This is a genomic window from Synechococcus sp. BIOS-U3-1 (genome assembly GCF_014279975.1).
GTDB lineage: Bacteria > Cyanobacteriota > Cyanobacteriia > PCC-6307 > Cyanobiaceae > Synechococcus_C.
On the sequence record NZ_CP047936.1, the window covers coordinates 2,364,949 to 2,591,929 of the forward strand.

General features: G+C 57.6%; 213 protein-coding genes, 1 tRNA gene and 1 pseudogene (2 of these 215 running past the window's edge). 109 read left to right on the forward strand and 106 right to left on the reverse strand.

What is annotated here, in order from left to right; all coding sequences use genetic code 11:
- On the reverse strand, positions 1-230 hold the 5' end (the start) of the coding sequence (locus tag SynBIOSU31_RS12910) for a vitamin K epoxide reductase family protein (protein WP_186490644.1). It extends 712 nt beyond the left edge of the window; only the first 230 of its 942 coding nucleotides appear in the window; its start codon is at positions 228-230; its stop codon lies off the left edge, out of view.
- Positions 231-305: 75 nt separating this feature from the next.
- On the opposite strand from SynBIOSU31_RS12910, the gene rimO reads away from it, so the two are divergent.
- Both rimO and SynBIOSU31_RS12920 read left to right on the forward strand, forming a co-directional pair.
- Entirely contained in the window at positions 306-1,706 is a 1,401-nt protein-coding gene (rimO, locus tag SynBIOSU31_RS12915; protein ID WP_255477248.1) for a 30S ribosomal protein S12 methylthiotransferase RimO, read from the forward strand.
- 53 nt (positions 1,707-1,759) lie between these two features.
- Positions 1,760-2,929 (forward strand): MFS transporter, encoded by a 1,170-nt coding sequence (locus tag SynBIOSU31_RS12920; protein WP_370593633.1) that lies wholly within the window; start codon positions 1,760-1,762, stop codon positions 2,927-2,929.
- Here SynBIOSU31_RS12920 and petL read toward each other — a convergent pair.
- Positions 2,916-3,008 carry a cytochrome b6-f complex subunit PetL gene (gene petL, locus SynBIOSU31_RS12925; protein ID WP_186490648.1) on the reverse strand — a complete coding sequence of 31 codons (93 nt, stop codon included), beginning with the start codon at positions 3,006-3,008 and terminating at the stop codon, positions 2,916-2,918. The two genes, SynBIOSU31_RS12920 and petL, sit on opposite strands and share 14 nt — an antisense overlap.
- Before the next feature lie 159 nt (positions 3,009-3,167).
- Between petL and SynBIOSU31_RS12930 the strand changes: the two genes are divergently transcribed.
- Positions 3,168-4,742, forward strand: coding sequence for a B12-binding domain-containing radical SAM protein (locus SynBIOSU31_RS12930; RefSeq protein ID WP_186490650.1), 1,575 nt, complete (start codon positions 3,168-3,170; stop codon positions 4,740-4,742).
- Positions 4,743-4,747: 5 nt separating this feature from the next.
- On the opposite strand, the gene SynBIOSU31_RS12935 is transcribed toward SynBIOSU31_RS12930, so the two are convergent.
- Together SynBIOSU31_RS12935 and SynBIOSU31_RS12940 are read right to left on the reverse strand one after the other, a co-directional pair.
- On the reverse strand, positions 4,748-5,122 hold the full coding sequence (locus tag SynBIOSU31_RS12935) for a DUF4346 domain-containing protein (RefSeq protein ID WP_186493071.1): 375 nt from the start codon (positions 5,120-5,122) through the stop codon (positions 4,748-4,750).
- Positions 5,123-5,146: 24 nt separating this feature from the next.
- A complete protein-coding gene (locus tag SynBIOSU31_RS12940) occupies positions 5,147-6,328 on the reverse strand; it encodes a GNAT family N-acetyltransferase (protein ID WP_186493072.1) in 1,182 nt (393 codons plus the stop codon).
- 85 nt (positions 6,329-6,413) lie between these two features.
- Here SynBIOSU31_RS12940 and SynBIOSU31_RS12945 point away from each other — a divergent pair, with 85 nt between their 5' ends.
- Positions 6,414-6,878: a hypothetical protein gene (locus SynBIOSU31_RS12945; protein WP_255477249.1), complete on the forward strand. Its 465-nt coding sequence runs from the start codon at positions 6,414-6,416 to the stop codon at positions 6,876-6,878.
- On the opposite strand, the gene SynBIOSU31_RS12950 is transcribed toward SynBIOSU31_RS12945, so the two are convergent.
- Both SynBIOSU31_RS12950 and SynBIOSU31_RS12955 read right to left on the reverse strand, forming a co-directional pair.
- Entirely contained in the window at positions 6,848-7,552 is a 705-nt protein-coding gene (locus SynBIOSU31_RS12950; RefSeq protein WP_370593634.1) for a RibD family protein, read from the reverse strand. The genes SynBIOSU31_RS12945 and SynBIOSU31_RS12950 overlap by 31 nt on opposite strands.
- Positions 7,530-8,450, reverse strand: coding sequence for a 6-pyruvoyl trahydropterin synthase family protein (locus SynBIOSU31_RS12955; RefSeq protein WP_186490654.1), 921 nt, complete (start codon positions 8,448-8,450; stop codon positions 7,530-7,532). The genes SynBIOSU31_RS12950 and SynBIOSU31_RS12955 overlap by 23 nt, the downstream gene beginning before the upstream one ends.
- Positions 8,451-8,501: 51 nt before the next feature.
- Here SynBIOSU31_RS12955 and SynBIOSU31_RS12960 point away from each other — a divergent pair, with 51 nt between their 5' ends.
- Positions 8,502-9,077 (forward strand): shikimate kinase, encoded by a 576-nt coding sequence (locus SynBIOSU31_RS12960; RefSeq protein ID WP_186490656.1) that lies wholly within the window; start codon positions 8,502-8,504, stop codon positions 9,075-9,077.
- 3 nt (positions 9,078-9,080) lie between these two features.
- On the opposite strand, the gene SynBIOSU31_RS12965 is transcribed toward SynBIOSU31_RS12960, so the two are convergent.
- The gene (locus SynBIOSU31_RS12965; RefSeq protein ID WP_186490660.1) at positions 9,081-9,344 is read right to left on the reverse strand and encodes a chlororespiratory reduction protein 7; all 264 of its coding nucleotides are present in this window, start codon (positions 9,342-9,344) and stop codon (positions 9,081-9,083) included.
- Between SynBIOSU31_RS12965 and SynBIOSU31_RS12970 the strand changes: the two genes are divergently transcribed.
- Entirely contained in the window at positions 9,343-10,053 is a 711-nt protein-coding gene (locus SynBIOSU31_RS12970; protein ID WP_255477250.1) for a DUF6816 family protein, read from the forward strand. The two genes, SynBIOSU31_RS12965 and SynBIOSU31_RS12970, sit on opposite strands and share 2 nt — an antisense overlap.
- On the opposite strand, the gene SynBIOSU31_RS12975 is transcribed toward SynBIOSU31_RS12970, so the two are convergent.
- Positions 10,025-10,753 (reverse strand): glutathione S-transferase family protein, encoded by a 729-nt coding sequence (locus SynBIOSU31_RS12975; RefSeq protein WP_186490661.1) that lies wholly within the window; start codon positions 10,751-10,753, stop codon positions 10,025-10,027. The genes SynBIOSU31_RS12970 and SynBIOSU31_RS12975 overlap by 29 nt on opposite strands.
- A gap of 140 nt (positions 10,754-10,893) precedes the next feature.
- On the opposite strand from SynBIOSU31_RS12975, the gene SynBIOSU31_RS12980 reads away from it, so the two are divergent.
- From SynBIOSU31_RS12980 to SynBIOSU31_RS13005, 6 genes are all read left to right on the forward strand, one after another.
- On the forward strand, positions 10,894-11,877 hold the full coding sequence (locus SynBIOSU31_RS12980) for a hypothetical protein (protein WP_186490662.1): 984 nt from the start codon (positions 10,894-10,896) through the stop codon (positions 11,875-11,877).
- A 728-nt stretch (positions 11,878-12,605) separates the two neighbouring features.
- Positions 12,606-12,812, forward strand: coding sequence for a DUF751 family protein (locus SynBIOSU31_RS12985; protein WP_066911775.1), 207 nt, complete (start codon positions 12,606-12,608; stop codon positions 12,810-12,812).
- 1 nt (position 12,813) lies between these two features.
- On the forward strand, positions 12,814-13,230 hold the full coding sequence (gene rbfA, locus SynBIOSU31_RS12990; protein WP_186490664.1) for a 30S ribosome-binding factor RbfA: 417 nt from the start codon (positions 12,814-12,816) through the stop codon (positions 13,228-13,230).
- Entirely contained in the window at positions 13,223-14,839 is a 1,617-nt protein-coding gene (locus SynBIOSU31_RS12995; RefSeq protein WP_186490666.1) for a glycoside hydrolase family 3 N-terminal domain-containing protein, read from the forward strand. The genes rbfA and SynBIOSU31_RS12995 overlap by 8 nt, the downstream gene beginning before the upstream one ends.
- A gap of 71 nt (positions 14,840-14,910) precedes the next feature.
- The gene (locus SynBIOSU31_RS13000; protein WP_186493077.1) at positions 14,911-16,122 is read left to right on the forward strand and encodes a glycosyltransferase; all 1,212 of its coding nucleotides are present in this window, start codon (positions 14,911-14,913) and stop codon (positions 16,120-16,122) included.
- On the forward strand, positions 16,119-16,931 hold the full coding sequence (locus SynBIOSU31_RS13005; protein ID WP_186490668.1) for a uroporphyrinogen-III synthase: 813 nt from the start codon (positions 16,119-16,121) through the stop codon (positions 16,929-16,931). The genes SynBIOSU31_RS13000 and SynBIOSU31_RS13005 overlap by 4 nt, the downstream gene beginning before the upstream one ends.
- On the opposite strand, the gene SynBIOSU31_RS13010 is transcribed toward SynBIOSU31_RS13005, so the two are convergent.
- The 3 genes from SynBIOSU31_RS13010 to zds are packed head-to-tail and all read right to left on the reverse strand — an operon-like array spanning position 16,907 to position 19,364.
- A complete protein-coding gene (locus SynBIOSU31_RS13010) occupies positions 16,907-17,494 on the reverse strand; it encodes a hypothetical protein (RefSeq protein ID WP_186490670.1) in 588 nt (195 codons plus the stop codon). The genes SynBIOSU31_RS13005 and SynBIOSU31_RS13010 overlap by 25 nt on opposite strands.
- Complete coding sequence (locus SynBIOSU31_RS13015; protein WP_186490671.1) at positions 17,445-17,894, reverse strand: SRPBCC family protein; 450 nt, start codon at positions 17,892-17,894, stop codon at positions 17,445-17,447. The genes SynBIOSU31_RS13010 and SynBIOSU31_RS13015 overlap by 50 nt, the downstream gene beginning before the upstream one ends.
- A 3-nt stretch (positions 17,895-17,897) precedes the next feature.
- A complete protein-coding gene (gene zds / locus SynBIOSU31_RS13020) occupies positions 17,898-19,364 on the reverse strand; it encodes a 9,9'-di-cis-zeta-carotene desaturase (protein WP_186493079.1) in 1,467 nt (488 codons plus the stop codon).
- A gap of 111 nt (positions 19,365-19,475) precedes the next feature.
- Between zds and SynBIOSU31_RS13025 the strand changes: the two genes are divergently transcribed.
- From SynBIOSU31_RS13025 to SynBIOSU31_RS13040, 4 genes are all read left to right on the forward strand, one after another.
- Entirely contained in the window at positions 19,476-19,886 is a 411-nt protein-coding gene (locus SynBIOSU31_RS13025; RefSeq protein WP_186490673.1) for a HesB/IscA family protein, read from the forward strand.
- A 63-nt stretch (positions 19,887-19,949) separates the two neighbouring features.
- Positions 19,950-20,369: a hypothetical protein gene (locus tag SynBIOSU31_RS13030; RefSeq protein ID WP_186490675.1), complete on the forward strand. Its 420-nt coding sequence runs from the start codon at positions 19,950-19,952 to the stop codon at positions 20,367-20,369.
- Between the two features lies 1 nt (position 20,370).
- Positions 20,371-21,576 (forward strand): lipid-A-disaccharide synthase-related protein, encoded by a 1,206-nt coding sequence (locus SynBIOSU31_RS13035; protein ID WP_186490676.1) that lies wholly within the window; start codon positions 20,371-20,373, stop codon positions 21,574-21,576.
- Complete coding sequence (locus tag SynBIOSU31_RS13040) at positions 21,573-21,848, forward strand: hypothetical protein (RefSeq protein ID WP_186490678.1); 276 nt, start codon at positions 21,573-21,575, stop codon at positions 21,846-21,848. Before SynBIOSU31_RS13035 ends, SynBIOSU31_RS13040 begins: the two co-directional genes overlap by 4 nt.
- On the opposite strand, the gene SynBIOSU31_RS13045 is transcribed toward SynBIOSU31_RS13040, so the two are convergent.
- Both SynBIOSU31_RS13045 and SynBIOSU31_RS13050 read right to left on the reverse strand, forming a co-directional pair.
- Entirely contained in the window at positions 21,784-22,728 is a 945-nt protein-coding gene (locus SynBIOSU31_RS13045; protein ID WP_186490680.1) for a TIGR01777 family oxidoreductase, read from the reverse strand. The genes SynBIOSU31_RS13040 and SynBIOSU31_RS13045 overlap by 65 nt on opposite strands.
- A gap of 27 nt (positions 22,729-22,755) precedes the next feature.
- On the reverse strand, positions 22,756-24,033 hold the full coding sequence (locus SynBIOSU31_RS13050) for a cation:proton antiporter domain-containing protein (protein WP_255477251.1): 1,278 nt from the start codon (positions 24,031-24,033) through the stop codon (positions 22,756-22,758).
- 37 nt (positions 24,034-24,070) lie between these two features.
- On the opposite strand from SynBIOSU31_RS13050, the gene ndhO reads away from it, so the two are divergent.
- Positions 24,071-24,328: an NAD(P)H-quinone oxidoreductase subunit O gene (ndhO, locus tag SynBIOSU31_RS13055; RefSeq protein WP_186490682.1), complete on the forward strand. Its 258-nt coding sequence runs from the start codon at positions 24,071-24,073 to the stop codon at positions 24,326-24,328.
- Here ndhO and SynBIOSU31_RS13060 read toward each other — a convergent pair.
- The 4 genes from SynBIOSU31_RS13060 to SynBIOSU31_RS13075 all read right to left on the reverse strand — a co-directional run bounded on the left by SynBIOSU31_RS13060 (position 24,307) and on the right by SynBIOSU31_RS13075 (position 30,034).
- A complete protein-coding gene (locus SynBIOSU31_RS13060; RefSeq protein WP_186490684.1) occupies positions 24,307-26,400 on the reverse strand; it encodes a phospholipid carrier-dependent glycosyltransferase in 2,094 nt (697 codons plus the stop codon). The two genes, ndhO and SynBIOSU31_RS13060, sit on opposite strands and share 22 nt — an antisense overlap.
- Positions 26,400-27,128: a J domain-containing protein gene (locus SynBIOSU31_RS13065; protein ID WP_186490686.1), complete on the reverse strand. Its 729-nt coding sequence runs from the start codon at positions 27,126-27,128 to the stop codon at positions 26,400-26,402. The genes SynBIOSU31_RS13060 and SynBIOSU31_RS13065 overlap by 1 nt, the downstream gene beginning before the upstream one ends.
- Positions 27,125-28,093, reverse strand: a complete 969-nt coding sequence (gene cysK / locus SynBIOSU31_RS13070) for a cysteine synthase A (protein WP_186490688.1) — start codon at positions 28,091-28,093, stop codon at positions 27,125-27,127. The genes SynBIOSU31_RS13065 and cysK overlap by 4 nt, the downstream gene beginning before the upstream one ends.
- A gap of 210 nt (positions 28,094-28,303) precedes the next feature.
- Entirely contained in the window at positions 28,304-30,034 is a 1,731-nt protein-coding gene (locus SynBIOSU31_RS13075; RefSeq protein ID WP_186490690.1) for an iron uptake porin, read from the reverse strand.
- A 509-nt stretch (positions 30,035-30,543) separates the two neighbouring features.
- Between SynBIOSU31_RS13075 and SynBIOSU31_RS13080 the strand changes: the two genes are divergently transcribed.
- From SynBIOSU31_RS13080 to SynBIOSU31_RS13095, 4 genes are all read left to right on the forward strand, one after another.
- On the forward strand, positions 30,544-32,121 hold the full coding sequence (locus SynBIOSU31_RS13080) for an ArnT family glycosyltransferase (protein ID WP_186490692.1): 1,578 nt from the start codon (positions 30,544-30,546) through the stop codon (positions 32,119-32,121).
- A gap of 4 nt (positions 32,122-32,125) precedes the next feature.
- Positions 32,126-33,247 carry a glycosyltransferase gene (locus SynBIOSU31_RS13085; RefSeq protein ID WP_255477252.1) on the forward strand — a complete coding sequence of 374 codons (1,122 nt, stop codon included), beginning with the start codon at positions 32,126-32,128 and terminating at the stop codon, positions 33,245-33,247.
- Positions 33,248-33,409: 162 nt separating this feature from the next.
- The gene (locus SynBIOSU31_RS13090; protein ID WP_255477253.1) at positions 33,410-34,807 is read left to right on the forward strand and encodes an ArnT family glycosyltransferase; all 1,398 of its coding nucleotides are present in this window, start codon (positions 33,410-33,412) and stop codon (positions 34,805-34,807) included.
- Entirely contained in the window at positions 34,782-36,233 is a 1,452-nt protein-coding gene (locus SynBIOSU31_RS13095; RefSeq protein WP_186490694.1) for a DUF2079 domain-containing protein, read from the forward strand. Before SynBIOSU31_RS13090 ends, SynBIOSU31_RS13095 begins: the two co-directional genes overlap by 26 nt.
- Before the next feature lie 7 nt (positions 36,234-36,240).
- Here the strand turns inward: SynBIOSU31_RS13095 and SynBIOSU31_RS13100 are convergent.
- The 3 genes and pseudogenes from SynBIOSU31_RS13100 to psbD form a co-directional block, all read right to left on the reverse strand.
- Positions 36,241-37,731, reverse strand: a pseudogene (locus SynBIOSU31_RS13100) (DUF2079 domain-containing protein); the annotation flags it as partial.
- 427 nt (positions 37,732-38,158) lie between these two features.
- Positions 38,159-39,592, reverse strand: coding sequence for a DUF2079 domain-containing protein (locus SynBIOSU31_RS13105; protein ID WP_186490696.1), 1,434 nt, complete (start codon positions 39,590-39,592; stop codon positions 38,159-38,161).
- A 300-nt stretch (positions 39,593-39,892) separates the two neighbouring features.
- Positions 39,893-40,948, reverse strand: a complete 1,056-nt coding sequence (gene psbD, locus SynBIOSU31_RS13110; RefSeq protein ID WP_006041823.1) for a photosystem II D2 protein (photosystem q(a) protein) — start codon at positions 40,946-40,948, stop codon at positions 39,893-39,895.
- 156 nt (positions 40,949-41,104) lie between these two features.
- Here psbD and SynBIOSU31_RS13115 point away from each other — a divergent pair, with 156 nt between their 5' ends.
- The 4 genes from SynBIOSU31_RS13115 to SynBIOSU31_RS13130 all read left to right on the forward strand — a co-directional run bounded on the left by SynBIOSU31_RS13115 (position 41,105) and on the right by SynBIOSU31_RS13130 (position 43,331).
- Positions 41,105-41,368, forward strand: a complete 264-nt coding sequence (locus SynBIOSU31_RS13115) for a hypothetical protein (protein WP_186490698.1) — start codon at positions 41,105-41,107, stop codon at positions 41,366-41,368.
- Between the two features lie 6 nt (positions 41,369-41,374).
- Entirely contained in the window at positions 41,375-42,073 is a 699-nt protein-coding gene (locus tag SynBIOSU31_RS13120) for an ABC transporter ATP-binding protein (RefSeq protein WP_186490700.1), read from the forward strand.
- A 23-nt stretch (positions 42,074-42,096) separates the two neighbouring features.
- Positions 42,097-42,168: transfer RNA gene (locus SynBIOSU31_RS13125), tRNA-Asn, on the forward strand.
- Positions 42,169-42,533: 365 nt separating this feature from the next.
- Complete coding sequence (locus SynBIOSU31_RS13130; protein WP_186490701.1) at positions 42,534-43,331, forward strand: response regulator transcription factor; 798 nt, start codon at positions 42,534-42,536, stop codon at positions 43,329-43,331.
- An 11-nt stretch (positions 43,332-43,342) separates the two neighbouring features.
- On the opposite strand, the gene SynBIOSU31_RS13135 is transcribed toward SynBIOSU31_RS13130, so the two are convergent.
- Genes SynBIOSU31_RS13135 through SynBIOSU31_RS13145 form a run of 3 tightly spaced genes read right to left on the reverse strand, consistent with a single transcriptional unit; the run spans position 43,343 to position 47,303 of the window.
- The gene (locus SynBIOSU31_RS13135; RefSeq protein WP_186490702.1) at positions 43,343-44,308 is read right to left on the reverse strand and encodes a DNA polymerase III subunit delta'; all 966 of its coding nucleotides are present in this window, start codon (positions 44,306-44,308) and stop codon (positions 43,343-43,345) included.
- Positions 44,305-44,946, reverse strand: coding sequence for a dTMP kinase (gene tmk, locus SynBIOSU31_RS13140; protein ID WP_186490703.1), 642 nt, complete (start codon positions 44,944-44,946; stop codon positions 44,305-44,307). Before tmk ends, SynBIOSU31_RS13135 begins: the two co-directional genes overlap by 4 nt.
- A 2-nt stretch (positions 44,947-44,948) precedes the next feature.
- On the reverse strand, positions 44,949-47,303 hold the full coding sequence (locus SynBIOSU31_RS13145) for a heavy metal translocating P-type ATPase (RefSeq protein WP_255477254.1): 2,355 nt from the start codon (positions 47,301-47,303) through the stop codon (positions 44,949-44,951).
- Positions 47,304-47,376: 73 nt separating this feature from the next.
- On the opposite strand from SynBIOSU31_RS13145, the gene SynBIOSU31_RS13150 reads away from it, so the two are divergent.
- Positions 47,377-47,898, forward strand: coding sequence for a photosystem I assembly protein Ycf3 (locus SynBIOSU31_RS13150; protein WP_066908996.1), 522 nt, complete (start codon positions 47,377-47,379; stop codon positions 47,896-47,898).
- 14 nt (positions 47,899-47,912) lie between these two features.
- Here the strand turns inward: SynBIOSU31_RS13150 and radA are convergent, their stop codons facing one another.
- Positions 47,913-49,310 carry a DNA repair protein RadA gene (gene radA / locus SynBIOSU31_RS13155; RefSeq protein WP_186490704.1) on the reverse strand — a complete coding sequence of 466 codons (1,398 nt, stop codon included), beginning with the start codon at positions 49,308-49,310 and terminating at the stop codon, positions 47,913-47,915.
- 90 nt (positions 49,311-49,400) lie between these two features.
- On the opposite strand from radA, the gene rpaB reads away from it, so the two are divergent.
- The 5 genes from rpaB to SynBIOSU31_RS13180 all read left to right on the forward strand — a co-directional run bounded on the left by rpaB (position 49,401) and on the right by SynBIOSU31_RS13180 (position 54,157).
- Complete coding sequence (gene rpaB, locus SynBIOSU31_RS13160) at positions 49,401-50,153, forward strand: response regulator transcription factor RpaB (protein ID WP_186490705.1); 753 nt, start codon at positions 49,401-49,403, stop codon at positions 50,151-50,153.
- The gene (plsX, locus tag SynBIOSU31_RS13165; RefSeq protein WP_186490706.1) at positions 50,134-51,474 is read left to right on the forward strand and encodes a phosphate acyltransferase PlsX; all 1,341 of its coding nucleotides are present in this window, start codon (positions 50,134-50,136) and stop codon (positions 51,472-51,474) included. Before rpaB ends, plsX begins: the two co-directional genes overlap by 20 nt.
- 68 nt (positions 51,475-51,542) lie before the next feature.
- On the forward strand, positions 51,543-52,556 hold the full coding sequence (locus tag SynBIOSU31_RS13170) for a beta-ketoacyl-ACP synthase III (protein ID WP_186493086.1): 1,014 nt from the start codon (positions 51,543-51,545) through the stop codon (positions 52,554-52,556).
- 27 nt (positions 52,557-52,583) lie between these two features.
- Positions 52,584-53,480 (forward strand): ACP S-malonyltransferase, encoded by an 897-nt coding sequence (gene fabD / locus SynBIOSU31_RS13175; protein ID WP_186490713.1) that lies wholly within the window; start codon positions 52,584-52,586, stop codon positions 53,478-53,480.
- 2 nt (positions 53,481-53,482) lie between these two features.
- Positions 53,483-54,157, forward strand: a complete 675-nt coding sequence (locus SynBIOSU31_RS13180; protein ID WP_186490715.1) for a lysophospholipid acyltransferase family protein — start codon at positions 53,483-53,485, stop codon at positions 54,155-54,157.
- Here the strand turns inward: SynBIOSU31_RS13180 and SynBIOSU31_RS13185 are convergent.
- Genes SynBIOSU31_RS13185 through SynBIOSU31_RS13195 form a run of 3 tightly spaced genes read right to left on the reverse strand, consistent with a single transcriptional unit; the run spans position 54,154 to position 55,606 of the window.
- Complete coding sequence (locus SynBIOSU31_RS13185; RefSeq protein WP_186493088.1) at positions 54,154-54,741, reverse strand: YdcF family protein; 588 nt, start codon at positions 54,739-54,741, stop codon at positions 54,154-54,156. The two genes, SynBIOSU31_RS13180 and SynBIOSU31_RS13185, sit on opposite strands and share 4 nt — an antisense overlap.
- Complete coding sequence (tsaB, locus tag SynBIOSU31_RS13190; protein WP_186490723.1) at positions 54,741-55,358, reverse strand: tRNA (adenosine(37)-N6)-threonylcarbamoyltransferase complex dimerization subunit type 1 TsaB; 618 nt, start codon at positions 55,356-55,358, stop codon at positions 54,741-54,743. The genes SynBIOSU31_RS13185 and tsaB overlap by 1 nt, the downstream gene beginning before the upstream one ends.
- Positions 55,355-55,606: a Ycf34 family protein gene (locus tag SynBIOSU31_RS13195; RefSeq protein WP_186493089.1), complete on the reverse strand. Its 252-nt coding sequence runs from the start codon at positions 55,604-55,606 to the stop codon at positions 55,355-55,357. Before SynBIOSU31_RS13195 ends, tsaB begins: the two co-directional genes overlap by 4 nt.
- Here SynBIOSU31_RS13195 and SynBIOSU31_RS13200 point away from each other — a divergent pair.
- The gene (locus tag SynBIOSU31_RS13200; RefSeq protein WP_186490725.1) at positions 55,605-56,882 is read left to right on the forward strand and encodes a CCA tRNA nucleotidyltransferase; all 1,278 of its coding nucleotides are present in this window, start codon (positions 55,605-55,607) and stop codon (positions 56,880-56,882) included. The genes SynBIOSU31_RS13195 and SynBIOSU31_RS13200 overlap by 2 nt on opposite strands.
- A gap of 64 nt (positions 56,883-56,946) precedes the next feature.
- A complete protein-coding gene (locus tag SynBIOSU31_RS13205; protein WP_186490727.1) occupies positions 56,947-57,378 on the forward strand; it encodes an RNA recognition motif domain-containing protein in 432 nt (143 codons plus the stop codon).
- 64 nt (positions 57,379-57,442) lie between these two features.
- Here SynBIOSU31_RS13205 and SynBIOSU31_RS13210 read toward each other — a convergent pair whose 3' ends face one another.
- Positions 57,443-58,351, reverse strand: a complete 909-nt coding sequence (locus tag SynBIOSU31_RS13210; protein ID WP_186490729.1) for a phytoene synthase — start codon at positions 58,349-58,351, stop codon at positions 57,443-57,445.
- Between the two features lie 3 nt (positions 58,352-58,354).
- Positions 58,355-59,773: a 15-cis-phytoene desaturase gene (gene pds, locus SynBIOSU31_RS13215; protein ID WP_186490731.1), complete on the reverse strand. Its 1,419-nt coding sequence runs from the start codon at positions 59,771-59,773 to the stop codon at positions 58,355-58,357.
- Positions 59,774-59,881: 108 nt separating this feature from the next.
- Here pds and ndhM point away from each other — a divergent pair, with 108 nt between their 5' ends.
- Together ndhM and SynBIOSU31_RS13225 are read left to right on the forward strand one after the other, a co-directional pair.
- Positions 59,882-60,229, forward strand: coding sequence for an NAD(P)H-quinone oxidoreductase subunit M (gene ndhM, locus SynBIOSU31_RS13220; protein WP_186490733.1), 348 nt, complete (start codon positions 59,882-59,884; stop codon positions 60,227-60,229).
- A complete protein-coding gene (locus SynBIOSU31_RS13225; RefSeq protein ID WP_186490735.1) occupies positions 60,226-60,855 on the forward strand; it encodes a DUF3172 domain-containing protein in 630 nt (209 codons plus the stop codon). Before ndhM ends, SynBIOSU31_RS13225 begins: the two co-directional genes overlap by 4 nt.
- On the opposite strand, the gene SynBIOSU31_RS13230 is transcribed toward SynBIOSU31_RS13225, so the two are convergent.
- Entirely contained in the window at positions 60,846-61,850 is a 1,005-nt protein-coding gene (locus tag SynBIOSU31_RS13230) for a LysR family transcriptional regulator (protein ID WP_186490737.1), read from the reverse strand. The two genes, SynBIOSU31_RS13225 and SynBIOSU31_RS13230, sit on opposite strands and share 10 nt — an antisense overlap.
- A 133-nt stretch (positions 61,851-61,983) precedes the next feature.
- Between SynBIOSU31_RS13230 and SynBIOSU31_RS13235 the strand changes: the two genes are divergently transcribed.
- The 6 genes from SynBIOSU31_RS13235 to SynBIOSU31_RS13260 all read left to right on the forward strand — a co-directional run bounded on the left by SynBIOSU31_RS13235 (position 61,984) and on the right by SynBIOSU31_RS13260 (position 70,850).
- Positions 61,984-62,685, forward strand: a complete 702-nt coding sequence (locus SynBIOSU31_RS13235; protein WP_186493091.1) for an NnrU family protein — start codon at positions 61,984-61,986, stop codon at positions 62,683-62,685.
- 34 nt (positions 62,686-62,719) lie between these two features.
- On the forward strand, positions 62,720-64,732 hold the full coding sequence (locus SynBIOSU31_RS13240; protein ID WP_186490739.1) for an NAD(P)H-quinone oxidoreductase subunit 5: 2,013 nt from the start codon (positions 62,720-62,722) through the stop codon (positions 64,730-64,732).
- Positions 64,733-64,915: 183 nt separating this feature from the next.
- Positions 64,916-66,622 carry an iron uptake porin gene (locus SynBIOSU31_RS13245; protein WP_186490741.1) on the forward strand — a complete coding sequence of 569 codons (1,707 nt, stop codon included), beginning with the start codon at positions 64,916-64,918 and terminating at the stop codon, positions 66,620-66,622.
- A 361-nt stretch (positions 66,623-66,983) separates the two neighbouring features.
- Positions 66,984-68,654 (forward strand): NAD(P)H-quinone oxidoreductase subunit 4, encoded by a 1,671-nt coding sequence (locus tag SynBIOSU31_RS13250; protein ID WP_186490742.1) that lies wholly within the window; start codon positions 66,984-66,986, stop codon positions 68,652-68,654.
- 73 nt (positions 68,655-68,727) lie between these two features.
- On the forward strand, positions 68,728-69,627 hold the full coding sequence (locus tag SynBIOSU31_RS13255; protein ID WP_186490750.1) for a segregation/condensation protein A: 900 nt from the start codon (positions 68,728-68,730) through the stop codon (positions 69,625-69,627).
- A gap of 44 nt (positions 69,628-69,671) precedes the next feature.
- Positions 69,672-70,850 (forward strand): nucleotidyltransferase family protein, encoded by a 1,179-nt coding sequence (locus SynBIOSU31_RS13260; protein ID WP_186490752.1) that lies wholly within the window; start codon positions 69,672-69,674, stop codon positions 70,848-70,850.
- Here the strand turns inward: SynBIOSU31_RS13260 and SynBIOSU31_RS13265 are convergent.
- The gene (locus SynBIOSU31_RS13265) at positions 70,831-71,724 is read right to left on the reverse strand and encodes a methylenetetrahydrofolate reductase (protein WP_186490754.1); all 894 of its coding nucleotides are present in this window, start codon (positions 71,722-71,724) and stop codon (positions 70,831-70,833) included. The two genes, SynBIOSU31_RS13260 and SynBIOSU31_RS13265, sit on opposite strands and share 20 nt — an antisense overlap.
- A 91-nt stretch (positions 71,725-71,815) precedes the next feature.
- Between SynBIOSU31_RS13265 and SynBIOSU31_RS13270 the strand changes: the two genes are divergently transcribed.
- A complete protein-coding gene (locus tag SynBIOSU31_RS13270; RefSeq protein WP_186493093.1) occupies positions 71,816-72,094 on the forward strand; it encodes a helix-turn-helix domain-containing protein in 279 nt (92 codons plus the stop codon).
- A 215-nt stretch (positions 72,095-72,309) separates the two neighbouring features.
- On the opposite strand, the gene SynBIOSU31_RS13275 is transcribed toward SynBIOSU31_RS13270, so the two are convergent.
- The 9 genes from SynBIOSU31_RS13275 to SynBIOSU31_RS13315 are packed head-to-tail and all read right to left on the reverse strand — an operon-like array spanning position 72,310 to position 79,972.
- Positions 72,310-72,816: a CYTH domain-containing protein gene (locus SynBIOSU31_RS13275; protein WP_186490756.1), complete on the reverse strand. Its 507-nt coding sequence runs from the start codon at positions 72,814-72,816 to the stop codon at positions 72,310-72,312.
- Positions 72,817-72,826: 10 nt separating this feature from the next.
- Positions 72,827-73,768, reverse strand: a complete 942-nt coding sequence (locus SynBIOSU31_RS13280; protein ID WP_186490757.1) for an NAD(+) kinase — start codon at positions 73,766-73,768, stop codon at positions 72,827-72,829.
- A 16-nt stretch (positions 73,769-73,784) separates the two neighbouring features.
- Positions 73,785-74,117 (reverse strand): NADH-quinone oxidoreductase subunit NuoK, encoded by a 333-nt coding sequence (nuoK, locus tag SynBIOSU31_RS13285; protein ID WP_066909066.1) that lies wholly within the window; start codon positions 74,115-74,117, stop codon positions 73,785-73,787.
- Between the two features lie 18 nt (positions 74,118-74,135).
- Positions 74,136-74,735 (reverse strand): NADH-quinone oxidoreductase subunit J, encoded by a 600-nt coding sequence (locus tag SynBIOSU31_RS13290; protein WP_186490759.1) that lies wholly within the window; start codon positions 74,733-74,735, stop codon positions 74,136-74,138.
- A complete protein-coding gene (gene ndhI / locus SynBIOSU31_RS13295) occupies positions 74,732-75,403 on the reverse strand; it encodes an NAD(P)H-quinone oxidoreductase subunit I (protein ID WP_186490761.1) in 672 nt (223 codons plus the stop codon). The genes SynBIOSU31_RS13290 and ndhI overlap by 4 nt, the downstream gene beginning before the upstream one ends.
- Before the next feature lie 56 nt (positions 75,404-75,459).
- A complete protein-coding gene (nuoH, locus tag SynBIOSU31_RS13300; RefSeq protein WP_066909075.1) occupies positions 75,460-76,614 on the reverse strand; it encodes an NADH-quinone oxidoreductase subunit NuoH in 1,155 nt (384 codons plus the stop codon).
- 24 nt (positions 76,615-76,638) lie between these two features.
- A complete protein-coding gene (locus SynBIOSU31_RS13305; RefSeq protein WP_186490763.1) occupies positions 76,639-77,829 on the reverse strand; it encodes a citrate synthase in 1,191 nt (396 codons plus the stop codon).
- A 27-nt stretch (positions 77,830-77,856) separates the two neighbouring features.
- On the reverse strand, positions 77,857-78,357 hold the full coding sequence (locus SynBIOSU31_RS13310) for a SixA phosphatase family protein (protein WP_186490765.1): 501 nt from the start codon (positions 78,355-78,357) through the stop codon (positions 77,857-77,859).
- Positions 78,335-79,972: a DUF3352 domain-containing protein gene (locus SynBIOSU31_RS13315; RefSeq protein ID WP_186490767.1), complete on the reverse strand. Its 1,638-nt coding sequence runs from the start codon at positions 79,970-79,972 to the stop codon at positions 78,335-78,337. The genes SynBIOSU31_RS13310 and SynBIOSU31_RS13315 overlap by 23 nt, the downstream gene beginning before the upstream one ends.
- 77 nt (positions 79,973-80,049) lie before the next feature.
- On the opposite strand from SynBIOSU31_RS13315, the gene SynBIOSU31_RS13320 reads away from it, so the two are divergent.
- Both SynBIOSU31_RS13320 and SynBIOSU31_RS13325 read left to right on the forward strand, forming a co-directional pair.
- A complete protein-coding gene (locus SynBIOSU31_RS13320) occupies positions 80,050-80,400 on the forward strand; it encodes a rhodanese-like domain-containing protein (protein ID WP_186490768.1) in 351 nt (116 codons plus the stop codon).
- A 125-nt stretch (positions 80,401-80,525) separates the two neighbouring features.
- Positions 80,526-81,518: an HrcA family transcriptional regulator gene (locus SynBIOSU31_RS13325; RefSeq protein WP_186490770.1), complete on the forward strand. Its 993-nt coding sequence runs from the start codon at positions 80,526-80,528 to the stop codon at positions 81,516-81,518.
- A gap of 16 nt (positions 81,519-81,534) precedes the next feature.
- Here the strand turns inward: SynBIOSU31_RS13325 and trpB are convergent, their stop codons facing one another.
- Positions 81,535-82,785 (reverse strand): tryptophan synthase subunit beta, encoded by a 1,251-nt coding sequence (gene trpB, locus SynBIOSU31_RS13330; RefSeq protein WP_186490772.1) that lies wholly within the window; start codon positions 82,783-82,785, stop codon positions 81,535-81,537.
- Between the two features lie 39 nt (positions 82,786-82,824).
- A complete protein-coding gene (locus SynBIOSU31_RS13335; protein WP_186490774.1) occupies positions 82,825-83,784 on the reverse strand; it encodes a class I SAM-dependent methyltransferase in 960 nt (319 codons plus the stop codon).
- Positions 83,785-83,822: 38 nt separating this feature from the next.
- Here SynBIOSU31_RS13335 and SynBIOSU31_RS13340 point away from each other — a divergent pair, with 38 nt between their 5' ends.
- The gene (locus SynBIOSU31_RS13340) at positions 83,823-84,149 is read left to right on the forward strand and encodes a translation initiation factor (protein ID WP_186490775.1); all 327 of its coding nucleotides are present in this window, start codon (positions 83,823-83,825) and stop codon (positions 84,147-84,149) included.
- Between the two features lie 65 nt (positions 84,150-84,214).
- Complete coding sequence (gene cysC / locus SynBIOSU31_RS13345; protein ID WP_186490776.1) at positions 84,215-84,862, forward strand: adenylyl-sulfate kinase; 648 nt, start codon at positions 84,215-84,217, stop codon at positions 84,860-84,862.
- Here the strand turns inward: cysC and SynBIOSU31_RS13350 are convergent.
- The gene (locus SynBIOSU31_RS13350; RefSeq protein ID WP_186490777.1) at positions 84,843-85,940 is read right to left on the reverse strand and encodes an AI-2E family transporter; all 1,098 of its coding nucleotides are present in this window, start codon (positions 85,938-85,940) and stop codon (positions 84,843-84,845) included. The genes cysC and SynBIOSU31_RS13350 overlap by 20 nt on opposite strands.
- Before the next feature lie 110 nt (positions 85,941-86,050).
- A complete protein-coding gene (gene purE / locus SynBIOSU31_RS13355; RefSeq protein ID WP_255477257.1) occupies positions 86,051-86,638 on the reverse strand; it encodes a 5-(carboxyamino)imidazole ribonucleotide mutase in 588 nt (195 codons plus the stop codon).
- A gap of 32 nt (positions 86,639-86,670) precedes the next feature.
- On the opposite strand from purE, the gene SynBIOSU31_RS13360 reads away from it, so the two are divergent.
- Entirely contained in the window at positions 86,671-87,825 is a 1,155-nt protein-coding gene (locus tag SynBIOSU31_RS13360; protein WP_186490778.1) for an N-acetylglucosamine-6-phosphate deacetylase, read from the forward strand.
- Positions 87,826-87,849: 24 nt separating this feature from the next.
- Positions 87,850-88,563 carry a magnesium protoporphyrin IX methyltransferase gene (gene bchM / locus SynBIOSU31_RS13365; protein WP_186490779.1) on the forward strand — a complete coding sequence of 238 codons (714 nt, stop codon included), beginning with the start codon at positions 87,850-87,852 and terminating at the stop codon, positions 88,561-88,563.
- A 34-nt stretch (positions 88,564-88,597) separates the two neighbouring features.
- Here bchM and SynBIOSU31_RS13370 read toward each other — a convergent pair whose 3' ends face one another.
- From SynBIOSU31_RS13370 to SynBIOSU31_RS13385, 4 genes are all read right to left on the reverse strand, one after another.
- Positions 88,598-89,050, reverse strand: coding sequence for a hypothetical protein (locus tag SynBIOSU31_RS13370; RefSeq protein WP_186490780.1), 453 nt, complete (start codon positions 89,048-89,050; stop codon positions 88,598-88,600).
- Between the two features lie 170 nt (positions 89,051-89,220).
- Positions 89,221-90,201, reverse strand: a complete 981-nt coding sequence (locus SynBIOSU31_RS13375) for a pseudouridine synthase family protein (protein WP_255477258.1) — start codon at positions 90,199-90,201, stop codon at positions 89,221-89,223.
- The gene (locus SynBIOSU31_RS13380) at positions 90,198-90,947 is read right to left on the reverse strand and encodes a response regulator transcription factor (RefSeq protein ID WP_370593635.1); all 750 of its coding nucleotides are present in this window, start codon (positions 90,945-90,947) and stop codon (positions 90,198-90,200) included. Before SynBIOSU31_RS13380 ends, SynBIOSU31_RS13375 begins: the two co-directional genes overlap by 4 nt.
- 33 nt (positions 90,948-90,980) lie before the next feature.
- Positions 90,981-91,496 carry a hypothetical protein gene (locus SynBIOSU31_RS13385; protein WP_186490781.1) on the reverse strand — a complete coding sequence of 172 codons (516 nt, stop codon included), beginning with the start codon at positions 91,494-91,496 and terminating at the stop codon, positions 90,981-90,983.
- A gap of 61 nt (positions 91,497-91,557) precedes the next feature.
- Here SynBIOSU31_RS13385 and SynBIOSU31_RS13390 point away from each other — a divergent pair, with 61 nt between their 5' ends.
- Positions 91,558-92,697: a cysteine desulfurase family protein gene (locus SynBIOSU31_RS13390; protein WP_255477259.1), complete on the forward strand. Its 1,140-nt coding sequence runs from the start codon at positions 91,558-91,560 to the stop codon at positions 92,695-92,697.
- A 468-nt stretch (positions 92,698-93,165) separates the two neighbouring features.
- Here SynBIOSU31_RS13390 and SynBIOSU31_RS13395 read toward each other — a convergent pair whose 3' ends face one another.
- Positions 93,166-93,714 carry a DUF456 domain-containing protein gene (locus SynBIOSU31_RS13395; protein WP_186490783.1) on the reverse strand — a complete coding sequence of 183 codons (549 nt, stop codon included), beginning with the start codon at positions 93,712-93,714 and terminating at the stop codon, positions 93,166-93,168.
- Positions 93,711-94,658 (reverse strand): 16S rRNA (cytosine(1402)-N(4))-methyltransferase RsmH, encoded by a 948-nt coding sequence (gene rsmH, locus SynBIOSU31_RS13400; protein WP_186490785.1) that lies wholly within the window; start codon positions 94,656-94,658, stop codon positions 93,711-93,713. The genes SynBIOSU31_RS13395 and rsmH overlap by 4 nt, the downstream gene beginning before the upstream one ends.
- Positions 94,659-94,702: 44 nt before the next feature.
- Between rsmH and SynBIOSU31_RS13405 the strand changes: the two genes are divergently transcribed.
- Positions 94,703-95,887 (forward strand): NAD(P)H-quinone oxidoreductase subunit H, encoded by a 1,185-nt coding sequence (locus SynBIOSU31_RS13405; RefSeq protein ID WP_186490787.1) that lies wholly within the window; start codon positions 94,703-94,705, stop codon positions 95,885-95,887.
- Here SynBIOSU31_RS13405 and SynBIOSU31_RS13410 read toward each other — a convergent pair whose 3' ends face one another.
- Positions 95,888-96,475: a DUF6790 family protein gene (locus SynBIOSU31_RS13410; RefSeq protein WP_186490789.1), complete on the reverse strand. Its 588-nt coding sequence runs from the start codon at positions 96,473-96,475 to the stop codon at positions 95,888-95,890.
- Here SynBIOSU31_RS13410 and SynBIOSU31_RS13415 point away from each other — a divergent pair.
- From SynBIOSU31_RS13415 to SynBIOSU31_RS13425, 3 genes are all read left to right on the forward strand, one after another.
- Positions 96,460-96,915 (forward strand): acyl-CoA thioesterase, encoded by a 456-nt coding sequence (locus tag SynBIOSU31_RS13415; protein ID WP_186490791.1) that lies wholly within the window; start codon positions 96,460-96,462, stop codon positions 96,913-96,915. The two genes, SynBIOSU31_RS13410 and SynBIOSU31_RS13415, sit on opposite strands and share 16 nt — an antisense overlap.
- A 198-nt stretch (positions 96,916-97,113) precedes the next feature.
- Positions 97,114-97,248 carry a photosystem II protein Y gene (locus SynBIOSU31_RS13420; RefSeq protein ID WP_186490800.1) on the forward strand — a complete coding sequence of 45 codons (135 nt, stop codon included), beginning with the start codon at positions 97,114-97,116 and terminating at the stop codon, positions 97,246-97,248.
- A gap of 147 nt (positions 97,249-97,395) precedes the next feature.
- Positions 97,396-97,788, forward strand: coding sequence for a ferredoxin (locus SynBIOSU31_RS13425; RefSeq protein WP_186490802.1), 393 nt, complete (start codon positions 97,396-97,398; stop codon positions 97,786-97,788).
- Positions 97,789-97,792: 4 nt separating this feature from the next.
- Here the strand turns inward: SynBIOSU31_RS13425 and SynBIOSU31_RS13430 are convergent, their stop codons facing one another.
- The 4 genes from SynBIOSU31_RS13430 to menA form a co-directional block, all read right to left on the reverse strand.
- Positions 97,793-98,479: a phycobilisome rod-core linker polypeptide gene (locus SynBIOSU31_RS13430; protein WP_255477260.1), complete on the reverse strand. Its 687-nt coding sequence runs from the start codon at positions 98,477-98,479 to the stop codon at positions 97,793-97,795.
- Positions 98,480-98,973: 494 nt separating this feature from the next.
- Positions 98,974-100,221 (reverse strand): AMP-binding protein, encoded by a 1,248-nt coding sequence (locus tag SynBIOSU31_RS13435; RefSeq protein ID WP_186490806.1) that lies wholly within the window; start codon positions 100,219-100,221, stop codon positions 98,974-98,976.
- Positions 100,221-101,198: an o-succinylbenzoate synthase gene (locus tag SynBIOSU31_RS13440; protein WP_186490808.1), complete on the reverse strand. Its 978-nt coding sequence runs from the start codon at positions 101,196-101,198 to the stop codon at positions 100,221-100,223. The genes SynBIOSU31_RS13435 and SynBIOSU31_RS13440 overlap by 1 nt, the downstream gene beginning before the upstream one ends.
- 4 nt (positions 101,199-101,202) lie before the next feature.
- A complete protein-coding gene (gene menA, locus SynBIOSU31_RS13445; RefSeq protein WP_186490810.1) occupies positions 101,203-102,168 on the reverse strand; it encodes a 2-carboxy-1,4-naphthoquinone phytyltransferase in 966 nt (321 codons plus the stop codon).
- A gap of 69 nt (positions 102,169-102,237) precedes the next feature.
- Here menA and SynBIOSU31_RS13450 point away from each other — a divergent pair, with 69 nt between their 5' ends.
- Positions 102,238-103,644, forward strand: coding sequence for an isochorismate synthase (locus SynBIOSU31_RS13450; protein ID WP_186490812.1), 1,407 nt, complete (start codon positions 102,238-102,240; stop codon positions 103,642-103,644).
- Here SynBIOSU31_RS13450 and SynBIOSU31_RS13455 read toward each other — a convergent pair.
- The 3 genes from SynBIOSU31_RS13455 to grxC are packed head-to-tail and all read right to left on the reverse strand — an operon-like array spanning position 103,630 to position 106,877.
- Positions 103,630-105,654 (reverse strand): S9 family peptidase, encoded by a 2,025-nt coding sequence (locus SynBIOSU31_RS13455; protein ID WP_186490814.1) that lies wholly within the window; start codon positions 105,652-105,654, stop codon positions 103,630-103,632. The genes SynBIOSU31_RS13450 and SynBIOSU31_RS13455 overlap by 15 nt on opposite strands.
- A gap of 21 nt (positions 105,655-105,675) precedes the next feature.
- The gene (gene gshB, locus SynBIOSU31_RS13460) at positions 105,676-106,599 is read right to left on the reverse strand and encodes a glutathione synthase (RefSeq protein ID WP_186490816.1); all 924 of its coding nucleotides are present in this window, start codon (positions 106,597-106,599) and stop codon (positions 105,676-105,678) included.
- Positions 106,600-106,622: 23 nt separating this feature from the next.
- Positions 106,623-106,877 (reverse strand): glutaredoxin 3, encoded by a 255-nt coding sequence (gene grxC, locus SynBIOSU31_RS13465; protein ID WP_186490819.1) that lies wholly within the window; start codon positions 106,875-106,877, stop codon positions 106,623-106,625.
- An 85-nt stretch (positions 106,878-106,962) separates the two neighbouring features.
- Here grxC and prfB point away from each other — a divergent pair.
- The 6 genes from prfB to SynBIOSU31_RS13495 all read left to right on the forward strand — a co-directional run bounded on the left by prfB (position 106,963) and on the right by SynBIOSU31_RS13495 (position 110,722).
- A protein-coding gene (gene prfB, locus SynBIOSU31_RS13470; RefSeq protein ID WP_186490821.1) for a peptide chain release factor 2 occupies positions 106,963-108,091 on the forward strand; the annotation gives its coding sequence in 2 pieces (ribosomal slippage) (positions 106,963-107,037 and positions 107,039-108,091; 1,128 coding nt in all).
- A 2-nt stretch (positions 108,092-108,093) separates the two neighbouring features.
- Positions 108,094-108,294 (forward strand): DUF3285 domain-containing protein, encoded by a 201-nt coding sequence (locus tag SynBIOSU31_RS13475; protein WP_186490823.1) that lies wholly within the window; start codon positions 108,094-108,096, stop codon positions 108,292-108,294.
- Positions 108,291-108,887 (forward strand): rRNA maturation RNase YbeY, encoded by a 597-nt coding sequence (ybeY, locus tag SynBIOSU31_RS13480; protein ID WP_255477261.1) that lies wholly within the window; start codon positions 108,291-108,293, stop codon positions 108,885-108,887. Before SynBIOSU31_RS13475 ends, ybeY begins: the two co-directional genes overlap by 4 nt.
- Positions 108,865-109,338, forward strand: coding sequence for a diacylglycerol kinase family protein (locus tag SynBIOSU31_RS13485; protein ID WP_186490825.1), 474 nt, complete (start codon positions 108,865-108,867; stop codon positions 109,336-109,338). The genes ybeY and SynBIOSU31_RS13485 overlap by 23 nt, the downstream gene beginning before the upstream one ends.
- A 3-nt stretch (positions 109,339-109,341) precedes the next feature.
- A complete protein-coding gene (locus SynBIOSU31_RS13490) occupies positions 109,342-109,950 on the forward strand; it encodes an anthranilate synthase component II (protein ID WP_186490827.1) in 609 nt (202 codons plus the stop codon).
- A gap of 88 nt (positions 109,951-110,038) precedes the next feature.
- The gene (locus tag SynBIOSU31_RS13495; RefSeq protein ID WP_255477459.1) at positions 110,039-110,722 is read left to right on the forward strand and encodes an MBL fold metallo-hydrolase; all 684 of its coding nucleotides are present in this window, start codon (positions 110,039-110,041) and stop codon (positions 110,720-110,722) included.
- An 8-nt stretch (positions 110,723-110,730) separates the two neighbouring features.
- Here the strand turns inward: SynBIOSU31_RS13495 and SynBIOSU31_RS13500 are convergent, their stop codons facing one another.
- Positions 110,731-111,834, reverse strand: coding sequence for a pyridoxal phosphate-dependent aminotransferase (locus SynBIOSU31_RS13500; protein ID WP_255477262.1), 1,104 nt, complete (start codon positions 111,832-111,834; stop codon positions 110,731-110,733).
- A 109-nt stretch (positions 111,835-111,943) separates the two neighbouring features.
- On the opposite strand from SynBIOSU31_RS13500, the gene SynBIOSU31_RS13505 reads away from it, so the two are divergent.
- Positions 111,944-113,641, forward strand: coding sequence for a protein adenylyltransferase SelO family protein (locus SynBIOSU31_RS13505; protein ID WP_186490831.1), 1,698 nt, complete (start codon positions 111,944-111,946; stop codon positions 113,639-113,641).
- Between the two features lie 27 nt (positions 113,642-113,668).
- Here the strand turns inward: SynBIOSU31_RS13505 and SynBIOSU31_RS13510 are convergent, their stop codons facing one another.
- The 4 genes from SynBIOSU31_RS13510 to mnmE form a co-directional block, all read right to left on the reverse strand.
- Complete coding sequence (locus SynBIOSU31_RS13510; protein ID WP_255477263.1) at positions 113,669-114,655, reverse strand: asparaginase; 987 nt, start codon at positions 114,653-114,655, stop codon at positions 113,669-113,671.
- 26 nt (positions 114,656-114,681) lie between these two features.
- Positions 114,682-116,469, reverse strand: a complete 1,788-nt coding sequence (argS, locus tag SynBIOSU31_RS13515; protein ID WP_186490832.1) for an arginine--tRNA ligase — start codon at positions 116,467-116,469, stop codon at positions 114,682-114,684.
- Positions 116,470-116,499: 30 nt separating this feature from the next.
- A complete protein-coding gene (gene nadC, locus SynBIOSU31_RS13520; RefSeq protein WP_186490833.1) occupies positions 116,500-117,378 on the reverse strand; it encodes a carboxylating nicotinate-nucleotide diphosphorylase in 879 nt (292 codons plus the stop codon).
- A gap of 87 nt (positions 117,379-117,465) precedes the next feature.
- Complete coding sequence (gene mnmE / locus SynBIOSU31_RS13525) at positions 117,466-118,827, reverse strand: tRNA uridine-5-carboxymethylaminomethyl(34) synthesis GTPase MnmE (protein ID WP_186490834.1); 1,362 nt, start codon at positions 118,825-118,827, stop codon at positions 117,466-117,468.
- Positions 118,828-118,903: 76 nt separating this feature from the next.
- Here mnmE and SynBIOSU31_RS13530 point away from each other — a divergent pair, with 76 nt between their 5' ends.
- Entirely contained in the window at positions 118,904-119,359 is a 456-nt protein-coding gene (locus SynBIOSU31_RS13530) for a DUF2062 domain-containing protein (protein ID WP_186490835.1), read from the forward strand.
- Positions 119,360-119,376: 17 nt separating this feature from the next.
- On the opposite strand, the gene SynBIOSU31_RS13535 is transcribed toward SynBIOSU31_RS13530, so the two are convergent.
- A complete protein-coding gene (locus SynBIOSU31_RS13535) occupies positions 119,377-121,710 on the reverse strand; it encodes a RelA/SpoT family protein (protein ID WP_186490836.1) in 2,334 nt (777 codons plus the stop codon).
- 57 nt (positions 121,711-121,767) lie between these two features.
- Here SynBIOSU31_RS13535 and SynBIOSU31_RS13540 point away from each other — a divergent pair, with 57 nt between their 5' ends.
- Positions 121,768-123,372: an ABC transporter ATP-binding protein gene (locus tag SynBIOSU31_RS13540; protein ID WP_186493107.1), complete on the forward strand. Its 1,605-nt coding sequence runs from the start codon at positions 121,768-121,770 to the stop codon at positions 123,370-123,372.
- A 106-nt stretch (positions 123,373-123,478) separates the two neighbouring features.
- Here SynBIOSU31_RS13540 and SynBIOSU31_RS13545 read toward each other — a convergent pair whose 3' ends face one another.
- Positions 123,479-123,703: a hypothetical protein gene (locus tag SynBIOSU31_RS13545; protein ID WP_186490837.1), complete on the reverse strand. Its 225-nt coding sequence runs from the start codon at positions 123,701-123,703 to the stop codon at positions 123,479-123,481.
- 87 nt (positions 123,704-123,790) lie between these two features.
- Between SynBIOSU31_RS13545 and SynBIOSU31_RS13550 the strand changes: the two genes are divergently transcribed.
- Both SynBIOSU31_RS13550 and SynBIOSU31_RS13555 read left to right on the forward strand, forming a co-directional pair.
- Entirely contained in the window at positions 123,791-125,398 is a 1,608-nt protein-coding gene (locus tag SynBIOSU31_RS13550; protein WP_186490839.1) for a cellulose binding domain-containing protein, read from the forward strand.
- A gap of 143 nt (positions 125,399-125,541) precedes the next feature.
- Complete coding sequence (locus tag SynBIOSU31_RS13555; RefSeq protein ID WP_186490841.1) at positions 125,542-126,654, forward strand: transporter substrate-binding domain-containing protein; 1,113 nt, start codon at positions 125,542-125,544, stop codon at positions 126,652-126,654.
- Positions 126,655-126,829: 175 nt separating this feature from the next.
- On the opposite strand, the gene SynBIOSU31_RS13560 is transcribed toward SynBIOSU31_RS13555, so the two are convergent.
- Genes SynBIOSU31_RS13560 through SynBIOSU31_RS13570 form a run of 3 tightly spaced genes read right to left on the reverse strand, consistent with a single transcriptional unit; the run spans position 126,830 to position 129,065 of the window.
- On the reverse strand, positions 126,830-127,822 hold the full coding sequence (locus tag SynBIOSU31_RS13560; protein ID WP_186490842.1) for an RluA family pseudouridine synthase: 993 nt from the start codon (positions 127,820-127,822) through the stop codon (positions 126,830-126,832).
- On the reverse strand, positions 127,819-128,685 hold the full coding sequence (ylqF, locus tag SynBIOSU31_RS13565; protein ID WP_186490843.1) for a ribosome biogenesis GTPase YlqF: 867 nt from the start codon (positions 128,683-128,685) through the stop codon (positions 127,819-127,821). The genes SynBIOSU31_RS13560 and ylqF overlap by 4 nt, the downstream gene beginning before the upstream one ends.
- Positions 128,682-129,065, reverse strand: coding sequence for a universal stress protein (locus SynBIOSU31_RS13570; protein ID WP_186490844.1), 384 nt, complete (start codon positions 129,063-129,065; stop codon positions 128,682-128,684). The genes ylqF and SynBIOSU31_RS13570 overlap by 4 nt, the downstream gene beginning before the upstream one ends.
- A gap of 102 nt (positions 129,066-129,167) precedes the next feature.
- Between SynBIOSU31_RS13570 and SynBIOSU31_RS13575 the strand changes: the two genes are divergently transcribed.
- Positions 129,168-130,373, forward strand: a complete 1,206-nt coding sequence (locus tag SynBIOSU31_RS13575) for a phosphoglycerate kinase (RefSeq protein WP_186490845.1) — start codon at positions 129,168-129,170, stop codon at positions 130,371-130,373.
- 92 nt (positions 130,374-130,465) lie between these two features.
- Here the strand turns inward: SynBIOSU31_RS13575 and SynBIOSU31_RS13580 are convergent, their stop codons facing one another.
- The 7 genes from SynBIOSU31_RS13580 to SynBIOSU31_RS13605 all read right to left on the reverse strand — a co-directional run bounded on the left by SynBIOSU31_RS13580 (position 130,466) and on the right by SynBIOSU31_RS13605 (position 136,062).
- Positions 130,466-131,017 carry a HupE/UreJ family protein gene (locus SynBIOSU31_RS13580; RefSeq protein ID WP_186490846.1) on the reverse strand — a complete coding sequence of 184 codons (552 nt, stop codon included), beginning with the start codon at positions 131,015-131,017 and terminating at the stop codon, positions 130,466-130,468.
- A complete protein-coding gene (locus SynBIOSU31_RS13585) occupies positions 131,017-131,607 on the reverse strand; it encodes a HupE/UreJ family protein (RefSeq protein ID WP_186493109.1) in 591 nt (196 codons plus the stop codon). The genes SynBIOSU31_RS13580 and SynBIOSU31_RS13585 overlap by 1 nt, the downstream gene beginning before the upstream one ends.
- A gap of 1 nt (position 131,608) precedes the next feature.
- Positions 131,609-132,625, reverse strand: a complete 1,017-nt coding sequence (locus SynBIOSU31_RS13590; protein ID WP_186490847.1) for a HupE/UreJ family protein — start codon at positions 132,623-132,625, stop codon at positions 131,609-131,611.
- 2 nt (positions 132,626-132,627) lie between these two features.
- On the reverse strand, positions 132,628-133,482 hold the full coding sequence (locus SynBIOSU31_RS13595; protein WP_186490848.1) for a peptidyl-prolyl cis-trans isomerase: 855 nt from the start codon (positions 133,480-133,482) through the stop codon (positions 132,628-132,630).
- Positions 133,482-135,395 carry a DUF3604 domain-containing protein gene (locus SynBIOSU31_RS13600; RefSeq protein WP_186490849.1) on the reverse strand — a complete coding sequence of 638 codons (1,914 nt, stop codon included), beginning with the start codon at positions 135,393-135,395 and terminating at the stop codon, positions 133,482-133,484. The genes SynBIOSU31_RS13595 and SynBIOSU31_RS13600 overlap by 1 nt, the downstream gene beginning before the upstream one ends.
- Positions 135,396-135,435: 40 nt before the next feature.
- Positions 135,436-135,567 carry a hypothetical protein gene (locus SynBIOSU31_RS14850; protein WP_255477264.1) on the reverse strand — a complete coding sequence of 44 codons (132 nt, stop codon included), beginning with the start codon at positions 135,565-135,567 and terminating at the stop codon, positions 135,436-135,438.
- 75 nt (positions 135,568-135,642) lie between these two features.
- Positions 135,643-136,062, reverse strand: a complete 420-nt coding sequence (locus tag SynBIOSU31_RS13605) for a hypothetical protein (RefSeq protein WP_255477265.1) — start codon at positions 136,060-136,062, stop codon at positions 135,643-135,645.
- Between the two features lie 51 nt (positions 136,063-136,113).
- Here SynBIOSU31_RS13605 and SynBIOSU31_RS13610 point away from each other — a divergent pair, with 51 nt between their 5' ends.
- Positions 136,114-137,031: an NAD(P)-dependent oxidoreductase gene (locus SynBIOSU31_RS13610; protein WP_186490851.1), complete on the forward strand. Its 918-nt coding sequence runs from the start codon at positions 136,114-136,116 to the stop codon at positions 137,029-137,031.
- Here the strand turns inward: SynBIOSU31_RS13610 and SynBIOSU31_RS13615 are convergent.
- Complete coding sequence (locus SynBIOSU31_RS13615) at positions 137,021-137,770, reverse strand: hypothetical protein (protein ID WP_186490852.1); 750 nt, start codon at positions 137,768-137,770, stop codon at positions 137,021-137,023. The two genes, SynBIOSU31_RS13610 and SynBIOSU31_RS13615, sit on opposite strands and share 11 nt — an antisense overlap.
- Positions 137,771-137,824: 54 nt before the next feature.
- On the opposite strand from SynBIOSU31_RS13615, the gene SynBIOSU31_RS13620 reads away from it, so the two are divergent.
- Positions 137,825-138,901, forward strand: coding sequence for a UDP-N-acetylglucosamine--N-acetylmuramyl-(pentapeptide) pyrophosphoryl-undecaprenol N-acetylglucosamine transferase (locus SynBIOSU31_RS13620; protein ID WP_186490854.1), 1,077 nt, complete (start codon positions 137,825-137,827; stop codon positions 138,899-138,901).
- A gap of 8 nt (positions 138,902-138,909) precedes the next feature.
- Here SynBIOSU31_RS13620 and SynBIOSU31_RS13625 read toward each other — a convergent pair whose 3' ends face one another.
- On the reverse strand, positions 138,910-140,004 hold the full coding sequence (locus SynBIOSU31_RS13625; RefSeq protein WP_186490856.1) for a pyridoxal phosphate-dependent aminotransferase: 1,095 nt from the start codon (positions 140,002-140,004) through the stop codon (positions 138,910-138,912).
- 95 nt (positions 140,005-140,099) lie between these two features.
- Between SynBIOSU31_RS13625 and SynBIOSU31_RS13630 the strand changes: the two genes are divergently transcribed.
- Complete coding sequence (locus tag SynBIOSU31_RS13630; RefSeq protein ID WP_186490865.1) at positions 140,100-140,936, forward strand: pentapeptide repeat-containing protein; 837 nt, start codon at positions 140,100-140,102, stop codon at positions 140,934-140,936.
- 64 nt (positions 140,937-141,000) lie between these two features.
- On the opposite strand, the gene SynBIOSU31_RS13635 is transcribed toward SynBIOSU31_RS13630, so the two are convergent.
- Positions 141,001-142,695, reverse strand: coding sequence for a type II secretion system protein GspD (locus tag SynBIOSU31_RS13635; RefSeq protein ID WP_255477266.1), 1,695 nt, complete (start codon positions 142,693-142,695; stop codon positions 141,001-141,003).
- Positions 142,696-142,728: 33 nt separating this feature from the next.
- Here SynBIOSU31_RS13635 and SynBIOSU31_RS14855 point away from each other — a divergent pair, with 33 nt between their 5' ends.
- Entirely contained in the window at positions 142,729-143,097 is a 369-nt protein-coding gene (locus SynBIOSU31_RS14855; RefSeq protein WP_255477267.1) for a hypothetical protein, read from the forward strand.
- A 215-nt stretch (positions 143,098-143,312) separates the two neighbouring features.
- On the opposite strand, the gene SynBIOSU31_RS13640 is transcribed toward SynBIOSU31_RS14855, so the two are convergent.
- Genes SynBIOSU31_RS13640 through SynBIOSU31_RS13660 form a run of 5 tightly spaced genes read right to left on the reverse strand, consistent with a single transcriptional unit; the run spans position 143,313 to position 147,671 of the window.
- Positions 143,313-144,089, reverse strand: coding sequence for a hypothetical protein (locus tag SynBIOSU31_RS13640; protein ID WP_186490869.1), 777 nt, complete (start codon positions 144,087-144,089; stop codon positions 143,313-143,315).
- Positions 144,086-144,784, reverse strand: a complete 699-nt coding sequence (locus tag SynBIOSU31_RS13645; protein WP_186490870.1) for a PilN domain-containing protein — start codon at positions 144,782-144,784, stop codon at positions 144,086-144,088. The genes SynBIOSU31_RS13640 and SynBIOSU31_RS13645 overlap by 4 nt, the downstream gene beginning before the upstream one ends.
- Positions 144,777-145,664: a hypothetical protein gene (locus SynBIOSU31_RS13650; protein WP_255477268.1), complete on the reverse strand. Its 888-nt coding sequence runs from the start codon at positions 145,662-145,664 to the stop codon at positions 144,777-144,779. The genes SynBIOSU31_RS13645 and SynBIOSU31_RS13650 overlap by 8 nt, the downstream gene beginning before the upstream one ends.
- Before the next feature lie 46 nt (positions 145,665-145,710).
- Complete coding sequence (locus SynBIOSU31_RS13655) at positions 145,711-146,889, reverse strand: quinone-dependent dihydroorotate dehydrogenase (protein WP_186490877.1); 1,179 nt, start codon at positions 146,887-146,889, stop codon at positions 145,711-145,713.
- Entirely contained in the window at positions 146,886-147,671 is a 786-nt protein-coding gene (locus SynBIOSU31_RS13660) for a ribonuclease H family protein (protein ID WP_186490879.1), read from the reverse strand. Before SynBIOSU31_RS13660 ends, SynBIOSU31_RS13655 begins: the two co-directional genes overlap by 4 nt.
- 60 nt (positions 147,672-147,731) lie before the next feature.
- On the opposite strand from SynBIOSU31_RS13660, the gene SynBIOSU31_RS13665 reads away from it, so the two are divergent.
- The gene (locus SynBIOSU31_RS13665) at positions 147,732-148,436 is read left to right on the forward strand and encodes a DUF3747 domain-containing protein (RefSeq protein WP_186490881.1); all 705 of its coding nucleotides are present in this window, start codon (positions 147,732-147,734) and stop codon (positions 148,434-148,436) included.
- Positions 148,437-148,726: 290 nt separating this feature from the next.
- Here SynBIOSU31_RS13665 and rplL read toward each other — a convergent pair whose 3' ends face one another.
- The 8 genes from rplL to gloA form a co-directional block, all read right to left on the reverse strand.
- Positions 148,727-149,119 (reverse strand): 50S ribosomal protein L7/L12, encoded by a 393-nt coding sequence (gene rplL / locus SynBIOSU31_RS13670; RefSeq protein WP_186490883.1) that lies wholly within the window; start codon positions 149,117-149,119, stop codon positions 148,727-148,729.
- 47 nt (positions 149,120-149,166) lie between these two features.
- A complete protein-coding gene (gene rplJ / locus SynBIOSU31_RS13675) occupies positions 149,167-149,694 on the reverse strand; it encodes a 50S ribosomal protein L10 (protein WP_186493115.1) in 528 nt (175 codons plus the stop codon).
- Positions 149,695-149,974: 280 nt separating this feature from the next.
- On the reverse strand, positions 149,975-150,682 hold the full coding sequence (gene rplA / locus SynBIOSU31_RS13680) for a 50S ribosomal protein L1 (RefSeq protein ID WP_186490885.1): 708 nt from the start codon (positions 150,680-150,682) through the stop codon (positions 149,975-149,977).
- 77 nt (positions 150,683-150,759) lie between these two features.
- Positions 150,760-151,185 (reverse strand): 50S ribosomal protein L11, encoded by a 426-nt coding sequence (gene rplK, locus SynBIOSU31_RS13685; protein WP_186490887.1) that lies wholly within the window; start codon positions 151,183-151,185, stop codon positions 150,760-150,762.
- Between the two features lie 110 nt (positions 151,186-151,295).
- Positions 151,296-151,964, reverse strand: a complete 669-nt coding sequence (nusG, locus tag SynBIOSU31_RS13690) for a transcription termination/antitermination protein NusG (RefSeq protein WP_186490889.1) — start codon at positions 151,962-151,964, stop codon at positions 151,296-151,298.
- 60 nt (positions 151,965-152,024) lie between these two features.
- Positions 152,025-152,273, reverse strand: coding sequence for a preprotein translocase subunit SecE (gene secE, locus SynBIOSU31_RS13695; protein ID WP_186490890.1), 249 nt, complete (start codon positions 152,271-152,273; stop codon positions 152,025-152,027).
- A gap of 96 nt (positions 152,274-152,369) precedes the next feature.
- Entirely contained in the window at positions 152,370-155,135 is a 2,766-nt protein-coding gene (locus SynBIOSU31_RS13700; protein WP_186490899.1) for an ATP-dependent Clp protease ATP-binding subunit, read from the reverse strand.
- Positions 155,136-155,150: 15 nt separating this feature from the next.
- The gene (gene gloA / locus SynBIOSU31_RS13705; protein ID WP_186490900.1) at positions 155,151-155,552 is read right to left on the reverse strand and encodes a lactoylglutathione lyase; all 402 of its coding nucleotides are present in this window, start codon (positions 155,550-155,552) and stop codon (positions 155,151-155,153) included.
- A gap of 145 nt (positions 155,553-155,697) precedes the next feature.
- Here gloA and eno point away from each other — a divergent pair, with 145 nt between their 5' ends.
- Positions 155,698-156,990: a phosphopyruvate hydratase gene (gene eno / locus SynBIOSU31_RS13710; protein WP_186490901.1), complete on the forward strand. Its 1,293-nt coding sequence runs from the start codon at positions 155,698-155,700 to the stop codon at positions 156,988-156,990.
- A gap of 312 nt (positions 156,991-157,302) precedes the next feature.
- On the opposite strand, the gene SynBIOSU31_RS13715 is transcribed toward eno, so the two are convergent.
- The 4 genes from SynBIOSU31_RS13715 to argJ form a co-directional block, all read right to left on the reverse strand.
- Entirely contained in the window at positions 157,303-158,985 is a 1,683-nt protein-coding gene (locus SynBIOSU31_RS13715) for an ABC1 kinase family protein (RefSeq protein ID WP_255477269.1), read from the reverse strand.
- The gene (locus SynBIOSU31_RS13720) at positions 158,982-159,293 is read right to left on the reverse strand and encodes a hypothetical protein (protein WP_186490902.1); all 312 of its coding nucleotides are present in this window, start codon (positions 159,291-159,293) and stop codon (positions 158,982-158,984) included. Before SynBIOSU31_RS13720 ends, SynBIOSU31_RS13715 begins: the two co-directional genes overlap by 4 nt.
- A 57-nt stretch (positions 159,294-159,350) precedes the next feature.
- Positions 159,351-159,995 carry a hypothetical protein gene (locus SynBIOSU31_RS13725; protein ID WP_186490903.1) on the reverse strand — a complete coding sequence of 215 codons (645 nt, stop codon included), beginning with the start codon at positions 159,993-159,995 and terminating at the stop codon, positions 159,351-159,353.
- A gap of 88 nt (positions 159,996-160,083) precedes the next feature.
- Positions 160,084-161,352 carry a bifunctional glutamate N-acetyltransferase/amino-acid acetyltransferase ArgJ gene (gene argJ, locus SynBIOSU31_RS13730; protein WP_370593720.1) on the reverse strand — a complete coding sequence of 423 codons (1,269 nt, stop codon included), beginning with the start codon at positions 161,350-161,352 and terminating at the stop codon, positions 160,084-160,086.
- Between the two features lie 71 nt (positions 161,353-161,423).
- On the opposite strand from argJ, the gene coaE reads away from it, so the two are divergent.
- The 3 genes from coaE to SynBIOSU31_RS13745 all read left to right on the forward strand — a co-directional run bounded on the left by coaE (position 161,424) and on the right by SynBIOSU31_RS13745 (position 164,830).
- A complete protein-coding gene (gene coaE, locus SynBIOSU31_RS13735; RefSeq protein WP_186490905.1) occupies positions 161,424-162,089 on the forward strand; it encodes a dephospho-CoA kinase in 666 nt (221 codons plus the stop codon).
- 120 nt (positions 162,090-162,209) lie between these two features.
- Positions 162,210-162,920 carry a FecR domain-containing protein gene (locus SynBIOSU31_RS13740; protein WP_186490907.1) on the forward strand — a complete coding sequence of 237 codons (711 nt, stop codon included), beginning with the start codon at positions 162,210-162,212 and terminating at the stop codon, positions 162,918-162,920.
- Positions 162,921-162,955: 35 nt separating this feature from the next.
- A complete protein-coding gene (locus SynBIOSU31_RS13745; protein WP_186490909.1) occupies positions 162,956-164,830 on the forward strand; it encodes an adenylate/guanylate cyclase domain-containing protein in 1,875 nt (624 codons plus the stop codon).
- On the opposite strand, the gene gatB is transcribed toward SynBIOSU31_RS13745, so the two are convergent.
- Positions 164,820-166,304, reverse strand: a complete 1,485-nt coding sequence (gatB, locus tag SynBIOSU31_RS13750) for an Asp-tRNA(Asn)/Glu-tRNA(Gln) amidotransferase subunit GatB (RefSeq protein WP_186490910.1) — start codon at positions 166,302-166,304, stop codon at positions 164,820-164,822. The genes SynBIOSU31_RS13745 and gatB overlap by 11 nt on opposite strands.
- A gap of 54 nt (positions 166,305-166,358) precedes the next feature.
- Here gatB and SynBIOSU31_RS13755 point away from each other — a divergent pair, with 54 nt between their 5' ends.
- Positions 166,359-167,495 carry an NAD(P)/FAD-dependent oxidoreductase gene (locus SynBIOSU31_RS13755; RefSeq protein WP_186490912.1) on the forward strand — a complete coding sequence of 379 codons (1,137 nt, stop codon included), beginning with the start codon at positions 166,359-166,361 and terminating at the stop codon, positions 167,493-167,495.
- A 51-nt stretch (positions 167,496-167,546) separates the two neighbouring features.
- Here SynBIOSU31_RS13755 and ndk read toward each other — a convergent pair whose 3' ends face one another.
- Positions 167,547-168,005 carry a nucleoside-diphosphate kinase gene (gene ndk, locus SynBIOSU31_RS13760; RefSeq protein ID WP_186490913.1) on the reverse strand — a complete coding sequence of 153 codons (459 nt, stop codon included), beginning with the start codon at positions 168,003-168,005 and terminating at the stop codon, positions 167,547-167,549.
- Between the two features lie 137 nt (positions 168,006-168,142).
- On the opposite strand from ndk, the gene speA reads away from it, so the two are divergent.
- Both speA and SynBIOSU31_RS13770 read left to right on the forward strand, forming a co-directional pair.
- Entirely contained in the window at positions 168,143-170,122 is a 1,980-nt protein-coding gene (gene speA / locus SynBIOSU31_RS13765; RefSeq protein WP_255477270.1) for a biosynthetic arginine decarboxylase, read from the forward strand.
- 5 nt (positions 170,123-170,127) lie between these two features.
- Positions 170,128-171,597 carry a mechanosensitive ion channel family protein gene (locus tag SynBIOSU31_RS13770; RefSeq protein WP_186490914.1) on the forward strand — a complete coding sequence of 490 codons (1,470 nt, stop codon included), beginning with the start codon at positions 170,128-170,130 and terminating at the stop codon, positions 171,595-171,597.
- 30 nt (positions 171,598-171,627) lie between these two features.
- Here SynBIOSU31_RS13770 and SynBIOSU31_RS13775 read toward each other — a convergent pair whose 3' ends face one another.
- Complete coding sequence (locus SynBIOSU31_RS13775; RefSeq protein WP_186490917.1) at positions 171,628-172,314, reverse strand: Crp/Fnr family transcriptional regulator; 687 nt, start codon at positions 172,312-172,314, stop codon at positions 171,628-171,630.
- Positions 172,315-172,472: 158 nt separating this feature from the next.
- On the opposite strand from SynBIOSU31_RS13775, the gene SynBIOSU31_RS13780 reads away from it, so the two are divergent.
- The 7 genes from SynBIOSU31_RS13780 (at position 172,473) to SynBIOSU31_RS13810 (ending at position 180,024) form a co-directional block, all read left to right on the forward strand.
- Entirely contained in the window at positions 172,473-172,910 is a 438-nt protein-coding gene (locus tag SynBIOSU31_RS13780) for a hypothetical protein (RefSeq protein ID WP_186490919.1), read from the forward strand.
- A 23-nt stretch (positions 172,911-172,933) separates the two neighbouring features.
- Positions 172,934-174,808 carry a CHASE2 domain-containing protein gene (locus tag SynBIOSU31_RS13785; protein ID WP_255477271.1) on the forward strand — a complete coding sequence of 625 codons (1,875 nt, stop codon included), beginning with the start codon at positions 172,934-172,936 and terminating at the stop codon, positions 174,806-174,808.
- A 33-nt stretch (positions 174,809-174,841) separates the two neighbouring features.
- The gene (locus SynBIOSU31_RS13790) at positions 174,842-176,788 is read left to right on the forward strand and encodes a hypothetical protein (protein WP_186490923.1); all 1,947 of its coding nucleotides are present in this window, start codon (positions 174,842-174,844) and stop codon (positions 176,786-176,788) included.
- A gap of 24 nt (positions 176,789-176,812) precedes the next feature.
- The gene (locus SynBIOSU31_RS13795; protein WP_186490924.1) at positions 176,813-177,475 is read left to right on the forward strand and encodes a Coq4 family protein; all 663 of its coding nucleotides are present in this window, start codon (positions 176,813-176,815) and stop codon (positions 177,473-177,475) included.
- Between the two features lie 65 nt (positions 177,476-177,540).
- Positions 177,541-178,107: a cyclic nucleotide-binding domain-containing protein gene (locus SynBIOSU31_RS13800; RefSeq protein ID WP_186490926.1), complete on the forward strand. Its 567-nt coding sequence runs from the start codon at positions 177,541-177,543 to the stop codon at positions 178,105-178,107.
- 156 nt (positions 178,108-178,263) lie between these two features.
- The gene (locus tag SynBIOSU31_RS13805; protein WP_186490928.1) at positions 178,264-178,839 is read left to right on the forward strand and encodes a cyclic nucleotide-binding domain-containing protein; all 576 of its coding nucleotides are present in this window, start codon (positions 178,264-178,266) and stop codon (positions 178,837-178,839) included.
- 291 nt (positions 178,840-179,130) lie between these two features.
- Complete coding sequence (locus SynBIOSU31_RS13810; protein ID WP_222930052.1) at positions 179,131-180,024, forward strand: methylglyoxal synthase; 894 nt, start codon at positions 179,131-179,133, stop codon at positions 180,022-180,024.
- A 2-nt stretch (positions 180,025-180,026) separates the two neighbouring features.
- On the opposite strand, the gene SynBIOSU31_RS13815 is transcribed toward SynBIOSU31_RS13810, so the two are convergent.
- Both SynBIOSU31_RS13815 and SynBIOSU31_RS13820 read right to left on the reverse strand, forming a co-directional pair.
- A complete protein-coding gene (locus SynBIOSU31_RS13815) occupies positions 180,027-181,811 on the reverse strand; it encodes an adenylate/guanylate cyclase domain-containing protein (protein WP_186490930.1) in 1,785 nt (594 codons plus the stop codon).
- On the reverse strand, positions 181,808-182,494 hold the full coding sequence (locus SynBIOSU31_RS13820) for a FecR family protein (protein WP_186490932.1): 687 nt from the start codon (positions 182,492-182,494) through the stop codon (positions 181,808-181,810). The genes SynBIOSU31_RS13815 and SynBIOSU31_RS13820 overlap by 4 nt, the downstream gene beginning before the upstream one ends.
- 111 nt (positions 182,495-182,605) lie before the next feature.
- Here SynBIOSU31_RS13820 and SynBIOSU31_RS13825 point away from each other — a divergent pair, with 111 nt between their 5' ends.
- Positions 182,606-183,973 carry an ATP-dependent 6-phosphofructokinase gene (locus SynBIOSU31_RS13825; RefSeq protein ID WP_222930053.1) on the forward strand — a complete coding sequence of 456 codons (1,368 nt, stop codon included), beginning with the start codon at positions 182,606-182,608 and terminating at the stop codon, positions 183,971-183,973.
- Positions 183,974-184,056: 83 nt separating this feature from the next.
- Here SynBIOSU31_RS13825 and alaS read toward each other — a convergent pair whose 3' ends face one another.
- Positions 184,057-186,750 (reverse strand): alanine--tRNA ligase, encoded by a 2,694-nt coding sequence (alaS, locus tag SynBIOSU31_RS13830; protein ID WP_186490934.1) that lies wholly within the window; start codon positions 186,748-186,750, stop codon positions 184,057-184,059.
- Between the two features lie 35 nt (positions 186,751-186,785).
- On the opposite strand from alaS, the gene SynBIOSU31_RS13835 reads away from it, so the two are divergent.
- The 13 genes from SynBIOSU31_RS13835 to SynBIOSU31_RS13895 all read left to right on the forward strand — a co-directional run bounded on the left by SynBIOSU31_RS13835 (position 186,786) and on the right by SynBIOSU31_RS13895 (position 201,696).
- Entirely contained in the window at positions 186,786-187,199 is a 414-nt protein-coding gene (locus SynBIOSU31_RS13835; protein ID WP_186490935.1) for a hypothetical protein, read from the forward strand.
- On the forward strand, positions 187,196-190,396 hold the full coding sequence (locus SynBIOSU31_RS13840) for a DEAD/DEAH box helicase (protein WP_186490937.1): 3,201 nt from the start codon (positions 187,196-187,198) through the stop codon (positions 190,394-190,396). Before SynBIOSU31_RS13835 ends, SynBIOSU31_RS13840 begins: the two co-directional genes overlap by 4 nt.
- A gap of 4 nt (positions 190,397-190,400) precedes the next feature.
- Entirely contained in the window at positions 190,401-191,309 is a 909-nt protein-coding gene (locus SynBIOSU31_RS13845; RefSeq protein WP_186490939.1) for an SWIM zinc finger family protein, read from the forward strand.
- A 49-nt stretch (positions 191,310-191,358) separates the two neighbouring features.
- Positions 191,359-191,760, forward strand: coding sequence for an MEKHLA domain-containing protein (locus tag SynBIOSU31_RS13850; protein WP_186490940.1), 402 nt, complete (start codon positions 191,359-191,361; stop codon positions 191,758-191,760).
- A 175-nt stretch (positions 191,761-191,935) separates the two neighbouring features.
- Positions 191,936-192,349, forward strand: coding sequence for an Hsp20/alpha crystallin family protein (locus SynBIOSU31_RS13855; RefSeq protein WP_186490941.1), 414 nt, complete (start codon positions 191,936-191,938; stop codon positions 192,347-192,349).
- A 155-nt stretch (positions 192,350-192,504) separates the two neighbouring features.
- Positions 192,505-193,626 carry a TRAP transporter substrate-binding protein gene (locus tag SynBIOSU31_RS13860; RefSeq protein ID WP_186490942.1) on the forward strand — a complete coding sequence of 374 codons (1,122 nt, stop codon included), beginning with the start codon at positions 192,505-192,507 and terminating at the stop codon, positions 193,624-193,626.
- Positions 193,623-194,195 (forward strand): TRAP transporter small permease subunit, encoded by a 573-nt coding sequence (locus SynBIOSU31_RS13865; protein ID WP_186490948.1) that lies wholly within the window; start codon positions 193,623-193,625, stop codon positions 194,193-194,195. The genes SynBIOSU31_RS13860 and SynBIOSU31_RS13865 overlap by 4 nt, the downstream gene beginning before the upstream one ends.
- Positions 194,192-195,583, forward strand: coding sequence for a TRAP transporter large permease (locus SynBIOSU31_RS13870; protein WP_186490950.1), 1,392 nt, complete (start codon positions 194,192-194,194; stop codon positions 195,581-195,583). Before SynBIOSU31_RS13865 ends, SynBIOSU31_RS13870 begins: the two co-directional genes overlap by 4 nt.
- Positions 195,584-195,621: 38 nt before the next feature.
- On the forward strand, positions 195,622-197,394 hold the full coding sequence (locus tag SynBIOSU31_RS13875; protein WP_186493125.1) for a diflavin flavoprotein: 1,773 nt from the start codon (positions 195,622-195,624) through the stop codon (positions 197,392-197,394).
- Positions 197,395-197,548: 154 nt separating this feature from the next.
- Positions 197,549-198,361 (forward strand): phytanoyl-CoA dioxygenase family protein, encoded by an 813-nt coding sequence (locus tag SynBIOSU31_RS13880; protein ID WP_186490956.1) that lies wholly within the window; start codon positions 197,549-197,551, stop codon positions 198,359-198,361.
- Positions 198,362-198,840: 479 nt separating this feature from the next.
- Positions 198,841-200,670: a diflavin flavoprotein gene (locus SynBIOSU31_RS13885; protein WP_186490958.1), complete on the forward strand. Its 1,830-nt coding sequence runs from the start codon at positions 198,841-198,843 to the stop codon at positions 200,668-200,670.
- Positions 200,671-200,759: 89 nt separating this feature from the next.
- Positions 200,760-201,287 (forward strand): NADPH-dependent FMN reductase, encoded by a 528-nt coding sequence (locus SynBIOSU31_RS13890; RefSeq protein ID WP_186490960.1) that lies wholly within the window; start codon positions 200,760-200,762, stop codon positions 201,285-201,287.
- Positions 201,288-201,444: 157 nt separating this feature from the next.
- Complete coding sequence (locus SynBIOSU31_RS13895; RefSeq protein WP_186490962.1) at positions 201,445-201,696, forward strand: hypothetical protein; 252 nt, start codon at positions 201,445-201,447, stop codon at positions 201,694-201,696.
- Here the strand turns inward: SynBIOSU31_RS13895 and SynBIOSU31_RS13900 are convergent.
- The 4 genes from SynBIOSU31_RS13900 to SynBIOSU31_RS13915 form a co-directional block, all read right to left on the reverse strand.
- Entirely contained in the window at positions 201,671-201,931 is a 261-nt protein-coding gene (locus SynBIOSU31_RS13900) for a hypothetical protein (protein WP_186490964.1), read from the reverse strand. The genes SynBIOSU31_RS13895 and SynBIOSU31_RS13900 overlap by 26 nt on opposite strands.
- A 96-nt stretch (positions 201,932-202,027) precedes the next feature.
- Positions 202,028-204,994, reverse strand: a complete 2,967-nt coding sequence (gene gcvP, locus SynBIOSU31_RS13905) for an aminomethyl-transferring glycine dehydrogenase (RefSeq protein WP_186490966.1) — start codon at positions 204,992-204,994, stop codon at positions 202,028-202,030.
- Between the two features lie 57 nt (positions 204,995-205,051).
- Entirely contained in the window at positions 205,052-205,441 is a 390-nt protein-coding gene (gene gcvH / locus SynBIOSU31_RS13910; RefSeq protein WP_186490968.1) for a glycine cleavage system protein GcvH, read from the reverse strand.
- A 19-nt stretch (positions 205,442-205,460) separates the two neighbouring features.
- Positions 205,461-206,738 (reverse strand): methionine gamma-lyase family protein, encoded by a 1,278-nt coding sequence (locus tag SynBIOSU31_RS13915; protein ID WP_186493126.1) that lies wholly within the window; start codon positions 206,736-206,738, stop codon positions 205,461-205,463.
- Positions 206,739-206,948: 210 nt separating this feature from the next.
- Between SynBIOSU31_RS13915 and SynBIOSU31_RS13920 the strand changes: the two genes are divergently transcribed.
- Positions 206,949-207,812, forward strand: coding sequence for an acyl-CoA desaturase (locus SynBIOSU31_RS13920; RefSeq protein ID WP_370593721.1), 864 nt, complete (start codon positions 206,949-206,951; stop codon positions 207,810-207,812).
- On the opposite strand, the gene SynBIOSU31_RS13925 is transcribed toward SynBIOSU31_RS13920, so the two are convergent.
- Positions 207,800-208,525: a hypothetical protein gene (locus SynBIOSU31_RS13925; protein ID WP_186490972.1), complete on the reverse strand. Its 726-nt coding sequence runs from the start codon at positions 208,523-208,525 to the stop codon at positions 207,800-207,802. The two genes, SynBIOSU31_RS13920 and SynBIOSU31_RS13925, sit on opposite strands and share 13 nt — an antisense overlap.
- Before the next feature lie 166 nt (positions 208,526-208,691).
- Here SynBIOSU31_RS13925 and SynBIOSU31_RS13930 point away from each other — a divergent pair, with 166 nt between their 5' ends.
- From SynBIOSU31_RS13930 to SynBIOSU31_RS13970, 9 genes are all read left to right on the forward strand, one after another.
- Positions 208,692-209,513: an acyl-CoA desaturase gene (locus SynBIOSU31_RS13930; protein ID WP_370593636.1), complete on the forward strand. Its 822-nt coding sequence runs from the start codon at positions 208,692-208,694 to the stop codon at positions 209,511-209,513.
- A gap of 42 nt (positions 209,514-209,555) precedes the next feature.
- Positions 209,556-210,014 (forward strand): 50S ribosomal protein L9, encoded by a 459-nt coding sequence (rplI, locus tag SynBIOSU31_RS13935; RefSeq protein WP_186490976.1) that lies wholly within the window; start codon positions 209,556-209,558, stop codon positions 210,012-210,014.
- A gap of 75 nt (positions 210,015-210,089) precedes the next feature.
- Entirely contained in the window at positions 210,090-211,508 is a 1,419-nt protein-coding gene (gene dnaB, locus SynBIOSU31_RS13940; RefSeq protein WP_186490978.1) for a replicative DNA helicase, read from the forward strand.
- An 8-nt stretch (positions 211,509-211,516) separates the two neighbouring features.
- Positions 211,517-211,759 carry a hypothetical protein gene (locus SynBIOSU31_RS13945; protein WP_186490979.1) on the forward strand — a complete coding sequence of 81 codons (243 nt, stop codon included), beginning with the start codon at positions 211,517-211,519 and terminating at the stop codon, positions 211,757-211,759.
- A 13-nt stretch (positions 211,760-211,772) separates the two neighbouring features.
- Positions 211,773-212,765: an AraC family transcriptional regulator gene (locus SynBIOSU31_RS13950; RefSeq protein WP_255477272.1), complete on the forward strand. Its 993-nt coding sequence runs from the start codon at positions 211,773-211,775 to the stop codon at positions 212,763-212,765.
- A 171-nt stretch (positions 212,766-212,936) separates the two neighbouring features.
- Positions 212,937-220,706, forward strand: a complete 7,770-nt coding sequence (locus SynBIOSU31_RS13955; protein WP_186490981.1) for a VCBS domain-containing protein — start codon at positions 212,937-212,939, stop codon at positions 220,704-220,706.
- Between the two features lie 202 nt (positions 220,707-220,908).
- Entirely contained in the window at positions 220,909-224,304 is a 3,396-nt protein-coding gene (locus tag SynBIOSU31_RS13960; RefSeq protein WP_186490983.1) for a DUF4347 domain-containing protein, read from the forward strand.
- A gap of 42 nt (positions 224,305-224,346) precedes the next feature.
- A complete protein-coding gene (mnmG, locus tag SynBIOSU31_RS13965; protein WP_186490985.1) occupies positions 224,347-226,323 on the forward strand; it encodes a tRNA uridine-5-carboxymethylaminomethyl(34) synthesis enzyme MnmG in 1,977 nt (658 codons plus the stop codon).
- Between the two features lie 24 nt (positions 226,324-226,347).
- Positions 226,348-226,981, forward strand: the 5' portion of a protein-coding gene (locus tag SynBIOSU31_RS13970) for a hypothetical protein (RefSeq protein ID WP_186490987.1). It continues 125 nt past the right edge of the window; the window shows 634 of its 759 coding nt (coding positions 1-634); its start codon is at positions 226,348-226,350; its stop codon lies off the right edge, out of view.

Sequence of the window (226,981 nt, forward strand, 5' to 3'; positions counted from 1 at the left end):
GGGATGCTGAAGGTCTCCGTCTGGGCAAGGGTTCCCCAGGGACTATTTAGGACCATGTCGCAACCATCACCGCCCATCGGGCAGGTGAGGTCACCGAGCATCCCCCAACGCTTCAGGGTGATCGAACCCGTATCGATCACTCCGACGGTTCCCAGCACCGCCATGCTGATGCGCGCCCATTTGAAGCCCTGGTCTTGGCGACGACGGCTGGTGAGTCGGGTGGTGCCCATGCGCACTGAACGGATTACTCAAATTTTGGCAGCAATCAGCACGAGATTTATGGTGAAAGTCGATGCGCAGTGCCCATGTCACCGGACCAACCTCCCGGACGCGACATGGTCAGCACACGGCCGACCGTGGCTTTCGCCCATCTGGGATGCGAAAAGAACCGGGTCGACACTGAACATATGCTCGGACTGCTGACGCAAGCGGGCTATGGCGTCAGCAGTGACGAAAGTGACGCCAACGTGGTGGTTGTGAACACCTGCAGCTTCATCCAGGAAGCCCGAGAAGAATCGGTCCGGACCCTGGTAGGACTCGCTGAGCAAGGCAAGGAACTGATCATCGCCGGCTGCCTGGCACAGCATTTTCAGGAGGAGCTGCTCGACTCCCTACCGGAAGCCAAAGCCATCGTCGGCACTGGCGATTACCAACACATCGTGGAGGTTCTGGAGCGGGTCGAGGCCGGGGAACGCGTTAATCGGGTCAGCAAGAACCCGACGTTCGTCGGCGATGAAACACTGCCTAGGTATCGCACCACTGGAGAAGCGGTTGCTTATCTGAAAGTGGCCGAAGGTTGCGATTATCGCTGCGCGTTTTGTATCATTCCGCATCTACGCGGCAATCAGCGTTCCAGAACGATCGAATCGATCGTGACAGAAGCCCATCAACTGGCTGAGCAGGGCGTTCAGGAACTGATTCTGATCAGCCAGATCACCACCAATTACGGGCTTGATATCTATGGACGACCTCGCCTTGCGGATCTTCTCAGGGCTCTCGGTGAGGTGGAGATTCCCTGGATCCGGGTTCATTACGCCTACCCCACAGGTCTGACCCCTGAAGTGATCTCGGCTTACAGAGAAGTCCCCAACGTTCTTCCCTATCTCGATCTGCCTCTTCAGCACAGCCACCCCAAGGTGTTGAGGGCCATGAACCGTCCCTGGCAGGCGGATGTCAACGAACGGTTGATGAGTCAGTTACGAGAGCAGCTACCGGATGCCGTGATGCGCACCACCCTGATCGTGGGCTTTCCCGGTGAAACGGAGGAGCAATTCGAGCACCTGGCTGGGTTCCTCGAGAGCCAGCGCTTCGACCATGTTGGAGTGTTCACCTACTCAGCAGAGGAAGGAACCGCCGCGGCCAAGCTCCCGAATCCGGTGCCAGCCGAGATTGCCACCGCCAGGAAAGATCGGCTGATGACCCTGCAACAACCAATCTCAGCCGAAGCCAACACTCGCTGGGTGGGACGCACCGTGGATGTGCTGATCGAACAGCACAACCCGAGCACAGGAGCCATGATTGGGCGTTGCGCTCGCTTCGCACCTGAAGTAGATGGCGAAGTGCAAGTCCAGCCACGCGCGGATGGCATGCAAGCAGGACCAGGGACCATGGTTCCAGTTCGAATCAATGGAGCCGACATCTACGACCTAAACGGCGAAATCGTGGGAGCAACCGAAATGGTGGCCTCAGCTCGCACCAGCCATTGAGCCACCCTTCATCACATGCACGCCAACGCATCATCTTCCTGATCGCATCTGGCTTGAGCACTGCCGGTTCCTTCGCAGGGCTCACCGCTAAGGGATGGATCCTGATGGATGAAACCAAGGCACCCATGGTGCTAGCCCTGCATTTCGCCGCTCTCTCCCTGCCCACCATGCTGGTGAGCGGTCCCGCCGGCGTGCTCACCGACCGGGTTGGCTGTGAGCGGGTGTTGATTCAGGCGCAGTGGGCACTGCTCGGAGCTGGCTTGCTGGGAGCTCTTTCCATCCCAGTGTTCGATGGGCAAGCACAGATTTTGATGCTGCTAGCCAGCACCTTGCTAGTGGGCATTGCCGGTGCCTATGAACTCACAGCTCGCAATAAGTACTGCGCTCTGCTGGTAGACGAAAACTCCGAGCTGGCACCCTTCCTGACGAGCTTCTCGGTGGTCTTCAACGTCGGCAAGCTAGTGGGACCTCTTTTAGGGGGCTGGCTTATCACTCTGACGGGACCGGCCACAGCCCTCACCCTGGATGCAGGCACCTATCTGATACCGATCGCCAGTGTGATTTGGCTGCTGAATCCGAGAACAGAACTGGAGGAGCGCAGTGCTCCTGGAGAAAAGGCATCACTACGTGTGGCCTGGCGGGAATGCGGCAGCACCCTGAGGCATGTGTTGATGTTCACCGGCTTGATGTGCGTGGTGGGGTTTTTCCACCCTGGGCTTGGGCCCTTGATCGCCGCTCGCGAGCTGGGAAATACACCCATGGATCTTGCGATTTTCACCAGCGTTCTGGCCCTCGGGAGCATTGCTGGTGGACTACTGCTGCAACGCAACAGTCATCGCTTCTGCCGAAGACCCTCGCGAACTCTGGCCGGTTTTGCACTGATTACAGCCATAGCTCAGCTGGGCATGGCCTACGGCGGGGACGTGCCCTTCTTGCTTGCCATGACGCTGTTAATTGGAGCAGGTACTGCAGGACTGCTAAGCAGCAGCAATCTGATCACCCAAGTGGGTTCAACGCAGATCTTGCGCGGACGAATGGCCGGCCTTGGTCAGATTGCCTTTCTGGGAGGGGGTGGACTCAGTGGTCTGATCGCCGCGCAACTCACTGTGACGATCGGGCTTCAGGCAACCTTCGCCATCAGCGGGTCCGTCGGTGTTGTGCTTGCCCTGTTTGAAATCTGGCGGCGCGGTGGAACAGTGCTGAATGAGGTCAGATCAGTTTGATCCGGCGAAGCACGAAACTGAGTGCCACAGCGGTGGTGAGCCCAGCTCCGACCAGACCTACGTAGATGAGGACGCCCATGCCTGTCACAGATTGCAGCACCTATTAGATCAGAGATTAGGTCTGGAATCAGCCGATCCCCCTTAAGCTTCTGCACAACGAAATCAAATAAAAACGGAAGGTTCTGTCCGCAGGGTCGACCGCACGTCACAGACAGGCCCACCTTCCTCGCCACGGATCATGCGCACCTTATTTATTTATCCCCTCTTCCCGAAGACTTTCTGGAGTTACGAGAAGATCCTGGAGCTGGTGAATCGCAAGGTACTGCTCCCTCCCCTGGGACTGGTCACCGTGGCTGCACTGCTCCCCCAGGAATGGGACATGAAGCTCGTCGATCGCAACGTTCGGGAGATCAGTGAAGAGGAATGGAATTGGGCCGAGCTGGTGGTGATATCAGGAATGATCGTCCAAAAAGACGATATGCAGATTCAAATCGCTGAAGCCAAGCGCCGCGGGTTGCCAGTGGCCGTGGGAGGCCCCTACGCCAGTTCCACGCCGGATGCGCCGGAAATCGAACAGGCCGACTTCAAAGTTCTAGATGAAGGTGAAATCACCCTTCCGATGTTCATCGAGGCCATTCAAAAAGGTGATAGCGGCGGTCGATTCAGCTCAGAAGGAGAAAAACCTGATGTCACGGCAACTCCGATTCCCCGCTTCGACCTGCTGCAGCTCGATGCTTACGACTCGATGAGTGTGCAGTTCTCGAGGGGCTGTCCATTCAATTGCGAGTTCTGCGACATCATCGTTCTCTACGGACGCAAACCACGCACCAAGAATCCTGAGCAGCTCATCGCTGAGCTCCAGAGCTTGTACGACCTGGGCTGGAGACGATCCATCTTCCTTGTGGATGACAACTTCATCGGCAACAAGCGCAACGCCAAGCTGTTACTGCCTCAGATCAGAAGCTGGCAGGAAGAGCGGGGCTACCCCTTCAGCTTCGCGACTGAAGCGTCGGTCGATCTTGCCGATGACGAGGAGATGATGCGCATGATGCATGAAGCACGCTTTGAAAGTGTGTTCCTCGGCATCGAGACTCCGGATGAGGCGAGTCTTGCAACCTCTAGAAAACTTCAGAACACACGCAACCCATTAGATGCGGCCGTGGACCGAATCACGGCGAACGGTATCCGCGTGATGGCAGGTTTCATCATCGGTTTCGACGGTGAAAAAGACGGCGCAGGCCGTCGCATTGTGGACTTCGTGACCAGAACCGGAATTCCTGCAGCCATGATGGGAATGCTGCAGGCGCTTCCGAATACCGCGCTCTGGCATCGCCTCGAGAAAGAAGGGCGTCTGATTCAGGACAAGTCCGCCGCAAAGGGTGTGAATCAGACCAACCTGCTGAATTTCAAACCCACTCGCCCGATCCGGGACATCGCCAATGAATACGTCGATGCCTTTTGTGCGCTTTATGAACCCAATGCGTACATGGATCGCGTTTACTCCTACTACCTGAAAATGGGTGCTCCCCGCTGGAAAGGCACATCCAAGCTGCCAACCTGGACTGACATCAAGGCCCTGTCCATCGTGGTCTGGAGACAGGGGCTTAAGCGTGACACCCGAAGTCGCTTCTGGCGCTACATGCTCAGCATGGCTCGACGCAATCCAGCGATGCTCGAGCAATTCCTTGTAGTGCTTGCACACAACGAGCACTTCCTCGAATACCGCGCAATCGTGCAACGCGAAATCCGTGAACAATTGGAATCCTTGCCACCTGAGGAGCCCAGCACGTCGCGCGAACTGCTAACTGCCTGACCTGGTCAATCCTGACTGTATGGAAGCCCTGCTTTCAAGCAGGCTTCGGCTTTTTGCAGCTCCCTGCCTAGGTACAAGGCGTGATCAAGTCGGCTAACAGGAAGTGGTCCATCGGCTTCAGTCAAAGCAATCCCTAACTCCTTAGCGGTTCTGCCTCGGAAGCAAGTACTCGGCAACCGCGGGCCACCGCCACGGCAGGACAGAACTTCTCCGGTTTCCGGATCGATGGCACGGCCTCGTTCGTCCACATCATTGCTGTAGTGCTCTGCAATGAGCTCACCGGACTCGGCATCAAGCTTGATCAGGAAATACCCAGATGGATCAAGCTCGATGAACCGCTGCGAAAGCTGGTCGTCAAGTGAGGAAGTGCCTTCTGCCATCATCACACCTTACAAATGATCGCCTCAGACCATCAATTCAGGCGGCTTAGTGCGGAAGGGAAGCTCGGCGTTGATGGCCTCGATCTCCTCCTCCATCAGACCATTCGCCCTGGGCAGCCAGGAGCGGATCAGTCCATCCATCCGCGGTTCATACCAGCGATGAAGGCTGGTCCGAGCTTGCGCCACAAAACCTCGTCTGCGCTTATGACTGCCACCCGCCCCTGGATCAAAGCTGTGCAGGCCCTGACGCAGGGCCCACTCGATCGGCGCGTAGTAACAGACCTCAAAATGAAGACAATCGATGTCTTCCTCACTGCCCCAGTAGCGCCCCCAGAGATGGCAATCGTCCTGGACACACAAGGACATCGCCACAGGTGCAAAGGGATCTCCGCGATGGGCACTGAACAGCACCACATGCTGAGCCAGTGCAGGGTCAACCAGTCGCTTGAAAAATGAACCCTGAAGATATTTGCTTCCCCAAGGGCCCCAACGGGCGCAATGCTGCTCATAGAACGAATGCATGCGCACCAACAGCTCAGGCGTGAGTTCTGAGCCAGTCAGGGGCGTCACGACTAGCCCTGCCTGGCTCACCGCCTTGCGTTCGCGCTTAATATTGCGCCTCTGATTGGCATTGAAGCCAGCTAGATAGTCGGAGAAATCCTTTTGGTCTTCCGCAGACCAGAGGCTCTGGTGATTCACCCATCCCGCACAGCCCGCAGCCTCAGCCAAGGGCTGCCAGAGAGGATCTACGTAGAGAAAGTTACAGCTGAGAATGTTATTGCGAGCTGCGAACTCATCAATCAGCTGAAGCATCATGACTGTGATGTCCTGAGCATCTTCATCCGGATGGATGTGGAAGCGATAGCCCTCCACAGGGCTAACTGGACTCATCCCGATCAGCTTGGGGTAGTAGCGCAGCCCGAGATCACCTGCCAGGCGTGCGAACGACTGATCAAAGATGAATTCGCCGTAGCTGTGTCCTTTGAGATAGAGAGGAGCGACTGCAATCAGGTTGTCTTCACCCCTCCAAAGCGATAGGTGCAGTGGCTGCCAGCCCTGATCCGGCGCCACACTGCCTGAATTCTCAAGAGCCTCAAGCCAAGACCAGCGATAAAAGGGGTTCGCATGCTCTGCGAGCAACTCCTCCCATTGCAGCTGTGGGATCTCTTGGATGCTGCGATGCCAACGAGCCGTGAGCGATGCCATCCAGGGCCAAGTGAAACGACTCGGCAACGACACTAACCAGCGAAACCTCAAGAGGAGAAAATGAAGGCGCGTTTGGGCCGGGGTCATGCCCAGATGGTCTCAGCAGAACCTGAGATGGATCACAACGCTGTTGATCTCTCCCCTGCTTCTGGAGTTGAGCTCCGCTCATCAAACTGCCAAGGCGGGGCTGTTCCAGCCCTTGATTCAACTGTTGCAACCACAGATCGAACGCCAGCTTGTGAACGAATGCCGTCAGCTGGCTGAACAGGCTCTGGGTGGTGTTGCAGCCGAGATCGCTCCGACAGGCCGTTTGAGCAGTGCAGTCGAAGAGCCTTGCCGGAAATTAGCCCGCCCTGTCAGTGAGTGTCTGATCAGAGAAACAAGCCGAAGTGGCAGGGAGCTGGGAGTGCTAACGGAACTGCTAAGAGGCAGGGTTGGCGACGACGCGAGTGTGGTGATTCAACGTTGCCTGGCATCCCTGACTGGCCTTCCCCCATCCAGGCTGAATCAGATTCCCGTTCAGGAATTAATCGAGCGATTACGTCGGTAGTGCACTAGGAGTTCATTATCGCCAAGGGAACGAGCATCCACCAAGCTCCATGCCTGCGAAGACGCGAGCGACGCTGGTAATGGAGTCTCCGCCTGCAGCAGCCAATGGAAGGATCCGCCCAGGATCCTGGGACTCAGAGTCAGTTGCAACTCATCAACGGCATCCTGGGCCAGCAAAGAGTGAGTCAAGACAGCGCCACCCAGAAGGACCAACCGCGACCAGCCCTTGGTGGCCAGATCATTCAGCGTTTTGCTCCACCGGGACGACAATCGACAACAAGACTGGAAGCCAGGAACAGACCCGTCGCATGCAGACAGCAGATGGCGTTCGAAAGGTTGCTGGAAAAAAGGCCACTCCAAAGGAAATCCAGCCTCACGACTGACAACTAATGCTGCCGGTTGAGGCGAGCGTCCTTGGACATGACGTTGGTTCAACAGATCCCAATCACGGATCACACAACTGGAGTGATGGGCTCTGAGTGTGCCCGCTCCGATCAGAGCTGCATCACTCCAGGCAAGCGCCTCCTCTAGAACACGACGATCACCCGATCCACCTAGCTGAGCTGCCCCTCCAGTCGGCGGAGCAAGACGGCCATCGAGACTGACAGCGAGCACCAAGCGAACCTTGGGTTGCAGGAGCGATGAGGGGAATTCAGACAGGAACCGCCGCCTCAAGCGTCGAAGGAGTCATCTCCAGCTGGGGGACTTCGGCATAAACCTCAGCCGCATTGTTGGGGCTTTCCTGCAAGCGCACCTTGTGGAGACTGGCACCAATCGCCTTGATGGGAGACGACAGACGGTCTGCGATATGCAGCGCAATGTTCTCTGCTGTGGGAACACATTCAGCGAAAAAGGGCACATCCTTGTTCAGGAACGTGTGATCAAACGGCTCAACCACAAGGTCATCCACGAGGCGTTGCAGCGCGGAGAGATCGCAGACCATGCCGGAGCGCGGATCGATCGGGCCTCGCACCGTGACATCAACTAGATAGTTGTGGCCATGACCGTGGGGACGTGCGCACTTGCCATAAATGCGCTCGTTCTCTTCCTGGCTGAGTTCAGGTCTTGCCAAGCGATGGGCAGCAGCGAAATGGGTGCGGATCGTGAGAAAGGCGTCCATGGGATGTCCGAGATAGTCGGCCCAGAGGCCTGGTTGTTCGTAGAGGCGCAATGCCGTGATGGGCAGATGAGGGCTCAGACGAGCCCAAATCTGCCGGACGATGGCCTCAGTGGTGGGTAGACAACCCTCCGGCTTGGACACATCGAATTCGGGCCAGGCGTCGTTGAGAAAGCGAAAGTCGAGCTGGCCGGTGACCTCGCTGCGGATGGCGTGCTTCACCTCCGAGAGATTGAGCACCATGCCATGCGAATCAAGGCCACCGGCCATCGAAACAATCAGCTCATAGTTGTGACCATGGCCAGGAGCCAGTGCGCAGGGGCCGAAACGCGCGGCATTGTCATCAGCGGACAATTCAGGCAACCAATACCGGTGGCTCGCACTGAAACAAGCACGTCGGGTGATGACGCAACCACGTCCGCGGCCATGACGTGCAATTGACTTCATTTCAGTCATGTGACGGTCCGGCCAGAGGGCATCCTAATGAGCTAACGGCAATTCCGAGTCATGGCGGAGACCTCTCCAACCCTGCGGCAGCGTCTGGGAGGACGCAGTCTCTATCTGGTGGGCATGATGGGCAGCGGCAAAACCAGCACCGGCAGGCCCTTAGCGGAGAAGCTGGGGTATGGATTCGTCGACGCGGATGCGGTAATCGAGCAGGTGGCTGGCTGCACCATCTCCGAAATCTTTGAACGTGATGGTGAAGAGGAATTCCGCAGCCTCGAAACGCAGGTGATGAGGTCCATCAGCGAACGTCATTCACTCGTCGTGGCTACCGGTGGCGGGGTTGTCACCCGAATCGAAAACTGGGGAATGATGCAGCAGGGCATCGTGATCTGGCTCGACGTCGAACGCCGTCAGCTGCTGCAACGCCTGCAGAGCGACTCCACTCAACGGCCGCTATTGATGACAGAGGATCCTGCCGAAGCACTTGACGCGATTCTCAAGCAGCGACGGCCTCTGTACGACGAGGCCGATCTCACAGTGGTGATCGAGTCCGAATCAGCCGACGTCGTTGCAGACGGAATCATTCAGCTGCTGCCGGAATTGATCAAGGATCCACCCAAAGAACGACCGGAATGAGAATCAGGAGCCAGGTGGATCCAGACGCACCGCGTACCACTGCAGAGCGATGCCAGGCGAAATTTCCAGTTCACAGGCTGTATCCATCAGGCGAAGTGCCGCCTGTTCAGGGCTCTCACAACTGCTGAGATCCGAAGGCCAGGGATCCAGATCCTGCAGTCGGCCGGCAAGCCATGTCAGGGTGTCGTCCGCTGTCAGCAGCTGTTCAGGTTCGCCTGGCACCAACACCACGTAGTGATCGAGGGATCGAATCAGAGGGTCGGACATGGCAAAACCGTTGTTGACACTGCTGATCACCATGCTGCTGCAGATTGTGTCGGTTCAGTCCGCCGATGCGGCCAGTGATCGTGGAATCAGCTTCCTTGAGCAGCGATTCCAAAACTGGCCGCAATGGTCCTTGCCGGCACCTCTGCCTCGACCCCGCGCCAAACAAGACCTGATCTATCCCGACTGGTTTTTAGGGACATGGCAGGTGACCAGTGAGGCACTCGATGATTCAGGCCAACCCATTCCCAACGATCGCCCCCTTGTGCATGAGGTCCGTTTCCTGCGCAACCGTCGCAGCGAACTCATTGGTGACCGCCCCTTCAACGCTGCTGCGGTTGGGAAAGCACTGCTTGGCGATCAATTGCTGTCGGTCGAACAGGATCCCAACCAGGTGAACCGTCAACTGGCGAGGTTTCGAGACGATGTGTTGCTCGAAACCACCGTGATTGGCCGGCGAGAGACGAGCCCGCAAAAGGGCTCTGATTTCTTCAGTGATGAACTCGTCTTGCAGATCCTGCACGGACCGGGGGCGCCGCGGCTGAGCAGGATTGAAACCCTCACGCACTACATGCAGTGTGGAGAAGACATCTGCGCCGACCAGCGTCAGGTGAGCCATGCAGGGCCTGGCCTGGAAACCGACCAGACACTGGCGGGACGCAGCAGCCGTTTCAAGCTCAGGCTCAGACCACTGGAGCTGGATCAAGGTTGATCAGCCGACTCTCCAGTTGATCGCGCCAGCGAAACAGGTCCTGAAGACGGGGATGATCACTGATCCCTGGAACACCTCGACCGGCGAGTGATTCTCCCGAGGAAGCAGGAAAACGAAGCAGCGACAACTGAGCAGATACAGCAAGATCCGCAAGGCTGACGCCATCTCCAACCAGAAAGCCATTGAGATCCAGGCCCTCCGCGACGGCACACAGGCTGCTGAGCATTGACGCTCTCTGCTCCTGACCGAGCAATTCACCAAGACTGCTGAGCCAACCACCTGGCAGACCCGACATCACCTGACGCACCGGTGAGGGAACATCATCCGGGAGCAGCACGTCTCGCAGCTGAGCATCATCGGCAGCCGCCTGAACAAGCGCAGCCCTGACCGCAGCGGCAAGGGTGGTATCGGCCCAATCTTCAATCAGCTGCATCTGAGCGCGCTGGCGGGGATCAGAGGGAATCAACGCCGGCTCGGGCCGGAGTTCTTCCAGATAGCGGCAGATGGCACTGGAATCAGACACCACAACCTCCCCATCCACAAGAACGGGGACTTGCCGTTGGCCGGAAAGCCGGAAGAGTGAAATCTGACCAATGCCAGGGGTGACTTCAACCTCGCGATAACTGAGTCCCTTGGCTTGCAACGCCATCCGTACCTTGAGGCAGAAGGCCGAGTGACGAAACTGATGAAGCTCCAGCACGATCAAATTGACTCAAATTCCAATGTAGGCACCAACTGATTTTTTCGCCGAAGGTGTCTGTAGACAAAAGAAAAGAAAATCACAAATTACCTGACTCCAACGCCGGCAATTGCTAACAAAAAAGTAGCCTGAATTTTTCAATGACGGAAACAGTAAATCAATACAACTTGAACAAACATCTTCTCCTAGACTGGGACATACCCGATCCATCCGCAGACCTCATTCTTTGGCATGAGGGCTACAAGGCAGCAACTAATTCCACAAGCAAACTCTTTAACGATCAAGAGTGGGAAAAATACACGGATTCAATTATCAATTTCGCCAATCACAACGACTTCAAAGCGATTGGAATTTCCATCGTCTTCGCTGACGACAACTCAACACTTCCCGTCAACGGAGTGGACTGGATCAACAAATTCATCGCAAAAGCCGAACCAAACTTCAAAATTGGAATTGACATTGGCTACCAAAGCGGCAAAAAACCTATTAATGACACCAAAAAGTTTCAAGCAATGGCAGAAACTTTGTCTGAGATTAAATCCAAAGAACCTTTGATTATTGGCTTAGACGGAGAACAGAAGGTAGTTGCGGACAACGCCTTAGAGTTCACAAATAATTTTAAAACGGCTCTCACCGATGCAGGTGTCAAGATCGACGAATTTGTCATTCTCTCGCAGATGAAACCTAAAGCAAACTGGGAGGGCAACCTGCTTAATGGTTTTGAATTTTACTCTCAGAAGAAAAAAGGCACTCAGAAAAAGAGCTTGAATCATCTCTATAACCAGTACGCGAATAAGCCCATAAAAGCATTCCAAGAATTCAACGACCTTGTCGAGTCAGGCCAAACAATCGCCAAAGCCTCCGACCTTCCAGGCCCTGGCACAGCACCTGTGTTTGCAATCTCTCGGTCTGATGACAATTGCCTGGGCGGAAAGCTGGCATCTGAGTCGAAGTTAAACAAATGCGGCATTACTGATATTTTTGGCCAATGGAGATGGGATAAATTCGAAGATTTTCTTGGTCTTTACACTGCCCACTATCCAACTACGGACAAGATCTTCATTTTCCAGGGAGAACAATTACCCTGCGACTGGCTTACAGAGGCGCCCAAATGTGCCTGCTAAACAATTGCACGAGCCCACTCCGCGCAACTCAATTCTGAGCAAATTAAGCAAGGAAGCAATCAACCCATTGAATTACTTTAGCCTCTTGAATATCCCACAATCCAGAAACTCTAATACTCAAACTGCAACATGACCTAAAAACCAAGGCCGATGATTGATTTGCCTTACACCGGCACTTATTCAAAATCTATCGGAATTGTTCGACCACTTAAAAGCGAAACATTCCTTGGGGTGGATTGCGAGCTTCGAGGCGGTCCAGTTTCGATGCATTACTGAGCCGAGACATCAGCCAATTGAGCTAAAGAACCACCATCTGCACCTGATAGTGACCAGGCGCCCCATCACATGAGCGATCGAGCGGTCACAGGCCAGAAGACTATGGGTGGAACAGAGCTGCTGATCCGTGGGATGGTCCCCACTGAGCTCTTGTGACTGGCTGAGCTGAGCAGCTGATTGAACAGCGGCTCTGGCACGTGGCCTTAAAGATGGTTCTTGGTCAAAGAGCGATGATCACCCAGGTTCGAGCAATAACTGCAGTGGATCGTGCCAGCCACAACTTGGGCCAAGAAAGCCGTCAATCTGATGCTTTTGGCCTAGACAGCCTGGTTAGTCTCAATATCATTTTCGAAAGAGAACTTGCTGTTCGCCGTTGAGTGCGCTCTCTCCTGCAGCATGCTCAGCCATTACGGGGGCATCGGATTCCCCAAGACACCCTGCGATAACTGGCCATGAAAGAGTTTTTCATCAACGTGACGCGCTACCCGCGCTATTTAATCGCTTTCAGCCTGGGTGTGATCAATTCGGTTGCAGAGCCGCTCGCACGTCGTCGTAGCAACCCAGTGACCGCGGTCGCACTGATTGGGGCTCTGATCAGTGGCTTCCTCAGTCTGAGCTTTGTCCTGCGTGCCATGGTGTCCTCAGCACCGCAGAGCTGACATGGCCCCGGGACGTCGGGTTGAACGCGTTGCAGCCCTCATCAGGCGAGAGATCAGTGAACTGCTGATCAATGGGATTCGCGATGAACGCGTGCATCAGGGCATGGTGAGCATCACGCATGTGGAGGTCAGCGGCGACCTCCAGCACTGCAAGATTTTTGTCAGCGTCCTGGCGGACGACAAAGCTCGCACAGAAGTCATGGACGGTCTGCAAGCCGCCAGCGGCTACCTCAAGGGGGAACTGGGTCGTCGTCTGCAGATGAGACGATCCCCTGAAGTGATATTCCAGCTCGACCGCGGTCTCGAGAAGGGAACCACGGTGTTGCACCTTCTCGGAGAACTTGAGCGAGAGCGAGAGGTGAAGGGCAGCATCCCTCCTGGCAGCGACGACACTGAGTCTCCAGACTCCAATGACTGAAGCTGAACGTCGCCAGGCTGTTGCCAGGCTGCTCGTCATCCGTGCCAGCGGTCATGCCGAAGACCGGCAGCGTCAGTACCCCGTTTGGGAGCACTGCAATCGTGAGCTGCAGAGGCTGCTGAAGTCAGGAGTTGGCGGGGTGATTCTGCTGGGTGGCAGTGCCACGGAGCTGCAACAACGATGTCGAACGCTTCGAAGCTGGAGCAACAGCGAAGACCTACTGCTCTGCGCCGACGTGGAAGAAGGAATTGGCCAGAGATTCGCGGGAGCCACTTGGTTGGCTCCACCGATGGCACTGGGCAGGCTCCATCAAACCAACCCGGATCACGCCCTGGCGCTGGCCGAGCGTTACGGCCGCACAACCGGAGATCAAGCGCACCGATGCGGCCTCAACTGGGTTCTCGCTCCGGTCTGCGATGTGAATAGCAATCCTGAGAACCCGGTGATCAATGTGAGGGCGTGGGGCGATCAACCTGAATCCGTTGCGGATCTCGTGGCAGCGTTTCAACGTGGCCTGAATTCCGCTGGCGTTCTTGGCTGCGCCAAGCATTTCCCAGGTCACGGCGATACAGACCAGGATTCGCACTTAGAGCTTCCTCTGATTAACCACGAACGCAGCCGACTCGACCGGGTGGAACTGGTGCCATTCCGGCGATTGATCGACTCGAAAATCGCCAGTGTGATGACAGCACATCTGCTAATCCCGTCACTGGACGACTCGCAGCCGGCGACCTTGTCGCGAGCGGTGCTGACAGATCTGCTGCGAACAGAGCTTGGTTTCAGTGGCCTCGTCGTCACTGACGCACTGGTGATGGAGGCGATCTCCAGCAGGGCAGGTCCGGGAGAAGCCGCGGTTCAGGCCTTCGCTGCTGGAGCGGATCTGATCCTGATGCCCGCTGATGCCGATGCGGCGATCAATGCCATCTGCACAGCACTGGCAGACGGCAGGATCCCTGAATCCCGCCTTCACGAGTCACTAAAGCGACGCACAGAAGCCTTGCAGCGCTGCGACAAGCACTCCTTGAACGACACCGTGGTCGACCTCGAAACAGCAACGGATCGTGGACTGTGCATCGAGCTCATCGACAGCTCACTCGAGGTGCAGGGCCCCCTGCTTCCACAGCATCGTGAGCAACACGGTGTGACCTTGATCCGAGTGGATGGAGTACTCCCTTGCGCATTTCTGCACGCCAATACCGCAGCGATCACCACACCCGAACGCCATGGATACAAAGCTCTGATCTGCCACGACAGGGGGATTGAGCCCTGGAGCAACGAGCAATCCCCCGCCGGGCCACTTGATCTGGAGCGATTAGGGAAGGGGCCCGTTTTCCTGCAGTTGTTTCTGCGCGGCAATCCATTCCGTGCCGGCCAGCAGCGCAAAGAACCCTGGGCTGAAGCCATCCAACAATTGCTGGCAGTTAAGCGCCTATCGGGCATGGCGATCTACGGCTGTCCCTACCGATGGGACGCGCTGCGCAAGCTCATTCCTGACAACATTCCTGCGGGGTACAGCCCGGGACAGATGCCTGAAGCACAGCAGCAGCTGTTGGCACGAATGATGGGGGTCAGCAGCGAAGCGCACGAACGCCAAGACTTCACTGACTAAACAAACAAAGCTTGTCGAAAGCGCAGCCCTGGAACAGCCTTAGCCTCTGCGGCAGTGCTCATCACCAACACATGCTCAGCCTCTCGATGATCGTGCGCGATGAGGAAGCGCGGATCGAGGCCTGCCTCCGCTCTGTCAAGGGCTTCGCGGATGAGATGGTTCTTCTCGATACCGGCTCAGTGGACAACACCATCGCCGTGGCAGAGGCCTGTGGAGCGCGTGTTGAACGGATGGACTGGCCAGGAGACTTTGCGCCAGCACGCAATGCAGCCCTTGAAATCGTGCGGGGTGACTGGGTTCTGGTGCTCGATGCCGATGAAGAGCTCCGCTCAGAAGCAATCCCGCAGCTCAAAGCCTTGATGGCACAGCCGGATGTGCTGGTGATCAACTTGCTGCGACACGAACTAGGAGCAGCAATGGCTCCCTATTCCAATGTGAGCCGCTTGTTTCGCCGACATCCTCGAATCCGATGGAGCAAGCCTTACCACTCGATGATCGACGAGAGCGTAGATGCTCTGCTGAAGCAGGAGCCTGGCTGGCGCATTGCCAACTGCACTGAACCAGCACTGCTGCATGAGGGATACCGGCCGGATCTGCTGGCTGGATCCGACAAAGCGCAAAGGCTGCGGCAATCGATGGAGAGCTGGCTGAAAGACCAGCCCGATGATCCCTATGCCTGCGCCAAACTCGGTGCTCTGGAAGTCAGCGACGGCAACCGGGCCAGAGGGCTCAGTCTCCTTCGCCATGGCCTGGAGCAGTTGCCCGAAGGCGATGGGAGCAGCGCTGAGCGTTATGAATTGCTGCTCAATCTCGGAATCGCGCTAGCTAGCGACGACAGCGATGCAGCCGTGAAGTGCTATCGCGAGGCTCTGCAGCAACCACTGGAGACTCGCCTGAGCCTTGGCGCGCGTCTGAACCTGGCGGCCTTGCTGATGCAGCGCAATGAACTGGACGAAGCTATTCAGCTCACCACAACCGCCTGCCAACGAGCACCTGAGGTGGCACTCGCCTGGTACAACCTTGGACTAATGGAACGTCGTCGTGGCGACCTGCTAGCAGCGATCAAGGCTTACGAGCGATCCCTGAGCGTGAATCCCACCCACGCTGAAAGCCATCAGAACCTGGCCGTGGCCAGGCTGATGGGTGGGGACATCGATGGTGCGCGCGCAGGATTCCGCCAGGCCATCGCGCTGCTCCGCGAGCAGGAGCGTCAGGGAGAAGCCTCCGCCCTGCATGCCCAGGTGCATGGATTAGTGAAGCTGGACGATGAGGCCAGCGCATGAGCTCCGATCAGGCCCAGCCTTTGCAGGGATACACGGTGGTGATCACACGTGCCCGTGAACAGCAGAGCGAAGGTCGCAGGCTGCTGCAGTCTCTTGGTGCCAAGGTGCTCGATTTGCCTGCGCTGGAAATCGGACCCCCTGACAGCTGGGCTCCCCTCGACGATGCTCTTGGCGATCTGGAGAACTTTCACTGGTTGATCGTCTCCAGTGCCAATGGCGTGGAAGCCGTGGAGTCGCGGCTGCAGCTCAGGGGACAAGGACTGATGCAACGCCCCGAGAGCCTCAAAATTGCAGCCGTGGGGCGGAAGACCGCTCAACGACTGGAAGAACTGGGTGCACCTGCTGATTTCGTGCCCCCCACATTCGTGGCCGACAGCCTGATCGACCATTTCCCGACCTCTGGTTGGGGGTTGAGAATTCTGCTGCCGCGGGTGCAGAGCGGCGGACGCACACTGCTTGCAGAAGCTTTTGGAGAAGCGGGCTCACGGGTGGTGGAAGTAGCGGCTTACGAATCACGCTGCCCCACATCCATTCCCGCAGACACCCTTGAAGCGCTGGAGAAAGGGGAGGTCGATGTGATCAGTTTCAGCAGCGGTAAAACCGTGACCCACACCGTGCAGCTGCTCGAGAAAACGCTTGGAAACACATGCACTGACCAGCTATTCAATAAACCTGCTGTGGTTTCAATCGGTCCACAAACCAGTCAACGCTGCAGAGAATTGCTGGGGAGAGTGGACCAAGAAGCGGCTCCTCACGACCTTGAGGGACTGGTCCAAGCCTGCGTTCAGGCAATGCAGCGGGGGCGCTGAGACTCTCCGGAGATTGAAAAGCTCAGACACCCTCGGTCCAGATCAATACTTTGTATGGCCCAACCGATTGGCAGCAGAGTCGCTGCATCGCCAGAGCAGCGGCCACGCGGACCAATGCAGACGGTTCCAGACACTTCAGAAAGGCTGACGAGTGCCCGCAATTCAGCACCGACAGCCACCACACCCCGGACCTTGAAATCCGGTACAGAGGCTGCGTTCGGATCAATTTGAGAGGCTTCAACAGAAGAACTGATCACGGTTGGCGCGAAAGGGTCGGTTCGGCCTTCCGGCACGGATGACAAAACCTGCTCACGGGTGGGTAAGGGGGTTAGGCCGGTCGAGGGTGAAGCGGGACTTGGCAGAGACATCTCTGCGACAGGCTTCTCAGCCAACCTCTCATCCGCTGCTGCCTCGGTGTTGTTGTGCTGTTCACAACCGCTAAGGCATCCCATCGCAACAAGTAGAAGCAAAGCCAGACCAGAAGTTGCAGCTGGAATGGGAGAAGCGATCACCTCAGCTCTGCGTTGCGTATCCGCTTTCCACCAGATCTCGGAATCGGTCAATATTCGCTTGAAGTTCCTTGGTCACAATTCCACCGAGAATGCTGGGTTCCATCAAGGGGGCAAGAACACCTGGGAGTTCGTAGGTGACGCTGAGTTTTACCGCCGTGAGCTGAGGTTGTTCTGCGTAAAAGCGCACCCCTCCCTTGGTGGGCAAACCTCCCACCGACTCCCAGTGGAGTTGCTGGGCTTCAACTCTCTGAGTGATTCGAGCCTTCCAATGAAAACGGAAACCTTGAGCTGCAAGTGTCCAGTCGGTGAGATCGGGATCGTCGAGGGTCTTAACAGATTCGATCCAACGCATCCACTTGGGCATCGCCTCCAGATCGCTCCAGACATGCCAAACCCGCTCAACGGGAGCCTTGACCTCAGTGGTTACGGAATGTTCGAGCCAACGTCCCATCGGTCAGGCAACTGCGGAGTTCACGGAAAGTCGAGCCGGTTGCCCCAGGATGGCGGCAGCGGCCAGGTGTCCACTCATGGTGGCTCCTTCCATCGAGTCGATGTAATCCTGGCGGGTATAGCTCCCGGCTAGGAAAAAATTGCTGATTGGTGTGCTCTGGTCAGGTCGGTAAGGCTCCATACCCGGCGCTTCTCTGTAGAGGGACTGAGCCAGCTTCACAACATTGCTCCAGGTGAGTGTGAGATTTCCAGCGGATGGGAACAGCTCTCGAACCTGACGATCAGTGTGCTCAACGATCTCTTTGACAGATTTCCGCATCCAGGGATCTCCAGGAGTCAGCACACACTGGAGCAGCGACCCTTCACCGTCTTTGCGGTAATCCTCAGGGCTCGCTAAAGCAAGATCCGCAAAACAACTGAAGTCAGCATCAGCGGTGTAAAGCAGGTTATTCAGCCCGGCTGGCTGACTCAGATCGCGACGACTGACACCATTGCTTTCACCGAGTTCTGTGACCCAGCCGTCGTAACGCAACTGAACAGTGGCAACCGGAACCGCTTCGAGATTGTGAATGGCCTCAAATTGCGGGAAACGGCGCCATTCATCTGGAAGCAAACGCTGGATACCAGGCACATCACAAGCAGCCAAATAGGCATCGGCAACAACATGCTGCTCGCCATCAGGGGTGCCCAGCTTCAGACCCGTCACTTCGGGGTGACTCCCCTCACTGAACTCGACCTGCTTCACAGGGTGGCGGAGGTGCAGCTTGCCTCCTCGCTGCTGGATGTAATCAAGAATTGGACCGGTCAGCCAACGATGGGGTGATCCTTTGAGCAGATTGAGCTTGGAAGCCTCGGTTTTGGCCGCAAACATCATGAAGATGGTCAGCATGCAACGGGCCGAAATCGTCTTGCAATCAATGAAACCAAGCGCGTAAGCGACGGGGTTCCACATCCTGCGGATGCTCTCCGGGCTGCCACCATGGCCCACGAACCAGTCATAAAAACTGACTGAATCCAGCGCTCGGATGGTGCGCATCGCTCCTTCGTAATCGACCAGGCCCCTAACAATCGGGCTGGTGCCAAGGGCTAGAGCATTGCGCAGCTTGTCAATCCAACCCAGCTGGGGGGTGGTGAAAAAGGCTTTAAGACCATTGAAAGGAGCACCGATCGGAAATCGGAAATCCAGTTCCCTCAGGTCTCCACCCTGATTCACAAACAGATGGGTGTGGTCCTTGGGAAGCAGATTGTCGAAAGCGCCCACCTTGCGCATCAGCGCGAACAGGTTCGCGTAATTGAAAAAGAAGACATGCAACCCCATCTCAATGTGGTTGCCATCAGGGTCCACCCAACTGCCCACCTTTCCACCCATGAAGGGACGAGCCTCGTAGAGATTCACCTCATGGCCTGCATCTACCAGATCCACAGCAGCGGAGAGGCCAGCCAGCCCAGAACCCACAATCGCGACCCGCACCGTCATGAGCACAACTGCGAGGACTCTATGAATTGATCAGGCTGAACTGCTTTAGGCAGAACAACAGAAGGATCCATAAAGTAAGTACAGGATCCAGTGCCAGTGCCTCCGATGTCCAGCATCGAAACCACAGCGGAGACTGCGATAGCCAGTCAGTCTCATACCGCAAGAGACGGGAAAGGCATCCTGATTACGGGGCCTGCCATGCAGCAGCTGGCAAGACTGTGCAGCGATCAAGGAAGCCAACAGGTTCTGAGGGTGGGCGTGCGCTCGGGAGGCTGCAGCGGCATGAGTTACACGATGGATTTCGTGCCTGGTGCAGACATTCAGGACGATGATGAGAGATATCAATACGAAGCACCTGATGGCGCCTGCTTCGAAGTGATCTGTGATCCCAAAAGCTTGCTCTACATCTATGGAATGCAGCTGGACTTCAGCACTGCGCTGATCGGTGGCGGCTTCAATTTCACCAACCCCAACGCCACTCAGACCTGCGGCTGCGGAAGCTCCTTCGCCGTTTGATCCTTCAGGGAGCAACAAGCTGCTGTGGGAATCTGAAGACACTGCCCGACCGATCAGCACTCCATGGAGTCCAGCCAGGAAAGTCTCTTCCAGCAGGCGATGAACCGTTACCAGCAAGGAGCTCCCGTGCAGGAGTTACTCGCTGATTTTGAGACCATCACCGCAGCGGCACCTCGCCAGTCAGCAGGCTGGACATGCCTGGCATGGCTGCAGTTGCTAAGTGACCAGTCCGATGAAGCTCTGCGTTCTGCGCGGATGGCGGTCAAGCTGAACAACCAGGATCCTCAGGCCCGCATCAATTTGTGTTTAGCGATGCTGGAAACCAAAGCCAAAGGAGTCAGAGATCAGATTGAAGTGATTCAGCAGGTGCTGGCACTTGCACCTGAAGTGGCTGTTGAGTTGAAGGAATCGATTGAAGACGGTCTCAAACGCCGACCGGAATGGCCGGCACTACTCAAGGTGAAGGCCTGGCTGGAGCTCTGAAGTGAGCCGACTGCTGCTGCTCAGCAACGGCCATGGGGAGGATCTGTCCGGTGCGCTGCTTGGGCAGGCACTTCAGTGCGAAGGCCATGCGGTGGACGCCCTTCCCCTTGTGGGCAAGGGACAGCCTTATCGAGATGCAGGCATCGCACTGATCGGGGGTACCCAAGAATTCAGCACAGGAGGCCTTGGGTACACCAGCTTGCGAGGTCGGCTGACCGAGCTGTTGCAGGGACAAGTCGTCTATCTGCTACGCCGCTTGCTGAGGTTGCTGCGTATCGCTAGGCGTTACGACCAAGTGGTCGTCATTGGAGATGTGATTCCAGTGATGGCCGCTTGGCTCAGCAGACGACCTGTCGCGACCTATCTCGTGGCGTACTCAAGTCACTATGAGGGGAGGTTACGGCTGCCCTGGCCATGTGCTGAATGCTTGCGTAGCCCCCGTTTTCAGGCCGTATTCAGCCGCGACCAGCTCAGTGCGGACGATCTGAGCTCCCAACTGCGCAAGCCCGTCACGTTTCTGGGAAATCCGTTTATGGATCCGATCCTTAGGGACGACAGACGCTTGCCACAGGCACGCCGACGACTGGGACTACTGCCAGGGAGCCGCCGGCCTGAACTGGAGCAGAACCTGGTTCTTCTGCTGGGAGTGGTTGAACAACTGCCGGCTGCGTTGCTGAGCAGCGGTGAACTGCAACTTGATCTGGCACTGGTGTCCTCTCTTTCCGACGCTGCACTGTCAGAACTGGTTGTCCCGATCGGCTGGAGCCTCAAGAGAGCCGACCAGGGGCAAACAATCCTGCTGCGTCAAGACACGCACCGAGTGCAGATCCACCGTGGAGGCTTCGGAGCAGTGCTTCACAGTTCCGATCTGCTGCTCTGCATGGCAGGAACAGCAGCAGAACAGGCCGTGGGTCTGGCCCGACCGGTCCTGCAGTTGGTGGGTCGAGGTCCTCAGTTCACCGCCGGATTTGCGGAAGCTCAGCGCCGCTTACTGGGTCCAACCGTGTTTTGTGTGGATGGCGAGGCGGGTGCACCAGCAACCCTGGAAAGCACAGCTGGATTAGCCCTCGAGCTTCTGGAGCGCAGCCAGCGAGATCAGCAGCTGAAGCGTCGCTGCCAGGAGGAAGCCTTGAACCGCCTTGGCAAGGCCGGCGGTGGCAGCAGGATGGCGGCATCGATTTCACAGTTGTTGCCGTTGTCCGAATGAGTGAGCCGAGCTCCGAACCCGCCTGGAAACGCTGGCTGGATCGCATCCTTGTTCTGAATGTCTTCCTGGTCATCGCTGGGGCTGGTTGGTTCGCTGTTGCAGTCATTGGAAGCAGTCAGGGCCTTGAAGCACCCATGCGATTGTTCATGCGCCTTTGGGAACCCCTTTTCACCCCAGCCATTGGCCTGCTGATGGGCGCAGCCGTACTCAGCGGTTGCTGGAGCTGGTGGCAACGTCGAGTGCAACGGGCAAGGTCGGACAGAGAAAGTTGAAGCCAAGGGCATCGAGTCGACTCGAACTCACAAACTGCCCCTCAAGAACAACCTTGGAGCCATCACCCAGCAGCAGCTGCAGCATGGGACCGGGCACGGCCAGCAGACTTGGTCTGCCGAGACAACGGCCAAGACTTCCAGCAAAGACAGCCATGGTCACAGGGTCGGGGGCCACGGCGTTGATCACCCCAGACCAGGAGTCTGTTTCCAGGGAGCTCTGAATGATCCGGCATAAATCGCCACGTTCAATCCAGCTCATCCATTGCTGACCAGAACCGATCGGGCCACCGAAGCCTGCGCGGAACACGGGCAGCATTTTGGCGAGAGCCCCTCCTTCTGATGACAAGACAATGCCGATTCGCAGCACGACGAGCCGAGTAGCTGCAGGCTTTTCAGCGGCAGCCTGCTCCCACTTCTGACAAAGACATGCAAGAAAATCCTGACCTACAGGACTGCTCTCCTCAAAGCGACCATCAAGACTGGTCCCGAAATAGCCAACAGCCGAAGCATTCACCAACACGGATGGAGGCTTGGCAAGCGTGGCTAATGCGCTCACAAGGTGACGAGTTGTACCCAGACGACTGGATTCCAATGTTTCAAGGTGCTGAACGGTCCAGCGCTGTTCTGCGATCGGTTCACCGGCGAGATTCACTACGCCGTCACTGGCGGCTAGCGCATCGTGCAGAAGCGTGGAAGGAGCCCAATTAGACGATTCAGCTGGATCCAGCTGAATCCACTCAAGACGACTTGCAATGTCAGCGGAGAAAGCTGCCGGAGAGGCACTGCGACTGACGATGGTGAGTTGATGGCCCGCGGCCTGCAGAACGGGAATTAGACCTCGGCCAACCAAGCCCGTGCATCCGATCAGCAGAAGGCGCATGGCAATGGCAGCGTCAGGTTTTCAAGGTTAGGAAGCGATCGAGGGATCAGTGTCTTCAACTGGCAGGGTGAGATTCATCTTGCGAGCCAAGGGCACTAGGGCAAAGCCCTGGATGAAGAGGCCAAAAAGCACCACGGCCAGAGCAAGAGAAGGCATGGAAACACCCCAGCTCACACCTGGCGTGGACCAGGCCTTGATGGCCATTGCGATGGGCACCGCGCCACGCAAACCTGCCCAGCACACAAAGATTCTTTCGCTATGGCTGAAGGGGGTGCGCCACAGAAGGATCTGCACCATCAGCAAACGCACGAGCTGCATCACCAAAAACAGCACGAAAGCGAGACCGGCGGCATGCACCACATCCTGAGGATTCACCACCAGCCCCATGCAGAGAAACAGCAGGAGCTCCGCCATTTTTGCGTAGCTGGAATGGGCTTCCTCTAAGCCGTTTTGGTCAAGGTCGGCACTGTTTCCAAGGACCAGCCCGGCCACATAGGCCGCGAGCAGTGGACTGCCACCCAGCAATGAAGTGCCACCGCTCAGCACCATCAGTAAGGCGAGGCTAACCACAGGCAACATCGACGTCTGGTTCAGCCCCAGGCGTGTTCCCAGCAACTGCACCGTGAGACTGCCGCCGAGGAAACCGATCAGAATCCCGAGCAGGAACTGACGCGTCAGATCCGTGACCAACAAGCCAGCGCCGACCCCCTCGCCACCGGCCAGTGCCAGAGCCAGTCCGGCAAGAACGACGGCAATGGGATCGTTAAAGCCCGACTCGCACTCGATCAGATCCGTGAGCGGCTTCGGCAGACGGCCCTGAAGCGGACGCAACAGAGCCAGAACAGCCGAAGCATCGGTGCTCGCGACCATGGCCCCAACGAAAAGACTGCGAGGGAGAAGAACGGAGACCGAGTCTGTTCCTTGCGCCAGACCAAAGCCGCAGACCACCAGAGTGATCAGCGCTGCGGTCATCAAGACTCCGATGGTGGCCAAACGAGCCGCCGGGCGAATCACACCACGCACCTGCTGCCAGTTCGTCGTGAGACCTCCGAAAAACAGCACCAGCACGAGTGCTGCTTCGGTGATCTGCTTGGCCTGGTCAACACTCAGCAGTGTGATTGCACGGCTGGCGGAAACATCCACGTGATTTTCAATCAGCAGACCGAGCAGCAGCACCATGAGGATTCCAGGAATCCTGACCCTGGCCGCCAGGTCATCCAGCAGGACTGCAACCAGCAGCAACCCACCGAATGCAACCAGATAAAGCGAGAGACCGTTGTCCAAACCGACTGCAGAAGTGGTCATGAAGGGTTCTAGCCTGACCGGCGAATAACGACCCGTAATGGCAGAGACAGAGTCGAGCCCTGCACCAGCTGCCAAGCCCCCCGCGCCCCTGAAGAAGGGAGCGTTGGTGCGGGTCAACCGAAAGGCCTATGCCGGCAGCGTGGAAGCCGGAGCTAGCGATCCTTATCCACCGGCGTACATCTTTGATGGTCCGGGCGAACTGTTGGTGGTGAAGGGCGATTACGGACAGGTGCGTTGGCGGCGGCCGGTCCCAGATGTTTGGTTGCGCATCGATCAGCTGGAACCGTTCGCCTGAGGATTGAGCGACTTCTCAACACTGGTGACCGCATCGGGAACCGACTGAATAGCCTCAGGAAGTCTCCAAATGGCGCCACCAAGAACTGCTGAAAGCGATTCAAGGCTCACAAGAATGGGATGCTGCCCATGCCGGGCGACTGCAACGGAAGCCACAGAGGCAGCAGACCAAGGATTCCAGCCTGCAAGCAACACCACACTGCGATAAGCGCTGGGCCAGGGAGTTTCAGGATGGGAGTTCTCCAGGAGCTCAAAGTGGTGAGCGGCCTCCATAGGCCGATTGGTCAGGACAGCCAGCAGAGCCAGCGTCCAGCGAGCAGAGTCATCGGATGGATCCTGCTGAAGGCGTTCAAGAGCCGCGCGCCGCAGCGGTTCTCGATAGCTGAAATGGCCGTCAATCATGTGCTCGATCGCCACGCTGCTGAAGACAGGATCAAGACCTGCAGGCCCTTTCGCCAGTCCTGCCGCAAGCGGGGGAAACCGCTGTTCGAAACCAACGGGAGACTCTGCATCGATCCGTCGCGTCCAGAGGGAGTAACTGCCTCCCTCTGGACGAGGAAACACCTCCACCTCCTTAAAGACCCCGCTTTCACGCACGGCCTGATCGACGAAACTGGCAGATTTACGGACCGACCCCTGGTCACCTTCAGCAAGCAAGACCCAGTGGGCATGGTCCAAAACAGGCCGGATGTGATCAGTGCTGCCGCCGAGCTGGCGACCCACCAAGCGGCCCCCGTTACGGCGGCCGTAAAAACTCACATTATGCTGATTGAGATCCGGGGTGCTGGGAACAACGATCAACGTGGTTGGCTCAGCGACAGGATCAGCGCCACCTGCTCTCTCAACGATCGCTTGAAGCGGAAAACGATTGCGCGGTCTCAGACGTGCGGACTGGGCAGTCCAAGCCGGTGCAACCGCGACCAGTGCTCCCGCCGTGAGAGCCAATCCTGGCAGCCAGGCTGATCGGGCGGGCCAGCGTTGACGGATCCATAGCCCCCATTGCCACCAGCCTCGGCTGAGCAATAACAGCAACGGGGGTAACAAAGGGGCGATGTAACGAGAGTCCTTGTTTGGACTGAAATTTGTAAAAACCCAACCCAGCAAAAGGGTGCCTACCAACCAACGCCAAGCTGCCTTGCAATCGAGCGCATTGGAGTTCGCTTCGCTTTCAGCCCAGAAGCGCATCAAGAGCAACAACAGCCCGGCAATCCCAATGCAGAGCATGACTAGACCAATTTGCTCAGGTAAGTGACGCAAATACCACAACCAACCCTCCACGCTGAAAACGCCAGGATCTCCCTCGATCGCTGCGGACTCAATCACGGCCCGATTCGTGCCCCCAAGGGTCGTGATCCAGTTGTGCCGAAGCCAGGGGAACACTGAAACCAAAACCAAGATCAATCCCACCAGCGCCTGCAGTCGCCGGCCTCGCCCAATGCGCTGGGCTGCAATGAGCGACCAGCCCAGCGCAGGCAGCAACACCAGAAGAGCGCTCTGTTTCACAAGCAGTGACAACGCCACAGCGAAAGCTGCGAGCAGAGCCTGCCACCAGTGACCTCCACCGCGTGGACTCCACCAGGCTCCCAACCGCCAAAGCGCCAACGTGACTAAAGCGGTCAAGGGCAGTTCCAGTACGTAGTCAGTCCTGAGTTCCAACAACATCGGTGCCAGAGCAACCGCCGCAGTTGCCAGCAAGGCGAATCCCCTGGCTGACCCTCTCGAGCGCAGGAGCTGGAGTGCCCAACCGGCACTGGAGAACAGCAGTAGCGCATTCCAGAGGCTCAGCGTCCACGCGGCCTGAGAAGGAGCATCGCCAGCCACGGCCATCACCGTGCCGTTCACCAAGGACGCCAAAGGCGGGATCTTGGGCGAGAGGTCCAAAAGCGCATTCCACCCTTGCCAACCGCCTCCGGCCATGACTCCGAGAGCCCGACCATGGTCAAGCGCGCTGTTGAGGTAATCCGCCTGATCCCAAGACGGCAAGCCAGCGTGGTGGCCCCACCACAGACGATCAGCAACGGTGGACACCACCCAGATCAGGATCAGCCAAAGACGGAACGGCCCAGCACCCATCAACCAATCTCCAGCCTGCGCCGTTCCTGCTGAAGACGCTGGCGCCGTTGACGAGCCTCCCGCAGCATCTCCCGACCGTCATGGAGATAGCTGTCGACGTAACCCATCGTGTAACGCTCCAGCTCCGCCACGGCATCCTCCACCTGAGAGAGGCAGTGATAAAGGCTTAAGCCAAAGCCACGAGCTGATGGCGGAGTCGGCAACGATTGAAACAGGTTCTTGACCTTGTCCAAGCGGTTTCGACTCTGTTCCAGATAGGTGCAAAACGCGTCCATCAGATCATCGTCATAAGGATCAGCCGAAAGAGCTTTCAGTTCTGCAGAAAAAGGATTAATCACCTGACCGAGCAGACGGTCGATCGGGGCATAGACCTTCTGAAGCCAAGTGGCCAGTGCCTGGTCTTCGCTGGCTCCCTGGCCTGCTGCACGTCGTGCCGCCTGACTGGCTCGGGCGTTGCGGGCACCGCGGGCCCGAGCCTCATCACGGGCTGACTCTGAATATCCGAACTCGCGATCAAAGCTGCGCCTGGTCTCGGGATCCCCGATTTGCTCCCAGGCGGCGTTGAGCGCCAGGATTCGCTCGTCATCGCCTCCTGCATCGGGATGGTGCTGCTTCACCAGGCGGCGATAGGCAGCTTTGAGCTCAGCCTGGGTGGCGCTCGATGTCACCTCAAGAACTGCATAGGGATCCTGGTGGTGATCCGAACGATTGGAGAACGCAGAGCTCAAAGCTGACCATCCCGACGCGCCGGCAGAACGGCAGCAGCACTGAACATCGGCGTGGAGAGATATCGCTCACCGAAGCTGGCAAGAATCACCACGATTCGGCGACCGGCCATCGCTGGACGCTGTCCCAGCTTCAACGCTGCTGCAACGGCCGCTCCGCTGCTCACTCCGCAGAGCAATCCTTCTTCCCTCGCGAGACGCCGGCCCAATTCCATCGCCTCTTCATCGGTCACGGCGATGACCTCATCAATGAGTTCCTGCTCCAGCACCGGAGGAACAAAACCGGCACCGATGCCTTGAATACGGTGCGGACCCGCCTCTCCACCCGACAGCACCGGACTGGCAGCAGGCTCCACCGCAATCACTTGAAGATCCTTCTGCAGTCCTCGCAGCACGCGGGCACAACCAGTGATGGTTCCTCCCGTTCCCACCCCGGCCACCAGGGCATCCAGTCGTCCTTCGGTGTCCTGCCAGATTTCCTTTGCAGTAGACACTGCATGAACGGAGGGATTGGCAGGGTTATCGAACTGCTGCAGCAGATAGGCACCTGGAATCTCTTGCACCAGCTCCCTGGCGAGAGCGATCGCGCCTTGCATTCCTTCATTCCCTGGGGTGAGCTGCAATTCCGCGCCATAGGCACGCAGCATGGATCTGCGCTCCGTGCTCATCGTGTCGGGCATTGTGAGAATGAGCCGATAACCTCGCGCTGCAGCAACCATCGCCAGAGCGATGCCAGTGTTGCCGCTGGTGGGTTCCACCAAGACAGTGCTGCCAGCCACGATTGTGCCGTTCTGCTCTGCGGCTTCCACCATCGCCCCAGCGATGCGGTCTTTCACCGAGGCTGTGGGATTAAAACTCTCGAGCTTGGCAATGATCTCGGCCTGGCAACCGAAGGCCTGAGGAAGACGATTGAGCCGCACCAAAGGCGTACGACCCACCAACGCTGTGATGTCAGGAGCGATCGGCATGTGGGTCGGGTGACTGGTGCTGCGACAACAAATCCATCCAACCATCGGAGCAAACTTCACGGACCTGCATCACAGTCGGCGGCACCCCTCCAATGAAGGGATTGATGTGTGATGGGTCTCAAGGATGCAGCACATCTGACAAGCCAGGACTTAAAAAAAAGCCCCCTGATTCAGGGGGCTTTGCTGAAACTGGGAGCTGCTGAGCTCGGATCAGAAGCGGAAGGAGGTCTTCACCAGACCACCGAACTGATTGAAGCTCTCATTCTGGGTGGCTGAGCCCAGGGGGCGGCTCAGATAGAAGAGGGCTGGAGTCACAGAGATGTTGTCGGTGACCTGGAACTGATACCAGAATTCCCAGGCGTACTGACCATCGCGCGCCAGTTGTTCTTCAGCATCGGAAGAAGAGATTCCTAGAACGTTGTTGCCGGAGAGATCAATTCCGGTCACGAACGCCTGCTGACCAACAGCCATGCCGGCGTTGTTGCCTTTCAGGAAGACATCGCTCCACTGCAGACCCACATACCAGGACTGCGAGGTAGCGGAATCAAAGTCGTATCCGAATAGTCCGCTATCGGTAGAACCGGTCGTGGAGCTGAGGCCCCAGCCGGTGCTAATGGAGGGAATGAAGCCCGAATCTTCAGGCTGCCACCAGGCGCTCAGTCCGACATTGTTGCTGTTGCCAAGCAAGCCGACATAGGTCGCCAAAGGAGTCGCCGTTGACTCATAGACGGTTCCCCAGTTCTTGGAGCTGTAGGTGTATGCCGCGGCGATACCCCAGCTGGAATCGGCATACGCCAGTTGAACTGTGCCCGTTCCGGACGCACCGTCGGTGGCGATGCCTCCCTTTTTGGGATTGCCCTCAGAGCCGTTTGTGGACACGTAGTTGGCACTGATGCTGAAACCGTCGTTGCTCCACCAGACGCCAGCACCAGAACCGAGATTCAAGCTGTAGGCACCGGGAGCACCTGCATAGGTGAAGTAATCAAGGATGGTGTCTGAGGGGTACGCACTCGGCCAGACGGCGAGCATGTCGTCCTGACGAACCTTGCCGCCTGCTGTGACGGTGAAAGAGCTACCCAGAGGGAACTGGTAGAAGATGCGGTCGATGTTGAGGCCATCACCCTCCTCAAACGCCACTTCCAGGCCTGATGCCGTCGAGTAGGTCCCACCGAAAGGAGTTGGAATGCCTGTCGAAGCTCCGAATCCGAAGGCACTCGTGTCGAAGTTGCCTGCCCTCAGACGCGTGCGCAGCAGATCCTTGCCAGTGAAACTGGTATCAAAATCGATCTTGATGTCGTAGTTGAAGGTGACCGCACCGAGATTGGCGTTGGCCAGGTCCGCCATATTTCGGGGATTTAAACGCTCAACAACCTTGCCGTCGGCGTCTCTGACATCCAAATCGTCGTCACGTCCGAACTGACCGCGAACCTTGGCGTCACCGCCGTAGCTGTTGGCGCCGATCACGAAGGTGGTGTTCCCCTTCATCTTGGTGGTGGTGGAGAACTGGGTTGCTTCCAGTTCGCCAACGCGAGCTTCCAGACCGTCAACGCGGCCCTTCACGATCGCGAGTTCCTTTTCGAACTCTTTCATCAGACGCTTGAGCTCGTCGGTCACTTCAGTGACGCGGTCGAGACAGGCGTTCAACAGTGCAGCCGCTTCAAAGCGGGTCATCGCACGGTTGCCGCGGTAGGTGCCGTTGGGATAACCAGCAACACAGCCGTAGCGCTCGATCAGGTTGCTGAGTGCCTGATAAGCCCAGTCGGTCGGGTAGACGTCTGAGAATTGGGTGATGCTGGTGACCTGATCCACAGCAGCCGTGCCATGAGACACGGAGGCGTAGTCGGAAACACCGGCAACATTGACTTCAGTCGCGCCAGCAGCCATCGGAGCCAGTAGGCCCAGAGCAGCAGGAGCAACCAGCAGTTGCTTGAACAATTTCATGGGGATGGGTCCTCACACAGAACCGGCGCTTGTATAAAACGCCACATGTAACGTGGCTGATTCGGCAGGCCAACGAGCTACGCGCTGTGACAGCGAAGCGCCTGACGTGTATCGATCAACACTAAATTCAGCAATTTGTGTAAGAACGGCAACCAAACTTGTTGACCATGCGCCCATCCCGGCAATGGCGCAAACGATAAAACTGCTTCAAAACGATGCCCCCGACCGGAAACCGATCGGGGGCTCTCGCCGGGTCCGCTCTGGCGCGGAACCGATTGATCACTCAAAGGAAGAGGCCGTCAGCCGGCATTCTCCGCGATCAGCAGACCCTGAATTAAAGAACTGGAACTCATGGACACCTCCTCCTGAAGGATTGTGAACGCCGGCGACGCATTCGAAATCAAGCGTCGCTCCGAAAAGCGAAACCCAAGATCACGTCACTGCATCCTGTACTTCAGGACCATACTCAGATTTATCGGCCTTGTGGAGTAGCCGTGGGTCCCACCCCCATGCCATCCAAGCTTCCCTGGCGGATCCTGTTCGCTCTGTGGATTGGCGCAGCAGTTCTTTCCGTTATCGGCCTGGGCGATGTGCCCTTGAGGGACTTTGATGAAGCCACCGTGGCGAGAGTGGCGCTCGAACTTCACCAAGGGCAAGGGGAAGCTCCTCTTTTGCCAACTCTCTGGGGGGATCCCTATCTCAATAAAGCGCCAGGACTGCATCTGATTATCTCAACGATGATCGGCATCAACCCATCTTCAGGACTGCCTGATGAATGGACGATCCGAATAGCGCCAGCACTGCTGTCCACGCTCGTTATACCGCTGGGCGGACTACTGCAGTGGACGCTTCGACCTGGAGAGCGATCAAGCACCATTTGCACGAGCGCCATTTTGATGACGCTTCTGCCGGTCGCTCGCCATGGACGAATGGCCATGCTCGACGGCACTCAGCTCACCGTCATGGCGGTGCTTTGGCTGGGACTGATGCAACTGACCTCGACGCATCAACCGCGTCGAGCAGGCCTGCTGACTGGATTGGCCGCAAGCGGGATGCTGCTGCTGAAAGCCCCCTTACTGGTACCCGCCGCCGCCGCAGGAGCTGTGGCCATTGTCTGGGGGAAGGAATGGAGGACTTGGCAACTGCCACAAGCATGCTTTGGCATTGCAGTGGGGTTGCTACCAGGTCTTGCATGGCATGGATGGCATGCCCTGGTTCGCGGCCAGTCTGCACTGTGGCTCTGGGCGGGTGATGGCGCAGGACGCGTTCTTCTGGACGCCGGCGAGGGAAGTGACCTGGGTTGGCGAGTGCCGTTGATCGAAATGCTGGAAGGAGGCTGGCCATGGCTCGCTCTCTTTCCAATTGCGCTGCTCTGGGCCTGGCAGCTCAAAACCACGCGCTGGGGACGATGGTGCCTGAGCCTTCTGGTCGTTCTGAGTTCATCGATCCTGCCTCTACGCACTCAGCTGCCCTGGTACAGCCACCCTCTCTGGCTCCCGGTTGCCCTGCTCTGCGCTCCGCTGTTGGCCTGGATCGTGGACCGGAAGGCCTCTCCGGAAACGCCTCTACTGATGCGAGGTCTGCTGAGCCAGGTCCCACGGTTCTGGGCTCTGATCGGCCTCATTCTGCTAATCCTTCTTGGAGTCTCCATCACCCCGCTCGGATCAGCGTTCAGCGCCTATCAGGGGCCGGCCGCAGCTCTCGGATTGGGCTGGAGCGCCGGTGGGTGCTTCCTGATGACTAAAAGCATTGGGCAAAGACGACTGGGCGCCTTAAGCCTTGTGTGCGGAAACTTGGGGGCTCTTGCCCTGATCTTCAGCTCACCGATCTGGCACTGGGAACTCAATGAAACATGGCCCGTTCAACCGATTGCTGAGCTGACAAGACAGGGGCGTGGACAGCCGATCACGATCGTTGGGCACGACGAAAGACCCAGCCTGAATTGGTACGCGGAGCAGAGAATTCCCCGCAATGGTTCAAACAAGGGGCTGCGGCTGAGCGACAACCAGCAAGATCATTGTGAAGTCGTGGCCAGGCACCAAAAGTGGGCTTTGAGCGATTGCGATAACATGCTTTCAGAAGATTAAAGACGTGTCCTTCACAATTGATTCAGACAATAACGAGACTCAAGGCTTATCGATCATTCTGCCGACATTTAATGAGGCTGGGTCCATCGAGACAATGGTGTCCTCACTTCTCGAACTCACCAATCAATATCAAATTGAAATTTTAATTGTTGACGATGATTCCCAAGATGGAACGGCAGATCTTGTTCGAAAACTGGCGAGGCAGGATTCACGAATCAAGCTAATTCAACGCGTGGGGCGTTCTGGCCTGGCAAGCGCCATTAAGGAAGGGCTCATTGCTGCCATTTATCCGTTTGCCATTGCCATGGACAGTGACGGACAACATGAACCGTCCTCCGTCATGGCAGCCGTTCGACAGCTGCATGCAGGCGCTGAACTTGTGATTGGCAGCCGCTTTCTTGTTAACTCTGAAATCCGAGGCCTCAGCAACCGACGCACAAACGGTTCCACGGTGGCGAACCGGTTAGCACGGTGGAGCCTCCATCAAAACTACAACCAACTCACTGACTACATGAGTGGCTTTATGGCCTTGGAGCTCAACAGCTGCCTGCACCTCGTACGGAAGGTAGATGTGAACGGATTCAAATTTCTCTATGAGCTTTTAGCAATCAGCAAAGGAAAACTAAAAACCACCGAGATCCCACTTCGCTTTCAGCCGCGACTTCACGGTGATTCAAAATTGGACTATGCCATTCTCTGGGATTTCATAGTTTCCCTTCTCCACGCCGCCTCATTCCACATCCTCCCAAGAAGAGCAATCAGCTTTGGACTCGTAGGAACTTCTGGAGTTGCGGTGCAACTGATCATGACTTCTTTGCTCATGACCTTTGGGCTTAGCTTTCAGCAAGCAATACCTCTGGCGGTAGTCACTGCTGCTAGCTCTAACTATCTAGTCAACAACATTTTAACATTTAGGGACCGGCGCCAGCATGGACTAAAGCTTTTACAAGGTCTTCTGAAATTCTTACTCGTCGCATCTCTTCCTTCGCTGGCAAATATTGGCTTAGCAACGGGATTTTATACATTGATCCAAGCCAATGCTGTTTTTGCGCAGCTCGCAGGAATCATCGTTGTTTACATCTGGAACTACGCCGCATCATCTCGATTTGTATGGAATACCCCTTAAACCGAATCTTCCATGCCATCAAAAGCTCTTATTAGCCAAAAACAAACTTCACAGTCTGCAGGAATTTGGATTCCAGTTTTACTGGGCATCTTTCTTCGTTCCATTCAATTGTGGATGCCGATAGTTGGAATTCATAGCTGGCGGCAAGCAGACACAGCCGCGATGGCAAGAAACTTTTATTTATCAAATACTCCGATTTGGCTGCCACAGATTGACTGGGGAGGAGCATCAGCAGGTTTTGTTGAATCAGAATTCCCGCTGTTCCCATTCCTAACCAGCCAGCTTTATCTACTCTTCGGTCTTCACGAGTGGCTCGGGCGAAGTTTGTCCGTGATTTTCAGCGGGCTCACCATATGGCTTGTCATTCGCCTTGGCAGGCGTTGGTTCAATCCAATCGCTGGCTGGTGGGGAGGGATCGCAATGGCTGTCGCCCCACTCGGGGTGTACTACGGACGTAGCTTTCAAGCAGAGGCACTTCTTCTGTTCTGTGCCGCTGCTGCACTCGAAAGCCATAGCTTGTGGCGCAGTCAAAAATCAAAATGGGCGCTGATTTTAAGCTGGGTGTTTTTCACAACAGCTGCTTTGCTCAAAGTCATACCGTTGCTTTGGCTTGGGCTTCCATTGCTGCTGGTAGAGGTCACACAGTCACGACAAACCCAGTCTGAATCGCGACGAAAACTGGCTCAAAGGTGTCTGGACCTACTGCGAAATCCAGGATTCTGGATTTATTCAGGAACATCAGTCGCAGTCGTTGCTGGTTGGTACTTACACGCCTACCAACTTGGAGCAAGCAGTGGCTTGAGCTTCGGCTTCTGGGGTGCTGGCACCGACCGCGGTGCCCTTAGCCTTGTTTTGGATGGAAACAGCTGGCTGAACCTCACACTGCGAGTCGCACTGCGACTGCTTGTTGTGGTTTGGATTCCTTTGCTGATCCTGGGAATCCACCGCAGTTGGAAAACGGGGGGAGGACAAATTGCCCTTGGCGGCCTGGCGGGAATGCTGTTGTGCACGATCGCCACCATGCGAGCAAGCACCATTCATGAGTATTACCAGCTGCCGGTTCTGTTGTTCACTTCACCCCTAATCGGACTGGGATGGCAAATTTTTCAACAGCATGGTGCACGCTGGCAATCACGAGCGCTGCTCTGCCTTGGTCTTGTCGTGAGCCTGACCGTACTGTCGGTGGATTATTGGGCTGTCGAGCAACGCCAGAGCAGAGCCTGGATGCCCCTCGCCTTGACCATACGCCGTGATCTACCTGCCGATTCACGATTAGTCAGCGTGACAAGCACCGATCCAACCTTGCTGAATCTGGCTCGGAGCCAGGGATGGCTGATTACCAGTGAACAATTGAGCTCCGAACGCATCAAGCAATTACGAGATGCAGGGGCCACCCATCTGGCCGGCAGCTTCATCTGGGACACCACCTATCAACCCATGCCGGAAAACCAACAAGACATGTTGCGCGAGCTGGCCGCATCCAGCCCCGGAGCCTGGGTGGACAAGCGCAGCCAGACCTATCTGATTCCCATCGATGAACGGCCTTCAAACCCGGACTAGAAGCAATCGATCTCAGGTGGGGAGCACTCCACCGCTGCTAATCGTACTAAGCGGGGGGATTGGGCTGATCTTCTGGTGCACCTCGGCCATCCGCCACGGTTTACTCCAAAGCAATGCCTATGACCTTGGTCTGTTCGACCAGTGGGCCTGGCTGATCGGGACTGGAGCAAACCCGATCTCTTCCATGGAACAGGTGCATGTGCTCGCTGATCACGGCGCCTGGATGCTGTACGCCGCTGGTTGGGCCTACCAACTGCTACCCAGCGTGCAGTGGCTCCTTGCAAGTCAGGCACTGGCCCTGAGCTGCACAGCAATTCCAATCTGGTGGTTGTCTCGTCAAGCTGAATTGAGTTGGCGGCAGTGCTGGTTGATCTGTGGCCTGTGGTGGCTGCAACCAGTAGTTTTCAACGTCGTACTTTTCGACTTTCATCCAGAAACCTGGGCGATGCCTGCTTTTGCAATGGCGCTTTGGGCCGAAAGAGCTCAACGCCCGCGCCTTTGGTTCCTACTGCTGGTGCTGATGCTTGGCTGCAGGGATGGCCTGGTGTTGATCACAGCAGGGATGGCCCTCAATCTGGCCTTGCGACGCCGGTGGCGATGGAGTCTTGTGGCTGGGAGTCTCAGCCTGGGATGGCTGTTGATGCTTAGCCGCTGGCTCTATCCGCTGTTACGCAACGGAGAGGGGCCAAAAGCCGCTGCTCAAATGTTCGGGCATTTGAGCGCAGACCCACTGTTGATTTTGAAGAGCCTCGATTGGGCAGGAGGGATCGAATACCTCGTCTTGCTTTGCTTGCCATGCATCTGGCTATGGCGACGGGCATCCCTATCCACACTGCTGATCGGACTCCCTTTGGTCCTGGTCAACTTGCTCTCGGCTTCAAGCACCTATCGCACGCTGGTGCATCACTACAGCCTGCCTCTAGCCGTACTGGCTGTGGTGGGATCCATTGATGGCCTGTGCCATCAACACCGCCTTCGTTCAGTCTTCCCCTGGACCCTTTGCTGGGCTGTGGCCTGCTGGCTTGCCTTGGCGAAACCCTGGTTTTTCACAGGACCCTATCTGCAACGACTGCCCCAACTCACCGATGTCAGAGAAGCCATCGCAATGGTGAAGCCGAATGACGCCGTGATCACAACCAGTTATCTAGTACCGCAATTAAGTCATAGGACTGCCGTGGCTTTCCCCAAAAAAGCATTCAACAAAGATCTCACCACCATGGGCTGGACTTTGCTTCTGCTCAATCCAAACGATCCTGGTTGGGGTTCAACCAGCAAGTTGCAAAAACAACTTCTCAGCCAAGCGAGAGACAAGAGTTGGGTTTGCCACCAGTGGGCTTCTGGTTGGTCTCTGTGCCGAGATCCTGATGCTGAAGAACGACGACTCCCAGCTGGCAATACACCAACCGATAGGAGCCCGATTCAATGAGCTCCGACAATTTTGTTCGGATACTGCGCTGCCGCTCCCGTTCCAGGTTGAACACTGGTGCCAACTGTTTGTAGTAACCAGGGAATGCCACCACCCAGTCCACAAAATGCGTCTGACCCGCCCTATCGCGATATTGAACGTGATTCGGAAAGCGAATCAACTTTTCACGCTCAGCTAACAAGGGCAAGAGAGGTGTATCAGCCGAAACGCTGACATTGCTTGGAACCAAAGCAACCGCTGCCAGAGCTGCATGACGACGCTCGAGCATCTGGCTCGGAGGAACATGAATCCATGGTGAGAAACTATCAGGGATGAAAGCAGAGAGGCTGCGGTGGGGATTGGCGAGAATCGTGAGCACTAAACCGAGCGAAATTGCAGCAGTCCAAGAACGTCGTATCCATAACCGCGACCAACCCATTGGGTGCTGCTGCCACCAGAGCACGGCACCCAAATAAAGGCCAGGAACCAAAGCGAGCACGTAGCGCAATGTGACCGAAAGTGCTGATCGTCCCTGAGAAAGCAACGCAATCAACAGGGGAGCAGCCATCAGCAGCAGGGCATCCACCGAGAAGATTGGAACGAAAAGGAGTGGCAGGCTCAAAGCCAGTACAAAGCCAAGCGTCTCCCCAGGCGGCGAAATGAGTGCTTCTAACAACGCAAGGGGGCGACGCAACATCGCCAAAAGAACAGAAACCGTTCCTCCCGATGGATCATCCACCAAATGACCAAACTTTTCCTGAAGGAAGCGGTCTGAAAGGGAGGAATCCACCATCGGCTGAATCCAACCGGTGACCAGTAGAACCCATGCAAATGAAATCAGCATCAAACCAGCCCCGATCCGGCGAGCACCGGGCTGGCGGATGAGGGCCCAAAGCCCAAGAGAAAACAACAGCAAGCCACTGTCCTCACGGACAAGAAGGAGAAGAGCCCCATAGAGAGTCACCCGCCAAACACAACTCTCCAGCAGCGCTCCCACTACAAGAAAACCCAGTAGAGGCAACCAAATCAAGTCATGAAAATTCTCTAGAGCTGGGCCTAGCACCGCACCACTGAGAAAGTAAGCAGCTGTGATCCGCTCGGCGAGTACACGAGGTAAACGTGCATCGGCCAACCGCCACAGCACCAGCCCAGCCGCGGTGAGCGCAGTGACCTGGATGAGAGGAAGCGCCCATTTGCCGATTAGAGCAACTAGTGGAGATCCAAAGAGGGTGAGCACATTGGCGTGCTGGCCTAAATGCAGATAATCAATCCTTGGCAGTTCCTCTCCAAGTGCCACTGCTGCCGAAAGCACCGATGAAAGACTGCTTTCGAAGGGCCTGCCTTGAGCTGTTGACCAAAGCTCCTGTAAAAACAAAGCCTGGTCATAAGAAGCACTTAGAGTTTCGAGCCTCCAAATCTGAATGGCCAGACAAACCAGAAAAAACCCTCCCGCCATGACCATCACTGAGCCTGGCAAGCGCCACCGATCTGAAGCACTACCTGCCGTTGGTTCGCTCATGCAGCAAGAGATTGATCTTGAAGCACGCTAAGAAAGACCAGGATCACACTTCAACAGATTGCTGCTCTGAGCCGCTCAGTAGAACATGAGTTCTCAGCAACAACAGCAAAAGGGATGCATACAGGACGAGCTCGCCCCATTCCTGATCACGGTTGTAGATCGTTTCTGAGAACGAGCCTGTCGCAACGCAAAAAGTAATACCGGCCGCAAACAGAAATAAAGGCCAGGTGTTTTACACCGCAGGCAATAATGACATCACAAGCTCGCGACGATCGAGGGAGGATTGTCGCAATGCAATTCAGCAGATTAGTGGCGCCAAAACCACCACCGCCTGAATGACCACCGCAACCGATTCACACAAATATCTTTCCACAAAGATCGAACGACGATTCAGGACCAAAGCGACTATTCAAGGAAAGTGCAAGAACTAAACCTTACGGCAGACACGAATATAATCATTAGGCTGACTACAATTCATCCCTAACAGCTCCGCCTTCCCAAGAATTTGGTTCATCTGCAAGCCTATCTCAGTCCTTCTTACTTTCTTGAGCTTGCCACTGACATTAATGAGAGCATTTTCACTTGGCAAAATTACTACATCGAAAGGCCAGTTGCTGTCATAAGTATCTTTTTCAATCTGAGATATGCGTTTACGCCCTGCAAGATGAACCGCATAGCTGGCAGTGGTTAGAACACTTTCACCAGAGCCAATTCCTGCCACAACTGACTGAAACGCGCGCGCTTCTGGCAACCTTGGGAAATATCTAGTTTGATAATATACTGTTCGAGAATAGCCAAGGAAAGCAGCCAAAGAAAGAATCAATGTAATAATCAATAGATTCTTCCGAACCTGAGTAGCTTTAACTGAAATCGATGGCAATGAATCAATGCACCCTGCAATCAAGAAAGCCAAAATAGCAACAGAATAATGATGATTCAACTCACGATGAATTCCTGAGCCTGAAATGATATTTGTGAAATAAACAGGAGTAGCCCCAAGCAAACACGCTAAGGCCGGCTTACGCAAAAGAGCAAGAAAAGGGAGCGAAAGACCTAAGCTATATAACAAAATATCCGAAGGAGATGCAACGCTAAAAACAATCCACGGCCGCGACAGCAGAGTCGTCAACATTTCGATCTTAGTATCACCCAGATACTCCAAACGAATGGCGACATGATCGCCACCAGCCGACGAAAAATGAGTAGCCAAAAACCACCAAATCAGTGAAATCAAAAATGTAATCAGGCCTCTTCTGTATTTGCCTCTAGCAAAGCAGTAAAAGCACAAACCGATGCCAAACAGTGCTTGTGCATTCTTAGCAAACAGTGTAACTATGAGGCAAAAATAATAACGAAACCTTCGATTCTTAGTGGCTTCAAAAATAGCCACAACCATCAGGGGAACAGTTAAAACATCAGGATGGAAGTCTCCTCTATTAACAAGGAAGCTATACGGAGAAAGTACAATCGCGCAGACCAAAGCCCAAATCAATGTTGCGTTGACTCGCCGACTAACAGCCAGACAAGAGGCAACAGCCGGAAGCGATCCCAAGGCAATTGATTGCAATCCGATCAGGGTATAGGTAGAAGGGAACAGCTTATAAATGAAACCAATTGGAAGAAGAAGAAGAGAGAAATGATCTTGCAATGGTGCAATATTTCGCAAGCTACTGATCGTCCATATCTGACCCTCACCGATCAGCCAACTAAATTGCTCAAAAAGTCCAATATCCCAAACCTGAGTACCAAATAAATAATGTTGAAAAGCAGCCGAAGTGAAGAGAACACTTCCATACGCGATTGATACGATCAAAGCCGCGCGCTGGATTGAAATACCTTTCTCCTTACTAAGAGAGCTCATTCCACCTCGCGCTATTCATGAGATTTTTTGAGATGCCAACATAATAAGGGATGACTCCACTGACGAAGTCATTTGCTGCACTCACTGAGCGTTCAAACCAGTAGAGCGAAACCGAACCAAAGAATCAAACCAAAGAGTCGAATACAACACTCTCAGCAAAAACAAGCAAAAATCTTGTTGATTCGAAGACTTCTTCTAGAAGGCCATCAATATCAAAAAATGCATTAGAGACTCTCTACAAAGACATAAAAAAACCCTTCCGTAAGCGGAAGGGTCTAATCCTCGAGGTATGGACTCTAATTAGAGCGCATTACCACGGGGCAGAACCTCTTCAGGGAAGACGAAGTTTTCGTGCGGCTGGTCAGCCGGTGCCATCCAGGCACGCAGACCTTCATTCAGAAGGATGTTCTTGGTGTAGAAGGTCTCAAATTCGGGATCTTCTGCAGCGCGGATTTCCTGTGACACGAAGTCATAGGCGCGCAGGTTGAGGGCCAAACCGATGATGCCGATGGAGCTGGTCCACAGGCCCATCACAGGCACGAACAACATGAAGAAGTGCAGCCAGCGCTTGTTGGAGAAAGCAATTCCGAAGATCTGACTCCAGAAGCGGTTGGCGGTGACCATCGAATAGGTCTCTTCTTCCTGTGTGGGCTCGAACGCCTTGAAGGTGTTGGCCTGCTCACCATCCTCAAACAAGGTGTTTTCCACGGTGGCGCCGTGAATGGCGCAAAGCAGTGCACCGCCGAGAATGCCGGCGACGCCCATCATGTGGAAGGGGTTCAGGGTCCAGTTGTGGAAGCCCTGCAAGAAGAGGAGGAAGCGGAAGATCGCTGCCACACCAAAGGAGGGCGCGAAGAACCAGCTGCTCTGGCCGAGGGGGTACATCAGGAAGACACTGACGAACACCGCAATCGGGCCTGAGAAGGCGATGGCGTTGTAAGGACGGATGCCGACCAGACGAGCAATTTCGAACTGACGCAGCATGAAGCCGATCAGGGCGAAAGCACCGTGCAGGGCAACGAAGGCCCAGAGGCCGCCGAGCTGACACCAGCGAACAAAGTCACCCTGGGCTTCAGGGCCCCAGAGCAACAGAAGGCTGTGACCCATCGCATCAGCGGGGGTGGACACAGCAGCAGTCAGGAAGTTGCAACCTTCCAGGTACGACGACGCGATGCCGTGGGTGTACCAAGAGGTGACAAAGGTGGTGCCTGTAAGCCAGCCACCGATGGCCAAGTAGGCCGTTGGAAAGAGAAGAATGCCGGACCAGCCGACAAAAACGAAGCGGTCGCGCTTGAGCCAGTCATCGAGGACGTCGAACCATCCCCGCTGTGGCGCGCGTCCTACAGCGATCGTCATGAGAGGAGCTTCATGAAGCTTTACGTGCCGAGCCTAGTTGCAGTCTCCGATTCTGTGGGCATTGATCTAGAAATTCATCGCGACATGAGTAAAAACACTTACCACTCCACACCTGCCGTCCATTCGCGAAGATGAGCTGAGTGAAGAGATCCGACCGTGTACGTGATTGAGCTGGCTCTGCGGATGAGCCCCATGCCCGTGTCCGTGCAGCGCAAGGAGCATGAAGCTGCTGAGGGGCTTTACCAACAAGTACGCACGGCCCTCGAACAGGGGCAGCCACGCTTGCTCGAACTCACTTGCGAAAAGGTTGAGGGCAAACGTCTCAGCGTGCTCACGAGCGATCTACTGGCGGTGCAGATCTATGAAAAAACAGCTGCTGCGGGTGGCAGCAAGCGTCCAGGCTTCTCCCTGGATAGCTGAACCTGCATGGGCCCGGATCAAAAGACCTTGCAAGCAGGACTGAGGTTCGAAAGAGTCAGCTTCAGCTGGCCCTGCGGCACAAAAGCTCTTGATCGCTGCAGTTTCCAGATCCCCGGTCCGGGGCTGTGGATGCTTGTCGGCAGTAATGGCAGTGGTAAGAGCACTTTATTCAGGATCATCGTTGGCCTCATCAGTCCGCAGTCAGGACAGGTTCGCCATGACCTGAGGCCAGCGTTGGTTTTTCAGAACCCCGACCACCAGCTCTTGCTACCCAGCTGCGGCAGCGAACTTTTGCTCAATCTGCCCTGCGGCTTGAGCCGTCATCAACAGAAGCAGAGAATTCATCAACTGTTGGAGCAAGTCGGACTTGCAGGCATGGCGGGCCGTCCGATTCACACCCTGAGTGGTGGCCAGAAGCAACGTTTGGCCATCGCTGGCGCGCTGGCCAGCGAAGCAACACTTTTGCTTCTTGACGAACCCACGGCGCTGCTGGATCCCACCAGTCAGTCAGCCATCTTGAGCACGGTCCAACAGCTCTGCCACCGTTCAAGATCTCCCTTAACAGCTCTCTGGATCACCCACCGACTTGGAGAGCTGGATCATGCCGATGGAGCCGCCCGGATGGAGCGGGGACGAGTCGGCGCTTGGCAAAACGGACCATTGCTGCGAAGTCGGCTTGAACCTCTTGCGGGACGGCATGGCTGAGGGGTAGGTTCTGCACGGCGCATTCCTCGGTAGCTCAGCGGTAGAGCGGTCGACTGTTAATCGATTGGTCGCAGGTTCGAATCCCGCCCGGGGAGTTTCATCAGTTTGATCACCACGACTCAGTCAGGCGTGGTGATTTTTTTTGCAAAAAATTCCCAAAAAGGATCGCCAAGTCGAAGCACTCGAAGCTGAATCATCTCTGCCCAGCGCCTAGAAAATGCTTTGAAAAACGGAAATTCCTTAACAGTTACGCCCCGAAACCGAAGACTTTCTATAGAGGCCGTGAAGTCGAGTTGAATGAAATGACCTCAAAACCTCAATAGCAGCAGCAGTTCTCACCGAACAGATCCTATTGACTCCTTTCAAAGGCATTACTGCAAGCCTCAAGAAACCTTGAGAGAATCTGTCAAGCAATGACGCGGAACACCCTCGTCCCCCTTTTTCCTCCGCCGCCCTGTCGATGAAGCCTTGCATTTTGCTAATCGAAGACGACCGGGACATGCGCGAGCTGGTGAGCGGTCACCTCGAACACAGTGGCTTCGACGTTCAAAGCGCTGACGATGGAATTAAGGGCCAGGCATTAGCACTGCAGTACAGCCCGGATCTGATCCTGCTGGACCTGATGCTGCCGAAGGTTGATGGACTCACCCTCTGCCAGCGTCTTCGCCGTGATGAGCGCACTGCGGGCATTCCAATCCTGATGCTGACAGCCCTCGGTGGAACCAAGGACAAGGTCAGTGGGTTCAATTCCGGAGCCGACGACTACCTGACCAAGCCTTTCGACCTGGAAGAGCTTCAAGTGAGAGTCAAGGCCTTGTTGCGCCGCAGCGATCGAGCGCCGGTTGGAAGCACCAGCAACCATCACGAAATCCTCAGTTACGGACCACTGACCCTGGTTCCTGAGCGTTTTGAAGCGATCTGGTTCGATCGACCTGTACGCCTCACGCACCTTGAATTTGAATTGCTGCACTGCCTCTTGCAGCGTCATGGCCAAACCGTTGCGCCCTCTCTGATCCTCAAGGAAGTTTGGGGATACGAGCCAGACGACGACATTGAGACCATCCGAGTGCATGTGCGCCATTTGCGCACCAAACTTGAGCCTGATCCTCGTAAACCGCGCTTCATCAAAACTGTTTACGGAGCTGGCTACTGCCTAGAGCTTCCAACTGGAGCTCAGCTTGAAGGTCTGCAAGACGTTTTGGCTCAGGCACGCCAGGAACGTGAACAGAAAGAACAGGACAGTCGAGCAAGCGCTTGATTCCTAGCTGATCAAACTTCAATCAGATTGAGCAGTGCAACCTCCCAGGCCAGCCTGGGTTGCACAAACGACAACAAATGCTGGCGGAGACGATCCAGCCTCTTAAGACGTTCAGGCTGAGTGGATGCATTCCAGAGGTAGTACTGCCACCAGTTGATCATCCAGAGTTGCTGATCTCCTTCCAACTGCTCCGCCACATCTCGCGCCAAAGCAAGCGCTTGCAAGGGCGTGACTGGAGGGGTTTGCAGTCTTTGCTTCAGCTCCTCAGGAATGCTGTTCCAGACCCGCACATGCTCCAGCAGGGCTCCAGGTGATCCACCTGCCAGGGTCAGGAGCTCGGGGTGAGTGGCTGCCAGGGCGAGTGCTTGCTCACCTTGTCCATCTGGCAATTGCGCAAGCACTGAGCGCATGCACTCCTCGCTAAGGCGTGTAAATCGGATCTGCTGACATCGCGAGCGAATGGTGGTCAGGAGTCTTTCCGGTGCAGCGGACAACAGAATCAACAGCCCGTGCCCTGGCTCTTCAAGGGTCTTCAGCAGTGCATTGGCCGCGCCTTCCGCCATCGCCTCAGGTTGTTCCAAAATCACTAAACCTCTTGGCGATTGCAGGGGCTGACGGGCCAGAAATCTGCTCAACTCGCGGATCTGCTCCAATCGCACCTGCGGTGGCGTCCGCTTGCTCACGCCCATGGACTCGGCTTCCGATCGTGGGATCAAGCGACCCTGATGGTTGTAGGTGGGCTCCACCCAAAGCAAGTCAGGGTGGTTGCGTTCTTCCAGACGACGGCGTTCGCGCGGAGTGGAGTCACCTCCCCCCAGCAAACCTTCTAGAAAACGGAGTGCCGCAAGACGTCGTCCCACCCCATCAGGACCACTGAACAAATAAGCGGGAGCCAGTCGACTGTTCTTCAGAGCCGCAGCGAGCAACCGTTGCGCTAGCGGCTGCCCCTGCAACTCGCTGAACAAGATCTCAGTCACAGCAATGCCTGTGCAAGCCAATCTTTCAGCAGGCCACGAATGACCTGCTGCACCTGATCAGCGCTCTGGTCCGCTGCCACCGGAGCCCAGCCACGCTCAGCGGATAGACGCTGGAAGCCCTCTGACACCCGGGCCAGAAAAGACTCTCCTTCCGCTTCAATCCGATCATCGATGCGGGCGCCGCGACGTTTGAGGCTCTCCTGCAGTGGCAGATCAAGCCAGAAGGTGAGATCTGGAGTGACACCAGCCGTGGCGATTCGCTCCAGATCAAGGATGGTTTGCAGATCCAGCCCCCGACCATCACCCTGATAAGCGACGGTCGATCCGCTGAAACGATCGCTCAGAACCCAGTCCCCACGATTCAAGGCAGGGCGGATCAAGCGTTCAACATGCTGAGCACGATCTGCGGCATAAAGCAGCAATTCAGCGGTGGGACCTGGAGCCGACTCGTCCGGTGGACTAAGCAAAAGCTCGCGTAACGCACGACCAAGAGGAGTCCCGCCAGGTTCACGCGTGAGATGCAGCTGCGCTCCGGACGGCATCAGACCACTGTCTGGAAGCCAGTCGGCCAGTTGACGTAGCTGCGTGGTTTTGCCGCAGCCATCGATGCCTTCAAGCACCAGAAAACGTCCAGACATGATCAGCGGATACTCAGGCTGAGGGCATTCAGAACCACCGACACGGAGCTGAGAGCCATGAGCAGTGCCGCAAGCGGCGGAGACAACAGCAGGTTGAATCCTGGCAACAGAACGCCTGCTGCGACAGGCAAAGCGATCATGTTGTAGCCGAATGCCCAGAACAGGTTCTGTCGAATCTTGGCCATCGTGCGTCTGGCCAGAGTCAGGGCTTCCGGCAGAGCCTCGAGCCGATCACCAAGCAACACCAGATCTGCTGTGTCCTGGGCAATCTGAGTTCCAGTACCCACGGCGATTCCCAGATCCGCCGCAGCTAAGGCAGGCGCATCGTTAATGCCGTCCCCAACCATTCCCACCGTCTCGTTTTTGCGCCAATGTTCGAGGTGCTCCAGCTTCTGATTGGGCAGGAGTTGCCACGCCAGTTCGTCGTCGGCGAAGCCGAGCATCTGGGCGATCTTTTCAACCGCCTGACGGCGATCCCCACTAAGCATCCCCAGTTTCAGCCCCTGATCCCTGAGGCGCTGCAGAGCAACAGGGGCATCGGGCCTGAGGCGGTCATCAATAGCCACCACTCCCAGCGGCTCGGAATCCAGACCAACGGCCACGAGAGTCTGTCCACGCTTCAGAGCTTCCTCAAGCGCACGCCATTGGTGTTCAGACCACACCACACCCTCATGCTGCAGCCATTCGGGAGAGCCCACGCGCAGTTGCCCCTGAAGAGAGTCGAGTGTGCCTTCCATGCCTGAACCTGGCAGGGTCCGACTGGCCGTGACTGGCAACAGTGTGAGATTGAGCCGCTGAGCCTCCTGCAACAGAGCATGGGCAAGAGGATGACGGCTCGTTTGTTCCAGGCTCGCTGCCAGTTGAATGGTGCGGGAGGGATCCTCACTGGCTATCACCGCATCCACAAGCGGACGACCCAGAGTGAGCGTTCCTGTCTTGTCAAAGACCATTCGCTGGATAGACGCGGACTGCTCAATGACGTCCCCGCCGCGGAACAGCCAACCCTGACGTGCAGCGAGTCCGGAGGAGACTGTGATCACGGTGGGGGTCGCTAGACCGAGGGCGCATGGGCAGGCCACCACAAGCACGGCAATGGCCAACTGGAGTCCGAGTCCGAACGGCGTCTGCGCCCCGGCACCCATTGCACCGTGAAGAGCCTGATCATGACCGTGGTCCATCAGAACGACAGGGACTTCCAGAACCTGCGGCCAGAGACGACTACCCAGCTGCCACCAGAACAGAAAGGTCAACACCGCCAGGCTGACAACGCCGTAACAGAACCGTCCCGCGACCCTGTCAGCAAGCCCCTGGATGGGAGCTCGTCTGGCCTGTGCCTGCTCCACAAGGGCAATAATCCTGGCCAGAGCTGTGTCACTGCCGACACGCTGAACCTTCATTTCAAGAGTGGCCTCGAGGTTGAGGCAACCGGAATTCAACTCAGTACCGGGCTCGGCCTCGAGAGGCAGGGGCTCCCCGGTGAGGCTCGACAGATCGATTGCAGAGCGGCCGTTGCTCACCACTCCATCTACAGGAATTCTGTCCCCAGCAAGCAGCTGGATCGATTCGCCGGGTCGGAGCACCGCAACTGGTACCTCTCGAACCGTTGAATCCGCCATCAGCAGGCGGGCGGTGTTCGGCTGTAGTGCAGCAAGATCTTGGAGTGCTCTTCCCGTTCTCCGACGGGCGCGTTCCTCAAGGAATCGCCCCAGCAGCACGAAGCCGAGAAGCATCACCGGTTCGTTGAAGAAACAGGGCCACCCCACCGAAGGCCAGATCAGCGCCACAAGACTGGCCAGATAGGCGCTGCCGACGCCCAGGCTGACCAGCGTGTCCATGCTGGGCACACCATTGCGAACCGCAGACCAGCCGCTCGCAAGGATCGGGCGTCCCGGCCCGAGCAGAGCAATCGTGGCCAGGCTGGCATGGAAGGCGAGTGTGCCGATCAACGGCAATGCAAGCGTTCCGGCCTCAGCCAGATGACCAAGCACAGACAACAGCAACAACACCAAAGCGACCATCAGCTGTCGCCACTGCAGCCACCAACCTCTGTTTCTTTCTGACTCCGTGTCTTGAGAACCCAGTGCGCTCTGACGGGGCTTCGCGGAAAAACCACGGCCATCAAGAGCCGCCAGCACCTGATCCAGCAATGGCTCAGACGCCGTGGTTTCCTCACTCTCCAGTCGCAGCCAAGCACTACGTGTCACGAGGTTGACGCTGGCCTCCTTCACACCTGGCTGAGCCAGAAGGGTGCGTTCGACAGCACGAACGCAGGCGCCACATTTCATCCCCTCCACATCCAATAACACCGCATGGGAGTCGGCGGTTGGCTCATGGGGATGGGAAGTCGCTGCTGACACTTCAACGGTTCACACCACTCCACGCTAGGCAGCACCTGTTGGGTTCAGGATGGTTTAATCCGTCCGGCTTTCCGTGCCACGCAGCAACCGCAACGACAACTTCATCGACAAGAGCTTCACGGTCATGGCCGACCTGATCGTGAAGCTGCTGCCGATTAACGCCCGGGCCAAGGAGGCCTATGTGTACTACCGCGACGGCCTGTCCGCGCAAAATGACGGCGATTATGCCGAAGCTCTCGAGAATTATGAAGAGAGCCTAAAGCTTGAGGAAAACCCGATCGATCGTGGAGAAACCCTCAAGAACATGGCGATCATCTACATGAGCAACGGCGAAGAAGACAGGGCCATCGAGACCTATCAACAGGCTCTTGATGAAAACCCCAAACAGCCGTCCTGCCTTAAAAATATGGGACTGATCTACGAAAAGCGCGGTCGAATTGCTGAAGAGGAGGGTCGGCGCGATGAAGCAGACGTCTGGCTTGATAAAGCAGCTGAAGCCTGGACGCAGGCAGTGCGATTGAATCCAGGGGGATATCTGGATATCGAGAACTGGCTCAAATCCAGCGGACGCAGCAACGTGGATGTCTACTTCTGAGGCAACAGAGCGATTCAGGCCTCACTGTCTTCAGGGTTCACACCCAACCCCAGCACGAGAGCTTCAGTAATCGATCCCGCCTCCAGCAGTTCTAGATCGAGGCTTGCAGCCACCGGGCCTAGGCCGCTTCCACGTGGCACGACAGCACGTCTGAAACCAAGACGAACCGCCTCCTGCAGGCGCAACTCCAGCTGACCTACCGATCGCAGCTGCCCCCCCAGGCCTAGCTCACCGAGCAGAACGGTGCCGGCAGGCAGAGTCAGATCCCTGAAACTGGCCACCACCGCCGCGGCCACTCCCAGGTCTGCCGCAGGCTCCTCCACATCCAAGCCACCAGCCACTGCCAAATAGCAATCGAAGCGTGAGAGGGGCAAACCCATGTGTTTTTCGAGCACGGCCAGGATCTGATGGAGACGGTTGACGGCGATACCGGTGGCTGTGCGACGGGGACTGGCGTAGCTGGTGGCGCTGACCAGCGCTTGCAGATCAACCACCAACGGCCGGGTGCCTTCACAGGCAACAATCGTTGCCACACCATTGGCCCGCTCTCCACTCAGGAACAGCTCACTGGGATTGCTGACCTCCTCTAGGCCCTGACCACGCATCTCAAAGACCCCCAGCTCGTGGGTGGCCCCGAACCGGTTCTTGACTGCCCGAAGCAGGCGATGGCTGGCGAAGCGGTCTCCCTCGAAGGTGAGCACCGCATCCACCAGGTGTTCAAGCACCTTTGGCCCGGCCAGCGCGCCTTCCTTCGTGACATGCCCCACAAGCAGCAGCACGGTGTTCTGGCGCTTTGCCAGTCTCTGCAGGGCGGCTGCACATTCCCTTACCTGAGCAACGGAACCAGGCGCACTGGAGAGTTCGGCATCGTGCAAAGCCTGGATGCTGTCGATGACTGCCACATCTGGCCTCAAAGCCTCGAGTTCCTGCAACACAAGCTCGAGATCTGTCTCTGCCAGTAACTGCAGATCACTGCTGTCAGCAGTGAGCCGCTGCCAACGCAGCTTCACCTGCTGCGCAGATTCCTCGGCACTGACGTAGAGCACCACACGATCCCGTGCAATAGCCGATGCGCTCTGCAGCAGCAGTGTGCTCTTGCCGATACCAGGATCCCCTCCCACCAGCACCAGTGATCCAGGGACCAGTCCACCTCCGAGAACGCGGTTCAGTTCCTCATAACCACTGCCGATCCGCTGAAGGGGCTGATCACCAAGGGATGCCATCGATGTGGAACGACGCGCCTTCGGTGCGGCTGCGGGATCGCCCCCGGAGCGACGGCGTCGACCGTCGTCCTTGGGTGCCGATTGCTCCACCAGAGAATTCCAGCTACCGCAGCTGCTGCAGCGGCCAAAGAACTGCCGTGTCTGGGCACCACAGCTCTGACAGACGTAGAGATTGCTCGATCGGGGCACTTCGAATGATGAAGAAAGTTGGCGCTACGTGAACGACTGAACCCGCTGATCACCTATTTGTGAGCACTATCTTCGCTTTTTGCCGGCGATATGACGGCCTCAGCACCCTCCACATCTAAGGAAACCATCCTCGTAGTGGATGACGAGGCCAGCATCCGCAGGATCCTCGAAACCCGGCTCTCGATGATCGGGTACAACGTTGTCACGGCCTGTGACGGGACCGAGGCCCTGGAAAGCTTCCAGGAATGCAACCCGGACCTGGTCGTACTCGACGTGATGATGCCGAAGCTGGACGGCTACGGGGTCTGCCAGGAACTGCGCAAAGAGTCGGATGTTCCGATCGTGATGCTCACAGCTCTCGGCGATGTCGCCGACCGGATCACTGGTTTGGAGCTCGGAGCCGATGACTATGTGATCAAACCCTTCAGCCCGAAAGAGCTTGAGGCTCGGATCCGCTGCGTTCTGCGCCGTGTGGAAAAAGAGCATGCTGCCGGCATCCCCAACTCTGGGGTGATCCAGGTCTCAGACTTGAAGATCGACACCAACAAGCGGCAGGTGTTCCGCAACGATGAGCGGATCCGTCTCACCGGGATGGAGTTCAGCCTGCTTGAACTGCTCGTGAGCCGATCAGGTGAACCGTTCAGTCGCGGTGAGATCCTTAAGGAGGTTTGGGGTTACACCCCTGAACGCCATGTCGATACCCGGGTCGTGGATGTCCACATCTCACGTCTTCGTTCCAAATTGGAAGACGATCCGGCCAACCCCGAGCTGATCCTCACCGCTCGCGGCACCGGCTACTTGTTCCAGCGCATCATCGATTCTGTTGCTCCCGAAGGATCCTGACCTCACCCCGGACGCTGCGCCGAGGATCAAAGCCCGCCGGTCCAAGGCTGTTCGCCGCCTTGTGATTTGGTATCGGCGCAATGCTGCAGTAACCACCCTGGTGGACACAGCAACCACTTCAGCCAATGCCGCTGGCAATGTGGCAGGCTCCGTCACCTCCATGGCGGGAACGGTGGTAAACAGCGCCGGCAGCATGGCTGGCTCAGTCCTGCAGCCTGTGATGGATCCGCTCCGACGCCTTCAGGGCGGGATCCCAGGCGAGGAACTCGAGATCGACGACAGCGACCGCATCTGGATGGCCGTGGACGGCATGGGAGGGGACAGCGCCCCTGTTCCAATTCTTGAGGGATGCCTCCAGGCCATCGAACGGCTGGCCGTGAAAATCCGCTTCGTCGGTGAAACGGACCGGGTGCTGAAAGCTGCCGCCGCCGCAGGACTGGATGAAGCCTTGCAGGCGGCGGTCGATGCAGGCCTACTGGAGCTGGTCACCAGCGGCCCCTCCGTGGAAATGCATGAGGAGGCCACGGTGGTGCGACGCAAACGCGACGCCAGCATCAACGTGGCCATGGATCTCGTAAAGCGAGGCGAGGCCCAAGCCATCTACTCCGCAGGCAACTCTGGGGCCGTCATGGCTTCCGCCATTTTCCGGCTAGGACGACTGGCCGGCATCGACCGGCCCGCCATCGGAGCACTGTTTCCCACCAAAGATCCCGGACAGCCAGTGCTGGTTCTCGATGTCGGAGCCAACATGGATTGCAAGCCCTCCTACCTGCACCAATTCGCCCTGCTGGGAGACATCTACTGCAGGGATGTGCTGCAGGTCAGCCAACCCAGGATCGGATTGCTCAACATCGGCGAGGAGGAGTGCAAGGGCAATGACCTTGCAGTTCGCACCCATGCGTTGCTGGCCGAGGAATCACGTCTGCACTTCGCTGGCAATTGTGAGGGTCGTGATGTGCTGTCGGGTGAGTTCGATGTGGTGGTCTGTGACGGCTTCACCGGCAATGTTCTACTCAAGTTCCTTGAGTCGGTTGGCAGCGTGCTGCTTGGTGTCCTCAGAGCCGAACTGCCGCGTGGTCGTCGAGGCAAAGTGGGTTCCGCTTTCTTGCGAAGCAACCTCAAGCGCATCAAAAAGCGGTTGGATCATGCCGAACATGGCGGAGCACTGCTACTAGGCGTGAACGGCATCTGCGTGATTGGCCACGGCAGCAGCAAGGCCTTGTCAGTGGTCAGTGCCTTAAGACTGGCGCATTCCGCTGCAAGTCATGGCGTGATGGATCACCTGGCCCAGCTTGGGGCCAAAGCCACCTCGCGAGCATGAGCAACCCCCTTGCCTGACAGGCGTTCTGGCGGACTGTGATTGACTGACGCCACTGCTTGGACCCTCTTTTGGCTGGAGCATCACCGCACTCTCGAGGCGTCGCTCTCATCGGCAGCGGCAGCGCTCAGGCAGCCCAGGTGATCACAAACAGCCAGCTGGGTCTGCGTGTGGAGACCAGCGATGAGTGGATTCGTAGCCGCACAGGCATCTCCACGCGACGAGTGAGCAGCGCCGATCAGCGCCTGAGCGACCTTGCGGCTGAAGCGGGCCGATCTGCCTTGGAGATGGCCGGATGGTCCGCCGACAGCCTCGACTTGGTCTTGCTGGCGACTTCAACACCGGATGATCTGTTTGGCTCAGCCCCTTCAATACAGGCCGCGCTTGGGGCTTCGAATGCCGTGGCTTTTGATCTCACAGCCGCCTGCAGCGGCTTTTTGTTCTCACTGGTAACGGCCGCTCAGTACCTGCGCACAGGCGCGATGAGGCGAGCCCTTGTGATCGGCGCCGACCAGTTGAGTCGTTTCGTGGACTGGGATGACCGACGCAGCTGCGTGCTCTTCGGCGATGGTGCCGGAGCTGTCGCCCTTGAAGCCGCCGATGACGACGGACTCCTGGGTTTTCTGCTGCGCAGCGATGGCGCACGCGGTGGCGTACTCAACCTGCCTGCTCTCGACAGCGATGAGCCCCTAGCAGCCGATGCACGCCATCGTCAGGGTGGCTACCGGCCGATCGAGATGAATGGTCAGGAGGTGTACAAATTCGCCGTGCGTGAAGTCCCGGCAGTTCTGCAATGCCTGCTTGAACGCTGTGAAGTTGGCCCTGAGACTGTCGACTGGCTGCTCCTGCATCAAGCTAATCAGCGCATCCTCGATGCCGTTGCCGATCGTTTTGCGATTCCCAGGACCAAGGTGCTGAGCAACCTGGCGCATTACGGCAACACCTCCGCGGCAACCATCCCTCTGGTTCTCGATGAAGCAGTGCGAGGTGGCCAGATCCAACCCGGACACCTCCTGGCCAGCAGCGGGTTTGGAGCTGGCCTGAGTTGGGGAGCAGCCCTATTCCGCTGGCAGGGTCCCGCTTAGGCTCCCAGCACTATTGCGCCACTGTGAATGTCGATCGCCTGGGTGTTCCCCGGTCAGGGGTCTCAGAAACAGGGCATGGCCGATCCCATCCTCAGCCTGCCGGGTGCGGAGGAACGTTTCGTTCTGGCTTCCAAGCTGCTCGGGAGAGACCTTCTCTCAATCTGCAGAGGTGAAGGCTCAGATGCCAGCAGCCCCTCTGATCTGAACGACACCCGGAACACCCAGCCGGCTTTGTTTGCGGTGGAATCCCTGATTGTGGATGAATTGCTGCGTCAAGGGAGGCAACCCGACCTGGTGGCGGGGCACAGCCTTGGAGAGTTGGTGGCGCTCTACGCGGCTGGTGTGTTCGATGCCGCCACGGGCCTGGAGCTGATGCAACGCCGATCAGAGCTCATGGCAAGCGCAGGAGGAGGGGCCATGACGGCAGTGATCGGATTCGACCGCAGCCAACTGGAGGCCCTTGTGGAGTCCGCTGAGGGTGTGGTGATTGCCAACGACAACAGTGATGCCCAGGTGGTGCTATCAGGCAGCCCAGAAGCTGTGAACGCGCTGAGCGAAGCACTCACCTGCAAGAGAGCCATTCCCCTCGCCGTTTCAGGGGCCTTTCATTCCCCTTTCATGGCGCAGGCGGCAGACGCCTTCTCCTCCCATCTCGACAGTGTGGCCTTCGAGGACGCGCGCTTCCCGGTCTTCAGTAACACCGACCCCACACCGTGCCGCGATGCCACAGAGCTAAAGCAACGACTGCGTCGCCAGATGATTACTGGCGTGCGCTGGCGAGAAACGATGGCAGGAATGACTTCTTCCGGCGTGGAGACGCTCATCGAGATCGGTCCAGGCAATGTGCTCAGCGGTCTGGCCAAACGTGCCATGAAAGGGGTCACCACGTCACAGCTGGCGAGCGCTGGCGACTTAGGTCTTTGAATGTGAGCAGCAACCTTGCAGCCAACACCAGCGACCTGGAGTTACTGAAGGCGCCACGTCCAAGCCTGGCCTACAGGTTGGTCAGTGGCTTGCTGGTGTTTCCTGTGTTCAGGATGCTGTTCCGAGGACGCACCCGCGGCAACGACAACGTGCCGATGGGGGGACCTCTGGTGGTTGTGGCCAACCATGGATCGCATCTCGATCCACCCTTGCTTGGCCATGCTCTGGGGCGACCGGTGTCGTTCATGGCCAAAGCCGAGTTGTTCCGCATCCCGCTTCTGGGCCATGTGATCCGAGCCTGCGGCGCCTATCCGGTGAAGCGTGGAGCGAGCGACCGTGAAGCCATTCGCACAGCCACCGCAAGACTCAAAGAAGGCTGGGCCATCGGCGTCTTTCTCGATGGGACCCGACAGTCGGATGGGCGCGTGAACCAGCCCATGCCGGGCGCAGCTCTCCTGGCGGCGAGATCAGGAGCTCCCCTTCTGCCTGTCGCCATTCTCAACAGCCACAGAGCTCTTGGCATGAGACGCAATCTGCCGCGATTAGTGAGGCTTGAAATGCGAATTGGCGCACCGATTCCCGCACCGAACAGCAGGCGAAAACCGGACTTGGAAGCGACCACACGCGAACTACAGAGACGCATCAACGCCCTTCTCGATCACGTCCCGCTCGATTAGTGAGCACTGAACAGCTGAGGCCAGTTTCTGCGAGCCCAGGGCTTGAAATCACGACCGGTGATGACCCAGACAGCAGCGCGTAATCCATCTCCAACCCGCTTGCCCAGACTTTCATCACGGCATTTGGGATTACAACTGACTGGAACACCTGTAAGCCGGATTCCACGACTTCCAGCAACGATGCCGCCTACAGCCATGGCCCGCGGCAGATGGTCTTCGCTTGTGACCAAGAGCAGATGATGCACCCCATCTTGCTGAAGTTCATCCACCAGCGACGTGAAATTTCCGAGCGTGTCCTTCGCTCTGTAATCCAAGCGAACCCTGTCCTGTGCGAGACCAGCATCAAGGACCAGGTACTGGGCGTATTCAGGATTGGTCCCCCCGCTTACGACCAGTGGCAGGTTCATCCGGCGTGCCAGATGCAGACCCATGCGCTCACGATCAGCATCGCCTCCGAGAACCAAAATCCGCTGGGGCTGATGATTCGTGAGAGCAGCTTCCATGAAGGGGCGCAGGGGACCAGCAACAGCGGCTCCAGCCAGAACGGACGCACAGAGAAGCAGCGAGCGTCGACCTAGCCCCATCAGATTGGCCCCACGGGCGAGGTGGGATAGATCGGAAGGACCGGGTCCCATGGACCAGGAAGATCTCGGTCATGACACTGCCGGCAAAAGCGCAGAAGCTCAAGCACATCCGCGGGTACGTCAACGGCCATCGCAACAGCGGGGGCGGGTCGATCCTGCTCGCTGAGCAAACGGGGGGATTCCAGTTCCTCCACCTCGGTCTTGACAATTCTGTAGCGACCGGCGACCTGCCCCCTGCGGGGAAGGGTCTGCACAATCGAAAACGACTCGTCCCGCTGCAGCTCCGGCAGCTGATGACGAAGCCTGGGAGCCATCAAAGCGAAACTGCTCACACCATGAAGTGGAGCCCCCAATTGCTGAGCCAGCGTCCGGGCAAGGACAACCGTGAGCCGGGTGCCAGTGAATCCTCCAGGTCCTGTTGCTACGGCAAGCCTTTTGATATCAGCCCACTGATCAGTGGGCAGAAGCTGCTGAAGCGAGATCACCAGCTCGTTGGTGAGAGCTCGTCCAAGCGAACGACAGACCACGCGTGCATCTTCCATGGGGGCCTCTGCCGCCACCAGTGCGATCCCGAGCGTTTCTGTTGAGCTGTGCAGAGCGAGCAGCCAGTCGCTCATGTAGGCACCTCCTCACCGGGCCTGAGTCGACTCCAACGCCCTCGATCCAGTTGAAACGATCCACAGCCACGCACATCCCATTCGACACCAACCTGCCCGGCCTGCAGATCCATCACGCTGATATGAATTCGAGGATCCGCAGGCTTCAGATCAGGTGTCTCTGCGAGATGAGGAGCTCCATGCTGTCGCTCCACAGCGTGATAGGCCTGGCAGCGGTCCACCCAGCGGCAGTCCACACAGATGCACATGCCCCCCCGCTCCGGTTCGGCATCCATTCTGACGGGAGATCGGGGCAGGCTGGCTGAACTCATCTGGGAGCGCTTGAAACCGGAAAGCTGGCCGGTGCGGCCAACAGAGCTCCCGAGAGGCTCAGTGCTTGTGGGAGGAGCCGTTCGTGACGCGCTCCTGGGCAGGCTTTGTGATGCCCCTGACCTGGACCTTGTGGTGCCGGACCACGCCCTCAAGAACGCTCGGCAGCTGGCGCAGAAGCTTGGAGGGGCCTGCGTTGTGCTCGATGAACAACGCGATATGGCCCGCCTGGTGCTGGGGGGGTGGACGATCGATCTAGCTCGACGGGAGGGCGCAACGCTTGAGGACGATCTGAACCGTCGCGATTACAGGCTGAATGCCATGGCCCTGAGCTTCGAGGGCACCCCGAGACTGCTGGATCCCACAGGGGGTCTTAAGGATCTGCGGGAGGGCACGGTCGCTGCGGTCAAGGAAGCCAACCTTCAGGACGATCCCCTGCGCTTGTTGCGAGGACTGCGCCTGATCGCCGAACTGGACATGCACCTGGATGCTCAGACGCTGAAGATGCTGCACCGCAACCGTTCGCTGCTGCCTCATGCTGCGCCGGAACGGATCCAGGCTGAACTGGTGCGACTGGTCGCAGCACCTGCCGCCGACCGCGCCATTGCGACCATTCTTGAACTGGAACTGCTGGCGCCCTGGATGAAACAGGGCGCGAAGGCTGGTGATCAACGACTCATCGGGACGACGAAGACATGCGAACTGTTGACAGACAGCGAACGCCGGCAGGCCCTCCCACTGGCCAGGCTCACAGAGCTGCTGCCGGATGCCGGATTGAAAGAGCTTCGTTTCAGTCGCCGACAGTTGCAACGCTGTGAACGACTGCGTTACTGGATCGAGCATTCAACATCCAGCGAGGGACGCCCTTGCCCTGCTGAATTGACGGAGCAAGAACGACTGCGGCTCCAGATGGATCTTGAACAGGATCTGCCTGCACTCATCCTGACTTGGCCGATAGCACTGCAGCAGCAGTGGCTAGAGCGCTGGAGAGACCTTCAGGACCCCCTCTTTCATCCACGGCCTCCACTGGATGGGAAAAGCCTTCAAGCAGCCCTCCAGATTTCGCCTGGGCCCACCCTGGGCGCTCTGATTCAACACCTGACCCTTGAGCGTGCGTATGGTCGTATTTCGACTCGCGATCAGGCGCTGAACTCAGCCCGATTCTGGTTGTTCCATCAAGAGGTTCAGACAGACCTGGATAGGTCCTGTGATTAACTGCCCTTGCAGTGACGACAACGATCGGCCTGACACGCAGTCTTCCGTTTCCCTTCCCCGTTTCATGAGCGTGCGTCTTTACATCGGCAATCTGCCGCAGAATTTTGAGAGCAAGGAGCTTGAGGCTCAGCTCACCAGCGTTGGGGAGGGAGTTCGCTTCAAAGCCGTTCTCGACCGCGAAACCGGCGTCTGCCGTGGATTCGGATTCGCGAACGTCGATGACGAAAAAGTCGCTGATGCCGTGATCGAACAGTTCAACGGCAAGGAGTTCGGAGGCAATGCACTCCGTGTTGAACGCTCTGAGCGGCGAGACAGCAATACCAGTGGCGGTGGACGACGCGGACAGGCAGGCGGCCACGCACCGGGCTCAGCGCGTAAAGCTGTTAACAAGGTTGTTCACAGTGATGCCAAAGCTGAAGAAGCACCCGATCCCCGCTGGGCTGGTGAACTCTCCAAGCTCAAGGATCTGCTTGCAGATCAGAAAACGGCTGTTTGAAGCCCAACAACTCCCTCCCGACCGGTTATCTGAGATAACCGGTTTTTTTTTGGCCAATCACGATCTAGCGAGACTGAGCAAGGACAAAGGAGCGAGGAAGATCAAGCAGCTTGTTGAGCTTTCCCACGTAGGCGCGTTTATTGAAGACGTCGTAATCGTGGCGCTCGATGACATCCAGAATTCCCCTGTAAAGGCGAAGGGATGTCCAGACAGGCCATCGGGCATCACGAGACAACCAACGCACACCGGCCTCGGAGCGATCGAACCACTGACGTGCACGGCGTAGCTGAAACTCCATGAGATCCTTCCAAGCTTGATTCATACGACCTGCCATCAAGTCGTCCTCGGAATATCCGAAGTGCTCGAGGTCTTCCAAGGGCAGATAGATCCGACCCCGACCGCGATCTTCTCCCACATCCCTAAGGATGTTGGTGAGCTGGTTGGCGATGCCAAGGGCAACTGCGGCGTCTGACGTGTCGGGCTGGTCACTCCAAGGAGCAGAGCTGTAAGCCTGATCCAAACCCATGACCCCCTGGGTCATGAGGCCAACTGTTCCTGCAACCCGGTAGCAGTACAGCCTCAGATCCTCGAAACGGGGGTAGCGAGTCCAGGTGAGGTCCATGCGCTGGCCCTCGATCATGTCGAGATAAGGCTGGATGCTCTGAGGGAACTTTTCGAGCGTGTCGACCATCACCGCATCGAGCTCATCGTCGACATGTCCCTTGAACAAGTCGCGGGTTTTTAACTCCCAGCGATTCAGACGATCGGCCAGCTCATCGGCAGGACGAGCCTGAGCCTCCGGACTGTCCATCAGTTCATCTGTACGCCTACACCAGACATAGATCGCCCAAATTGCCCGACGCTTCTCATAGGGCAGCAGCAGCGTTCCGAGATAGAACGTTTTGGCCCACTCGGCGGTCTCCCGACGACAGGCCTCGAAGGCTGCGTCGAGGTCCGGAGCTGCGAGAGGCATGACTCAGGCCGAGACCGGTTGGCTAACAGGAGACGATGATGCCAGCTGATCGCTCTTGCGGTCTACCGCCCCTGCACAGAGTTTGCCGCTGAGAACCGCGCCTTCCATGGACGCGAGGTAGCGCTGCATCGTGTAGTCGCCTGCCAGGAAGAAGTTTTTGATTGGTGTGGTCTGATCCGGACGAAGCTGCTGGCAACCGGGAGTGGTCTTGTACACCGAAAGGGGTGTCTTCACGACCTTGGATTTGCGCAGGATGGCGGGGTTATCACCACCGAAGTGGGTGGGGAACAACTTGGTGAGTTCACCCATCGTGGCTTCGATGATCTCTTCGTCTGAACGTCCGATCCAGTCTTTAGCGGGTGCGAACACGAGCTCCAGCATCGACTTATCTGGATCTTCATACTCCTTACAGGTGATACTCATGTCGGCATAGACGCTCAGCAGCGGTGAGCGGCTGAACAACAGGTGATCGATATCGGTGAGCTTGCGATCGAACCAGAGATGCAGATTGATCACAGGCACTCCACGAAGGCCATCGAGCTTCTTGAAGACGTCCATCTGCTTCCAGGCCTGCGGTAGCAGCAGCTTGAACGGATCAACCGGGAGAGCGCTCACATAGGCATCAGCGGTGAGATCGAAGCTGTCCTTTCCCTTGATGCCGCCGACGTGGAAAGCAGCTACAGAGCCATCGTCATTGAGCTTGATCTCACGAAGCGGAGAATCGAGATGCACCTCACCCCCAAGCGCTTCGATGTGATCCACCATCGGCTGACAGAGCCTCTCGGGCGGAGCACCATCGAGAAAGGCCATCTTGGAGCCGTTCTTCTCCTGGAGAAAACGATTGAGCGCGGTGAGCACAACCGTGGCGGAGATTTCATCGGGATCAATAAAATTCAGCGCCTTGCTCATCGCTAGGAACACTTCATCGTTCACCCGTTCGGGAATGTTGTGGACCCGCAGCCACTCGGTCCAGGAATACTTGTCGCACTCTTCGACATATCCCTGACCACGGAGCATCGCAGGCACAAGGCCCAGGCCGAAGCTGATTTTCTCGGGCCAACTGAGCATGTCGTTATTTCCCAAAATCGCGGCGACACCATTCACAGGTGCTGGCAGATCAGGAAAATCAAAGCGGCTGTAAGTGCCTGGTTCCTCCTGCTGATTGAAGATCATCGAGTGGCTCTTCCACTGCAGCCGATCTTCGATGTTCAGCTCCTTGAACATCTGAAGCATGTTCGGATAGGCCCCGAAAAAGATGTGTAACCCGGTCTCATACCAGTCACCATCCTCATCTTTCCAAGCAGCCACCTTGCCGCCGAGCACGTCGCGAGCCTCTACAACGACGGGCGTATGACCAGCATCGGCCAAATACTTGGCGCAGGAAAGACCTGCCAGACCGGCCCCCGCGATGGCGACGCGCATGCTTCTGAACACAAGTTGAAAACAACCTTAAAAGGAGAGGTCACCTCTCCGCTTCCTAAAGTCACCGTCAATACGCCTCCGCGGTGTTCGCATCGCTCCGCTTGATTCATGGCTGAGACCCTGCTGAAGAGCACCACCCGTCACGTGCGCCTGTTCACGGCACGAGTCGAGAATGGTGATCTGGTCGCCGACCCGAGTCAGCTCACCCTCGACTTGGATCCCGACAACGAATTCGTCTGGTCTGACAGCACGATCGAGATTGTCCAGCAACGCTTCCGCGAACTGGTCAAAAGCCATGACGGCCAAGCGCTGAACGATTACAACCTGCGTCGTATCGGCACGGAACTCGAAGGCTGTATCCGTGAGCTGCTGCAGGCCGGAAAGTTGAGTTACAACCCTGACTGCCGCGTCCTCAACTATTCGATGGGTCTTCCCAGAACCCCTGAACTGCTGTGAGTCGTTCCCCCTACGACCGTTCCGGCTCCGGCTACGACCGGAGAGACGATGACAGGCGTCGTGATGAGCCTCGCAGGGATAACCGTCGAGATGGGCGGGGCTATGGAGGACCACCACCCCCAAACAATGGTGGAAACGGCATGAGCCTGAACACAGCCACTATTGCTGTACTTGCAGGGGTTCTGATTGTGGGGATCGGGATCGGCAGTGCCGTCACCAGTACCACTCAGGGCGACCAGGGAAACATTGCCAGCTCCCAACAGCTAGACATGGCGGTTCCAGACCCTGAGTTCTGCAGGCAGTGGGGTGCCAGTGCCTTTGTGATGGATATCGAGATGTACACGACACTGAATCCATCCAGCAGTTTTGTCACCCAGCCGACCCTGCAACCTGGATGTGTGATTCGAAGAGAAAACTGGGCGGTGCTGCGCAAGGAAGGAGCCATCACTTCAGGGCAGGAGCGCGAATGCAAACAGCGCATGAATACCTTCGCCTATATCGGCTCAGTGCGGGACAAGCCTGTTGTGCGTTGCGTCTACCAGACCGACATCACTCAAAACAAGTTCCTCACCCGAGGAGTGGCGGATGACACCGTCGGCATCACTCCAGAAGCCGATCAGTTCTGATTGTTTTCCCCTAATTGCTCGGAGCTGATCTCTGGAGTCAGCGCGACAGCCCTTCCCTGACGGAGAGGGCTGTCAGCACTCGCAAAAACCGGCAGCACATCTCGACGGAATGCTTCGGCTGCCCTTGAGCAATAGCGGGAGGGGTTCGTAATCAACTTGAGCTGACGACGCACCTGCAGGTCAACGACGCTCGGGCGCAACAAAGTCCCGGCGGTGAGCTCCCTCTCGATCGAGACCACTGGCAAAAAAGCAGCTCCCAGGCCGGCCTGGACAGCATTCTTAATCGCTTCGAATGAGTTCAGTTCCATTTCGATGCGCAGCCGCTGTACGTCCAATCCGGAGCGGCCGAGCAACTGATCAACCATCTTGCGCGTAGTCGACTGCGCATCCAGGCTCACAAAGCCGAGCCTGTAGAGGTCATCTTTGCTGAGCTCAACCAGACGCGCGAGCGGGTGCTTCACAGGCAGCACCAGAGCCAACTCGTCACTGGCGTAGGGCACAACCTGCAACAGTTCATTCAGTTCCGCAGGCAATTCACCCCCGATAATCGCCAGATCAATCTGTCCGTTGGCGACACTCCAGCCGGTGCGACGGGTGCTGTGAACATGCAGCTGCACGGCCACATCCGGGAATTTTTGGCGGAATAGACCGATCATGCGAGGCATGAGATAAGTCCCGGTGGTCTGACTAGCGCCGACTAAAAGAGATCCGCCTTTGAGGTCGTGAAGATCATCCAACGCCCTGCACGCCTCATGACACTGACTGAGAATTCGATCGCAGTAGCTGAGCAGAAGATGGCCCGCTTCTGTGAGCTGAGCCTTCCGACCTCCACGGTCGAAGAGGGCCACCTCCAGCTGCTTCTCCAGGTTCTGGATTTGCAGGCTCACCGCCGGCTGGGTGACATAGAGGCTGTCGGCCGCCTTCTTGAAACTGCCCTCACTGACGATGGCCCGCAGAATGCGCAGCTGATCCAGGGTGAAGGGCAGATCGGCCATGGAAAGCTGCCCAGCGAACAGCAGAAGCCAGAAAACTGTAGGGGTCCCCTTCCCTGCAGAACGCCAGAATCACGGCTCCCGCAGCATCTCGTTGGCTGACGCAACAGGAGGCATCCATCACAGCAGCCTGGTGATGCTGGGATTACTCGTTGTCTTCGCAGTGATCCACAGCGGTGGCGCAGCCCTACGAACCCGGGCTGAGGCCAAGATCGGGGCGAGAGCCTGGCGGCTGGTGTTTGCAGTCTTGAGCATTCCGTCAGCCGTAGTGGTCATTGCCTATTTCTTGGCTCATCGCTATGACGGCATTCGGATTTGGAACCTCCAAGGTGTTCCTGGGATGGTGCCCTCCATCTGGGTCGTGACAGCGATCAGCTTCCTGTTCCTCTATCCGGCCACCTACAACCTGCTGGAGATCCCAGCGGTGCTGAAGCCTCAGGTGCGGCTGTATGCGACCGGCATCATCCGCATTAGCCGACATCCTCAGGCTGTAGGGCAGATTCTCTGGTGCATGAGCCATGCACTCTGGATCGGCAGCAGCTTCATGCTGGTGACCTGTGCTGGTCTGATTGCGCATCATCTGTTTGCTGTCTGGCATGGCGACCGACGACTGAAAGCCCGCTTCGGAGTGGCGTTCGACAGGCTTCAGGCCGAGACATCCGTCGTGCCGTTCGCAGCGGTGATCGATGGCCGCCAGCAACTGGTCTTCAGTGAACTGGTCCGACCGGCCCAGTTGGGCATCGCCATCGCCGTCGGAGTGTTTTGGTGGGCACACCGCTATATCCCCAGAGGGGGAATGGCTTTTCTGCACTCGCGTCTCGGAGAATTGTTGAACTGAGCTGCCTACACTCGATACAAGCTGTTTTGTCTGGATGCCCTCGGCTGCCGACTCCGCCTGGTTGATTCCAGTGCTGCCCTTGTTCGGGGCCCTGATTACTGGTCTTGGTTTGATCAGCTTCAACCGCACGATCAACCGATTGCGAAAACCGGTGGCACTGCTGCTGATTAGCTGCATCGGTGCTGCCGCAGTGATCAGTTACGCGGTGCTGTTAGAGCAACTTGGAGGCGCACCACCAGTTGAGCACCTCTTCATTTGGGCAAGCGCAGGTGACTTCGTCCTGCCGATGGGTTATGTGGTCGACCCTCTGGCCGCAGTGATGCTGGCTCTGGTCACCACTGTGGCCTTGCTGGTGATGATCTACTCACACGGCTACATGGCGCACGACAAGAGCTATGTGCGCTTTTTCACCTACCTGGCCATCTTCAGCAGTTCGATGCTGGGTTTAGTGGTGAGTCCCAACCTGCTCGAGATCTATGTGTTCTGGGAGTTGGTGGGCATGTCGTCCTATCTGCTGGTGGGCTTTTGGTACGACCGAGATGGCGCAGCACATGCCGCCCAAAAAGCTTTCGTCGTCAACAGGGTTGGTGACTTCGGCCTCTTGCTCGGCATCCTTGGCTTGTTTTGGGCAACAGGCAGTTTCGACTTCCAGGGAATCGCTGATGGGCTTTCAGCGGGTGTGAGCAGCGGCATCGTGCCGGGCTGGGCAGCACTGCTTCTCTGTCTGTTTGTGTTCATGGGCCCGATGGCGAAATCGGCCCAGTTCCCTCTTCACGTCTGGCTGCCGGATGCGATGGAAGGGCCAACACCGATCTCGGCACTGATCCATGCCGCCACGATGGTGGCTGCTGGCGTGTTCTTGGTGGCACGGCTCGAACCGCTCTACAGCCAGTTCCCGAGCGTAGGTGTGTTCATCGCCGTCACCGGAACGATCACCTGCTTTCTGGGGGCCTCGATCGCCCTTACTCAGATGGACCTGAAAAAAGGACTGGCCTACAGCACTGTGTCTCAGCTGGGGTACATGATGCTGGCCATGGGCTGTGGAGCTCCAGTAGCCGGCATGTTCCACCTGGTGACCCATGCCTTCTTCAAGGCGATGCTCTTCCTGGGATCGGGATCCGTGATTCACGCCATGGAGGATGTGGTGGGACATGAACCTGTGCTCGCCCAAGACATGCGACTCATGGGCGGTCTGCGCAAAAAGATGCCGATTACAGCCATCACCTTCCTGATCGGCTGCATTGCCATCAGTGGCATTCCCCCGCTGGCAGGTTTTTGGAGCAAAGACGAGATTCTGGGTCAGGCCTTTGGCACGTTCCCCATCCTTTGGGTGGTGGGCTTTCTCACCGCCGGCATGACCGCGTTCTACATGTTCCGGCTCTACTTCCTCACTTTCGAGGGAGAGTTTCGAGGCAACGATGAGGCCATGAAGGCCAATCTCATGGCTGCTGCCGGCAAGGCTATTGATGAAGACCATGCACACCATGCGGGCAGCCTGCACGAATCACCATGGCCAATGACCCTGCCACTGGTGGTGCTTGCGGTCCCATCCGTCTTGATCGGTCTGCTCGGGACCCCATGGAACAGTCGCTTTGCCGGACTTCTTAACCCCGAAGAAGCGCTTGAGATGGCGGAACACTTCAGTTGGGGGGAATTCTTGCCTCTTGCAGGAGCCTCGGTTGCCATCTCCGTGACCGGAATCAGCGTGGCAGTACTCGCCTATGCCCTGCGTCGCATCGACCTCGGTGAGCTGGTGGCAGCTCGTTTCCCAGCCATTAATGCCTTCCTTGCTAACAAGTGGTATCTGGATGACATCAACGAGAAACTGTTCGTCCGCAGCAGCCGCAAGATTGCACGCGAGGTACTAGAAGTCGACGCCAAGGTGGTTGATGGAGTGGTGAACCTCACCGGTCTGCTCACGCTCGGCAGCGGTGAAGGTCTCAAATACTTCGAAACCGGCCGCGCTCAGTTCTATGCCCTGATCGTGTTCGGCGGTGTCATCGGTCTAGTTGTGCTCTTCGGTGTGCTTGGCGGCCCGATCAATTGAAGCAATGAATTGATCGGATGAATTGATCGGAGCGACTCGCTGGCTCTGCTCAAAGTCACTGACTTGGGCAGAGGCTCATTGATCAAGAGACTCTCTGGCACAACCCCTCAAGCACTCACTCGGAAAAACCCTCAACGTGTGAATGGTGCTTGAAGCGCCGGTTCTGTGTGAGGACCCATCCCCATGAAATTGTTCAAGCAACTGCTGGTTGCTCCTGCTGCTCTGGGCCTACTGGCTCCGATGGCTGCTGGCGCGACTGAAGTCAATGTTGCCGGTGTTTCCGACTACGCCTCCGTGTCTCATGGCACGGCTGCTGTGGATCAGGTCACCAGCATCACCCAATTCTCAGACGTCTACCCGAACGACTGGGCTTATCAGGCACTCAGCAACCTGATCGAGCGCTACGGCTGTGTTGCTGGTTATCCCAACGGCACCTACCGCGGCAACCGTGCGATGACCCGCTTTGAAGCGGCTGCACTGTTGAACGCCTGTCTCGACCGCGTCACTGAAGTGACCGACGAGCTCAAGCGTCTGATGAAAGAGTTCGAAAAGGAACTCGCGATCGTGAAGGGCCGCGTTGACGGTCTGGAAGCTCGCGTTGGCGAACTGGAAGCAACCCAGTTCTCCACCACCACCAAGATGAAGGGGAACACCACCTTCGTGATCGGCGCCAACAGCTACGGCGGTGACGCCAATGAATTTGGGCAGTTCGGCTCCAATCCTGCTGTGAACAACAGCAAAAAGATGGCGGACCTGGCCAACGCCAATCTCGGTGCGGTCACCTTCAACTACGACATCAAGATCGATTTTGATACCAGTTTCACTGGCAAGGATCTGCTGCGCACGCGTCTGAGGGCAGGCAACTTCGACACGAGTGCCTTCGGTTTCGGCGCAAGCACTGGCATTCGCAGCCCTTTTTATAAAACAAGCACTTACTCGACAGCGTCAGGCTTGGAAGTGGCCTTTGAGGAGGGTGATGGCCTCAACATCGACCGCATCTTCTACCAGTTCCCTCTGGGTAGCTCTTTCACCGTCACAGCAGGCGGCAAGGTTCGTCAGGACGACATGCTCGCCGTCTGGCCGAGTGCGTACCCCTCAGACACCATCCTTGATTACTTCACCTATGCAGGTGCTCCCGGTGCCTACAGCTTGAATCTCGGTTCTGGTGCTGGCGTCTGGTGGAGCAACGACGGTTTCAGCATCAGTGCCAACTACGTTTCCACAAACGGCTCTGAGGGCAATCCCAAAAAGGGAGGCATCGCCACCAACGGTGCGTCCGGAACAGGCACGGTTCAACTGGCCTATGCCGATTCCAGCTGGGGTATCGCCGCGGCATACACCTACAGCTCCAAGAAGTGGGGAGCCGTCTATGAGTCAACGGGGACTCCCCTTGCAACGGAAGCTGGAAAACTTGGCAACAGCAACAATGTCGGACTGAGCGCCTGGTGGCAGCCTGAAGATTCGGGCTTTATTCCCTCCATTAGCGCCGGCTGGGGCCTCAGCTCCACGACCGGTGCGGATGGCAGCACTCTGTTCGACTATGAATTTGATTCCGCTACCTCGCAGTCCTGGTATGTGGGTCTGCAGTGGAGCGATGTCTTCCTGAAAGGCAACAACGCCGGCATGGCTGTTGGTCAGCAGGCATTCGTGACCTCAATTGCGCTGACCGGAGACCCTGGCACCGCTGCGTGGAGCTCCTCCTCCAACGCGGAAGACAATCTTGCGCGCGATGGTCAGTACGCCTGGGAATTCTGGTATCAGTTCCAGGTCACCGACAACATCTCCGTGACTCCAGCCCTCTTCTATCTGAGCCGCCCCCTGGGCTCAGCCACCCAGAATGAGAGCTTCAATCAGTTCGGTGGTCTGGTGAAGACCTCCTTCCGCTTCTGATCTGAAGTCTGCGACTTTCTACTAATTGTTCGAGCACTTCAAGCTTCCTCAACGAGGGAGCTTTTTTATTGCTGGACCAAGTCGTTCTTTGACTCTGAAAACAACGACCTTTGCCCACTGAATCAAGAGAGCTGATTTGGCTTGGACTCCGCGGCAATGGAGATGAATGCAGCGAATATGTCATCAATCTCACACGTTGTGGTTGATCACAGCGACAACTTTTCCCCGATATTCCGGGTTCTGGAGAAGCCTGATCAGCAGATCAGCACATCAATCCGGGTTATGTGTGTCAACGCCTATCGACTGAGTGCCAGTACAGCCAGGATTTCTACACTCCCAACAGTGGTGAAAGGACTTTTCGTTGCTGGAGTTTGCCGTCAGTGCTCCCTTTGACCCTGCAGCGGATATCGCAGCAGGAATCATTCCAGCTCAGTTTCCTTGGCTGAGTCTTTCCATCCTCTTCCCGATCGTGGGCGCGTTAATTGTCCCCTTCATCCCCGATCAGGGAGAAGGGCGACAAGTCCGCTGGTTCGCTCTTGGCATCGCTCTAACCACCTTCCTGATCACAGTCGGGGCCTATCTCAGCGGTTATGACCCCAGTTTCAGTGGTCTGCAGCTTTCCGAACGTGTCAGCTGGCTGCCGAGTCTTGGACTCACCTGGGCCGTTGGGGCGGATGGGCTCTCCATGCCTCTCATCCTGCTGACCAGCTTCATCACCGCTCTGGCGGTCCTGGCCGCCTGGCCGGTCACCTTCAAACCCAAGCTGTTCTTCTTTCTGATCCTGGCCATGGATGGCGGTCAGATCGCAGTCTTCGCAGTCCAGGACATGCTGTTGTTTTTCCTGGCCTGGGAGCTGGAACTACTGCCTGTTTATCTCTTGCTTGCCATCTGGGGCGGCAAGAGGCGTCAGTACGCCGCCACGAAATTCATCCTTTACACAGCAGGCAGTTCTCTGTTCATCCTGCTTGCGGCTTTAGCCATGGGCTTCATGGGAGGCGGTACTCCCAACTTCGAGTACACCGTGCTGGCACAGAAAGGATTCAGCACAAGCTTTCAGCTGCTCTGTTATGCCGGTCTGCTGATCGCCTTCGGGGTCAAATTACCGATTGTTCCTCTGCACACCTGGCTACCAGATGCTCATGGCGAAGCGACAGCGCCAGTGCACATGCTGTTAGCAGGAATCCTGCTGAAAATGGGCGGCTATGCCCTGATGCGCTTTAACGCCGAAATCCTGCCTGAAGCCCATGCCCAGTTCGCACCACTGCTTGTGGTGCTTGGTGTGGTCAACATCATTTACGCAGCACTCACCTCTTTCGCTCAGCGCAACCTCAAACGCAAAATTGCCTACAGCTCCATCAGCCACATGGGTTTTGTGCTGATTGGCATTGGCAGTTTCAGCGCTCTAGGAACGAGTGGAGCGATGTTGCAGATGATCAGCCATGGCCTGATCGGGGCCAGCCTATTTTTCCTGGTGGGAGCCACCTATGACCGCACCCACACCCTTCAGCTCGATGAGATGGGTGGTGTGGGTCAGAAGATGAGAATCATGTTTGCTCTTTGGACCGTCTGCTGCCTGGCATCCCTCGCACTCCCAGGCATGAGTGGATTTGTGAGTGAATTGATGGTGTTCACAGGTTTCGCCACCGATGAGGCCTACACACTGAGCTTCCGAATCGTGATCGACGGACTGGCCGCGATCGGTGTGATCCTGACGCCGGTCTATCTGCTCTCCATGTTGAGGGAAATCTTCTTTGGCAAGGAAAACGCCCAGCTCACCACCAACACGAACCTGGTAGATGCGGAACCTCGCGAGATCTACATCATCGGCTGCTTGCTGGTGCCGATCATCGGTATCGGTCTCTACCCGCGTTTGATGACCGACAGCTATCGCACAGCGATCGAAGCTCTGGTAGATCGAGATGTCGCAGCCATGGAGGTGATCACCCGACCCACTGCGCCGCTGATTCGCAGTGGCAGCCTGGCGCCAGCCATGCTCAGGGCCCCTCAGCTGATCTCTCGCAACGGATCCTGACCAGTAACTCGGAGAGGGGCTGGCCCGATCAATCCATCACCGGTATTTTTCCGGCAGACGGCCAAAGGCTTAGATGGATGCCGGGCTGAGTCAGAGAGCTGATGCCGGTGCGAGGCTCGCCATTCGTCTGCTTCAGGACGCTGCTCAGCAGGGTGACCTCGATCCATGGGATGTGGATGTCATTGCTGTGGTCGATGGCTTTCTGGATCAGCTGAAGCAACGGATCGAAGTTCCTCGCCAGGTTGAGGAAGCGTTAAAGCGACGTGGAGGAAGCTATGAACGTGACCTGGCCGACAGCAGTGAAGCCTTCCTGGCAGCGTCGGTGCTGGTGGGCCTGAAGGCGGAAGTCCTTGAAGCCAGCACGTTCCCGCCACAACCAGACGTGGAGGACATGTTTGAAGCAGATTTTGCTGACCAGGGCTGGCTAGATCCAAGCTTCGACATCCCTCGCCACCCCGAGCGACACCTACAACGCCGACCGGTGGCACCTCCACCTCTGCGGCGCCCGGTCACCCTTGGGGAACTGATCGAACAACTGGAATCGATTGCGGAACAGCTCGAATCAGACGAACTAGAAATGCGCCGGCGTCAGCGTCAAAAACGCTATTCCAACAAGGAAGCGATCGCGCAGGTGGCAGCGCTCGCTCACCGGGAGAAACTGCCAGAAACCACCGCTGCCATGGGTATCTTCCTGAATAGCTGGGAAGCAGCCCTCCAATGGGTCAATTTCGAAAACCTGGTCATTCAGTGGAACGCCATTGCCGACGACGACCTGGACAAGGACCGCGTCGGGGTTTTCTGGGCGCTTTTGTTCCTGTCATCACAAGGCCAGGTTGAACTGGAGCAAATGGACTCACTCCACGGTCCGATCCGACTTAAGCGCTTACTGGCTCCGGGCACCGTGGCTCAGATGCCTCTGGCCAGCCTTGACGTGCCAGCTGTCATGCCGGCCGAGGGGGCCGTGGCCGCTTAACCACCCCCTTATGTTGGCTTATCCGTAGTAAGCCTGTAACGCCGATGAAGGCGATGATCCTGGCCGCGGGCAAGGGAACAAGGGTTCAGCCGATCACGCATGTGATCCCCAAACCGATGATTCCGATCCTGCAGAAGCCAGTGATGGAGTTCCTGCTTGAGCTGCTCAAGGAGCATGGTTTCGCAGAGGTGATGGTCAATGTGTCCCACCTGGCTGAAGAGATCGAGAACTACTTCCGAGACGGCCAGCGATTTGGCGTCGAAATTGCTTACAGCTTCGAAGGTCGTATCGAAGATGGTGAACTGATCGGTGACGCTCTGGGCTCCGCTGGCGGGCTGAAGAAAATCCAGGACTTCCAGACGTTTTTTGATGACACCTTTGTGGTGTTGTGCGGCGATGCACTGATCGACCTCGATCTCACCGAAGCGGTGAGACGACACCGGGAGAAGGGTGCTCTCGCCAGCCTCATCACCAAACGTGTTCCGAAGGAACAGGTGAGCAGCTATGGCGTTGTCGTGAGTGATGCAGAGGGACGCATTCAGGCCTTTCAGGAAAAGCCGAAGGTGGATGAAGCCCTGAGCGACACCATCAACACGGGCATCTATCTCTTCGAACCGGAGATTTTCGAGCACATCCCCTCGGGTGAATCCTTCGACATCGGCTCGGATCTGTTTCCCAAGCTGGTGGAGGTCGGTGCACCCTTCTATGCCCTACCCATGGAGTTCGAATGGGTCGACATCGGCAAAGTTCCCGATTACTGGCGGGCGATCCGCAGCGTGCTTCAAGGTGATGTCCGCCAAGTGGGCATTCCTGGCAAAGAAGTTCGTCCTGGGGTTTACACCGGCCTGAATGTGGCGGCCAACTGGGACCGGATCAACGTTCAAGGCCCTATCTATGTCGGTGGCATGACCAAGATCGAGGACGGAGCAACGCTGATTGGTCCAACGATGATCGGGCCCAGCTGCCACATCTGCGAAGGCGCCACGATCGATAATTCGATCATCTTCGACTACTCCCGCATCGGTGCAGGCGTGCAGCTTGTCGAAAAGTTGGTGTTCGGCCGTTACTGCGTCGGCAAAAATGGTGACCATTTCGACCTTCAGGAAGCGGCTCTCGACTGGTTGATCACCGATGCCAGGCGCCAAGATCTGGTAGAACCCTCCCCTCAGCAGAAAGCGATGGCTGAATTGCTCGGGACTGATCTCACGACGGCCGCGAGCTGAGGCCAGCTCGCTCGAGCACTTCAGGTATCCGCTCTTCCGCTTTAACAGCCATGACATGAACGCCCTGAGCAATCCCGGCAAATTGCCGGACCTGCTCAGCCGCGATGGCGATTCCCTCGGCCGCAGGATCATCGGCCTCATCGAGTCGTGCAATCAGGCGGTCTGGAATGTTGGCTCCAGGAACCTTCTGATTGATGAAGCTGGCATTCCTGGCTGATTTAAGTAGAAACACCCCTGCCAGAACAGGCAGCTCCATCGGAGCAGCCATGTCTCGGCAGAAGCGCTCCAGCACCCCAGGATCCATCACCATCTGGGTCTGAACGAAACGAGCACCTGCTTCGCGTTTGCGCTCCAGCCTGCGCTTGAGCCCCGACCAGCTTGCGCAGTGTGGATCAGCGGCAGCTCCCGCAAACAAAGTTGTGGGGCCATCGGGCAGGTTCTCCTTAACAGGATCTTCACCACGGTTGAAAGCGCTCACCTGCTGCAGCAGCCGTACCGACTCCATTTCGTGCACAGGGCGAGCCGAAGGTTGATCACCGGCCTTCACGGAATCGCCTGTAAGACACAGCAGATTTCTGATACCGAGGGCATGGGCACCGAGCAGATCCGCCTGAATTCCAATGCGATTGCGATCACGCCCAGCCATCTGCAGCACAGGCTCAAGGCCGGCGTCCAACAGCAAACGACAAACCGCCAGGCTGCTCATGCGCATCACAGCACGGCTGCCGTCAGTGACATTGATGGCCTGAACCCAGTGGCGCAGGAGATTGGCCATGGCAAGGGTATGACTGGGATCTCCCCCACGGGGCGGCATCACCTCAGCCGTGACTGTGACGGCACCAGCCTCAAGACTGCGCTGCAGCGCTGAACCCAAACCCTTCAAATGCTTCTGATGGACACTATGGAAGATCGCCGGTCAGGAATGAATGCCTAGGATGGTGTCGGAAGAACCGTCGGTGTCCAGCATGGTGAATGGCGATGGACATGGGTCCTCGAACATCTCACTCTCGACGCGGGAGGTTGAAATCATCGAACTGGTGGCAGAAGGATTGACCAACCAGGAGATTGCAGAGCGGCTCACCATCAGCAAACGGACGGTCGACAATCACGTCAGCAACGTCTTTACGAAGACTGGTTCCAAGAACAGAGTGGCCCTGCTCAATTGGGCAATGGATCACGGGAAAATCTGCCGGGACGGCTTCAACTGTTGCCTACTCCCGGAATCATCCGCTGACGAGTCCTGACCGCCAGCGGTAGAGGCAAAGGCAGATCCATCAGGGAGCATCTGGCCAAAGAAAGGTCGAACAGCTCGGCATATGCGACACAGGCCTCCCGATCCAGTCCGATGAACCGCAGAATTCCGTCGTGGTCGTAGAGGCCGTGCACGAGTCACTTCCCGATTCCCGATCCAAATCTAAAGGAAAACTAAAGACTGTTACAAGGGGCGTGGGTGATTGTCTTAATTCCGCGCCAAACCATGGCGCTGCCTCTTCTCCAGAGACCAGCTTGAAACCGGCTGATGAGCCAGTGCTGCATTGCTCCAGAAGCCCTCGCCAGTGACCTCCTGACCACACCACATGGGAAGGTCAAAGGCATCTGAAACATCACTGAGCTCCACCTCCGCCAGCACAAGCGGTGCATTTTCTCCTTCAAAGCAATCCACCACCCACTCACCGCCTGGAAGCGACAAGGCAAAACGGGTCTTGATCAACCGATGGGGCGCAAGAGTCCAGAGGGCTTCGGAATCGGCAGATGGCAGTTCGTATTCGAATTCATGGCGAGCAATTCCCTCCGCCGGTGCCTTGAGCGTGAGCCAGGCTTTTCCGTCGGCCCGAAGCCGCACCCGAACGGTGAAACCCTCCTCACTGGAGGCCAGATAGCCTTGCCTGAGGTGCTGTGGCTCGCCGGCATGGGCACGCCAGCCAGACCCTGTGACCAGGAAACGGCGTTCGATCTCGAGGGGCATCGCTGAGCTGTCAGTTGGGCGAGGGAATCGTGTCCACCAGGCTCCCCGCCCAGTGCAACTTGCGTGAAAGGGTGCGGTAATAAGAGGGCGACTGCTCCAACTGAACCATCAGCGCATGGTGAGGAGCCCTTTGAATCACGCAGCATTCACCGGGACACAGCACCGGCCCACTGGCACCATCCTTCCAAAGCTTTACCGGTCGATAGCCGTCTCCAAGGGGCCAGATCACCAATCTTGACCTGGGTGGAAGCACCACCGGACGACTGGAGAGACTCATCGGACAGATGGGGCTCACGATGATGGCATCAATTCCTGGGTGAAGGATGGGTCCTCCTGCTGCCATCGCATAGCCGGTTGAACCGGTTGGCGTCGCCAGGATCAGACCATCACCCCGCACTTGATCGACCACTTCCCCGTCAATCTCCAGTTCAAGAGTGCAGGTGGGCGCAAGTTCTTCCTGACAGGGGCGCAGATACAGATCATTCAGAGCCCAATGACGCTCAATGTCATCCGCGGCACAACCTCCTTCTCCAGACACTGAACAGTTGAGGTCATCCGCTCGGTTCACGACAGCCTGCAGCATCATGCGGCGTTCCATCGCGAAATGATCATCCTGCAGGCGTCGCCACAAACCATCACGACGAATCAGCCCAGGCTCATGGGTGAGGAAGCCGAGATGACCTCCGACGTTGAAACAGAGAAGCGGCACGTCATAAACAGCCAAATGCCGAGCAGCACCCAGAACTGTGCCATCGCCTCCAAGCACCACCGCCAGATCAGGGAGTTCTGGTTCCGAAGCGAGGAGCCCTGGGAAGGGATCCGCGCTCAGGCCGCTCATTGCCACGGATACAGTCACGCCAAGAGACTCCAGCGTCTTGGCACAAGCCTTGGCCTCTTTCAGTGCCAGAGGGCTTTCTGCCCTATAGATCAACCAGACCCGTTGCAGACGCATGATGAGGGCGCCGGCCCTACCAGCGCAGAAGATTGAAGCGTTCCATGTCCACTGTGACGCGATTGCGATAGAGCGACAAAAGAATGGCCAAACCAACCGCAGCTTCAGCAGCAGCGACTGTGATCACGAATACTGAGAAAATCTGACCACGGATCAACTGGCCGTCCACATAGGAGGAGAACGCCATCAGGTTGATATTCACACCATTGAGCATCAGCTCGATGCTCATGAGCACCCTCACAGCATTGCGACTGTTGATCAGCCCCCAGACGCCAGTGCAGAAAAGCACTGCGGCGACAAGCAGATAAGCCTCGAGAGGAACGGAACCGGACAGCAGCTCGGAGAGCATGAGAAGAAGAAGAAAACGTCAGGAAGGTGGTTGATCAACCAGGAGGGGAGTCCGGGCCTTTTCAATCAGGCCTTGATCAGCAAGTTCACCAGTTCCTGGATCAACGGCCTGAACATCGCGTCGAGCCAGAACAATGGCTCCGATCATGGCCATGAGCAGCAGGACTGAAGCGAGCTCAAAAGGAAGCAAATAATCGGTGAAGAGGTGCTCACCGATTCGAACAGTGGCGTCTTCTCCGATCGGCTCTGGCCCTTCAGCCCAAGGGGTAGTGACGACCACCCTCGTTAACAGGGCGAAGAGGCCGGCACAGACACCGCCGGAAAGCAGGCGACGCAAGGTCAAACCTGGAATCGGAGCGAGATCTTCCTTTTTGTTCACGAGCATGATCGCGAACAGGATCAGCACGTTCACAGCACCGACGTACACGAGCACCTGGGCTGCCGCCACGAAACTGGCATTGAGCAGCAGATACAAACCAGCCACTGCCAAGAACACGCCTCCAAGCAAGAAGGCGGAATAGACGATGTTGCTGAGTAGAACTACGCCGAGAGCTCCCAGCACAACCACAAAGCTGAGCACCAGAAAGCAGATCAGCTGCGTGGACGCTGCGATCGTCATTCGGCACTCTCCTTGGAATCAGTGGACGCTGTGGTTGATTCTCCCGCATCCACTGTTGACACAGCTGCAGCTGACTTCATGGCTGCCAGCTTCATGGCTGCCAGCACCTGATCAGGTCGCTGACCGGCACGTGGTCGATCGGGATCCACAACATGGGGATCAAGCTCGCCGGCCGGAAGGTAAGCAAGTTCTCGCAGGGGCAGAACTGATGGGTCTGTCGTCACGCTGGTGGGAAGACGCCCTAGTGCGACGTTGTCGTAGTTGAGGCTGTGACGGTCAAATGCTGCCAGCTCATACTCTTCGGTCATCGAAAGGCAATTGGTGGGGCAGTACTCCACGCAGTTGCCGCAGAAAATGCAAACCCCGAAATCGATCGAGTAATTACGCAGTTCTTTCTTCTTGGTGGCTTTGTTCATCACCCAATCCACCACAGGCAGGTTGATCGGGCAGACACGCACGCACACCTCACAGGCAATGCACTTGTCGAACTCGTAATGAATGCGTCCCCGATACCTCTCAGACGGAATCAGTTTCTCGTAGGGGTACTGCACCGTCACAGGACGGCGCTTCATATGGTCAAAGGTGACGGAAAGACCTTGCGTGAGATTGCGCGCCGCATCTACGGCATCTCTGGTGTAATCACCAACCTGTTTGAGAAAACCGAACATGGCCTGAGGAAGGGGAGACGGAGAAACCGCTAAAACAAGAGCCTAGGTAATTAAACCTAACCTCCGAAGGCGACCGGGAATGCAAGTTTGAGAGCTGCGGTCACAAGCAGATTGACCAAAGCAAGCGGCAACAGGAACTTCCAGCCAAGATCCAGCAGCTGATCAATACGCACCCGCGGCGTGGACCAGCGCAGAAGAATGGCAATGAACACGAGCAGATAGGCCTTAAGCACGGTCATCACAATGCCTGTTGTGCCTGTGATCACCTGGACTAAAGGAGCATCGACTGACTGCCCCAACCAACCCGCGAGCCATTCCACAGGCAGGGGAAAACCCCAACCTCCGAGATAAAGCACTGAAACCAGCAGAGCTGACAGCACCAAATTGATGTAGCTGCCGAGGTAGAAGAGAGCAAACTTCATTCCGGCGTATTCGGTCTGATAACCGGCAACCAACTCCTCTTCCGCTTCGGGGAGGTCGAACGGAAGGCGTTCACATTCCGCCAGAGCACAGATCCAGAAAATCAGAAAGCCAACAGGCTGACGCCAGATGTTCCAGCTGAGGATGCCAGCTCCTGTTTGCTGGTCGACAATGTCAACAGTGCTGAGGGAGTTGCTCATCATCACCACCGCAAGCACGGCAAGCGCAAGCGGAATCTCGTAACTGATTGACTGTGCAGCTGCCCTCAGGCCTCCAAGCAGGGAATACTTGTTATTAGAGGCGTATCCACTCATCAGCAGGCCAATGGGCTGAACGCTGCTGAGGGAGATCCACAGAAAAATACCCACTCCCACATTGCTGATCAGCAGGTTCTGACCGAACGGAACGATGAGCCAGGACAAAATCACTGGAACAACGACCAGAACGGGGCCGAGGGTGAACAGCAAACTGTCGGCCCTGGCAGGAATGATGTCTTCCTTGACCAGCAATTTGAGGCCATCAGCCAGGGGCTGAAGAACTCCGAGCGCACCTGCATATTCAGGTCCAATCCGCTGCTGCACCGCTGCTGAGATCTTGCGCTCAAGCCAAACGGTGACCAAAACCCCCACCACTGCTGCTACCAACACCAAAAGCATTGGCAGTGGCAGCCAGATCAACCGAGCTGCCTGTTCAGACAGACCGAAGCCCTCAAGAGCCTGACTGAAACTTCGTTCAAGATCGAGGCCAGGACTGACCAGGGCCGGTGCGCTGGTGGCGAGGAAAGTCACCATGAGCAAAGGTGTGATGAATGTAACTTAAGTGGTGATGGTTGGAACACGGGCCTCCAGTGGCGTCCACTGACGCAGATCACTGCCTGTGTAGATCTGAGATGGTCGGAAGATCCGATTGGCACCAAGCTGTTCGCGCCAGTGAGCCAGCCAGCCGGCAACTCTGGCAATGGCAAAGACCGGGGTGAATAGATCTCTGGGGATACCCAGCTTTCGGTACACAAGTCCGGAATAGAAGTCCACATTGGGATAGATGCCTTTCGGGCCAAGACGCGCTTCCGCCGCTTTCTCCAGAGCTCTGGCCACGTCGTACATCTCATCGTGACCAAAGCGCTCGAACATCTCTTCAGCAAGGGTTTGAAGGATCACAGCACGAGGATCTTTGACACGGTATTCACGGTGACCGAATCCCATAATCTTGCGCTTGCTGGCCATGGCCTCATCGAGATAGCCCGCGGCTAGATCTGGCGTAGCGATCTCTTCGAGCATTGCCAGGACGTCTTCATTGGCCCCTCCATGAAGGGGGCCAGCGAGCGTGCCGACGGCGGAAGCAACAACCGCGTAAGGATCGGTGAGGGTGCTGGCGGTCACACGGGCACTGAAAGTGCTGGCGTTGAGACTGTGTTCCGCGTGCAAGATCAGACACTGATCAAAGATCCTTGAGGCCATTGGATCCGGCTCACGCTCCATGAGCATGTAAAGGAAATTGGCGGAATACGCCAGATCATCCCTGGGCTGGATGGGGTCCTGACCTTTACGGATCAGCTGAAAAGCGGCGACCATCGTCGGGATCTTGGCGATCAGCCTGACCACAGCGTCGTAGATGTACTGGGGGTCGTCGATGGCTCGACGTGAATAGAAGAGACCAAGAGACGCTGCGCTGGACTGCAGAGCATCCATCGGATGCCCATCGGATGGGAAGCACTTCATCATGTCCCTGACGCGAAAACTCACGCGTCGGTGCATCTGCACCTCGTCCTCAAAGTCGCGCAACTGCTGAGGGGTCGGCAATTGCCCCCAGATCAGCAGGTATGTGGTTTCCAGGAAGCTGCAGTGGGTGGCCAGATCGTCGACGGGATAGCCGCGATAGGACAAGCACCCCGCATGACCATCGATGTCACAGATGGACGACTGGGTAGCAGGCACCCCCTCAAGTCCGGGGCGGAACACCAGACCCGTTCGCTCATGACGGATCTCGGCACCATCGTTCTGACTCACCAACCTCCGCTTCAGCACAAAGGCAACTTAAACGGAGCGCGGAAGTAAAAGACGAGGCCTAAGCAATGCCTGCAGTTCGGCCTGACCCCGAGGATCGCTCAGGTCTGCCGGCCAACTGAGATGGCAGTATCCGGCCTTTCGCAGGCGCAAGCTTCCGAGGGGTGCTCCGATCAACGTCGCCGCAAGCGTGCTCAGCTCCGGCTCATGGCCGACCAACAGGCAACAACCAGACAAGCGGTAGACCAATGGCCAAGGGTCACCTCCCGGCTCCAGGGCTGAATCGAGACAGATCGACTCCGCCAGCCCAGCCTGGATCGCCAGCTCGGCCGTCTGCCTAGCTCGACGGTAAGGACTGCTGATCAGTGTGTCCGCCTGCACATCAAGCATCCGTAATTGACGGACCACCTCCCAAGTGCGACGCAGGCCCCGACCCGTCAGACCGCGATCGGGATGATCACGGCCCAGCACGCGTTGTGCGGCAATGCCATGGCGCAGGAGAAGAAGATCAACCGAGCTGGAGTCGCGCACGCAGACGCAAGCTGCTCACACGCTCATCCTGCACGGAGGCTGCGTTCTGGTCAGCCCCAGCGGCGATGGCCAAGCCTTGGACGGCCGGCAGCAGTGATCGACCGGCCACACCCTGCACCAGCTCCCAGGGTCGCCACTGACCAAGGCGCAAGCGACTGGGGGCCGCAGCGAGTGCCAGTTGCTGAGCCAGCACTGACTGACTCGGGGATTGCAGCTCATGCAGCTGCTGCTGTCGCTGAATCAGATCACCGCTCTCACCGCGACGTCGCAAACCATCGAGTGTCTCTGCCCACCAGTTCACACCGGTGTGCCGCTCCAGAGCAACAGCGAGCTCAGCCTGAAGAGACTCCTCTCCGCGACGACGCTGACGAGCCAGACGAGTCCAGACCTGAACAGGCTGGCCGTCGCTCTCGAGGGTGGAACCAGTCAAGCCGAGCTCCTGAAGCCGACCATCCACCATTTCGGGATCGGGACGATTAGGCCGGGTGCCCAGCACCCAGCCCTGCGGCCCCTGCTGCCAGAGCATGGGCCCTTGATCGAGGTCCACGACCGCAGCCGCGGCCCCGGTCGGAACCGATTCCAACGCCTGCCGCAGGATGGGAGCGATCCACTGGGCCAGGGGCTCGTTGGCATCAGGAGCCAGCAGAGCCGCAGGGTTCGTCAACAAAGCGACGGTCTGCGCATCACCGCCGGCATCTCTCAGCAACGCATCGCTGTCCGTCGTCTGAGACCCCACGGGAATTAGAGGCTCACGGAAGTGGACTACGGCATCAAGCGCCAAATCAGGTCCCTGCGGTGTCAGCGATGCCACCAGCCCTTGGAGGTCTTCGCGGGCCGTGATCGCTGATGGGACCCCCAGCCAGCGGTCCATCGCGCCAGGGTTGGCAATCAAAACAGCGGCCCCACGACCGAAGCTTTGGAGATCAGTTGCCAAAGCAGGATCTCCAAGTTGATGCTGACTTTCCAGCTGGGACACATCAAGGGCCTGTTCAAGCACCCCTCGCCCTGAAGCCAGCAACAGCAGATTGTCATCGATTAATGCAGTGGCGATCGGTTGTGGATCTCTTCCCAGCAGGGCTCCACGACCACTGATCAGTCCCATGCCGCGATAACGGGAGATCTGCAGATCGGTGCCTGCCAGGCTTCGGGTCTGCCAGAAACGCTGCAGAAAGCGCTTAGCACCGTCTTCATCGCGGCTCGACAGTGCCAGCACCCAGCCCTGCTTGGGTTGTTCGCCGGACTGCTGAGCAGGAGCATCCAACACTGCAAAGCTGACCTCGGGACCAATCCAACCGGCCAGCTCAGCGCTGAAGTCAAGACCAGCCAGAGCAAAAGCACCATCTCTGAGCTGACGGGTGCTGTCATTCACCAGTCGGCGTTGGCGCACTGGTGCAACGGCCTGTGCGTAAGCAGGCACCTGACGGGTATCAACCAACCAATGCAGCGTTAGAGCTGCATCACTCGGCATAAAACGTGCCGCCCGGGGCAACTCAAGGGGCCGTTCCATGATTCGCAGCGGGCTCTGACGAGCCATGCCCCACCACAACCCCAGGGCGAGCGTGAGCAGCGCCACCGCCACAGCGACCAGAGCCAGCAGGAACGAGCGCCCTTTCATGAACAGGCGGTGAAGCACATCGTGCTCATCTTCTATCCATCCAGGGAGCTATGCCAGCCCGAAGCCAGACTGACGTGATGAATGGACCCACCCCAAAACCCCTCAAAGCCAGCGAGCTGAACAACTGGCTCAGCAGGAACGTCGATCTGACTGTCGTAGATGTGCGGGAGCAGCAAGAGCTGGCGATCGCTCCCTTTCCGTATCCAGTCAGGCATCTGCCCTTGAGTGATGCTGAAAACTGGATGGGAACCATTGATGCTGTGCTGCCGCAGAGTGGCTCGATCGTGGTGTTGTGCCATGCCGGTGTGCGCAGCTGGAATTTCGGTTGCTGGCTGCTCGAGAATCGGCCATCACTTGACGTATGGAACCTCGAGGGTGGCATTGACGCCTGGAGCGTCATGGTGGATTCCGCAGTACCGCGCTACTGATCGCCGCGCTATTGATCGCTGCGCCGCTAATCGTTGCACCAATCAACCGAACAGCGTGCATTCATGACAAGAGCGAACCGGCGTGACTGGTTGTTCGTAGGATTTTGGTTCGCAAGTTGGTCCCCGTGAAGCCGCTGCCCCGACGACAGCAGGAGGTCCTTCAGGCCACGGTCCACCATTACGTTGACACCATCGAACCGGTAGGCAGCCGGGCTTTAGTGCAGCGATTCGGGATCAAGGCCAGCTCGGCCACAGTGCGTTCGGCCATGGGAGCTCTCGAACAGCGTGGACTTCTGACCCAGCCACACCCGTCGTCGGGTCGCGTGCCCAGTCCCCAGGGCTACCGCCACTACGTGGACTGCCTGCTGCCCGAGCCAGGTGCAGGCGCCCATCACCTGGAGCGGGAATTAACCCAGCTGAGCCTGCGCTGGGCGGCACTGGATGACCTTCTGCTGCAGCTCACTCGCCGGCTGACGGATTTCACAGGTCTGATGAGCCTGATCAGCCCGCCACAAAGATCCAAGAGCCAACTCAGAACCATTCGCCTGGTCCGCAGTGAAGACCGCCTCCTGGTGATGCTCGTCGGCGATTCCAGCCAGGCCCATCACCTCAATCTGCGGCTGCCCCACGGCAGTGCCGGTCAGGTGGAAGCCTTGGAACGCTGGACCTCCGACCAGCTGCTGCAGGCCGGCAAACTGGATTGGAGCTGTCTGCCACAGCAACTTCAGCCCTGCGGGAGGGCACTACAGGATGCCCTGGAGAACGGGAATCCCTTCCATCGCCCGATCGAGCAGGCACCTTTGGTGCATGGGGTTTCGAGGCTGGTGGCCGAACCCGAATTCAGTGATAGCGCCCGGGTGAGACCTCTTCTCGACCTGATGGACAGTGATCCGGCAGCATTTGTTCCTGCTCCTGCCTGGTCCGACGGGCGAGTCTGGATCGGCCAGGAGCATCCTCAAACAGCCCTCAGCCGCTGTTCAGTCGTCCAGGCCAGCTACCGCAGCGGTGATGGGGGTGTAGGCCAGGTTGCTTTGATCGGGCCGATGCGTATGGCTTACGCAACCGCTCGTGCGGCCGTGAATTCCGTCGCAGTGACCCTGGAGCGCTTACTCAGCTGAGACAAGCTCTGAATGTTCAGAGTGCATCGCCAAGCTGCTCAGCGACCGTGTTCACATCCTTGTCTCCACGCCCAGAGCAGTTCAACACCACTTCAGTGCCATCCGACAAAGTTGGGCAGAGGGTCTCAAGCCAGGCGAATGCGTGAGCTGTCTCTAGGGCAGGAATGATGCCCTCCAGTCGACTCACAAGTTGCAGCGCCTCGAGCGCTTCAGCATCGGTCACGGCGCCATATTCGGCCCGGCCGATCTCGCGCAAGTAGCTGTGTTCAGGGCCGACTCCGGGGTAATCCAGGCCCGCACTGATCGAATGAGCTTCCTGCACCTGACCGTCCTGGTCCTGCAGCAACAAGCTCATGGCACCGTGAAGCACCCCGACCCTGCCTTCGGTCATGGTGGCGGCATGGCGGCCTGTCGCGACGCCATCACCGGCGGCCTCCACTCCGATCAGACGTACGTCGCTGCACTCCACAAAAGGATGAAACAGCCCCATGGCGTTGGACCCCCCGCCAACACAGGCCATCAGCACATCTGGCAAACGACCGAATGCCTGCTGGCATTGCTCTCTAGCCTCCTCTCCGATCACGGCGTGGAAGTCGCGAACCAGCATCGGATAGGGATGGGGGCCTGCCACTGATCCGAGGATGTAATGCGTGGTCTCCACATTCGTGACCCAGTCACGAATGGCCTCGCTGGTGGCGTCCTTGAGTGTGGCTGTGCCGGCAGTAACAGGCTGAACGCTGGCACCCAGAAGACGCATGCGGAACACATTCAGAGCCTGACGGCGCATGTCTTCAGCACCCATGTAGACCACACACTCCAAGCCGAAGCGGGCACAGACCGTGGCCGTCGCGACCCCATGCTGACCAGCACCTGTTTCAGCAATGATCCGCTTTTTGCCCATTCGCAAGGCCAGCAGCGCTTGCCCAAGTGCATTGTTGATTTTGTGTGCACCGGTGTGATTGAGGTCCTCACGCTTCAACCAAATCCTGGGTCCGCCATCGCTGCGGCGGTAATGCGCAGTAAGCCGCTCAGCTTCATAGAGGGGGGTGGCCCTGCCCACGTAGTTGCGCAGCAGGCTGTTCAGCTCTGAGGTGAAAGCCGGATCTTTCCAGGCCTCAGCCGCGGCCTTCTCCAGCTCAGCCAGGGCAGGCATCAAGGTTTCAGGTACGTACTGACCACCGAAACGGCCGAAACGACCAGAGGCAGCAGGCCTGGAGCTGACGGCCAGATCCTGAGCGGTGGGCTTGGGTGGCAGGGTGCTGGTCAAGGTGCAGCTGACCGCGCGCGCGGCCTTTGAAGCGTTGATTCAGCGTAAGCAGGCAATCACGCGATGCCGTGGATCACAGGCACGGATTTGCAAATTCCGGAACCCTGCCGCTCGCAGGGCCTCAGCCATGTCGAGGCTGAAGTACTGCTCGATATAAGGCTCGGTACTTTTGAGCAATGTGGCGACCACAGCGGGAAGGCGCTGAAGGACGGAAGAGGCGGGATCCTGATCAACCATCACCAGAGCACCGCCTGGCCGCAGCAACCGAGCAGCCTCCATCAGCACAGCGTGGGTCGCCTCCTGAGGCAGTTCATGGCAGACGAACTGGAGACTGATCAGATCAAAAGACGCAACCGCCAGACCCGTGTTCTCCGCCGCTGCATGCAACCAGCCATCCACCAGTCCCTCCCGATCACGCACTTGGGCCACCGCAAGCATGTCGGGGGACAGATCCAGGCCTTGAATCCGAGGCGCAGACTCTTGGCGCTGCTCGGCCCGCTCACGCAGCCAGCGTGCGAGATACAACGTGCTCACTCCCACTGAACAGCCAAGATCAAGCACCTGATCAATGGACCCGTTCAGGAGCGGCGCCAAAGTGCGATGGATCTCATCCCTCAGACGGGCCTGGGCCACAGATGGTGCCAACGCCTCTTCCGGCCAGATGCGCAGGGCCATCGCATCGGTGGCTTGCTCCGCTTCGGCAGCAGCCTCCCAGCAGAGATTGCCTTGTTCATAGGCATGGAAACGAGCCACGTAGTAGTCGGGCGGCTTAATCCCGGGGTTGATGGTGCTCGACAACAACGGTGCTGCAGCCTTCTGCAGTTCCCGGCGACGGACTCTCCAGGGAATGCCGTTGCGTTCAGCAGTGCGAATAATCAGCTGACGTGCCTGGAAGAACAGCGGGCGCCTCAGCAGAGCGATACCGATCAAACGTTCGATCCAGCGACCAAGGCCCTGACTGGAGTCAGCCCATCGAGGCGTGGACGCGGAGTCGGTCATCACGAGAACGGCAGGATGGTGTCGGATGCGCAGAAGCGATGCCGAAGGGCGGGTGGCAGGAATTCAGCAACACAGACAGTTTGCAGCGGCCGAGCGGTCCCGAGAAGCAACCAACCGCGAAAGCACAACAGATCGTTCGGGTGCAGCCAACCCGAGGCGGCAAAGGCGGCAAGACCGTGACGGTGATCCGCGGTTTGGAGCTCGACCAAGAGGGACTCAAAGCATTGCTGAAGACACTCAAGAAACGCATCGGCAGCGGTGGCACAGCAAGAGACGGCCTGATCGAACTTCAGGGCGATCAGGTGGAGATTGCGCTGGAACTGCTCAACAAGCAGGGATATCGACCCAAGCGCGCTGGGGGATGAGGCAGATGCAGGCCGAGAGAGGTACTGGTTGAGGGACAATGGCGGCCCGAGACCGCCGGATCCCAATGACCGCTTCGTCCAGCCACGGCCAGCTCACCAACCAGGGTGCTTCCACCAACATCGCCTGGCATCAGGCATCGGTTGACCGAGCAGCCCGCGCTGAACAACGGGGACATCGCAGCGCCATTCTTTGGTTCACAGGTCTAAGCGGTGCTGGCAAGAGCACGCTCGCCAACGCGGTCAATCAGGCCCTGTTCGATCGGGGCCTGACGACCTATGTGCTCGACGGCGACAACATTCGCCATGGCCTCTGCAAAGACCTTGGTTTTTCTGATGCCGACCGTGAGGAGAACATCCGCCGCATAGGTGAGGTGTCCAAACTCTTTCTGGATTCCGGTGCCATCGTGTTGACGGCATTCGTCTCGCCGTTCCGTGCTGACCGCGACAAGGCACGCAACCTGGTTGGCGACGGAGATTTCATCGAGATCTTCTGTGCCGCTGACCTGAACGTGTGCGAACAGAGGGACACCAAGGGCCTCTATGCAAAGGCACGTGCGGGAGAAATCAAAGAATTCACTGGTATCTCCAGCCCTTATGAAGCACCAGAAACGCCGGAACTTTCTGTCGACACTGGCGCTGCAGACCTGTCGAACTGCGTGGATCAGGTGGTCAACGAGCTGATCTCCCGGCAACTCATTCCTGCCCAGCGCTGACGTCGTTAACGACCGCATTGCTGACGACGGCATGGATGCCCTGACGCTCGGCCCAGGCATCCACGAACGTCTTGAGGCAGCTGGCGACAGGCACCGCCAGCAACAGACCCAATAACTCTCCAAGACCGTAAAGCGCTCCGGCCTTGGCTCCCAGGGGCAGGGCAATCAGCAGCCAGGCTGGCTGCAGACCCACGATGCTTCCCATCAGACGCGGCTGAATCACCTGATCGACGATCTGGCCGACCACGATCGCTGCCACCAACGTCTCGAGGCCAGTACTGGGATCTTGAAAAGCGAGCAAGCCGCTTACGGCGACAATGGTCAAAGCACTGGCATAGGGGATCAGGGTTGTAAACCCGATGAGCACTGCAAACAGCACTCCATAGGGGATCTTGAGAAGGGTGAAGACCACGATCTGACCCAGCGCCAGGATCAGCGCGAGGAGCACTTGCCCGCCGAAGTAGCCACGAAAGGTACGCGCCAGGGTGCTGGTCACCACCACACGCCACTCATCCGGGAGCCAGCGGACCAGCCCCTTGGTAATCGATTCACCTCCAATCAGGAAGAACACCGCCAGCACAAGCACGATCACGGTGTTGATCGTGGTGCCGAGTGTGGCCCCAAGGATGCTCAGAAACCGCTGACTGAGCTGACTGGCCAAGGTGCTTGCACGGGAGAGCAAATCGCTGCTGAGATCTCCAAACTCATTGGGCAGGCCACGGATTGACGCCCACTCCTGAAGACGGTTGACCCACGCCTGTGCCGCCAGAAGCAGTCCAGGCAGAGCATTGATCAACTGGCCAAGCTGCTCAATGAGCAGCGGCACCAGGGTCACAGCAGCGAAGGCCAGTGCGCCGGTCGTAGCGAGCGTGACGAACACAATCGCCACCCAGCGGCGAATCCCTCGACCGGTGAGCCAGCGGCAGGGAATATCCAGCAGGAAGGCGATCAACGCAGCCGTGAGGAACAGGCCCGGGAACGGAGCCAGCGGCAGGAGGAGCTGACGGATGACAAACAGGTTGAGGGTCAGCAACGGCAGCACCAATCCCCAGCGAATCCAGGCTGGCCAGGACGTCATGGATTGGAGGGGGCGCAGATCAAAGGGAGCTCAGCTTGTCAACGGCACTCGCCTTATGGCACCAAACATCTCGTCTGGCGGCAACATCGAAAGATTGCAATCGCTGGCGATCAATCCATTTGCTTGAGGTAGTCAAGACTGCCCAGATCCTGCAAACGCGCGTCCTTGTTAACGACGGTGTCATGCAGCTGTTGGCGGTAGGCCTCAAGTCGTTCCGCCAGCACACCACCCTCCACAGCAAGGATCTGTGCAGCCAACAAGCCTGCATTCAGGCCTCCCCCGATCGCCACCGTGGCCACCGGAATACCACCGGGCATCTGCACAATCGAATGCAAGGAGTCGACACCTGACAGTGCTTTGCTCTGCACCGGCACACCGATCACAGGCAAGGTGGTGAGTGACGCCACCATGCCAGGCAGATGGGCTGCGCCGCCAGCGCCGGCAATGATCACGGCTAGCCCACGCTGGCGAGCCTGCTGGGCGAAGTTGACCATCTCCAAGGGCGTGCGGTGAGCCGAGAGCACGCGCACCTCCACCGACACCCCCAGCTGTTTCAACACCTCCACGGCAGGGTGGAGGCTCGGAAGGTCGGAATCACTGCCCATGATGACGGCGACCCTGGGCACGGAACCTGGATCAACAGAAGGGGATGGCAACTCGGCCACAGGCAAGAACCGGAAGGACAGCGAGACTGCCATCGTCCCGCACCGGCTTGAGCCGGCCCCACCGCATGCGTCGGATCACCGATGTGCGTCTCCCCCGGCGCCCCGGAAGCAACGACCCTGTCGGTCTGTCCTGGCTCAGCCTGGATGATCACAATCTGATCACAGCCACCGGTCCCATGCCGGCTGGTGGAGCGATGGCGGGGGAGAGCTGGCATGGAGACAGGCTCAGTCAGCGGGGTATCGATCTTCAGATCAATGGAGGTCTTGGCCTGGCCTTCACGGAACTCTCGGACCAAGATCTACCGAGGCTCCTGGAGTTGCTGGAGCTGCTTTGGCGCGATGGAGTCGAGGCGATCGCTCCAACCCTGGTCACCTGTGGGGTGACCCCTTTACGCCAATCACTGGCCGTACTCCGGAAGGCCCGGGACCGGCATTCAACAGGCCGCTGCCAACTACTGGGAGCACATCTTGAGGGCCCGTTTCTGGCGGAAGCCCGGCGGGGTGCACACCCGCTGGAGCACATCGCTGCTCCCAGCGTCGCGGCCCTGAAAGAACGAATCGCGGGATTTGAAACCGAGATCAGCCTGATCACCCTGGCGCCAGAGCAACCGGGAGCTCAAGCCTTGCTCAGTCACCTGAAAGAGCTCGGCATCCAAGTGGCACTGGGTCACAGCACTGCAAACGCCGACCAGGCAGCCCTGGCGTTCAGCCAGGGCGTCGACATGATCACGCATGCTTTCAATGCCATGCCTGGACTGCACCACCGCGCTCCTGGGCCGCTAGGGGAAGCCTGCCGACGTGGCGATATTGCTCTTGGGCTGATTGCCGATGGCGTGCATGTACATCCCACGACTGCTGTTTTGTTGCAACGGATGGCGGGAGATCAGCTGGTGCTGGTGAGTGATGCCCTTGCGCCCTACGGGCTGGCTGAAGGAGAACATCGCTGGGACGAGCGAGTGCTGCTGGTGAACAACGGCACCTGCCGACTGGAAGACGGCACCTTGGCCGGTGTGACCCTGCCCTTGCTCGAAGGAACCTGCCGCCTGGCGAGCTGGAGCGGTGACGCCGATGGTGCAATCTGGGCCTCAACCATGGCACCCAGAGAAGTGCTTACGGAAAGTCTTGAAGACCACTGGCTGATTGGAAACATGCTCAGCGACCTGCTGCGCTGGGAATGGAACGCATCAGAACGCAAGTTGGCCTGGCGGGGGGCTGCGTAAAATTCAGTCGCAGCGAGTGAATTGATGGCCCCCGAGCAACTGCTGAATGACAAGCAGGCCGAGAAAAAGGAAGTCAAGGGCTATTTCGAGACCACAGGCTTCGATCGCTGGAACCGCATTTACAGCGACAGCGATGACGTCAATAAGGTCCAACGCAATATCAGGATCGGGCACCAGAAAACCGTTGATGAGGTCCTGGCCTGGATCAAGGAGAGTGGGCAGTTCAACGACGTGAGTTTCTGCGATGCCGGTTGCGGCGTCGGCAGTCTGAGCATCCCTCTAGCAAGCATGGGAGCCGGTTCTATTCATGCCAGCGACATCTCTGAAGCAATGGCCGAGGAGGCTGAGCGACGGGCGCGTGATGCGGGCCTGGACATGTCCAAACTCAATTTCGCAGCCAGCGATCTGGAAAGCCTCAGCGGCTCATTTCACACCGTGTGCTGTCTGGATGTGTTCATTCACTACCCCCAGGAGGCTGCTGAAGAGATGGTGCGGCACCTCTGCTCTCTCACCAATCAACGCCTGATCGTGAGCTTCGCGCCCTACACACCGCTCCTGGCAGCTCTGAAGAGCATTGGCCAGTTGTTCCCAGGACCCAGCAAAACCACCCGCGCCTACACCCTCAAGGAGAAAGGAATTGTGGCCGCAGCCGAAGCCAGCGGCTTCAAACCCATGCGACGCAGCCTCAATAAGGCGCCTTTCTACTTTTCCAGACTGATCGAATTTCAAAAGGCCTGAACAACTTTTGGAAGAGACCATGGTTCAAGACCCATCAGGACCCGAACTGACTCTGCAGTTTGAGTAACGCATAGGGAGGCGTGTCACTGACAAAGTCAGCCGACCCCACATCACCGCTAAAAACGCCGCCCTGACCGATCAGGGTCGCGCCGTGGTCCCTGGGGAAGAGATCACCGAGCGAAAGATTCATTGATCCTGATCCCAGGCTTGGCGTCACATCGACGCTGGGCTGAAGCGAGCCGAAGGAACGGGTTTGAATGTTGCCGTCCTCAAAGGTCAGGGTTCCCTGGCCATGGGTCAAGAACTCCATTTCGCCGTTCAGCACTCGTCGTTCGACCACCTCTTCGAGCCCATAAAAGGAACCATTGGCCTGTTCACAGCCCAGCACAACTCCCCCCAACCGAGCCACCGCAAGCTTGTAACTGACCGAATCACCCACCGACAGGACTGAATCCTGATTGGCATCGATGAAGGTGCCGGATTCCACGTTGCAGAACAACACTTTGAGCTGTTTTGTCTAGCGGAGATCGACGCCGGAACTGGTCCCGGAACCGCCTGGGGAACAGCCCATCAACGGGCAGAGCAGCGAACCCAAAGCAATAGCGGAAACCGACCTAGGCATGGCATCAACCACTGAGCTCACTCAATGCTGACAAGTCATGGTGAACCTGAGCTGAACCAGAACGTTGATGGCGGCTCACAGCTGAGGTGCAGATCATTCAGCTGCAGACGCCAGGCGTGAAGTCGGTAGCCCCCGTCTCCTGGGGTCGCCACATCACTGATGCGCTGATCGTTCAGGTACAGCGGATCACCGAGGAGGGGAGATCCCAGTTGCGCGAGATGAATGCGGATCTGATGAGGTCGTCCTGTTGTGATCGATACCTGCAGACGATCTCCCTGCGGACAGCGTTCCAGCAGCTTCAGCTCACTGTGGGCTTGGAGTCGCCCCCGGATCACCCCATCCGATTGGGGCAGCGGTCCCCAGACCCAGCCCAGCCAGGGATGGGGCCGCTCGACCACATCCGTGTTCACGGCAAGAGACGTCCCGAACTCGAGCCCTGCCACACGCTGAGCCCAGGCCTGATAGATCTTGCAGGTTCCCGAAGCAGGCTGAAACTCTCGCGAGAGAGCGGATCTGGTGGTCGGGTTGCGTGCACAGACCTGCAATCCGGAAGTGAAGCGACCAAGGCGATGCACAGGCTTGGGAACCAGCGGATCACCCAGCTGGCAACTGCGCTGATCCAAAAGCGTCGCGAGCGTGTGCTGAAGGAAGCCACCACCAGGCATCACTGGCAGTCCGGAGGGTTTGTTGATCACCAGCAGATCCCCATCGTCATATTCCACCGACCAGGAGTCGGGGATCGCTGGCTCGATCCATGGAGGACGGCACCAGAGCAGCTCTGCCTGATCGGGTAGCCGTCGATCCTTGAGGAGACGCTTTCCGTTACAGCGGATTTCACCAGCAGCAAGACGTCGAAGCCAGACGTCCTCAGTGGAGTGGGCATAACGCTCAGCTAGCAGCGCGCTGATCAGCGTGCCGTGATTGCCAGCGTGCGTGATGTCCCGGTACGTCCATCCCTGATTGAGTGCAGCTGGACGCCAACCCTCAGGCAAAGGCGATGCCTGTTGGCTTGTCACTCCACCAGACGATTCTGCAAGGCGTAACGCACCAGCTCGGTTCGGCTGGATGTACCGGTTTTGATGAACAACCTGCTCACGTATTTCTCCACGTTTCGGATTGATGTCTCCAGCTGGCGGGCGATTTCTTTGTTCATCAATCCCTCTGCCACGAGTTGCAGAACACTGGATTCCCTGGGCGTGAAATTGTGCTGGACAGGATCGCTGGAGGGCAGTGCCTCCGCCTGAGCGAGAAGAGAGCGAATTTCAGTGATCTGTTTCGCCATTTGCCCCATGTCGGCATCCGCGAAGCGGGCTGCTTCCTGCAAGAGGCGCTGCTGACGCTGGGCCACGTTGCTCACACGCGCCACCAACTCATCCGGGTCAAAGGGTTTAGGGATGTAATCATCAACACCCGCCAGATAGCCCTGAGTGCGATCTGCAGTCATGCCCTTGGCGGTGAGGAAAATCACGGGAGTACCGCCCAAACGCTCATCAGCTCTGAGTTTGTTGAGCAGCCCGTAGCCGTCCAGCCTGGGCATCATCACGTCACTGATGACCACATCAGGAAGCATCTGTTGCGCCTTGGCAAACCCATCCTCACCATCAACAGCCGTGGTGACATCAAAGCCCTCATCTTCAAGGTAGGCCTGCACTGCTGAACGCAAGCCAGGTTCGTCGTCGACCAGTAGCAGACGAACTGTTGGCGGCTCAGGCTGAGAGGGCTGCTCAGGCTGGGAGGATTGTTCGGGCTGGGAGGTTGTCAAGGCCTGACCTCATCTGGCCGGAATCTAGGGGCGTCAGGGCGCTGGCAACCGCAAGACTTCTTGGGATTCGATCAACTCAGTGGAATAACCAAGCTCTCTAGCCATCTCCGAGAGACCGGAGGGGTCCTGGCCAGCGAGGTCGGGATGACAGGCCGCCCACCAGACCAGATGGTCTTCACGCGTGGACGCACGCCTGGTCCCCCCTGGGTTGAGTTTGCGCACATAGATGGCTTCGGTATCCCTGGTGACACGCAGCGGCTCTTCGCGACTGCAGTTCACCGACTCGGTGGGAATCACGAGATTGTCGGCGGATTCCTGCCACAGCTTGAACCTGCGTATCTCGGGATCAGCAGGGTCTCCCGAGACCGCAAAGATCCCCAAGGTGTACTCCTCAGCCCCCTCACCCTGATCCAGCACCACCAAATCAACAGGACGCATGGCCTTCATCTGCTCAAGCAGCTGTTCACGATTCACGGCCTCCGCGACAGCGGGCTGAAAAGCTGCCGACACCAGCAGACCCAAACTGAAGAGCCAACGGATGGAATGCATCGCGACAATCTGAGAGTCACACCATGCTGACCCCACACACCCCATTGAGCGCACTGAAGTTGTGATCAACCTCGATCACCAGGCCACCACACCTTGTCATCCCTCCGTGATCGAGGCGATGGAGCCCTGGTGGCGCCAGCAGTGGGGCAATCCATCGAGTCGTCAACATCGGCTTGGGCTGACAGCTGCAGCGGCAATCAGCTCAGCCAGGGAGAGCATTGCAGGCAGTTTGGGAATCAGATCTGAAGAACTGATTTTCACCAGTGGTGCCACTGAAGCCAACAACCTGGCACTGCTAGGCCACGCGAGGGCTCGGACGCTGTCCGACGGGGGAGCAGGGCATCTGATCAGCGTGGCGAGTGAGCATCACGCAGTACTCGACCCTCTGCTGCAGCTGCAAGAGGAGGGATTTCAGATCACGCTGTTGGCGCCGCAAGAGGACGGCCTGATCACGGTGGAACAGCTGGAACAAGCCATTCAGCCCAACACCCAGCTGATCAGCGTGATGGTGGCCAACAACGAGATCGGCGTGATCCAGCCGATCCGGGACCTGAGCGCCGTCTGCCGCAGACGCGGCATCACCATGCACACCGATGCTGCCCAGGCCTACGGACATCTGCCGCTGAACGCTGAAGAGCTGGGCTGTGAGCTAATCAGTCTGAGCGCTCACAAATTCAACGGCCCAAAAGGCATCGGGTGCCTCGTGGTTAGAGCAGGCACGAAGCTGCAACCGCTCCAGTGGGGTGGAGGACAGGAACAGGGTCTGCGGGCAGGGACCCTTCCGGTGCCGCTGATCATGGGCATGGCTGCTGCAGCCGAGCTCTCAACGCAAGACTTGAAGGACCGCCAGGCTCGGCTCCAGGCCTTGAGGGATCAGCTTTGGGAAGGGCTCAAAGATCGAAATCCCATGATTCAGCTCAACGGCGCGCTGCGACCTCGACTGGCCCACAACCTCAACATCACTATTCCCGAGATCTCGGGCAGCCGACTGCTTCGGACACTGCGGCCCCGACTGGCCTGCAGCAGCGGTTCTGCCTGCAGTCGTGGTGAGCCATCTCACGTGCTGCGATCCATTGGCCGAAGCCGTCTTGAGGCAGAAGCATCACTGCGACTAAGCCTGGGACGAGACACAACAACGATCGACATTGACGGAGCAATCGAGGTGATCACAACCGCAATCCAGACACTGACCCAGCGCTGAAATCAAAAACTCACTTAACACAATCTCTGGGAAAAGTGTCAGAGCAGCTACGTGTACTTCAAGCCATCGAAGATGGATGGGATGCTTTCGCGAAGGATCCCTGGTTGGGTTTGGACTGGCACAAATTAACCAAGCCCTCGCAATCATTCCCCCAACCATTGCCTTTGTTTTGCGTATTTACCTCTCTATAAATCGGAAGTCCCCCCCCTTCATTGCTCTATTGAAAAACAACAGCTCCTTTGAAGCCATTCAGTAAGGGGGCTCGATTGTTGATCCCTCATGGTGGACACTGCTCTGGTTCTTTGTCGTTGAAGCGGTCATCCATATAATCGCTGCCATATTCCATTTCGGAGGCTTGTTTGTCGTCGTGCCCGTTCTGATCTGCATCTCAACAGCTGCGTATCGCCAACGATTTGGGAGCGAAAACCAGACGGGTCTGATCAGCTCAGAATGATTAGCGAACACTGATTAGCGAACACTGACAATCACGAAACCCGCAATTCCCACCAAAGCCATTACAAACTGGACAATTTTGCTGACCAGCAGTCCAGCGACGACAGCCAAACCAACGACTGATCCCTGGCGCAACGCCTCAAACCAGCCCAGATAACGGGGTTGTTTTGTTGCGACCCAGGTTTCAACCAGCATTGCTCCAAGCCATGGACCCAAGAAGGCCCCCAGAAGTGGACCTCCGAAGGGAAGTGCTGGCAGCAAGCCCAGCACTCCAACGAGCAAGCCCACGCCAGCTCCAGCCGCAGACCAGCGACTGGCCTTCAGTCGTACAGAGGCAAGTCCCAGAGCCAGGAGATCAGCGATGAGACCCAAGCTGAACAACACCAGCGCCAGAACAAGCTCAGGCCAGGCTTGAGTCCAACCCACAGCCCCCATCCAGACAAGCGATCCCACCGGCAACCAAATCAGGCCTGGAAGCAGGGGTAAAAACGTGCCTGGAATCGCCAGGAGCTGAACCAGCAGAGCAATCCACCACACACCATCACTCGTCCAGGACCAGCTCATATTTCAGACCTCGGCTCGGTCAGGCTCGGATCGGGTGGTCGGCGGCGGGCAATTCGCAGCTTGGCGCTGCGACTGCGCGGATTGAGCAGCTGCTCCGCCTCATCAGCTCTGAGTGGCTTCCGAGTGACGCGCTGTAGGCGCTCATCACTGAGAAAGGCGGTCTTCACACGCCTGTCTTCGAGTGAATGGAAACTGATGATCGCCAGCAGGCCATCCGGCTGGAGCCAGTCAGGGGCTTGTTGCAACAAGCGGTCCAGAACCGCAAGCTCATCATTGACCGCGACCCGCAGAGCCTGAAAGGTGCGCGTGGCGGGGTGGATACGACCGCGGCGAGCCTTGGGTGGATAACAGCCAGCCACCGCGTAGGCCAGAGCCGCCGTCCCCGCATAGGCACCGCTTGCGTCCAGATCAGCTTTGATCCTGCGGGCAATCCTCCTCGACAATCGCTCCTCTCCATAGGCGTAGATCAGATCCGCTAGATCCGACTCATCCAGCCTTGCGATCAGATCAGCTGCAGTTTCCCCTCCCCCCGCTTGATTCATGCGCATATCGAGAGGACCATCCAGCCGAAAGCTGAATCCCCGCTGCGCTACATCCAGCTGAGGGCTACTCACCCCAAGATCGGCCAGAACCAGTGCAACAGGGCGAGGAGGGGTGTAGTCGGCGAAATTCGTCGCCACGATCGTGACGCGGTCGCCATGAAGCTCAAGCCGCTCGGCCGCAGCCAAACGGGCGGTTGGATCGTGATCGAGCCCCAGCAGCCGCAGTTTTGGATAGCGATCCAGTAGCAGACCGCTATGGCCACCACCACCCAGCGTGGCATCAATGAACACGCCTGATTGGCGCTGATCACAGAGCTCCACAGCCAGTGTTTGCATCAATGGTTCAGCCAGAACCGGCACATGCATGAAACCCTGAGCGGGGCTGGCTAGCAGATCGGGCATGGGTCCTTCCTAAGATCCCGACACGATTGTTCTGCCACGGCCCCATGACGCAGATGGAAACGCGCACGGAGCCGATGGTGGTCAACTTCGGCCCCCACCACCCCTCAATGCACGGGGTGTTGCGCCTTGTGGTGACTCTCGATGGAGAGGATGTGCTCGATTGCGAGCCGGTAATCGGCTATCTCCATCGCGGCATGGAGAAGATCGCCGAAAACCGAACGAACGTCATGTTCGTGCCCTACGTGAGCCGAATGGATTACGCAGCAGGCATGTTCTACGAAGCGATTGTCGTCAACGCCCCTGAAAGGTTGGCGAATATCCCTGTTCCCAAGCGGGCCAGTTACATCAGGGTGTTGATGCTGGAGCTCAACCGCATCGCCAATCATCTGCTGTGGCTGGGACCCTTCCTCGCTGATGTCGGCGCCCAGACCCCATTTTTCTACATCTTCCGTGAACGGGAGATGATCTATGACCTCTGGGAAGCGGCAACCGGTCAGCGCCTGATCAACAACAACTACTTCCGCATCGGTGGCGTGGCAGCCGATCTGCCTTGGGGATGGCTCGAAAAATGTCGCGATTTCTGTGACTGGTTCGGCCCCAAAATCGATGAATACGAAAAACTAATTACCAATAATCCGATCTTCCGCCGACGCATTGAAGGTCTGGGAATCATCGGCAAGGAAGAAGCCATCAACTGGAGCCTTTCCGGCCCAATGCTGAGGGCCTCCGGAGTGCCGTGGGACCTGCGCAAAGTTGACCATTACGAGTGCTACGACGACTTCGACTGGGATGTGATCTGGGAGAAAGAGGGAGACTGCTTCGCCCGTTACAGAGTTCGAGTGGAAGAAATGCGCCAGTCCCTCAAGATTCTTCGCCAGGCCTGCGACATGATTCCCGGCGGCCCAACGGAAAACTTAGAGGCCAAACGCATGCTCGAAGGCAAAGACAGCGATTTCGCCGGGTTCGACTACCAGTACGTGGCCAAAAAGGTGGCTCCCACATTCAAGATCCCCAATGGGGAGCTTTACACCCGACTGGAATCTGGAAAGGGCGAGATCGGAGTATTCATTCAGGGCAACAACGACGTGACACCCTGGCGCTTCAAGATTCGTGCCGCAGACAGCAACAATTTGCAGATCCTTCCCCACATCCTCAAGGGGCACAAAGTCGCCGACATCATGGCGATCCTTGGTTCCATCGACGTGATCATGGGATCCGTCGATCGCTGATCAGCTCAACCGCCGACGTTCACCTCTGCTGATCCACAGCAGGATCACCACCAGTACAGGGGTCAGGAGATCGGTGTAGAGCACGGTGCCTGCGTTAGAAGGAGCATTGTTCTGATCGACCACAAGCGAGACCACGTGCCCGATCCCGTCAGCGAAATACCAACTGGCGAAGGCGACCATGCTCGCCAGAAGGTAATCACGCTTGCGGTACAGGAAGCTGCTGAAACCGAGGATGCCGATGGTGAGATTGGCGTAGGCCACTTCATTCTGAAAAGGACTGTTCGGCCATCCGATCTGCTCTGCCAGGAACGAGCCGAACACAAGATGCATGAGGAATCCATAGACACCACCCACACCCAGTACCCAGAACGCGATCCAAAGCAGAGAGGCTTCCGACCAACGGCCAAGAGTCCATTGCTGCCGTGTCTGCAAAGCACCGAGCAACAGTGCCAAAAGCAGCGTCCAAACGCCGTAATCGGCCAACAGAAAATGCACCACTCCTCTCATCAGCTCCGTCCACTCACTGATACCAAGATGACAACTACTGCCCAGAGCGACCAGATCATCCCCTAATGGCGAAGCTCCCATGGCTCAACCTGACCAGAACCGTGCGCTTCGGCGATACGGATGCCGCTGGCGTGATGCATTTTCATCAGCTGTTGCGCTGGTGCCACGAGGCATGGGAAGAGAGCCTGGAGCTCTACGGCGTTGAAGCCGACACGATTTTTCCTGGATGTCGTGAGCAGGAACGGTGGCCTGACACAGCGCTCCCAATCGTGCATTGCAGCGCCAACTTCACCAAAGCGGTGCACGGGGGAGATCAACTGCTCGTACGCCTAACGCCACAACAGATTGACCAGGGGTGTTTTGAGGTTCGCAGTCAATTTCTACTGAAAGAGCAGGAAGTGGCCAATGGCTTGATCAGACAGCTGGCCATCAGTGCACAAACGCGTCGACGTTGCCCGTTACCAGTGGCCATCTCACGCTGGATCGAGGCTGCACAAATCGGACAAATCAGGGAGCTGTGAGCTCTAAACCGAGCAAGCCCGCTGCCCGCCGGAGCTCCGGATCCAGCTCAGCTCTTCGAGGCCAATGGCGACACAATTGCGACATCGATTAGTTCAAGAATCTGCAGGCTGATCTTCCATCCGCAACGCTCGCAGCCATCAAAGAACACTGAAAAAATTGGCGCCAAAGCTAATTTGTAAATTATTTTTTGAATGCCGATGGATTTGAGAATTCTGATTGTGGCATTGCCCATTCTTCTTGCTCTGAGCTGGGCCGGCTACAACATTGGCAGAGCTGCGATTGGCCAGCTTCAGATTGCAATCAAGCAATTCAAAACCAATCAAACCTCCTGAACAGAATTCAACTCCTACGTCCGAGCAAACCATTCATCGCTTCTTTAACTATTGGAGTTCTTCTGCAGCATTTTGAAAGTCTCAAACCTCAATATTGCGCAAAGATTGTGCAGATTCACGTTTCGTAAGTGATACAAGTCAACCACGATGTTCGACACTTCTGCGGCATTTACAGCACCTTCAGACGCTGAAACGACGTTTGAAACGACTTTTGAAAGCTCGGCCGCTTTCACTGCACCGTCTCGTAGCATCCCTTCACCCACAGGCTTGGAACCATGCCTGGGTGGCGAACTGAGACTTCAAGCAATCTGGGTGGACGAGAAAGTCTGCGTCGGATGTCGATATTGCGCGCACGTGGCAACGAACACCTTCCTCATGGATCAACAGACAGGCAAGTGTCGAGCAATTCGCCAGGATGGTGATTCAACAATGGTGATCAACGAAGCAATCGATACCTGTCCAGTGGACTGCATTCACTGGATCAGTTTCGAGGAATTAATTGAGAAGAAAAAGGAAGAAATGGCGAGATCCGCTTGTTAGCGCGTCAGCCCACCACAAAAACACTTGCAAAGACTTTCACAATCCCAACAACAATCAATCCCGACAAGATTACAAAGGAAGGAATAATATAACGGAACGCTTTATCAGAGGGGCGTTCGTATAGGACTTTCTCGGCGAAGGACTTCGTAGGACCGAAGTTCAGGTGATCTTCAATCGACATCATCATGTCGTTTGAAATCAACTTTTCCTGCCAATCGTAAGAGTATCGCGGAAGCTCCTGATACACAGGAGCCTCACCAACAGCTCGACCTGGCAATACTCTTGAGATCTCTAGAGGCACAGTGTCGTAACCAAACCTCTGCATGTACTCCTCACTATTGAGGACCAGATCAACAAAAGCTTCGAATCCTTTCTCAGCAATAACAATCGAATAAGTTAATTTTTCGGAGTTGTCTCTCACTTTGCGACCCAAAGCCCTGCCGATGACCTGCTCAACAAGGCGATAATTACTATTGCAAGCGACATAACCACGCATAAAACGGTCCGAAAGCAGAAGACCGCGAATAAAATCTCTTACTGTGATTGATCCGTTTCTTAATTGCGACTCTAGATAGCGATCCTTATCGCTACTCATCGCATGAAAATAAATCTGACGATAGCAACGGTTAATCACATCACCAGCGTTATCAATAACATCCCCTTCAATCGAGGGAGCATCGATCGTGCTCACACGTATATTTTGAGAGGTAGGCCGAAAGGGCCGAAGGGGAACTGGCAACGAAGAAACCCAGTAAAACTCAGAAAAATACCTTAAGAGTTCGTCGATATACCGAGGGGGCAAACCGCAAACTAATTCACAATTCAGATGCTGACCGAGGGCGTTCGAATTAAATTGATACGCGCCTTCGTGGCAAAGGAAACGTGCTCTTTTTGATGGTTTCGTGTTGAGCGAGGGCCTGGCGAACAAGACCAAGGCATCAGCGCCACAAACTCAACAGGTTCAACAGACAGATCCGCCAGTGATTCCGATGAGCACGCCGCTTCAAATCAGATCACAGATGCGGCAGCATCCAGCAGGCGGAATGCAACAGATTAAGCTAAAGATTGATATTCAAAATACAGCGATTGAACAGGCGAATAGATCTTAAAGTGAGGCTTCTAAGTGAACCTAGGATCAAAGACTAAAGCAAAGATTCAGAGCGACTGAGTTAATGACTGAGCTGATTATTGAGTGAATTGTTGAGCTTCCAACCAGTTCTGCCATCGCGCACGCTCCCACTTCCCTGCGGCAGAGCATTCCAGTCCCTGGCACTGAACCCAATGCAGAGGGCGTTCGGGCGCGGGCCAATCGGACACCAAGCTGCGCAAGCGGTCGAAAGCGTCCGACGACACGTCAATCGACGACCAACGAACGAGAGCCACCAATCGTTCACCCCACTCACGGTTCACCAACCCCAGCAACAGCACGGCATCGAGCGGCAGCCCTTGCTTGCGGGCCTCCGTCAGCAGCCGCTGTTCCAGTTGTGAAGGAAACACTGTGACCCCACCTGAATGGATGGCGTTGTCGATTCGCCCAAGGAGATACAGCTGGGGATCCGTTGCTGATCCTGCAAGCTCTGCCAGATCAGCTGAATGCCACCAACCAGTCGCGTCCGACAGCGCGCAAAGTCTTCCTGATCCATCAATTCTGGCCACAGCCAACCGGTCGCAATGCACGGCCAGAGCTCCTCGCTGATTCAATCGCAAACGCACCCCGTCAAGGGATCGTCCACAACCACCCGTCCCCGCCAGAAAATCAAGCGGCGCCTGGGCCGTCACCATGGCGGCAGTTTCCGTCGCGCCATAACAAGGGGCAAGCCTGATGCCCAGGTCCCGCGATTGATCGGCCAGATCGGCTGGCAAGGCTGCACCACCAACCCAGATCACCGCCATTTCACCCAACCATGAGCGTCCACAGGGATCGGCTAGAAGCCGCCGCAATTGGGTGGGCACCAGCGAGAGCACCATCGGACGCCGCTGCCAAGCTGGATGACGAAAGCTGTATTCGAGAAGCAGAGCAGGCTGTTTGATCAGAGCGGGGGCGATCCAAGCATGATCTGCGCCCCACTGACGGGCACGCCACCAAGGCATCAGACCGCTTACGTGCTGAAACGGCAGGGGATTCCAAACCAGCGTTGAGGCTGGCTCCAAGCCGATCGTCTCCAGCCACGACCCGCAGGCCTGGGCAGAGCGGTCCAGATTCGACAAAGGGTGGAGGCAGAGCTGTCGGCCACCGCTGCTACCACCTGTTGACAACACCACTCCTGGCCCAGGAGGCCAATCAAGTCCATCCGCAGCCAGGGCTTGTCGCTCCGGCTGAACGCCGGAAGGAAGCAGACGCACCCAAACGTGTTCAGCCAGGTCCGACTCGAGAATCGCAGCAGCCTGACCAGGCTGGGCAGGGTCACAGTGCAGATCCTTCAAACAGGACATCAGCAATCCAGCGCGGCCGCAGCCCAAACCTGCTCAGGATCAGAACTGAATAGGCGACCTTCAGGACGCCAACCTGGCGCCAGTCCAGGAGCCACGGGAGTGGGGCCTCGCTGCTGAAGCCCTGCCATCAACGCCAGCCAGCGAAAGCCGATACCGGTTTCGAAGACGGTACTGAGCATCAGCCGCGGCCGGCCTTGCTGCAACTGGCGCAGCAAGAGTCTTGGGTCTCCCTCCAGCAGTGGTCGCCGCACCTGCCAACCCTGCCACTGCTCCCGCAGAACCGGATGCTTCAACAGCGACTCATCCAGGGCGACAGGAACCCGCTTCGCCAAATCCTGCAGGCCTTGCAGATCGTCCACTGCCAGTGGCTGCTCCAGCCAATCCAAACGGGGATCGCCCTCCAGAACTCCAGCCCATCGATCCGCCTCGGTCCGAGCCCAGCCGGCATTGGCGTCCAAACGCAGACGCGCCTCGTGCGGCAGCCGATCCAAAAGCCTGGAGAACAACGACCATTCCTGATCCAAGTCCGCCGCTGCCACCTTCCACTTCACAGTGATGGGCTCACCCACTGGATGAGTCGCTAGCAGTTGGTCCAGAGTCGGCAGCATGGCCGGACCAGCGGGCAGCAAACATGCCGAGCTCGGAGCAGGGAGCCAGGACGGAACAACGCCATCCAGCTCCGCCAACGAAGCACCGAGCGCAAAGCCGACTTCAGCCGGGAGCTTCGGCAGCAGTGCCTCGAGCTGATCTCGCTTGCACTCCACACCCTCAGCGTTCTGCCATGGAGATAAAGCCCTTGCACAGGCAGGACGGTGCTCTGGATCGAGCGGAGCCACCTCACCCCAGCCCACCTGGCCGGAGATCGCACACGTCAAACGCAACAACCAACCCTCACGCAGCTGCCAAGCACCTGAAGCAGTCCGCAGCGGACGCGAGAGTGAATAGGCATAGGAGCGGATGGCCAGTTGCAGCGTCATGAGCTCAGCTGGGCAACAGAACAGGGGAGCCGAACCATGGACCCAGGCCTAGACCGATGCTCAGGCCGAGGCCATTCAGCGCCTGAAATCGCAATGCGAGGAACTTGCTGCCTGTGATGCGTTCAGGCTCGTGATGATGCATGCGAAGCAAGCGGATCAACGAAGAGGCCGCGGGTAACCCCAAGGCTCCCAAAAAAGCGGTGAGTGGCCAGTCGCCATGCAGTACAGGTGCCCATTCCAGAGCGAGGGTCCCTGCAACGAACCAAGGCACCAAGGACGCTGCCCGCGCAGTACCCAAGCGCACCACTGGAGACCGCTTGCCATGCGCCGCATCCTGCTCAACCTGATGAAAATGCGAACAGAACAACACCAGCGTGGTCGCCAAAGCAGGGCCGGACCCAAGGACCAGAGCGGTCTCCCAGGGGACGACATCTGTCGCAGGGGCGATCACCAACAACGCAGCTGCGGTAGCGAAAGGACCAAACGCGAGCCAACACAGCGGTTCACCCAGCCCCTGGTAGCCAAGACGAAATGGGGGTCCTTGGTAGAGGTAGCCGAGAGCACAACTCACCAGCACCAGCACCAGCACTCCAAGGCTGCTGCTGCGTGCAATCCACAGCATCAGCAAGAGTCCCATCAGCAAAGCAAGCGTGGCCAGCCGCTGCACAGGACGTGACCTTCCGATCAGCGCCACGACCGAATGGGGCTTGCCCTGGTCATCGATGCCGGTCTCGGCATCAAAAAGATCGTTGCTGAGGTTCTCCCAGATCAGCAACAGCACCGCTGCCAGCAGAAAAACGAAGCCCTGGACCCAGCGCACCGGCAAACCTGCACCCAGGCGCCATCCTGCCGCAAGCAGCACTGGCATCACCGCAACGGAGTACATCGGCCACTTGATCGCTGCCTTCCAGAGACGCCGCCGAGCATCGTCGCGAGAGTAAAGGGTTGCAACAGCCTGTTGATCTGGCATGGACTGGACTCGTGGAGCCCTCTTCAAGACTCATACATTTGAGCAGTAATCCTTCGTTCTGCCGTCAAGATGTCGGCCGCACCCCACGACAGTTCACCTGCGGTGCCCTTCAGCGATCTGCTGGAGCGTGCCATGCGCGTCTGGGATCAGCGCCAGATGGACGACGGAGTTGTCGGCTTGGCACTGCCACTGCAGGGCCTAGATCCACTGCTTCAACTCGCTGATCTCGAAGATTCCGACCCGTTCCGTTTTCTCTGGGATGGAGCACCAGGACTCTGTCTTGCAGCTGCCGGCCGCTGCCATCAACTAGAGCTGTCAGGTCCCAAACGTTTCGAGCTGGCCCAGCGTTTTAGTGATATCACGCTCGGACGCATCCTCGAGGGCACGCCCGAAGCACCTGCTCAGGCCCGCTCTCGCATCCTGCTGGCCTTCTCCTTTTTTGAGCAAAGTGGAGAACTCCAACCCCAGGGCAGCATGCCCTCGGTCCAGGCCGTTCTGCCTCGCTGGCAACTGAGTCGTCATGGACGCCACGGTTGGCTGCGCCTGCACGGCATCGCGCAACAGGCGAGTGATGTGCGCTCACTGACGGAGTCGCTCTGGCTGATGGCGGAGAAGCTGCAGTCTTGGAGGAGCTGGCCAGGCCAGAGCTCAGGCAATCTGAGTGGCAGGATCACTCCAGGCGACTGGGAGCGGCGTTACACCAGTGCGCTGCAGCGAGGTCTGGAACTGGTGAATGGTGGTGAACTGCACAAGCTGGTTCTCGCTGTGCGCCACTCAGTGAGCCTGACCTCACCTCTGGATCCATTGCTGTTGCTGAAACGCCTGCGCTATCAGCAAGCAGGCAGCTGCCGGTTCCTCTGGCAACGCAACCAGCAGGACAGCTTCTTCGGTGCTTCACCTGAGCGACTGCTGAGCTTGCGCAACGGGCAACTGCGTTGCGATGCACTTGCAGGCACTGCCGGTCGCAACGACCATGCCACCTCGCTGCTCAACTCCGACAAGGATCGGCGCGAGCATGAACTGGTGGTGCAGGCAATCACCGAACATCTCAGCGCCCAGGGACTACAGCCACGGCGGCCGCGCAGTCCGCAATTGGCCAGACACGGCCAACTGATCCATCTGCATACCCCGATCACGACTCCAGCTCCGGGCCAATCGCCTCTTGCTCTGGCTGGCGTGCTCCATCCCACTCCGGCTGTGGCAGGCCTACCCAGACGAGAAGCGATGAACTGGCTGCGCAGTCTTGAGCCATTCGATCGCGATGGCTATGCAGCACCGATCGGCTGGATCGACAGCGCTGGCGACTCGGAACTGCGTGTTGCCATCCGCTGTGGCCACGCCCGCGGTACCCAGCTCGACCTCACGGCCGGAGCTGGGCTAGTGCGTGGCTCGGTGGCTGAACGTGAGCTGCAGGAAGTGGGGCTCAAGCTCACTGTGCTCGCCGATCAGCTGGATCTGGTGTCAGGGGGTCGGTGAGGAGCGCAGTCGCCAATCCATTGACGACTGCTTGAGCACATCACCGAAGGGCTCCACGCGCCCACCGATGTGTTGATGAAGAAAGTGCTCCTCTAACGCTGCCCAGGCCAACGCATTCCGGGGATTGGCCCAGCCATGCCCCTCATCAGGAAACACAACAAAATCAATCGGCAGTTTGCGAGCCGTCATTGCAGCTGCGATGGATTCACTCTCTTGCAAGCTGACCCGCGGATCATTGGCACCGTGCCCCAACAAAAGAGGGCGTTGAATCTGATCCACATGATTGATCGGAGAAATGGCATCGAGGTCTACATTGCCGACACCAATCATGCGTTCAAAATTGATGCGAATGGCTGCCCAATAAGGAGGAATCGCTGCCAACAATGTGCGGAGATTAGAGGGTCCAACTTCTGAAACCGCTGCGGCAAACAGCGTTGGATCGCGCGTCAATCCTGCCAAAGCTGCATAGCCGCCATAGGACGCGCCCTTGATCACCAGTTTGTCAGGGTCAGCAATACCCTGATCCACCGCCCAGCCAACGGCGTCGACCAGATCATCCTGCATCTTGGCGTACCACTCACCTTCTCCTGCCAGCAGATGCGCCTTTCCGAAACCAGTGCTGCCGCGATAGTTCACACTCATCACGTGATAGCCCCGATTAGCAAGCCACTGATGGGTACGGTTCAAGCCCCAATAGTCTCTGGCCTGAGGGCCACCATGCACTACCAGCACAAGGGGCTGCGGCCCATCACTGGCGAGGGGCGTGCGCGTTAGATAGGCAGGAATCCGACGGCCATCCCGGGCCTTGAGGTCGAGGCTTTCCATCGACGCCAGGGTGTAATCGTCCAGTTTTGGCTGAACTGAAAACAGCCGTTGATGCTGACGGCGATCTCGATCCCAGAGCCAGAATTGCTCGCCCTGACGATCGGAACCGACCAGAACCAGCCATAGTCGATCTTTCCTGTCGCGATCGAGGACCGTGAACTCATTGGAGCCAACCAAACGTTCTAAGGCGTCGTAATCGGAGCGCAGCGATGGATCTAAAATGAAACGCTGACTGCGCAGATCCGTTTCGACCAGCACCGAGGGCACGCCAGTCTCAATCGTGCTCATTGCGATGCCCAACGCTCCACTCGTTGCACGGTGCACCACTTCAAAACGGCAGTCGGTCGTGCAGCGTTCCAGCTCCTCACGACTCCAGCGCACAAGGCGAGGTTTGTCTTCCCCCTTGCTCAGTTGCCCATACAGCCACTGACCATCACGGGTGAACCCTGCAAGCCCAGACAGGCGAACATCTTCGAAATCGAATTGAAGAAAGGGTCGCCACTCCTTCTCACCAGGTAAACGCAGCTCATAGGTCTCGCCGCCATCGGCCAATTCCTCGGTGCGCAGATAGGGATGCCACTCACCATTGAGGCGGTCCACTCCAACAGGTCGACCGTCGTCAACTTGATGAAGGAGTTTGCGCTCTCCACTTGCAATATCAAGCACATAAAGATCGAAATAGCGAGGATCACGATCATTGAGGCCAATCACCCATTCGCCCGGCACATCGCGATCTAAAGCAATGACACGCGCAAAGACACCAGATGGTGGCGTGAGATCAACCATCTCCCCTGTTTGCGGGTCAATTCGGACCAGCACAGTGTTTTCATCCCCCTGTGCATCTCGGCCAGAGATCAAAAAGCGGCCATCATGCGTCCAGGTAGCACTCTGTTGCGGCCGATCCGTCTTCCGGGTCAGCAGACGGGGCTCTTCACGCCCAGCCAGATCACAGACCCAGAGGTTGAGGACTCCTTGGTAAGGAGCGAGGTAAGAGATGCGAGTGCCGTCGGGGCTGAGATCAACCCCGACGATTTCCGGGTTCCCGAACAACACCTCACGCGGAATGAGCGGCGGTAACGAGCTCCCCTGAACCGGGCGCCCTGAGATCGTCAAACTTCCCGCAAGACAAATCAGAAGAGCTGCCCCGCAGCGCAATCCTTGAATCAACACAACCTGGACCGGCATTCAGCCTTCAATTGTGATCGCTCAGAGCAGATCGCGCAGACGAGCGATCACCTGATCAGCAAGGGGCTGATTCATCAGTCGTTCCACCTCACGGATGCCGGTGGGACTGGTGACGTTGATCTCGCTGAGCATGCCGCCGATCACATCGATACCGACAAAAAACAAGCCTTCGGCCCTCAGAGCAGGCGCCAGGGCCACACAGATCTGGCGTTCCCGCTCACTGAGTTGCGTTGCTTCCGCTTGACCACCAACCGCCAGATTGCTGCGGAATTCTCCAGCGGCTGGCCGGCGGTTGATGGCACCCAGCGGCTCACCATCCACCAGCAGGATGCGCTTGTCGCCCTCACTCACCGAAGGGAGGAAACACTGAGCCATCACGGGCAATCGTTCCTGCTCTGTGACTAATTCCAGAAGCGCCTTGAGGCCAGGTGCCTGAGATGACACACGGATCACTCCAAGCCCTGCACGGCCTCCCAGAGGCTTAAGCACGATCTCGCTATGCGCTTGGGCAAAGGACTTCAGCTCACTCACCCTTCCGGAAACGAGCGTGGGTGCCATCCATCGACTGAAACGCAATGCCCCGAGCTTTTCATTCCAGGTGCGCAGTGAATCGGGACGATTCAGAACACGAACACCGGCCCGTTCGGCGACATCAAGAAGATGGGTGGCATAGAGATAGGCCTCGTCCACTGGAGGGTCCTTGCGCATCCAGATCACCTGGAATGTGGCAAGCGGCAGCCGTTCACGCTCACCGGCGGTGATCCAGGGCTCAGGCTGAACCGGCATGGCCATCGCCAGAGGTTCATCGCCAAGCGCGATCAGATCAGCCGGAGTGCAAGCCCAGACCTCCAGCGCGGATCTCGCCGCGGCCTGCATCAGCGCAGCGGTGGAATCCTTAGCTGGATTGATCCGATCCAGCGGATCCAGCACGAACAGATGACGCATGAGCAACGGTCGTGTCAGAGAACTCAGGAGAGCAGTCCATCCAGTTCACCGCCGCGCTCGAGGGCGTGCAGTTCATCACAGCCACCAAGATGGCGATCGCCGATGAAAATCTGAGGAACGCTGCGGCGGCCATCACCTCGGGCTGCCATGGCATCGCGAGCCGGCTCATCGCCATCAACGGAAAACTCGGTATAAGTGACGCCTTTGCGATCCAACAGCTGTTTGGCTCGGATGCAGAAGGGGCAAGTGCGCCAGGTATAGATCTCGACGCTCGGCATGGAGCCCTCATGACGGGACAACGATCTTATGCAGGCAAGGAGATTCCGCACTGATAAGGTCGCAAAATCCGTTCAACGCCCACCGTTGCTCGACCTCACCGACTTCAAGCGCGACCTCTCTGAGCTCACTGATCGCCTGGGCAATGCCCAGGACTGTCTTTGACGTACCTGCACTGAAGGCCAGACAGCAGGACCTCGAACAACTCGCAGCCCAGCCTGACTTCTGGAACGACCAACAGAATGCCCAGAAGCAAATGCGTCGCCTCGATGAGGTGAAGGCACAGCTGCTGCAACTCACGACCTGGCAAGGAGCTGTGGGTGATGCCCAGGCCACACTCGAGCTTTACGACCTGGAACCCGACGACGACATGCTCGCCGAAGCCCAGGGGGGCTTGGACGAACTGCGCAAAGAACTGGATCGCTGGGAGCTGGAGCGCCTGCTCAGCGGTGAATACGACAAAGAAGGAGCTGTGCTCTCGATCAATGCCGGAGCCGGTGGAACGGATGCTCAGGACTGGGCTCAGATGCTGCTGCGGATGTACACCCGCTGGGCCGAAGACCATGACATGAAGGTCACGGTTGATGAACTCAGCGAGGGGGAGGAAGCAGGAATCAAGAGCGCCACGATCGAAATCGAAGGGCGATATGCCTATGGGTACCTGCGCAACGAAAAAGGCACCCATCGCCTCGTACGCATCTCTCCCTTCAACGCCAACGACAAGCGCCAGACCAGTTTCACAGGCATCGAGGTAATGCCGAAACTCGAGGAGGAAGTCGAGCTCGATATTCCAGAGAAAGACTTGGAAGTGACCACCAGCCGCTCGGGCGGAGCCGGTGGACAGAACGTCAACAAGGTGGAAACCGCAGTACGCATCCTGCACATCCCCACAGGACTAGCTGTGCGCTGCACCCAGGAGCGCTCCCAGCTGCAGAACAAGGAGAAGGCCATGGCCCAGCTCAAGGCCAAGCTGCTTGTGATCGCCCAAGAACAACGGGCCGCAGAGATCGCCGACATTCGAGGCGACATCGTGGAGGCCGCCTGGGGCAATCAGATCCGCAACTATGTCTTTCACCCGTATCAGATGGTCAAGGACCTGCGCACCCAGGAGGAAACCAACGATGTGCAGGGCGTGATGAACGGCGATCTCGACCCCTTCATCCAGGCGTTGCTGCGCCAGGGTGTCGACAGTCCCGGACAGGATGAGGACAGCTGACCATGAGCTCAAAGGCCGACGGCATCGAGACTTCGACAGAGAGCACCCCGACCACACCACCGCCCAGCTTCGTGAAGCAGGCCATGCGCAACATGGTCCGCAAGGGCAGCAAAAGCCTGTTTCATCTTGGGCTCACGGCCGCAGGGTTCGTCGGCTTCATCCTTGTGGTCGCCTGGCTAGGGCGTCCAACGCTGCCTCAGTGAGCAGCGGACGGGCTTTTGCCATCGATCTGGCTTTCACCCCAGCGGAACAGCAGCTGATCCAGTCCGCAGAAGGGACGGAAGCCCATCGACGTCTCAGCCAGGGAGACACCTGGGCAGAGACCCTGGATCTCTGGTTGAAACACCTCATCACCACAGGCGGCGACACCACTCCAAGACAGCTGCTGGACTGCGAAGAAATTTGTCTTGGCCTGCAGTTTGTGGATGATGACCAGATCACTGCTTTGAACGAACGCTGGAGAGACAAGCCCAGAGCCACGGATGTGTTGTCTTTTTCAGCACTGGAAGCGGACATGCCCCCTGACGGCAGCCCCAGCGTTGAGCTGGGAGACATCATCGTGTCGGTACCGACTGCTGAACGTCAGGCTCTCGAGCAGGAGCACAGCCTGGAACGAGAGCTCTGCTGGCTGGTGAGCCACGGGCTGCTGCATCTACTGGGATGGGATCATCCCGATGATTCGAAGCTGGAAGCGATGCTGCGATGCCAGGAGCAACTGGTTGCCATGGCCGGTATCGTTCAACCCCACGGTGAGATCAACTGTGAATCAGCAGATGAAATCACTAAGGAACCCTGACGATGGAGCTCCGTTGACAGAGGAGATCAGCCAACGCAGCACCCGACGTGCCCACCACGCTGCCCATCGAGGAGCCTGGAAAATCGCTGGAGACCTGCCGTCCAGCTTCCGCTATGCAGCTCAGGGGCTGGGTTACGGCTTCATCAGCCAACGCAACTTCCGCATCCACCTGGGGATTGGCAGCGTCGTGTTCTTCCTGGGTCTGTGGCTCGGGCTGCCAGCGATTCAGTTGGCCGTGCTGGTCTTGACAGTGGCGGCCGTACTGGTGCTTGAGCTGCTCAATACAGCCATTGAATCGGTAGTGGATCTGGCCATCGGACGGCGCTTTCATCCTCTGGCCAAAATCGCCAAGGACTGCGCAGCAGCAGCGGTTCTTGTGGCGGCCATCAGTTCTCTGGTCGTTGCCCTGCTGCTGGTGCTGCCGCCCTTGATTCTTCGACTCGGCCTCTAAACGATGCTGCTTGTTATCGACAACTACGACAGCTTCACCTTCAATCTGGTGCAGTACTTCGGGGAGTTGGCGGCTCAGCATCCTCTGGCCCAGGATCTGCGCGTTGAACGCAACGATGCGCTCAGCATTGCCCAGATCCGCAACCTCAGTCCCGATGCCATCCTGCTCTCGCCTGGGCCCGGAGATCCCGATCAGGCGGGAGTCTGCCTGGATGTACTGAAGGAACTATCACCAACTATTCCCACCCTGGGTGTCTGTCTGGGCCATCAGGCTCTCGCTCAGGCTTACGGAGGCAAAGTCGTGCGAGCCGCAGAACTGATGCATGGCAAAACCTCTCCTGTGTTGCATCGCGGCGAAGGCGTCTTCGCTGGACTGCCTCAGCCACTCACTGCCACCCGTTATCACAGCTTGATCGCTGATCGGAGCAGTCTTCCGGACTGCCTGGAAGTCACTGCATGGCTGGAGGACGACACCGTGATGGGACTGCGTCATCGCGAGCATCACCATCTCCAAGGCGTGCAGTTCCACCCAGAAAGCGTGCTGACGGAGGCTGGGCACAACCTGCTAGCGAACTTCCTTCGAGTGGCTGAAGGGCGCATTCAGCACTGCTAGCTTCCTGTGCCAGCAGGCATCCTCCCCCATGACAGTCTTCCTGAAACACCAGGGTCCTGGGCAGGCCATCTTCTCCCTGACCGCATCCATGCTGGTGGCCGGATTCAGCGCCACCGGCGTGCAGGCGGCAGGCATCTCAATCACCAGCTACGGGCACAGTGCTCTGCTGATTCGTGGTGGCGGCCAGTCGGTGCTGGTGAATCCCTTCCGGGCCGTCGGCTGCGCCGCGGGGCTCAGCGAACCGCGCGTCAGCGCCAGTGTGACCCTGGCCAGCTCCGAGCTGCCGGATGAAGGGGCACGGATTGGCGGTGGCACCTACCTTTCCAAGCCAGGGTCCTATCGCGTTGGCGGCATGGATTTGGAAGGATTTTCCGCTCCGCATGACCGGATGGGTGGACGTCGTTTCGGTAACGCCACGATCTGGCGCTGGCAGCAAGGAGGCCTGAACTTTGCCCATCTGGGAGGAACGGCTGCGCCGCTCAGCGGTGAAGACAGGGTGCTGCTGGGTCGCCCTGACGTGCTGATCATCGGCGTTGGCGGTGGAGGAAAGGTGTACAGCGGCGAAGAAGCAGCCGAAGTGGTGAGGCAGCTCAATCCACGCCGGGTGATTCCTGTGCAATACGTGAATGGTGAGGCTCCGAGCGGCTGCGATCAAGGCGGGGTTCAGCCCTTTCTGGATGCGATGGGCGGTACACAGGTTCGAAAGGTTGGACCCACCCTCTCCCTGCCAGGCAGCCTGAACGACAGCACAGTGATCGAGGTGATGCGCTGAGTGTCCGCTCAGCGCTCAAGCTTTCGATAACACTCCCAGAACCTCTGCATCTGCTCCTGGGTACCGATGCTCACGCGCAGAGATCCGTCGATCTGTGGCTTTCCGGCCATGGAACGCACCAGGATCCCAGCATCCCTCAATTGCTGCTCCACTTGCTGAGCGGAAAAACGGGGCCAGACCAGGAGATAGTTCCCTCCGTCGACATGGAATACAGCACCAGAACGTGTCAGCTCAGTTACTAGGTAGTTACGTGCTCGTAACACCTCAGCCACATAGTGATCGGTGTAGGCCTGGTCAGACAGTGCAGCGAACGCCGCTGTCACCGCGAAGCTGTTCACGTCATAAGGACCGCTCACCCGGCAGACCCGATCGACCACCTCCGCCGAACCGATCGCAAATCCCATGCGCAGGCCGGCCAGACCGGCGGTCTTGGCCAGGGAGCGCAGCACCAGCAGATTGGCGTGCTCGGCGAAGTCCACATGCGGCAGCACGCTGTCCCCAGTGAAAGCCTCGTAGAGCTCATCGACCACCACCAGCGTGTCGGGCGCAGACGATGCCAACAGCAGCACGTGCTCTGCGGAGAGCCGCGTGCCGGTGGGGTTATTGGGATTGCAGAGCATCAGGATCTTCGGCCCACGCTGCAAGGCCGCGCGCATCGCCTCCAGCGGGAAGCGAAAACCTGGCAGCTCATGAGGCACCGCCTCGACGACCATCCCCTGCATCCCGGCACATGGGGCGTAATACCCGAAGGTGGGACTGGTGGTGAGCAAGGTGTCTCCAGAGGCGCCATAAGCGTGAATCACCGCATGAATCGCAGCATCCACCCCGTTGAAAAGACCCACCTGCTGCGGCAACAACGCATGCGCCAAGCCCGCAGGCGAGTCCTGCAAATTGCCGATCACCGCCTCGCGCAGTCCGTCGTACTCGGGATACACCGCGATCTGATCAGCCGGAAAGGCCCGAAGTGCTTCAACAACCGCAGGGCTGGGGCCGATGGTGTTCTCGTTGAAATCAAGCCGAAGCAATCCGCGGCGCCCCTCTAGTGGTGCGCTGTAACCCCTGAGGCGCTCAACGTCAGGGCGTGCTGAAGGCGAGGGAGTCGGTGCGGTCATACCCATCAACCTTGCCAACGAAGGTCAACCAACAAGCTATCGACCTTCCACTCATCCCAACAGTCGTGACAATCATGCCGATGATGGGAACACTGCAGTCACCGGCCTGATGCCAGCCAGCTCGAGCGCATCCTCCTCAACCGACACATTCGCCGCGTTCGCGGAACACGTCGATTACTCCTTGCTGAACCAACTCACACCGGATCCCGAAGCCACAATCAACGGACACGATCACCAGGTGCGTCAGGTGCGATCTGGGCACTACGTGCCGGTCACACCAACACCTCTGCCGGCACCGCAGTACGTGGCGCACAGCAACGAGCTATTCAAAGAGCTGGGACTCAGTGATCAGTTGGCAGAGGATGCCGGCTTCCGGCGATTGTTCTCCGGCGACATCAGTGTGGCCAGAGCACCGATGCGCCCCTATGGCTGGGCCACTGGTTATGCGCTCTCGATCTATGGCACTGAATACGATCAGCAATGTCCGTTCGGTAACGGCAACGGCTACGGCGATGGTCGGGCGATCTCCATCTTCGAAGGCCTCTTCGAGGGGCAACGCTGGGAGATGCAGCTGAAGGGCGGTGGACCAACGCCCTATTGCCGTGGCGCTGACGGTCGCGCCGTACTGCGCTCCAGCGTGCGCGAGTTTCTGGCCCAGGAGTTCATGCATGCCCTGGGGGTTCCCACATCTCGCTCGCTGACGCTGTATGTCTCCCACGACGAGAACGTGCGTCGCCCCTGGTATTCGGGCACATCTCCATCGATGGACCCCGACATCCTGGTCGACAATTCAGCCGCGATCACCACGCGCCTGGCGCCATCCTTTCTGCGAGTGGGGCAGCTGGAGTTATTCGCACGACGGACCCGCAACAACAGCCACTCCAAGGCATTCAGTGAGCTGAAGATGATCGTGGAGCACCTCATCAAACGGAACTACCACGCGGAGGTCGAGCCATCATTGCCATTCAGCGAACAGGTGGTGGAGTTGGCCAGGTTGTTCCGCGGACGTCTGACAGCACTGGTTGCTGACTGGATCCGTGTGGGCTACTGCCAGGGCAACTTCAACAGCGACAACTGTGCCGCCGGCGGCTTCACCCTTGACTACGGACCTTTCGGATTCTGCGAACTGTTCGACCCACGCTTTCAGCCCTGGACCGGTGGCGGAATGCATTTCGCCTTCTTCAATCAGCCGGTGGCGGCAGGCAAGAACTATCAGATGTTCGTATCAGCCCTGAAACCGTTACTGGAGGATCACCCGGAAGCCATGACTCGCCTTGAGAGACTTGAAGAGGGTTTTAAAGCCGCAATGCAAGAGGCTCTCGACAGCATGTGGCAACGCAAACTGGGTCTCACCGATCGTTCCCCAGAGCTGGTGAGCAGCCTGCTCCAGTTATGCGTCGACTCAGCAGCCGACTACACGATGTTGTTCCGAGAGCTCTCAGCCATCCCTGAACAGGTGGCGCCGCTGAAGCGAAGCTTTTATCGACCCAGCAATGAACAGGTTGATCAACGCTGGATGGAGTGGTTGCAACAGTGGCGACGTCAATTAGGACACAACAGCAACCTGAGCGAGGCATCCAAAGCCATGCAGCTGACCAATCCCGCCATCACTTGGCGTGAATGGCTAATTGCACCGGCCTATGAACAAGCAGCCCATGCTGACTACAGCCAGGTGCACGAGTTACAGAAGGTCTTCGCCAAGCCCTATGAATCCTTACCCGTGGAATTAGCTGCCCGCTACGACCAACTGAAACCAGAGGAATTCTTCAACGCCGGAGGCATCTCGCATTACAGCTGTTCCTCATGAACCGTGGTCGAGCAGGGCATGCAGCGTTTAGATCAAGTCGGCGAGTTGAGCCCTGTCCAATCCAGCCATCAGAGCCAGTAACAACAGCACGCGTGCCTTTTGGGGGCTGAGCCGCCCGGCCGGAACCAGACCAAGACGTGCAAACTGACCTCGATGATGCACGGGCCCGGAACCACAGCGATTTGCCCTGAGCATGAGCGGCAGCGGCCCTGTCCAGTCTTCAAGCGCGCGACGTTCATGCGCTGATAGCTGGCCTGCACCAGTGCCCGTGAACACCAGACCATGGACACCAGCCGAAAGCAGAGCAGGAATTAGGGCTGACGGAGGCTCAACGCAACCATGCAGGATCGCCACCTGCGGCCAAGGCTCAGCAAGCTGAAGGTGTGCAAACGGAACAGGGCGATCAGATCGGGCTGGAGTCAGGTGCACTCCCGCGTCATCCACCCAACCCAAAGGGCCGACATCAGGACTTTCGAAGGCACCAACCCCTTGGGTCGCGACCTTGGTCACCTCGCAGGCCGAATGGATCCAGCCATCCATCACCACCAGCACACCCTGCCCGCATGCCTCTGGGCTGACTGCCACCTGCACCGCCTGGAACAGATTCAACGGCCCATCGGCACTCAGGGCCGTGGCCGGACGCATTGCTCCCACCAGCAGCACCGGCCGCGGGTCATTAATCAGCAGCTGCAACAGCCAAGCTGTTTCCTCCAGGGTGTTGGTCCCATGGGTGATCACCACACCGCAGAGATCGGGATCAGCCGCAAGGGCCTCACGCACCCGGGTCACAAGCCTTTGCCAGTGGGCGAAGGTCAGATCCGCGCTATCGACATTGGCGATCTGTTCCACTTCAATCTCGGCAAGCTGCTTCAGCTGGGGCACCGACTGCAGCAACTCCTCGCCAGCAATGACACCTGCTGAGTAGTGGTTCAGGGAGATGACATCACTCGCCCGTCCGGCGATGGTGCCGCCGGTGGCCAACAACAGGAGCCGAGGCAGGGAGGAACCGCTCACACAGAAGTCACTCACAGACGAACCACTCACATTCGCTCCAGGGTTGAGATCCCCAGCAGACCGAGCCCTATTTTCAGCGTGTCGGCGCTGAGGCGACAGAGAGCCAGCCGTGACGGCAAAGCATCTGGGCCTGCCTTGAGCACCGGCACCTGGTCATAAAAACGATTGAACACCTGGCTGAGCTCAAACAGATAGCTGCAGAGACGATTGGGGAGCAACTCCTCCTCCACCTCGGCGATCACAGCATCGAACTTGAGGAGTTCACGCACCAGCGCCCACTCCTGAGGCTCACTGAACTGCAGCTGAGCCGTTGAGACATCCAGATCACCACCCTTGCGGGAGATGCCGGCGATCCGCACCAGCGCATAGAGAAGGTAGGGAGCTGTGTTGCCCTGGAGGGCCAGCATGCGATCAAACGAGAACTGGTAGTTGGTGATCCGGTTCTGACTGAGGTCGGCATATTTCACCGCCGCCAGGCCGACGGTACTGGCCACATGGTTGATGAAGTCTTCCGGCTCACTGCGCTCTTCTTCCTTGAGGCGCGAGCGCAGGTCCGCTTCAGCGCGCTCTTCCGCCTCATCCAGTAAATCGCGAAGACGCACGGTGTCACCGGCCCGGGTCTTGAGCTTCTTGCCGTCTTCTCCCTGCACCAACCCGAAGGGAACATGCTCCAGGCGAGAGCCGTCGGGAATCCAGCCGGCCCGCTCGGCCACCTGGAACACTCCCGCAAAGTGATTGGCCTGACCGGAATCGGTCACGTAGATCACCCGGCGGGCTGCATCACCATCGGGAGCCGCCGCGAACCGGTAACGAATCGCCGCGAGATCGGTGGTGGCGTAATTGAAGCCCCCATCACTCTTTTGCACAATCACCGGCAGCGGCTTGCCATCCTTGCCGCTGACCCCTTCCAAGAAGACGCACTCTGCCCCGTCGTCGGTAACCAGCAGACCGACCTGCTTCAGCCCATCGATCACCGCAGGCAGGAAGGGGTTGTAGAACGACTCACCTCGTTCGCTGAGGCGGATGTCAAGCCGGTCGTAGATCTTCTGGAACTCGCGCCGCGACTGATCACACAGGAGCCCCCAAGCTTTGAGCGACAGAGGATCGCCTCCCTGCAGCTTCACCACTTCCTCGCGGGATGTGGTCTGAAACGCCTCGTCATCATCAAAGCGTTTTTTAGCCTCCCTGTAGAAGGCAACGAGATCACCGAGGTCGATGGCATCGGCGGTCTCGAGAGCATTGGGAGCCACCTGCTTGAGGTGGGTGATCAACATCCCGAACTGGGTTCCCCAGTCGCCTACATGGTTCAGCCGTAGCACCGGGTGCCCACGGAACTCCAGCACTCGCGCTAAGGAGTCACCGATGATCGTGGAGCGCAGATGGCCCACATGCATCTCCTTGGCGATGTTGGGACTGGAGAAGTCCACCACCACCGGCGCTGAATCCTTGACAGGCGGAACGCCAAGCCGCTCATCACCGAGCCGGGAGGCCACCTCAGCAGCGAGACGCTCCGGTCGGATCGTGAGGTTGATGAAGCCAGGCCCAGCGATCTGCGGCTCCAGACACAGCTCGGTGAAGGCCCCGTCCGTTTGCAGCTGCTCAACGATGGCCGTGGCGATCTGACGCGGCGCCTGCTTCAGCGGCTTGGCCAGTGGCAGAGCACCGTTGGACTGGAAATCCCCGAATTCAGGCTTGCTCGCTGGCGCCAGCTGGGGGTCCAAGCCAGCTTCCCCCGCCTCAGCCCAGGCCTCGGGGAACGCCCGTTGCATCGCACCGCGCAACTGTGTTTCAAGGGCGTTGGCGATGCGGAGCATGGACGGATCAACGGGCTTGGCAAGCCCTGATCATCCCCCGGCAGGTGCGAAACGCATACTCAGATCCAGCCAGCGGCTGCGCGTGACCGGAGCACTGGTGGAAATCAGATCGATGCCTGTGGCGGCATAGGCACGCAGATCGCCGGGTTGAATCCCGGAGGCTTCGAGGACCACAGCCCCAGAAGCAGCCCGCTCCACCGCCAGCTGGCGCAACCTGGGCACCAAGCTAATCAGCTGCTCAGGCGTGAACTCATCCAGCAGCACAGCATCGGCTCCGGCAATCACGGCCTTCGAGGCTTCCTGCTCGGTTTCGGCTTCCACAATCACCCTCGCCGGCCATGGAGCGGATGCCCGCACAGCAGCAATCGCCGCTTCAATGCCACCCGCCCAGGCCAGATGGTTTTCCTTGAGCATGGCGGCGTCATCCAGGCCCAGTCGGTGATTGACGCCGCCACCCATGCGCACGGCGTACTTCTCAAGTTCACGCAGTCCTGGCGTGGTCTTGCGCGTGTCGGCCAAGCGCACTCCGCTTCCCTGCAGTTCTCTCACCAGGGCCGCTGTGGCCGTGGCGATACCGGAAAGACGCATCGCCAGATTCAGCGCCGTCCGTTCAGCCCCAACCAATGCAGTGGCCTGACCCTCGAGTCGGAGCAGCGTGTCGCCGGACTGCACAGCAGCACCATCGGGCACCAGGCATTCGGCCTCGAGCTTGGGATCCAACAGGCGAAAGAGCTGCAGAGCAAGGCTGCCACCACAGAACACACCCTCTTGCTTCGTGATCCAACTCGCCTGAGCACGCCGTCCGCCGAGGGCCGGTGCGGTGAGATCGCCGCGGCCAAGATCCTCTTCCAGCCAGTGCTGCAGTTGCCCCTGAAGCCGGGGTGTCGTTAGGGGCTGCTCAACGTTCATCACTGCGGAACCGCCCGCTCATAGGCCTAGATCCATCATGCGGGCACGACGGTTCGGACTAGACCCACGGCGCTTTATTTGCCAACTTCATTTGCCAATGCAAAAGCGGGAAAAAATACGATCCAGCACCGATTCCGTGAGCTCTTCGCCCGTGATCTCGCCAAGGCTGTGAATGGCCTCACGCAGGTCAATCGTCCAAAAATCCCAGGGCAATCCATCGGCGGCAACCTGCTCACTGCGATCAAGGGCAGCGGCCGCCAGCCGTGCCAGGTCAGCCTGTCGTTGGTTGAGCGCCAGCAACAGGGAGCCATCACTAACGGCGCCGCAACGCTCCAGAAGAGCCTGCACGAGCTGCGCTTCCCCCACTCCTGTCACAGCCGACAAATGCACATCGGCGGGAGCCTCAGCATTGCTGAGATCAGCCTTATTTCCGACCAGCAGATGGGGCACATCAGCTGGGATCTGCTCACGCAGCAGCTGATCCTCAGCGGTCCAACCATCAGCGAGATCAAACAACAGCACGACCAGATCGGCACTGGCCAAAGCGTCGTGGCTTCGGGCGATGCCCAACCGCTCAACGGCATCATTGGTGCTGCGGATGCCGGCGGTGTCGAGCAGCGTGATCGGAACGCCCTCCAGCACGATTTCGCTTTCCAGCAGGTCTCTCGTGGTTCCGGGCAAATCGGTCACGATGGCTCTCTCCCGCCGACTGAGCCGATTCAGAAGGGAGCTCTTGCCAACGTTGGGCCTACCGACGAGCGCCACCCGCAGCCCCTGACGCAGGGCGATACTGCGCTCCCCATCTGCCACAAGTTGCAGCAGCTCGTCGCGCACCGACTGCAAAGCCTTCAGCAAGTTCGGGCCATCGAGAACTGGGAGATCATCTTCAAAATCCACCCTGGCCTCCAGCTCGCTGAGCTGATCCAGCAGTCGTTCACGCAACAGCTGGATCCGGCGCTGGATGCCGCCGTCCACCCCTGCCATGGCCAACTGCGCAGCACGCTGACTGCGGGCGGCCACCAGATCACCGATCGCCTCAGCACGCGTGAGCTCAAGGCGCCCATTCAGGACAGCTCTCTGACTGAATTCACCGGGCAATGCACGGCGAATCCCAGGCTGCTCAAGCACACGGGCCATCACCTGCTGCACTGCCATCACGCCGCCATGGCAATGGATTTCCACCACATCTTCAGCGGTGAAACTGCGCGGAGCCAGCATCAACAGCACCAGCACTTCATCGAGGTGCTCCACTCCATCGGCTGCCATCACGTGGCCGTAGAGCACTCGATGGCTCTCCCACGGCTGTTCACCAGGGAAGCAGGTGACCTCACGCACAGCCTGTTGCGCATCAGGGCCTGACAGACGAATGACCGCGATGCCGCCCTGCCCGGGTGCCACTGCCGTGGCCACGGCAGCAATCGTTTGCCTCTTCAGGTTGATCTCCTGCATCGCAGTGCTGCAACAGCCCCTACCCCAGTCCCTACGATCACATCTTCATTGCCATGCGGGAACCGCCGACACTCCCATGGGCCTGATGCTGAGAAAGGCACATCGACGCCTGCAGAGAAGTCTGCAATGGATCTGGCAACAGGAAGGCACTCCAGGACAGCGCGCCCGTGGGCTTGCAGCCGGCATCTTCTGTGGCTGCTTTCCAATCTTCGGTTTGCAGACACTGGTGGGAATCGCCCTGGCCAGTGTGGTGCGCGGGAACCATTTGCTGGCAGCCGCTGGCACCTGGATCAGCAATCCCTTCACCTATCTGCCGCTTTACTGGTTCAACTACCGAATCGGGGCTCTGCTGCTAGGCCCGGGTCGCGAATGGCCAGGCTTCGACACCCTTCAGCTGAATGGATTCAGCCAGTTGGGCTGGAGCGTGATCAGCCGTTTGCTGCTGGGCTCCAGCATCACAGGGACGGTCTGCGCGGCACTGGGATGGTGGCTCAGCCTGAGTTGGCTCCTACAGCAACAGCGCAAACGCTGAGAGCAAAGGCGAACAAATCAGGTGCCGCTGCTGCGTGCAATGTCGATCACATCCGCCATTGAACGGATCTGGTGCATCGTGCGCTGCAGCTGCTCGGCACTGGCCAGCTCCAGACGCAGATCAATGCGTGCCGGCTTTCCATAGCTGGTTTTGACGCGGGCATCACTGACATTGATGCGTCCATCGGATAGGCGCATCAGGATGTCTTTGAGAATCCCGACACGATCGATGACCTCAATCCGCAGCTGAGCAGGGAAGCGTTGGCTTCTGGTCGCTAAGGCCGGGTTCCAGCGAACAGGCAATCGCCGTTCACTCGGAATCGCCTCCACATTGGAGCAGTCCTGGCGATGCACGGTAATGCCATGGTTGCCGAGGGCAACCGTGCCCAGAATCGCCTCACCGGGGAGAGGGCTGCAACAACCACCGAGGCGGTAATCGAGACCCTCAACACCAAGGATTGGATCCTGCTGATCATGACTAGGTCGTGGAGTGCCGGTTTCCGCCTGCTGCACCAGCTGGCGGGCAACGTCTTCGTTACTGAGCGGTGGCTCAGCGATGGTGGCCTGCAGACGAATCTCCTCTCGCAGCCGGTTGAGCACCTGATGCAAGGTGACAGCTCCGAAGCCGAGGGCCGCGAGCAGATCCTCGGTGCTGAGCAGGTTACAACGCTCAGCCACACGCGTCATCGCATCACTGCTGAGCAGAGCATCAAAACCGCTGCGTCCCAGCTCCCGTTCGAGCAGATCCTTGCCGCGCTCGATCGTTTCATCCCGATGACTGCGCTTGTACCACTGGCGGATGCGATTGCGGGCAGTGGGCGTCGCCACAAAATTGAGCCAATCCAGGCTGGGGTGTGCAGTCTTGCTCATGAGCACATTCACAAAATCGCCGTTCTGGAGCGGCGTCGACAGAGGAGAAAGTCGGTCGTTAATGCGCACGCCATGGCAGTGATTGCCCACTTCTGAGTGGATGCGATAAGCAAAATCCACGGCCGTCGAACCCTTGCGCAAACCCAAGACATCGCCTTTCGGGGTGAAAACGAACACCTCTTCATCGAAGAGATCTTCCTTAATCGAGGCGAGGTAGTCGTTGTGGTCGTCAGCTCCCCCCTCCTGTTGCCAGTCAACAAGCTGCCGCAACCAGTTGAAGCGTTCCGTATCGCCACCGGCGGCTGGTGAACCACCCTCCTTGTATTTCCAGTGCGCAGCAATTCCGAACTCCGCCACCCGGTGCATTTCAAGCGTTCGGATCTGCACTTCGATCGGACGATGCCGTCCGATCACAGCCGTATGCAACGACTGATAGCCATTGGGCTTGGGCAGACCGATGTAGTCCTTGAAGCGACCAGGAATGGGGCGGAAGGTGTCGTGGACAACCGCAAGAGCCCTGTAGCAGGCTTCAACGCTGGGGGTAAGGATCCTCAGAGCCGCCACGTCATAGATCTCGTGGAAGGCTTTTTGTTGGCGCTGCATCTTGGTCCAGATGCCGAAGAGGTGCTTGGGCCGGCCGCTCACCTCGCAGTTCTCAAGCCCGACAGCCGCCAGTCGATCACTGAGCAACTGAACGGTGACCCCTAGACGATCCTCCCGCTCGCTGCGCTTGGTCGCAACTTCCTGCTGAATCTCCCTGAAGGCTTCTGGCTCAAGCAATTTGAAGGACAGATCCTCCAGCTCCCATTTGAAGCGGCCGATGCCAAGCCGATTGGCCAAAGGTGCATAAATCTCCCGCGTTTCCCGAGCAATGCGCTGACGCTTTTCCTCCCGCAACGCCCCAAGAGTGCGCATGTTGTGCAACCGATCCGCAAGCTTCACCAGCACGACTCGGATATCACTGGCCATCGCCAGAAACATCTTGCGCAGGTTTTCAGCCTGAGCCTCGGTGCGATTGGTGAAGTGAAGACCCCCAAGCTTGGTGACCCCTTCCACCAGCTCCCGAACCTCCGGTCCGAAATGACTCTCCAGTTGCTCTGGGGTGACGTCCGTGTCCTCCACCACATCGTGGAGGAATCCGGCAGCGATCACACTGGCACTGGCACCGATATCCCTGAGCAGATCAGCCACCGCCACCGGATGGACGATGTAAGGGTCTCCGCTAGCTCGGAACTGGCCCTCGTGCAACTGAAAAGCGAAATCAAAAGCCGCCGCCAGCAGAGCCTCTGAATCGGTGGGGCAGCTGTGACCGATTCCTGGTGGCACATGATCGATGCACTCACGCAACCAAGGAGGCAGATCAATGCCGTAGTCGTCCGCTGTGCGGATAGGGCGATCCCTCAAAGCCACAAGACCGCAAGCCGGTGCAGCAGATCCGTTCCGGATCTCCACTGCAACCGTCTCGGAGGTGGCGTTGAGCATCCGACCCAACAGGTGAGTCCATGGTATGTAGCCATGAGCACCAGCGCTTCGATTGCCATGACAACCGCGCCAGGGACTGTGCTGGAACTCGACCAGTTCCGGCTCCGTTACCCCGGAAGCCAGGCGTGGACTCTTGATGGGCTTGACCTGCGTCTGCGTCCGGGCGAACGCCTGGCCTTGGTGGGACCCTCCGGCTGCGGCAAGAGCACGGTGGCCAGAGCAGCGCTGCAACTACTGCCCCCAGGCAGCAGTTGCGAAGGAGGACTCACCCTGAACGGTCACGACCCACGCAGCCTGAACCTGGCCGATCTAAGGAGATTGCGCGGTGAATCGGTGGGACTGGTCTTTCAGGATCCGATGACACGTCTGAATCCACTGATGACCGTGGGCGGTCACCTACTAGACACCCTGCGTGCCCATAGGCCAGAGATGAACGATATGGAGCGTCTCCAGCGAGCCGAAGAGTTACTGGAGCAGGTGGGCATCGGCGCCACTCGCTTCCGCGCCTACCCGCACGAGTTCAGCGGCGGCATGCGCCAGCGCCTGGCCATCGCACTGGCCATCGCCCTCAGCCCTCCGCTGGTGATCGCTGACGAACCCACCACAAGCCTGGATGTGGCCGTGGCAGGCCAGGTGATGGCGGCTCTAAGAACGCTGTGCGAGGAACTTGGCAGCGGATTGTTGCTGATCACCCACGATCTGGCGATGGCCCATCGCTGGTGCGAACGCATGGCGGTACTGGATGGTGGACGCGTCGTGGAGATCAACCGCAGCGACGTGGTCCTGACCTATCCCAGCTCCAGAGTGGGACAAAGGCTGCTTGCGGCTGCCCGAGCCAGAGAGGGGGGCAGCAGCCCTGAAGCACCTGACGCGAACACAGTGCTGTCTGTGCAGGAACTGCGCTGCTGGCACAACCTTGGTGGTCCACCTTGGAATCCTTCCTGGCTGAAAGCGGTGGATGGCATCAGCTTCCAGTTGCGAGCTGGCGAAACCCTGGGAGTGGTGGGAGGTTCTGGCTGTGGCAAAAGCACCCTCTGCCGAGCCCTGATGGGACTCACGCCGATTCGTGGCGGCTGGGTACAGCTACTCGGCAAGGATCTACTGAAGCTGCGGGGACGTGAGGCTCGTCAGGTGCGACGAACCATTCAGATGGTGTTCCAGGACCCTCTGGCCTGCCTGAATCCAGCCATGTCGGTGCTGGATGCCATCGTCGATCCACTGCTGATCCACAATCTGGCCTCACCAGCAGGAGCTCGGGAACAAGGCCGTCAGCTGATGGAACGCGTCGGTCTTGGACCAGCAGATCGTTACCAAAACCGTCTTCCCCGACAGCTTTCCGGAGGCCAGCAACAACGGGTAGCCATTGCCCGCGCTCTGGCGCTGAAACCGAAGGTGCTGATCTGTGATGAAAGCGTGAGCATGCTTGATGCCGAAATCCAAGCGGAGGTTCTGGCACTGCTTCGCCAGCTGCAGCATGAACTCGGGCTGGCGATGATTTTCATCACCCATGACCTTTCAGTGGCCAGTGGCTTCTGCCATCGACTGATCGTGCTCAACAAGGGGCACGTCGTGGAAGAAGGGCCCGGTGACCAACTGCTGCATCAACCGCAAGCCGAGATCACGCGAACACTCGTCGAAGCCTGTCCGCGCCTACCCAGCTGACAGGCGCCTGGCCACAGTGAAACCAACCAGACAATTACACCAGGGGTTCAATCAGGAGTTTTAGGCATCAAGCAATACCCCTAATGGGTATTTGTAGAGCATAAAATCAAAGCTCAATCGCTCGAACATGGCTCGTCGAAGCAAAGACCGAGAAGCCACACAGCAGCAAACCAAGGCTCATCCAAAAAACAAATCCGAAACAAGCAACAGCAACACAAACAACGTATTTTAATTTAGACTCAAGAACCTCACATCCTTCATTTGAAAGATGCAAGGAAACAAGCATTGAAGGCTGAATAAAAGAACGACAGATCAAGAGAAGACGATCCAAGTCGGATTCAGACACACTCTGAACGTCATGAGTTTTATCTGAATCACATCCCGTCGCTGCACTGGATCTGTACCTCTCATTCATGCCATGACGCCATCTGAGTCACTGCAGGTCTCAATCGGTGGGGACATTTGGTGGGGCGGCTTCACTGCCGATCTGGCCATCACCAATTCAAGTGATCAAGCGCTTGAAGACTGGACCATCAGCTTCACCAGTCGCCATCAACTCGACCGCAATGCTTGGGGAGTCGCTCTCGAAAGCGAGTCCTTGGAGAACGGACTGACGCGCTACACCCTCACAGGCGCGGATTGGGGCAGTCGCATCCCAGCAGGAGCAACTATCAATGTTGGCTTCAACGGAACACAGGGCAGTGAGCTTGGACGCGACGGCAGCTTGACCGAACAGATGCTGGTTTCAGAGGCTGGCTGGAACACCAACACCAGCACCGACACCAATCCCGACTACGCCATGACCATGGCCGAGATGTCGATGAACGCAGCCGGAATGGACGACCATGCCGGCCACGATCACTCCATGCATCAGCACGCTGCCTCAGCAGGGGCTTACAGGGATATCAACAGCTGGGGAAATTTCCATGACTCCAATCACAATTCCGAGCACAACGAACTGGTCGGAGGCCGCACAGCCATCACGACCGAAGCCTTAACGGCCTACAACGGCTTACGTGCTTTCGCAGGACTTGATGCTGTTGGCGTTGAAGCGGTTGGCGAATGGGCGTTTACCAACGGCATGACCAACAATTCACAAGCCTGGGGGAATGACACCAAAGGGGTCGGACTTTGGTATGCCATGCAGGGAGCCAAGGTGGGCTGGATTGCAGATCAGGCGTATGACCCTCAGATCCTCGCTGATATCCAACGAACGGCACGACTGGGATCCCAAGACGACGTCATGGAAATGGTCCGTGAGTTTGGCCATGCGGGATTTGCCGACTACATCGAGCAATCCGGGCTGAGGAACAACTTCATTAACACCTTGAAAATGGAGCCCCATTACGGAGGCTGGATGCATGGCCGCACCCATGGATTTTTAGACATTGAAGGTGTGGCGATTGCCCATGACATCAATCACCTCACGGTTCTGGGATGGGATCAGGACCAACCGTTCATGAATGACACCTTTGACTGGCCACAATGGCCGGCACTGGATGTTTCTGACTCCACGGTGATCAACTACTACCAGGGGATTGTTTCGCTGGGCAATCCACTTGCTCAGAATTTGGAGGCACTAGCAAGCCCTGGAGTCATCAATCAGGAACCACAACCCGTTCCTTCGCCAGGATCAATTCTCCCCGAAATCCAACCAGAAGAAGCTGATCCTCTAACAGGCGAACCTCTCGATATCGAGATCAGCGGTGATCTGTGGTGGGGAGGATTCACCGCCTCCCTCACAGTGACGAATCAGAGCGAACAGCAACTTGAGGACTGGTCGCTGAGTTTCAACAGCAACCACAAGTTCTATGGCGAGTCCTGGGGAGTCGACGTGGCAACTGAGCAGTTAGGTGGAGAGCTCTATCGCTACGAACTCTCCGGAGCGGATTGGGGCTCATCGATCGGTGCTGGCCAATCCATGACGGTGGGCTTCAATGCGCTCTCAGGCACGGATCTAGGCCGTAGCGGAAACCTGAGCGAAGCCATGTTGCTAGCAGCAGATAGCGAAATCACACCGCTCTGAGCACGACGGCCAAACCGCAAAGAATCAGACATCTGAATCATCCTTGGCCATACCTAATGGATGATTCAGACCCCTGGGCGGAGGCAAGAAGAGCAAACAGCGCATCGTGGTTTTGACTAGTCACCAGTGCGATGTGGCCTTTGATGTCGAGACGACTAAGAACCGTCCTAATCCTGAGCCTGGGTACTTTCTGGGGTTGTGCGATGGGAGGTTTGCAGCACCCGTCTCACGCCAACAACGAGATCACGGATGCTCAGGATCCTGTGGACGTGATCTGGTTTCCCAATCCTCCCTATGCCGTCAACCGCAAAGGCGTGCCCGCAGGGTTTGAGATCGATCTGTGGCGCATGATTGCCGAAACACGCCAGATCCCCTATCGCATTCGCAAGGCGGACAGCTTTGAAGACTTACTGGAAGCCATCCAAACCAACCAAGCCGATCTGGCCATTTCCGGTGTTCTGATTAACGAGAATCGCAGCAAACAATTCCGGTTTTCCTTTCCAACTGCCAGTAGTGATCTGAAGATCTACACCCTGGACAACCAGGAGCCAACAGCTATCAAAATGTTGCGCATTTTGCTATCGAAGCAGGTGTTATTGATCTTCCTGGGACTAGCAGTAATCGCCTGCATCTTCGCGCTACCGGTTTGGTTCGTGGAGCGGAAAAGGCCTGATCTTGCGGATAAGCGCAAGCGGCACCAACTGGTGTTCATTCTTCAAAAGACCCTGCTGCTCTCAACAGATCACACACGCCATACCCGCACTCGCTTGATCTCTATCGGCTCCCTGTTCGCAAGAGTTCTGCTCACGGCCTATTTCACATCATTCATCCTCAAAGTCGCGACCAGCGAAACGAACGCGAACAGCGGCAATCAGATGGAAGACCTCAACTTCGAGATCCTGAAAAACAGCACATTTGCCGCCATCCCTGGATATATCCAAACGTCAATCCTGAAAAGCAGCGGCGCCAAAACAGTGGATTGCGACGTTGCAGAAACCTGCATTGGCCTACTCCAGTCAGGGAAAGCCGATGCCATTCTCGACGACATGCTGACGATGCGTTCAGCCTTGAAAACCATGCCACCAGAACCGAAGGTGACACCAGCATCGGAGAAGCTGATGACCTTGTTCATGGCCTTTGCGATCTCCGACCAATTCGGCAAGGATCCACGATCCCGCATAATCAACGACGGCATTGCGCGCAGCTATTACGACGGCACTCACGCCAAGTTGAGTCGAATCTGGCTTCAGGAATAGATCGATCCATTGAACAAATCAGGACAGCGCAGAATTCACCACCATGCTTGACCAAAAGCAATCAGAAATCTCACGAAGAGAATCGAACCAAAATCTTGCCATTGGCCTTCATTTACAACGATAGATTTTTCACTCCTTAAGCATGCAAAAAGTTGCTTCAATGATCAAAGTTCAATCAGACCCGTCTCCTAAGCACCATCAGTAATTTCTCCATCACCGGCGGAAGTGGAGATTCAAACAGCATCCGCTCACGGCTGATCGGGTGATCGAGGCCGAGTTGAAAGGCATGCAGGGCCTGGCCCGGCAATTCAATCGGTAATTTGCGGCAGCGGCTGTAGGTGGGATCGCCTACAACCGGGTGATTCATGTGCGCGCAATGCACCCGGATCTGATGGGTGCGGCCGGTATCCAGCTTGAAACGGAGCAGCGAATAATCACCGAGTCGCTCCTCCAGGCTCCAGTGCGTGCGGGCGTGACGGCCATTGTCTCCACTGACAACCGCATATTTCTTACGGTCGACCGGGTGGCGACCGATCGCTCCCACAATCGTGCCGCTGTCTCCAGCAGGCACACCATGCACCACTGCCAGATATTCCCGTGAAGCGATACGTTTCTGGATCTGGATCTGAAGGCGCACCAGAGCCTCTTGGCTTTTGGCAATCACGATGCAACCGGTGGTGTCCTTATCGAGCCGGTGCACGATTCCAGGCCGCAGCTTGCCGCTGATGCCGGGCAGATCGGGGCAGTGATGCAGCAAACCGTTCACAAGAGTGCCGTCTTTGTTACCCGGTGCCGGATGCACTGTGAGACCGGCAGGTTTGTTGATCACGATCAGATGCTCATCCTCAAAGAGCACATCGAGATCCATCGGCTGCGGCTTGAGATAGGGCAGCGGCTCCGGTGGAGGCATCCAGAGCTGCACCTCATCGCCCTCGCGTAGCGGTGTCTTGGCCTTGCCGGTCTTGCCGTTCACACGCACATACCCAGCATCAATGAACTTCTGAATGCGGGCGCGGCTCTGCTCGGTGCGCTGACTCACCAGCCAACGGTCCAGCCTCATCGGCAGCGGCTTGGGATAGGTAAGCGACAGCAAATCTCCATCCCCCTCGCCGAACCCGTGAGTGAACGTTTCTTCCGGCAGCGGAGGGCGACTCCAGGCACGACTCATGCCGGCAACTCCAAAGCGATGCTGCCCAGCGCTGACTTACGAAAATCATCCAGTAAGCGCTGGGCCATGCGCGCCGTGTCTGAAGAGGTATGGCGCTGTGCCACTGCCTGAAGCCACAGGGCCGGGTCTTCAGTCTCACCCGACAGTGGCGTTCCATAACGCCCTTCCAGCACAGCAAGCGACACGCCGGAGAACTGTTGCTGCTGCAAACCCATCAGCAACCGCAAAAACGCCTGAGCAACAAGTTCACCGTCATAAGCGGCCTGACCGATGTCATCACAAAGGGCCAGATGCAACGCAGCCTGCTGGTCGTCCAGACGTGGCGGCAGTACTCCCGGCGCATCCAACAGGTCAATGTCTTGGCCAAGGCGCACCCAACGCAGGGTGCGAGTGACGCCAGCCCGACGGGCACTAGCCACGACCTTCTGCCTCACCAGCCTGTTGATCAGTGCTGATTTACCCACATTGGGGAAACCAAGTGTGAGTGCTCGTACGGGCCTTGGGCGCATATCCCTATTACGCCTGCGTTCATTCAGCTGATCGCCGGCGCGAATTGCCGCCTGCTGCACTTGCTTGACCCCAGTACCAGCCTTGGCATCACACCAAACCGTGCGCTGCCCCTGGCCCTTGAACCACGCCTCCCAGGCGGTTCGCGCCTCAGCAGTGACCATGTCTCGGCGGTTGATCACCAGCAAGTGCTGCTTGCCCTTGATCCAACGGCTGAGGTGGGGATGACCTGTGGCCAGAGGGATGCGTGCGTCACGCACCTCGATCACCAAATCAACCTTGTCGAGATTGCGCCGGAGTTGCTGCTCCGCCTTGGCAATGTGGCCTGGATACCACTGAATCGGTGGTGAACTCACGGCACCACCAACACAGGACAGGACGCCCGTTGAAGCACCCCTGCAGCCGTGCTGCCGCTGTCGGATTCCAAATTCAAGCCCCCGATTCCCATCACAATCACATCCACATTCAACTCATCAGCCACATCACAGATCACAGAGGCGGGCATGCCACTGCGCTCGACCTCTTGGCAAGTGACGCCGGCCTGTTCAACGCGTTCACGGGTTTGCCTGAGCACCCCTGCACCCACTTCGTGGTCATGCCTCTCAGCACTAACAGGCTGCAACACCGACAGCAACACCAGACGACTGCCATAACGGCGGGCAAGCTCTAGGGCCTTGTCCGCGGGATCCAGGGCCCCACGGCTCTGATCGATCGGGAACAGCACGGTCTCGAACATTCACACGACCTCCAGCCCATGCCCATTAAGCCAGTCCTAGCGCTGGGCCTGCAGAACTCGGGTTAATCTCTCCCCGTTTTCTTACCGCACCACACAACCCCCATGGCGAAGCGTTCCCTGGCCAGCCTCTCCGGCGCCGACCTCAGCGGAAAACGTGTTCTCGTGCGGGTCGATTTCAATGTGCCCCTGAATGATGCCGGGGCCATCACAGATGACACCCGCATCCGTGCCGCGCTGCCCACCGTTAAGGATCTGATCGACAAGGGAGCCAAGGTGATCCTGTCCGCCCACTTCGGACGGCCCAAGGGTCAGGTGAATGACGCCATGCGTCTCACTCCCGTTGCTGCACGTCTGAGCGAACTGCTGGGCAAGCCTGTCTCCAAGACCGACAGCTGCATCGGACCTGACGCCGAAGCCAAGGTGAACGCCATGGCGAATGGTGATGTGGTTCTGCTGGAGAACGTGCGTTTCTTCGCGGAAGAAGAGAAGAACGAAGCTGGTTTCGCCGAAAAACTGGCAGCTCTGGCTGAGGTGTATGTGAACGACGCCTTCGGCGCCGCCCACCGTGCTCACGCCTCCACCGAAGGAGTGACCAAGTTCCTCAAACCCGCGGTAGCGGGCTTCCTGATGGAAAAGGAGCTGCAGTACCTGCAGGGTGCTGTTGACGATCCCAAGCGTCCCCTCGCCGCCATTGTCGGTGGCTCCAAGGTGAGCTCCAAGATCGGCGTGCTAGAAGCCCTGATCGACAAGTGCGACAAGGTGCTGATCGGCGGCGGCATGATCTTCACTTTCTACAAAGCGCGCGGTCTGTCAGTCGGTAAGAGCCTGGTAGAAGAAGACAAGCTCGAACTGGCGAAGGAGCTTGAAGCCAAAGCCAAGGCCAAAGGTGTTCAACTGCTGCTTCCCACAGACGTGATGCTCGCCGACAACTTCGCTCCCGACGCCAACAGCCAGATTGCTGACATCAACGCCATTCCTGACGGCTGGATGGGTCTGGACATCGGCCCTGACTCCATCAAGGTGTTCCAAGACGCTCTCGCCGACTGCAAGACCGTGATCTGGAACGGCCCCATGGGCGTGTTCGAGTTCGACAAGTTCGCAGCCGGTACCAACGCCATCGCCACCACGCTGGCTGAACTCAGCGGCAAAGGCTGCTGCACGATCATCGGCGGAGGCGACTCTGTTGCAGCTGTGGAGAAGGCTGGCCTGGCCGAGAAGATGTCTCATATCTCCACTGGTGGTGGCGCCAGTCTGGAGCTTCTGGAAGGCAAGGTACTGCCAGGAGTGGCTGCTCTCGACGCCGCCTGATCAAAGGCCAACAGGCGGTGTAACGCAGCCAGCAACCATTCCCGATTCAGCCGCTCCACTGGAGCGGCTTTTTGCTGGGCAGCATCGCGATGTCATGCGGCCTTGAACAACATGCCAACAGACAAGAAACCGGCGGCAGCGATCCAGCTGCCCGCCACACGAACCGCAATGCAAAAGCCATTGCTGCGGGTTGCCGCCACCTGAGCGCTGATCAACACCGACAGCACCGCCACGCCACTGACCACCCCCAACACATCCAGGGGCAATCCACTCGCAGCGGAGGGCATCGTGAACCCATTAATCAGGCCAAAAAGCAACCCTGAGCCAGCCACGGTGAACGCGAGCAAAAGAGGAGACAGACGCAGTGACAACGCCACCAGCACACCCACCGAGCTGAACAGCATGGTGGTGAGCAACGCCAGCGTGAAATCCAGGCCCCAATGCTGACCGACGGCAAGCCCGATCCACCAACTCAAGGGCAGAAGCGTCAGCAGCAGTCGACCTCCTTGGGGTCCCTGCTGACCGGCCAGTAACGCCAGACCCAGCACCAGCAACAGATCCGATGGCGTCAGAAATAGATGAGCGACGCCGTCGTAAAAGCCGCCGAAACCGGTCTGCATAAGGTGCGCAAACAGCAGAGGCATCACGCTGCTCCCGCCTGGATCAACGACCAGACCCCCACCACTGCAATCACGGCACCGACCACCTGAAGCAGGCGATGCCCCCAGGCCAGACGCCGCGCTTCACCCAGGCCGATTCCCACCAGATGCAGCAGGCCCGTGGCACCGACGAATGCCAGGCTGAACAGCAGCGCATCGGCACCATCGGGAAGCTCCACGCCATGGGCGTAACCATGAAATAGCGCACACAGACCAACGAGCCCGGCAGCCAGGGCGAGCGGCAGGCGCTGCTGCAGCATCACCATCACCCCCAGCACCAGGGCCGATAGGGCAATGCCGGTCTCGACTCCAGGCAACGGCAGATCGAGCAGGCCCATGACGCCACCGAAGGCCATCACCATCGGGAAAGCAACTGGCAGCAGCCAGATCGCCGGTGCTCCCAACACCGCACCCCAGAGCCCGACGGCCACCATCGCCACCACGTGATCGATTCCGGTCACGGGATGGAGCAGCCCAGCCATCACACTGCCGGCGCCGCCCTCCGGCACATGGGCCAAGGCAGCAGACGGGAGGAATGACAGCAGCAGAGCCAGAAGCAACCAACGCCAACGCATCTCAAACACCTCCTTTGATCAGGGACACCGTGGTCTCGATCGTCCAGTAGGCACCGGCACAACCGATGGTCCAGGCGGGCACGCACCGGACCCAAAAAGGCCAACGGATCTGCAGCTGTCGGAAGGCACGCTCCAGCGCCAGCACCAACACCACAAAAACGTCTTGACCGATCTCGATGCCCACGTTGAACAACAACAAGGCAAGCAGCAATTCATGGTGCGGTAGTCCCAGCTCCGCAAGGCCACGGGCATACCCGAAGCCATGCAGCAGCCCGAAACCACAGGCCAGAACCCAGGGATGACGGAGCGTGAAACTGGTCTGTCCGCGCCTGAAACGCACCACTTCCGTGCCGATAAACAGGATCGACAAGGCAATGGCCGCATTCAGGGGAGCTACAGGCACCTGAACGATGCCAATGGCAGACACCGACAAGGTGATGCTGTTGGCGAGCGTGAACGCCGTGACTGTTTTAAGCAGCATCCAGCCATCACGAACAATCAGCACAAGGCCCAGCAGCAGCAGCAGGTGGTCGACACCCAGAAGAATGTGCTCGATTCCCAGGCGCAGATACGACCAGACGCCTGGCTGCTGATCCGCCTCGGAAGCGGTTGGGATAACGGCTTCGGGCTGCTCCGGCTGAATCAGGAGGGTCTGCAGCGCTTCCGTCTGCCACGGGCGCACCCGCAGCAGCACCTCCGTACCTGCGGATGCCAGCCCATCAATGCTGATCAAGCGGCCTTCCAAAGGCTCACGGCAGCTGAGCTCGGCTCGATACACAAGGGCGGAGGCCTCCTGACGACTGTCAGGTGCACTCTGCAGCGCACAGTCGTCGGGGAATCGTGGGGCGATCGGCAGACGTTGCCCCTGCAGCAGCGGCAACTTCCAGAGCACCTGATAGGTGCTGGCACTGGTGGCCTGCACTTCGAGAAAGCCAGGAAATAGGTCGTGTGCTGAAACCAACCGCGGCATCAACAAGGCCGCGAGCATCAGTAAGGGCACCAGAACGCGACGGACCATGGTCAGAACTGGGGCACCCGCACGCTGTAACGGGCCAGCAGATCGCGGTAGTAGCTCTCCTGGTGCTGTTGCCGCTGCACCTCTTGCCAGTCACGCAAGACGCCATCGCGCACCTGCTCCAGGGACGGGAGCTCACCGGGAACGATGGACGACACATGCACCAGATGCATGCCGTAAGCCGAGCTGATCGGACCGACCCAGCGGCCCTTTGGCTGTTGCTGCAGAGCGTCGGTAAAGGTGGAGCCGAACTGAGCAAGCATTTCACTGCGGCTTTCACTCTCCCAGCTTGCTGAAGCCATCGCCAGGGGATCCCCCAATGCCGAAAGATCAGCTGCGGCATCACCCTGGTTGAGCTGGGCCAACAACGCCTCCGCATCGCGATTCAACTGCTCACCCCGAAGGGATGGATCGAGGAACACCTGCTGAAAGCTGAAGCGAGGCTCGCTGCTGAAGCGTTCAGGATGGGCCTCGAGATGCGCCTGCAGCTGCCCAACGCTGGGGGTTGTCAGGGGCTGCTCGCCATGGCTGACAAATTCCATTTTTTGGCGCAAGCGGCGACGCACGATCGTGTCGTTCCGATCCAGCCCCAGGGCCATCGCCTCGCGCACGAAAACCTCCGTTCGCACGTGTTCATCGAACAAACTCTCCAGCTCCTCTTGCGAGGGGGGGCGTTGCCAGGTGCGTGTGAAAGCCTGGACCATCGCCACCGCCTGGTCGTTGCTGATAACGATCTCCTTGTCTCCCTTGGGAGCCTTTGCATCCAAGGCTCCCTGCAGGCCATACAGGCCAACACCCACGATCAGAAACGGAACGATCGGTTCCTGAACCAGCGTGCGCAGTCGATCAGACCAGCGCATCAGGAGGGGTTGTACCAAATCGGGCTGGTATAAGCCCGCTCCTGACTGGTGTAAGGAGCCGTTGCAGGCATCTCGTCGTGGAGGTTGTAGTTCTTGCGGTCATAGGCGAGCCAGGTCGGTGTGGGGATCTCCATGACACGGACGTAATAGAACGCCTTCTGGGTGGGATCGAAAGAGGGATCCTTCCAGTACCCCATCAAGATCGGCGCGCCAATGGCGTTGGTATAGGTGGCCTCACGCTCATTCACGCTCGAACCGACGGATGGCACCTTGCCATCGGCACCCCGCATGCGCTGATCCGGATCACTCCACGACACATCGAAGACCTGTTCATGTGTTTCGCCATTGGCATCCAGCCAACCCTTGACCACCTGAATTCGATCGAGATTGGCACCATCCGGATCTTTCCTGGCCTGCACCAGCAAGGAGGGAATCTGACCCTCGGTGGCTGCCATCAGGTCGCCGCCCATCGGTACACCGTTGGCACAAACCTGCTTAGCCCAGTCCGCCGCCTTGAGCTCCTCACCGGTGTAGTCGTAACCGCCGTAAACACGCACAGTGAGACGCGTGCCGCTGGTGCCGAACACCTCCTTGCGCGCCATCGCATCCCAGAGGGCCGTGCGGGTGTTACTGGAGGCCCAAACCCCAGCCAGGCCGGAAGCACCCAGCTGCAATGCGGTGAGGTCGAGCGAAGCGTCTTTCGACGACTTGATCAGCACATCCTTCCAGCGCTCAGGGCTGGGCTCAAGCGCTGGGGACTTACCCCACCAGTTGTCTTCAGCTGTGGATGGAAGACTGGAGTGGGAGTCGGTGGAACCGACCATCCCGAATTTGAACGGGTTCACCCCGAGTTGCTGCTCCAGCTGCAGGCCCCGACGCAGAGCGGCACGGCTGTACTCGTAGGGGAGCATCTCGGGCGTGGTCGCCACAATCCCGCCGAGATTGGAGTTATCGACGATGTTGAAATTGGCGAACTCATCTTCAGGGGACAGCAGAGGGTGCGTTTCACTCGTGCCTTTGGCTTGCGTCACCTCCACCAGCGGCTCGAAGCGGTCGCGCATGCGGGCGTAATCGGCATCGATCGCCTTACCGGTTTTTTGGTGGCTCGGCAGGAACATCGTGCCGCTCGAAAGGTTGCCGTTATGAGGGATCGCCAGCACCCGTCCACCGGTGTTCTTCTCGTAAAAGTTCATGAAGGCCCAGAGATCCTCCACGTCCTCGGAATCGAAATTGGAGAACGGCAGGATCTGATCTGCCAGTGCCTTGTTGTCACGGAAGACGACAACCCGGTGGAGATTGCCTCCACCGGGTTGACTCGTCCACTCGTAGCCAATCAACGCTGTGAACTTGCCAGGATCGTTGTAACGCTCCGCCGCCTCGGTGTTGTGTTTCCAGACATTGCGCATGAAGGTCTCGTTCGAGATCTTCGCTTCCGGCCCCTTGGCCATCTTCTGCACCAGCAAATAGAAGGCTTCACGCCCCTTGCCAGCCTTGAGCAACTCGTTGAGCTGCTGGCCGAGAGGCGACTTGAGCAGTTCAGGGTCGGAATCCGCCAAACCCTGAGCGAGGCCCAGGTTTTCGGCATGATCCGCCACCACGAGGAAATCGAGCGGTCGCTTCAAGGCCGCTTGCTGACCGGAATTACTGGTGACCGTTTCACCTCTGGCAAAGCGATAGGCCTCGTCGAGTCCCAATTTCGTGCCCGCCAGACCGGCATCAGGCGACAACGCAGTGTGGAGATGGGTGTCACCGAAGTAAGCGCGGTTACCACTGGCGCACTGGGCACCCTCGATCACCGCCGATGTCGCGGCCTTGGATTCGAGCGGGGTTCCAGGTCCACTGGTGCAAGACGACAGCCCGGAGGACAGAACCATGACGCCGGTGAGGGCCAGAGCACGAACACGACTGCTCATCCGGTTGTCTCGTGAATCAACTCTCAAGCTGAAAAGAAACTCAGATCAAGACAACAACATTGAGACAGACGGCATCCAAAATCTGCACTTCCCGGATCATCGCCAGTGCGGATCGCCCCAGCAGAATCCGAGGAACGGCGGCCGGAGTTGAGCCATGCCAGACGTTGGTCATCACTATCAAGCTCCCAGCGGCGACGACTCGGTTGCGGCCGTGGAGAAGGCTTGTCGAGCCAGGGGAGGAAGAGCGTCAGCCCCTCCCTTGGCCTTGCCACCAGAAATCGCGCAGAGGCGTGAGACCCAAGCGGCGACGCTCGGCATTCACGACCTGTCGCCCCTGCTCCATCAGACGCCGGCGAGCCTGCTTCTGTTGCTTCATGCACGTCTTGCCAGCATCAGGGGTCTGGGCACGCTGAAGGCAGCTTTGGCCGGACTTAAGCAGCGCAAGCCGTTGGTTGTAGCTGCTCAGACCCCAGCGGCGGCGGGCCTGGAACAGCTGCTGCTTCTGGCTTTGCGTGAGCTGAGACTCAGGCATCCTTCGGTCTGGAGCCGCTTCCGCCAGCCCGCCGGTCTGCTGCAGAGCAGCGGCGGTGAGTGCAACGCAGGGAATCAGAAGTGCTCGTCGCCAGCGATTGGTGAACGGCATGCAGACCATCAACAGTGAACGCACTCAGGTTGCTGCGAGTGCCGAGCCAAGATCTGACTCAAATGGCCTGCAACTATGACCGGATGTGATCTCACGCCCAAGAGCCGATTGGCCTTCATCGGCCTGGGAGCCCTGGGATTACCGATGGCGCTGAACCTTCAGGCCGCCGGCTATCGACTGCAGGTTCACACCCGCAGTCGATTAGCGGAATCTGACGCCGGCCTAGCCGGAGCCATACCCGCGGCAAACCCAGCATTAGCAGCGAGTGGCTGTTCTGCCCTGCTGCTCTGCGTCAGCGACGACGCTGCCGTGGAGTCAGTGCTGTGGGGCACACAGGGTGCAGGGCCCGCCCTGGATCCAGGCAGCCTCGTCATCGACTGCTCGACCATCAGCCCCTCCGCCGCCAAAGCGATGGCTGAACGTCTCGCCAAACGAGACATTGCCTATATCGATGCTCCCGTCACCGGCGGTACGGAAGGCGCGAAGGCCGGCACCCTCACCGTGCTTTGTGGTGGAGAGACCGCTGCAGTGAACAAAGCGCGACCGCTACTGGAGGTGATCGGTGGCTCAATCCACCATTTCGGCGACGTGGGTAGCGGACAGCAGGTCAAAGCAATCAACCAGGTGCTGGTGGCGGGTAGTTACGCCGCCGTGGCGGAAGCCATCGCCCTGGGACAGCACCTGCAGCTGCCGATGCCGCAGGTGGTAAATGCGCTGCGCCAGGGAGCTGCCGGCTCCTGGGCACTGGAGCATCGATCCCAGGCCATGCTAAACGACGACTACCCACTCGGCTTCAAGCTGGCACTGCACCACAAGGATCTCGGCATTGCACTCGATGCAGCGCAGCAGACGGGACTGAAGCTCCCGATCACCAAGGCTGTGCACGACCAGGAGCAGGCCCTGATGGACGCTGGGCTCGGGGATGCGGATGTATCAGCTCTGCGCCGAAGTCTTCCTGCGAACCCCAATCCTGCTCAGCAGCTCAGGGATTGAGCTTGCTCTGATCGTTCACAACCTGAACGCGTTTGCTCACCGTGATCACCCCATCGGGATGCACCAGCAGAGCAGCCCAGGTCTGAATCCCGGGCTGAAAAGGAGCCTGCACCGACTTGAACAACCCACCACCGCCCAGGGGCTCCAGCTGTACATCCGGGCTCTGCTGGGCCATGACCTGCTGAGGTGTGACCGCCACAAGACCTCCAGCCAGCAAGGCTTTACCCAGTGGTTGATCCACCACCACATCCACGTCATAACGGCTGCCGGTGAGCACCGTGTCTGGAATCAGCAGCGAAATCGGCAATGACTTGCGAGCGCTGGTCAGCACCGATTGATCACTGAGAACCTCCTGAGCAGTAATCAGGCCTGCTTGCGTGGAAAAGGCAAGCCGCTGGTTGGCTTTGAAGGAGTAGCTGAGCCCATCCTGCTGGCGGGTGCCGTTGACGGCGAGCTTCACTGTGGAGCGACCATCGGCGAGAGGCTGGCCTGGCATGACGGCCCAGCGTGTTTCCGGGAAACGCATGCTGAAGCGACGAAAGCTCTCCAACAGGGTCGTTGCTTGGTCCGGTGCCATCAAGGCGGACAGGGCCTGCACGCGATCGTCTGCATTGAGTGCCAGCTGCAAGCGGGCACTGAGATCAACGGCATTCCCGCTAACCGCCAAAGCTGGCAGGGCACTGATCACGGCCGCGCCCGAGAGCACAGTCGCCAACGAGGCTCGCAGGAGCGGAACCATGAATCAGCCTCAGCATTCGAACTAAGTTAGGCCGCGTTTTCATGGTCTGCTCCCATGCCCCGGCTTCTCATCGCCGCCAGCGGCACCGGTGGCCATTTGTTTCCAGCGCTGTCGGTGGCGGAAGCACTTCCAGCTGACTGGAGCGTGCGCTGGCTGGGGGTTCCAGATCGCTTGGAAACAAGTTTGGTGCCTGACCAGTACAAACTGGTCACCGTGAAAGCCGGAGGTCTCCAGGGCCGAGGCCTAAGCAAACTCATCCAGTTGCTGCGGCTGCTGGGGGCCAGCCGCGATGTACGCCGGATGATCCGCAGGGAACAGATCGATGCGGTGTTCACCACAGGTGGTTACATCGCCGCACCGGCAATCCTTGGAGCCCGGTGGTGCGGTGTCCCCGTTGTGCTGCACGAATCCAATGCCATTCCAGGTCGGGTGACCCGGCTGCTGGGGCGCTTCTGCACCCGCGTGGCCGTCGGTCTTGATGCAGCAGCAAGTCGCATCCCCGGATGTGCGGCCGTGGTCACGGGCACACCGGTGAGGGATGCTTTTCTGCAACCCCAGCCACTGCCGAACTGGGTCCCGAACGGTGAGGGACCCTTGCTTGTGGTGATGGGCGGCAGCCAAGGAGCTCTTGGCCTCAACCGCATGGTGCGGGTGCTGCTGCCGGAGCTGCTCAGCAAAGGCTGCCGGGTGGTGCACCTCACAGGCAGCAACGACCCTGATGTGAACAGCATCGCGCACGCCGCCCTGGTGGAGCGGCCCTTCAGCGACGACATCCCCGGACTGCTGCAACACGCGGATCTCGCGGTTAGCAGAGCGGGTGCAGGCAGCCTCAGCGAGCTTGCCGTGAGCGGCACTCCCTCGGTGCTGGTGCCATTCCCGCAGGCCGCCGATCAACATCAGGATGCCAATGCGGCCTGCGCCGCATCCCTTGGTGCCGCTGTGATTGTGCACCAGCACCACCCGAACCATCCAACCTTGCGCGACACGCTCTGGCGACTGCTGGGACAGAACCTTGGCAGCAACGCAGCCGCTGACAATCCACTTCCGGGGATGAAACAAGCCATGCAGAAGCTGGCGGTGCGCGACGCTGATCAGCAACTAGCAACATTGCTGCAAGCGCTGGTGTCTTGATCCAAGCGTCAGCGCAGTTCCTCCCTCAGGGCTTTGAGGATGCGCCGGTTGCCACGGCGATCCTGCAGACCAATCCGCAGCCAACATTCACCTAAGCCAGTGAAAGAACGGCAGTCGCGCAGGAGTACGCCACGGAGCGCAGCGCGCTCACGTAGCTCCAGCAAGGAGCCGTTGCCACGAACCAGCAAATAGTTAGCACTCGACGGCATGGGTGAGAGGGCGGGCAAATGGGTCAGCTGACGATGGAACCAGCTCCCCTCCTGGGCAACCCAGTCCTGCACCCGCAGCAACCAACGATTCATTCCGAACTGATCAGCCATCACAGACCGACCAGCAGCCAGAGCCAGACCATTCACCGGCCAGGGATCACGCCATTGTTGCCAGCGTTTCAAACGTTCTGGGGAGGCCACTGCATACCCCAGACGTAGCCCCGCGATCGCCAACAGCTTGGTGAGGCTTCGGATCACCACAAGGTTGGGATGGGTCTCCACCAGAGGCAACAGAGACTGCGCTTCTCCCGAGGGCACGAGCGGCAGGAAGGCTTCATCACAGATCACCAATGAGTAGTGCTGCAGCAGTGGCTCAAGCGACGCACGACTCCAGAGCTGACCCGTGGGGTTGTGAGGATTGGTAATCCAGAGCACCTGAAAGGGTTGATCCGGCGCTGCCGGCAAGGGCCATGGCTGGGGCCAGGTTCGAGGCCAACTCAGGCTGAGAGGCAAGCTATGCACTGCACCATCCCAGCAAGCCAGCGCTCGGCGATAGTCCGCAAAACCAGGTTCAGGCAGGCCACTGACACCACAGGCGACAGCATCCCGAGCCGCCCAAGTGAACAGTTCCGCCGCACCATTACCGGGAAGAACGGCCGTGGCCTCGAGACCATGCCAGGTCGCTATCACCTGCCGAAGTTCTTGCTGTTCGCGGTCGGGATAGTTGCGCAGAGCGCTGCCAGCGATCGCATGGTTCAATGCACGCCGGAGGACCCTTGGTGGGCGGAAAGGCACCAGCGAAGCGCTGGCATCAAGAAGCTGCGACGGCTTCAAGCCGAGGCGGAGGGCCTCCTGGGTGAGATTGCCTCCATGCCGTGGAAGGCCGCTGCTCAAGATCAACGCAGGCGACACACAACACCATCCTGCCCAGTCGCACTCGACGGCGGCAGCAGTGCCCGATACAACCAGTCGGCCGAGAGCCGCCGCCCATGAACGACTCGGAATGCAGCCTGACCCGAATCCAACGACTCTCTGGAGGTGTGATGTTGAGTGCTCTGCTGAGCATGACCAGCATGCAGGCGAAGGCCAGTGATGCGCTGATTCAGGTGCTTCAGGAGCGCAGCTGCAGCGGCTGCCGGCTGACAGATGTCGATTTAGTCCACGCCGACCTTCGTGATGCTGACCTCAGCGAGGCCAAGCTGATGCGAACCAATTTGGGCCAGGCTCAGCTGGATGGTGCCGACCTCAGCGGAGCCGATCTCAGCTTCACAAGCCTGCGCGGCGCCTCGCTGCGAGGAGCCAACCTCACTGGGACCCGCCTCTACGGAACGGACCTACGCGATGCAGACCTCACCGGTGCCCTGTTGAATCCCAATGCACTGGATGAGGCTCACTGGCAGGGTGCAAGTGGCATCACTGATGGGATCCGCAGTCATGCCGCGCTGCACAACGCGGGAGTGAACGCTTTCCAGGCCGGCCGCTGGTCAGCGGCGGAGCAGCTGTTCAGTGATGCGATCAGCAGGCAACCTGGGGAACCTCTGAGCTGGGTGGCCCGGGGCATCACCCGCAGCGAACAAGCTAAAGATGACATTGCTGCAGCCGATTTCAGCTATGCCGCTGTGATTTACGAAAAAAACGGCCAAGCCAACTGGGCAATTCAGCTTCGCAAGGCAGCAAAATCAATTAGCGGTCGACGCTTGAAGGAGCAAGCACCGGGTGAAGGCAAAGGCCTTGGGATTCAGCTCCTAAACAACACACTGGCAGGGCTGCGGATGCTGGCACCAATTGCAGCAAAGGCGCTGATCCCAATCGGGCTAGGCTTTTAAGGTGAAAGTCTTTAAGTTAAAAAACTAATAACTCAAATAAGCGAAAAACAATTGATGTTTACAATCAATTCATCATGCGTCGAGCAGCCGGAAGATTAGGCTGATATCCGTATCCATATTGACCACCTTGCTTATCATCAACAATCCGAGGCGTCACGAGAATCACTAACTCTCTTTTGGCCCTATCTCCAGTAGTTTGCCTAAAAAACTGTCCGATCAAAGGAATATCACCAAGGATGGGCCATTTTCTCACAATCCTGGAGTCAGCATCTGAAATAACGCCTGTCAAGATCAACGTTTGTCCATCCCTCACGCGCAAGGATCCAGTATCCAACCTCCGAACGCTGAGAATACTGATAAGACCACAACCTTCAACATTCTGAGAGCGTGTGACTGCAGCTATCGAAGGAGATAGTGCAAAGCTCACAAAACCATTGTCATCAATTTTTGACACCCTTGCCCCAAAAGTAAGGCCTGCTGTTTGGAATTCTGGCTGGCAAGTATTAGCAGCACCGTTCTGGCCAGCTTGAACGCTGTAATCCACAATCTCCTGCGTACCGACCGTCACAAACGATTCGTTGGCTCGCTCGCGGCCAATCGCGCCACTCGACAAAGCCGACGCTGGATCAGAGACACTCGCTGAAGAACCTCCCTGCAACTCAACCGGGGACTCAGAAAGAAGCAGAGTTGGGGAGGCAAGTGTTTTTGCACTATTCGACTGAATTAGTGCTCTCAGGAAGTCCAGAAACCCATCCGGAGAATCTGGGTAAGACAAACCAGGATTCACTCGCGCAGGCTCAAGAGGCTTCAACTCCTGAACAGCAACATTCGCATTTTCACCAGTCGAGATAATTCTTTGCCTCTTTCCACTCTCAGCTTCGCCTGCAATTACATTGAAATTATCTGAATTTGGCGGAAGGTTGGAGCCAAACGCCCCGATCAGCTCCCCGCGATCGCTAACAATAAAATTATATCCATCTCTAAACGCAAAGCTATTAGAGATGGATGACTCATTATCAAGAGTAATATCCAAAATTTTCACCGAAAGCGCCACCTGCCTCTGACGAAGATCAATCTGCTTCAGATAATTTTCAGCCACTTGAATCAGGCCTGAATCACCGACCAATGTCAAAGTCTGCAATCTTGAATCGGTAGTCAGCACAAGCCCACGCAAAGGCCCAACAGAAGCACCGAAGGACTCAGTACTTGTCAATTGAGACTTCTCTTGAGAGGTTGTATTGCTGATTTCAGATGTACCTTCAGAAGCCGGTTCTCCAGCCGTTACGGTAATCGTGTTCGTGAAATTAACTGTTGCTCCAAGGTTTCCTAAATACTCAGCTCCTGCTCTTGCACTGACCTGATTTAGTCGAATCACTTTTGACACTTGAGGGCCAAATGTCTTCGACGAAATTGATGTTCCCACCAGCAACATACGTCCGTCGAGCTTTCCTTGAAGACCCGAAGCAAGCAGGATCCCGTTCAGAGCACGTGAATAAGATTCATTCGCAAATGCCATCGAAACCGGAAGGCCACCGAGGTTCGCTGAATTAGCTCCGGAAGTATCAATTCCTTGATTAACCCCAGCATCATCTCCAACAAAAACAAAGCCATACCCCCCTAATCGAGCCAGTGCCATCAGCGCATCTTTGGCTGGCGCATTGTTCAGTGTGAGCGTCACGGGTGGACCACTGACATTCACATAACTGCGGTTCTGCAGCACCATGGTCCCGACTGCCATATCCCCAAGCGGTGGTGCCACGGCTCGAGGCCGCAATGGAGGTGCATAGCGTGCTTGGGGTACCGAACCTGGCGTATTGAGATCCAGGCGTCCTGTTTGGAGAGTCGGAGCCGCTACCAACCCTGGAAACTTGAGAATCAGGTTGCGGCCGTCAGCGCTGACCTCCGGCTCCTGCAAGGTCTGCCCTGGCTCGGGGACCACCTCCAAGCGATAGACACTGCCAGATCCAGTGATGGCCACCCGCTGCAAGCCTGCGACGGCATTAGAAATCTGTTGGCGGCCATTGAGAATCCCAGGGGTTCCCTGTGTCTGCAAACTGCCCTGCCAAACCTGGCCGTTGAGCCGTTGCTGCAACATCGGCTGGGGCCCTACGCCTTGAATCACCACCTCCACGCTGCCCTGGCCACTTCGGACAAGCAATGACATGGCCCCCTGCGCTAACGCCGCGCGGTAGCCAGATCCCATCTTTGCTTCCAAAAAGCCCAGGTCAACCGCGCTGAGACCAGCGACCAGCAAGAGTGAGCTCAGGCGAGAAGGGGTTAGAGGCATACCCTGACCTGTACGCCAATGACATGGGCGGATGGTATCGATCGGAACCCAAGGGGGCCAGCCCTGATCTCCAAGCTGAATGCCTGAATTTAAGAAGGGGCTTGGGGAAGAGGCGGAGGATTGCTGTCTGGCTCCTCCGATTCCTGACTGATACCTGGGTCACCCTTAACGGTCTTCGAAGCTTGGTCAAAAAAGGTCAACCTCAACTTCAATCGAGTGCGAGGCGGGCCGATGCTCTCTGGCTGATCTTCAGCTTCGTCAGGATCCTCCAGAGCGGTGAGCTCGAGATCACTTGGCTGCACTAAAAGCTCAAGCCGCTCCATCCGCCTTAAGAACTGCAGTAATCCCTGATAAGGCCCCTCCACCTGCAACAACACCACGCTTTTCTCATATCCCAAAGCCTGGAGCGGATCATTGGTCGCAGTGGTGGTTGTCTTGCCCTTAGTCCTCTGATCTTGATCGCCTCTGGGCTTCGGGGTATCAGATGAGCCCACTGGTACAGGTTCATACAGGTTGATCACCACGCCGCTGGAGGCAGAGAGACGACTCAGCTGAGCTAAAAAAGTCTGAATCTGGCCACGACCTGCCACCAGGTCCACCAGCAACGCCTGCTGCTCCACGACCTCACCAAGGGTTTTGTCGTTCTGCTTGAGCTGAATCTCCAGAGAAGGAAGAGCGTCACGCTTGCTTTCGAGCAGCGCTAGCCGCTGGCGCTGCTGGTCCATCCGCTCCCATAACGGAAAGCCAAATGCCGTGAATACACCCCCAGCCAGCACCAGACCGAGCAGACCAGGAACAACCACTAACAGTCGCTCCCTGGTGATTTGATGGCGCCAGGCCGGACGATCAGCGCTGAGATTGGTCAAAGAGCGACCCCCTGCTGTTCCAGCAAGCGGTAGCGCTGCACCAGGCCCGTCGCGCCAAGCTGCTGCAGCTGCTGGATCGACGGTTGGACTTTGGGGTCGAGTAACCAGTCGAGGCTGAAGCGCACCGACGTCTCCTCGCCGTCATCGCGGTTGACCTTCAGCACCTTGACCCCGTTGGAGCGGGAGATCGGCAAACGCTCCAACGTGAGCACGAGGGCATTAATCCGCTCAAGCGGTCCTGGCTTGCCGCCAAGACCAACCCTCCCAGACAGTGTGATCTGGTCGTTCTGCACCGAAACATCCTCCAGCTGAATGCCCATCGGCGTGACACGACTCAGTTGCTCCAGCAGAGGCGAGCCGGCCGGAACTGCCAACAACTGTTCGGTGATGTGCTGATTGTCCTGGCGCACTGTTGCCAGCTGCTGCTTGCCAGTGCGCAAACGACCCTCGGCCGATCTCACCCGCTGTTCAAACGGCAACAGCGCCTGCAATTGCTGCTGCAGCTGGCTCTCAATCCGACCCATCCAAACAATCGTACCAACAGACAAAAGCAACGCCACTCCGCCGATCAAAGCTCCACGCAACAGCAGCGGGCGCATGGGTTGCCATGGGCTTGCACGATCCAGCAAACCGAGTTCGAGTCGGCGCTCCCGCAGGAGATCAGGCAGTTGCTGCTGATTGGGTGTATCAGGCATCGCGAGCCCCCAGGGATGCCGTCAAAGCCAGATCGAGCAACGACAGTTCGGCATCGGAACGCAAAGGCCCCTGCCGGGAATCATGCTCGGCGGCCCAGCAGCCCTGCCACTGAGGTGCGGCGGTGACCCACCATCCAGGCAAGCCGACAGGAGCCCAGGCTTCAACCAGCCCCAACACCTCATCCCTGAGCGCTGGTTGTTTCAAGGCCTGGAGGCTGAGATCAACCTCAGGGCAACCATTGCTGATCAACAACAAGCGCCAGCGTCCCTGCTGCTCCACCAACCAAACCAGATGCTCATCAGCACCAGCATGGGCATCACAGAGGCCGCGCCAGCCGGCCGTTAACAACCATTCAGCGCGCAGCAAAGGCAGATCTGCCTCCTTCAACGTGTCCGCCCACGCCTGCAACAGCTGCCGCTCAATTCCCACAACAACAGCGACATCGGCTTGAGGCTGCTGCTGCACATCCAGGTAACTGTCCTCCAAGGACAACGACCAGCCGAGCTCGGGCTGGAGCGCGCGCAATTCGTCGCCGGTCAGCGCAGCCGATGCAGTCCCCTCAAGTAGACGCCACTGACAGCTGATGAGAGGCAACAGCAACTCAACCTCAACCTGGGGAAGACTGAATCCCCTTTCCAGCAACAGATCGGCAATGCTCTCCCCCAACACCTCGGGATTGAGAGGGTGTCCAGAGCGGCACAGGTCTGGCGGCAGAACCATTGTCGACATCTCCCACCCATCCTGCGACCGCCAGGCCAAATGGAGCGCTTCATCCTCCGGAACCAGGAGCACCCTGCGCGGATCCAGCAGACCCCGCAGCTGCATCAACAAGCCATCGAGGGCAGGGAAGCGATCACGCAGTTCAGCAAGCACCACCATGAAACTCCAAGCCAGTGGGTGCTGAGACTTATTTGAAGGGTATCGGCTACTGCCAGGGAGCGCCGCTTCCCACCGCTTCACTGATATGACGGATCCCGTGTCGATCCAACTGATCCACCAGCCCCTCCAGCACCCGTGGCACCAGATCCGGACCTTCAAAGATCCAACCGGTGTAGAGCTGGATCAGGGAGGCTCCAGCGGCGATCCGCTCCCAGGCGGCCTCGGGCGTACTGATCCCTCCGACCCCCACTAGCGGGAGTGCCGGACCAGCTGTGGCACGCAACCGCCTGATCACCTCCAAAGCCCGCTGGCGCAGTGGATCACCGCTGAGGCCCCCCGCCTCCTCGGCAAGGCTGCGGCCGGTCTGAGTGAGCAGCCGCTGCCCCAGCCCAAGGCGATCGAGACTTGTATTAACGGCGATCACACCGGCGAGCCCCTCCTCATAAGCCAACCGTGCGATGCCATCGATGGCGTCATCTTCAAGATCCGGTGCAATCTTCACCAGCAATGGCGGGCAGCCCGGAAGCCTGCGCAAGCGCTCCACCAGCCGTCGTAACTGAGTGGCGTCCTGCAGGTCCCGAAGACCAGGCGTGTTCGGCGAACTGACATTGATCACCGCATAGTCAGCCAATGGCGCCAGCATTTCCAGCGAAGAGGCATAGTCATCGGCCGCCAGCTCCAACGGCGTCACCTTCGATTTGCCCAGATTGATCCCCAGCACGGCAGGCCGCTGACCGCGAGGCGGAAGCGCCTGTCGCTCGAGGGTTCGACGCAACTCCTCCGCACCTCTGTTGTTGAAACCCATGCGATTGAGTGCCGCGCGCTCCTGGGCCAGACGAAACAGCCGCGGCCGCGGATTGCCAGGCTGACCATGCCAGGTGACGGTGCCGACTTCAGCAAACCCGAACCCAAAACGATCCCAGACCCCAGCGGCGACGCCGTTTTTGTCAAAACCAGCCGCCAGCCCCAGGGGATTGCTGAAACGACATCCAAACAACACCTGCTCCAGGCGCAGGTCCCGGCGTGTCAGTTCAGCAGCCACACCATCCAGCACGCCGGAGAGACCTGGCCACCCACGGCGAAGACTGAGCTGACCCAGTGCCTGAAGGGCTGTCTGGCTGAGCTGTTCAGCATCCACGCCTTCGTCTCTAGCCAGCACAGGCCCCAACCAGCGCCGGTAAAAACCTGCGGTGGACATCACCCCGGACGATGACGGCTGGGTCATCTGGGTTCCTCGATCGATCTCGATCCTGCCTCGGCGCGGCGCAGCCGCCAGCAGTCTCCCTCCGCCGGCTCAACCAGCCAATCACGCCAGCTCCAGGCCTGTTGACGCTCCGCAAGGCGCGTCAGAGGTTGCTCCACCAACTGGGCGAGTTCCACCAACGACAGTGCATACCCACCAGCAGCCAAACGATCAGCCAGCTCAAGTCGGGTGAGCAGCCATTGCAAGGATTCGGGTGCTGCATCATCTCCTGTGGATTGCGTCCCACCTGCTGTTGTCCTGGCCTTGGAGGCCGCTGAGTTGGCAACTCGACCCAGTTTTGGTGACGTCCCCTTGGAGAAAGCCACAGCGATTTGATCGACCCGATCGTTATCTGGGTCACCGCTATGTCCCTTCACATAGGTGAGCGGCACATCGGACAGTCGTGCAGCGTCGAGAGCCTGCCAGAGGTCCTGATTGAGCACGGGTTTGCCCGCCGCGGTTTTCCAGCCCTTGCGTTTCCAGCCCGCCATCCAGGAGCCAAGGCCATCGATCAGGTACTTGCTATCGGTCCGCAGGGCGAGATCGGGATGACGAGGCAGCTCCGCCAGTCTCTCCAGCATCCCGAGAGCTGCCTGCAGCTCCATACGGTTGTTGGTTGTCGCAGGGTCGGCACCACCGAACTCCTCCACACTGCCGTCCTCAAAACGGATCAAGGCCCCCCAGCCTCCAGGACCGGGGTTGCCGCTGCAGGCTCCGTCGGTGGCAGCCGCCACAACTCGACCTCTTTGATCAGCCTCAGCCATTGGTCACCCCACGCCTTCTTCGGTACAACACGGTTCTTAGACACCCAGGAGGACTGGGCCATGGGCCGAACCTACTTCCGCAAAGCTGCGCTGAGTGCTGCTGCCGTGGGAGTGGCGGCGATGGCCGGGAGCCTGCCTGGATGGGCCCGGGCCCTGTTCGACAGCAGTCCACTGCAAGAAGAACGTTTCGCAATCCTGGCCCAGGCAGTGGGACGAGATCGCTGGAAGCTTCTGGTGCTGGAACAGATCAAAGCCAGACCGCTCTGCTGGGAAGAACGTCAGGACGGACTGATGAACCCCTCGCTGAACAACTTCGACTTCACTGGAATCTGCAGCCGCTACCTCGACAGCAACGGCTACTCCCTGCGCACGTCCGGCAGGGATGTCGACAAGCGCTATCGCCTGCGTCTGAAACAGAGCAAAAACGGTCTGGCTTTACAGGCGTTGGACTCTGTCCGCGGCGGCGGCTTCACAGTGGCGAGAGCCAGCAATGTGCGTAGGGACAAAAACGCCTTTGTGAAACTGACGCTGGAGCCGGGCTGGTCGTTGGAACGTCGTAGCTACAAGGGGCGCACGTTGAGCCACGTGTATTTCGCGAACACGAAACCAATCAACACCCTGATGGCTGCCAGCAAAGCGAGAACATTTGATAGCAGCCTGACCTTCACCGCCAGCGCGCCCAAGCCCCCTTCACAGCCAGGTGGACGACGTCTGAACCGCCAACGTGGGCCGGTCCGTCTGACGGTGATTCCCTTCCGACCCTGAACCGCTTCCGAGCTGAAGGACAGTTGACAGAGCGCCCCAGCACAACGCGCAATTCAGAGTGCGATTTTTTAGTTTAGGCTTGTGTGAGGAGTGGAAAACGCCTCTTCTGGGTCGAAACAAGGACAGACTCCGGCAACGCGTTTCACTTCTGAGCTCTGCCTTTGGCAGGGCTTTTTTTTGCGCGATGAAACCAGTTTGTCTGGAATCCTGCAGACATCAAAAAACCGACCCGAAGGTCGGTGTTGATGCAGGGAAGGGATCGGCAAGTGCAAGATGCCGATCCAACAAACTCACTTGAGAGTGACCTTGCCGCCCACCTCTTCAATGGCCTTCTTGAGGGCTTCGGCATCATCCTTAGAGACACCTTCTTTGATGGTCTTCGGAGCAGCCTCGACCATGGCCTTGGCATCGCCCAGGCCAAGGCCTGTGGCTTCACGCACAGCCTTGAGGACTTTGATCTTGGCGGAAGCATCGAAGCTTTCCAGCACAACATCAAATTCGGTCTTTTCTTCAGCAGCCTCGCCACCACCACCAGCGGCAGCGCCGGGGGCAGCCATCACCACACCCGCGGATGCGGCAGCGGAGACACCGAAGGCCTCTTCAATCTGCTTCACAAGCTCGGAAGCTTCAAGCAGCGAAAGAGACTTCAACGATTCGAGGATTTCGTCGGTTTTTGGAGACATGGTTGGGATTCAGCAACAGATCAAAAAAACAGTCGGGTCGAAGACGTTCAGCTTTCGCCGGAATCGGCGTGCTGCTTGAGCGCCCGAGCAAGACCGGAGGGAACCTCGTTGATGCCCACAGCCACCTTGGTGGCAACGGCATTAATGGAACCAGCGATCTGAGCCATAAGTACTTCCTTGGTGGGAAGGTTTCCGATGGCCTTGATCTCGTCCTGAGACAAAAGCTTGCCTTCGAAAAGGCCGCCCTTGGTTTCGGACTTCTTGGTGTCCTTCTGAAAAGCCTGAAGGGCCTTCACTGCACCGCCAATATCGCCCTTAACCAGGACGAACGCGTTGGTACCGCTCAGAAGGGGATCGAGGTTGGACCAGGCACTATCACCATCAATGGCGAGACGCATCAAGGTGTTTTTGGTCACCTTGCAGACGCCGTTGCTGGCCTGAAGACGAGTCCTCAGATCAGACATTTCCTTGATGGAGAGACCCTGGTAATCCAGGACCAATGCCATTTCGGCCTCACCGAGGAGCTGCTTGAGCTCTTCGACGATCTGTTGCTTGCTCTCCAGAGTGCGGCCCATAGGATTTGGATCGGATCGGGGGAACAAGCTGGACACACGGCCGTTCAGTACTCCAGTAGGAGACGAGGCCGCGTATCGATCCAAATCCCATGAGGGAGCAAAATCGTCGCGTCTGCCTCGGCAGGTCTTATGCATCAGGCACGGTTGAAACAACCGCTTGAAGCAACCTGCTGTCTTGGGCCGGGCGCGTGCCCGTTGTCTGGCTTACGCCAGCAGCCAAACCTACAACAAAGCCCCCACAGAAGTGGAGGCTAGATAGCACCAAGCCGGCTGAGCGGAATTAGCTCTCTTTGTCGATGTCCTGAAGGGCTGAGATATCCACTTCCACTGAGGGACCCATGGTGGAGGTCACGTACAGGCTCTTCCAGTAACGACCCTTCGCACCGCTGGGCTTATTGCGGTCGATGGTCTCCTGAAGCATTTTCAGGTTGTCGAGCAGGTTGGCAGCATCAAAGCTGGCCTTACCGAAACGCACATGCACGATGCCGGTGCGGTCAGCGCGGAATTCGAGCTTGCCAGCCTTGAATTCCTTGATAGCAGACGCTAGATCAGTCGTGACGGTGCCAGCTTTGGGGTTTGGCATCAGACCACGAGGGCCAAGCACGCGACCCAGCTTGGCGACCTTGGGCATCATGTCTGGAGTGGCAATCAGCAGGTCGAAGTTCATCTCCCCCTTGCTGATGGTGTTGACCAGATCCTCATCGCCAGCGAGCTCGGCGCCAGCTGCTTTGGCGGCTGCAACCTTCTCACCACTGGTGACCACAGCAATGCGCACGGTCTGACCAGTGCCGTGAGGTAGTGCCACGGTGGTGCGGAGCTGCTGATCGGTGTATTTGGGATCGATCCCGAGACGCACGTGCGCCTCCATGGTCTCGTCGAACTTGGCGTTGGCGTTGTCCTTGACCAGCTGAATGGCTTCAAGCGGCTCGTAAGCACGCTCTTCAACCTTGGTGACCAGGCTGGCCAGGCGTTTTGAAAGTTTTGGCATGGCTTAGATGGGGTTCAGACGACCGCAAGGTCTCCCCCAGAAGAATTTGGAAGTGAGCAATGACCGACACAGGAGCGTCAGTCGCTGATGGCGACGCCCATGTTGCGGGCAGTGCCTTCGATGATGCGCATGGCCGATTCAACGCTGGTGCAGTTGAGGTCGGGCAGCTTGGTCTTGGCGATCTCTTCAAGCTGGGATCGCTTGATGGAGCCGACGCTTCCCTTGGCGGACTCTCCAGAACCTTTCTCGATTCCAGCAGCCTTGGTGATCAGCACGGACGCTGGGGGCGTCTTGGTGATGAAGGTGAAACTGCGGTCTTCGAAGACCGAGATTTCCACCGGGATCACGAACCCGGCTTTGTCCTGGGTGCGGGCGTTGTACTCCTTGCAGAACGCCATGATGTTGACCCCGTGCTGACCGAGGGCAGGACCCACGGGCGGTGCAGGGTTGGCTTTGCCGGCCTGAAGGGCCAGCTTGATCACAGCTACGACTTTCTTGGCCATCGGCGGACGGAGTTGAACATCTGTGGATCACCTGGCCCTCGGGGCAGGTGCGGCGAGGTGAAGAACCACCCCTCAGGCCGCCCTCCACAGGGAGACGGCCGCCGCTGATATCAGTTCTGCTTGCTCACCTGAGAAAACTCGAGTTCAACCGGCGTCTCACGGCCAAAAATAGAAAGGAGTGCCTTGAGCTTGCTGCGCTCACCGGAAACCTCGATGACCTCTCCCTGGAAATCCTTGAACGGACCGGCAGTGACCAAAATTTGATCACCTTCAGTGAGATCAACCTTGACAACCGTCTTCTTCTCGGCAGCCCGCTTGAAGATGCGGTCGACTTCCTGACGGCTCAAAGGACGTGGCTTGATGTGACCTCGTGCTTTACCTGTGGCGCGTCGATCTTCCGCACCGACAAAGTTGATGACGTTTGGAGTGCTACGCACGGCCATCATCGTGTCTTCATCCAGCACCATGCGCACAAGCACATAACCGGGGAACACCTTCTCCTCTGTGGACTGGCGGCTGCCGTCTTTTTTGATTTTGACCGCAGGCGTTTCGGGAATTTCGATCTCAAGAATGCGATTGCTCACACCGAGAGTCACAGCCCGCTGCTCCAGCGTGGCCTTCACCTTTTTCTCGCAACTTGATGCCACCTGAACCGCATACCAGCGGGCGACACCCGTGCGGATTGTTGGGCTTTCGAGGGTGCCCTCATCTCCGTCATTCGGCGCCGGAAGATCAAGCACCTCAGTGGAGTCCGACTGGCTTTGATCGAGATCAGACACGAGGCAGGGCAGGAACGAAGGATGAACTGGAAAAGACTCCGGATCGGACCGGAGAGGGGGTCAACGGAACACCTGGGACGCGGCCCAGCCGTAGAAGCGACTCAAGGCGGCAATAGCCGCAGCGGAAAGGCTCACCATCAGGATCACCGCAATGGATTCGCTGAACAGCTGTTGTCGGCTGGGCCAGACCACAAGCTTCAGCTCCTCGTAGGTGGCCTGCAGAAAACCACCCTTTTTCTCAGGCTGTTCAGGGCCTGATGAGGGGGGCGTCGTCGCTGCTGTGGTGTCCTCGGAAGTGGGGCTGGTCACGGATGACGGATCAAAAAGTCGTCTGGGCCGGTGCTGACGCCGGCTCTGAGGGCACGTGACAGCAATGGATCATCCTACCGGACGTCTTAATGGACGTTATTCCGGTTCGAACAGGAAAGGATCGTTTGGTGTCGCTCCAGCCTGCACACGAACCGCCTGAGCCCCGCTGAAACGGTCCTCTAGTAATTCAGTCGCCAAGGGATTCTCCAGACGACGACGCAACACCCTTCGCAGTGGTCTCGCTCCATATTCGGGCTCATAACCGAGGCTCACGATCGCTTCAATCACACCTTCTTCAACGCGCAGCTCCAGCCCTTGTTCTCTCAGTAGCGAGGCCAGATCTGCCAACTGCAGGCGCACGATCTTGCTCAGATCATCGAGGCCTAGGGGCTGAAAACGGATCAATTCATCGATGCGGTTCAGAAATTCAGGCCGGAAATGTCGCCCCAAGGCTTCATCCACAGCCCCATCTAGAGCGGATGCATCAATCGATGCTCCCGCTTCCCTGTCCTGGCGTGCTGATTCAAGAATGGCGCGGCTGGCCAGATTGCTGGTCATCACAACCACGGTGTGGCGGAAATCGACCGTGCGCCCCTGCGAATCGCTGAGGCGTCCGTCATCCAGCACCTGCAACAGCACGTTGAAGACATCAGGGTGAGCCTTCTCCACCTCATCCAGAAGCAACAGGGCATAAGGACGCCGCCGCACCGCTTCGGTCAGCTGTCCTCCTTCCTCGTAACCCACATAACCGGGAGGGGCACCGAGCAAGCGCGCGACAGCATTGCGCTCCATGAACTCGCTCATGTCGAGGCGCACCATCGACTCCTCCTCGTCGAACAGCTGTCCAGCAAGAGCCTTAGCCAGTTCGGTCTTGCCAACACCTGTCGGCCCCAGAAACAGAAATGAACCCACGGGGCGTCGCGGATCCTTCATGCCGGCTCGGGCCCTGCGAATCGCCGCGGCCACAGCGCCCACGGCATCGGACTGGCCGATCACCCGCTGTGCAAGGCGCTGGTCAAGCTCCAGCAGCTTCTGACGTTCGCCTGCCAGAAGCCGCTGGATTGGAATCCCTGTCCAGCGCGCCACCACATCGGCAATGTCTTCAGGCTCCACCTGCTCCCGCAGCAGTGCCGTGCCGTCTTGCTGCGCATTCTTGAGTGCTTCCTCCAGGTCACTACGACGCTGCTGAAGACGATGCAGCTGGTCGTACTGCAGCCGCGCAGCCTCTTCAAGCTCGCCCTGTCGCTCTGCTTCAGCAACGGCATGGCGCAGATCCTCATCTTCCTGCAGCAGCTGGCGCAGTTCTTGCAACTGTTCCCGCTCTGCCTGCCAGCGCTCACGCAGTTGAGTGAGCTGAGACGAAGCCTCCAGTCGCTGGCGCTGAAGCTGAACGCGCTCCGATTCAGGAGCCTGCTCTGCAGCGAGCACCGCCAATTCCACCCGACGCAAATCCATCTCAGCGTCCTCCACAACCTGCGGCTTAGACGTCACATCCATCTTGAGTTGTGCCGCCGCTTCGTCGATCAAGTCGATGGCCTTATCAGGCAAGCAACGGTCACTGATGTAGCGATCAGCTAGGCGTGCTGCAGCCATCACTGCGGCATCGGTGATCGTCACGCCGTGATGCAGCTCATAGCGCTCCTTCACACCCCGCAGAATCTCGACGCTGTGGTCGATCGAAGGCTCGGAGATCTGCACCTGCTGAAAGCGACGGTTCAGAGCTGGATCCTTCTCAACTGTGCGGCGGTAATCCTCTGGCGTGGTTGCGGCAATGCAACGGAGATCCCCTCTAGCCAATGCAGGCTTGAGCAGGCTGCCCGCATCGGAGCTGGAGCGATCGCTATTGACCACGGTGTGCAGTTCGTCGATGAACAGCACCACGCCAGCTTCGGGATCACTCACCTCCTGCAGCACCTCGCGCAGGCGTTCCTCGAACTGCCCGCGGAACTTGGCACCAGCGATCAGCGCACCCACATCCAGGGCAACAAGCCGCAATCCCTGAAGTGATTCCGGAACTTCTCCGGCAACGATGCGCTGAGCAAGCAGCTCGGCGATAGCCGTCTTCCCCACACCGGGCGCTCCGATCAGCACCGGATTGTTCTTGCCCCGACGCGAGAGCACCTTGATCAAGCTGCGGATCTCGCCATCACGGCCGACCACAGGGTCCAGGAGCCCTTGTGCCGCCGCGGCAGTGAGGTCACGGGCATAACGATCCAGCGCCGTTGGCTCTGGCTCATTGGCACGATCAAGCGCCGGATCATCAACAAAGTCTGAAGGCCCCGGCCCCGACTGAACAGGCTCGGTGAATGACTGAACGGGTGGAACAGCAGGAGTTGGCGCTGCTGAACGAATCACAGGTGCAGGAGAAGTGGGCAGTGGAGATTCAGCGGATGAGGTCGGTTGCCGCAGCTCGGCCTCCAGGCGATCGGCAGGCAACCCGAAACGGGATAGGAGATCGGCGCCAATGCGTGGGTCACGGCCGATGGCGATCAGCAAATGTGAAACATCAATCAGCCTTGAACCCCAGAGACCACGCACCCTGTCGGCCGCCTCGAGCAAGGTCTCAAGGTCTTCACCGACAAACAGCTCATCACCTCGCGCCATGGGCTGGTCTTCCAGAAAGCCCTCGAGCTGATCGAGCAACTGGTTTGGAGCCAGAGGCAATGCGGCCACGTCCGACTCAAAGCGTGGATCACTGAATAGAGCCTGGAGCAAATGCTCCACATCGAGATCACCGTGACGCCAGCGACGGGCTGAATCCTGGGCAGAGAGCAACAACTCCCAGGCGTCATCGCTGAAACGGTCTGGCTCCACCGTGAGACTGGCTGGAGGTTGAGGAGTCACGCCGAAATCGGATGTCATCGCGGGCGACTCCACTCAAGCGGCCGTCGATCGGGACGCAAGCTCAATCAGCTCCACTTTGTATCCATCAGGATCCTCCAGAAAAGCGATCACCGTGCTGCCGTGCTTCATCGGGCCCGGTGCGCGCACGAGCCTTCCGCCTCGCTCTGCAATGCCCGAACAGGTGGCATGGATGTCCTGCACCCCGAGAGCGATGTGGCCATAGCCATCGCCCAGGTCGTAATGCTCGGTGTCCCAGTTATGCGTGAGCTCCAGCACGGTGTGATCTTTTTCGTCGCCGTAGCCCAGAAAAGCCAGTGTGAAACGACCGGAGGCATAGTCCTTGCGACGAAGCAACTGCATGCCCAGGACATCGGTATAAAAAGAGAGCGATCGCTCAAGATCACCAACACGAAGCATGGTGTGCAACATGCGCATGATCGGGGTCAATCGCTGTCACCAGCATGGTGCATCCTCAAGATCAGCGGTAGAGGAGCAGCAGGTGTCTTGAGCTGTTGGCAGGGATGGGGAATCAGCGTTGCAGGGGGACCCATAGGATCGCCAAGTCTTTGATCCGCATCACGTGTTCGATTCCCTCGACCTCGTCATCGACACCATCGTTGCCCGTGAAGTCCTTGACTCCCGCGGAAATCCAACGGTGGAAGCCGAGGTCTTGCTGGAAGGAGGAGCCAGTGGTCGGGCCATCGTGCCCAGTGGCGCCAGCACCGGAGCCCACGAAGCCCACGAGCTTCGGGACGGCGGCGATCGCTACATGGGCAAGGGCGTCAGCCAAGCCGTGAATCACATTGAGGAGCGTATTGCCCCCGCCCTCTGTGGACTCTCCGCCCTAGACCAGGCAGCCGTGGACGCAGCGATGCTGGAGCTGGATGGCAGTGACAACAAGTCCAACCTCGGCGCTAACGCAATCCTGGCGGTGAGCATGGCGAATGCCCGAGCAGCCGCCAATGGCCTGGGGATCCCGCTTTACCGCTATTTAGGCGGGCCGATGGCAACGCTGTTGCCAGTACCGCTGATGAATGTGATCAACGGTGGTGAGCACGCCGCCAACAGCCTGGATTTCCAGGAATTCATGCTGGTTCCCCACGGCGCTCCAAGTTTCCGGGAAGCGCTACGCATGGGCACCGAAGTTTTCCACACCCTGAAGGGACTGCTCAAGGACAAAGGCATGAGCACCTCAGTTGGAGACGAAGGCGGCTTCGCCCCTGATCTGGGCAACGTGGAAGCAGGCGAGATTCTGGTGGAAGCCATTCAAAAGGCCGGCTACAGGCCTGGTGATCAGATCGCCCTGGCCCTTGATGTTGCCAGCACCGAATTCTTCGAGAATGGTCGTTATGCCTTTGATGGGGGCAGCTACGACAGCGCTCAAATGGTTGACCAACTTGAGCAGTTGGTTGAGAAGTTCCCAATCGTTTCGATCGAGGACGGACTGGCCGAAGATGACTGGGAGGGATGGAAACTGCTGACCGAGCGCCTGGGCAGCAAGGTGCAACTGGTGGGAGATGACCTGTTCGTGACCAACACCAAGCGCCTGCAACGGGGCATCGACAGCAACACCGCCAATTCAATTCTGATCAAGGTGAACCAGATCGGTTCTCTCACCGAAACGCTCCAAGCCATCGACTTGGCCGGTCGTTCGGGGTACACGAGCGTGATCAGCCACCGCAGCGGTGAAACCGAAGACACCACCATCGCCGATCTGTCTGTCGCTACCAGGGCTGGGCAGATCAAAACCGGCTCTCTGAGCCGAAGTGAGCGCGTTGCCAAGTACAACCAGCTGCTGCGCATTGAAGACGAACTGGGCAGTCAGGCTGTCTATGCCGGTGCAGTGGGACAAGGCCCCCGCGGCAAATCCTGAATCAGTTCATCCGAACGCAAGGAAGCTGCCATTCACTCTTTCATTTCAAGAGTGAATGGCAGCCTTCATGGTGCTTGAAGCAAAGATTCGAAATCATCAGATAAGGCCAAGAAGAAACTTGAACCGATCAGGAAAGACCCTTTCATCAACAAATCATGACTTCCACGAGAAAGCAAACTCAAACTTAGAGCCATCTACAACAGATAATCAGGAGCAAGATTGATGGTTTTCCTAGAAATTAATATCGAATAATCAATCAAACTGATTTAATTATTTACGGCCAAACAACCAGAGCTTGGCAATCAATCCGATTTAGCGTTGTGATGAAGACAAAGCTTCCATCCGGGCATCCTTGCGAAGTTTCACCTGGAGTTTGAGCCAACCCATCCCGACCGGAACAGCCGCACCAAGAGGCAATAGAGCCCAAAGAGGACGCACGCTGGCACCGAGGATCGCAGCCGCTAGGGCCAGGCCTCCGAGCAGCACCGACTGACCAATGGAATTCTGAGCATTGACCATGCGGCGGAACTGACGATCCGATTCACCCATGCGGATCTGTAGCTGCAGATCCCCTTGCTCGAGGCGCTCGAGACTTTCATCCAAGCGACGGGGAATCCCCACAGCCCGAGAACTCAGGGCACCCACCTGTCGGCCGAGCTCATTGAAAAGATCATTGGAACCGGATCCACTGGAAGTCATGAGAGGCAGCAGATAAGGCTTAGCGATCCCCACCAGGGTAAAGCCGGGATCGAGGCTGCGACCCACTCCCTCGAAGGTCGACAACGCTCGCATCACGAAGATCAGCTCCACTGGCAGCCGAAACGGTTGGCCATAAACCAACTCGTAAAGATCTCCCGACAATTTGTCAATCACCGAAGCGCTGAAAGGAGGGGTGAGTGCATCTCGCAGCATCAGGCGAACCAGACGCCTCACAGGCCCGAGATCGACATCTCCAGCGATCACTCCAGCCACCTGCATCTCCTCCACAAGTGCTGATGCATCGCGGGATGCAGCTGCCCGAACCATCGAACCAAGTCGTCGTCTCAAACGCTCGGAAAGCTGGCCCATCATTCCGAAGTCGTAGTAAATCAGCGCACCATCGCTGGCAACCGCCAGATTGCCGGGATGGGGGTCGGCATGGAAAAAGCCGAAACGTACGAGCTGCTGCAGATAGCTGGCAGCACCGATCTCAGCGACCTCGCCCGGATCGATGCCAGCCGCCAGCAGTGCAGAACGGTTGTTGATCTTGATCCCCGGCAAATAATCGAGGCAGAGCACCTGGCGGGTACTCAGTTCCCAGATCACTCCAGGGACACGAATGCGGGGGTCATCCAGAAATTGCTGACGAAAACGAGCAGCGTGCTGGGCTTCCAGTCGAAAATCCAGCTCGCGCAACAACACACGACGGCATTCCTGTGCAATGGCGACCCAATCGCGACCTCGCCCCCATTGAGGATGACGCTGCAGCACAGAGGCCACCTGTTGCATGACCTCAAGATCAAGCCGGAACACCGACTCCAGACCGGGACGTTGAATTTTGAGCACCACCTGACGGCCACTGCGCAAGCTGGCGCGATGCACCTGGGCCAATGAGGCAGCCGCAAGCGGATTCTCATCAAGATCAATGATCTCTGCACAGCGAGCACCCAACTCAGCTTCCAAGAGAGCCTGGGCCTCATCAAACGGGAAAGCCGGAACTTTGTCCTGCAGATCCGCCAGTTCAACGACCCAGCCCGCCGGCAGCACATCAGGACGCGCCGAGAGCAATTGGCCGAGTTTGATGAACGCCGAACCGAGATGGAGTAGTTCCCGGGTCAGCCAGCGGGCACGCTGCTGCTGACGGCTTTCACGACGCTCCTGCGAAACACCACCGGGGTAAGTCCAGTCACGGCTATCCCACCAGAGCAGGAACAGCAACACCAAGACAGTGCGCCAGATGCGCAGTGCCCTCAGCCCCCTGCGCCAAGGCAGAGGGCGCGCACGCCAACGACTCAAGACCTTTCCTCCAGCCGCATGCTCAGATCAGCAACCTGCGCACGCAGCCGATCGATGCGCAGCTGCAGTGACTCTGGCTCTGTGCCAGAGCGATCAGCTGCGGATGCTGTGCAGGGCTGTTCGTCCTGTTGCAAACGTTCCGCTTCTGCCTTCACCTCTTCCTGAAACAGATCCCATTCCTGACGAATACGCTCAGGCGCATCTTGAACAGCGACAGCAACACCCGCAGCTGCATCGGCCACTCCTTCACCCACCCGGGCGATCAGACGATTCATCGCCGCTCTCAACAGGGCGTCCGGAGGAGTCATGGCCTGACTAGCGATGCAGAAACTGTGGCAGATACGCAGACAGGGTTGTGACCACCCTCAGGGAGAGGGTGGAGTCACAGGTGGAGTGGCCGGTGGTGCTTTGAAAATGAGCGACTCATCGATCGCTGGTTGCGGGCTGGCAACGACGGCAGGTGCAGGGTCCGGGGCAACTAGAACAGAAGGCTCGAAGGCAGGATCAGTAGCCGAAGCCGGCTCAGCCACCACAGTTTCAGTATCAGGAGACAAAAGGGCAGCAGGCTGAGCCCCATCGAGACCCGCATCCTCAACAACATCCTGAGCGGGTACCGCCTCTGGTGCAGCCGTTGACACTGGCTGCTCTTGGATCTCCCAAGGCTCCGGCAGAGCAGCCTGCTGGGCTTGCTCACGCTGCTTCGCTTGCTGAGCGATGGTCTCGGCCTGTTCACTGACCTTGCGTTGCTTGGCGTCAAGAGCTTCCTTCGCTGCCACATCCCCCATCAGTGGTTGATCAGCGCCGTACCGGCGCCTCAACCCGTCCAAGGTCTCTCCAGGAAAACTGTTTTGGCGAAACGTCGCCTGCTGTGGCTTTTCCCAGGCCTGCTGCATCAGGACCACCCGCTGGGTGATGCCGTAACCGAGAGCAAAACAAGCGCCCGCAACCAGAGGTCCAACCCAGTAACGAGGTCGTCTGGATCGCTGCTGATTAGGGGTTGTTGTTGTCATCGCTGTGGCAGGCATGAACAACACCGGAGATCCGGCGCAACCCATCATCGCGTCTGATCACCGGTGCTGCATCACCTCCCTGAATGGATCAAGTTGTGTAATCGGCATTAATGCGCACGTATTGATCGGACAGATCGCAACCCCAGGCACGACCTTGGCCAAGGCCAGAGCCGATCTGCAGACGGATCAGGACAGCATCGTCGTCGAGGTAGCGCCCGGAAGCACGCTCTCGCAGGTAGGTGGACGCCGCCGCCCTATCAAAGCCAAGCGGCTGACCGTTCACCATTAAATGATGCTCTCCGATCCAGAGAGAAACTGCCTGCGCGTCAAAGGCCACTCCCGAGCGTCCAGCCGCCGCCACAATGCGGCCCCAATTGGGATCACGGCCATGCACTGCCGTTTTCACCAGCGACGATCCACACACTGTGCGGGCCATCTGTAAGGCGTCTGCTTCTGATGCAGCTCCCTCCACAAGCACCTCAATCAGGCAGGTCGCACCCTCACCATCACGCGCGATCGAGCGCGCGAGGTGTTGAGCGACAAGGGTCACCCCTTGCTCAAGTCGTTCAAGCTGATGGGCCGCGAGAGGGTCACCCGCGGCAAAGGCCAGGACAGTGTCATTGGTGCTGGTATCGCCATCAACGGTGATGGCGTTAAAAGAGCGCTCAACGGCGCGGCGAACCATGGCCTGCCAAGCATCTGCTGGCACTCCGGCATCACAAGTGAGATAGCCGAGCATGGTGGCCATATCCGGGTGAATCATTCCCGAACCTTTGGCCATCCCGCCAATGCGCACGATGCGGCCTTCAATCTCTGCCTCAACAGCGATCTGCTTCTCCACCAAATCCGTGGTGAGGATCGCGTTCGCAGCCGCCGAACCGCCGTCAACGGCCAGAGCCTCCACGAGCGGGTCAAGACCAGCCAACAACTGCTGCATCGGGATCGGCACGCCAATGACGCCCGTGGAGCAGATCAGGACCTGATCACTTACCACTCCCAGACGGTCTGCCAGAACTTGAGTGGCACGCCGACTATCGATCAGACCACGGTCTCCAGTGCAGGCATTCGCCTGGCCGGAATTGATCAGCACAGCTCTGCACTGACCCCCCATGATTTGCAGGCGCTCCGCACAGAGATCCACACAGGCTGCCCGCACCATCGAGGTAGTGAAAGTACCGGCACAGACGGCACCCTGCGGCGCCAGCAGCAGAGCTAGATCCGGCTTTCCGGAGTCCTTGAGTCCAGCTGTGATGCCTGTGGCCTGAAAGCCACTGGGAGCAGTGACACCGCCTTGAATAGGCGTCCAGCTGGAAGATTGCGCCATCGAAGGACTGAACAAGCGATCCACACGACTTATTCAAAACGCCCATGCGCCGCTATCTACGCCGCGCGAGTTACAGACTGGAATCAGTCATCGAGCACTGGCACTTGAGTGCAACATCCCGCTGGAACGGTGCGCAGCACCGCATCGGTCTCACCGGTGGCATCGCAAGCGGCAAAAGCAGCGTTGCGCGCTACTTGCAAGACCTTGGGGTTGTGGTTCTTGATGCAGACCGTTACGCCCATGAAGCTCTCAAGGCTGGAAGTCAGGCCTCGGAGGCCGTGCTGAAGCGTTATGGACGACAGGTTGAAGCTGCACCGGGTTGCGACATCGAGCAGAGCTCAAGTCAACGCAAGATCAATCGCCGGGAGCTGGGCAGGATCGTCTTTAACAACCAAGACGAAAGACGATGGCTAGAGCAGACCATCCACCCAGTGGTCCGTGCGCGCTTCGAGCTCGAACTGGCGAAGCATCCAGAAACTTCAACAGTTGTCTTGATGATTCCGCTTCTGTTTGAAGCCGATCTCACAGAACTCGTCTCCGAAATCTGGGTGGTTCACTGTCTACCGGCACAGCAGCTTGAGCGGCTGAAGCAGCGTGACGGTCTCAGCACGGCCGAAGCCGAAGCAAGAATCAGCGCTCAATGGCCCATGAGCCGGAAATGCGAACAGGCCGACCTGCTGCTTGACAACTGTTCAGCGCCCATCGGCTGGGAACGACAGATCCAGACAAGGCTTGCGCGGATCATTCCCAGTCAGCGATTGATTCCCTAAGGCCTGAACTCTGACAACGATCAGTGCATCCAACAACATCCAAATCAGACGATTGAAACGAGCTCAGAGTCACATTCAGCGAACGATGGCAGGATTCGATTGATCAGATCGATCGAACCGATGAACTTCTTCCGCCAGATCGTCGTCTTCAGTTCCTGCCTGACAGTCTCATTGGCTGGAACTGCTCCGGTTTTTGCTGACTCACAGAAAGCCACCATTCAAGAAATCCTGGACGGAGACGAGCTGTTCATCGACGATCAAAAAGCCAAAATCGAAGAAAAAGCACAGCCACCACAAGTCATCAGCACAGGCCTGAGCCGCGGCCAGATTGCCTTCAGCGGCGGCGCTGTCGGTCGAATCAACCGCCAATCGCTGGTCAAGCTCGGCAGCAGCTGTTTCCTGCTGAACAAAGGCCAGATTCTGATCTCAGGACGTCAGGACGGTTGTACAGCTTCAAGTCGATTGAGCGTTCGCGGCACCAATTACGTTCTCAAAATCAGTGATGACGGCAGTGCAGATCTGGCCGTGCTGGAAGGGTCCGTTGAAGTCACGGACAACAGCGGTGAAAAGGAGGCTGTCACCGTTGAAGCCGGCCAACGCCTTCAACTCAGCCCGGCGGGTGTGGTGATCGGACTGCTGCAATTGGCAGCCGGGGACTACCAGAGAATCCTTGATGGTCCCCTGTTCATCGGCTACACAGCGCCATTGCCGGGGTTGGCTGATCTCAGGCGTTATCTGAATCTGAATGTGCCTGGGTTACGCATCCCCAGCGTGCCGGGAAGCCAAATCCGAATCACACCCAGCCTGCCCAGCCCAGTTCGTTTCTTCTGATGGCCTGATCACCCCAACTCCACGTACCACGGCGGATGAGAACCACCACCGGACAGGCCAGAACAAGCATCGCGATCACGCTGTTCGGCTTGCTCTGTGGTGGCCTCGGCGGCTGGCCACCCGCTCTTTGGCGCAGCTGGTCTAAAGACATCAGCGATCAGATCACACTCTGGGCCGGGCCCAGCACACCTCCGGCAGAGGTAGTGGTCATCGCCGTGGATGATGCATCTCTGCAGCAGGCAAGATGGGTTCTGGAGGATACGTACCCAGATCCCTGGAGCGAAGGTCTCGACCGCTGGCCTTGGCCAAGAGCGGTCTACGGGCAGCTGATTGAACGCGTCATCGCAGCTGGCAGTCGTGGTGTAGCGATCAATGTGCTGTTTGCCGGGCAAAGCATCTATGGCCCTGAGGATGATGCTCGCTTCGCGGGAACACTGAAGCGCAATCGTTCATCTGTGGCTCTGGCCGCCGAAATGATGGAACCGGTTGATCGCCAGGGGGCGGGCGGGCTCTCCCTCGAACCCCCCGCATCAACCCTGCTGGATGCTCTGGGTGGCCTGCCCTATCTGGGCCTCACCAACATGCTCAACGCCGAAGACGGCAGTATCGGTCCACATCCAGAAGCCTATGGACATCGGGTGCTGCGGCCTTACGGCTTCGAGTTGCAGCAATCCCTCCCATCTGCCCTGCTGAAGATCGCCGGGCTCGAACCACCGCTCGATCAGGCTGATCGTTCGCTACGGCTGTATGGACCAGAGGGAACCATCACCCGACTGTCAGCCTGGGAAGTGCTGGACCCGCAGCGCTGGCGCAATCACCCCTTGCGAGCCAGGCTCAGGGACAGTCTGGTGCTGATCGGTCCAACGCTCGAAGACAACCAGAGCGGACAGTCCACACCCTTTGGAACCCTATCTGGGGTGGAACTGCTGGCCACAGCAACCGCCAATGACCTCGACGGCAGCGGCCTGCGTCAATGGCCTCAGCATCCCTGGCAGAAAGCTCTGTTCAGCGCTGCCTGCAGCTGGCTGATTGCCTACCTGGCCACGCGACGCCTCACGCTGCGCTGGCGGCTGGTCACCTGCTCACTCGGTCTGACCAGCCTCCTTCTGATCAGCATCATCACGCTTGTGCAACGCCAGACCGTGCTGCCTTTGCTGGCACCAAGTGCCGGGGTCGTTGGTCTGGCTTCCACACTTGCCGTCAGCAGTTTCTGGCGGGAAGAGCAAGAGCGTCGACGACTCCGCCAGACGTTTGAACGCTACGTCTCTCCAAGCGTGGTCCAGGAAATCCTCAAAGACCGCGACAGCGCCGAGGGAATTCTTAGAGGCAAGACGCTTGCAGTGACAGTCCTGTTCAGTGACCTTGAGGGATTCACGGCCCTAACCCGAGAACGATCGCAACAAGGGCGCAGCGAAGAGCTCATCCATCAGCTGAATCGCTACCTGGGCCGAATGGTGGAGGTGATCACCCAGCATGGGGGCACGGTCGACAAGTTCATCGGCGATTGCGTCATGGCCGTTTTTGGATCACCCGTCAGTCGAGGGACTGAGCTGGAAGCCAGGCAGGCAGTTCGTTGTGCTGTAGCCATGCGTCAGGCCTTGGAAGAACTCAATCAGGAGTGGACAGAAAGGGGGCTTGATCCGCTCAGCTGTGGAATCGGCCTAGCCAGCGGGGAAGCGGTGGTTGGCCAGATCGGCAGTCCACAACGGATGGATTTCACCGTGATCGGCGACACGGTCAACCTGTCCAGCCGCCTGGAATCACTGACCAGAAAGCTCGGCACGCCCGTCCTGATGGATGAGCAAACTGCACTCCTTGCTGGGGCTGAGATCGCCACAGATGATCTCGGTGAGCAGGCAATCAAGGGTATGGATCGCTGCCAGGTCTATCGACCCAGGCTCACCCCTTGAGTTTTTGACTAAGGATCTGGTTGGCAAGCTTGGGATCGGCCTTGCCACCGGTCTTTTTCATCAGCTGGCCGACAAAAAATCCCTGAAGCTTGGTCTTGCCGCCACGGAACGCCTCAACCTCGTCGGGATGAGCCGCGAGCAGCTCTTCAACGATGGCGGTGATCGCTCCAGGATCGCTGATCATTCCCAAACCGCGTTCATCCACGATCGCCTTAGGTGAGCCGCCCTTTTCGAGCAGTTCAGGGAGGATTTCCTTGGCAATCTTGCCGCTGATCTTGCCGCCATCGATCAGCTTCACCATCTCCGCCAACTGATCAGGACGGAACGGGAGTTCTGCATAACTCAGCCGGTTGCTGTTCACGTGGGCAGCAATATCTCCAGTGATCCAGTTGGATGCGAGCTTGGCGTCAGCACCGTCACTCACCACGGCCTCGAAGTAATCGGCCATCGGACGCTCATCGGTGAGCACGCGGGCGTCGTACTGAGACAGACCCAGATCGTCGGCATAGCGATGCCGCTTGGCGGCTGGCAACTCAGGCAGTTCAGCCCTCCACGCCTCACGCTGTTCAATGCTCACTTCGATGGGTCCCAGATCAGGATCGGGGAAATAGCGGTAGTCGCTGGCCCCTTCCTTGCTACGCATGCTCTTGGTGAGCTGCTTGCCTTCATCCCAGAGACGGGTCTCCTGAACAATCGGCTCGCCGCTCTCATAAGCCTTGATCTGGCGCTGGATCTCGTATTCGCAGGCCTTCTGAATCGCGGAGAAGGAGTTCATATTCTTGATCTCCACCTTGGTGCCGAAGGGGGCATCCGGCCCGCGGCGCACGGAGATATTCACGTCGCAGCGCAGCGATCCCTCCTGCATGTTGCCGTCGCTCACTCCGATGTAACGCACGATCCGACGGATCTCCGACGCGTATTCAGCCGCTTCACGACCGGTGCGGAGATCGGGCTTACTAACGATTTCTGCGAGCGCCACTCCAGCACGGTTGTAATCCACCAGCGAATGGGTGGATCCCGCCAGACGATCACTGCCGGCGTGCACAAGCTTGCCGGCATCTTCTTCCATGTGCAGGCGCTCGATGCCGATCTTTTTGAGATAGGTGTCCTTGCCCTTTTCAGCCACCTCCACCTCGATCCAACCCTCTTCCGCGATCGGCTCGTCGTATTGAGTGATTTGGTAGTTCTTGGGTAGATCCGGATAGAAATACTGCTTGCGATCGAACTTGCAGTGCTCCGCAACGTTCAGATTCAGGCCCATCGAAGCCTTGACCGCGAACTCGAGCACCTTCTGGTTCAACACCGGCAGCGTTCCCGGCAGACCACAAACCACCGGATCAATGTGGGTGTTGGGATCATCCCCAAAGGTGGTGGAAGATGCTGTGAAAATCTTGCTGTCGGTGCCCAGCTGCACGTGGGTTTCAAGGCCAATCACAGCTTCCCAGGCCTGTTCAGTCGCTGCAGGTGCCGACATCCGTTGAGAGGATCGATGAGGGCTTGATCCTATGGAAAGGCTAGACATTCGGTCATGACCGCGTCCGAGAGAACAGCCACCGAAGCGATTCTGATCCTTGGTGGAGGCCTGATGGGACTGGCCATCGCCCATCAACTGGCACGCCGCGGCCTCCAAGTCGCTGTGCTCAGCCGGCGTCGAAGCGAAGCAGCAGGTTTCGTCGCAGCCGGCATGTTGGCGCCGCACGCCGAAGGTCTCGAAGACCAATTGCTGGCATTGGGCGAGATCAGCCTGAAACGCATCTCCGGTTGGGTGGCCCAGATCGAAGCCGACAGTGGTCTGTCCTGTGGCTTGCGCTCCACAGGCATCGTGGTGCCCTTTCGCAGTGCCGAGGAACGTGACCGATATCCCACAGCCAACCAAGGCGAACCCCTCAACCGAGACGACCTGGATCAAGAGCTTCCCGGGCTTGCCGCAGCTTGGACAGCCGGCCTGCTCTTTGCTCAGGACGGTCAGATCGACAACCGACGGCAATTAATGCGGGCTTTGGAGAGCGCCTGCGTGGACCGAGGTGTGCACTTCCAGGAGGGTGTGGAAGTGTTGGATCTGATCCATAGGGACGGACGCCTCAGCGGCGTGCGTGCCCGCGACTCTGAGGGGAGTTTGTTCTCCCTCCCATGCCGCCAGGCAGTTCTCTGCAGCGGAGCTTGGAGTGCCCGGCTGCTACCTGAATTGCCGGTATTCCCAGTCAAAGGGCAAATGCTCTCGCTCCAGACCCCCCGCGGAGCTCTTCGGCGGGTGATCTTTGGACCTGGGATTTATATGGTTCCAAGAGAGGACGGTCTCGTGGTGGTGGGCGCCACATCAGAACGCGAAGCAGGATTCAGCGAAGGCCTCACTCCGCACGGCCAAACCACACTCAAGGAAGGCATCGCCGCATTGATGCCGGAAGCCATCCATTGGCCGCCCATGGAGCGATGGTGGGGGTTCAGACCCTGCACGCCAGATGAGGGACCGCTACTTGGCTCGAGTCCGATCGAAGGGTTGCTGCTGGCCTGCGGCCACCATCGCAACGGCGTATTGATGGCCAGTGCGACCTCTGAGCTGATCGCCGACATCGCCAGTGGACAGGAGCCTCGACAGGATCTAACCCAGCTCATGCCCTACTTCCGCTGGGATCGCTTTTCGCACAAAAAAGCCTCGAAGACCTGAGGTCCTCGAGGCTGCAAGCAATCAGCAATCAGCAATCACTGAAAAAATAAATCAGCTCTCCACACGCCATTCCTGGTCGGAAGGGGCCCAGTCATTGAGCTCAGAGGGCTGGAACCAGAGACCGATCTCAAACTGAGCCGTCTCAGGAGCATCAGAGCCGTGGATCACATTGCGGCCGATATTCACAGCCAAGTCGCCGCGGATGGTGCCGGGCTCAGCTTCAAGGGGCTTTGTGGCCCCGATCAGTTTGCGGGCACTGGCAATCACTCCATCTCCTTCCCAGACCATGGCCACCACTGGGCCTGAGGTGATGAACTCGACCAGGCCAGCAAAGAAAGGGCGCTCTTTGTGAACGCCGTAGTGCTGTTCAGCCAATTCACGGCTGGGGGTGATCTGCTTCAACCCCACAAGCTTGAAACCCTTGCGCTCAAAACGGCCAAGGATTTCACCCACCAGCCCGCGCTGGACACCATCGGGCTTGATGGCGATGAACGTGCGTTCGGTGGCCATGAAGAATTACAAGAGTGAAGTGGGGCATCCTCTGTGCTGACCCACCCACTTGGCAAGCAAGCCGCAGACGATTTGTTTCTGCTGCTCTGATGCAGGCTCCTTAGATTTGCTCAAACAACAACAGCGCTTTCTCACGCATGGTGCTTGCCGACGCCAACCAACCGGAACGTGAGGGCACAGACGGCAGACCAGCACTGAGCACGCCCTGGAATATTCAAGACAGCTCTGAGTTGTACGGGCTGGAGCGTTGGGGGGATCCCTACTTCTCTATCAACCTGCGCGGGCACGTGAGCGTGCAACCCCGCGGAGAGCGCGGCGGAAGCCTTGATCTGGTGGAACTCGTGCAAGGTTTGCAAGGCAGGAACCTGAACCTGCCACTGCTGATCAGGTTCGACGACATCCTCGAAGACCGGCTCGAGAGCCTTCATGCCGCCTTCGAGCGAGCGATCACTCGATACGACTACAGCGGTCGGTACCAGGGAGTGTTCCCTGTGAAATGCAACCAGCAATGCCATGTTGTGGAGGAGCTGGTGAGCTGCGGCAAGCGCTGGCACTTCGGCCTTGAAGCCGGCAGCAAAGCTGAATTGCTGATCGCCCTGTCGCTCATTGACGACCCCGAGGCATTACTGATCTGCAACGGCTACAAGGATCAGCGTTACATCGAGACGGCAATCCTGGCCCGAAGGCTGGGCAGGCGGCCGATCGTCGTGATCGAACAAGCCGACGAGGTGCAACGAATCATTGATGCCAGCCAGGAACTAGGCGCAGCACCCCTGATCGGGATCCGCGCTCGACTCTCCAGCCGAAGCACAGGCCGCTGGGGCAACTCGATCGGCGATAAGGCCAAATTCGGCCTGCCAGTCCCAGAGATCCTCGCGACTGTGGAAGCTCTAAGGAACGCCGGACTGCTGGAAGAACTGCGCTTGCTTCACTTCCATGTCGGTAGCCAGATCAACGACATCGGTGTTGTCAAAGACGCGCTGCAGGAGGCGTCCCGCATCTACGTGGAACTCCACAAACTGGGAGCCCCGATGGGCTATCTGGATGTGGGTGGCGGACTGGGAATTGATTACGACGGAAGTCGGACAGCGACCGCTGCCTCCACGAACTACTCGCTCCAGAACTACGCCAACGACGTTGTTGCGACAGTCAAGGAAGGTTGTGAGCCCCATGGAGTGGCAGTCCCGACCCTGGTGAGCGAAAGCGGCCGAGCCATCGCCAGTCATTTCTCAGTTCTGGTCTTCAATGTTCTCGGTACAGGCGGACTTCCGCAATCGGCACCTTCACGCTCCGAGACAGAATCTCTGATCGTGAGCAACCTGCACGACACCCTTTACGGGATCAAGACGCTTCCGAATGACGGCAGTGCAGATGTCTCTCGACTGCAGGAAGCCTGGAACGATGCCCTCAAATTCAAGGAGGACGCGTTAGCAGCATTCAGACTCGGCTATCTGAGCCTCACCGAACGCAGCCAGGCCGAACAACTCACCTGGGCCTGCGCACGGGCCCTTGTCGAAAAACTGCCTGAAGATGCCGTGCTTCCCGAGGAACTTCAGTCCTTGCCTGCAGTGCTGGCTCTCACCTATTACGCGAACCTATCGATCTTCCGCTCAGCCCCCGACACCTGGGCCATTCAGCAGCTATTTCCCCTAATGCCAATCCACAGGCTGGGAGAAAAGCCCACCGAACTGGGACATTTTGCCGATCTCACCTGCGATTCAGATGGTCGGCTCAACCGCTTCATCGCCGATGGACGCAGTAAGCAACTGCTGGAGCTGCATTCTCTCCATCCGCAAGAGCCCTATCTAATCGGCATGTTTCTGGGTGGGGCTTACCAGGAAGTGATGGGCAACCTCCACAACTTGTTCGGCACCACTGATGCCGTGCACATTCGTCTGGCACCAGGTGGTGAATACCAGGTGGACCATGTGGTGCGTGGAGACACCAACGCCGACGTTCTCATGGCGATGGAACACAACCCGGAAACACTGTTGGAACGCCTGCGGGTCGCCAGTGAGCGGTCGATCCGTGCCAACCAGCTCAAAATCGCCGAAGCTCGACGGCTGATGGATCATCTGGAAATCAGCCTGCGTCAGAGCACCTATCTGCAGAACTGAATGCCATGACTCTGACTCTGAGCATTCTGGCAATTTTGACGCTGCTCACAGTTCATCGAGTCTGCAGGCGCCAACATCTCAGCCCACCGCCCTTACGACTGCCTCTGATTGCAGCCATCGGCATCCCTGTGCTGAACAAGCTGGCTGAAATCGTCAGCTACGGGGGCCTGCCGGTGCTGCAGAGCTCGCTAGCAGCATCCATCACTCTGCTTTGGGCTCTGAACCTGGTCCGAATCCTGACTTGGGCCATCCTGCAAATTCCTGCTGAACTCGGCTGGTGGAAACCCACTGCCAAGATCCTGCGCGACCTGCTGACCCTTGCAGTGATCACGGTCGTCACGATGGTGGTGATTCACCGAGACTTCCAGGTCAATCTTGTCGGGCTGGCAGCCACGTCAGCCGTCGTCACCGCCGTCATCGGTCTTGCTGCGCAGGAGACGCTGAAAAATCTGTTCGCAGGCATCTCACTGCAAGTTGATTCACCGTTCGAAGAAGGTGACTGGATTGACCTGGGTTCAGCAACCGGCGTCGTGACATCGCTCCGTTTAATGACGACCCGAGTACGCGGACTAGACGGCTCAATCACCGTGGTACCGAACAGCCGCATCGCCGTGGAGGGGCTGCGCCGCTTCAAACCTGAAGAACCCGTTGGACAGATGATTGATGTGGGATTGGATTACAGCCTGCCTCCAAGCCAGGCGATCCAGTTGCTGCAACAAACTCTTCAACGCAACCGCAAGGTGCTCCGTCAACCAACCCCGAAAGTCTGGGTGTCGTCCTTCGAAGACAGCTCAATCACCTACCGCTTACTGACCTGGCAGACATCACCACTGGAATTACGGCATCTGAGGAGCACAGTGCTTGAACAGATTTGGTACGCCCTCCATCGCGTTGACCAGTCCATCCCCTACCCAATTCGAGACATTCGCACCAAGCCCAGCCAAGCCAAGTTGCCATCCAATGACATCACGTTGGAACAAAAGCAAAACCTCCTGGCCTCAACTGAAATCTTCAGTCATCTCAATGAGCATCAGCTTGCAATGCTGGCGGACCTGGCAAGCTGCGAAACCTTTGCACCCGGCGAATCGATCGTTAGGCAAGGAGAGCGCGGTGACAGCCTATATCTCGTAGTTCGTGGAACCTTGGAGGTGTTACAGACAAACGCCAATAACTCCACCACCCAGCCAAGCCGACATGTCGCGGATCTTGAGACAAGTGACAGCTTCGGCGAGATGGCACTCTGCACCGGTGAAGTTCGTTCAGCAAGTGTGATCTGCAAGAGCGAATGCGTCTTGATCGAGATCGAGCGCAAACACCTTCTGCCACTGCTCGAAGAACAACCAGAAATTCTCGAAACAATGGGCTCGATCATGGCCGCACGGCAGCAACAACTCAAAGTCAACAAAGAGCAACGCGCTGAAACCCGTCGACTCGCGTTGATCGCACGCATGCAGAGGCTTTTTAACCTCACCTGAGCAGAGTGATCACTCAGTCCAACACAAGCATCAGGGAATCAGATCACGCTTGCGAAGCGGCATGAGATCAGCCAGACGCAAGCACCCGTTCTGCTCACTAATCGTTCCTCGAGTCCGCAGCTTGCTGAGCGTGCGTGAAGCAGTCTCCCTCGCCAAACCGGCTAGAAGGGCGATCTCCCTCTGTGCCAATGGCGGGAGTTCCGCCTGCAAGTCCTCCCCTCCTGAGCTTTTACGGGCCAAATACGCCAGCGCATCCAGCACCCGAGTGGTGGCATCGGCGCTCTGCAAAGCGAAACGCTGGTTGAGATCACGCAGTCGACTGGCCTCCAAGCGTGCCAGCCCCAAAGCGAATGGAGCGAGCTGACCCAGCAGCGATGCAAAGGGGGCAGATCGCATCTTGATCAGATTCAGAGGCGTCAGAGCGACAACATCTGCTGAACGTGTAGCGCCATCCAGTGCTGCCATTTCACCAAAAACATCACCAGGGCCCAGCAGCGACATGATGACTTCATCCCCGTCAGCTGTGTAAGTGCGCACCTTGGCTAAGCCATCGCGGATCAAGAACAGTGATTCACCCCAGTCCTGTTCCATGACGATCACCTGGTCGAGCTGGTGACTGATCACCCGATGACGATCAAGCAACAGAGTCAGCTGTTCAACCGGTAGGCAGGCAAACAGCGGCATGGACCCAAGTTCCTCAGGTGTAAGCGCAGACATCGTTGATAAAGAGTGCCACCGGAAGGAAGGCCAGCCACAGAATCACCATGACGATGTTGGAGTCAGGCCGCAACTAGCTCTGCCCAAACCAGTGGTTCGGATCTGAGGAACTTCAGAACATGACGTGAACAAAGCCTGATCGACCTCCTATGACCAGCATGAGCTCATCCGCTCCCCGGCGACACATGCAGGGCAGGAACCGACAGCTCAGCACGATGTGCAACCGGTTACGGATGCTGTTGAGCAACCATCGATCAGCCTTGAATCACAGCACACTCAAAACGGCGCTCACAGAGGTAGTAATCCAGCAAGACACACCGGCTGAACGCTTCCTAGACGTATTGGCGGATGACCTTCTCCAAGCCATGATCTATGACAGCGATCTGGTGATGGAACCACTAGGTCTCAGCAGTCGCCCCTGCAGGAAGCCCAATCAGCATCTGGCACTGTTTCTGGAAGGGCTCGAAGCCCTGAACAGCAGAGAATCCCTAACGCTTGAACCTTGCTGCCAAGAGCTGGGAAAGGAGTCCGATCAGATCCTTGCCATTCCCGCAGATCGACTGCGAAGACTGGATCAGATTCTTAACCAACGATGAGAAGAATCTCATTTCTCCGATGGATGCGTGGCCACAGCGCTGTTCTGATCCTGAGTGGGGTTATTGCTATTGGCGGTGGTCTGAGCAGCACCTGGTTGAGGGGCATCGAGTTGCGTTTCGCAGGAGTGGTGCAGGAAACCCGCGGGGTTCGATCCGTACCTGATCGGTTGATAATCGTTGCCATTGACGACTTCAGCCTGCAACAGGCAGCGAATGCCGATCTCAGCAACGACCCGCTGCTGCAAAGCCTGAGCCAGTGGCCCTGGCGACGACGCATCCATGCCACGGTGCTGGATCGCCTGATCGAAGCAGGGGCGACCGCGGTGGCTTTCGATTTGCTCTTTGAGTCGCCCAGCAGCCATGGAGAAGCAGATGATGCTGCATTCGCCAAGGTCCTGAGACGTCATCGTGAGCAGGTGGTGCTTGGAGTTCAGGTTCTCAGCAGTCAGGGCCCCGTTGCAGGGATGTCCCTCTTAGATGTCACACCAACCCTGCGGCCTGCTGACACACCCATAGATCGAGGACTACTCAACGGCGAACCGGACAGCGATGGAGTAATTCGACGCCGTCCGGGGCAAGTCACTCAGTTCATGCGTGAACAGTTGGATCCGTCCATACCGGATGGGCTGGCCATCGCGCTACTCAAGAAACAAAAGCAAGCAGCTGATTTCAGCATCTTCAGCCAAGACCTTCTAGATCCCTACGGGCCTCCGGGCACCATCCCCACCCTCTCCATCTGGGAGCTACTTGAACCACAGGCCTACGCCTCGATCAAGAGGTCCGGTCGGCTGCGCAATGCCCTTGTTCTGGTGGGACCGACGGCAGCCGTGTTGCAGGATCTCCACCCGGCAGTGTTCTCAGGAGCTCAGGGCATGCCAGGAGTGGAACTGCATGCAACGGAACTGGCAAACCGTCTGGACTCCCGCTCACTGCGCTGGATCCCCACACCTGCAGGATGGAATCTGGTGATGGCGTTCCTAGTCATTGTCGCCGGGGTGAGCACAGCCCGGCTTGAACGACCACTTGCTCGCCTGGGCTTTCTCCTAAGCGCAGCAGGACTTTTGGTCGCAGGAAGTGCTGGTCTGATCGTCTGGGGCGGGGTTCTGCTGCCGATTCTGGGGGTGGCAGGAAGTGTGGCGATCACCGGAATCGTGACAAGTGCCGATGCAACCGTGCGACTGCAGTGGCAGCGACGGCGTCTGCTCCGCACGCTTGGGCGCTATCTCTCTCCCGCTGTGGCAGCAAAGATCGCGGACCAGCCCGAGGAGACCGATGGTCTGCTGGGAGGACAACTAATGAATGTTGTAATCCTGATGAGCGACATCCGGGGCTTCACCGGCTTCACCCAGGAAATGACAGAACAAGGGAAGGTGAAGGAACTGGTCAACCGACTGAATCAATACTTCAGTGAGGTGGTGAATGCCGTGCATTCCGAACAGGGGACCGTTGACAAATTCATCGGCGACGCTGTTCTGGCCGTGTTCGGTGCTCCGCTGAAACAAAGCCGAAGCGCGAATGTGCGTGCTGCGGTCAGAACCGCGCTCGCACTGCAGGAAAAGCTGGCGGTTCTGAATCGTGGCTGGGAAAAGCAAGGCCAAAAGCCATGGGAGCAGGTGATCGTGCTCAGCCATGGCTGGGTCTTGAGCGGCAACATCGGTTGTGCAAGCCGCATGGACTACACCGTCATCGGTGATGCCGTCAACACAGCCAGTCGCCTAGAGACAATCGCCAAACAAACCGGTCAGCTGATCGTAATAAGTGCCGCTGTGGCCGAGCAGCTCCCAAGTAATTTTCCTCTCCGGAACATCGGAACATTCGCCATGCGCGGGCAAGAGAAGCAACAGGTGTTCGCACTTGGAACTGACACTGATGCTGACGACTGGCCAGACACTCTTTAGTAACACCTATTTGTCCACTGCAGAGAGCAAGCGATGCGTGTATTCAGGAAGCTTCTGGCCCTAGCCTGCTCCGCAGCCCTGATCTCTCCTGAAGCCGCTGCAACTCCGTTCAACAGGGCAACCCTTCGCCGTATCGTCGAAGGCAATGAAGTTTTTATCGACCGTCGTCAGGCCTCAGTCAATGAGACCGCCGAAAGGGGACAGGAGCTAAGCACCGGCAGCAGCAGGGCTGAAGTGCTATTCGATCGACGCGCTCTCGGCTTCTTAGGTAACAACACTCTGATCCGACTGGGGGAGGATTGCTTTCGCCTGAATCGTGGGCAGGTCCTCGTGAATGGACCACAGAACACCTGCCTCGGTAGCAAGGTCCTCGGCATTCGTGGCACCACCTATGTCCTCAGCATCAGAGACAACGAAACCTACGAACTGGCGGTGCTGAGCGGAGCTGCAACCGTAGGAGAGGTCCTCGAGGAACCTGCAAAGCAGAATCGAACCGATATCCTTTCGATGTACCCCACTTTGAATCCCGTCATCGGGCTGGGATCAAGTGCTTGGGGTAGCGATGCATCAGGAGAAACACTCGGAGAAGCCGCAGGACTGATTCTTAGCGACGCCTCCTTTTTTGTTCCGCTGAGCCAGAGCATGGGGAGCAATCTCCTCTACAGCTACACAACTGCCAGCAGTAATTTCGAGGGTGCTTGGGGAAGCAGCACTGAACTGGGATACAAGTGGTTCAACCCCGACAACCGCAGTATCAGCTCACTACTGGTGGGTTACGACGGCTGGGATATGGGTGGGTGCTACCACTCCCAACTAGCCCTAGGCGGGCTTTGGCAAAAGGGGCGCTGGCAGTTCGGAGTCAATGGAGGTGTTCCCCTTGATCAGTGCGTCAACAATCTGGGATTTGCGATTGGACAGGTAGGAATTCCGGTCGCTGATGTAGGCGACCAATCGATCACATTGTCACTTTCTCCTTATTTGTTGCATGGGATTGGCGAGTCATATGGGGGAGGCCGAGTTGGCGTGAATGTCCCCATCGGCAGCCAGCTCCTACTCTCTGCCTACGGTCAGTACGACAACCTTCTCGACACAGTGGTTGGAGGCCAGGTCAGCTATCGCTTTGCGACGAATGGAGGATTTGTCAACGATCCGAACCATCGAGAGCCAACCCAGCCATCTCCTTTGCCCTGGCAGAGCAGCGAATTCAACACGGGACGTCCGATGCAGATCGCACTGGAGCGTGGTGACGCGGCACAACCATCACAGCCTCACATTACTGAAACCCAGTCACTTCCAGCCTCATTCAGAAACCTGATCGGCAATGCCGATGAAAAAGTGCGAATTGAAGCTGGCGAGGTGGCCACCTTCGACAGTGATGGAAGACTCCTGACTCAGCAAATGATGAGCAAGGAGAAATTCTCACAATTGATCATCGACACGATGAGCGGGCAAAACCTTCTGCCTGAAAGTCATTTAATCAACCTTGTCTATCAAGAGCTCTACGGTCTGCCAGACAGGACACTGCTATCGATCCTTGGATCCGACTGGCTGATTGCAGCGAGGACGCCTTACCCAAGACTGCGTGGTGCCAATAATCTCGTGGTCCCCGATAACAAGCTGCCGAAGCAGGAGGCCAAAGTCGCAGAACCTGAAGACGAGGAAGAAGAAGAGAAGGAGGCGGAGGCTGAACCTGAGCCGGAGCCAACACCAGAGCCTGAGCCAACACCAGAACCGGAACCAACACCAGAACCAGAACCAGAACCAGAACCAGAACCAGAACCAGAACCAGAACCAATGATTCTGACCTATGTCTGCAGAGGCTCAGGCAGCTCCTCGATGCTCTATTACACCGGGACAGGAATGGGTGGCAGCCTGAAGAATGCGGTGCGCTTTCAGACCACTTCTCAGTCAGGGGCATCCTGCAGCGGACGCGGAGCAGGGTCCACTGGCACTGAACCAACATCCCCTTACTTTCTCTGAAACGACAGAAACGGCACTCTTTTAATGCAAATCAATCTCCAAGAACGACTGCAGAGCCTGAAGCTTTTAGCCAGCCTTGCGGCATTCCTCAAAAACCCTGGCTCTCTAGACAGCGTCCTCGCAGTGAGCGCCAGCTTGAAGGACAGCCCGCTTGCCGAACAGATGACCCGACATCTACTGGACAATCCCGACTTCGCCCAACTGGTAAAGAACGGTTGGCGTCCTCAGTCAATCGACTTGTCTGCACTCCAGACACTCCCGGCGGGCACGCTCGGACGCTGCTATGCCGATCAGCTCATTAGCCAGGGAATCACTCCCGACTCGCTGATCGACCCCTCACCCATCAACGATGAGCGTGATTACATCACGCATCGCCTCAGGGAGACCCACGACATCACGCATGTATTGACCGGATTTGGAATCGATGGCGACAGTGAACTGGGCCTACAGGGATTCAACCTTGCCCAGAACCGATCACCACTGGCGGTGATGCTGATCTTCGGAGGCATGCTCACGGCACTTCAGAACGATGAACCTCTGGCCCCAATGCTGCGCGCACTGGCGAAAGGCTTCCAAATGGGACTGGATGCTGAGCTTGTGATCTCCCGCAAACTGGAAGAAGGCTGGGATCGCCCGCTCAACGAGTGGCGCAGTGAGCTGAGGCTTCCTGAAGCAATCCCTAGCTGATCCTTGCAGGCACACGGGCGCTATCGCACGAATGCAGGTATCACGGAGAGATAAGCCGTGAAGCAATGTGGGGAGACGAGCCTCAGCTGCAGGCCTTCCGAGAACGACTGAAACTCCTACTGGTTGGACACCAGCAGGAGCTCAATCCGGAGAAGATCGTCGCAGCAGAAGGAGACATTCTGTTTCACCAGGGCGACTCGGTGAAGACATTGATGTTGCTGAACCAGGGCCGTGTCGCCGTTGACATTCATTTCGGCGATGAGATCCACACACTGGCAGAAGTTGAGGCCGTGGAATTACTTGGCGAAGTTGGTTTCTTCGCTAATGGCAAGCACTACGCCGACTTCCGGGTTGTCAATGGACCCGCAAAACTGCTGGCTATTCCAGGCCAAGCACTACTCCAGGCCATGTTGTTTGACTCTGATCTCGTGGTGGAGATGCTGTCACTGGTGAGTGAGCGCTGCCGCCGCGGCAATCAGGTCATCGCCATGCTGCTGAGTGGCATTGAAGCCGTACATGACGATTCCCAGGAGAAAATCGAACAAGCAACGACAGAGCTTGGGGGCATCCATTTCTGCATCTCCAAAGCCAGCAAACAACTGCAGCAGCTACGTCAACGGCAACGAAGTTGAATGACTCACTCCATCCAGAGCCACCAGCACCAACAGGATCAGAGCATCCGACAAGGGGATGGACATTGAGCAACGTCGGAACATGACGCTAAGGAAAGGAGAGATGCCTGATCTTCCAGGAACAGCCAGCATGCATGCAGCGGCTCCCCGCAATGCATGAAGAGCGAAAACCAACAGCTCAACCAAATTCGTGATCGTCTGCGGATGTTGCTGAGCACCCATCTCTCCACAGTCAGCCATCAAACGCTTACAGCAGCTGTGGGTGACGTGCTGATCCAACAGGACAGCCCTGCCGTAAAGGTGCTGATTGTGCAAACAGGGGAATTGAAAGTTGAGCGCTGTGAACCAGGTGGCACGCCTCAAGTGATCGCCCGAATCGGACCGGATGAGCTGGTCGGAGAAATGGCGTTGATCGGTGATCAACACCACAGCGCAAGCGTCACAGTGAGTCGCGGACCGGCCGAGATCCTGGTGGTTAAGGCAGATGATCTACTTAAGGCTTCCATCTACGACAGCGACCTGGTGATGGAACTGCTGGCCCTAAGCAGCAGCCGCTGCCGCCAAACCAATCGCCATCTAACTTTCATCCTTGAAGCCCTAGGGGCTTTGGATCAAGAGGATTCCTCCGCACTGGATCGGTGCTGCAAAGAACTAGAGCAATGCTCTGATCCAGCCCTTTCCAATGCAGCCCGACGGTTGAGGCGACTGGCGCAAATACAGGAAAAACCATGAGAGAACAACCCCATCTCCGCTGAATTCCGCGTCATGGCGAGAACCCCATCTCAGTGGTTACTTCACAGCCGTCGCAGGAATCAGCCGGGATTGATTGAGCCGTGGACATCCATCAAGCGATGAAGCAAGTGGGGGGGTCTTCGCCAACGGTGTTCATAACGTCAACTGGTGCGAAGCTGTTTCAGACCCTGCGATTCAACACGGTCTTCCAGTCGAAGCGCACAGAGGAAGGGACTCACGACTGCCCATTGAGGCCAATGCCCTTAAGGTCAGACAAAGAGCAAAGCCCTCATGGATCGCAACGTGCTGATCGAAGCCCTGCAAAATGAAGGGAATCTGAAGCATTCGTTCAGCCCCGAAGATATTGAACTCATTGCTCAACACATGTCGATCAAAACGTTCGACAAGGACAGAATCATGATGGGCAAAGGAGAGCCTGCCGACTGCATGGCATTCCTTGTAGAGGGCCGGGTTCAGATTCTGGAAGATGAGAGACAGATTGCACTCCTTACCAAAGGCGATTTCCTTGGAGAAAGCCTGTTCTCAGACGAAGCAACACGCGTGGCAGATGTTCAAGCCATGGAGAAAACAACAGTCGGCCTATTCACAATTCACGATTTCCATGATTTTTTAAAGACCAACCAAAGACTTGCGCTTCAATTCAGGGAAATCTTCAAGGCCGTTGAACGTGCCCGCGCCCAGCAACACGTGGCAGAAACATATATCGATAAACGCAAATACTTAGCTCTAATCGCTCATAACAACATGAAAGAAAGCCTGATGGAATTTTGCAGCATTCACGCTGAGAAGCTTGAAAAATTTCCCCTCATCGCAACAGGAACAACCGGCAGCATGTTGTACAAAAAAACTGGAATGTGTCTCAGCCGAAAAGTTGCATCAGGCCCTCTGGGCGGAGACCAAGCGGTAGGAACATTGATTTCCACGCAAAACATTAACGGCGTGATTTTTTTCAGAGATCCACTCTCTTCTCACCCACACCATGCTGATATCGAAGCTCTCGGACGTCTCTGTGATGTGTACCAGATCCCCTTTGCAACCAACCCTCAGAGCGGCGAAGCCATTCTCGACTACCTTCTCTCCGCCAAGGCAGATCGCGAACTCCTTCCCAATCGTGTGTTGGAAGCCTACGTCAAAGGACAAAAGAAAGTCATCGAAGCAGGCTGAAATCAACCAGTCCTATCGACCCGATCATGAGAAGTCCGAAGAGAAATCAAGCCAAAAACCTTGATTGCTTCCGGCCAACCCTTAACAAGGTGTTCTCCCAAATCCTGAACAACCACATCGTCAAGGATTTGATCTCGAACATCACCACTCATTAAAATCGGGTAATCCGGAAACTGACGCGTAAGGGATTCCAGTCGACTCGCTAAGTTCACTGTCGCCCCAATCACGGTGTATTCCAACCGATCACTCGAGCCAAGATTGCCAGCAATCACTTCACCGCAATGAATGCCAATACCCTGACGCAGAGGTTCTAGCCCCTCCCTCTCCAGCTCTCTGTTCAGCTCCTCCAGGTTCGCCTGCATCGCGAGAGCAGTTCGCACTGCAGCCAGCGCCTCGACCCGATCTCCACGGTGAACGGGAACACCAAATTCCGCCATAACGGCATCCCCAATGAATTTATCCAACAGCCCCTGCTCGAGCAACACAGGTGCTGCAATCGCCTCAAAATATCGATTCAACAAACCAAACAGACTCTCTGCATCCATCACATTGCTGCGGGCAGTGAATCCGACCAAATCAGTAAACAGCACGACGCATCGCTCCCGTCGGCCGCCAAGACGCATCCAACTCTCCTGACCCGAACGCAACATGTCGCGCATGAGGTTGGGCGAGACCCTTCTTGACAACACAGAGTGCAGAAATCGGCGCTGTACGCTCTCCTTCTGAAACAAATCCCCAGTACGAAGAGCTCCTGCGACGAAAGGCATCAACGTCAAGCCAGCTGCAGGCAACCAAATGCCGTAGATCCAGGCGAGGATCGTCAGTCCGATCGCCAACGCCCCAAGGGCAGCGGAGACGATCGCCGTACCAAGTGCCGTCGATGGCACAGCAATCCGCCAATTGCACAACAGCAACCAGATAACGACAAGGGCCGCCAGCGGCATCGCTGCCGGACTGCGAAACCCGCGTCCACTGCGCAATCCGGAGACAGCTGAAAGCAACACCTCAGAACCGCTCTGCTGTCCAAATGGTGTCTCGAGCTGATCACCAAGAGAGGGAGCCGTAGAACCAATAATGACAACCTTGTCCCGCCAAGTGTTCTCCGGAAGCGTGCCCACAGCCCAAGCGGGGATCACCTGGATCGATCCTCTCGGCCCCAGAAAATCAATTCCATCGTCGCCTGATGATGGGGTCACTTCTGCTGCCAGATGCGCCAGTGGCAAAGGATGTGGCCTGGGGAACGGTTCCAACATGGACTGGAGTCGCCCTAGGCCAGGAACAGATTGGACAACGCCAAACTCATCCATTGAAAAACCAGACAGACCCGCCTGGTAGTTGTTATCCCAGGGACGATGCAGTTGAGTCTGTTCAGAATCGTCCAGTTGCTGTCGAACAAGGGATGAACTGAGCAGAACTTTGTCTTGCCATGGCTTCAGAGCATCCTGGAAAGCAATGTCATCTTCAGGGCCATAGCTGCTTGGCCCCGCATGCACGATGTTGAACACAACACGACGGGCACCGTGCCGCAAAACCTGTCGTGCCAAAGCAGCCTGCCTCTCTCTTGGCCAAGGCCAAGGACCGAACCCGGTCCACTGTGGATCCAGGGAGGCTTCATCAATCCCTAACAACACGACGTCGTCGGAGACGGGAATCGAGCCACGCCACTGAAAGAGCAGCTGCCGACTTGCAGTATCCAAACGCCCAAGCCACGGCACAAGCACCAGAGGCAACAGCAAGGATGTGCGCCAAACGATAGGAATCAGGCGCTGACGAATCGATCCTGTCAAGGTGATGGAGCCGTAACCCCCAGTTCTCGCTGAATTTCAGGGAGAGTATCCAAAGGTGTTGAGAACCCGTTAATCAAACGGCTCTTCTGGAGTCGACGTTCAATTTCCTGTTCCGCAATCACCACGGGTGGCAGCCATGAGACAGCAAGCGAATCGTCTTGTTGAACACGGCCATCAGGTTGAACACGTTTCAGATCTAACAACAACTGTTGACCACTATTCAGCGTGAAACTCTGACCACTCCTGGTCGTCACCAAGACCTTGCCTTCCCAGCTGAAAATCTTGAACTGACTGTCGGTGAACTCAATGAACACCGTGGTGCCTTGGATGGAAGCCGTAGCCAGACGCGTCTTGATGGTGAACGGATGACGGGTCTGGGTGCCTGGATTGATCCAGCCGATGATCGATCCCTTCAATAATTCGACACTGGAAGAACCAAGACGCAGCTGCGCATCGCCTCCCATCCTGAACTGGCGGCCGGTGCCAAGCATCACTTGCATGCGTCCTGGCTTTGTAGTGCGCAATAACGCATCGCTGCGTAACAACTGACCAGAACGTGCATCAACCTCCGTCTTGCCAGGAAATCTGACAAAGGCAGGGCCATTAGGCACCTCGACGATGCGTGGCACAGCCGCCTGCGAAGGCAGACCGAACAAGGTTGTCCCCAACAAGAACGTGGCCACCTGGACACGAACCGATTGCCTCAACACATGCAACCCACATTTATCCAAGGCTGACAGAAAAGCACCAACGGCGCCACTAATCAATCAAAAGGCAAAAACGTCCCTCAAGCGTTGCTGAGTCGAGAAGCAATTGCCAGATTAGGAGCAACCATCATTGAAGAACTCGTGGCATACGAAAACGTTCTTAATAACCCGACTACATTCGATTTTCGAATCGAAGAGCTTGGTGAAAACCAATACTCCAATCCCAGCAACAATGCAGTTTTTATTGACAATACGGAGCGCATAATCTTTTCGAGCCAACTCAAAAACCTGAAGCATCAACTGGAAACATGTGCAGAAGTACTCTCATTTGAAAAAGCAGGCGCCCGTCGAAAAATTTTTCACAATCCAGAATCAACCCAAGCCGCCATCATTACATGCGGAGGCCTCTGCCCAGGGCTAAATAATGTCATCAAAGGATTGGTCAATATTCTCGAGCAGGATTACGGAGTCAAAAACATTCTTGGCATCCGCTATGGATACAAAGGACTCACGAAGGCATCAACTTATCCACCAATCCAACTCAATTCTCTGATCGTCGATCAGATCCATAAACAGGGCGGAACCATCCTTGGATCATCTAGAGGGAGTCAGGATCCAGAAGAAATGGTGGACATGCTCCAGGCAAAAGGAATCAATCTTCTATTTTGCATTGGCGGCGATGGAACTTTAAAGGGTGCTCAGGCGATTGCGGAAGCCGCAATCAGTCGCCAAGCGAACATCAGCATTGTCGGTGTACCTAAAACCATTGACAACGATCTCGGCTTTGTCGAGAAAACCTTCGGCTTTGAAACCTCAGTACAAACAGCATCGGAAATCATCACATCAGCCCAACACGAAGCAGAAGGAGCTGAAAACGGCATCGGCATCGTGAAGTTAATGGGACGAGACTCAGGCTTCATCACTGCCACGGCATCTCTCGCAAACTCTGTAGTTGATTACTGCCTAATCCCAGAAACCCCTTTTCAAATCGGCGGCCCGAACGGGATCTGCACGGCTATTCAACGAAGGCTTGAACAAAAAAACCATGCCGTGATTGTCGTTGCAGAAGGAGCAGGACAGGAACTCTTTGCTAGCAACGAAAGCAAGATTGATGCTTCCGGAAACATCCTTAAAGAGGATATCGGAGAATTGCTCAAAGAAGAGCTGACAGCTCACTTCAAGCAACACAACATGACGATCAACATCAAGTATCTTGACCCGAGCTACCACATACGAAGCGTTGCAGCCAATGCATCGGATGCTGTTTTTTGTCAGCTACTTGCCGAATATGCCGTCCATGCAGGAATGAGCGGGAAAACGAATCTTGTCATTGGTTACTGGAACAATTTCTTCACCCACGTCCCTATTCATCTAGCCACAAAAGAAAGGCGAATGGTTGATCTTGATAGCGCGCTATGGCGCGGCGTCATGAGCGCAACTCATCAAGAGAAATAACCCAATCACAATCATCAACTGGTCATGATGTCGTAAGACAGATCAAAGAACTATTTGATACTTTGCTGTCCAAGCCAGCAATCTCAGCCCCGAGCGTCTGATTGAAGTGTTGCCCCCAACTCCTGCCTTGCAGCATCCAAGGCTCCATCGAGAGCAGCACCATCACGACCTCCAGCCTGAGCCAGATTCGGGCGGCCACCACCACCGCCACCGCAGCGCTTGGCGATCCCGCCGATGAACTTGCCCGCTTGCTGGCCGTTGGCGATCACAGCTTTGCCGAAGGCTGCCACCAGAATCACCTTGCCTTGATCAGCTGGATCCGGTAGTCCACCGATCACCACCGCACCGGCCTCACCCAGCTGATCGCTCAGGTTCTGAGCAGCGCCTTGCAGACCGCTGCCATCCACACCATCAAGACGCTCAACCAGCAGCTGAAAGTCGCCAACAGCAACCGCCTTGGAGGCCAGGGCCGCTGATTTGGCAACCGCCAACTCAGCCTGCACAGCCTGCAGCGCCTTGCTCGTGGTCTTCAATTCGTCTTGAAGAGCGCTCACCCTGTCCACGATCTCGCCGGGCTGGGCTTTGAAGCGCTCTCCCAGCTGCCTGACCACAACATCGCGTTCATTGAGATAGGCGAGCACAGCAGGGCCTGCCACAGCTTCGATGCGACGGATGCCCGCTGCCACTCCACTTTCGCTGACAATCTTGAACAAACCAATCTCAGCGGTGTTGGCCACATGGGTGCCACCGCAAAGTTCCATCGACACACCAGGCACGTCGACAACACGCACCACATCGGCGTATTTCTCACCGAACATGGCTACTGCTCCAGCGGCCTTGGCCTTCTCGATCGCCATCTCCTGCACCTGGAGCTCATGGGCATCGGCGATCCAGCTGTTGATCAGAATCTCAATACGCTCCAGCTCCTCGAAGCTCACTGACCGCGGGCAATGGAAGTCGAAACGCAAACGATCGAAGTTCACCAGTGATCCGGCCTGACCAATGCCTGGATCCACCACCTGTTTCAAGGCCGACTGCAACAAATGCGTCGCGGTGTGATTGGCCTGGGCACGGCGACGGCAGGTCCGATCCACACGACCCTGCACGACATCGCCCACCACCAGCGTGCCGCGCTCAACACGGCCGCTGTGCACAAACACACTGCGGTTCCGGCTCACGGAGTCCACGCTGACAATCAGGCCATCGCCGTCATGGCCTTCACCGGCGAGTGTGCCGCGATCACCCACCTGGCCGCCCCCTTCGCCGTAGAAGGGAGTGGTGTCCAGCACCACCTGCACAGCATCACCGGCAATGGCTTGTTGAGCGGGGTCCCCATTCACCACAAGTGCCTGCACACTGCTGCTCTGCTCCAGCTGCTCGTAACCACGGAAATCGGTTTCATCAATCCCTGAGGCCACCTGATCAATGGCGTCCTGCAATGTGAGGTCAATGCTCACAGCAGCGGCTTTGGCGCGCTGACGCTGTTGCTGCATCGCCACTTCAAATCCAGCCAGATCAACGGGCAGACCATGCTCTTCGGCAATTTCCTGCGTGAGCTCCAGCGGAAATCCGTAGGTGTCATAGAGCTCGAAGGCCTGGGCCCCGCTGATCTGCTTGGGCTGAGCTGCCAGCACATCCGCAAGCAGTTTCTCTCCCCGTTCCAGGGTCTCCAGGAACCGGGCTTCCTCGCGTTGCAGTTCCGCCAGGATCACCTCCTTGCGCTCAATCAACTGAGGATGCACCGCCTGCATCAGTGCAATGGCCGCCTCACCCATGGTCTTGAGGAACGGCTTGTCGATGCCCAGCAAACGTCCATGCCGCACCACCCGACGCAGCAACCGGCGAAGGATGTAGCCGCGGCCCAGATTGCTTGCCGTGACTCCATCGCTGATCAATTGCGTCACGGCGCGACTGTGATCGCCGATCACCTTCAGCGACGTCTGACGCTTGTCATCCAGCGTTTGATAGTCGACATGAGCCAGATCAGCCGCCGCTTTGATCAGAGGAAAAATCAGATCGGTTTCGTAGTTATTGGGAACCTTCTGCAATATCTGAGCCATACGCTCAAGACCCATCCCCGTATCGATGTTGCGATTCGCCAGCGGTGTGAGAGTGCCCTCCGCATCGCGATTCGACTGCATGAAAACGAGGTTGTAAAACTCGATGAAACGGTCGTCGTCTTCAAGGTCAATTCCTTCGTCACCGAGTTCTGGCTTGAAGTCGTAATAGATCTCCGAGCAAGGACCACAGGGTCCTGTTGGGCCTGAAGCCCAGAAGTTGTCGGCTTCATCCATGCGGATGATCCGCTTTGGATTGACACCGACAACATCACGCCAGATCTGCTCGGCTTCATCATCTTCTCGGAAGACGCTCACCACCAGATTCTTCGGATCTAAGCCGTAGACGACTGTGCTCAGCTCCCAGGCCCACTCAATCGCCTGTTGCTTGAAATAGTCCCCGAAAGAAAAATTGCCCAGCATCTCGAAGAAAGTGTGGTGCCGGGCGGTGCGACCCACGTTTTCGATGTCGTTGGTGCGAATGCACTTCTGGCTGCTGGTCGCACAGGGGGCAGGCCGTTGCTGCTGTCCGAGAAAGATCGGCTTGAACGGCAACATTCCTGCGATCGTGAGCAGAACCGTGGGGTCCTCGGGCACGAGTGATGCACTGGGCATCCGCCGATGACCACGCTGCTCATAGAACGCGAGGAACGCTTCACGGATCTCCGCACCAGTGCGGGGACCAGCTGCTTCGTTTCGCGACGATCGTGCAACAGCCATGGCGGATTCGGGCTTGAACAGCAGGTCCTCCCGCCATGATCGCCTTTGAGCTGCCACCAACGTTGGCCGATAGCACCGCCGAGCAGAGTCGCGCAGCGTTGAGACTGCGCTCCCTGAGCTGGGCCCTGATCGCAGGATTCGCGGCAGGGCTGCTCAGCCTTCCCTTCGGAGTGGATCAGACGGTGCGATCCACCGGATGCGGACTGTTCTACGGACTGCTGGCATTCCATCTTGTCCGTGTGGATCCTGAGGACTCACACCTCCAGGCTGGGCTGGTGGGGGCCGTCTGCGGGATACGCAGTTTGGGCATGTGCTTGCCAGCCCCTTGGGCAGATGCTGATTCCCTGGCATCATTAGGGAAGGATCTCGTTCTGGGGTGGTTGCCGTTGATCGGCAGTTCGCTCTTGTTACACGGAACCCAACGCATGTTGTCTGCGTCGCGGCCATGAGCCTGCTGCACGCCACCTGGCTTCCGGCCATTCGTACTCCCAGCAGCTCCGGTCGAGCTGCTCTACTCGTGTGGGCTGACACCTGGCGTGTGGCCGAGCCGATGGGACCAGGCGCCACCCCAGCAATTCATCCCTTCGCCCTCAGCCCCGAGGAGCTTCGGGCCCTGCTCACGGCTCGTGACCTGCTGCCGGATGGAATCATCGACGCCACGGCCTGTCTCACACTGCCCAGTCGCAGCGTCAAAGCGAAACGCAAACGCTCTGCCCCAGCCGAAACGCCCTCCGAGGACGATCCGCCGTGGTGCGGTCTACCGCTCCAAGCCGGTGAACCGATTCCAAAAACCACTGAATGGTGGCCCTGGCAGGTTCAGGGCCTGGCCATCGAACCAATGGCCGCCACCGAGTGGCTGGCCAAGCTGCCGCTTTCAGGTCGTCATCCGGATCTGGCTGATGAGCTGCGCTGGTGGAGCCACATGCAGCGCTGGGCCCTGAGCCTGGTGGCACGAGGTCGTTGGCTGCCCCAGGTGGAACTGAGCAAAGGAGAGGGCTACCCCCACCGAGCTCGCTGGGTGCCCCTGCTCAATCGAGAGGAAGACCGTCGCCGCCTGGAGGATCTGGCAGCAGGCCTGCCCCTAGTTGCCACCTGCGCCCTGCCCTGGCGTGAACCGACCGGCCGACGCAGCAACCGAATGACACGGCTGCGTCCGGAGGCGATGCGAGCGGCCAATCCCGTGGCCTGCTGTCGACCCCGCAGCGGCCGACTGCGCGTGGCCACCCTGCTGGAAGACCTGCTGGATGCTCAACTGCGCAAAGGTTTCAGCCCTGATCAGGACGGCCTGGACCCACTGCTCTACGCCTGGGAAGACGCTCTCAGCTCAGAAACCGGCGTGATCAACCTCAATGATGAGGATGCCGAGCGTCTGGCCACCGCAAGCCACCACTGGCGAGAGGGCGTGGCCGGCAATGTCGCTCCAGCACGAGCCTGCCTTGAACTGGCCACGCCGTCCGAGGGTGAGGAACTCTGGCCCCTGCGCTTCTTCCTGCAGGCGGAGTCGGACCCCACACTGAAACTTCCGGCCAGTGCTGCATGGGCTGCAGGCCCCCGGGGTCTTCAGCTGGGAGAGATTCCCGTGGAGCATCCGAGCGAAGTGCTTCTGGAAGGCATGGGCCGGGCTTTGACGGTGTTCGCACCGATCGAGCGGGGCCTAGAAAGCGCAACACCGGAAGCGATGCAGCTCACCCCTGCCGAAGCCTTCGTGTTGGTGCGCACGGCAGCACGCCAACTTCGTGATGTGGGAGTGGGAGTCGATCTGCCGCCGAGCCTTTCAGGTGGGCTGGCCAGCCGACTGGGGTTGGCGATCAAAGCGGAACTCCTCGAACGTTCGCGCGGCTTCACCCTGGGTGAGAGCCTCGACTGGAGCTGGGAACTGATGATCGGCGGCGTGACGCTCACCCTGCGCGAACTGGAACGTCTGAGTGGTAAGCGCAGCCCGCTGGTGCGTCACAAGGGAGCATGGATCGAACTTCGGCCCAATGACCTCAAGAACGCTGAACGCTTCTGCAGCGCCAATCCAGAGCTCAGCCTCGACGATGCCCTACGGCTGACCGCCACCGAGGGCGACACGCTGATGCGTCTGCCCGTGCACGCCTTCGATGCCGGACCCCGGCTTCAGGGGGTCCTTGAGCAGTACCACCAGCAGAAATCACCGGATCCACTGCCAGCACCTGAAGGTTTCTGTGGGCAACTACGGCCTTATCAGGAACGTGGGCTGGGCTGGCTCGCCTTCCTGCACCGATTCGACCAGGGTGCCTGTCTGGCCGATGACATGGGGCTGGGCAAAACAATCCAGCTCCTCGCCTTCCTGCAACACCTCAAGGTGGAACAGGAACTGAAAAAACCAGTGCTGCTGGTGCCCCCCACATCAGTGCTGACCAACTGGAAACGGGAGGCAGCAGCCTTCACGCCTGAGCTCAATGTGCATGAGCACTACGGCCCCAAACGGCCCACCACTCTGGCTGCTCTTAAAAAAACTCTGAAGGATGTTGACCTGGTTCTCACCAGTTATGGACTGGTGCAGCGGGACATTGAGCTGCTGGAGAGTTTCGACTGGCAGGGAACGGTGATCGACGAGGCGCAGGCCATCAAGAATCCCTCTGCCAAACAGAGCCAAGCCACGCGCGATCTGGCCCGCACCCACAAGGGCACCCGCTTCCGCATCGCCCTCACCGGTACGCCGGTGGAGAACAGGGTGAGTGAATTGTGGGCACTGATGGATTTCCTCAACCCCAGAGTTCTGGGTGAGGAGGAATTCTTCCGCCAGCGCTATCGAATGCCAATCGAGCGCTACGGCGACATGTCATCTCTGCGTGATCTCAAGTCGCGGGTGGGACCCTTCATCCTCAGGCGCTTGAAGACCGACAAGGCGATCATCTCTGATCTGCCGGAGAAGGTGGAACTCAGCGAATGGGTCGGGCTCAGCAAGGAACAGAAATCTCTCTATGCCAAGACTGTCGAGGACACCCTTGACGCCATCGCCCGTGCTCCGAGGGGTAAACGCCACGGACAGGTCCTGGGACTGCTGACCCGCCTCAAACAGATCTGCAACCATCCCGCCCTCGCTCTGAAGGAGAAGGACGCCAGCGAGGATTTCCTGCAGCGTTCCGCAAAGCTGCAACGGCTCGAAGAGATCCTGGAGGAAGTGATCGAGGCCGGCGACCGCGCTCTGCTCTTTACCCAGTTTGCGGAATGGGGAACGTTGCTGAGGGAGTATCTGCAACGTCGCTGGCGCAGCGAGGTGCCCTTCCTCAGCGGCAGCACCAGCAAAACGGAGCGGCAGGCCATGGTCGATCGCTTTCAGGAAGATCCCCGCGGACCACAGCTATTCCTGCTCTCACTCAAGGCCGGTGGCGTGGGCCTCAACCTCACCCGTGCAAGCCATGTGTTCCACATCGATCGATGGTGGAACCCAGCCGTGGAGAACCAAGCCACAGACAGGGCTTATCGCATCGGACAGACCAACCGGGTGATGGTGCACAAGTTCATCACCAGTGGCTCGGTGGAAGAAAAGATTGACCGCATGATCCGCGAGAAGTCCAGACTGGCGGAAGACATCGTGGGCTCCGGCGAGGAATGGCTCGGAGGACTCGAAATGGGCCAGCTCAAGGAGCTGGTGAGCCTTGAAGACAATCCCTCCTGACGCAATGACCATCACCCCTAACAGCAGCGGCATCAACACCTCACTGAGTGACGAAGGGCTCGGGCAACAACCTTGGTGGGTTGAACAGTGGATGGAGCTGATCAACTCCTACCGCTTCAAAAAACGCCTTGAACGGGCCTGGACCTACGCCCGAGAAGGTCACGTAACGTCAATTCGCTTCGAAGGTCGACGGGTGCATGCCCGTGTTCAGGGAACCGATGAAGACCCTTACAAAGTGAAGCTCTGGCTGGATGTGCTGAGCGATGAGGACTGGGGCTTCGTACTGGAAGCTCTCACGCAAAAGGCCCGCTGGTCGGCACAGCTCCTGGCTGGAATCATGCCGGCGGACATCGAACGAGCCTTTGCAGCCAGTGGCCGCCGGCTGTTCCCCTTCAAGCTGCAGGAGGTGCGCAGTGAATGCAACTGTCCGGACAAGGCCAATCCCTGTAAGCACATCAGCGCGGTGTATTTCCTCATGGGAGAACGCTTCAGTGAAGACCCGTTCGTGCTGTTTCAGCTCAGGGGTCGCACACGAACGAAGCTGCTAGAAAACCTCGCAGAACATCGGCTCAAAGCTCTGCAGGTCAGGGCTGCACAAGCCAAGACTCAGCGCAAATCAAGGCCATCCGCGGATAGCGACGGGTCGAACCCCGACGACACCATCACACCGCCGCATCCAGCGGTTCTGGACCCCACGCTCTGGTGGCGTTATGAAGCCAACCTGGACGGAGATCTGGTGGTGATCACCCCAGCAATGGAAGGAGACACAGGCCTTGATGCGGCAGGCGATCTTCCCCTGGCTGAGGAGCCACGCTTCCCGGAATCAAGACCTCGCTTTCTGCAGCACCTGCGTGATCAAGGTCAGGCTCTTGCGCAGCGAGCCATGCTGGAAGCCATGGCGGCCGGTGGCTGAATCAGCGCCCTGGCAAACGCGTCAATCCCAGTGCCTGTCCTCCAGGCTGATGCTCTCTCACCAAAGGGCCTTTAGGCGGCCGCTGCTGACCAGTGGAGACCAGGCAACGGACCTGTTCAGCAGCGCCATCGCTGTACTCGCTCATGACAACAGCCGTGATCCCCTCCTGATTTATGCCAATGCCACCGCTCTGCGTCTCTGGGAGCGGTCTTGGCAACAGATGATTGGCATGCCCTCCCGTTACACGGCCGAGGAAGGAGCGCGTGAGCAACGAGCTTCTGCCCTTCAACGGGCGCAGAGTGAGGATGCTTTCGAGGGCTATAGCGGCGTGCGGGTGTCACGAACCGGTCAACGATTCATGATCAACAACGCAAGAATCTGGACCCTCTGGGATGACAAAGGACGCCACTGCGGGCAAGCGGCAGCGTTTTCCAATTGGTATTGGCTCTGAGTGACCTGCGGTGATGTTCGGTTGTTGCGACAAAGCTTTCGTAACAACCGAATCCGGTGGTCTAGACCGAACAGAATTGGGCGGTTGTCCCCCTGCTCAGAGTCAATCAGACCGCACATATTGGCGTTGTGGGTGATGTCAACACCCCATCAACATCACTCTTCAGGAGTTACCCATGATCACCCTTCGTCAATCACCGTTTGATCTGTTTGAACGTCTCGACCAGCAACTTTCACAGGTCGAACGTGTGCCAGCCGCTGAAATTTACGAAACGGAGAATCACTACTCCATTCACCTGGAACTGCCCGGGGTGGTTCACGACAGCATCGACGTGAAAGCCAGCGACCGCAGTCTCAGCGTCAGCGCTGAGCGTCTGAATCCTCAGGCCAATGCAGCCGGTGAGGCCGAGGCGTCGGCAGATCACACCCTGCTCAGCGAGTTTCGCTACGGCAACTGGAGTCGCAGTTTTCGCTTCGCCCATTCTCTCGACCGCGATGCGCTGCGTGCCAGCTACCGCGACGGCATCCTCACCATCGAGGCTCCCAAAACGGACAACCGCACCACCGTGTCGGTGAAGGTGGAAAGCTGAGAGCAGCGCATTGAGCCTCAACCAAAAGAGAACGGTTCAGCCCTCTGCCAACGCAGGGGGCTTTTTTTGATTGCGAAACCAGGATCAAACCCGGAGCAATCGATAATCTTGCCCAGACAGCGTCGTCTCCCAGGCGACCTACCCAGGAGCACGTCATGCAACGTCGGCAGCTGCTCCGGACCAGTGGGCAAGCGCTCGCCGCTGCAGCCGGAGCCGGAGCACTGAGCGCCTGCACGATTCGTCGTGCTGAAACTGGTCGCAGCAGTGGCCTTCCCCAGGTGCGCTGGCGGATGGCAACAAGCTGGCCGGTCTCGCTCGACACGATTTACGGAGGAGCCGAAACCATTTGCGAACAGGTGAAAGTGATGAGTGGCGGAGGCTTCACCATCGAACCGTTTGCCGCCGGTGAAATCGTTCCAGGGCTTGAAGTGCTGGATGCCGTTCAAGCCGGCTCCGTGGAATGCGGCCATACGGCCAGTTACTACTACGTGGGCAAGAATCCCGCGTTCGCCTTTGGCACTGCCGTGCCCTTCGGGCTCACGGCTCAGCAACAGAATGCCTGGCTTTATCAGGGGGGCGGAAATGAGGCGATGGATGCCTTGTTTGCTGATTTCGGCGCCAAAAGCTTCCCTGCCGGAAATACTGGCGGTCAACTCGGCGGCTGGTTTAAGCGACCTGTCGACAATCTGGCGTCCCTCAAGGGCCTGAAGATGCGCATCCCAGGGCTGGGAGGCAAGGTGATGGCCAGCCTGGGGGTGAACGTGCAGGTCTTGCCAGGCGGCGAGATCTATCTCGCACTGGAGCGGGGAGCCATTGACGCCGCGGAGTTCACAGGCCCCTATGACGACGAGAAACTCGGCCTGCCAAAAGCAGCGAAGTACTACTACCCAGGCTGGTGGGAACCCGGGCCCAGCCTGACCGCGTTAGTCAACCGCAGTGCCTGGGACAAACTGCCGGAGGAGTATCAGGCCATGTTCAGCACAGCCTGTTACCAGGCGAATATGGGCATGCTCAGCAAATACGAACAACGCAACAGCGAGGCGCTGCTGAGACTGCGGCGACAGGGAATCAAACTTGAGGCCTACAGCAACGACATCCTCGAAGCGGCCAAGGAAGCCACCGGCGTGTTGTTTGCAGATCTGGCGGCTGACGATGCCAACTTCAGGGACCTTCTGGAACGCTGGCGCCTCTTCCAGAAGGAAACCCTGAACTGGAATCGCATCAATGAACTGCCTCTGGCGACGTTCAACACCAGCATCGAGGGAGCTGCGGGATGAGCGAACCTCTCTCCGGCGTGGTGCGCCTGTTCGATCGCCTCAATGCCGCGGCCGCCTGGCTGGCGCGCTGGTCCGTGCTGCTGATGCTGGCGATCGGAATCTGGAATGTTGTGGGGCGCTATCTGGGTTCTGCTGTCGGGATCAATCTCAGCTCCAATGGGCTGATCGAAGCCCAGTGGTACCTCTTCGATCTGATCTTTCTGCTGGGCCTTGGCTGGACCCTGCAAAAAAAGGGTCATGTGCGTGTGGATGTGCTGCAGAGCCGCTGGTCACCACGCCGCCGCAACCGTCAGGAACTGAACAGCATCCTGCTGCTGTTGCTGCCCTTCGCCTTCGGGGTGATGGCGATCTCGATCGCACCGGCACTGCGTTCCTGGAGCATCGCCGAGATGTCGCCCGACCCTGGCGGGCTGCCACGGACCTGGGTGAAATCGCTCATTCCCCTTGGCTTTCTGTTGCTGGGGCTGCAGGGGATCGCCGAAGCACTACGGCTGCGGCTGTCGCTCAGCAACCCCGAAGCAACTCAAGCTGCCGTTGAGCAGCACCAGGAGGGAGGCCCCACGCTGTGATCGAGATCGAAGCTCTGGGCTGGGTAATCAGCTTTGACCCTTCAGCAGTGCTGGCTCCCGGGATGTTTTTGGCGCTGATCGTGGCGCTGCTGAGCGGATTTCCCGTCGCATTCTGTCTTGGTGGAATTGGGGTGATCTTCGCCCTGCTGGGCATGCTCAGCGGAGAGATCGAACCACAATTCGTCACTGCCCTGCCTCAGCGAATCCTGGGGATCATGGCCAACTTCACCCTGTTGGCCATCCCCGCTTTTGTCTTCATGGGTTCGATGCTGGAGATCTCCGGCATCGCCGAACGGCTGCTGGAAGCCATGGGTCGGCTGCTAGGGCGCCTGCGCGGTGGTCTAGCGCTAGCCGTAGTTCTGGTGGGTTCGCTGCTGGCGGCGACCACCGGCGTGGTGGCAGCGACCGTCACCACCATGGGGCTGATCTCCCTGCCGGCCATGCTGCGGGCGGGATACGACAAAACCCTCGCCACAGGGGTGATTGTGGCGTCAGGCACGCTCGGGCAGATCATCCCCCCCAGCATTGTTTTGGTGGTGCTGGGGGATCAGCTTGGAATTTCAGTCGGCGATCTCTTCATCGGAGCACTGCTGCCGGGCCTGCTGATGTCGGCCGTATTCGCCATCTACGTGCTGGTGATCAGTGCGCTCAAGCCGGAACTGGCCCCCGAACTCAAGCCCGAGCTCTCCGGCTCGAGTCATCCTCTGCAATTGGTGCAATCGGTGTTGCCACCGATCGCTCTGATCATGGCGGTGCTCGGGAGCATTTTCTTCGGCATTGCGACCCCCACTGAAGCGGGGGTGATCGGAGCGGTCGGCGCCATGGTGCTGGCAGGCCTCAATGGCGGCTTTAGCCGTCAACAACTCTCGAATGTCTGCGAGAGCACCATGCGGACTACCGCCATGGTGATGGCCATCCTGATGGGATCCACCGCCTTCAGCCTCGTGTTCCGAGGAGTAGGCGGCGATCAGCTGATTTCCGAACTGCTGCTCAACCTGCCGGGAGGGCGAGTTGGGTTCCTGGTGTTCAGCATGCTGATCATCTTCCTGCTGGGCTTCTTCATCGATTTCTTCGAAATCGCATTCATCGCAGTGCCGCTGTTGCTGCCCGCCGCTCGTCAGCTGCTGGGGCCCGAGGCTCTGGTTTGGTTTGGCGTGATGATCGGCGCCAATCTGCAGACCTCCTTCCTCACGCCGCCCTTCGGCTTTGCGCTGTTCTACCTACGCGGCGTAGCTCCCGATGAAGTGAGCACTGGGGATATTTATCGAGGCGCCCTGCCATTTGTCGGTCTGCAGGTTGCGGTCCTGGCCCTGATCATCGCGGTGCCGGGACTGGTGGACTGGTTACCCCGCCTGGCTGGAGCTCTCAGCCCGGGTCCGATGACCTGAAGATCTCCGTAAAGTTGGTTACAACGCGCGATTCGGTGATGGTCACAGCAAGCCTGAACAGCACGAACTCCTCTGCTGTGATCCCTCGCCTCTCACTCCAGTGTGAGCCGATCGCCGCAGACAGCACCACCATCCGCTCCCTGGACTGGGAACGCAGCCGATTCGACATTGAATTCGGTCTGCGCAACGGCACCACCTACAACGCATTTCTGGTGCGAGGCGAACGCACCGCCTTGATCGATACCAGCCACGCCAAGTTCCGCGACACCTGGGTGCCACTGCTCAAAGAACAGATCGATCCGAAGGCGATCGACCATCTGATCGTGAGTCACACCGAACCAGACCACTCAGGCCTGATCGGCGATCTGATTGACCTCAATCCCGACATCGAGATCGTGGGTTCGAAGGTGGCGATCCAGTTCCTCAAAGATCAGGTGCATCGCCCGTTCAAGTCGCGAGCGGTGAAAACCGGCGACGAACTAGATCTCGGCACCAGTGCTCACAGCGGCGTGCAGCATTGCTTCGAGTTTCTGAGTGCCCCGAACCTGCACTGGCCCGACACGATCTTCTCGTTCGATCACGGCAGCGGCATCCTTTACACCTGTGATGCCTTCGGACTGCATTACTGCTCCGAGGAGTTGTTCGATACGGACCCCGGTGCGATCGCACCGGACTTCCGCTTCTATTACGACTGCCTGATGGGCCCCAATGCCCGCAGTGTTCTGCAGGCACTGAAGCGCATGGATGCACTACCGGAGATCAACACCGTCGCGGTGGGGCACGGCCCCCTGCTGCGCCAACACCTCAGCCACTGGCTGAACGACTACAGGGAATGGAGCAGCCAACGCAGCAAGGGCGACAGCTATGCAGCCGTTTGCTACCTCAGCCAGTACGGCTTTTCGGACCGCCTCAGTCAGGCCATCGCTCACGGCATCGGTAAAGCCGATGCGCAGGTTCAGCTGGTGGATCTACGGGCTACCGACCCGCAGGAACTGACCGCACTGGTCGGCGAAGCCAAGGCTGTGGTGGTTCCCACCTGGCCGGCGGAACCGGATGGTGAACTGCAGGCCTCAATCGGCACCCTGCTGGCAGCCCTTCAGCCCAAGCAACTGGTTGGGGTCTACGACGCTTTCGGTGGCAATGACGAACCGATCGATGCCATAGCAGAGCAACTGCGCAATCAGGGTCTGAAACCGGCCTTTGAACCGCTGCGCATCCGCCAGCTGCCACAGGGCGGCGACTACCAGCGCTGCGAAGAATCGGGCACCGACCTTGGCCAGATCCTGACCAGGAAAAAATCCATCGAAGCGCTGCGCGGCATCGATGCCAACCTTGATAAGGCGCTGGGTCGCCTCACCGGAGGGTTGTACATCGTGACGGCGAGCCAGGGCGAAGGTGACGCCCGCCGCAGTGGCGCGATGGTGGCCAGCTGGGTCGCCCAGGCGAGTTTCCGCCCGCCTGGCCTCAGTGTTGCCGTCGCCAAGGATCGAGCGATTGAAGCCCTGATGCAGGTTGGCGACAGCTTTGTAATCAACGTGCTGCGGCAGGATCGCTACAAGCCCTTGATGCAGCATTTCCTCAAGCGTTTCCCCCCCGGCGCCGATCGGTTCGAAGGGGTGAACGTGCTGCATGGCGCCGCTGAAGGTGGTCCGGTGCTCACGGACGCGCTGGCCTACCTGAGCTGCCGGGTGGAACAGCGGATGGAAGGACCAGACCACTGGATCATCTACGCGCTGGTGGAGCAAGGAAACGTGGCAGACATCGACGGGCGAACCGCCGTTCATCACCGCAAAACGGGTAATCACTACTAACCCCGCCACTTTTTCCTTCAACAGACTATTTTATCTATATCAATTCAACAAAACAAAATAATATTTCTCGCCTGAAGCCTCTAAGACTTAGGTTCAACCTAGGCAATTAGGCCTTAACCGCAAACAGGCACCTCGCAATTTTTCCAAAAATTTTATGGTCACAAAAAGTATCCAAGCAGTATGCTCTGAAGTCTTAGATTGTGGATACTCAATCATTGAAGACTTTCTGGACAAAAAAACAATAGATCAGTCGCAAAAAGCTCTAAGATGGTTAAATCTAGGACCGAGAGAAAGGATTGCTAATATAAAAGATGACTTATTCTATAATATCTCGTACAGCGATTACATATTAGAAGTCGCAAAATTATTCTTCGATGAAGAAGCAAAGCCCATTCAAAGCCTACTATTTAAATATCCAACTCAACAATTAATACACCAGGATACGGTACATTTTTCGACATATCCAAACGACATGATGCTTGCATGCTGGATAGCACTTGAAGATGTATGCCTGGAAAATGGTACGCTTGAATACATTCCTTATTCCCATCTTCTCCCAACTTTTAGTAAGTATGATTTTCCTACGGAACATCGAGACCGTGGCCTAAAAAGCAAAGATCTTATCAAGGCTGCCTATTGCAAATACGAAAACAATCTCCAAAGAACAATAAAGAGTTTAAATCTGAGGCCAAAATATTTAAGCTGCAAAGCCGGCACCGCATTCATTTGGCATCCAAGACTTTGGCATGGTGGATCCAAACCGCGCAACGAAACACTCACTAGATATTCATATGTAACTCATTACGAGGCAGCAGAAACTCCTATTTATCTAAAACATTTCAATGGCCTACCTTTATTACCTCGCTTAGAAAATCCAAAAGATTTGAAAAGTCAAAAGCAACTCTATCGATACGGCATATTTTCATTCGCCAATAGATTAGCCAAAATTCTAACTTTACACATTTGAGTTTTTTGCAACTATTTGTTTACACTCAATGCAATTAATTATCTAACTTCGACGGGATGCAGGATAAAGATCAAATCGAGAACAAGCAATATCAACCAAGTAATTACAGAGCCTGGCCCTTGGCTTTGATCAAAAAAAATGCTCTCCAAACGAAAGCAATATTTCAATTTGCAAATTGACACGATTGACGCATTCAAAAACAAAAACCTAAAGAATGCAAACAAGTCAGACAAAAAGCTTGGGGGAAATTTTACGTACACCAAAAACGCCATGCTAAAATAATATCTTGAAAACTGAACTAACAAACCTCCCCCTTTAGCTTGATGAGGCTCAAACGTCACCATCTGATCCAAATCTCCCATAATGAAGTAAACGTCTCAACTGATCAAGAATTTTGAAAGGTGAATCACTCAATTGAAAACTGTTTTAAACCTCCTTGAGATCGCACTGCAAGACAAGAAAGTGGAGACTCACTACTGATGTTTTCAACCGTCGCGGCCAGCTCGGCATCCGCTGACCGGCAGGTGATCAGCCTGCCGATCGACCAGGGTCTGGTCTGCCTGCGCGGACTAAGCCCTCAACGGCTGCGATTCGAGCTGGAATACGCGCTGGAGCGTGGCAGCACGGCCAACAGTTTCCTGTTCGAAGCCGGACCTGATGCAACGGGAGTTCAGCAACCCGCTGTTCTGGTACATCCACCGGGAATGGCCTACAGCAGCGTTTTTGTTCCTGCTCTGCTGGAAGCTCTGCCCGCCACGGATCAGCCCCTGCTGATTGTCGTGGGGCACGTGAATCCCAACCGTGTGGCCTTATTGCAGGAACTGGCCGGGATTTATCCAGGCCTTGAACTGATCGCATCCAATCCCGGTGCCAAGCTGCTGGAAGAACTCTGGAATCAACGCAAACCGTCAACCCCCGGTGTTGAAGAGGAACCACCAGCACTGCCCCCGTTCCCACCACTGCAAGTGATCCGCAGGGAGCAGACGCTGGAGTTGAGCCATGGGCGCAGCCTGCTGTTGCTACCGGCACCAACGCCCCGTTGGCCAGGCGGACTGATGGCTTTCGAAGAGAGCCTGGGACTGTTGATGAGCGACAAGTTCTTCAGTGCGCACCTCTGCACGAACACCTGGGCGGAAGCCAACCGAATCAGCACCGAAGAGGAGCGTCGACATTTTTACGACTGCCTGATGGCACCGATGGCCCGCAAGGTGGACCTGCTGGTGGAGCGTCTGGAAGAACTGAGCATCCGCACGATTGCACCGGCCCATGGTCCCGCCATCGATGCCAGCTGGCGCAGCCTGCTGAATGACTACCGCCGCTGGGGGGAAAGCCACCAGCAATCCAGCCTGAATGTGGCTCTGCTGTTCGCCAGCGCTTACGGCAACACCTCTGCGATTGCCGATGCCCTGGCACGGGGCGTGAGTCGCACCGGGATCCGAGTCACCAACCTCAACTGCGAGTTCACACCATCGGAGGAACTCGTTGCAGCGATCCAGTCTGCGGATGGAATTTTGATCGGCTCACCCACCCTCGGTGGACACGCTCCCACCCCAGTGGTCTCAGCTCTTGGAACTTTGTTGGCGGAGGGTGACCGCAGCAAGCCAGTGGGAGTGTTCGGCAGCTTTGGCTGGAGCGGTGAGGCCGTCGACCTACTGGAAACAAAGCTGCGCGATGGCGGCTTCAGCTTCGGGTTCGACCCAATCCGGGTCAAATTCAGCCCTGATCGGGCCAAGGTGCAGGAGCTAGAAGAAATCGGAACCCGTTTCGCCCGCAAACTGCTGCAGGCGGAGAAGCGCGCTCAACGCCGTCATGCCGGAAGCATGAGCGAAAGCCGGAGCGATCCAGCTGTGCTGGCCCTCGGTCGGGTGGTGGGATCCCTTTGCATCCTCACCACACGCAAGGGCGAACTCAGCGGTGCCATGGTGGCGAGCTGGGTCAGCCAGGCCAGCTTCACTCCCCCTGGACTGACGGTCGCCGTGGCTAAGGACCGCGCCGTGGAAGCCCTTCTGCACAAAGGCGATCGCTTTGCGCTGAACGTGCTGGCCGAGGGGCGCGAAAGCGGACCGATGAAACAGTTCCTACAACCGTTCAAACCTGGCGCCGACCGGCTCAGCGGACTGGAATTGGACGCCAGTCCCAATGAACAACCGCTGCTCCCCGAGGCGCTCGCATGGCTGGAGGGTCGAGTGAGCCAGCGGATGGAATGCGGAGATCACTGGTTGATCTATGCCGAGGTGGAGCACGGGGGGCTGTTGGACCAGGAAGCCTCGACGGCCGTCCACCACAGGCGGAGCGGCGCCAACTACTGAAGAGCTCACTGGATCAGTGATATCGACCAGTCAACAAGCATCAGCCTGAAAAAGTCGTCACAATTCAACCTCTGAAGTGCACGCTGCTCATGAGCAAGGCGAACAATCCTGAGGTGCTGGTGATTGCTGCCAGCAACGGCGAGAACCTCAAACTGGCCCAACGCTTCGTGGACCAGACACACGCGCAGGGCAGCAGCGCTGATCTGCTCGACCTCACCACACTCGAGCTCCCCCTGTTCACACCGCGCGCGCAGGAACAAGGCATGCCGAATGGCGTGCAGCCCTTGCAGCAACAACTGATGGCAGCGCCCCGATGGGTGATCTGCGCACCTGAATACAACGGTTCGATTCCCCCGGTGCTGACCAATGCCATCGCCTGGCTGTCCGTTCAGGGAGATGACTTCCGATCTCTCTTCAACGGTCGGCCGATCGCCATGGCCAGCTTCTCCGGTGGCGGCGGCATGGAGCTGCTGGTGTCGCTTCGGATCCAGCTCACCCATCTCGGCGCCCAAGTTGTGGGGCGCCAACTGCTCAGCAATTACTCGAAAGCAGCGAAAGATGACAGCATTGCCGACCTCATCCAGCGCCTCATGCAAATGAAACCACTGCAGCTGTGAATGAATTCAGCAGCCAATGAATCAGAAACAAGCGTTGAATCAAGATTGGCCACTGAACCTCAAACGGAAATCAATTCAAAAGAGAATCGGGATTTCATACACACACCACATCTAGCGCACTAAAATAGCGAGGTCACTAACAACTTCCATTCCCCGAATGGGCATGACCCAAGATCCTCAGTACGCGTTTCGCTATCGCGGCTTTGTTCTCTTGCAACAACGCAATAACAGTTGGCTCGTCAGACCAGAACGAAGCCCGATGAGGCTTTTGCCATTTCGCACCCCAACCTGTTCGCTGGCGGATGTGAAAGCACTATTGGATAGGCGACTGGAGCAGGACACAAGCCTGATCTCAGCCGCCACCACCTCAGGCCGCCTGAGACTCAGGCCGCCTGAGGTGGTGGCGTAGGCGATCCTTGAGACTGAATGGGAATTACAAGGGTTGCCCAGCGCTCAGGGCGCTCGGGACGTTGGCGTCTTGCTTGACGAATTCCAAAAGGAACCCGTAACACATTGGTGCCTTCAATGGTCAAGGTATGACCACGGCCGAGGGCAGCCTGCAAGCAATCAGGAATGTCGGGAAGCTGCAGAGAGTCTGAGGTCTGCTCCGTCGATTCAATTCGTTTTTTGGTGTCGCGACTCATTGATTCCCCATTTGCGACGGTGAATGCTGTGCAGTGTGATCAAAGTTCGCATTGCACGATGAAAAACCGAAGATTAATTTCCGATTTCGGTAAAATTTAACCCATTGACTGAGACGCAGTGGGTTTAGGCGCAGTGAGCTGAAGAGCAACCATGTCTTCAACGCTGGGGCAAGTGCAGATCAGATTGCGATCGCCATAGGCGTTGTCGATCCTGGCCACAGCGGGCCAGAACTTGCTTTGCCGCTGATCCGGCAACGGAAATGCAGCCTGTTCTCGGGAATAGGGACGATCCCAGTGGTCGGCCGTCACAGCGCTCAAGGTGTGGGGAGCGCGGCGCAGGGGATTGTTCTCACGATCGCTGACACCGTTTTCGATCGCAGCGACTTCAGCGCGGATCGCGATCATGGCGTCACAGAAGCGATCCAGCTCTTCAAGACTCTCGCTTTCAGTGGGTTCAACCATCACCGTGCCCGCCACCGGCCAGCTGACCGTCGGAGCATGGAAGCCGTAATCCATCAAACGCTTCGCCAGGTCATCCACCTCGAGACCAGCACTCCGACGCAGATCGCGCAGATCAAGAATGCATTCATGGGCCACGAGTCCTCCTTCTCCCCGGAACAGCACCGGGTAGTGGGAGCCCAGCCGATGCGCCAGATAATTGGCCGATAGCAATGCCACAGCGGTGGCCTGCCGCAGGCCAGCAGGACCCATCAAACGCAGATACATCCAGCTGATCGGCAGGATGCTTGCACTACCTAAGGGGGCTGCAGACACCGCTGAAATGGCCTGGTCACCGCCGCTGGTCGTCAAGGGATGACCAGGGAGAAATGGCAACAGATGCTCTCCTACAGCGATGGGACCCACGCCTGGGCCACCACCTCCATGGGGAATGCAGAACGTCTTGTGCAGGTTGAGATGGCAGACATCTGCCCCAAATGCCCCTGGCCTGCAAACACCGACCTGAGCATTGAGGTTGGCGCCATCCAAATACACCTGACCGCCATGGTCATGAACAAGGCTGCAGATCTCGCGGATTCGGGTCTCGAACACCCCATGGGTTGAGGGATAAGTGACCATCAGCGCCGCCAAGGACTCGGCGTGCTCGGAGAGCTTGCTGCGGAGATCATCGACATCGACATTCCCCTGCTCATCACAGGCCACAGGCACCACACGCATGCCGGCCATCACCGCACTCGCTGGGTTGGTGCCATGGGCACTGGTGGGAATCAGACAGATATCGCGATGAGCCTCCCCGCGAGCCTGATGCCAGGCGCGAATCACCAGCAGACCAGCGAACTCCCCCTGGGAGCCTGCATTCGGCTGCAAGGAAACGCCAGCGAAACCGGTGAGCTCAGTCAACCAGCTCTCGAGATCCTGCGCCATGCGCTGATTGCCCTTCAACTGATCAGCGGGGGCGAAGGGGTGAATGCTTCCGAACTCCCTCCAGCTGACCGGTACCAGCTCCGCTGCAGCATTCAGCTTCATGGTGCAGCTACCCAGGGGAATCATCCCGTGCACCAGCGAAAGGTCTTTGCTGACCAGACGCTGGATATAGCGAAGCAACTCGGTCTCACTGCGATAGCGATGAAACACTGGCTGTTGCAGCCAGGGGCTGGAACGCAGCGGCAAACCAGTCAGAGCCTCGTCATGCTTGGCGATATCAGACAGTTCTGGACAATGGCCTCCAGTGGCCTCAGCCACCAGCGACAGAAGCAGAGACACCTCCTTGTTATCGCTGAGCTCATCCAGGCTGATGCCGAAGCCTTGCGCCTGTTCGATCGCGGCACCATCGGGCAGGACACGCAGGTTGAAACCAGCTCGGGCTGCCAGCTGATGCACGAGCGGCGCCTGAGCACAGACCACATCAACACTGTCGAAGCGAGATCCTTGCGGTAAAGCGAGCCCAAGCGTGCTCAGTCCTTCTTCGAGCTGACAGCGCTGCTGCAGCAGGCGTCTAGCAATCGCCTCAAGACCTTCCGGCCCATGATGAACGGCATAGAACGAAGCCATTACTGCAAGCAGCACCTGGGCCGTGCAGATATTGCTGGTGGCTTTGTCTCGGCGGATGTGCTGTTCACGGGTCTGCAACGCCAGACGCAGAGCGACATTGCCCTCGCCATCTTTCGATTGCCCAACAATGCGACCAGGGACCTGCCGGCGGTAAGCATCACGGGTGGCAAAAAATGCCGCGTGGGGACCGCCTCCACCCATTGGCACACCGAAACGCTGCGCGCTGCCCACGGCGATATCGGCACCGAGAGCTCCGACCGGCTCGAGCAGCACCTGAGCCATCGGATCAATGGCCACCGTGACCAAAGCGCCATGCTCATGGGCCCTGGAGATACAGGAACGAGGGTCCCAGAGCCGGCCACAGCGTCCAGGCAGCTGCAACAACACTCCGAACACATCGTCACCCCACGCGAACTGATCCGGCTCAGCCACATCGAGCTGCACGCCGATTGGCTGGGCCCTGGTGCGCAGAACCGCCAGGGTCTGTGGCAACACGGCAGCATCAACGAGAAAACGGGTGGCTTCAGTTCGCTTACAAACGCCAAAGCTCATCGACATGGCCTCCGCTGCCGCTGTGGCCTCATCCAAAAGTGAGGCATTGGCGATCGGCAGACCGGTCAGCTCACTGATCAAGGTCTGGAAATTGAGCAATGCCTCGAGACGTCCCTGAGCGATTTCGGCCTGATAAGGGGTGTAAGCCGTGTACCAGGAGGGGTTCTCCAACACCTGTCGCTGGATCAACGCGGGGGTGACGGTGCCGTAGTAGCCGAGGCCGATCAAGGACCGCGCCACGCGATTCAAACCGGCAAGTTGGCGGAGTTCAGAAAGAGCTTGGGCCTCTCCAACTCCCTCCGGAAGCTGCGCCTGTGGCGGACTGGAATCGAGAATGTCCGGAGGCACGACGGCCTGCAGAAAGCGCTCAAGATCAGCAAAACCAAGCTGATCGAGCATCAGCTGATTGGCTGTGGATCCTGGGCCGATGTGGCGCTGCGCGAAGGGCGGAAGAGTCTTCGCTGAAGCGGTTTCCACCATGCGCTGGTCCAGCAGGGTCATGGTGGCGCTTCAGAAGGCGCCGACTGTAGGCAACTTGCGCCGGGCGACGATGTGATATCAGGTCGCGGCAACCTTGGCGGCGTAGGTGCCAGCGTCCATCAACTGCTCAAACTGCGTCATATCGCTAGGACGGATCACCAGCAACCAACCCTCGCCGTGGGGATCCTTTTGGAGTTCTTCGGGATTGGCCAGCAGAGCTTCATTGCGCTGCAGAACCTCCCCACTCAGGGGGGCATACATCTCTTCAACAGCCTTGACCGACTCAACAGTGCCAAAACTGTTGCCATGGCTGAGATCAGAACCCACCTCGGGGAGATCCACGAAAACGATGTCTCCGAGTTGATCCACGGCATAGGCACTTAAGCCGATGCGGATCGAATCGGCGTCCTGCCAAGCGTATTCATGGCTGTCCGCATAGCGGTAGGAGGCAGGGAAATCGAAGGCCATCGGGCCGCACCAGCGTCTCTTAATCAGTCTGCGCCAGATTCAGATGTCCTGCCGCAGCCAGGGCTTGCAGCGCCTGGATCAGAGCTAACTCGACATGGGCGCGATGGGTACCGCCCTGAACGTAGAGATTGAACGGCTCACGCAATGGCGCGTCAGCGGAGAACTCACTGGTGCTGCCATCGATAAAAGTGCCACCGGCCATCACCAGATCGCTGGCATAACCGGGCATCGCTGCCGGCACAGGGTCCAGGTAAGAACCCACCGGGGAGCAGGCCTGAAAGGCACGGCAAATCAGCTTGAGTGCCTCAGGATCCCCTAGCTGTACGGCCTGGATCAGGTCACCTCGGGACGCGCCAGCAACGGGCTGTACCGGAAATCCGAGATCGGCGAACACACCAGCCACGAGATCAGCCCCGATCAAGGCTTCAGCCACCATCTGCGGAGCCAGAAACAATCCCTGCAACAACAGTCGGTGCAGATCAAAACCAGTCCCCCCTTCGCTGCCGATCCCTGGTGCAGTGAGACGACAGCAGGCTTGTTCCACCAGATCGGCACGTCCAGCGACGTAGCCACCAGCGGGTGCGATTGTTCCTCCGAGGTTTTTGATCAATGAACCCGCGACCAGATCCGCACCCACCTCAGGCGGCTCCTGGGCCTCAACCAGTTCCCCATAGCAGTTGTCCACGAAGCAAACGCAATTGGGCTGCCGTTCGTGAATACGAGCACAGAGGCGGCCTATGGTCTGCACGCTGAGCGATGGGCGCCAGCTGTAACCGCAGCTGCGCTGGATCAGGATCAAGCGATGAGGTTGATCAAGGGCCTGCTCCAGGGCTTGCTCATCCACAGCCCCGGCTTCGTTGAGCTGCAGCTCTTTGTAGTTGATGCCGAAGTCTTGAAGAGATCCTTGCCCACTTCCACGCAGACCGATGACCTCTTCGAGCGTGTCGTAAGGACGACCCGTGATTGAAAGCAGGCGATCGCCTGGCCTGAGCACACCGAACAAGGCGGCGGCAATGGCATGGGTACCGCTCACAAACTGAAGTCGCACAGCCGCTGCTTCCGCACCGAGCACGCGTGCGAACACCCTGTCGATCACCTCTCGGCCCTGATCTCCGTGCCCGTAACCGCTCACGGAGGCGAAATGCTGGGTTCCCACCCGCTCTGCCTCAAACGCCGCAAGCACCTTCTGCAGACGATCGGCCACAGCAGCGGTGCGCTGTTCGGCAAGAGGCTGCTGACGCTCGCGCACAGCAGCGACCTTCCTGCGGGCAAATGCCCTGGCCTCACTGAGATTCATCCCCTGTACACCGGTGCTCTCTGCATAGCGATTTGAAGCCAGTGCCATGGAAGAACCGCGAAAAGCCTGCTGTTTTCTTTTACATTCACATTCCCAACCAACTGTTTTGGTCTCGGCTGTCGCCGTGTCAACCGCAACAGAACTGGTTCAACGAGAAACTTCTTGGTTACTACCACTCCGGCAGCTACCACCTCAAACCGCGAATTGCGCATGCGTGCGGCGGTGATGGCGCCCCGTGAACGGCTACCGCGTAAACAGCGCAAATTCAAAGGTGGCACCACATCCTTCATGGTGGCCATGCACGTGCTTGCCACCATTGCTCTGCTGCCGAGGTTCTGGAGCATTCAGGGAGTTGTGGCCCTCGCCGTTCTCTACTGGGCCACGGTGCTCGGGGTGACGCTAGGCCTGCATCGGCTGGTGGCACACCGAAGTTTTGAGGTGCCCCGCTGGCTCGAACGGGTGCTGGTGATCATGGGCACCCTGGCCGCCCAAAGCGGTCCCATCGACTGGGTGGCCTTGCACCGACACCACCACAAATTCTCCGATCAATCCAATGATCATCACGATGCAGGCCGGGGCCTTTGGTGGAGCCACAGCGAATGGATGCTGCACGAAATCCCCGCTCTCGAGCACAAGGAGCGATTTGGCGGCGACCTGCTGAAAGATCCCTTCTATGTCTGGCTAGATCGCTGGTTCCTTGTGCTGCAGATTCCGCTCGGACTGGCGCTTTATTACTACGGCAATGCAGCCCAGATTCATGGAGGCGGTGTTGGCCTGGTGCTGTGGGCCATTCCTCTGCGTTTAGTGGTCGTCTATCACGTCACCTGGCTGGTGAATTCGGCAACACACGCCTTTGGTTATCGCAATTTCGACTGCCCTGATCTCTCACGCAATTGCTGGTGGGTGGCTGTTCTGTCGTTCGGAGAGGGTTGGCATAACAACCATCACGCCCATCCGGGCAGCGCCCGACATGGTCTGCGCTGGTTTGAGTTCGACATCACTTGGATGCACATTCGGATGCTGCAGAAGCTTGGATTAACCCGGCGCGTGCGTCAGGCGCGCTATCCCGGCTGAGCAGCCATTCGCAACTCGGCCAGAAACGCCTCAGCGCTCTGGCCCTTGCTGCCTTCAAGAGCCATGTGTGTGGCATGAAGATCGAGGAACTCACCGTCGAGCTCCTCGGCGCTGTATTCCCGCAAACCAGCCATCACTTCGGCAAAACGATCACGGCGCTGGTTTTTGGTGACCGGATAGGCCTCCATCACCTGATCACGACACTGGCGCCAGGCCAGACCACGGCAAAGACTGTCGGCGATCGCTGCACTCAAGGCAGCAGCTTCAGTTTGATCAATCCGCCAATCGAAGCCTGGCGGCAACGGTCCAAGGCCGACAAAGATTTCAAGCAGCTCTCCAGCACCGAGGGGCTCCCCATGGGCTGCGAGCAGGGGAACAGCACTGTCGCTCAGCACCCGCAGCAGGTCGGGGTGAACTTCCGCCAACTGATCGCGGATCGGATCCAGGCCCTGATGCAGCACCGCATTCGCCTGGCCGAGAGCGAGAAAAACCTCCGGCCCCGGAGACGAAAGCTTGCCGTTACGGAGATTGGAGATCTGGGAGTTGTGCACGCGGCCGAGGTCCAACGCATCGGCCAGAGCAGGCAACACCTTGTGCGACCAGCCGTTGCGCTCATGCCACACATGAATGAGATGGGCCATTGCCTGGCGCCCTTCCTCAAGACGCTGTCGGTAACCCTTGGTCACATGATCAGAACCGCTTGCCTTGTCCATTGCTTGATACGTATCCGTATCACGTGTAGTGTGCAGAGATAACCGGGATCAAGTCATGGCACCAAGCGCGATTAGAACGCCTTCGCCACCCAGTCGGAAATCAGTTTCGCATCGTGGTCCAAGGCTGGCAATCAAGACCTACCAGCGCCCCAGCAGCAAGGCGCCGATGTCTCCAAAAACCGAAAAAAGCTGGGTAACGATCGGATTCATGATCGTGATTCATGCCCTGGCGCTGCTGGCGCTCGCTCCTGGCTTCTGGAGTTGGGAGGCCGTCACCAGCCTGCTGGTGCTGTATTGGGTTACCGCCTGCCTGGGTGTGACCCTCGGTTACCACCGACTGCTCTCACACCGCTCCTTCAGAGTGCCGCTCTGGCTGGAGCGCTTCTTTGCCACCTGCGGCGCCCTGAGTTGCCAGCATGGACCCATCGACTGGGTGGGGCTGCATCGGCATCACCACAAGCATTCCGATACGGATGCGGATCATCACAACAGCCACCGAGGCTTCTGGTGGAGCCACATGGGCTGGATGTTCAATGCAATTCCGGCGATGAAGGACGTTCCCCGCATGGCAGGCGATCTCACCAAGGACCCCTACTACCGCTGGCTGAACAACTGGTTCCTGGTTCTGCAGCTGCCCTTAGCCGGCCTGCTGTTCTGGATCGGCAATGCAACAGGTGCCGGCGGCTGGGCCTTGGTGCTTTGGGGCATTCCCCTCCGTCTTGTCCTCGTCTATCACGTCACCTGGCTGGTGAATTCCGCCACCCACACCTGGGGCACCGTGGCCTTTGAAAGTGGCGACGCGTCCCGCAACAACAAGTGGGTTGCAGCACTGACCTTCGGCGAGGGCTGGCATAACAATCACCATGCCTTCCCCCATTCAGCGCGTCACGGCCTCCAAGCGGGTCAGATCGACCTCACCTGGGAGCACATCCGTCTGATGCGCGCCCTGGGCCTGGCCACCAAAATTCGCCTGCCCGTGAAGTCGTAAAGTGATCGACCGCTAATCAGACGTCGTCAGGATCGTTCTCCCATGGCCAAGCGCGTACAAGTCGTACTCAATGAGGACGTTCTCAGCCTCGGCCGGGATGGAGATTTGGTGGAGGTTGCGCCTGGATACGCCCGCAACTTCCTGCTGCCCTTCGGGAAAGCTGTGCCTGTCACCCCTGCGGTGATGAAGCAGGTGGAGCACCGCAGGGCCAAGGAGGTTGAGCGCCAGGCTGCTCTCAAAGAAGAAGCTGTTGCCTTCCGCACAGCCCTCGACACCATCGGCCGCTTCACGGTCAAGAAGCAAACCGGGGAGGACGACGTGCTGTTCGGCACCGTCACCAATGGTGATGTGGCCGAGGTGATTGAAGAGGCCACCAAGAAGGAAGTCGATCGCCGAGACATCAGCGTTCCCGACATCCATCGGACCGGCAGTTACAAGGTTCAGGTCAAGTTGCACAGCGAAGTGACCGCTGAAATCAACCTGGAAGTGGTCAGCTACTGAGCAACAACTAAAAATGACTCTGATGTCACCGACAAGGTGCGTCAGAGTGGTTCTTACTTCTGAGCAGCTGCCGCCATGGTGAGCGTTCCCGTATCCAGTCCCGGTGGCGAGTCCACCGAGGGGGAACGCCGTGGCTTCGGCAAAGGCCGCCGGCGTGAAGAGCCCAGCTTCGAGGCACTGCCCGATTCGATCCCACCTCAAAACCTGGAAGCGGAAGAGGCGGTGCTGGGAGGAATCCTGCTCGATCCAGACGCCATCGGTCGCGTCGCCGATGCGCTGCAACCAGAAGCCTTTTATCTCAATGCCCATCGCGAGATCTTCCGCACCGCGGTGATGCTCCATAGCCAGGGCAAACCAACCGATCTCACGGCAATGACCGCCTGGCTGGCGGACACCGGTGCACTCGAAAAGGTGGGGGGCAGCAGCAGGCTCGTGGAACTTGTGGAGCGCGTGGCCTCCACCGCCTCGATCGAGCAGGTGGCGCGCCTGGTGATGGATAAATATCTGCGCCGGCAACTGATCCGCTCAGGCAATGAAGTCATCCAACTGGGCTTCGATCAAGGGCTGCCGATGGAGCAGGTGCTCGACAAGGCCGAACAAACGATCTTCGCCATCAGCCAGGAAAAACCGTCCAAAGGACTAACGCCCACCGCCGAAATTCTCACCAGTACGTTCAACGAGATCGAGAGCCGCTCGCTGGGCACCTCGGTGGCAGGCATTCCGGTGAATTTCTACGACCTGGACGCCATGACCCAGGGCCTGCAGCGCAGTGATCTGATCATCGTGGCCGGACGCCCGGCCATGGGCAAAACCTCGATCGTGCTCAACCTGGCCAAGAACGTGGCCCAGTTGCACGATCTGCCCGTGTGCGTGTTCTCCCTGGAGATGAGCAAGGAGCAGCTCACCTACAGGCTGCTGTCAATGGAAGTGGGCATTGAAGCCGGCCGGCTACGCACGGGCCGCCTGCAACAGGAGGAATGGCCGCTGCTCGGCCAGGGCATCAACACGCTTGGCCAGCTGCCGATCTACATCGATGACAAACCCAATTCCGGTGTGCTTGAGATGCGCTCGCTCTGCCGGCGACTGATGGCCGAACAGGGCAAGGAGCTGGGGCTGATTGTGATCGACTACTTGCAGCTCATGGAAGGTTCCACCCCCGACAATCGCGTCCAAGAAATTTCTCGAATCACCAGGGCTCTCAAAGGTATGGCCAGAGAACTGAACGTACCGGTGATCGCCTTGTCACAGCTCAGCCGTGGCGTGGAATCGCGCACCAACAAACGCCCCATGCTCAGCGACCTGCGCGAATCGGGCTCCATTGAGCAAGACGCCGACCTTGTGCTGATGATCTATCGCGATGAGTACTACAACCCGGAAACCCCAGACCGGGGCATCACCGAAGTGATCGTGACCAAGCACCGCAACGGACCGGTGGGCACCGTGAAACTGCTGTTCGAGCCCCAGTTCACGCGCTTCCGCAACCTTGCCGCTTAAGCCTCAACATGTGGATTGGGCGCATCCTTCTGCTTGGTGTTGGCTCGTCCTACATCGCACGCTGGATCCTCAGTCCTCAGCGACATCGCAACTATGTGGCCGCTTGGCTCAAGGCACTGCACAAAACCACTGGTTGGCTGCCACGCGGTCGACACAAGCTTCGACGCCTCGGGCGACGAAGCTTCCGCGCCACGCTCAAAGCCACCAACCGAAGATCAATGAAATCAGCAGAGAGCCTGAGAGCGCGTTGAGGCCACAACCTTGATGAAGCGGTCTGAAAAAAGCTTGGTGAAGCGCCTGGATGCCCGGTTTCAGACTTGCGCGGAACTTCAGGAACTGTTTCGGCCACTCTCACCCGATCTGGTCGCCGTTCAGCTCAGCCCTGGTCCTCTGCATGGGCGCGTGCGCATTTTTGTGCTGGGAAGCTACCGCTTCAACGTGCTCGAAACCAGCCAAAGCCTCTTTCTCAGCGGAACTCGGCGGACCAAGCCATGCACGCTGGCGATTCCCTTGACGGACGCGATGGCGGATCAGCCTTATCGCGCCCAGGGCATTGCCATGCCTTGGGCCGGTTTGATGGGCTACAACCGGTCGCTGAGCGATTTCGATCTCAGAGTGCCTGCCCGGGCAGCACTGGCAACCGTGGTGATCGGAAAGGAAGCCTTGCTGGAACGCCACACACAGCAAGGAGGTGGGCCACTCATGCTGAAGCGCTGGGAAAGCACCAACCAGCTGGAAGTCCAGACAGACCTGCGTCTTCGGCTTCAGAAGCAACTCAACAACCTGGTGGAACGAAACCAGGACACCTGGAAACCGGAAGAGCCTGATCAACTGATCGAGACTTTGATTCGCTGCTTTGAAGCGCCAAAGAGTCAAACCATGCCCATAGCCAAACGGGAGACTCGCCACGAAGCAGCGATCGAATTGCTGCACTGGTGCGCAAAGAACACAAGCAAATCGCTGACCATGAATGAGCTCTCGGCCGAGCTGCATCAATCGCGGACATCGCTGTTCAAGGGATCCAGAGAGCACTTTGATTGCACGCCCTTACAACTGCATCGATCCATGCGCATGGACAAGGTTCGGCAACTGCTGCTGGGTCAAGGCCTTCGCCAGACAATCAAGCTGCAAGGGGTCGGAGCCATCGCATCTGCCATCGGATTCACCAGTCGTAGCCACTTCGCACGGCAATACCAGCAGCACTACGGGGAACGACCGCAAGACACGCTCAACCGGAACAGCAACACGCCTAACTGAAGAGAGTCCGGCAATGTCTCGCACTATCGGGCTCACACTGACGTTGGCAAATCTGGGAAATGTCCAAAAATTGGATGAGTGATTGCTGAGAGCCCCTCCCGATGTCAATACGACACGCCGAGCTGGCTGCGTTTGCTCTCAGATCCTTGACCCAGGGCTAAGGGGAATGCGGTGACCTCTTCAGCCCAGGAATCATTCAACGCGCCGACGCAGGAATCCACACAGGTTGGAGACCTGCAGGGGGATGGTTCGCAATGCTCAATGGACGACATATTCAATGCGTCTTCCTTGGAAGAAGCGAACCAGAAGAATCCAAACGAAACCAGTCGACTAGCAGAAACCCAGAATTCGCAGCAACCGATTCCAGAGGAACTGCCTCACTCCGGCGATGTCCTCCAGGAGAAGCAAGACGCAAGCCAAAAGCGTCCCGTTACCTCTGAATCTCTACAAGAGCTATGGCACCCACAACTTCAGGAGTGGGCAGAGCAAGGTGACTTACTTAATGCAGCCGTGCATGCGCTGCATCTCGATCCAAATCAACCACCGACAGAGCTCACAACTCTGGTGGAGCGACTGGTCGAGGGTGAAACCAGCGATCTTCCAAAGATTGAGTTGCTGCAACATACAGCAATGCCCGGTGCCGCCGGCGCCTATTCAGCCACAAAACAGACGATTTATCTCAACAGCGACTGGGCCAATACAACAAACCAATCAGAAATCGTCAAGGTACTAAGTGAAGAATTTGGTCACCATCTGGATTCAGTGGTGCATCCCCAAGACACCTCAGGCGACGAAGGAAAGATCTTCGCCGAGTTCCTAACAGGGGGACTCCATCAACATGACATCCATATTCATCAATCAGAAAAATGGCACATCAGTGATCAAGGCCAGATCAAAGTCAATGGTGAAGTCATTGATGTCGAATTCTCACAAACAAGCACTGCGCTTCAATGGATTCAAGTTGGCGATGAGATAGAAGGTCGCAAAAAACAAGCAAGATCTGGATACACCGTCAGCCTATCGAGCGACGGAAGCATTGTTGCCATTGGAAGCTGGAATGACCGCACGATTGGCAGTTCGCGAGGCAGCGTTGCTGTTTATCAGTTAGTTAACAATAGCTGGCAAGCGCTCGGCAATGTACTCAATGGAACTAACAACGGGGACCGCTTCGGAGCCCAAGTCAGTCTCTCAGCTGACGGATCAAGACTCGGCGTTGGCACCCCTCGAGATGATGATGGCGGAAAATGGGCTGGCAGCGTATCAATTTACGAGCTCCAAAGTGGTACCTGGACAAAGCTCGGCAGCAATATTGATGGCGTTAATGCAAATAATCGCGCAGGCGGATCCCTAGCCCTCTCGGGCGATGGCAGCACAGTCATCGTTGGAGCAGAGAGAGGACACACAAAACAAAAAGGATATGCCGGTGTCTACACATGGAATGGAACGACTTGGGGGCGTGTTGGCGCCCGCATAACAGGCACTCAGAAAAAAGAATATTCAGGCAAGTCAGTCGCGATCTCAGAAGATGGCAGCAGAGTTGCCGTTGGATCCTGGGCTTTCGATTCCAGCGGAAATGATCGTGGGCGCGTCAGGGTTTACGACAACGTTGGAGGCACCTGGACACTCAAATTCAACATTTTTGGCGAAAAAAAGAATGATTTCGCTTCATCTGTCTCTCTATCAGACAATGGCAATATCCTTGCTTTAGGCGCAGCTCAGAACGACGGAGGCGGCAACAATTCAGGCCATGCTCGTGTTTATGACATCAGTGGATCAAGAGAGAAGCAACTTGGCGATGACATCAATGGCACAACTGGTGGTCAACAACTTGGAGGCTCCGTCAGCTTATCCAGCAATGGGCAACGTTTAGCAGTTGGCGCCCAATATGCCGATGGTACCCACTCCAATTCAGGGCGAGTCACGATCTTTGACTACAACAGTAGTAGTGATTCATGGACAAAAGTTGGCTCCTACATCAAGGGCGTCGCCACTGGAGATCGAGCCAGTGCTGGCATAACCGGACTCAGCCTGAGCGGCGATGGAAAGACTGTTGCCATCGGGGCGCCATTCCATGATGGCGACACAAACGCGCTGAAAGACGCAGGCCACGTCAGGGTTTTTACAGCCAGTGGTCTCACCATTGCCCAGGCCAGCACTCCACTCGTCACAACAGAAGCCGGCTCCACTGCATCATTCACCGTCGTCCTCGACGCCAAACCCACAGACAACGTCACCGTCTCCATCACAGGCGACGACAGCACTGAACATTCACTCAGCGCCTCTTCGCTGACCTTCACCACCAGCAACTGGAATACAGCCCAGACCGTGACCGTCACAGGCGTTGACGACAGCCTCGACGATGGCGATATCACCACCACACTCACCGCCACCGCCTCCAACACCGGCGGTTATGCAGGCACTGAACAAGCCACCACCACTCTCAAGACATCCGACGACGACACCGCCGGCATCACCATTGCCCAGGCCAGCACTCCACTCGTCACAACAGAAGCCGGCTCCACTGCATCATTCACCGTCGTCCTCGACGCCAAACCCACAGACAACGTCACCGTCTCCATCACAGGCGACGACAGCACTGAACATTCACTCAGCGCCTCTTCGCTGACCTTCACCACCAGCAACTGGAATACAGCCCAGACCGTGACCGTCACAGGCGTTGACGACAGCCTCGACGATGGCGATATCACCACCACACTCACCGCCACCGCCTCCAACACCGGCGGTTATGCAGGCACTGAACAAGCCACCACCACTCTCAAGACATCCGACGACGACACCGCCGGCATCACCATTGCCCAGGCCAGCACTCCACTCGTCACAACAGAAGCCGGCTCCACCTCCACATTCACCGTCGTCCTCGACGCCAAACCCACAGACAACGTCACCGTCTCCATCACAGGCGACGACAGCACTGAACATTCACTCAGCGCCTCTTCGCTGACCTTCACCACCAGCAACTGGAATACAGCCCAGACCGTGACCGTCACAGGCGTTGACGACAGCCTCGACGATGGCGATATCACCACCACACTCACCGCCACCGCCTCCAACACCGGCGGTTATGCAGGCACTGAACAAGCCACCACCACTCTCAAGACATCCGACGACGACACCGCCGGCATCACCATTGCCCAGGCCAGCACTCCACTCGTCACAACAGAAGCCGGCTCCACTGCATCATTCACCGTCGTCCTCGACGCCAAACCCACAGACAACGTCACCGTCTCCATCACAGGCGACGACAGCACTGAACATTCACTCAGCGCCTCTTCGCTGACCTTCACCACCAGCAACTGGAATACAGCCCAGACCGTGACCGTCACAGGCGTTGACGACAGCCTCGACGATGGCGATATCACCACCACACTCACCGCCACCGCCTCCAACACCGGCGGTTATGCAGGCACTGAACAAGCCACCACCACTCTCAAGACATCCGACGACGACACCGCCGGCATCACCATTGCCCAGGCCAGCACTCCACTCGTCACAACAGAAGCCGGCTCCACTGCATCATTCACCGTCGTCCTCGACGCCAAACCCACAGACAACGTCACCGTCTCCATCACAGGCGACGACAGCACTGAACATTCACTCAGCGCCTCTTCGCTGACCTTCACCACCAGCAACTGGAATACAGCCCAGACCGTGACCGTCACAGGCGTTGACGACAGCCTCGACGATGGCGATATCACCACCACACTCACCGCCACCGCCTCCAACACCGGCGGTTATGCAGGCACTGAACAAGCCACCACCACTCTCAAGACATCCGACGACGACACCGCCGGCATCACCATTGCCCAGGCCAGCACTCCACTCGTCACAACAGAAGCCGGCTCCACTGCATCATTCACCGTCGTCCTCGACGCCAAACCCACAGACAACGTCACCGTCTCCATCACAGGCGACGACAGCACTGAACATTCACTCAGCGCCTCTTCGCTGACCTTCACCACCAGCAACTGGAATACAGCCCAGACCGTGACCGTCACAGGCGTTGACGACAGCCTCGACGATGGCGATATCACCACCACACTCACCGCCACCGCCTCCAACACCGGCGGTTATGCAGGCACTGAACAAGCCACCGCAACGCTCAAGACATCCGACGACGACACCGCCGGCATCACCATTGCCCAGACTGGCACCACCGACGGCTCCGGCAATCTGCTCACAACAGAAGCCGGCTCCACCTCCACATTCACCGTTGTTCTTAATAACAAGCCAACGGCTGATGTCACCGTCTCCCTCACTGGCGACGACAGCACTGAACATTCACTCAGCGCCTCATCGCTGACCTTCACCTCCAGCAACTGGAATACAGCCCAGACCGTGACCGTCACAGGCGTTGACGACAGCATCGTTGATGGCGACATCACCACCACACTCACCGCCACCGCCTCCAACACCGGCGGTTATGCAGGCACTGAACAAGCCACCACCACTCTCAAAACATCAGACAACGACAATCCACCTTCCATTGCGGATCGAAGTGATGATGTTCTGGAAAGCACCAGCAGTGGCACGGAGCTGCTGGACCTGGCAGATGCGAATTCAGGCAATGACACAGACCAAGATGGCGATGCCATTACCTATTCAATCAGTGACGGCAATGATGCCGACTTGTTTGCCATTGAAGCCTCAACAGGAAAGATCTCATTAGCCGCAGGACAATCACTGCATTATGAAACAAGTGATCTTCACACTCTGGAAATTACAGCAACTGACGGAGTTAAAACAACAACCGCTGATATCAGCATTAACGTTATAGATGTCAATAATGCACCGGTCGCAGACGCCGACACAGGGTCGGTCAATGAAAACGAAACGCTAAGCAAGGCTGCAACAGCTGGACTGATCCTTGATAACGACACCGATAGTGATGGAGACAGCCTGGTCATCAGCAACTTTCATGCTGGTGACTTAAGTGAGGCATTACCAAGGATTGGCCAATTCAACACGGCTCTTGATGGTGATTATGGGCAACTAAGCCTGCAGACTGATGGCTCATATAGCTACACCGCCAACAAAGCAGCTGCCGATGCACTTGCTGCTGGCGAGACGGGCATCGATATTTTTTCGTACAGAGTCAGCGACACCAAATTAACTGACAGGGCAGAACTTGCAATCACCGTCACAGGCGTCAACGACCAGCCCTTTCTCGTTGATGCGATTAAAACCAAAAAATATACCGAAGGACAGATTAATATTCCACTAATCATTGATGGCAGCCTCGACATCCGCGATGTCGATGACACTAATATTGAGAGTGCAACGGTCTCCATCTCATCCACCACTTTCGTCAGCACAGAAGACACACTTGCGTTCACCAGTGTCTATGGAATCAGTAGTAACTGGAATTCCACGTCAGGCGTATTAACTCTCAGCGGCTCAGCAACAAAAGCAAATTATATCAATGCCCTGCAAACAGTTACCTATACCAACACCAATACCTCTAATCCCGAAGCCGGCGCGAGAACGATCCAATGGTTGGTGAATGATGGAGCAGCAAACTCCACAGCCATTGAATCCAATATCATTGTTCTTGGTCAAAATGATGCGCCCGAAGCGAGCAATGACACAGCGAGTGTCGATGGTGGCTCAACAGTTACAACGCAAACGAATCTGCTAGCAAACGACACCGACCCTGAAGGCCATTCTCGGTCCATTACCTCCTTCAGAATCGGAAACGAGCAAGAGTCAAATGCCGGGTTTTCGCCAGGGGCAACCGTTACTGGATCATATGGAAAAATGACCATCCAATCGGATGGCACTTACAGCTATCAAGCCCAAGAGACAGCCGCCTACAAATTACTCGCGGGTGAGACGGCAACTGAAACGTATACATACACAATCACAGACAGTCAAACCGTCGACGAAGGAATTGATAGCGGTGAAATCACAATCACAATCACGGGAGTCAATGATTCGCCCACGGCAATTGATGACACTGCAAAAATTGACGAAGACAGCTCGAAACAATTTGAAGATCACCTGGGAATCTTAAAAAACGACACTGATATTGATGGAGATCAACTTTACATCAAAAGTGTTCGAGCAGGAGCCGAAACTAGTAGGAGAAGTTTAAATACAGGCACAGATGGCGTATCACAAAACAGCACATCAGAAACTGAAACCCAAAGCAACGAAACTGTATCAGAAACTCAAAGTGAAAGCTCAGATTCGGAATCCTCAAGTGAAAGCTCGGACACAGGAACTTCAAATGAAAGCTCAAAGTCGGAATCCTCAAGTGAAAGCTCGGACACAGGAACTTCAAATGAAAACTCAGATTCGGAATCCTCAAGTGAAAGCTCGGATACAGGAGCTTCAAGTGAAAGCTTAGACACTGAAATTCAAAGCAAAAAAATCGAATCCGGAAATCAAAGCTCCAGCGTCAATAGTCTCAGTACCGAGATTAAAGGCACCTATGGCAGCTTAACTGTCAATCCGAACGGCTCCTATCGCTACACCGCCAACCTGGCGGATGCACTGGACAGTGGTGACAAGGAGATCGACCGCTTCACATACACCCTCACCGATCTGAGCAGCGATGACAGCGCTGAAATGGCCATTGAAGTGACAGGCATCAACGATGCTCCCGTCTTGGCCGCCATTACGGGTGGAACGATTGCTGACCAAACCAATTCATCTTCCCTGGTCACCAGCAACATTTCAGGCCAACTGTCCGGTACCGATGCTGACGCCTCTGCAGTCTTGAGCTTTGGAATCACTGGCAACAGCAGCTCTACGTCATCAGGCAACTACGGCACATTGAGCCTCAATCGCTCGACCGGAGCCTACGAATACCTACCCACCACCGCTGTGATTGAAGCCCTCAATCAAGGTGACAGCGTTTCCGACTCCTTTGAGGTCTACGTCAGTGACGGCAGCCTCTCAGCAACCCAAACCTTTCAGGTCAACATCACTGGTGCCAATGACTCCAATGGAAGTAGCGGAGGTAGTGGAGCTGGCAGCACAGGCAGTGACAGTGGTAACAGCAACACTGATCGCTCTAACGCGACCCCCAGTGAACTGATCAAAAACACCGATGGCAGTGGCTTCCAAGTAACTGGAAGCAATGGTGTTTGGGTGCAACTAGAAGTGCTCAGAGCCAATGCCGACTGGCAGAACAGCCTGCAAATCGTGAACTCTGAAGGACATGCCATTGGCTCTATAGGTGCCACCAAAAATTCCACCAACATGGGGAGCAATGAGATCTTTCTAAGTGGAGGTAGCGAAATCAAATTTCATCAGTCAAGCAATCATCAAAAACTCAATCACTCACCAAAATTACAAATCAATTCAGAGCTTGACAACAGCTTTTCACTTCACCTTGAAGATAGTGATCAGCAAAATCCAGACTATGACGATCTATCGATCAAAATCACCAGCTCTCAACAGCCCAAGAATATCAACGCGTTCAAACTCTCCTCACAGCAGAATCGCATCAATGATCCGCTCTTGAAGATGACAGATCTCAATCCTGGCGGGACCAAGCTGCGCATCACATTAACCAGTGACTGTGGCGACACCAATCGGATTGCTTTTGTGAAACTCACCGCAAATGATCACGATGGATTCAGCGTTGGTGGAATTGCATCAACGGAGGAAAATACTTTTGAAGCCGCCGTTCGGGACAGCCTGATCAACCCGGGCGACACAGAGATTCTGATGCAAGGAAATAATGCAAGACAAATTGACTGGACATTCAATCAAAACGATGAAGGATTTTATGCTCCTGTCTTTATCAATCAGGAAACAGGCAATCTTGTCACCTACGGCGTCAACAATACGTTTAATGGAATGGGCTCGATCAAAAATTTAGGCGGCAACTTCTTCGGCTACGAAGACACACTCTCAGCTCAAGACTCCGACTGGGACTTCAACGACATGACCATGCTGGTGGAAATGATCTGAGGCGCTGGGGCCATTCCAGAGGTGGCACCGAATTCCAAACTCAGCAAGGAGCGATGCTTAGCGAACTGATCCACTCCCAAGACAGCGTTTCGCGTCAACATCTGTTTTGATCCCAATCGTGCAGAAATCAGCCGCCCTCCCCCATCAAGGGCAGCCCGCGGGGACAAAGCTTCTGAGAATGAGATGAGGAACGAATGAAACCTTGCTCACAACCTCCGCACTGTTCGAAGGCAGCATCGCCCTCGCGGAGAGGACCAAAAAGACGTCCTGCCAAGGGCAGAAAACAAGCAGCAGCCTCAAGCCCTACGGAGACAAGGAAACAAATCAACGCCGACAACGGGCGGAACGTCTCGTTACGAGCAATCAGAACATCACAGATGTTGAATGGCTCCAGAGCCTGGATGACGACATCGCCTGGATCGAGGGTGATCCAATTGAAGAGATATCGCAACGATTAGACCAGAGCAGGCAAGCAGGCCAAAAGATCAAGGATCTACATATTGTTGCCCACGGAATTAATAGTGAGCTCAAGCTCGGCAATACATTAGTCACCAAACAATATTTAAAAAAGTATTCCCAGCATCTTCAGAGCTGGAAACTTGATTCGATCTACCTCTGGTGCTGCAATCTTGGCAACAATGCAAACCTTCTGTCAACCCTTGAATCATTAACAGGCGCAGAAGTCTTTGCTAGTAAAAATATTATTGAGCAAAACAATACAAGGATAGACAGCAACAAAGGAAATACGGCTTATTTAGAGCAAATCATTTGCCCAAGGGAGATCGGAACATGGAAAGGAAATTTGATGTCCCCTGCCAATCATTACGTAACTGTTGAAAACGGCCACTCAACAGGGTCACAACCAGCCAGTTATTTCAGCTTTGGAGCAGAGGATGAAGGCACTGGAGACGGCGTAGCTCTACTACGATCAATGCCATGGTGGGGTGATGCGGCACTCGCACAACAATGGGCAAATAACTCTCACTATGAATCACCTAACTTAAACCTTGATGGCGATATTGGCGGAAATGTTGAAGAGGTTGCATTTGTATATGCATTAGGAACACGTCGATCTAGTGGCGTTACCACATGGTCATCAAAAAGGTTGGCAGATGATTGGGGCAGCGATGACGTCACGCGTTACTGGTCCGGTGGATTTGCAGTCGCCAAAACAACACTTAGCGGTATCACTATCAATCAAACTGGTACATCAGATGGATCAGGAAATCTTCTCACCACAGAAGCCGGTGGTTCTTCCACATTCACGGTCGTTCTGGATAGTCAACCCACAGGTGGAAATGTCACCATCTCCCTATCAGGTGTTTCAACGGATTCTGGCCTTGTCGCACGGGAATACTCCTTAAGCACAAGCACTCTCACCTTCACTAATGCAAACTGGGATACAACCCAATCAGTCACCGTTACAGGCGGCGATGATGATTACGAGGACGGCGATCGCACTTATACGTTAGTTGCTACTGCATCAAACACCGGGGGCTATGCCGGTACGGAGCGGGCAGTCACCAATGTCAAAAATACCGACAACGACACCAACGGCATCACTATTGCCCAGACCGGAACAACTGACGGATCCGGCAACCTCATCACCACAGAAGCCGGAGGTACCTCTACATTCACCGTCGTTCTCGATGCAAAACCCAGTGGAAATGTCACTGTTTCTCTCTCTGGCAACGACGCCACCGAGAACACCCTGAGCGCCTCATCGCTCACATTCACAACCAGCAACTGGAATACAGCTCAAACTGTCACAGTCACCGGCATTAATGACTCCACCGTCGATGGAGACATCACAACAACACTCACAGCAACTGCCTCCAATTCTGGTAATTACGCCGGCACCGAGTCCGATACCACCACCGTAAAGAACACCGATAACGACACCAACGGCATCACCATTGCCCAAACCGGTACCAACGACGGTTCAGGAAATCTCCTCACCACAGAAGCCGGCGGGTCCTCCACATTCACCGTCGTTCTTGATGCAAAACCCAGTTCAAATGTCACTGTATCTCTCTCAGGCAACAACGACACCGAAAACACACTCAGCACCTCATCACTCACCTTCACCGACACCAACTGGAATACTCCCCAAACAGTCACCATCACTGGCGTTAATGACGATATCGATGATGGAAACATCACAACAACACTCACTGCCACAGCATCAAACACTGGTGGTTATGCCGGCAGCGAAACATCAACCGTCACGGTCAAAAACACCGATGACGACACTAATGGCGTCACCATTGCCAAAACCGGAACCAACGATGGTTCCGGGAATCTCCTCACCACAGAAGCCGGTGGGTCCTCCTCATTCACCGTCGTTCTTGATGCAGAACCAACATCCAATGTCACCGTTTCCACCACTGGAAATGATGCAACAGAAAACTCTCTGAGCGCAGATTCACTTACTTTCACCAGTTCTAACTGGAACTCAGCTCAGACCATCACTGTCACAGGCGTTGATGATGACATCGTGGATGGCGACATCACCACCACACTCGCCGTCACCGCTAACAACGCTGGTGGTTACGCCGGAACCGAATCAGCAACCACCACGGTCAAGAACACCGACGACGATAGCGATGGCGGCAGTAGCAGTAGCAGTAGCAGTAGCAGTAGCAGTAGCAGTAGCAGTAGCAGTAGCAGTGGTAATAACAACACCGATCAGACTCCTTCAAGCCTGAGTGAGCTGATCAGCAACAACAATGGCACTGGCTTCCGCGTGACTGGAACCAGCGGTGTTTGGGTCCAAATGCAAGTGCTCAAAGCCAACGCCGACTTGCAGAACAGCCTGCAGATCGTGAACTCTGAAGGACATGCCATTGGCTCCGTGGGTGCCACCAAAAATTCCACCAACATGGGAAACAATGAGTTCTTCCTAAGCGGCGGAAGTGAAATCAGGTTTCATCAGTCAAGCAATCATAAAAAACTCAATCAGTCCCCAGATCTGAAAATCAATCCAGAGCTCGACAACAGCTTTATGCTGCATCTTGAAGATAGCAAAAACCAAGATGCAGACTATAATGATTTATCAATCAAAATTACCACCTCTCAACAGCCCAAGAGCATTAATGCGTTCAAACTCTCCTCGCAGCAGAATCACATCAATGATCCGATCCTAAACCTCACGGACCTCAATGCAGGCACAACAAAATTACGCCTGACCTTGCAAAGCGATTGCAGCAACACCAATCGTGTGGCTTTTGTGAAACTAGATGCAGATCAAATCAATGGATTCACCATTGATGGCATTGCATCAACAGCTGGGAGCACCTTTGAAGAATCTGTGCGCGACAATCTGATCAACCCAGGCGACACTGAGATCCTGATGACTGGAGAGAAAACAAGAGAGATTGAATGGACATTCAATCAAATCGATGAAGGATTTTTTGCTCCTGTCTTCATTAATCAAGAGACAGGCAAACTTGCCACTTACGGAATTACATTTTCCGGTGCAAAACATAACTCAATTAAAACTCTTGGCAGTAATTTCTTTGGCTACGAAGACACACTCTCAGCTGAAGACTCCGACTGGGACTTCAACGACATCACCATGATGGTGGAAATGATCTGAGTTGTTAGCGCGCACAAACCTCTGGCGTTGGAGAATGAAGCCATGACCGGCTCCACAGCTCCCACCGAAGTGTTCGACGTGATCGTCGTGGGAGGAGGCCATGCAGGCTGCGAAGCCGCCATCACCGCTGCCCGCCTCGGACTGAACACCGCCCTGTTTACCCTCAATCTCGATCGGATCGCCTGGCAGCCCTGTAATCCAGCCGTTGGTGGGCCGGCCAAAAGCCAGCTGGTGCATGAAGTGGATGCTCTCGGCGGCGTCATTGGGCGCCTCGCCGATGCCACAGCCATCCAAAAGCGAGTTCTCAATGCCAGCCGCGGCCCTGCGGTCTGGGCCCTACGTGCCCAGACCGACAAACGGCAGTATTCGCGCCAAATGCTGCAACTGCTGCAACACACTCCCAACCTGGCTCTGCGCGAAGCGATGGTCACCGGATTGGAAATCGACGGCGATCCAAACGGCGGCGGAGAAACCTGGAATCCAAGCCAAGGACCAGCTGCACGCATCAAAGGCGTGCGCACCTATTTCGGCAGTACTTATGGCGCCAAGGCCGTGGTGCTCACCGCCGGTACCTTTCTTGGGGGCCGCATCTGGGTGGGGCACCAGTCGATGGCCGCTGGCCGGGCCGGGGAGCAGGCTGCCGAAGGGCTGACCGAAGCCCTGCAGCAGCTTGGCTTCCACACCGACCGGCTCAAAACCGGCACTCCAGCGCGTGTCGATCGGCGCAGCATCGCTCTCGATCAGCTGGAAGAACAACCCAGCGACGCCGCAGATCGCTTTTTCTCTTTTGACCCAGGCTCATGGAGCAGTGGTGAGCAGATGAGCTGTCACATCACCCGCACCACAGCTGCAACCCATCAGCTGATCAAGGACAACCTGCACCTCACGGCGATCTACGGCGGCGTGATCGACAGCAAGGGGCCCCGCTACTGCCCCTCTATTGAAGACAAGATCGTTCGCTTTGCGGACAAGGACAGCCACCAGATCTTCCTGGAACCCGAAGGTCGTGACACACCTGAGATCTATGTGCAGGGATTCTCCACCGGGCTCCCGGAGCCCATCCAGCTGCAATTGCTACGCAGCCTCCCAGGACTGGAACAGTGCGTGATGCTGAGACCGGCTTACTCGGTGGATTACGACTACCTGCCAGCCACCCAGCTGCTGCCGTCGCTGGAAACCAAGCGGGTGGAAGGGCTGTTCAGCGCAGGCCAGCTCAACGGCACAACCGGCTACGAAGAGGCCGCTGCTCAGGGCCTAGTCGCCGGACTCAACGCCGTTCGACGCATCCGCGGCCAGGAGGCGATGCACTTCTCCCGGGAGAGCAGCTACATCGGCACCATGATCGATGATCTCGTGAGCAAAGATCTGCACGAGCCCTACAGGGTGCTCACCAGCCGCAGCGAATACCGCCTCGTGCTTCGCGGCGACAACGCTGACAGGCGCCTCACCCCTCTAGGCCGGGAACTCGGACTGATCGATGACCGCCGCTGGCAGTTGTTCGAGCAAAAACTCGCTGCCATGGAAACCGAAAAACAGCGGCTGCAGAGCCAACGGCTCAAAGTGAGCGACCCGGTGGCAGCAGCTGTGGAAGCGGAAACCGGCGCACCAATCAAAGGGTCGATCACCCTGGCCGATCTGCTGCGCCGACCAGGCATGCACGCAGCAGACCTCGTACGCCATGGCCTCGCCGATGCCGACCTGCCGCTACCCGTCAGAGAAGGGGCTGAGATTGATATCAAATACAGCGGCTATCTCCAGAGGCAACAGCAACAGATCGATCAGGTGAGACGTCAGGGCAAACGCAAACTGCCCGCAGGGATCGATTACGCCAACATCAACACGCTGTCACGCGAAGCCCGCGAAAAACTGACCGACGTGCGCCCGCTCACCCTGGGACAGGCCAGCCAGATTCCCGGTGTCAGCCAGGCAGATCTCAGCGCCCTGCTCGTCTGGCTGGAACTGCAGCAGCGCCGCAACCAGAGCAAGGCATCACTCGCCTCCAGCGCAAACGCTCGATAGCGTTGGTGGACTCACCGGTCTACGTTGCCCCCTCGAATCTCCACGTCCAAGGCTTACTGGAACCTGCGCGCCGAACAGGTCATGGACCGCGTGTTCACTGACGGAGACAACATCCTGAAGACCGTGCAGGTCCAGGTCTATCCCCAGACAGCTCAGTCAGCGCAGGGAGCTCAAGAAGCTCAGGCAGAAACAAACACTCTCAATCTCCCTGCACTCACCTGGCCGCAAGTGAGCCTGGCGGCCCTGGGTCTGATTGCCGTACTGGGCAGCAGCGGCCTGGCACTGCAGTGGAAGCTGAGCCAGCAGGCGCTGGAGCGGGAAGGCAATCTCGCCTTGATCGAACGACTGCGCAACAACCAACCCGTTCAAAGCAGGAACAACCAAAGCAAGCCTGCTCCAACAATCACATCGCAGACGGTCACGGAGCCGTTAACCGAAGCGACTTCAGAAGCAGACGAACTGGAGATCACCGCACTACCAAACGCAGCGGCGACAAAACTGGACCCGATCACGGTTCCACTGCCGACAACCGAGTTCAGCAGCACCGCCTCAATCGCTGACCAAACACCATCAATCGCACCCCAACCTCTGCTGGTTGGTGTTGTCCACGCTGGCAACGGCGACGGCTCAGCCATCTTTCAACTCGGCGGGCTATCCC

What these genes read in the sequence shown, in the direction of transcription:
- SynBIOSU31_RS13195 (WP_186493089.1), bottom strand. Translation starts at nt 55,606, where the DNA reads ATGTGCATCTGTGTGGACTGCCGCTGGGTGGACCGCTGCCAGGCCTAT.
- SynBIOSU31_RS13240 (WP_186490739.1), top strand. Translation starts at nt 62,720, where the DNA reads ATGCCCTCGGCTGCCGACTCCGCCTGGTTGATTCCAGTGCTGCCCTTG.
- SynBIOSU31_RS13805 (WP_186490928.1), top strand. Translation starts at nt 178,264, where the DNA reads ATGAAGAGCGAAAACCAACAGCTCAACCAAATTCGTGATCGTCTGCGG.
- SynBIOSU31_RS12945 (WP_255477249.1), top strand. Translation starts at nt 6,414, where the DNA reads ATGCCCAGATGGTCTCAGCAGAACCTGAGATGGATCACAACGCTGTTG.
- SynBIOSU31_RS13490 (WP_186490827.1), top strand. Translation starts at nt 109,342, where the DNA reads ATGCTGCTTGTTATCGACAACTACGACAGCTTCACCTTCAATCTGGTG.
- SynBIOSU31_RS13130 (WP_186490701.1), top strand. Translation starts at nt 42,534, where the DNA reads ATGAAGCCTTGCATTTTGCTAATCGAAGACGACCGGGACATGCGCGAG.
- alaS (WP_186490934.1), bottom strand. Translation starts at nt 186,750, where the DNA reads ATGGCTGTTGCACGATCGTCGCGAAACGAAGCAGCTGGTCCCCGCACT.
- SynBIOSU31_RS13630 (WP_186490865.1), top strand. Translation starts at nt 140,100, where the DNA reads ATGAACGACTCGGAATGCAGCCTGACCCGAATCCAACGACTCTCTGGA.
- SynBIOSU31_RS13045 (WP_186490680.1), bottom strand. Translation starts at nt 22,728, where the DNA reads ATGCGCCTTCTGCTGATCGGATGCACGGGCTTGGTTGGCCGAGGTCTA.
- SynBIOSU31_RS13320 (WP_186490768.1), top strand. Translation starts at nt 80,050, where the DNA reads ATGAATGGACCCACCCCAAAACCCCTCAAAGCCAGCGAGCTGAACAAC.
- SynBIOSU31_RS13440 (WP_186490808.1), bottom strand. Translation starts at nt 101,198, where the DNA reads ATGACGCTGCAACTGGCCATCCGCTCCTATGCCTATTCACTCTCGCGT.
- SynBIOSU31_RS13755 (WP_186490912.1), top strand. Translation starts at nt 166,359, where the DNA reads ATGACCGCGTCCGAGAGAACAGCCACCGAAGCGATTCTGATCCTTGGT.
- SynBIOSU31_RS13775 (WP_186490917.1), bottom strand. Translation starts at nt 172,314, where the DNA reads ATGTCTGCGCTTACACCTGAGGAACTTGGGTCCATGCCGCTGTTTGCC.
- SynBIOSU31_RS13120 (WP_186490700.1), top strand. Translation starts at nt 41,375, where the DNA reads ATGGGCCCGGATCAAAAGACCTTGCAAGCAGGACTGAGGTTCGAAAGA.
- SynBIOSU31_RS13415 (WP_186490791.1), top strand. Translation starts at nt 96,460, where the DNA reads ATGGCGAAGCTCCCATGGCTCAACCTGACCAGAACCGTGCGCTTCGGC.
- speA (WP_255477270.1), top strand. Translation starts at nt 168,143, where the DNA reads ATGGTGCTTGCCGACGCCAACCAACCGGAACGTGAGGGCACAGACGGC.
- SynBIOSU31_RS13720 (WP_186490902.1), bottom strand. Translation starts at nt 159,293, where the DNA reads ATGACTCCTCCGGACGCCCTGTTGAGAGCGGCGATGAATCGTCTGATC.
- SynBIOSU31_RS13570 (WP_186490844.1), bottom strand. Translation starts at nt 129,065, where the DNA reads ATGTTCGAGACCGTGCTGTTCCCGATCGATCAGAGCCGTGGGGCCCTG.
- rimO (WP_255477248.1), top strand. Translation starts at nt 306, where the DNA reads ATGTCACCGGACCAACCTCCCGGACGCGACATGGTCAGCACACGGCCG.
- SynBIOSU31_RS13385 (WP_186490781.1), bottom strand. Translation starts at nt 91,496, where the DNA reads ATGCATTCCATCCGTTGGCTCTTCAGTTTGGGTCTGCTGGTGTCGGCA.
- SynBIOSU31_RS12980 (WP_186490662.1), top strand. Translation starts at nt 10,894, where the DNA reads ATGACGGAAACAGTAAATCAATACAACTTGAACAAACATCTTCTCCTA.
- ndhO (WP_186490682.1), top strand. Translation starts at nt 24,071, where the DNA reads ATGGCAGAGACAGAGTCGAGCCCTGCACCAGCTGCCAAGCCCCCCGCG.
- SynBIOSU31_RS13030 (WP_186490675.1), top strand. Translation starts at nt 19,950, where the DNA reads ATGGAGTCCAGCCAGGAAAGTCTCTTCCAGCAGGCGATGAACCGTTAC.
- SynBIOSU31_RS13060 (WP_186490684.1), bottom strand. Translation starts at nt 26,400, where the DNA reads ATGGGTGCTGGGCCGTTCCGTCTTTGGCTGATCCTGATCTGGGTGGTG.
- SynBIOSU31_RS13725 (WP_186490903.1), bottom strand. Translation starts at nt 159,995, where the DNA reads ATGACAACAACAACCCCTAATCAGCAGCGATCCAGACGACCTCGTTAC.
- SynBIOSU31_RS13835 (WP_186490935.1), top strand. Translation starts at nt 186,786, where the DNA reads ATGATCGCCTTTGAGCTGCCACCAACGTTGGCCGATAGCACCGCCGAG.
- nadC (WP_186490833.1), bottom strand. Translation starts at nt 117,378, where the DNA reads ATGAACGTTGAGCAGCCCCTAACGACACCCCGGCTTCAGGGGCAACTG.
- rplA (WP_186490885.1), bottom strand. Translation starts at nt 150,682, where the DNA reads ATGCCAAAACTTTCAAAACGCCTGGCCAGCCTGGTCACCAAGGTTGAA.
- tsaB (WP_186490723.1), bottom strand. Translation starts at nt 55,358, where the DNA reads ATGAGCGACTGGCTGCTCGCTCTGCACAGCTCAACAGAAACGCTCGGG.
- SynBIOSU31_RS13665 (WP_186490881.1), top strand. Translation starts at nt 147,732, where the DNA reads ATGGGCCGAACCTACTTCCGCAAAGCTGCGCTGAGTGCTGCTGCCGTG.
- ndhM (WP_186490733.1), top strand. Translation starts at nt 59,882, where the DNA reads ATGGCTGAGACCCTGCTGAAGAGCACCACCCGTCACGTGCGCCTGTTC.
- SynBIOSU31_RS13890 (WP_186490960.1), top strand. Translation starts at nt 200,760, where the DNA reads ATGAGCAAGGCGAACAATCCTGAGGTGCTGGTGATTGCTGCCAGCAAC.
- SynBIOSU31_RS13410 (WP_186490789.1), bottom strand. Translation starts at nt 96,475, where the DNA reads ATGGGAGCTTCGCCATTAGGGGATGATCTGGTCGCTCTGGGCAGTAGT.
- SynBIOSU31_RS13845 (WP_186490939.1), top strand. Translation starts at nt 190,401, where the DNA reads ATGACCATCACCCCTAACAGCAGCGGCATCAACACCTCACTGAGTGAC.
- rplI (WP_186490976.1), top strand. Translation starts at nt 209,556, where the DNA reads ATGGCCAAGCGCGTACAAGTCGTACTCAATGAGGACGTTCTCAGCCTC.
- SynBIOSU31_RS13495 (WP_255477459.1), top strand. Translation starts at nt 110,039, where the DNA reads ATGCTGGTGGCCGGATTCAGCGCCACCGGCGTGCAGGCGGCAGGCATC.
- SynBIOSU31_RS13185 (WP_186493088.1), bottom strand. Translation starts at nt 54,741, where the DNA reads ATGGGGCTAGGTCGACGCTCGCTGCTTCTCTGTGCGTCCGTTCTGGCT.
- gshB (WP_186490816.1), bottom strand. Translation starts at nt 106,599, where the DNA reads ATGCGTCATCTGTTCGTGCTGGATCCGCTGGATCGGATCAATCCAGCT.
- SynBIOSU31_RS13405 (WP_186490787.1), top strand. Translation starts at nt 94,703, where the DNA reads ATGACGCAGATGGAAACGCGCACGGAGCCGATGGTGGTCAACTTCGGC.
- SynBIOSU31_RS13500 (WP_255477262.1), bottom strand. Translation starts at nt 111,834, where the DNA reads ATGACCGCACCGACTCCCTCGCCTTCAGCACGCCCTGACGTTGAGCGC.
- SynBIOSU31_RS13235 (WP_186493091.1), top strand. Translation starts at nt 61,984, where the DNA reads ATGCTGGGATTACTCGTTGTCTTCGCAGTGATCCACAGCGGTGGCGCA.
- SynBIOSU31_RS12930 (WP_186490650.1), top strand. Translation starts at nt 3,168, where the DNA reads ATGCGCACCTTATTTATTTATCCCCTCTTCCCGAAGACTTTCTGGAGT.
- SynBIOSU31_RS13785 (WP_255477271.1), top strand. Translation starts at nt 172,934, where the DNA reads ATGCGTGGCCACAGCGCTGTTCTGATCCTGAGTGGGGTTATTGCTATT.
- SynBIOSU31_RS13475 (WP_186490823.1), top strand. Translation starts at nt 108,094, where the DNA reads ATGAGCTCAAAGGCCGACGGCATCGAGACTTCGACAGAGAGCACCCCG.
- SynBIOSU31_RS13275 (WP_186490756.1), bottom strand. Translation starts at nt 72,816, where the DNA reads ATGCCCCTCGAGATCGAACGCCGTTTCCTGGTCACAGGGTCTGGCTGG.
- SynBIOSU31_RS13530 (WP_186490835.1), top strand. Translation starts at nt 118,904, where the DNA reads ATGGGCCTGATGCTGAGAAAGGCACATCGACGCCTGCAGAGAAGTCTG.
- SynBIOSU31_RS12960 (WP_186490656.1), top strand. Translation starts at nt 8,502, where the DNA reads ATGGCGGAGACCTCTCCAACCCTGCGGCAGCGTCTGGGAGGACGCAGT.
- SynBIOSU31_RS13650 (WP_255477268.1), bottom strand. Translation starts at nt 145,664, where the DNA reads ATGGTGGTGCTTGCTGAACTGCGTGATCGCTTCCCTGCCCTCGATGGC.
- nuoH (WP_066909075.1), bottom strand. Translation starts at nt 76,614, where the DNA reads ATGGTGACTTTCCTCGCCACCAGCGCACCGGCCCTGGTCAGTCCTGGC.
- SynBIOSU31_RS13050 (WP_255477251.1), bottom strand. Translation starts at nt 24,033, where the DNA reads ATGACCACTTCTGCAGTCGGTTTGGACAACGGTCTCTCGCTTTATCTG.
- SynBIOSU31_RS13005 (WP_186490668.1), top strand. Translation starts at nt 16,119, where the DNA reads ATGAGCTCCGATCAGGCCCAGCCTTTGCAGGGATACACGGTGGTGATC.
- SynBIOSU31_RS13040 (WP_186490678.1), top strand. Translation starts at nt 21,573, where the DNA reads ATGAGTGAGCCGAGCTCCGAACCCGCCTGGAAACGCTGGCTGGATCGC.
- SynBIOSU31_RS13350 (WP_186490777.1), bottom strand. Translation starts at nt 85,940, where the DNA reads ATGACGTCCTGGCCAGCCTGGATTCGCTGGGGATTGGTGCTGCCGTTG.
- SynBIOSU31_RS13395 (WP_186490783.1), bottom strand. Translation starts at nt 93,714, where the DNA reads ATGAGCTGGTCCTGGACGAGTGATGGTGTGTGGTGGATTGCTCTGCTG.
- SynBIOSU31_RS13655 (WP_186490877.1), bottom strand. Translation starts at nt 146,889, where the DNA reads ATGACCCAGCCGTCATCGTCCGGGGTGATGTCCACCGCAGGTTTTTAC.
- SynBIOSU31_RS13025 (WP_186490673.1), top strand. Translation starts at nt 19,476, where the DNA reads ATGTCCAGCATCGAAACCACAGCGGAGACTGCGATAGCCAGTCAGTCT.
- SynBIOSU31_RS13585 (WP_186493109.1), bottom strand. Translation starts at nt 131,607, where the DNA reads ATGCGTTGGCGTTGGTTGCTTCTGGCTCTGCTGCTGTCATTCCTCCCG.
- menA (WP_186490810.1), bottom strand. Translation starts at nt 102,168, where the DNA reads ATGCCAGATCAACAGGCTGTTGCAACCCTTTACTCTCGCGACGATGCT.
- SynBIOSU31_RS13315 (WP_186490767.1), bottom strand. Translation starts at nt 79,972, where the DNA reads ATGAAAGGGCGCTCGTTCCTGCTGGCTCTGGTCGCTGTGGCGGTGGCG.
- rbfA (WP_186490664.1), top strand. Translation starts at nt 12,814, where the DNA reads ATGGCCCCGGGACGTCGGGTTGAACGCGTTGCAGCCCTCATCAGGCGA.
- SynBIOSU31_RS13575 (WP_186490845.1), top strand. Translation starts at nt 129,168, where the DNA reads ATGGCGAAGCGTTCCCTGGCCAGCCTCTCCGGCGCCGACCTCAGCGGA.
- SynBIOSU31_RS13260 (WP_186490752.1), top strand. Translation starts at nt 69,672, where the DNA reads ATGAAGGCGATGATCCTGGCCGCGGGCAAGGGAACAAGGGTTCAGCCG.
- SynBIOSU31_RS13340 (WP_186490775.1), top strand. Translation starts at nt 83,823, where the DNA reads ATGCCGAAGGGCGGGTGGCAGGAATTCAGCAACACAGACAGTTTGCAG.
- rplL (WP_186490883.1), bottom strand. Translation starts at nt 149,119, where the DNA reads ATGTCTCCAAAAACCGACGAAATCCTCGAATCGTTGAAGTCTCTTTCG.
- SynBIOSU31_RS13450 (WP_186490812.1), top strand. Translation starts at nt 102,238, where the DNA reads ATGTCGGCCGCACCCCACGACAGTTCACCTGCGGTGCCCTTCAGCGAT.
- pds (WP_186490731.1), bottom strand. Translation starts at nt 59,773, where the DNA reads ATGCGCGTCGCCATCGCGGGGGCCGGTCTGGCAGGTCTTTCCTGCGCC.
- SynBIOSU31_RS13925 (WP_186490972.1), bottom strand. Translation starts at nt 208,525, where the DNA reads ATGGACAAGGCAAGCGGTTCTGATCATGTGACCAAGGGTTACCGACAG.
- grxC (WP_186490819.1), bottom strand. Translation starts at nt 106,877, where the DNA reads ATGCCGAGCGTCGAGATCTATACCTGGCGCACTTGCCCCTTCTGCATC.
- SynBIOSU31_RS13740 (WP_186490907.1), top strand. Translation starts at nt 162,210, where the DNA reads ATGAACTTCTTCCGCCAGATCGTCGTCTTCAGTTCCTGCCTGACAGTC.
- ndk (WP_186490913.1), bottom strand. Translation starts at nt 168,005, where the DNA reads ATGGCCACCGAACGCACGTTCATCGCCATCAAGCCCGATGGTGTCCAG.
- SynBIOSU31_RS13645 (WP_186490870.1), bottom strand. Translation starts at nt 144,784, where the DNA reads ATGCCTGATACACCCAATCAGCAGCAACTGCCTGATCTCCTGCGGGAG.
- SynBIOSU31_RS12955 (WP_186490654.1), bottom strand. Translation starts at nt 8,450, where the DNA reads ATGACTGAAATGAAGTCAATTGCACGTCATGGCCGCGGACGTGGTTGC.
- purE (WP_255477257.1), bottom strand. Translation starts at nt 86,638, where the DNA reads ATGGCAGTCTCGCTGTCCTTCCGGTTCTTGCCTGTGGCCGAGTTGCCA.
- SynBIOSU31_RS13105 (WP_186490696.1), bottom strand. Translation starts at nt 39,592, where the DNA reads ATGAGCTCTCTTAGTAAGGAGAAAGGTATTTCAATCCAGCGCGCGGCT.
- SynBIOSU31_RS13075 (WP_186490690.1), bottom strand. Translation starts at nt 30,034, where the DNA reads ATGAAATTGTTCAAGCAACTGCTGGTTGCTCCTGCTGCTCTGGGCCTA.
- SynBIOSU31_RS13205 (WP_186490727.1), top strand. Translation starts at nt 56,947, where the DNA reads ATGAGCGTGCGTCTTTACATCGGCAATCTGCCGCAGAATTTTGAGAGC.
- SynBIOSU31_RS13425 (WP_186490802.1), top strand. Translation starts at nt 97,396, where the DNA reads ATGTTCGACACTTCTGCGGCATTTACAGCACCTTCAGACGCTGAAACG.
- SynBIOSU31_RS13900 (WP_186490964.1), bottom strand. Translation starts at nt 201,931, where the DNA reads ATGAGTCGCGACACCAAAAAACGAATTGAATCGACGGAGCAGACCTCA.
- SynBIOSU31_RS13810 (WP_222930052.1), top strand. Translation starts at nt 179,131, where the DNA reads ATGGATCGCAACGTGCTGATCGAAGCCCTGCAAAATGAAGGGAATCTG.
- SynBIOSU31_RS13455 (WP_186490814.1), bottom strand. Translation starts at nt 105,654, where the DNA reads ATGCCGGTCCAGGTTGTGTTGATTCAAGGATTGCGCTGCGGGGCAGCT.
- SynBIOSU31_RS13615 (WP_186490852.1), bottom strand. Translation starts at nt 137,770, where the DNA reads ATGGTTCCGCTCCTGCGAGCCTCGTTGGCGACTGTGCTCTCGGGCGCG.
- gcvP (WP_186490966.1), bottom strand. Translation starts at nt 204,994, where the DNA reads ATGACCCTGCTGGACCAGCGCATGGTGGAAACCGCTTCAGCGAAGACT.
- psbD (WP_006041823.1), bottom strand. Translation starts at nt 40,948, where the DNA reads ATGACGATCGCTGTAGGACGCGCGCCACAGCGGGGATGGTTCGACGTC.
- SynBIOSU31_RS13800 (WP_186490926.1), top strand. Translation starts at nt 177,541, where the DNA reads ATGTGGGGAGACGAGCCTCAGCTGCAGGCCTTCCGAGAACGACTGAAA.
- rpaB (WP_186490705.1), top strand. Translation starts at nt 49,401, where the DNA reads ATGACGGCCTCAGCACCCTCCACATCTAAGGAAACCATCCTCGTAGTG.
- dnaB (WP_186490978.1), top strand. Translation starts at nt 210,090, where the DNA reads ATGGTGAGCGTTCCCGTATCCAGTCCCGGTGGCGAGTCCACCGAGGGG.
- gcvH (WP_186490968.1), bottom strand. Translation starts at nt 205,441, where the DNA reads ATGGCCTTCGATTTCCCTGCCTCCTACCGCTATGCGGACAGCCATGAA.
- SynBIOSU31_RS13420 (WP_186490800.1), top strand. Translation starts at nt 97,114, where the DNA reads ATGGATTTGAGAATTCTGATTGTGGCATTGCCCATTCTTCTTGCTCTG.
- SynBIOSU31_RS13875 (WP_186493125.1), top strand. Translation starts at nt 195,622, where the DNA reads ATGGTCACAGCAAGCCTGAACAGCACGAACTCCTCTGCTGTGATCCCT.
- SynBIOSU31_RS13600 (WP_186490849.1), bottom strand. Translation starts at nt 135,395, where the DNA reads ATGAGCAGTCGTGTTCGTGCTCTGGCCCTCACCGGCGTCATGGTTCTG.
- mnmG (WP_186490985.1), top strand. Translation starts at nt 224,347, where the DNA reads ATGACCGGCTCCACAGCTCCCACCGAAGTGTTCGACGTGATCGTCGTG.
- SynBIOSU31_RS13850 (WP_186490940.1), top strand. Translation starts at nt 191,359, where the DNA reads ATGCTCTCTCACCAAAGGGCCTTTAGGCGGCCGCTGCTGACCAGTGGA.
- SynBIOSU31_RS13950 (WP_255477272.1), top strand. Translation starts at nt 211,773, where the DNA reads ATGAAGCGGTCTGAAAAAAGCTTGGTGAAGCGCCTGGATGCCCGGTTT.
- SynBIOSU31_RS13080 (WP_186490692.1), top strand. Translation starts at nt 30,544, where the DNA reads ATGCCATCCAAGCTTCCCTGGCGGATCCTGTTCGCTCTGTGGATTGGC.
- SynBIOSU31_RS13550 (WP_186490839.1), top strand. Translation starts at nt 123,791, where the DNA reads ATGACGCCATCTGAGTCACTGCAGGTCTCAATCGGTGGGGACATTTGG.
- SynBIOSU31_RS13535 (WP_186490836.1), bottom strand. Translation starts at nt 121,710, where the DNA reads ATGCTCAACGCCACCTCCGAGACGGTTGCAGTGGAGATCCGGAACGGA.
- SynBIOSU31_RS13915 (WP_186493126.1), bottom strand. Translation starts at nt 206,738, where the DNA reads ATGAATCTCAGTGAGGCCAGGGCATTTGCCCGCAGGAAGGTCGCTGCT.
- SynBIOSU31_RS13745 (WP_186490909.1), top strand. Translation starts at nt 162,956, where the DNA reads ATGAGAACCACCACCGGACAGGCCAGAACAAGCATCGCGATCACGCTG.
- SynBIOSU31_RS13255 (WP_186490750.1), top strand. Translation starts at nt 68,728, where the DNA reads ATGGATGCCGGGCTGAGTCAGAGAGCTGATGCCGGTGCGAGGCTCGCC.
- SynBIOSU31_RS12970 (WP_255477250.1), top strand. Translation starts at nt 9,343, where the DNA reads ATGGCAAAACCGTTGTTGACACTGCTGATCACCATGCTGCTGCAGATT.
- SynBIOSU31_RS12965 (WP_186490660.1), bottom strand. Translation starts at nt 9,344, where the DNA reads ATGTCCGACCCTCTGATTCGATCCCTCGATCACTACGTGGTGTTGGTG.
- SynBIOSU31_RS13095 (WP_186490694.1), top strand. Translation starts at nt 34,782, where the DNA reads ATGAACGGCCTTCAAACCCGGACTAGAAGCAATCGATCTCAGGTGGGG.
- bchM (WP_186490779.1), top strand. Translation starts at nt 87,850, where the DNA reads ATGGCCCCCGAGCAACTGCTGAATGACAAGCAGGCCGAGAAAAAGGAA.
- rplJ (WP_186493115.1), bottom strand. Translation starts at nt 149,694, where the DNA reads ATGGGCCGCACTCTGGAGAGCAAGCAACAGATCGTCGAAGAGCTCAAG.
- rsmH (WP_186490785.1), bottom strand. Translation starts at nt 94,658, where the DNA reads ATGCCCGATCTGCTAGCCAGCCCCGCTCAGGGTTTCATGCATGTGCCG.
- SynBIOSU31_RS13895 (WP_186490962.1), top strand. Translation starts at nt 201,445, where the DNA reads ATGGGCATGACCCAAGATCCTCAGTACGCGTTTCGCTATCGCGGCTTT.
- ndhI (WP_186490761.1), bottom strand. Translation starts at nt 75,403, where the DNA reads ATGTTCGGTTTTCTCAAACAGGTTGGTGATTACACCAGAGATGCCGTA.
- SynBIOSU31_RS12935 (WP_186493071.1), bottom strand. Translation starts at nt 5,122, where the DNA reads ATGGCAGAAGGCACTTCCTCACTTGACGACCAGCTTTCGCAGCGGTTC.
- SynBIOSU31_RS13920 (WP_370593721.1), top strand. Translation starts at nt 206,949, where the DNA reads ATGCGTGCGGCGGTGATGGCGCCCCGTGAACGGCTACCGCGTAAACAG.
- SynBIOSU31_RS13580 (WP_186490846.1), bottom strand. Translation starts at nt 131,017, where the DNA reads ATGCCTCTGCTGTTTGCGCACCTTATGCAGACCGGTTTCGGCGGCTTT.
- SynBIOSU31_RS13855 (WP_186490941.1), top strand. Translation starts at nt 191,936, where the DNA reads ATGATCACCCTTCGTCAATCACCGTTTGATCTGTTTGAACGTCTCGAC.
- SynBIOSU31_RS13485 (WP_186490825.1), top strand. Translation starts at nt 108,865, where the DNA reads ATGAAATCACTAAGGAACCCTGACGATGGAGCTCCGTTGACAGAGGAG.
- SynBIOSU31_RS13360 (WP_186490778.1), top strand. Translation starts at nt 86,671, where the DNA reads ATGCGTCGGATCACCGATGTGCGTCTCCCCCGGCGCCCCGGAAGCAAC.
- mnmE (WP_186490834.1), bottom strand. Translation starts at nt 118,827, where the DNA reads ATGCAGGAGATCAACCTGAAGAGGCAAACGATTGCTGCCGTGGCCACG.
- SynBIOSU31_RS12995 (WP_186490666.1), top strand. Translation starts at nt 13,223, where the DNA reads ATGACTGAAGCTGAACGTCGCCAGGCTGTTGCCAGGCTGCTCGTCATC.
- SynBIOSU31_RS13880 (WP_186490956.1), top strand. Translation starts at nt 197,549, where the DNA reads ATGGTCACAAAAAGTATCCAAGCAGTATGCTCTGAAGTCTTAGATTGT.
- SynBIOSU31_RS13790 (WP_186490923.1), top strand. Translation starts at nt 174,842, where the DNA reads ATGCGTGTATTCAGGAAGCTTCTGGCCCTAGCCTGCTCCGCAGCCCTG.
- SynBIOSU31_RS12940 (WP_186493072.1), bottom strand. Translation starts at nt 6,328, where the DNA reads ATGGCATCGCTCACGGCTCGTTGGCATCGCAGCATCCAAGAGATCCCA.
- SynBIOSU31_RS13090 (WP_255477253.1), top strand. Translation starts at nt 33,410, where the DNA reads ATGGCAAGAAACTTTTATTTATCAAATACTCCGATTTGGCTGCCACAG.
- fabD (WP_186490713.1), top strand. Translation starts at nt 52,584, where the DNA reads ATGTCGATCGCCTGGGTGTTCCCCGGTCAGGGGTCTCAGAAACAGGGC.
- argS (WP_186490832.1), bottom strand. Translation starts at nt 116,469, where the DNA reads ATGCTCCGCATCGCCAACGCCCTTGAAACACAGTTGCGCGGTGCGATG.
- SynBIOSU31_RS13620 (WP_186490854.1), top strand. Translation starts at nt 137,825, where the DNA reads ATGCCCCGGCTTCTCATCGCCGCCAGCGGCACCGGTGGCCATTTGTTT.
- SynBIOSU31_RS13015 (WP_186490671.1), bottom strand. Translation starts at nt 17,894, where the DNA reads ATGGGACGTTGGCTCGAACATTCCGTAACCACTGAGGTCAAGGCTCCC.
- SynBIOSU31_RS13270 (WP_186493093.1), top strand. Translation starts at nt 71,816, where the DNA reads ATGGTGAATGGCGATGGACATGGGTCCTCGAACATCTCACTCTCGACG.
- tmk (WP_186490703.1), bottom strand. Translation starts at nt 44,946, where the DNA reads ATGTCTGGACGTTTTCTGGTGCTTGAAGGCATCGATGGCTGCGGCAAA.
- SynBIOSU31_RS13770 (WP_186490914.1), top strand. Translation starts at nt 170,128, where the DNA reads ATGACTCTGACTCTGAGCATTCTGGCAATTTTGACGCTGCTCACAGTT.
- SynBIOSU31_RS13555 (WP_186490841.1), top strand. Translation starts at nt 125,542, where the DNA reads ATGTCGAGACGACTAAGAACCGTCCTAATCCTGAGCCTGGGTACTTTC.
- SynBIOSU31_RS13945 (WP_186490979.1), top strand. Translation starts at nt 211,517, where the DNA reads ATGTGGATTGGGCGCATCCTTCTGCTTGGTGTTGGCTCGTCCTACATC.
- SynBIOSU31_RS13000 (WP_186493077.1), top strand. Translation starts at nt 14,911, where the DNA reads ATGCTCAGCCTCTCGATGATCGTGCGCGATGAGGAAGCGCGGATCGAG.
- gloA (WP_186490900.1), bottom strand. Translation starts at nt 155,552, where the DNA reads ATGCGCATGTTGCACACCATGCTTCGTGTTGGTGATCTTGAGCGATCG.
- SynBIOSU31_RS13560 (WP_186490842.1), bottom strand. Translation starts at nt 127,822, where the DNA reads ATGAGTCGTGCCTGGAGTCGCCCTCCGCTGCCGGAAGAAACGTTCACT.
- cysC (WP_186490776.1), top strand. Translation starts at nt 84,215, where the DNA reads ATGACCGCTTCGTCCAGCCACGGCCAGCTCACCAACCAGGGTGCTTCC.
- SynBIOSU31_RS13795 (WP_186490924.1), top strand. Translation starts at nt 176,813, where the DNA reads ATGCAAATCAATCTCCAAGAACGACTGCAGAGCCTGAAGCTTTTAGCC.
- gatB (WP_186490910.1), bottom strand. Translation starts at nt 166,304, where the DNA reads ATGTCGGCACCTGCAGCGACTGAACAGGCCTGGGAAGCTGTGATTGGC.
- nuoK (WP_066909066.1), bottom strand. Translation starts at nt 74,117, where the DNA reads ATGCTCTCCGAGCTGCTGTCCGGTTCCGTTCCTCTCGAGGCTTATCTG.
- SynBIOSU31_RS13590 (WP_186490847.1), bottom strand. Translation starts at nt 132,625, where the DNA reads ATGGTCCGTCGCGTTCTGGTGCCCTTACTGATGCTCGCGGCCTTGTTG.
- SynBIOSU31_RS13860 (WP_186490942.1), top strand. Translation starts at nt 192,505, where the DNA reads ATGCAACGTCGGCAGCTGCTCCGGACCAGTGGGCAAGCGCTCGCCGCT.
- SynBIOSU31_RS13700 (WP_186490899.1), bottom strand. Translation starts at nt 155,135, where the DNA reads ATGACATCCGATTTCGGCGTGACTCCTCAACCTCCAGCCAGTCTCACG.
- SynBIOSU31_RS13335 (WP_186490774.1), bottom strand. Translation starts at nt 83,784, where the DNA reads ATGACCGACTCCGCGTCCACGCCTCGATGGGCTGACTCCAGTCAGGGC.
- SynBIOSU31_RS13505 (WP_186490831.1), top strand. Translation starts at nt 111,944, where the DNA reads ATGCCAGCCAGCTCGAGCGCATCCTCCTCAACCGACACATTCGCCGCG.
- SynBIOSU31_RS13595 (WP_186490848.1), bottom strand. Translation starts at nt 133,482, where the DNA reads ATGCGCTGGTCTGATCGACTGCGCACGCTGGTTCAGGAACCGATCGTT.
- SynBIOSU31_RS13290 (WP_186490759.1), bottom strand. Translation starts at nt 74,735, where the DNA reads ATGACGATCGCAGCGTCCACGCAGCTGATCTGCTTTCTGGTGCTCAGC.
- SynBIOSU31_RS13865 (WP_186490948.1), top strand. Translation starts at nt 193,623, where the DNA reads ATGAGCGAACCTCTCTCCGGCGTGGTGCGCCTGTTCGATCGCCTCAAT.
- SynBIOSU31_RS13840 (WP_186490937.1), top strand. Translation starts at nt 187,196, where the DNA reads ATGAGCCTGCTGCACGCCACCTGGCTTCCGGCCATTCGTACTCCCAGC.
- SynBIOSU31_RS13610 (WP_186490851.1), top strand. Translation starts at nt 136,114, where the DNA reads ATGACCGGATGTGATCTCACGCCCAAGAGCCGATTGGCCTTCATCGGC.
- SynBIOSU31_RS13280 (WP_186490757.1), bottom strand. Translation starts at nt 73,768, where the DNA reads ATGCGTCTGCAACGGGTCTGGTTGATCTATAGGGCAGAAAGCCCTCTG.
- SynBIOSU31_RS13435 (WP_186490806.1), bottom strand. Translation starts at nt 100,221, where the DNA reads ATGTCCTGTTTGAAGGATCTGCACTGTGACCCTGCCCAGCCTGGTCAG.
- SynBIOSU31_RS13780 (WP_186490919.1), top strand. Translation starts at nt 172,473, where the DNA reads ATGAGCTCATCCGCTCCCCGGCGACACATGCAGGGCAGGAACCGACAG.
- SynBIOSU31_RS13210 (WP_186490729.1), bottom strand. Translation starts at nt 58,351, where the DNA reads ATGCCTCTCGCAGCTCCGGACCTCGACGCAGCCTTCGAGGCCTGTCGT.
- SynBIOSU31_RS13540 (WP_186493107.1), top strand. Translation starts at nt 121,768, where the DNA reads ATGACAACCGCGCCAGGGACTGTGCTGGAACTCGACCAGTTCCGGCTC.
- SynBIOSU31_RS12985 (WP_066911775.1), top strand. Translation starts at nt 12,606, where the DNA reads ATGAAAGAGTTTTTCATCAACGTGACGCGCTACCCGCGCTATTTAATC.
- SynBIOSU31_RS13200 (WP_186490725.1), top strand. Translation starts at nt 55,605, where the DNA reads ATGCCCCCCCGCTCCGGTTCGGCATCCATTCTGACGGGAGATCGGGGC.
- SynBIOSU31_RS14850 (WP_255477264.1), bottom strand. Translation starts at nt 135,567, where the DNA reads ATGACCAACGTCTGGCATGGCTCAACTCCGGCCGCCGTTCCTCGGATT.
- SynBIOSU31_RS13930 (WP_370593636.1), top strand. Translation starts at nt 208,692, where the DNA reads ATGTCTCCAAAAACCGAAAAAAGCTGGGTAACGATCGGATTCATGATC.
- rplK (WP_186490887.1), bottom strand. Translation starts at nt 151,185, where the DNA reads ATGGCCAAGAAAGTCGTAGCTGTGATCAAGCTGGCCCTTCAGGCCGGC.
- SynBIOSU31_RS13230 (WP_186490737.1), bottom strand. Translation starts at nt 61,850, where the DNA reads ATGGCCGATCTGCCCTTCACCCTGGATCAGCTGCGCATTCTGCGGGCC.
- cysK (WP_186490688.1), bottom strand. Translation starts at nt 28,093, where the DNA reads ATGCCGATCGCTCCTGACATCACAGCGTTGGTGGGTCGTACGCCTTTG.
- SynBIOSU31_RS13660 (WP_186490879.1), bottom strand. Translation starts at nt 147,671, where the DNA reads ATGGCTGAGGCTGATCAAAGAGGTCGAGTTGTGGCGGCTGCCACCGAC.
- SynBIOSU31_RS13885 (WP_186490958.1), top strand. Translation starts at nt 198,841, where the DNA reads ATGTTTTCAACCGTCGCGGCCAGCTCGGCATCCGCTGACCGGCAGGTG.
- petL (WP_186490648.1), bottom strand. Translation starts at nt 3,008, where the DNA reads ATGGGCGTCCTCATCTACGTAGGTCTGGTCGGAGCTGGGCTCACCACC.
- SynBIOSU31_RS13245 (WP_186490741.1), top strand. Translation starts at nt 64,916, where the DNA reads ATGAAATTGTTCAAGCAACTGCTGGTTGCTCCTGCTGCTCTGGGCCTA.